This window comes from Massilia sp. 9I (assembly GCF_902506415.1).
Classification (GTDB): domain Bacteria; phylum Pseudomonadota; class Gammaproteobacteria; order Burkholderiales; family Burkholderiaceae_D; genus Telluria.
The window spans coordinates 2,459,291-2,689,511 of sequence record NZ_LR733275.1 but is presented as its reverse complement, the minus strand read 5'-3'; the positions used below and the strand labels follow the sequence as shown (position 1 = coordinate 2,689,511).

Sequence of the window (230,221 nt, the reverse complement as noted above, 5' to 3'; positions counted from 1 at the left end):
AGGCTACGACCCGGTCTACGGCGCCCGCCCGCTCAAGCGCGCGATCCAGCAGCAGATCGAGAATCCGCTGTCGAAGGAGATCCTGGCGGGCCGCTTCGGGCCGAAGGATACGATCCGCACCCGCGTGCGCGGGGGGAACCTCGTGTTCGAGAAGGAGGTGGAGCTGGCCAAATAAGGCTCTTCCCGCCACCAATGAAAACGGCGCGTCCCAAAAGGAACGGGCCGTTTTTTACATCGTCAAAGAAATCACTGCTGCTTGCGCTTCCTACGCGCCATGAACCCCACCAGCCCCAGCCCGCCCAGCATCATCGCGTACGACCCCGGCTCCGGCACCGGCGCAATGGTCTGCGACAGCAGGCTGCCCACCTTGCGCTCGCCCTCGCCGAAGAAGTTCACCTTCAGGTGCGGCGCGTCCAGCGCCGGCGCACCGCCGGCGAAGCTGAACTGGAACACCATGTCGTCCGTCAGCGCGATGCGATCGCCCGAGTAGCACAGGCTGCGCCCCACATGCGCGCCGCCGCCGCAGCCGTTTGCGTTCAGTTCGTTCGAGGACAGGGTCCAGTCGGTCGCCGCGCCCGGGGCCGAGACCAGGGTGACGTCGGAGAAGGTCCCGAGGTCCTTGAGCTGGAGGGCGCCGATGGTGCTCGCACTGGCCCAGTCGCCGCTGCGGTTGGCGGCGTCGATTTCCAGGGTGAGCAGGTTGCCGGACCAGGTGGACGTGAAGGTGACCCCCTGGTAGGTGAGGGTGCCGGCCTGGCTGGAGGCGACGACACCGGCAGTGAGCGCCAGGATGGCAGTTGCTTTGGCAAGTAAGGTCTTCAAATCAATCTCCTCGATGAGTTTGAATGACCGGGCCTTCGCGTCGGCGAACGACCCGGACTTGCGTACGGATGAGTACGCAGGCCCAGACTATGCCGCCGGTATTGACCTTTCTGTGTGGCGACTAACGAATGGCTGAGTTAGCGTTTTCTGCAGGCGCGCCACGCCTTGAGTACGACTTAGGACTTGCGGCGGCGCGTCAGGCCCAGCATCGCGAAGCCGGCGGCCAGCAGGGCGATGCTCTGCGGTTCCGGCACATTCGACGTGGTGTTCGTTGCGGCCGGGATGAGCGGCGAGCCGGCGCTGGAACTGGCGGTTTCCTTCACTGGCAGGGTAATGCTTGGCGCCGGGATCAGCTCCGGCGTGGCCGGGAAGTCGAGCGACAGCAGGCTGCCGGTCTTGACGCCCTTGGCGTCGACGAAGTGCACCTTCAAGTGCGGCGCCGACAGGGCCGGGGTGCCAGTGAAGGTAAAGGTGAACAGCATATTGTCCGCCAGCGCGAGGCCGGCGCCGGTGTAGCACAGGCGAGTCAGGCTGGTCGTGCTGGCTCCCGCCTTCGCGGCGGCGCAACCCTTGGAGTTCAGTTCGGTGGGCAAGAGCGACCAGGCGGCGCCGCCCGAGGAGCTCATCGTCACGCCGGAAAAGCTGCCGATGGTCTTGATCGACAGCGCGTCGATCGCGCTGGCCGCGGCCCAGCCACCGCTGCGGTTCGCGGCATCGATTTCGAGCGTCAGGACATTCCCGGTGAAATTCGAGGTGAACACGACGCCATCTTGCGTGATGACACCGGCAGACGCATTACTTGCGGCAACAATAAGGAGGCTGCTGATAGCGAGACGGAAGAGGGTAGGCATGGTCGCTTTCGGTTGGAATGAGTTATTTTGACGAATCTGATGATTTGTATGATGTCATCAGATTTTCTTCAAGTCAATAAATTATTTGATTGAATTGATGATTTACTTCATTCAAGCAACACTGCGTCCGCCGCGATTTTCACATTGTGAAACGCATTTCTCGTCTGGCGAAATTCGCAGCAAAGCCGCGCCGCTTTCTTGTTTCCATTTTAAGAAATTTTATGCCACATCATGAAACGAAGCTCACAAGTCGTTGAAAGGAAACGAGAAAATATTCCTTTGATGTCTTATATAAGAGTTGTTGTGCTCCGCACAAACTGATCTATGATTAACCCAACGGATTCCTCTCGCAAATCGACTTTCAATCAGGAGAAACAGCATGGCAACTCGTGAACAGCAGATCAGTGAACTCCAGCAAGACTGGGATACCAACCCGCGCTGGAAAGGCGTGACGCGCAACTACACGGCGGCTGACGTCGTCCGCCTGCGCGGTTCGATCCAGATCGAACATACGCTGGCCAAGCGCGGCGCCGAAAAGCTGTGGGACCTGGTCAACAACGAGCCCTACGTCAACGCCCTCGGCGCGCTGACCGGCAACCAGGCCATGCAGCAGGTGAAGGCTGGCCTGAAGGCCATCTACCTATCCGGCTGGCAGGTGGCGGGTGACGCCAACGTCGCCGGCGAGATGTATCCGGACCAGTCGCTGTACCCGGCCAACTCGGTGCCGCAGGTGGTGCGCCGCATTAACAATACCTTCCAGCGCGCTGATCAGATCCAGTGGTCCGAAGGCAAGGACGACATCGACTACTTCGCCCCGATCGTGGCCGACGCCGAAGCCGGCTTTGGCGGCGTGCTGAATGCCTTCGAGCTGATGAAGGCCATGATCGACGCGGGCGCCGCCGGCGTGCACTTCGAAGACCAGCTGGCGTCGGTCAAGAAATGCGGCCACATGGGCGGCAAGGTGCTGGTGCCGAGCCGCGAGGCGGTCGAGAAGCTGAACGCCGCGCGCCTGGCAGCCGACGTGATGGGCACCCCGACCCTGGTTATCGCCCGCACCGACGCGGAAGCAGCCGACCTGCTTACCTCCGACGTCGACCCGATCGACCAGCCGTTCTGCACCGGCGAGCGCACCGTGGAAGGCTTCTATCGTGTGAAGCCGGGTGTCGAGCAGGCGATCTCGCGCGGCCTGGCCTACGCGCCCTTCGCCGACCTGGTGTGGTGCGAAACCGGCAAGCCGGACCTGAACTTCGCCAAGCAGTTCGCCGAAGCCATCCACGCCAAGTTCCCGGGCAAGATGCTGGCCTATAACTGCTCGCCGTCGTTCAACTGGAAGAAGAACCTGGACGACGCCACCATCGCCAAGTTCCAGAAAGAGCTGGGCGCGATGGGCTACAAGTTCCAGTTCATCACCCTGGCCGGCTTCCACGCCCTGAACTACAGCATGTTCAACCTGGCGCACGGCTATGCCCGCCGCGGCATGTCGGCCTTCGTCGAACTGCAGGAAAACGAGTTCGCCGCCGCCGACAAGGGCTTCACCGCCGTCAAGCACCAGCGCGAAGTCGGCACCGGCTACTTCGACGCCGTGACCCAGACCATCCAGCAGAACCAGAGCTCGACCACCGCGCTGCATGGTTCGACCGAGGACGAGCAGTTCTTCGACGAGAAGAAAGTCGCTTAAGCTGAAGGTTAGTAGGGTGGGCGGCTTGCCGCCCACCCTACTAACATCCCGGGAATGCGTGTTGTAGTGGATAATGGCGGCCATTGCGCCGCTGAAAAGGCGGCACCGACACTTTTCTCAGGAATTCCAGCTTATGTTGAGCTACCGCCACGCTTTCCACGCGGGTAACCACGCCGATGTCCTCAAACACTTTGTACAAGTGCAGCTGCACCTGTACATGAACCAGAAGGACGTCGCCTACACCTATATCGATACCCACTCTGGCGCCGGCGTCTACGCGCTCGACAGCTTCCAGGCGACCAAGACCGGCGAATTCGATACCGGCATCGGTCCACTGTGGAACGCGGTGAACGTCCCGGCGGCGCTCCAGCCCTACCTCGACCTGGTCAAGGCGATGAACCCGAGCGGCAAGATGCGCTACTACCCGGGCTCGCCCTATGTGGCAGACCAAATGTCCCGTGCGGAGGATCGCCTTCGCCTGTTCGAGCTGCACCCGGCCGACGTCAAGATCCTGAACGAGAACGTGCGCAAGGCCGAGGCGCACAAGGCCGAGCAGGGCGAGCGCTCGCGCGGCAGGCGCGTGCTGATCGAGCATGGCGACGGTTTCCAGAGCCTGAAAAAACTGCTGCCGCCGCCATCGCGCCGCGCGCTGGTGCTGATCGACCCGCCCTACGAGGTAAAGGACGACTACAAGAAGGTGCGCGATGCGCTGGAAGAAGCGCTGGGCCGCTTCCCGAGCGGCATGTATGCGGTCTGGTACCCGGTGCTGCAGCGCATGGAGTCGCGCCAGTTCCCGGACAAGCTCAAGCGCCTGCCGGCCAAGGAATGGCTGAACGTGACCCTGACCGTGTCGACGCCCGGCCCGGACGGCATCGGCCTGCACAGCAGCGGCATGTTCATCCTGAACCCACCGTACACCCTGGAAGCCATGCTGCGCGAAACCATGCCCTACCTGGTGCAGGTGCTGGGCAAGGACGCGGGCGCCCGCTTCACCATCGAGACCGGCACCCAGGTCACGGGCGCAGCCTCGGCGCGCCTGGCCGGCGAAGGCCCGCGCGCGCCGGTCGGCAATGCACGCCGCGCCAGCCCGCTGTCGGGCAAGGGCAGCCTGCGCCTGCCGGGCCAGAGCATGGTGCGCGAAGGCGAAGAGGGCGCTCCGGCCAAGCCGGCCGCCAGCCCATCGCCGCGCCGCGCCTGGCATCCCGACGGCAGCGCCCAGGCCAAGCCGCAAGCCGCTGGAAAGGGCGAGGCGCGCGCTTCGGCGCGGCGTCCGGCCAGCCCCGGCGGGGCACAGCCGCGCTCGGCTGGTCCGCGGCCGAACGGCAAGCCAGGTGGCAAGCGCTGAGGCGCGATTCGATATAAAAATGCTAATAATGTCGGATTTGTAGTATAGTCTCCGAGGTGGGCGTTCGCGCGCCCGCTCGGCAGGCGCGTCCATGCCGCAACAGTTTCCGGGAGTTTTTTAGATGCATGCCGAAGCAACGGCAGCGGCGTCCGTGCCGTCCAACGATTTTTTCCTCGCACGTCAGCCCATCCTCGGCCGTGACCAGCATCTCGTGGCATTCGAGCTGCTGTTCCGTGCCGCCGGCGAGGACGACGATGCGAAGCTGACCGACAATGCTGCGGCAACGGCGGCTGTGATCTCGCACGCGTCGCAGCTCGGCATGGAGCAGGTGGTCGGCGAACAGCTCGCCTTCGTCAACGTCGACGAGGTCGTCCTGATGAGCGACTTCGTACGTTTCCTGCCTCCCCATAAGGTTATCCTCGAAATCCTCGAAACCGTCAAGCCGACCCGGCAGCTGCTGGCGCGCGTCGCCGAGCTGAAGGAACTCGGGTTCAAGTTCGCGGTCGACGACGTGGTCGAGCACTCTCCCGAGCTCGACCGATTGGTCGGCCTGGTGGACGTGATCAAGGTCGACGTCAAGCTCACGCCCCGCGCCGAACTGCGGCAGCTGGTGGCTTCGCTCAAGTCCACTGGCAAGAAACTGCTGGCGGAAAAGGTCGAGACACTCGACGAATTCCGGCTGTGCATGGACCTCGGCTTCGAATACTTCCAAGGCTATTATTTTGCCCGTCCGGTGATCCTGTCGGGCAAGAAGATCACACCCTCGGAGATGGCGATCCTGCGGCTGCTGGAACTGGTGAGTTCGGATGCTGACGCCCAGGTGATCGAAACCGCAGTCAAGCGCGACGCCCTGATCAGCCTGAACCTGCTGCGCCTGGTGAACAGCCGCGCGGCGCCCGGGCCGCAGATCGAATCCCTGTCGCAGGCGCTGAGCCAGCTGGGACGGCGCCAGCTGCAGCGCTGGCTGCAGATCCTGCTCTACACCACGGCGGGCGGCGGCGTCGAACTGGCTTCGCCCCTGCTGCAGCTCGCCACCACGCGCGGCAAGCTGCTTGAACTGATGACCCTGGCCAAGCGTCCGGACGACGCGGCCCGGGCCGACCGGGCGTTCACAGTGGGGATCATGTCGCTGGCCGACGCGCTGTTCTCGATTCCCATGGCGGAAATCCTCGATAACGTGGAAATCGCGGACGACGTGCGCGCCGCGCTGCTGGACCGGGAAGGGGAGTTCGGGACGATGCTGCGGGTGACCGAGCTGCTGGAAGCGGCCGAGGGCGGGTGCCAGCTGTATAACGCGCTGCGTAAACTCGGCCTGAGCGTGGCACAGATCCGCGAGCTCGAATTGAAAGCCTTCGACTGGGTGAGGGAGCTCACCAACGAAGCGCACTGAGGAACCGTGGTCGGCCAGGCCGACCACTGCCGGGATCACTGCCCTAGGAAAAGGAACACGGTCGGCTTCTTGTGGAAGTCAGGCGCCTTTCCAGCCGCCAGCGCCGCTTTCCACTTCGCGGCCGTCAAGGTCCTGACCGACTCGCTCGCCAGCGACAAGTCGGTGGCCACGCACACCAGGGTCCCCGGCTGGCAGGCCCCCACCAGCGCTTCCAGCATCTGTCCATTCCGATACGGCGTCTCGATCAGCAGCTGGGTCTGCTTCTCGCTGCGCGAACGTCCCTCCAGTTGCTGGATACGCTTGGTGCGCTGTCCCGCATCCGTCGGCAGGTAGCCGTTAAACGCGAAACTTTGCCCGTTCAGCCCGCTCGCCATCACGGCCAGCAGCAGCGAGGACGGCCCCACCAGCGGACGCACTGCAATCCCATGCTGGTGCGCCAGGCGGACCAGGTCGGCGCCCGGATCGGCCACCGCCGGCACGCCGGCTTCCGACACCAGGCCCGCATCGCGTCCAGCCAGCAGCGGCGCCAGCAGCTGTGCGAGCGCGGCCGGCGGGGTGTTCACGTTCAGTTCCGCGATCTCGATTTCCTGCAGCGGCCTGGCCAGCGGGTGGTCAATGGCGACCAGTTTCAGGAAGGCGCGCGCCGTCTTGGCGTTCTCGGCGACGAAATAATCGAGTTTCGACGTCAGCGCCTGCACCTGGGTGGGCAGCAGGGCGGACAGGGCGCCGGGCGCGGCGTCGACGGGACCAAGGGTATTCGGAATCAGGTAAAGAGTGCCAGGCATCGTTCAGGAAGTGAAAAAGGAAACACCGGCGCGGCGCAGCATGCCGGTCAGGGCGATCAGGGGCAGGCCGGTGAGGGCGGTCGGGTCGCTCGACTCGATGCGTTCGAGCAGGGCGATGCCCAGACCCTCGTTCTTGGCGCTCCCGGCGCAGTCGTAGGGCTGTTCGATGCGAAGGTAGGCGTCCAGTTCGGCATCCGGCAGGTCGCGGAAGTCGACGAAGACCTGCACGTTCTCCACTTGCGCCGCTGCAACCGGATCGGCCACGCGGCTGTCCCACAGGCACAGGGCGGTATGGAAGACCACGCGCCGGCCGCGCATCAGCTGCAATTGCGCCAGCGCGCGCGCATGATCGCCCGGTTTGCCGATCTGCAGGCCGTCCAGGGTCGCGACCTGGTCCGAGCCGATCACGAGCGCGCCGGGCGCCCGCGCCGCCACCGCGGCCGCCTTTTCGCGCGCCAGGCGCAGGGCGGTGTCCTGCGGCGCCTCGCCAGGCTGCGGCGTCTCGTCGATGTCCGGTGCGATCGCTTCAAAGGGCAATTGCAGGCGCGACAGCAACTCGCGGCGATAAGCGGAACTGGATGCAAGTATGAGGCGCGGGGACGTGGAACTTGGTATCATTGCGGTCTGTCGAATGGAAAAACTAGTAGACAAGCTTATAGATCATATATCTCCGGCAAGTAAATCCGGTAAATGCAACACATCGGTTATTGCGTACAAGGCGGAGGGGTCAAAAACGACGTAAGTCTTTGACTCTGCGGGGAGAAGCCTGTTATTATCGCAGGTTTTCCGGGGAAGTTTTCCAAATGAGCGCTTTTGTCATTGACGCCTTCGAGTTTTGCCGGAATAGCGGACACCGCGAGGGCGTGACGCCCGTGGCCGAGATGACCCGTCTGGCAGCCGATTGCGCCGACAACTCCGGCGAGCTCCGCTGGTCGATCGACGGCGGTCAGACCAAGCAGGGCTATCCATCGATGACCCTGGCAGTCGCCGGTCCCGTGAAGCTGGTATGCCAGCGTTGCCTCACGGCCCTGGATTACGAGATCGATTCGTCCACCATGCTGGTGCTCGGCAAGGACGACGAAGACGCGGACGGGATCGAGGAAGTCCTCGACGACGAAAGCATCGACGTGATCGTCGGCAGCCGCGAATGCGACATCCGCCAGTTGCTGGAAGACGAAGCCCTGCTGGCCCTGCCGCAGGCACCGAAACACGAGGTATGTCCGGACACCAAGCTCCTGGACACCCTGAAGACCGAAAAGGTCTCGCCGTTCGCGGCACTGAAAAATCTCAAGCCCGAATAAGCAGTAACAGAATTAGTAGTACCGCAGTACCAGGCAGTACGACTGAAAGAACGTGTCAAACGCGTGCAGTAGTCGAGTATGGCAGTAGGCAGTTGATGTAGGCAGCGTTAAAACATGTCGGCAATGGATGAATAAGAAATTGCCGCTGGGATACTCGATCTGCATGTATTTGCAAGTCGAATGTGTTAGAATTTTAGAACTTATGTATTAGGAGTCATCATGGCAGTTCAGCAGAATAAGAAGTCCCCGTCGAAGCGCGGCATGCACCGTTCGCACGATTTCCTGACCGCACCGAACCTGGCAGTCGAGCCGACCACCGGCGAAACCCACCTGCGTCACCACATCAGCCCGAACGGTTTCTACCGTGGTCGCAAAGTCCTGAAGACCAAGAACGACGAGTAATCGACGTCTTGTACTTTAGTACCATGAAAGCGGTGCAACGTATGTTTTCTGCGTGGCGCCGCTTTTTCTTTGTCCTCGGCTGCAACAAGCTTGCACACCGTCATTTTGAATTGCGCGGACAACGGCTGGCCACGAGCCACGCCCACCCCCATCCTGTCGCTCGCTTCGGCTGAGCCGGCATCCCCGAACAAATGACAATCACAATTTCCATTGACTGCATGGGCGGCGACCACGGCCCCTCAGTTACCATTCCGGCAGCCGTTTCGTTTCTAAAAAAACAAGCTGACGTCCACCTGATCCTGGTGGGACTCGAAGACGTCCTGCGCGCCGAGCTCAAAAAGCACCGCGTCGAGACGCATCCCCGTATCACTTTCAAGAACGCCACCGAAGTCGTCACCATGGACGATCCGCTGGAAATCGCCCTGCGCAAGAAAAAGGATTCGTCCATGCGCGTGGCGGTCGAGCTGGTCAAGGACGGCACGGCGAATGCCAGCGTCTCGGCCGGCAATACCGGCGCCCTGATGGCGATCTCGCGCTACGTGCTCAAGACCATGGCCGGCGTCGACCGTCCGGCGATCTGCTCGATCATGCCGAACCAGAAGAACGGCCCGACCTACATGCTCGACCTGGGCGCCAACGTGGACTGCGAACCGCACCACCTGCACCAGTTCGCCATCATGGGTTCGGTGCTGTGCTCGGCGATGGAAGGCATCCCGCGCCCGACCATCGGCCTGCTCAACGTCGGCACCGAAGACATCAAGGGCAACGAGGTGGTCAAGGCCACCGGCGTGCTGCTCAAGGCCGACCATGAGCGCGGCAAGCTGAATTTCCACGGCAACGTCGAAGGCAACGACATCTTCAAGGGCACGGTGGACGTGATCGTGTGCGACGGCTTCGTCGGCAACGTCACGCTCAAGGCCGTCGAAGGCCTGTCGCGCTTTTTCAAGTCGGTGTTCACCGAGAACATCCTGTCGATGGCCGGCGCGCTGCTGGCCCGCAAGTCGCTGAAGAAGCTCAACCCGGAGCGCTACAACGGCGCCGGCCTGCTGGGCCTGAAAGGCCTGGTCTTCAAGAGCCATGGCGGCGCGAATGCCTTTGCCTTCGAATGGGCGATCAAGCGCGCCTACGACGCCGCCAAATACGATGTTCAAGAGCAGCTGTCGGCCCTGATCGCCGAACTGATGCCGACCCCGCCCGACGCCCAGCGCCAGGCGTAATTACCTAGCAGGATGGTGGAGAGATGACTGTCTATAGCAAGATCACCGGTACCGGCAGCTACCTGCCGGCCAAGCGCGTCACCAACGAGCAGCTCGCGGCCCAGCTGGCCGAGCAGGGCGTCGAGACGTCCGACGAATGGATCGTGACCCGCAGCGGCATCTCGAGCCGCCACTATGCGGCCGCCGACGAAAACGCTTCTGACCTGGCCGTGAATGCCGCGCGCAAGGCGATCGAAGCGTCCGGCCGGGCGCCCGCCGACATCGACCTGGTGATCGTCGCCAGTTCCACTCCCGACTTCCACGGCAGCTTCCCGAGCACCGCCTGCATCGTGCAGCAAAAGCTCGGCATGGCCAACAATAGCGCTGCTTTCGACGTGCAGGCCGTGTGCAGCGGCTTCGTGTACGCGGTCTCGACCGCCGACGCCTTCATCCGCGCCGGTGTCTACAAGCGCGTGCTGGTGATCGGCGCCGAAGTGTTCTCGCGCATCCTCGACTTCACCGACCGCACCACCTGCGTGCTGTTCGGCGACGGCGCCGGCGCCGTGGTGCTGGAAGCATCAAGCGAGCCGGGCGTGCTGGCCACCAAGCTGCACGCCGACGGCAGCCAGTCGCATATCCTGTCGATCCCGGGCAACCTGGCCGGCGGCGCCGTCGCCGGCAGCGGTTTCCTGTACATGGACGGCCCGGCGGTGTTCAAGCTGGCCGTCACCGTGCTGGAAGAAGTCGCCAAGGAAGCGCTCGAGCACGCGCAGATGCAGCCGTCCGACATCGACTGGCTGATCCCGCACCAGGCCAACCTGCGCATTATGAAGGGCACCGCCAAGAAACTCGACCTGCCGATGGAGAAGATGGTCGTCACCGTCGACCAGCACGGCAACACATCGGCCGCCTCGATCCCGCTGGCGCTCGACGCTGCGGTGCGCGATGGCCGCATCAAGAAGGGTGACAATGTGCTGATGGAAGGCGTCGGCGGCGGCTTCACCTGGGGCGCCGTGCTCGCCCGCATGTAAAAGTTTTGGCCGCAACATATGCGTTGCGGCGATACGTAGGGTGGGCGGGTTCCCCGCCCACGCGTTCAACCATAATATGCATTGCCACAGTGCGTCCGACGTTTGGACGCGTGGGCGGGAGACCCGCCCACCCTACGGTAACTGCAACATTCGAACAGAGAGAATAAGAAGATGAGCAAATTCGCTTTCCTGTTTACCGGCCAGGGCGCCCAGGCCGTCGGCATGCTGAACGGCTTCGCCGGCAACCCGGTCGTCGACCAGACCGTCGCTGAAGCTTCCGATGCGCTCGGCTTCGACCTCGGCAAGCTGATCGCCGAAGGTCCGAAGGAAGACCTCGACCTCACCACCAATACCCAGCCGGTGATGCTGACCGCCGCGGTCGCCGTGTACCGCGCCTGGATCGCCGCCGGCGGCCCGGTGCCGAGCCTCGTCGCCGGCCACAGCCTGGGCGAATATTCGGCCCTGGTGGCCGCCGGCGTGATCCAGTTCAAGGACGCCGTGCCGCTGGTGCGCTTCCGCGCGCAATCGATGCAGGACGCGGTGCCGGTGGGGCAGGGCGGCATGGCCGTCGTGCTGGGCCTGCAGGCCGACGACGTGCGCGCCGTCTGCCTTGAAGCCGCCCAGGGCGAAGTCGTGGAAGCCGTGAACTTCAACGAGCCGACCCAGATCGTGATCGCCGGCCATGCCGCCGCGATCGACCGCGCCTGCGAGATCGCCAAGGCCAAGGGCGCGAAACGCGCCATGAAACTGGCAGTCTCGGCCCCGTTCCACTCGTCGCTGCTGAAGCCCGCTTCGGACCGTTTGCGCGAGTACATGGAAAAGATCGAATTCTCCGCGCCGCAGATCGACTTGATCAACAACGTGGACGTCGCTATCCTGCACGATCCGGCTGCGATCAAGGATGCCCTCGTGCGCCAGGCGGCCGGTCCGGTGCGCTGGGTCGAGACCATGCAGAAGATGGCCGCCAGCGGCGTCACCCAGGTGATCGAATGCGCGCCAAGCAAGACCCTGATCGGCATGGCCAAGCGCATCGACCCGGCGCTGGCCGGCGAAGCGCTGGTCGACCAGGCCGCGCTGGAGCGCGTCCTGGCCTCGCTCAACGCCTGAGCGAGCGGCCTGACGCACATCGAGAACACCACTAGTAGAGGAAAAGAATGAATCTGGAGAACCAAGTCGCTCTCGTCACTGGCGCTTCGCGCGGCATCGGCAAGGCCATCGCGCTGGAACTGGCGCGCCAGGGCGCGAAGGTCGTCGGCACCGCCACCAGCGAGTCCGGCGCCGCAGCGATCACCGACTACCTGAAAGAGTTCGGCGGCAAGGGCGTCGTCCTGAACGTCACCGATGCCGCCAACTGCGCGGCCGTGGTCGAGGACACGCAAAAGAGCTTCGGCAGCCTGTCGATCCTGGTCAACAATGCCGGCATCACCCAGGACAACCTGGCCATGCGCATGAAGGACGAAGAGTGGGACGGCGTCATCTCGACCAACCTGACCGCCGTCGGCCGCCTGTCGCGCCTGGTGCTGCGCGGGATGATGAAGGCCAAGCACGGCCGCATCATCAACATCACCTCGGTGGTGGGCGCCTCGGGCAATCCGGGCCAGATGAACTACGCCGCCGCCAAGGCCGGCGTGGCCGGCATGACCCGCGCCCTGGCGCGCGAGATCGGCAGCCGCAACATCACCGTCAACTGCGTCGCTCCCGGTTTCATCGATACCGACATGACCAAGGCGCTGGGCGACGACCAGCACGCCGCGCTGCTGGGCCAGATCCCGCTGGGCCGCCTGGGCCAGCCGGAAGACATCGCCCACGCCGTCGTCTTCCTGGCCGGGCCGACCGCTGCCTACATCACGGGCACCGAGCTGCACGTGAATGGCGGCATGTACATGAATTGAAGAGTATAAATAGGGCGAAAACGCCGGTATTCGCTCGTCAGCGAACAATATCCGGCGCATTCGCTTCTTTTAGCTGTAATTTCGGTGGAAATAGCTGCAATCGCCGAAAGTAGTTTTTCACCGCGCAAACCTGCTAAAATGCGCGCACTTTCCGCAACACATACCTTAATGGAGCCATAACATGTCGGATATCGAACAACGCGTTAAAAAAATCGTCGCTGAGCAACTGGGCGTTGCAGAAGCAGACATCAAAATCGAATCCTCGTTCGTTGACGACCTCGGCGCTGACTCGCTGGACACCGTGGAACTGGTGATGGCACTGGAAGACGAGTTCGAAATGGAAATCCCTGACGAGCAGGCTGAGAAGATCACCACCGTCAAGCAAGCCATCGACTACGCCACCGCGCACGTCAAGGCCTAAGCTGTCGCTTTAAAAGTTTCTGGGAGAATCGCTTGAGCCGTTCACGCAACCGCCGTGTCGTCGTTACCGGCCTGGGCTGCATTTCACCAATCGGCAATACGATTGCCGAGGCGTGGGACGCGGCGCTGGCCGGTAAGTCGGGCATTGCCAACATTACCAAGTTCGACGCGGCGCCGTTCACGACGCATTTCGCCGGTGAAGTGAAGAACTTCAAGGTGGAAGATTACCTGCCGGGCAAGGAAGGCCGTAACATGGATAGCTTTATCCATTACGGCATGGCTGCCGGTATCCAGGCCCTGCAGGATTCGGGCCTGGTCGTGACCGAGGAAAACGCGGACCGTATCGGTGTGACCATCGGTTCGGGTATCGGCGGCCTGCCGATGATCGAAGCCACCAAGGAAGAGTACATGAATCGCGGCCCGCGCCGCATCTCGCCCTTCTTCGTGCCGGCATCGATCATCAACATGATCTCGGGCGATCTCTCGATCAAATTCGGCCTGCGTGGCCCGAACCTGGCGATCGTCACCGCCTGCACCACCGGCCTGCACTGCATCGGCGCCGCCGCTCGCCTGATCGAGTACGGCGATGCCGACGTGATGGTCGCCGGCGGCGCGGAGTCGACCGTCTCGCCACTGGGCCTGGGCGGTTTCGCCTCGGCACGCGCGCTGTCCACCCGCAACGACGACCCGTCCACCGCGTCGCGTCCGTGGGACAAGGACCGCGACGGCTTCGTGCTGGGCGAGGGCGCCGGCGTGATGGTGCTCGAAGAGTACGAACACGCGGTCAAGCGCGGTGCGAAAATCTACGCCGAAGTCATCGGCTTCGGCATGAGCGCGGACGCCAACCACATCACCTCGCCGGTCGAGGATGGTAGCGGCGCGGCGCGCTGCATGGTTGCGGCCCTGCACAACGCCGGCCTGAACGCCAGCGAAGTCCAGTACGTCAATGCGCACGGCACCTCGACGCCGCTGGGCGACGTGGCGGAAGTGCGCGGCATCAAGCGCGTCTTCGGCGACCACGCCAAGACCGGTCTCGTCGTGAATTCGACCAAGTCGATGACCGGCCACCTGCTGGGTGGCGCGGGCGGCCTGGAATCGGTGTTCACCGTGCTGGCGATCCATCACCGGAAGTCGCCGCCGACGATCAACATCTTCAACCAGGATCCGGAATGCGACCTGGACTTCGTGGCCAACACGGCGCGTGACATGAAGATCGATTACGCGGTGAAGAACTCCTTCGGCTTCGGCGGTACCAACGGTACCCTCGTTTTCGCAAAAGTCTGAAGGATTCTCACCTGAGGGTCTGAACCAGACCACGCCCATTCCGGTCTAACCGGGATGGGCGCCTGACAGCCTCGACCGTTTCGGTCCTGCGCATCGTTGTACCTCCGCTGTACTCCCGCACGGCCCCGGCTTGCGGCGTCCCTTCCTTTCCCTGCTCGCACCATGTCGTTCGCGATGTCTGTCGTGATTGCGCCGTCGCGCCGCCTGCGTTTCCTGCTCGCCGGCGCCGGCGCATCCCTGTGCGCGGCCGCCTGCGCCGTGGGCTTTGTCACGCCCCAGGTTTTCGCCTTCGGTCCGCTTGTGGCGGCTGCGCTGCTGTTCGCCGGCCTATGCGTGGCGCATGCGGCGCTGCGTCCTGCAATGGTGCATCGCATTGATCTTTCTGGACCCGGCCAGCTACGCCTGACGGTACAACAGGGTGTGCGGCAGGAAGAAACGGAAGCGCTGCCGGTGCGGCTTCTGCCGGGTTCGACGCTGTGGCCGCGGCTGATGCTGCTGCGCCTCGGCACGCCTTCGGGCGGGCGTCATTGCGTCGCTGTCCTGCCCGACAGCCTGCCGCCGGAAGCTTTCCGCACCCTGGCGGTGGCGCTCGGCGCCGGCGCGGCGGAGTTTGGCGAGGCGGCGGTGCAACACAAAATACTTTGAACTTATTGCAGCGGGCCAACTCTTATGGAGGAGGGCCGTGGCAGCCGATGGGACATGGTCCGTGACGACAGAACGCGAGGGTGATCAGGTGTTGGTGGAGCGCGTCCAGGCCGGTGACCGGGGTGCGTTCGACCTGCTCGTGGCCAAGTACCAGCGTCGGCTGATGCGCCTGGTGTCGCGCCTCGTGCACGACCCGGCCGAAGCGGAAGACGTGGTGCAGGAAACCTTCATCAAGGCCTTCCGCGCCCTGCGTCACTTCCGCGGCGATTCCGCCTTCTACACCTGGCTGTATCGCATCGGGATCAACACGGCGAAGAATTTTCTGGTCACACAGGGCCGCCGGGCGCCGACCTCCACCGAGGCCGACGCCGAGCGGGCGGAGGGATTCGACGACGCAGACAGCTTGCGCGACATAAACACACCGGAATCGGTGTTGGCGAGCAAGCAGATTGCCCTTACGGTGAACGCGGCGATGGAAGCACTGCCGCTGGAATTGCGAACGGCAATTGTCCTGCGAGAAATAGAAGGATTGAGCTACGAAGAAATCTCCGAGGTGATGGCGTGTCCGATAGGAACCGTGCGGAGCCGGATTTTCCGTGCACGCGAAGTCATCGCCGAGAAATTGCGCCCATTGCTCGATTTCCCGGTTGACAAACGTCGGTAAGTAGCAGGATCGTACAGTGGCAGGGCATATTGAACAGACCGACGTCAGCGGGTTACCAGATGGATACAAACAAGAAGACACGCGAATACATATCGGCGTTTGCGGACGGCGAACAACCGGATGCCGACCTTGAGCTCGCACTGGCAGCCCTGCGCGAAACGGACGGCCAGCAGGCATGGGATCTCTACCACCGCATCGGCGACGCGCTGCGCAGCGAGCCGGGTCACGCCGAGCTGTCACCAAACTTCGCCGCGCGTCTGGCCGATCGGCTGGCGGCCGAGCCGACGCCGCTGCGGCGCACGGCGGCGCGTCCCGCCACCCCGGCGGAAGAACTGGCGGCGATCGCGCCCAGCGTGGTCGCGGGCGCCGACAGCCTCAACGGCGCCAAGCTGGGCGGGCAGGCGGTGGCGCCGCACGAAGCGCCGGTGCCGGAAGTGAATCCGCCGGTCGTCAAGCGACTCTGATCCAGGCCTGTCTGAGCCAGCCTTCGGGCGCACGCATTGCTGATACGTACCACGTATGTATTGGCACTCATTGATTCATTCCACGTATCACCACCTGCAGTCTTCCTGTCCCGATGTCGACCGCATTTCCACCCGGTGTGGGGGCGCGGCACACCCGCGCACGGCGCGACAAAGCCCCGTTTTTGGCTTACCATAAAGTCAATCTCAGCCTTCCAACGCCAAGCCCATGACCCGTCCATTTCTTCGTCGTCCCGCCAGCCTGATCGTGTCCGCCGTCCTGCTTGCCGGCGCCAGCGTTTCCTTCACCTCCCACGCCTTCGCGGCGGCTCCGGTGCAGACCCCGGTCGTGACCGGCCTGCCCGATTTTTCCGACCTGATCGACAAGGTCGGTCCCGCCGTCGTCAACATCCGCACCACCGAGCGCGTCACCCGCGGCCAGGGCGTGCCGGGCGAAGAAGAGATGCAGGAATTCCTGCGCCGCTTCTTCGGCGGCCAGATCCCGCGCGGCGGCGGCCGTGGCCAGGGCCGGCCGGGCCAGGGCGGGCAGGGTGGTGGTGGCGTGGAAGAGCAGGTGACGCGCGGCGTCGGCTCCGGCTTCATCATCTCGGCCGACGGTTTCGTGCTCACCAACGCCCACGTGGTGGAAGGCGCGGACGAGGTCACGGTCACGCTCACCGACCGCCGCGAATTCAAGGCCAAGGTGCTGGGCGCCGACCGCCGCTCGGACGTGGCCCTGCTCAAGCTCTCGGCCGGCAACCTGCCTTACCTGCGTACCGGCGACTCGAGCAAGATCCGCGTCGGCGAATGGGTGGTGGCGATCGGCTCGCCGTTTAACCTGGATAACACCGTCACCGCCGGCATCATCTCGGCCAAGTCGCGCGACACCGGCGAATACCTGCCGCTGATCCAGTCCGACGTGGCGGTCAACCCGGGCAACTCGGGCGGCCCCCTGATCAACATGCGCGGCGAGGTCATCGGCATCAACTCGCAGATCGCCACGCTTTCGGGCGCCTACAACGGCATCTCCTTTGCCGTGCCGATCGACGAAGTGATGCGCGTAGCCGACCAGCTGAAAACCACCGGCAAGGTCACCCGTGGCCGCCTGGGCGTGCAGATCAGCGAAGTCACGCGCGACGTCGCCGAATCGCTCGGCCTGGGCAAGGCGCGCGGCGCCGAGGTCTCGATGGTGGAGGCGGGCGGCCCGGCGGAGAAGGGCGGCATCAAGGTCGGCGACATCATCCTGAAATTTAACAACCAGCCGATCGAAACCACCCGCGACCTGCCGCGCCTGGTCGGCGCCACCAAGGTCGGCAGCCGCGCCAGCGTCACCGTCTGGCGCCGCGGCGCCCAGATCGAGGTGCCGGTGACCATCGTCGAGCTGCAGGAAGAAAAGGTGGCGGCCAACCGTCCGACCCCGCCCAAGAAGGCGCCGGGCGCGGCGCCGAACGTGCTGGGCCTAGTGGTGTCCGACATCACGGCGGCGCAGCGCGGCGAGCTGGGCGTCGACAGCGGCGTGCTGGTGGAGGACGCGGGCGGCGCCGCGGCCACCGCCGGCATCCGTCCCGGCGACGTGATCTCGCAGGTGGGCAACACCCCGGTGAGCAACGCGGCCCAGTTCAACGGCATCATCGCCAAGCTCGATCCGAAGAAGCCGGTGGCTCTCCTGGTGCGGCGTGAAGACGTCACCCAGTACATCGTCGTGAAGCCGCGCCAGTGATGCGCCCGGTTCCATTCACGCTGTACTCGCGCAGCTACTGCCACCTGTGCGAAGACATGCTGCAGGCCCTGATGGCCTTGCAGCAGCCGGGCGAGCGCTTCGACGTCGCGGTGGTCGACGTCGACCTCGATCCCGCCCTGGTGGCCCGTTTCGACGAGCTGGTCCCGGTGCTGTTCGGGGATCCGGCCGGCGAGGAGCTGTGCCACTACTTCCTCGATCCTGCCGCCGCACGCGGCTGGGCGGACGCCTGCGCCCCAGCTCCTGCTCACACATCGGCCTGAATCGTCCCGCCAAACCCGGCTATTTGCTCATCCACTGGGCGAAACCCGGGTTTTTAGCCCCTGCGCTCCCCCAAAACCGGGCTTTCCGGCGCGGAATCCGGTAAAATGCCGGGGTCGGAAAAGCGTCTGCCCCTCGCACACGCGATTCTCCCGCTTCATCAAGCGCTTCGGCCGGGGCCCGGTATGCCCCCACGGAGCGCTTTTTTGCATGGCGTCTTCGTTTGTAGCCTGCCGCGCTGCCCGCGGCCTTTTTGGTTTTGAGCTTTGTTAATGAACAACATACGTAACTTCTCCATCATCGCCCACATCGACCACGGTAAATCGACCCTGGCCGACCGCATTATCCAGTTGTGCGGTGGTTTGTCGGAACGCGAGATGGACGCGCAGGTGCTCGATTCGATGGACCTCGAACGCGAGCGTGGCATCACCATCAAGGCCCAGACCGCGGCGCTGCAGTACAAGGCGCGCGACGGCCAGACCTATAACCTGAACCTGATCGACACCCCGGGCCACGTCGACTTCTCCTACGAAGTCTCGCGCTCGCTGTCGGCCTGCGAAGGCGCGCTGCTGGTGGTCGACGCCTCGCAGGGCGTGGAAGCCCAGACCGTGGCCAACTGCTATACCGCGCTCGACCTGGGCGTGGAGGTGGTGCCGATCCTGAACAAGATCGACCTGCCGCACGCCGACCCGGACAACGCCAAGAAGGAAATCGAGGACGTCATCGGCATCGACGCGTCCGACGCCACCACCTGCTCGGCCAAGACCGGCCTGGGTGTGGAAGACGTGCTGGAAACCCTGATCGCGAAAGTCCCGCCGCCCAAGGGCGACCCGGACGCGCCGCTGCAGGCCCTGATCGTCGACTCCTGGTACGACCCGTATGTCGGCGTCGTGATGCTGGTGCGCGTGGTCAACGGCACCCTGCGCCCGAAGGAAAAGATCCTCCTGATGGCGACCGGTTCGGTGAACCTGGTGGAGAGCGTCGGCGTGTTCACCCCGCGTTCGGTCGCGCTGCAGGAACTGTCGGCCGGCCAGGTGGGCTTCATCATCGCCGGCATCAAGGAACTGACCGCCGCCAAGGTGGGCGACACCGTGACCCTGGCCGCCAAGCCGGCCCCGGCGCCGCTGCCCGGCTTCAAGGAAGTCCAGCCGCAGGTGTTCGCCGGCCTGTTCCCAGTCGAAGCCAACCAGTACGACGCGCTGCGCGATTCGCTCGAAAAGCTGAAGCTGAACGACGCCGCCCTGATGTACGAGCCGGAAGTCTCGCAGGCGCTGGGCTTCGGCTTCCGCTGCGGCTTCCTCGGCCTGCTGCACATGGAGATCGTGCAGGAGCGCCTCGAGCGCGAGTTCGACATGGACCTGATCACCACCGCGCCGACCGTCGTGTACGAGGTCGAGATGCGCGACGGTTCCATGGTCCGCGTCGACAACCCCTCAAAAATGCCGGAACCGTCCAAGATCAACGAAGTGCGCGAGCCGATCGTCGACGTCAACCTGTACATGCCGCAAGAGTATGTCGGTGCGGTCATGACCCTGTGTAACGGCAAGCGCGGCGTCCAGATGGACATGGCCTACCACGGCCGCCAGGTGAAACTGCACTACGAGATCCCGATGGCGGAAATCGTGCTGGACTTCTTCGACCGCCTGAAGTCGACCTCGCGCGGCTACGCCTCGATGGACTACGAGTTCAAGGAATACCGCGCGGCCGACGTGGTCAAGGTCGACATGCTGATCAACAGCGAAAAGGTCGACGCCCTGGCCATCATCGTGCACCGTGCCAACGCGCCTTACCGCGGCCGCCAGGTGGCCGCCAAGATGCGCGAACTGATCCCGCGACAGATGTTCGACGTGGCGATCCAGGCCGCGATCGGCGCGACCATCATCTCGCGCGAAAACGTCAAGGCGCTGCGCAAGAACGTGCTGGCCAAGTGCTATGGCGGCGACATTTCGCGTAAGAAGAAGCTGCTTGAAAAGCAAAAGGCCGGCAAGAAGCGCATGAAGCAGGTCGGTTCCGTGGAAATTCCGCAAGAGGCCTTCCTGGCCATCCTGCAGGTGGAAGAAAAATAAATGGATATGCAACCCATCCTGAGCAATTTTGCTCTGATCCTGTTCGTCCTGATGGTGGTCACCGGCGTCATCTGGTGCCTGGATGTGTTCGTCCTGGCCAAGCAGCGCCGCCGCAATGCCGACATCGCCCTGCGCGAATTCGATGCGCGCAACGACAAGCTGCGCAGCGAAGGCATCAAGCTCGACGACAGCCAGCGCAAGCGCGCCGAGATCGAAGCGGCCAACCTGCGCCAGCCGACCTGGATCGAGTACTCGGGCAGCTTCTTCCCGGTGATCGCGCTGGTCTTCATCCTGCGCTCCTTCCTGTGGGAGCCGTTCAAGATCCCGTCCTCGTCGATGGTGCCGACCCTGCTGGTGGGCGACTTCATCCTCGTGAACAAGTACGCCTACGGCATCCGCCTGCCGATCGTGAACCGGAAAGTGATCGAAGTCAGCGACCCGCAGCGCGGCGACGTGATGGTGTTTAAGTATCCGAAGGACATGAGCCAGGATTACATCAAGCGCGTCATCGGCGTCCCAGGCGACACCATCACCTACGACAACAAGCGCCTGACCGTGAACGGCAAGCCGGTCCAGTACACGCCGATGGACGACTACCTGGACGACCAGCACCCGGTCTACCACAAGCAGTTCGTCGAGAACCTGCCGGGGACCACCAGCGGCGTGCCGCACCGTATCCTGAATACCGAGGACAAGCGCACCCTTGACCTGGGCGCTGTGGAGAATTTCCCGAATCGTGAAGCCTGCGACTATTCGTACGACAAATTTACCTGTATCGTACCTCCAGGCAACTATTTCATGATGGGCGATAACCGCGACAACAGTGCCGACAGCCGCTATTGGGGCTTCGTACCGGACAAGAACATTGTTGGCAAGGCGATCGTCGTCTGGATGAATTTCGGCAATCCGAAACGGATTGGCGGCATCCAGTAATTCCGGAGATCCATATGCAGAAGCACATCCTCGCTCGCCAGACCGGCATCTCGCTGACCGGCCTCATCCTTGTACTGGCCGTGCTCGGCGTCGCCGCCGTGTTCGCGCTCAAGCTGCTCCCGACCTATACCGAGTACAGCGCGATCAAGGATGCGATCGTGCGCGCCAAGGAAGCTGGCGGCACGCAGCGCGAAATACAGGTAGCCTTCGACAAGAACGCCGACATCAACAGCGTCACCGCGATCAAGGGCCGCGACCTGACCATCACCCGCGACAACGGCGAAGTTCAGGTCAGCTTTGCCTATGAGAAACGCGTGCCGCTGGTGGGCAACGTCAGCCTGCTGATCGACTACGCCGGCACGACCGACCCGAGCGGGGTGGTCGCGGCCCGGGATGACGCACCGGCGTCCCAGTAACACGCAACACCGTTCCCTGCGTGGGCAGGGAACGCACACACGACAGCACAATGAATCTACAGTTATTGCAAACACGCTTGGGTTACACGTTCCGGGACACCGGCCTGCTTCAGCAAGCCCTGACCCACCGTAGCCATAGCGCGCTGCATAACGAACGCCTGGAATTCCTGGGCGACTCGATCCTGAACTGCGTCGTGGCCTCGATCCTGTACGAACGCTTCAGCAAGCTCGACGAAGGCGACCTGTCGCGCCTGCGCGCCAACCTGGTCAAGCAGCAGTCGCTGTTCGAGATCGCCCAGAAGCTCGAGCTGTCGCAGTTCCTGCGCCTGGGGGAGGGCGAGCTGAAGTCGGGCGGCTTCCGCCGTCCTTCGATCCTGGCCGACACCCTCGAGGCGCTGCTGGGCGCGATCTTCCTCGACACCGGTTTCGATGCTGCGTGCGACGTGATCCGCGCCTTCTACCTGCCACTGCTCGAGACGGTCGACCCGGCGACGCTGGGCAAGGATGCCAAGACCCTGCTGCAGGAATTCTTGCAGAGCAAGAAGATCTCGCTGCCGACCTATAATGTGGTGGCCACCCATGGCGCCGCCCACAGCCAGGAATTCGAGGTCGAATGCCTGGTGCCCAAGCTGGGCGTGCAGGTCTTCGGCCGCGGCGGCAGCCGCCGCGCCGGCGAGCAGGCCGCCGCCCGGCTGGCGCTGGAAGCGGCCCAGGCGGCGACCACCAAGTCGCCCTCGGCCCGTAAATCCAAGCCGCGCACGGCCCAGCTGAAACTGGGCATCGCCACCATCCAGAGCAGCGAACCGGTGGCACAACAGGAACAACCAGGAAGCAAGACTGCATGAACACCGAAATTACCGACACCACCACTCCGGAAGGCTTCCGCTGCGGCTATATCGCCATCGTCGGCCGTCCGAACGTCGGCAAGTCGACCCTGATGAACGTGCTGATCGGCGCGAAGGTGTCGATCACCTCGCGCAAGGCGCAGACCACGCGCCACCGCATCACCGGCATCCAGACCCGCGACGACGCCCAGTTCATCTACGTCGACACGCCGGGCTTCCAAACCCGCCACGCGAACGCGCTCAACAAGACGCTGAACAAGACCGTCTCGAACACGCTGACGTCCTCCGACGTGATCCTGTTCCTGGTCGAAGCCGGTACCTTCGGCCCGGCCGACCAGCAGGTGCTTGACCTGCTGCCGAAGAACGTGCCGGTGGTGCTGGTCATCAACAAGTCGGACCGCATGAAGGACAAGGCGGTCCTGATGCCCTTCGCCCAGAAGATCGCCGCGCTGCGCGACTTCACCGCCATCGTGCCGGTGTCGGCCAAGATGCGCTTCCAGGTCGATGCCCTGGAAAACGAGATCAAGCGCCACCTGCCGGAAAACGCTCCGATCTTCGGGCCGGACGACATCACCGACCGCAGCGAGAAGTTCCTCGCCGCCGAGATCGTGCGTGAAAAGGTGTTCCGCCTGCTGGGCGACGAATTGCCTTACACCAGCACGGTGATCATCGAGCAGTTCCAGCAGGAGGGCAACCTGCGCCGCATCTTCTGCGCCATCCTGGTCGAGCGCGACACGCACAAGTCGATGATCATCGGGAACAAGGGTGCGCGCCTGAAAGAAATCTCGACCCAGTCGCGCCTGGACATGGAAAAGCTGTTCGACGGCCCCGTGTACCTGGAGATCTGGGTCAAGGTCAAATCCGGCTGGGCCGACAACGAAGCGGGCCTGCGCGCCTACGGCTACGAGTAAGCACCCGGAGGCCGTCCACCCGCATGCCCGACCACGACGACCTCATCGATACGCCGGAGCCGCAAACGGCCCCGGCAGCGCCGGCTGCAGCCAAACGCAGCCGCCCTCCGGTGCGCGAGACCCGCGTCACCGGCCAGCCCGGCTTCGTCCTGCACAGCTATCCCTACAAGGAAACCAGTCTGATCGTGGACATGTTCACGCGCGACTACGGCCGCGTGGGCGTGGTGGCAAAAGGCGCCAAACGCCCGCTATCGAAGCTGCGCGGGGTGTTGCAGACCTTCCAGCCGCTCTCGCTCTCGTTTTCCGGCAAATCCGAACTGCGCACCCTGATCGACGCCGAATGGGTCGGCGGCATGCTGCCGCTGGAGAAGACCGCGCTGCTGTGCGGCTTTTATCTGAACGAGCTCTTGGTGAAACTGCTGGCGCGCGACGACAAGCATCCGGCCTTGTTCGATCACTACGTCTCGACATTGAACCAGCTGGCCCATGGCGAGCCGGTGCCGATCGTCTTGCGAAAGTTCGAACGGGCCTTACTTAAGGAAACTGGCGTCGCGGCCGACCTCGGACGTTCGACCACGACCCGTGCCCCGGTCGAGCCGGGGCGCGACTACGTGGTCGACCCGGAGAAGGGCGCGCGCGAAGCGCTGGCCAGCGACGTCTGGCCTGTCGTGACGGGCAAGACCCTGCTCGACATGGAAGGCGAGGATTACAGCGACCCGGTGACGCAGGGGCAGAGCAAGCAGCTGATGCGCTTCCTGCTGGCGCACCACCTGGGCGGCGCGCCGCTCAACACGCGCCAGATTTTGATCGACCTGATGCAGTTATAAAGAGATACCCATGAGCTTCCTGCAACCTACCGGCTCGGTCATCGACCTGGGCGTGAACATCGACCACATCGCCACCGTGCGCAACGCCCGCGGCACCAGCTACCCGGACCCGATCCGCGGCGCGCTGCTGGCCGAGCAGGCCGGCGCCGACCTGATCACGCTGCACCTGCGCGAAGACCGCCGCCACATCAAGGATGCCGACGTATTGGCGCTGCGCCCGCTGCTCGCGACCCGCATGAACCTGGAAGCGGCCGTCACGCGCGAGATGATCGACTTCGCCTGCCAGGTCAAGCCGCAGGACGTGTGTCTGGTGCCGGAGCGGCGCGAGGAAGTCACCACCGAGGGCGGCCTCGACGTGATCCGCTATTACAAGGAAGTGGAAGCCGCGGTCACGCAGCTGAAGAACGAGGGTATTCGCGTGTCGCTGTTCATCGACGCCGACGAAGCCCAGATCGAAGCGGCCGCGAAGGTCGGCGCCACCGTGATCGAGCTGCACACCGGGCGTTATGCGGAAGCCGAGGGCGAGGAAGCGCTGCGCGAAATCGAGCGCATCAAGGTCGGCGTGCACGCGGGCGCGTCGCGCGGCCTGCGCGTGAATGCGGGCCACGGCCTGCACTACACCAACGTGCAGCCGATCGCGGCGATTCCCGACATCCACGAGCTGAACATCGGCCATGCGATCGTCGGCCATGCGCTGTTCGTCGGCTGGGAGAACGCGGTGCGCGAGATGAAGGCCATCATGGTGGCGGCGCGCCTGGGCGTGCAGTACGCGAGCGCGGGAGCCTGACCATGATCTACGGGGTCGGCACCGACATCGTCCAGATCTCGCGTATCGAGGCAGCGCTTGCCCGCAGCGGCCCGCGCTTCGCCGAGAAGATCCTCGGCCCGCAGGAACTGGAAAAATACCACGCCCGCAGCGCCAAGAACCCGGTGCGCGGCCTGCGCTTCCTGGCCACCCGGTTCTCGGCCAAGGAAGCGTTCTCGAAAGCGATCGGCCTGGGCATGCGCATGCCCATGACCTGGCGCTCGGCCCAGATGCTCAACGCACCCGGCGGCAAGCCGGTGATCGTGTGCAGTGGGGCTTTGGAAGAATTCATGCGCGCGCAGGGCTTGAGCGCGCAGGTGTCGATCAGCGATGAAGCGGATTATGCGGTGGCCTTCGTGATCGTGACCAAGGACAGCACCGCATAAGCTGGAAGTGAGCAGGACGTGAGCAAGGAAGAGCAGTTCCCCGCGCCGGAAGGCGCACGGGATGAAGGTGGTGTCGCCTATGCGGCAAGCGGCGGGGCGGCAATGCCGGTCCCGGCAGCCAAACCAGCGTGCATCGGCGCCGCCAGACCCAGGATCAGGAAAGCAGAAGTCGTCGCGCCGCGCTTGCGGCCGGACAGTTGGCAGGCCATGAAAGAAGAATTGAAAGCGACATTGAAGGGCGACGCCGCGCAGCCCGTGCAGCCGAGCGAATCGGCGCGCGAGCAGGTCCTGGCGACTGTGGCCAAGCTGCCCGCACTGCCGGGCGTCTACCGCTATTTCGACGCCAACCAGAACGTGCTCTACGTGGGCAAGGCACGCAACCTCAAGAACCGGGTATCGAGCTACTTCCAGAAGAACCTGTCGAGCCCGCGTATCGCGATGATGGTGTCGCAGATCGCGCACCTGGAGACCACGGTGACGAGCAGCGAGGCCGAGGCGCTGATCCTGGAAAACAACCTGATCAAGTCGCTCAAGCCGCGCTATAACATCCTGTTCCGCGACGATAAAAGCTACCCCTACATCAAGATCTCCGGCGGCGAGGCGCCGCGCCTGGGTTACTACCGCGGCGCGCTGGACAAGAAGAACCAATACTTCGGTCCTTTTCCTTCCGCCTGGGCGGCCAAGGAATCGATCCAGTTGCTGCAGCGGGTCTTCCTGCTGCGTACCTGCGAAGACAGCGTCTACAGCAACCGCACGCGACCTTGTTTGCTGCACCAGATCGGCCGCTGCAGTGCGCCTTGCGTCGACCTGATCGCGCCGGAAGACTATGCGCGCGACGTCGACAATGCCGCGCGCTTCCTGCGCGGGCGCCAGAGCGAAGTTCTGGCCGATCTCGAGCAGAAGATGCAGGCCTACGCGATGGAGCTGAAGTTCGAACAGGCCGCCAGCATCCGCAACCAGATCCAGGCCTTGTCGAAGGTGCTGCACGCGCAGAGCATGGAGACGGTGGGCGACGCCGACGTCGACGTGATCGCCGTGGTGGTGCAGGGCGGCCGCGCCTGCGTCAACCTGGCGATGGTGCGCGGCGGACGTCACCTGGGCGACCGCGCCTACTTCCCGACCCACGTGGGCGAATCGCTCGGTGAGTGCCCGCTCGAGGTCGAGGTGCTATGCGCCTTCCTGGCCCAGCACTATGCCGGCCAGTTCATCCCGGGCACCCTGATCTTGAACATCGAGTTCGACCAGCCGGAGCTGATCAATGCCCTGGCCGAACAGTGCGGCCACCGCATCAACCTGATCTTCCAGCCGCAGGGGCAGCGCCGCCAGTGGCTGGAGCTGGCGTGTAAAAACGCCGAGATCTCGCTGGCGCGCCTGCTGTCGGAGCAGGGTTCGCAGCAGGCGCGCACGCGCGCACTGGCCGAGGTGCTGAACCTGGACGCCGAGACGCTCGACGAACTGCGCATCGAGTGCTTCGACATCAGCCACACGGCGGGCGAGGCGACCCAGGCGTCCTGCGTGGTGTTCCACCACCACCAGATGCAGAACGGCGAATACCGCCGCTTCAACATCAACGGCATCACGCCGGGCGACGACTACGCCGCGATGCGCCAGGTACTGCAGCGCCGTTATGAAAAGGTGGCGAACGGCGAGGGCGTCATGCCGGACATCGTGCTGGTCGACGGCGGCAAGGGCCAGGTCGAGATGGCGCGCCAGGTGTTCGAGGAGCTGGGTTTATCCATCTCGATGATCGTCGGCGTGGCCAAGGGGGAAGGGCGCCGCGTGGGCCTGGAAACCCTGATCTTCGCCGACGGCCGCGCGCCGCAGGAGCTGGGCAAGGAATCGGCCGCCCTGATGCTGGTGGCCATGATCCGCGACGAGGCGCACCGTTTCGCCATCACCGGCATGCGCGCCAAGCGCGCCAAGGCGCGCCAGGCTTCCAGGCTGGAAGAGATCGAAGGCATCGGCGCCAAGCGCCGCCAGCGCCTGCTGGCCCGCTTCGGCGGCCTGCGCGGGGTGATCGACGCCAGCGTGGAAGACCTGATGTCGGTGGAGGGCATTTCGAGTACGCTGGCGGAAGAGATTTACCGCCAGTTGCACTGATTCCTGACCGGGGCGCTTGCCCCGGTTTTCTTTTGGGCCGCCTCTCCCCTTGAGCACATACAGACGAGTCACCTAGTCCAATTTGCAATACCCATGTAGACTGTCGCCCAAACTTTTCATTCCCGTAATCAGCGTTTTCCCTATGCCTTTCAACATCCCGATTCTCCTGACCTGGTTACGTGTAGCGCTGATTCCCCTGGTTGTAGGCGTCTTCTATCTCCCGACCCACTGGCTGCCGCTGGCCGACCGCAACCTGGCCGCGACCCTGGTGTTCATCGTCGCCGCCATCACCGACTGGTTCGACGGCTTCCTGGCGCGGCGCTGGAACCAGACCTCGGCCTTCGGCGCCTTCCTCGACCCGGTGGCCGACAAGCTGATGGTGGCCGGCGCGCTGCTGGTGCTGGTGCAGCTGGACCGCGTGAACGCCATCATCGCCTTCATCATCATCGGCCGCGAAATCACCATCTCCGCGCTGCGCGAGTGGATGGCCCAGCTCGGCGCCACCAAGTCGGTGGCGGTGAGCTCACTCGGCAAGATCAAGACCGCCGCCCAGATGACAGCAATCCCGATGCTGCTGTTCCATGACGTGATCCTCGGGATCGATACCCATTACTGGGGCGAGTACTTCCTGTGGGTGGCGGGCGTGCTGACCGTTTGGTCGATGTTCTATTATCTGCGCCGGGCTTGGCCATTGATTAAGGAAAAAGCCGGAAGCTTGTAAGAAATGTTCCGTGTCATCCTTGACGTACGGAATAGAATCTCTATAATGCCTGCCTGTTGCGACAACAACGCAGCAGGATGAAAGACAAAGCGGGAGTAGCTCAGTTGGTAGAGCGCAACCTTGCCAAGGTTGAGGTCGAGAGTTCGAGACTCTTCTCCCGCTCCAAGATTTGAGATTGCACGGCACGAAGCGATCTTGAAAAAATGTCAAAGTTCTGTGATAATCGTTGTTCTGTATGCGGGAGTAGCTCAGTTGGTAGAGCGCAACCTTGCCAAGGTTGAGGTCGAGAGTTCGAGACTCTTCTCCCGCTCCAGTTTGCCCCAAGCGAACTGGCGCCAGGCGTAGTAAGCAGTAAGACTCCAATGCGGGAGTAGCTCAGTTGGTAGAGCGCAACCTTGCCAAGGTTGAGGTCGAGAGTTCGAGACTCTTCTCCCGCTCCAAAGGTTTTACGACACGTTGTACTCCAATGCGGGAGTAGCTCAGTTGGTAGAGCGCAACCTTGCCAAGGTTGAGGTCGAGAGTTCGAGACTCTTCTCCCGCTCCAAATTTAGAGAAGACGTTTACTTCTCGGTTGATTCGGCACATAACCGGCCGGGTCAGCTCAGCTAAGATGAAATCTGGCGAGGTAGCAAAGCGGTTATGCAGCGGCCTGCAAAGCCGTCTAGACGGGTTCGACTCCCGTCCTCGCCTCCAGCATATCTCTTTCCCCATCAGGGGATTGATAACGATCAAATAGCCTTCTGTTTCAGAAGGCTATTTTTTTGTTCACTCCCTTTGTTCCTCCCGCAATTTGACTTATATCAAATACATTTCCTAGCGAAGGAAGCAGACTGCTCGTTCACTCAAATGCTGGCGTGTCTTGCCCCAGACGCACCGCGTGTGGGCGCAAGGTGGAGGAAAATCGTATGCAGATGATGGATGCAGCAGTGTTCACCGGTCCCGGGCGCATCGCACTCGAGCGCAAACCGGTACCCCAGGCCGGACCCGGCGAAGCGGTGGTCAAGGTGACGATGACCACGATCTGTGGCACCGATGTTCATATCCTGAAGGGCGAATACCCGGTCCAGCCGGGCCTCACGATCGGCCACGAGCCGGTGGGCGTCATCGCGGAGCTCGGTGCGGGGGTGGCCGGCTACGAGATCGGCCAACGGGTCGTGGTCGGGGCCATCACGCCCTGCGGCCAATGCCACTCCTGCCTCGAAGCGCACCAGTCCCAGTGTGGTGGACACGCCATGGGTGGCTGGCGCTTCGGCAACACGATCGACGGCTGCCAGGCGGAATATGTGCGCGTGCCCTTCGCGATGGCGAACCTGGCGCCGATTCCCGACGGCCTGAGCGACGAGCAGGTCCTGATGTGTCCCGACATCATGAGTACCGGCTTCGGCGGCGCCGAGAACGGCGGCATCCGCATCGGCGACACCGTTGCGGTCTTCGCCCAGGGGCCGATCGGCCTGTGCGCGACGGCGGGTGCGCGCCTGCGCGGCGCCAGCCGCATCATCGCTGTCGACACGGTGCCCGAGCGGCTGGCCATGGCCAGAACACTGGGCGCCGACCACGTCATCGATTTCAGGCAAACAGACCCGGTCGACGAAATCCTGCGCCTGACCGACGGACGCGGCGCCGATGTGACCATCGAAGCGCTCGGTACCCAGCAGACATTTGAAAGCTGCCTGCGCGCGCTGCGCCCCGGGGGGACCCTGTCCAGCCTCGGGGTCTACTCCGGCAAGTTGAGCTTGCCGCTGGATGCGTTCGCTGCCGGCCTGGGCGACCACAAGATCATCACCACTTTGTGCCCCGGCGGCAAGCACCGCATGCAGCGCCTGATGAACACGCTCGCTTCCGGCCGCCTCGACCTGCGCCTGCTCGTTACGCACCGGTTCCCGCTTGCGCGCATCGAAGAGGCCTATGCGCTCTTCGCCAGCCAGACGGATGGCGTCCTAAAGGTCGCCATCGTGCCCTGAATCATTTCCCGGCCACCGTCCGTGTTGCCTGGCTGGCTTCTCTTTCCCGATAGTCAGGTGGAGCCGCGTCGCGCGGGTCGCGCAGCAGTAGCACGGGAATGGGCGACCATGCCAGCACGTACTGGGCGACACTGCCGGCAAAGCGGGGCGCGGCGTCGTTGCGGCCATGCGTGCCCATCACGATCAAGTCGCAGCCATATTCCTGCGCCAGCCGGACGATCTCGACGCCTGGCGTCGACGACAATGGCGTTTCGATGTCGCAGCTGACACCCTCGTCCCGAGCGATGCGCAATATCGTCGCAGCATGGGCCTGGGCTGCGGCGCGCGCCCGCTCCAGTTCACTCTGCGCATCAGGCAGAGGCGTGGCGCCATCCGGCGCAGAAAAGTGCGGCTGGGCGACCGCCACCGCCAGTATGCGGCCGGCGCCCGAGCGCGCCAGCAGGACGCCCATCTGCGCGGCGCGCACTGCCAGGTCCGAGCCATCGCTGGCGATGCAAACCCGTTCGATGAACATGTTCTGTTCCTTTCCGAATATGCGGCACAAGTACCTGTTCCGGACGCGAGCCCAGGGCGTTCGCCGACATTGCGGCTTGGCGTGACTGGCGGACCTTCACCGATGCATGCACCCATCATGCGCGCACATTGCGTCGCTTGCCGGCCGCGTCGTGTACCTAAGATTGTGCAGCCTGGCCGGAGAGTGTGCATCGCAGTTTTACAGTCAATTTGTAGATATTTGATCTGGGTCATACAAATTATTGATGCGCCGCTACACACTGCTGTCAACACTTCACGGAGATTGTCATGTACCAGCGAATCCTGCTCCCCACCGACGGATCTGAAGCTTCCCGGCATGCCATTCTGGCGGGTGTCGACTTTGCCAGGGCCGTCGGGGCCGAGGTGGTGGCGATGACCGCCATTCCCGAATTCCATGCGTTGACGGCGAGTACCGAGATGATCGAGCAGACCCGCCAGCAATACGAAACGGCAGTCCAGGCGCGGGCGCAGCGCCTGCTCGGCGAGATCGCAGCGACTGCGCGCAATGCCGGGGTGAGCTGCACCATGGCGCAGGTCGTGTCGGACAGTCCGCACGAGGCCATCATCGCCACCGCGCGCGAACGGGGCTGCGACATGATCGTCATGGCGTCGCATGGCCGCAAGGGCATCGCCGGACTCCTGCTGGGCAGCGAAACACAGAAGGTGCTGGTCCACAGCGCGATTCCGGTCATGGTGCATCGCTAGGCGCACATGCAAAAGGAGAAGATCATGTACAAACGCATCCTGCTCCCGACCGACGGTTCGCCCGTCGCCGGACACGCCGTGCCGGCGGCGATCGAACTGGCCCGGGCCTGCGGAGCCGAGATCCTGACTCTGTCGGTCGCGGTACCGGAGACCGTATTGCCGTCGATCGAAGGCGCCATGCTGGTCGATCCCGGCCCCCAGGCCGACGTGCTGCTGGACCATGCGCGGACCATGGTGGAGGCGGTCGCCGCACAGGTGCGCGCCGCCGGGATCGCCTGCACTGCGCTGGCGAAGCTGTCCTATTATCCGGCCGAGACGATCGTGGACACGGCGCGCGAGCAGGCCTGCGACCTGATTTTCATGGCCTCGCACGGTCGGCGCGGTGTCAGCCTGCTGCTCGCGGGGAGCGTGACGCAGGCCGTACTCGCGTCCGCGCCGGTGCCGGTGATGGTCCTGCGTCCGCCGCGCGCCACCACGCCGGCCGAAGCGCTGGCGCGCAGTTGCCCCGCCGAAGCGGCTTCATGAAGCGTGACGACGGCATGGCGGTGGAAGGGCGGCGTGCCACGCCGTCGGCGGGCGCAAGCCGCAAGCGCTGGTGGCGCGCCGGCGGCGTGCTGCTGGTCCTCGCGCTCGCGATCGGGGGAACGCAGGCCTGGCGCCGGTCGCAGCCCCAGGGGCCCGGCCCCAGTTTTGTCAGCGGGAACGGGCGCATCGAAGCCACCGAGGTCGACATCGCGACCAAGTCTCCCGGCCGCCTTCGCGAGGTGCTGGTCGACGAGGGCGACCTTGTGCGCGCAGGGCAGGTGCTGGCGCGGATGGACCTGCAGTCGCTCCAGGCCCAGCGCGACGAAGCCCGGGCGCGCGAGCAGCAGGCGCGCGACGCGGTTGCCGGCGCGCTTGCGCAACTGGCGATGCGGCGCAGCGACGAGGCGGCGGCCGGCGCCGTCGTGCTCCAGCGCCAGGCCGAGCTCGACGCGACGGCGCGGCGCCTGAAGCGCGCCACCACGCTGGCCGCGGCCGGCGCGGTGGCGGTGCAGGAGCTGGACGACAGCGAGGCCCGCATGCGCGGCGCGGAAGCGGCCCTGAGCGCCGCCCGCGCGCAGCAGGACGCCGCGCGCGCCGCGGTGGAGGCGGCGCAGACCCAGGTGGTGGGAGCGCGCTCTGCCGTGGCCGCGGCGGCGGCGACCACCGCGCGCATCGACGCCGACCTGCGCGACAGCGTGCTGGTGGCGCCGCGCGCCGGCCGGATCCAGTACCGCGTGGCCCAGCCGGGCGAGGTGCTGGGCAGCGGCGGCAAGGTGCTGAACCTGGTCGACCTCACCGACGTCTTCATGAGCTTTTTCATCCCCGAGACGGCGGCCGGCCGCGTCGCCCTCGGGAGCGAGGTGAGGCTGCAGCTGGACGCGGCTCCCGGCTATGTGCTGCCGGCCACGGTGACCTTTGTCGCGAGCGTGGCCCAGTTCACGCCCAAATCCGTCGAGACCGCCAGCGAGCGGCAGAAGCTGATGTTCCGGGTCAAGGCCCAGGTCGATCGCGGCGTGCTGGAGCGATATGCCAGCCAGGTCAAGGCCGGTGTGCCGGGCGTGGCCTGGATCAGGCTCGACCGCAATAGTCCCTGGCCGCCACAGCTGGCGCTGCGGAGCCGGCCGTGACAACGGAGCCGGCGCCGGTCGCGCAGCTGTCCGGGCTGGCGCTGCGCTATCGCGGGGCGGTCGCCCTCGACGGGATCGACCTGGACTTGCCGGCCGGACGCATGGTGGGCCTGATCGGCCCCGACGGCGTCGGCAAATCGAGCCTGCTGGCGGTGCTGGCCGGCGCGCGCCGCATCCGCGCGGGCCGCGTGCGGGTGCTGGGGGGGGACATGGCCGATGGCGCGTTCCGGCGCCGGGCCTGTCCCCGCATCGCCTATATGCCGCAGGGACTGGGTCGCAACCTGTACCCGAGCCTGTCGGTCGAGGAAAACCTGCAGTTCTTCGCACGCCTGTTCGGGCAGGCCCCGGCCGAGCGGCGCGCCCGGATCGACATGCTGACCCGCAGTACCGGCCTGCATCCCTTCCTCGGTCGTCCGGTCGGCCAGCTGTCGGGCGGCATGAAACAGAAGCTGGGCCTGTGCTGCGCCCTGATCCACGAGCCCGACTTGCTCATCCTGGACGAGCCGACCACCGGGGTCGATCCGCTGGCGCGCGCCCAGTTCTGGGACCTGATCGCCGCCATCCGGAGCCAGCGTCCCGGGCTGAGCGTACTGGTCGCCACCGCCTACATGGACGAGGCGCGCCGCTTCGACTGGCTGGTCGCCCTCGACGCCGGACGGGTGCTGGCGGCGGACACGCCGCAGGGGCTGCTGGAGCGCACCCGCAGCACCACCCTGGAGCAGGCCTTCGTTGCGCTACTGCCGGCGCAGCGGCGCGCCGGCTACCGGCCTTTGGCGGCCGCCCGGCCCGCGCCGGCGCCCGGCGGCGCTCCCGCGGTCGAGGCGCGCGGCCTGTCGCGCCGCTTCGGCGATTTCGCCGCGGTGCAGGACGTCAGCTTCAGCATCGGGCGCGGCGAGATCTTCGGCTTCATCGGTTCCAACGGCTGCGGCAAGACCACCACCATGAAGATGCTGTCCGGCCTGCTCGCACCCAGCGGGGGCACGGCGCTCCTGTTCGGCGAGCCGGCCAGCGGCCGCGCGCGCGCCGCGCGCCTGCGCGTCGGGTACATGTCCCAGGGTTTTTCGCTGTACCAGGAGCTGAGCGTGCGCCAGAACCTGCTGCTGCACGCGCGCCTGTTCGACCTGCCGGAGGCGCGCGTGCAGGCCTGCTGCGCCGACGCCGCGCAGCGCTTCGGGCTGGAGGGCGTGCTCGACGCCTTGCCCGGCCGCCTGCCGCTGGGCATGCGCCAGCGCCTGTCGCTGGCGGTAGCCATGGTGCATGGCCCCGAACTGCTGATCCTCGATGAACCGACCTCCGGCGTCGACCCGGTCGCGCGCGACGGCTTCTGGGCCGAGATGCTGCGCCTGGCGCGCGACGACGGCGTCACGATCTTCATTTCCACCCATTTCATGAACGAAGCCGAACGCTGCGACCGGGTGGCGCTGATGCATGCGGGCAGGGTGCTGGCCAGCGGCACACCGGAAGCCCTGCGCCGGGAGCGCGGCGCGGACAGCCTGGAGCAGGCATTCATCGGGTGGCTGCGCGAGGCCGGCGGCGAAGCGGCGGCGCCCGCAGCGCCGCCACCTGACACGCATGGCGCCGGCGCGCGGCGCGGAGCAGGGGGCTGGTGGCGGCGCGCCGGCAGCTACTGCTGGCGCGAGTCGCTCGAGCTGCGCCGCGATCCGGTGCGGGCCACGCTCGCGCTGCTCGGTTCGCTCCTGCTGATGGTGGTGATCGGCTATGGCATCAGCATGGATGTCGAGGACCTGCGCTACGCGGTGCTGGACCGCGACCAGACCTCGCTCAGCCGCGACTACGCGCTCAACCTGTCGGGCTCGCGCTGGTTCGTCGAACGCCCGGCGTTGCTGGACGACGCCGACATGGACCGCCGGCTGCGCTCGGGCGAACTGGCGCTGGCGCTGGAAATCCCGGCCGGTTTCGCGCGCGCCGCCGCGGCCGGCCGCCCGGCCCAGGTCGGAGCCTGGATCGACGGCGCCATGCCGATGCGCGCTGAAACGGTACAAGGCTACCTGCAGGGGATGCACCAGCAATGGCTGGCGGCCCGGATGCGGCAGGCAGGCGTCACACCTCCCACGCCCCCCGTCTCGGTGGAGACGCGTTTCCGCTACAACCCGGACGTGCGCAGCCTGCCGGCGATGGTGCCGGGGATCATGGCGCTGCTATTGCTGATGATGCCGGCGATGCAGGCGGCGCTGGCCGTCGTGCGCGAGAAGGAAATGGGGTCGATCGTGAACCTCTACGTAACACCGGTGCGGCGCAGCGAATTCTTGCTCGGCAAGCAGGCTCCCTATGTGGTGCTGGCGATGCTTAACTTCCTCCTGATGGTGCTGCTGGCGGTGACGCTGTTCCAGGTGCCGCTTACCGGGAGTTTCGCGACACTGGCCGCGGCGGCGCTGGCCTATGCCTTCTGCTCGACCGGCATCGGCCTGCTGGCGTCGAGTTTTACCCGCAGCCAGATCGCGGCGATCTTCTTCACCATGATCGGCACCATGATCCCGGCCATCCAGTACGCCGGCCTGATCAATCCCGTGGCTGCGCTGGAGGGGGCCGCACGCGCGATCGGCGAAGCCTACCCGGCCTCGCACATGCTGACCATCAGCCGCGGCGTGTTCGGCAAGGCGCTCGGGCTGCGTGAACTGGCCGGCGACATCGCGGCCCTGCTGGCGGCGCTCCCGGTCATCCTCTGCCTCGCGATCGCGGCCTTGCCCAAGCAGGAGCGCTGAACATGGTCTCGCTGCGCAAGGTCTGGCGCCTCGGCATCAAGGAATGGTGGAGCCTGGTGCGCGATCCGGTCATGCTGCTGCTGATCGTATACACCTTCAGCGGCGCCGTGTACATCGCCGCCACCGCCCAGCCTGACACACTGGCGCGGGCCGCGCTGGCCATCGTCGACGAGGACGGTTCGCCGCTGTCGCTGCGCCTGCGCAGCGCCTTCTCGCCGCCGCAGTTCCTCGCGCCTGAGCCGATCTCGCTGGTGCAGGCCGACGCGCGCCTGGATCGCGGGATGGCGACCTTCGTGCTGGTCATCCCGGCCGGTTTCCAGCGCCGCGTGCTGGCGGGACGTCCCGCCGAGCTGCAGCTGAACGTGGACGCGACGCGCATGAGCCAGGCATTCACGGGCAGCAGCTACGTCCAGCAGATTGCCGTGGGAGAGATTGCGACTTACCTGCAGGGCGTGCGTACGGCGGCGCCGGTCCCGGTCGAGCTGACGATGCGCGCGCGCTTCAATCCCGCGCTGGCGCCGGCCTGGTTCGGAGGCCTGATGGAACTGGTGAACAACATCACCATGCTGGGCGTGATCCTGGCAGGCGCCGCCCTGATCCGCGAGCGCGAGCACGGCACCATCGAACACCTGCTGGTGATGCCGGTCAGCGCTGCCGAAATCATGCTCGCCAAGCAGTGGTCGATGGGGACGGTGGTGTTGCTGGCGGCGCTGCTTGCCCTGCTGGGTATCCTGCAGGCGCTGCTGCATATCGGCATCCAGGGAACGATCCCGCTGTTCGCCGCGGGCGCGGCCCTGCACCTGTTCGCCGTCACGTCGCTGGGCATCCTGATGGCGACCGTCGCCCGCAGCATGCCGCAGTTCGGCCTGCTGGTCATCCTGGTGCTGCTGCCGCTGCAGATGCTGTCCGGCGCAACCACGCCGCGCGAAAGCATTCCCTGGCTGCTGCGCGAGGCGATGCTGCTGGCGCCAACCACCCATTTCGTCGAGCTGAGCCAGGCCATCCTGTTCCGCGGCGCCGGGAAGGACGTCGTCTGGCGGCCGTTCCTGGCACTGGCCGCGATCGGCGCCGCGCTGTTCGGGCTGGCGCTGGCGCGCTTTGGCAGCGCCATGCGGCAGGGCTGAGATCACCAACCAAGGACAAGGAGAGAACATGGAACGGATTGCACTGGTCACCGGCGGGACCCGCGGCCTGGGGCTGGCCATCGCCGAGGCGCTGCGCGAGGCAGGCTGCCGGGTAGCGGCGACCTATCACCATGACGAGGCGGGGGCGCGCCGCATGGCGCAGGAGACCGGCATTGCCGTGTACCGCTGGGATGTCGCCGACGCCGCGGCCAGCCGCGACGGCGTCGCCCGTGTCGGCGCCGAACTCGGGCCGGTCGACATCCTGGTCAACAACGCGGGCATCACGGCCGACGCGATGTTCCACAAGATGAGCGAGGAGCAATGGTGGCGCGTGATGCACACCAACCTGGGTTCGATGTTCAACGTCACGCGCCAGGTCATCGAGGGCATGCGCGAACGGCGCTTCGGCCGCATCGTGAACATCAGTTCGGTGAATGGCCGCAAGGGCCAGGCGGGGCAGTGCAATTATGCGGCCGCCAAGGCGGGCATCCTCGGCTTCACCAAGGCGCTGGCGCTCGAAAACGCCGCCCGCAGCGTCACCGTGAATGCGGTGGCGCCCGGCTACTGCGACACCGCGATGGTGGCGGAGGTCCGTCCCGAGCTGCTGCAGGCGATCGTGGCCGCGATCCCGGTTGGACGCCTGGGCGCCCCGGCCGATATCGGGCGCATGGTCGCGTTCCTGGCAGGCAAAGATGCAGGCTTCATCACGGGCGCCACCTTCGATGTCAATGGCGGCCAGTACCTGGCATGAAGGGTGCCGCGGCGCCAGCGCTTCAGGCGCAGGCGTCGCAGCGTGCGTCGGAGGCCACTGTCGTCCGGTTGCGTCCGCCCGCCTTTGCACGGTACATGGCTTCGTCGGCGTCGCGCAGCAGGGCGTCCCAGCCGTCGTGGCCGCACAGCACGGCGACTCCGATGCTCACGGTAAAGCGGACGGGGCCGCCGGCTGCCGCCAGCAGAGACGCTTCGACATTCGTGCGGATCCGCTCCGCGCAGGCGAACGCCTCGTCCACGCCGGTCTCCGGCAGGATGCAGACGAACTCCTCGCCGCCGATGCGTCCCACGTAGTCGTCCTGGCGCAGGCTCGCCCTGCAGGTGTCGACCAGTGAGCGAATGACGGCGTCGCCGGTCGCATGGCCATGGGTGTCGTTGACGCGCTTGAAGTGGTCGATGTCGATCATCGCCACCGCCAGCGGCCGTGCATGGCGCCGCGCCAGCGATACATCGCGCCTGGCCAGTTCGGTGAGGTAGGCGCGCGACATCGCGCCGCTCAGGCTGTCGTAGCGGCAGGCATGCAGCAACTGCTGCTCATGGCGCCAGGCGGCTTCGCGGATGCTGCCGTTGGCGGCGGCGATCAGCATCGCCATGGCCACCGCGACGGCGCTGGCGGCGACGCTGGCCAGCCACACCAGCTGGGGCAGCACCAGTGCACCCGCAATCGCGTGGAACAGGGCGGACGGCAGCAGGATTGCGATGCAGCGGCGGGGGCGGCTCTCGGCCAGCCCGGCCACCAGCACCGAGATCACGAGGACCGGCATGGCTTCGGTCAGGCCGTGCGCGAGCGACACCGCATTCACTACCAGCGCCAGCGAATGGGTGGTGAACACCAGCAGCCAGCGGCCAAGCGTGGATGCCGCGCCGCCCGGCCAGGCATAGCCCGGGATGCCCAGCAATACCAGGGCAAGGCGCAGAAGCAGGCTGGACGGCGTTTGGGAGCCGTTGGCGACAAGGTCCCAGATGCCGAGGATGAGCACGCAGGCACTGAAGGCAGGGCCGAGTACCGGCAGGCGCTCGTCCGGCGGCGCCGTGACAGGCTCCGCGCCGAGCGCCGGCGCCCCCGCGAACCGCTCGCCCCGCCCTTCACGCATGTGCATGGCGAGGGGGTGTCAGTGCGCCAGCAGCAGCGTGATGGCGGCGTCGGCCAGTACGGTGCGGCTGGCGCCTCCCAGGCACAGCTCGCGCCAGCGGGTGTGGCCGTAGCAGCCCATCACCAGCAGCCCGCAGCCGTGCGCGCGCGCAATGTCAAGCAGATCGCTGCCGGGGTCGTGGCACGGCGGCACGGTCATGAAGCGCGGCGCGATGCGGTGAAGGCCGAGGTAGCCGCGCAGTTCCGTGTTCTCGTGTTCCGCGAGCAGGCCGTCCGCGCCATCTTCCGCCAGCCGCACGACCGTGACGGCGCGCGCACGCTTGAGCAGCGGTACGGCGGCGCAGGCGGCAAAGCCGGCCTCCTTGCCGCCATCCCAGGCGAGCAGGACATGCGGCGCCGGATCCGGCGCCGGATCGGAGCGGGGAACGACCAGCACGGGCCGCCTGCTGTTCAGGATCAGGTACTCGGGCAGGCAGAGCGCGCCGTCGGTCAGGGCTTCGTCGGGGTCGTCCTGGCTGACCACGACAAGGTCGGCGAAGCGCGCCATGCGCGCGAGGCCGTCGTCGGCGCCATCGTCGATCAGGCGCGTGTCGCAGGCGGTGCCGCTGTCGCGCATGAGTGCTTCGAAACCGTCCAGCGCATGCCGCGCTTGCGCGGCCAGGGGCGCGAAGTAGCTGGCGCACAGGCTTCCGGGCGGCGCGTCGAAACCCTCCGGGAAGACCGTGCGCGGGATCCCGCTCATGGCTAGCCCGAGCAGGCGCGCGCCGTGCGCGGCGGCGAGCGCCGCCGCCATCCGATAGCGGGCCGGGGCGTGGCGGGACTGGTCGACATGTACCAGGATGCTGCGGTAGGCCATGGTGGCTCCATGAAAGTTAGGGGAAGAATGCGGGGTTCAGCCTGCGATGCCGCGGCGCGCCGCCGGGCCGCGCACGCCGGACGGAGGGCGGGCGGACGCCTGCGCTTGCGGGGCGGACATGGCGAGCACGAGATCGGCGGACAGGCGCGACAGCTCGAGCAGGTCGCGCAGCGCGAGCACGACTTCGCGGCCCAGTTCCAGGTTGCCGCCCTCGACCGCCGGCTGCACATGGTGCAGGGCGCCCAGGATGATCGCATGGTGCTGCCGCCGTTCGCGTAGTCCGGGAACATGCAGCGCCTCCATGGCAAGTTCTTCGCGGCGGAACCCTGCTTCGACGGCGGCCACCAGGCCGGGGAAGTCGTGCGCCAGCGTGTCCGGCGCCTGCTGTGCCTGCGCGACGCGCTCGCACAGGGCGCGGCGGGCATGGCGCAGGACAGCGCACAGCGCCTGCGGGTTCGGAGCAACGGGGCGGCGGGATCTCATCGCAATTCCTCGGACATGTATTGACGACCCTCAGTTTCCGCGCCTGCCGTTAAAAAATGTTTGATATAAATCAAAAACCTTGAAGGCTTAGTGGGCTAGCAGGACTGGCAGGCTCATGGAACGCAGAACAGTTGCCGTGGTACTGCCCAGCAGCAGTTCGCGCAGGCGGGATTGACCGGCGCCACCCATCACCAGCAGGGTCGCGCCGATGTGTTCGGCCCCGGCCAGGATCGTCGCGCCCACATGCTGCGTGTCCGGTGCGCGATGCGGATGGACCGTCACGCCTTGCCGGCGCAGGTAGCCCATCATGCGCCCGCAGGCGTCCGCCGCATCGCCGGCCGCGGCGTCGCCGCTGCCGCAGGTCATCACGGTCACGCTTGATGCGGCGCGCAGCAGCGGCAGGGCGCCCGTCAGGGCGCGGGTGGCCTCGGGGCTGCCGTCCCAGGCCAGCAGCGCAGGCCCCTGCAGTTCGTCGCGCCAGCCGCCGGCGGGCAACACCAGCAAGGGACGGCCGCCATGCAGCAGCAGGTGCTCCGGCACGTCGCCGAGCGTGCCGCGCGGGCGCGTGTCCGGACTGCTTTGCCCGACCACAACCAGGTCGCAATAGCGCGCCTGCAGCGCCATGCCGCCGTCGACATCGTCCTCGACCAGCCGCTCCTCGAACGAAGCCACGCCTTCTTCGCGCACGACGCGGCTGAACAGCGCAAGCCCGGCCGCCGCATCGCGCCGCATCGCCTCGCAGCACGCGAGCAGGGCCGCCCCGCCCTCGGCGACGACCTGCGGCGGGAGGAAGCGTGAAATGCCGGTTGGCGCGCTGCCGATCAGGTGGGCGTCGAAACGGCGCGCGAGCCGGCACGCCAGCCGCAGGCGCTCGGCTGCGCCCTGGCCTGACTCCGCATGGACGAGGATGGTCTTGTAGGGCATGCGCGGCTCCCAGAAGAGGAACGATGCCGTCAGCGTATGCCGGGCGGCGCCCGGCGTCCACGACGAAATTGGCAGTATCATGTTTTTGTTTGCCTATTTTGATCTCGGTCAAATTTTTTGACGAGTGTTGCCGTACGCTTGACGCAATGCCGATTCCTGAACGGAGCGAACGCATGAGCGTGCGGAACCTGGAACACTTTTTCTCGGCGCGCTCGGTCGCCGTCGTGGGCGCCTCGGCGCGTCCCGGCAGCGTCGGCGCGACCGTGCTCGCGAACCTGACCGGGGCTGGATTCCAGGGCGAGCTGTGGCCAGTCAACCCCAAATACCGCGAGCTGGCCGGCCTGCCCGTATTCGACGACATCGACGCACTGCCGGGTGTACCCGAACTGGCGGTGATCTGCACGCCCGCACACACGGTACCCGCGATCGTCGCCAGCCTCGGCCGTAGCGGCTGCCGGGCGGCGATCGTGCTCAGTGCCGGGCTCGATGCCACCGGGCCGGACGGGCGCAGCCTGCGCCAGGCGATGCTGGACGCGTCGCGCCGCTTCCTGCTGCGCATCCTCGGGCCCAACTGCGTCGGGCTGCTGGTGCCCGGCATCGGCCTGAACGCCAGCTTCGCGCCCGCGGCGGCGCTGCCCGGGCGCCTGGCCTTCGTGGCGCAGTCGGGAGCGCTGGTCACGGCGGTGCTGGACTGGGCCCGGGCCCGGCACATCGGCTTCTCGTGTTTCGTGTCGCTGGGCGACGGCAGCGACGTCGACTTCGGCGACCTGCTCGACTACCTGGCGGGTGATCCGGGGACGGACGCCATCCTGCTGTATGCCGAAAGCGTGCGCCAGGCGCGCAAGTTCATGTCGGCCGCACGTGGGGCCGCGCGCGCCAAGCCGACCATCATCGTCAAGGCGGGCCGCGTGGCCGAGGCCGCGCACGCCGCGTTCAGCCATACCGGGGCGCTGGCCGGCGCCGACCGTGTCTACGATGCCGCGCTGCGCCGCGCCGGCATGCTGCGCGTCTTCACCACCGCCGAACTGTTCGACGCGGTCGCCATCCTGGGCCAGCCGCGCCGCCCGGCCGGCGCGCGGCTGGCCATCCTCACCAACGGCGGCGGCCCCGGCGTGATGGCGACCGACGCCCTGGTCGACGGCGGCGGAGCGCTCGCCGTCCTGGCGCCACGCACCATCGCGGCGCTGTCGGGGGGGCTGCCTGCCTCCTGGTCGCATGGCAACCCGGTCGACATCGTCGGCGACGCGCCGGTGCAGCGCTATGCGCTCGCACTGCAGGCCCTGATGGACGATCCTGATACGGACGCGATCCTGTTCATCCATGCGCCGACCGCCATCGTGCCCAGCGCCGACATTGCGCGTGCGCTGCTGCCGCTGATGCGCGCCGGCCGCCTGCCGGTGCTGTGCTGCTGGCTGGGCGGCGACAGCGTCGCCCAGGCACGCGCACTGTGCCAGGACGCCGGCCTGCCGGTGTTCGACACGCCCGAGGAGGCTGTGCGCGGCTTCCAGCAGCTGGTCGATTACGGCCGCAACCAGCGCATGCTGACCGAGTCGCCGCCGGCCGCTACGGCGGATCTGCCCGACCGGGCGGCCGCGCGCGCGCTGGTTGCCGGCATGCTCGCGCGCGGCGAGACGGCGGTCGGGGAAGCCGATGCCAAGGCCTTGCTGGCCGCCTACGGCATCGATGTGGTGCGCACCGCGACGGCGCGCGATGCCGGCGAGGCAGGTATGGCGGCGCGGGCGATCGGCTATCCGGTGGCGCTCAAGATCCTGTCCCCCGACATCGTCCACAAGAGCGACGTCGGTGGCGTGGCGCTCGATATCGCCGACGAGGCGGCGCTGGCCGCGGCGCTGCGCGCGATGCTGGCGCGGGTGCGCGCCGGCCGGCCCGGCGCGCGCCTGGCTGGCTTTACCGTGCAGGCAATGGCGAGACGGCCCCAGGCGCATGAGCTGATCGTCGGGGTCGCGACCGACCCGGTGTTCGGACCGGTCGTGCTGTTCGGCCAGGGCGGCGTCGCGGTCGAAGTCAGCGCCGACCAGGCGGTCGCCCTGCCGCCCCTGAACCGGGTGCTGGCCGCCGACCTGGTCGGCAGGACGCGGGTGGCGCGCTTGCTCGCTGGCTTTCGCGACCACCCGCGCGCCGACCTCGACGCCGTCTACGAGGTCCTGGTGCGGGTCGGGCAGATGGTGGTCGACCTGCCTGAGCTGGTGGAGCTCGATATCAATCCCCTGTTGGCCGACGCAGGGGGCGCGGTAGCGCTCGACGCCCGCATGCGCCTGGTCCCGCTGGCGCCCGGCGCCGATCCGCTGGCGAGGATGGCGATCCTGCCCTATCCGGAAGAGCTGGCCAGCGAAGTCGACAGCGCGCTCGGTCCCCTGACACTGCGCCCGATCCGCCCCGAGGACGCGGCGGCACACCAGGCCTTCTTCCACGCGCTCAGCCCGGAAGACGTGCATTTCCGCATGTTCGGCATGATGCGCGAGCTGCCGCCGGCCCAGCTGGCGCGCTTCACGCAGATCGATTATGCGCGCGAGATGGCCTTCATCGCCACGCGTGGCGCCAGCGCCGGCGCCGAGACGCTGGGCGTGGCGCGCGTCATCGTCGACCCCGACAACACCGTGGGCGAGTTCGCGGTGGTGGTGCGCTCCGACCTCAAGGGGCGGGGATTGGGGCGGCTGCTGATGGAGCGCCTGCTGGCGTATTGCCGCCAGCGCGGCCTGGCGCGCGTGCGTGGCGCCGCGCTGGCGGACAACACGCGCATGCACGCGCTGGCGCGCGCCTGCGGCTTCCGGCTCGAGAGCGGGCCCGAGGGGACCCTGGAGATGACGCTCGAGCTCGGCAAGGAGGCGCACTGATGGCAACCCGCATTCTCATCATCCAGGGCCATCCCGACTGTGCACATGCCCACCTGTGCCATGCGCTGGCGGCCAGCTACGCCGAGGGCGCGCGCCGCCGGCCATCAGGTCGAGCTGGTGGAGGCCGCGCGCCTGGGCCTGCCGTTGCTGACCAGCCAGGACGCCTGGCAGCACGGGACGCCGCCCCCCGGGGTGGCGGCGGTCCAGGAGGCGATCCACAAGGCCCAGCACCTGGTGTTCTTCTATCCGCTCTGGCTGGGCGACATGCCGGCCCTGCTCAAGGGTTTCCTGGAGCAGGTCGCACGGCCCGGTTTCGCGCTCGATCCGGCGCCGCGCAATCCGCTGCGCGCCGGTTTGCTGGGCGGGCGCAGCGCGCGCCTGGTGGTCAGCATGGGCATGCCGGCGCTACTGTATCGCTGGTTCTACGGCGCCCCCAGCCTGCGCTTGATGCGCCGCAACATCCTTGGTTTTGCCGGCATCGAGCCGGTGCGCAGCACCATCGTGGGAAGCACCGGCGCGCTCGACGCAGCGGCTGCGGAACGCCTGTTCGCACGGATGCGGCGGCTGGGCGTACAGGCGCGCTGAGGTCCCTCACGGCGTCAGCGCCGGCGCCCGAGTTCGATCCCGGCGATCATCAGGACGGCCACGCCTGCCGCCGCGGCGATCCATTCCGCCGGCGGCGGGCTGAAGCGCATGAGGGAGGCGGCCGCCGGTACGAACAGGCAGAGGGCGAGCAGCGCGAGGGCGACGCCGGCGATGGCCGCGAACAGGGGATTTGCCGATGCGTGCACGCCAGCGCTGCCGCCGCGCTGGCGATAGGAGAACAGCAAGCCGAGGTTGCACAGCAACAGTGCGCTGAAGGCCGTGGCGCGCGCGGCACCCTCGGGGAGCACCGCCAGGGCGGCGCCGTAGCAGGCCACCACCAGCAGCGCCGCCCACAGGCCGCGCAGCAGTGCGGAAACGATCGCCGCGCGGCCCAGCAGCGCCTCGCCATGGGGGCGTGGGGGGCGCCGCATCAGGTCCGCGTCGTCGGGTTCGTTCTCGAACGCGAGCGAGCAGGCGGGATCGATGACCAGTTCCAGGAACACGATGTGCAGAGGGAATAGCAGGACCGGCCAGCCCATCAGGGGCGGCAGCAGCGCCAGCAGGGTGATCGGCACGTGGATGGCGGTGACGTAGCCCATCGACTTGCGCATGTTGCTGAAGATGCGCCGTCCGGCCCGCAAGGCCTCGACCAGCGAAGCGAAGCGGTCGTCCAGCAGGGTCAGTTCGGCCGCCTCGCGCGCAACGTCGGTGCCGCGCCGTCCCATGGCAACGCCGACGTCGGCGGCGCGCAGGGCGGGTGCGTCGTTCACGCCGTCGCCGGTCATGGCCACCACCGCGCCGCGGCTTTGCAGCGCACGGACGATCGCCAGCTTCTGCTCGGGGACGATGCGCGCGCACACGGCGACGCCGTCGAGCCTGGCCGCCAGCTCCGGCGGCGCCAGGCGCGCGATCTCGGGACCGGTGAGCGTGGCGCCATTTTCGAGACCGGCCTGGCGCGCGATCGCCGCCGCCGTCTCCGGATGGTCGCCCGTGATCATGACGACACGCACGCCGGCGCGCCGGCAGTCGGCCACGGCGGCCGGGATATCGTCGCGCAGCGGATCCGCCAGCGCCACCAGCCCGAGCAGGCGGTAGGGCAAGGCAGCCGGGTCCTCCGGCAGCGGCAGCGCGAGGCCGCGCGCCTCGGCAACCGCCAGCACGCGCAGGCCCTGGCGGCCCATGGCGGCGGCGGCGGCCAGCGCCGCCGCGCGCTCGCCCTCCCGGCACATGGCGATCACGGTTTCCGGCGCGCCTTTGGCGGCGGCGACAATGCCGCCGTTCTCGCGCCGTACCCGGATCAGGGCGGGCCGGCTTGCGCTCAGGCCGTATTCGCGCAGCAAGACGGGCGCGGCGCCGTCGCCCGCTTCCCCGGGCAGCCCGGCAAGCCCCAGCGCGCGGTCGATCGGATCGGGCGAGCGCGGGCGGCTGGCGTGGACCGCGGCGCTGAGCAGGGCGCGCAAGGCGGGCGCCAGCGCCGTGCCCGGTGTGTACTCCTGCCCGGCGCCGCCGGCCCACAGGCGCTGCAGCGCCATGCGGTTCTCGGTCAGGGTGCCGGTCTTGTCGACACACAGCACCGAGGTCGAGCCCAGGATCTCGATCGCGGCCAGGCGCCGCGTCAGCACGTTCCGGCGCGCCAGGCGCCAGGCGCCGATCGCCGGGAAAACCGTCAGCACCACCGGAAATTCCTCCGGCAGCACCGACATCGACAGCGCCACGCCGGCCAGCAGCGCCTGCAGCCAGCCGCCGCCACGCAAACCGATCACCAGCACCAGCAGCAGGCTCACGCCCAGGCCAAGCAAGGCCAGGCGCTGGGCCAGGCTCTGCGTTTCGCGTTGCAGGCGTCCGCGCGGCGCGTCGATGGTCGCCAGGGCGGCGCCGATCCGTCCCAGCTGGCTGCGCGCGCCGGTGGCGCCGACCCGCGCCAGTGCTTCGCCCTGGACCACCAGGGTGCCGGCGAATACCCAGCAGGATGCTTCGCCGCCGGGTTCGGCGGCAGGGGTGTCCTCGGGGCCTGGCCGCTTGGCCACCGGCACCGATTCTCCGGTCAGGAGCGACTCGTCGACCGCCAGGCCGCCACCGTCGAGCAGCAGGGCGTCGGCCGGCACCCGGTCTCCTTCGGCCAGCAGCAGCAGGTCGCCGCGCACCAGGCTGGACGCGGGAATGCGCCGGCGCTGGCCACCGCGCAGCACCGTGGCCGCCGGCGCGCTCAGGTCGCGCAGGGCGGCCAGGGCGCGCTCGGTCCTGCCCTCCTGGTACAGCGTCATGCCGAGCATCAGCAAGACCATGGCCAGCAGGAACAGGCTTTCGCGCGGCTCGCCCAGCATCAGGTAGAGCAGGGCGGCGCCGGCCAGCAGCAGGAACATCGGTTCGCGCGCCGCGTCGCGCGCGATCGCGGCCCAGCCGCGGCGCCCGCCGTCGGGCAGGGCGTTGGGGCCGTCCTGCGCAAGCCGGCGCCCGGCTTCGGCGTCGGACAGCCCTGTGAACGCCGTCCGGTTGGAGTCGTTCATGGCGCCAGCACGTAGCTGCCCGGCGCCGGACCCAGCCCGGCTGCGGACGGCGGCGGGGCTACCCGTGGGCCCGCACGGGTGGCCAGCCAGGACTCCCAGGCCGGCCACCAGCTGCCTTCGTGCGCAGCGGCGTCGCGCTCCCAGCGGTCCGGATCGATGTAGGAGGCGTCGTGCGCGTGGCTGGCGATCTGGTAGCTGCGGCGCGGGGTCCCCGGCGGCGATACGACCCCGGCGTTATGGCCACCCGAGGTCAGCAGGAAGGTGACCGCGGTGTCGGTCAGCGCGATGATCTTGTAGACCGAGCGCCACGGCGCGACGTGGTCGGTGCGGGTGCCGACGGCGAACACCGGCAAGTGGATGTCGGTCAGCGACACCGGGCGCCCGTCGACGTGGTAGCGCATGCTGGCCAGGCTGTTTTTCAGGAAGAGCTTGCGCAGGTATTCCGAGTGCATGCGGTAGGGCATGCGGGTGGCGTCCGCATTCCACGAGGCGAGATCGTTATCCTGGTTCGGCAGGTCGAGCAGGTACTGGCGCAAGCGCCGCGACCAGATCAGGTCGTTCGAACGCAGCAGCTGGAAGGCGCCCGCCATCTGGCGCGTATCGAGGTAGCCCTGCTGCCACATCGCCGCCTCCAGGAACCGGATCTCGCTGTCGTCGATGAACAGGGAGAGCTCGCCCGGTTCCGTGAAATCGACCTGGGCCGCAAGCAGGGTCATGCTGGCCAGCCGGGCATCGCCGTCGCGCGCCATTGCTGCCGCGGCGATCGCCAGCAGGGTCCCGCCCAGGCAGTAGCCGCAGGCGTTCACGGCGGGAGCCCCGGTCTCGGCCACGATCGCCTCGATCGCAGCCATCACGCCCAGCCGGCGATAGTCTTCCAGCGACAGGTCGCGGTCGGCCGCATCCGGGTTTTTCCAGGAGATCATATAGACGGTGTGCCCCTGTTCCACCAGGTAGCGCACCAGCGAGTTCTGCGGCGACAGGTCGAGGATGTAGTATTTCATGATCCAGGCCGGCACGAACAGCAGCGGCTTCGCATGGACCGTGGGCGTGGCGGGATCGTAGCGCAGCAGCTCGATCAGGCGGTTGGCCAGCACCACCCGGCCCGGCGTCAGGGCGACGTCGCGCCCCGGCAGGCAGCCGGGTGAAGCGCGGACGCCCCCCAGCGCATCGCGGGCGTCCTGCGCGGCGCGCAGCATGCCGTTGACCAGGTTGCGCCCGGCGCTGGCAGCCGTGACCCGCTGCACGACCGGGTTGGTTGCGAGGAAGTTTGAAGGCGCCACGGCGTCGAGCATCTGGCGCGCGACGAAAGTAACGACATCGGTGTGGTGGGGCGAGACGCCGGGGACGCCGCAGGTCGCCCGGTGCCACCACTGCTGGCTCAGCAGGAAACCCTGGCTGAGCATGTTCCACGGCCAGGACTGCCAGGCCGGGTCGGCAAAACGCTTGTCCTGCGCCAGTGGCGCGACTGGTGGGGGCGCCGCCCCGCCGGTGCAGGCCGCCGTCGCGCCGTACTGTACCCAGCGCCCCAGGTGGACGCCGGCCAGCAAGGCCAGCTCGAGCGCCTTGTCAGGTGACAGCAGGAGATGGCTGGCCCAGTCCTGCCAGGCCAGTCCCAGTGCGGCCGGCGACACATGGGCGGTGAACCGGCCGAGCCAGGCGTTCAGGACCAGGTCGGCGGTGGCGCGGCCGGCATCCCACTCGGCCGTGTCCGCATGGCGGCCGCCCTGCCAGGTACTGCCCTCGCGCTGCAGTTCGCTGGGGGGAATCGGGTGTTCGGCTTTTCCCATGGATCAGTGCGCGAGCAGCAGCGGGACCGGGGCGCGTTCCAGCAGTTCGCGGGTGGCGCCGCCCAGCACCCATTCGCGGTAGCGGCTATGGCCGAAAGCGCCGGCCACCATCAGGCCGGCGTCGCAGTCACGGGCCAGCGCCGCCAGCGCGGCCCCCACCGGCAGGTTCGTGCGCTCGCACACCACCTCCACACGCACGCCGTGGCGCGCCAGGTAGAGCGCCATGTCGGCGCCCGGGTCCTCGCCATGCAGTTCGGACAGGCGGTCGGGATTGATCAGGGCCAGCTTGACGTTCTCTGCGCGGCGCAGCAGGGGGAGGGCGGCGGCAATGGCGCGCATGGCCTGCATGCTGCCGTCCCATCCGACCACGGCGGCCCCGGGGATCGCCGCATCTTCGTAGCGCGCCGGCACCACCAGCACGGGCCGCGCCCCGCGCAGCGCGAGGAACTCCGGCAGGTGGCGCGCCTGCGCCGCGAGGGCAGGCGCCGGCGCCCCGGCGTGTTCCTGGCTGAGCACCACCAGGTCGGCGTAGCGCGACTCCAGCAGCAGGGCGTCGCGCGGATCGGCCTCGGCCATGCGCGTTTCGAGCGAGTCGACACCGAGCCGTCCGGCCGCGCGCAGGAATGCGTCGAGGCGCGCACGGGCCGCCTCGCGCAGGCCATGGAAATCGGATTCCGGTTCCGGTACCGGCACGCCGGCCGAGCCGGCCAGCAGCGCATAGTTGACCCAGCTGATGCCGGTGGCGGCGCTGCCGACCAGGTGCGCGCCATGTTCCTTGGCCAGCAAGGCGGCGGCGCGCAGGCGGCTGTCCTGGTCCGGTCCGCCATCGACGTGGACCACGATCGTCTTGTACATGTGAGCTCCTTTCAGGATGAGAGGGGGCGCCAGGGCGACAGCAGCGGGACGCTATCGATGAACGCCTTGAATCACTGTAAAGCTATACCTGGGGAAAGTCAGAATCCGATTTGACGGAGATCAAAAAACTCGTGAATTTTGAAGACCGGCAGAGATACAGCAGCGGGTTCAGCTCGGCACCGGAAAGGTCTCGGATTGTCCGGGTGCGCACCCTTCCGACCCAAACCGATACCGTCTCCGAGGCCAGCCTCGGCTGGCTGCTGCGCGCCAGCCGCGACCCGATGCTGGCCGCCGATGAATCGGGCAACATCGTGCTGGCCAACAAGCCACTCTGCGCGGCAGTGAGGAACGCATGCGTACCGTGTTCGAAACCGCCGTCGACGGCATCATCACGATCGACGCGGCCGGCGCACAGGCCGCGGCCGCGGCGGCGACGCCTTGAACAGGGAGGGCCAGCCTGCTCGCTGCTTCGCCCGTAGAAACAATGACGGAGTAATTTGATGTAAATCAATGATCCGAGAATTGCCGAGCATCTAAGATCATACTGGCCAGCCCGCCCGGGCTTCACCACTTGAAAGCTTTTATGCGCATTCAATTTCTCGGCGGAACAGGTACCGTCACCGGGTCGAAATACCTGGTCAGCGGCGAGCATGCCTCCATCCTCCTCGACTGCGGACTGTTCCAGGGGTACAAGCAGTTGCGCCTGCGTAACTGGGTACGTCTGCCGCTCGACCCCGCGCGGCTGGACGCGGTCGTGCTGACCCATGCGCACCTTGACCACAGCGGCTACCTGCCGCTGCTGGTCAAGTCCGGTTTTCGCGGCAAGATCCTATGCAGCGAGGCCACGGCCGACCTGTGCCGCATCCTGCTGCCCGACAGCGGTCACCTGCAGGAGGAGGACGCCGCCTTCCTCAATCGCCATGGCGCCACCCGGCACAGCCCGGCGCTGCCCTTGTACACCGAAGAGGACGCGCGGATCTGCCTGCGCCAGCTCGCCCCGGTTTCCTTCGATCGCCATGTCGCGGTCGCGCCCGGACTGGGCGCGACATTCCGCCGCGCCGGGCACATCCTGGGCGCCGCCAGCGTCGCGCTCGACGATGGCCGTCGCCGCATCACGTTTTCCGGCGACCTCGGGCGTTCGGACGATCCGGTGATGCTGGCCCCGGCGCCGCTGGAAGCGAGCGATTACGTGGTGGTGGAGTCGACGTACGGCGACCGCCTGCACGACAAGCGCGATCCGATGCTGGCCCTGGGCGCCGCGATCCGCGAGACCAGCGCGCGCGGCGGCGTGGTCGTGATTCCGGCGTTCGCCGTCGGCCGTGCCCAGAACCTGCTGTATGCCATGCACCGGCTCAAGGAATCGGGGGCGATCCCGGCCTTTCTCCCGATCTTCCTCGACAGCCCGATGGCAAAGGACGCCACCGCGATCTACCGCAGGCACCGCGCCGATCACCGTCTTGACCAGGCGCAGTGCGAGGCGATGTGCCGCGCCGCCACCATCATCAACACGGTCGAGGAATCGAAGGAGCTCGACCGCCGCCAGGGACCCAAGGTGATCATCTCCGCCAGCGGCATGGCCACCGGCGGCCGCGTGCTGCATCACATCAAGGCCTTCGTGGAGGATCACCGCAACACCATCCTGTTCGCCGGCTTCCAGGCAGGCGGTACGCGCGGCGCGGCGCTGGTGGGCGGGGCCGCGACGGTGCGGATCCACGGCCAGGACCTGCGGGTGCGCGCCCAGGTCGCCTGCGTGGACAACCTGTCGGCGCATGCCGACAGCGATGGCCTCATGGCCTGGCTCGGAACACTCGGCGCCGCGCCGCGCCGTACCTTCGTCACCCACGGCGAGCCGGGCGCCTCCGAAGCCCTGCGCTACCGTATCAAGCATGAGCTGAACTGGGACTGCCTGGTGCCGGAACACCTGCAGGAGCTGCGCCTGTGAGCGCCGCCCTGCCGCGGCCGTCGGCGGGACCGGCCCACACCGGGGCCTTCGGCGCGCGCCTGCGCCGCATGGGCATCGACAGCGGCAGCGCGGCGCTGCTGTACCTGGCGGCGGACAGCCCCGCCTGCACGGTGCATGGCTTCGCCACCGGCAGCAAGGCCGAGATCGTGGTCGGCGCGCGTTCCGTGGTTGCGCAGGTCAATCTGGTCGCTCCGGCGCTGCTGCCCGAGGGAGAGGCCGGCCTGTCCGAAACAGCCTGGCGCCGGCTGCGCGTGCCGGAGGGGAGCATGGCGCAGATCGCGGCAGCGCCGCCGGCCCGTTCGTTTGCGCTGGTGCGCGCCAAGATCTACGGCCAGGAACTGGACCGCGAGGCCGCCGGCGCCATCGTTGGCGAGATCGCGCACGGCCTGTACAGCGACATCGAGATCGCCAGTTTCATCACCGCCTGCGCCGGCGGCAGCCTGAAAGTGGGGGAGGTGGCCGCGCTGACGGCGGGGATGGTGCAGGCCGGCCAGCGCCTGGCATGGCCGCGCGCGCCCGTGGTCGACAAGCACTGCGTCGGCGGCCTGCCCGGCAACCGCACCACGCTGCTGGTGGTGCCGATCGTGGCCGCTTGCGGCCTCTTGATCCCGAAGACATCCTCGCGTGCGATCACGTCGCCGGCCGGCACCGCGGACGCCATGGAGACCCTGGCGCCGGTCACGCTCGACCTTGCGCAGATGAGGCGTGTGGTCGAGCGCGAGGGCGGCTGCATCGTGTGGGGCGGCGCGGTCCAGCTCAGCCCCGCCGACGACGTCCTGATCCGGGTCGCGCGTCCGCTCGACTTCGATGGCGACGCCTCGCTGGTGTCGTCGGTGCTGTCGAAGAAGGTCGCCGCCGGCTCCACCCATGTCGTGATCGACATCCCGGTCGGCCCGAGCGCCAAGGTACGCACCGCCGCAGCCGCCACCTCGCTGATCCGGCTGTTCCACGTCGTCTCCCTGCACTTCGGGCTCACGCTCAGGATGATCGAGACCGACGGCAGCCAACCGGTCGGCAGGGGGATCGGCCCGGCGCTGGAAGCACACGATGCGCTTGCCGTCCTGCGTGGTCTGCCTGCTGCGCCGGCGGACCTGCGCAGGCGCGCGCTGATGCTGGCGGGAGAGGTGCTGGAGCTCGGGGGGAAGGCGGCGCCCGGTGCGGGCCTGGCCATGGCGCGCGGCGCGCTCGACAGCGGCGCCGCATGGCGCAAGTTCGAGGCGATCTGCGAAGCCCAGGGCGGGCTGCGCACGCCGCCGGTGGCGGGCTTTCGCCAGGAGTGGTGCGCCAGCCGCGCCGGCCGCGTCATCGCGGTCGACAACCGTCGCCTGGCGCGGGTCGCCAAGCAAGCAGGCGCACCGCTGGACGCCGTGGCCGGGGTCGAGTTCGGCGCGCCGCTCGGGACCGCGGTCAGCCGCGGTCAGCCGCTGTTCACGGTGCACGCCGCGTCGCCCGGCGCGCTGGCGCGCGCCATGGATTATCTCCATATACACCAGGACATCGTCGTGATTGGGGAGGCGCCGTGACGCCGCTGCTGTTCGCCCTGCCCGGCAACGAGGCGATGGCGGCGGCGCTGTGCCGCCAGGGCGGTTTCGAAGCGGGCCGCTGGGAACTGCGCGCCTTTCCCGACAGCGAGAGCCATGTGCGTTTCCTGTCGGACCCGGCCGGACGCGAGGTGGTGCTGGTGTGCAGCCTCGACCGGCCGGACGCCAAGTTCGTGCCGCTGTGCCTGGCGGCCTGCGTCGCGCGCGAACTGGGTGCGCGCCGGGTCGGCCTGGTGGTGCCCTATCTGGCCTACTTGCGCCAGGACGCCCGCTTCCAGCCGGGCGAGGGCGTCACGGCGCGCCATTTCGCGCGCCTGCTGGGCAGCGCCGTCAACTGGCTGGTGACGGTCGATCCCCACTTGCACCGGTTCGCCAGCCTGGACCAGGTGTATGCCATCCCGACCCGGGTGGTGCATGCCGCGCCCCGGCTGGCGCAGTGGATCGCGGCCGAGGTCCCGCGTCCGGTGCTGGTCGGACCCGACGAGGAGAGCGCGCAGTGGGTGGCGCGGGTCGCGGCCGCGATCGGCTGTCCCTGGATCACCCTGCACAAGGACCGGCACGGCGACCGCGACGTGACGGTCTCGGTTCCCGAGCCGGGCCCATGGCGGATCTGCACGCCGGTGCTGGTCGACGACATCGCCTCCACCGGCCGGACCCTGGCGGCGGCCGCGCGCATCCGCGAGGCCGGCATGGCGGCGCCGGTGTGCGTCGTGGTGCATCCGCTGTTCGCCGGGGATGCGTACGAAACGCTGCTGGCCGCCGGCGTGGCGCGCATTGCCGCGACCAACACGGTCGGGCATCCCAGCGCCGCCATCGACATGGCCGCAGACCTCGCCGCCGCCGCCCGCGAGCTGCTGGCGGCGCGCGCCGGCTGACGGCGCGGGCCCCGGTGCTATTCCAGGTGCAGCGCGGCGGCCAGTGCCGGATCGAGTCCGTAGATGTCCTGGGAAAACAGCACGCGGCCATGGCGGTCGGCCAGGGCGGTGGCATAGAACAGGATCACGGGCACGGGGCGCGGCAGGGAGACGCTGCGGTTGCGGCCATCGGCCATGGCGGCGGCGACGGCCGCCGCATTCCAGCGCTGCGGGTCGGCGAGCACGAACTGCGCCAGTTCGGCCGGCCGCTCGACCCGGATGCAGCCGTGGCTCAGGTCGCGGCGGCTGCGGCCGAACAGCTCTTTCGCGGAAGTCGAGTGGAGGTAGATGTTCATCGGGTTCGGCATGGCGAACTTGAGCTCGCCCAACACGTTGCGCGCGCCGGGACGCTGCCTTACCCGCGCGCTGCCGGCGCGCAGCGCGTCCAGCGCCGCCGCTGGCGCCAGCTGGCGTGGGCGGCCGTCGGCGCCCACCACTTCCATGTCGTTCTGTTCCAGGTAGGCGGGGTTGCGCGCAAGCCTGGGCACGATCTCGGCAGACTGGATGCTGGGCGGGACGTTCCAGTAGGGGTTGAATTCCAGGTAGCGCACCTCGCCGATGAACAGCGGGGTCTGGGTCCGGGCGGCGGTGCCGACGATGACCCGCATTTCCAGCGAAGGCGCGGCGTAGTTGTCGCGCGCGTCGACGGTCCACAGGCGGTAGGTCGGCACGTTCACTGCCACCACCCGCCCACTGGTAATGGGCGGCAGCCAGCGCAGGCGCTCCAGCGTCAGCGCCAGCTGCGTGACGCGCCTGGACAGCGGTACCGACAGGGCCGCGACCGTCCCGGGACCGAGGATGCCGTCTTCGGCAAGGCCGTGGCGTGCCTGGAAGCGCCGCACGGCCGCCGCCAGCGCCGCGGTGTAGGTGCCGTCGTCCGCCTCCGTCACGCCGTCGAGGTCGCCCAGCAGGCGCAATCGTTCGCGCAGCAGGGCGCTGCCCGGATAGGCGTCGCCCGGCGCGACCGCCGGGGAGGGGTGGGGAAGTGCGGCCCAGTGCGGTGCACTGCGGGCCATGTCCCGGTAGCGCGCCAGGGCGGACTTGACCCGGCCGTAGAGGGGGATGGACGGCGCTGCGGCCTCGATTACGTCCTCGAGGCCGCCTTCCTGGAGGGCTTGGTGCAGGCGGTCCACCGGATCGAAGCCGCGGTCTGTTCCCGGCACCTGGCGATAGGCCGACGCGACCCGGCCGGCGTGGAGGTCGGCAAGGTACTGGAGCATTGCGGTGCTGAGCTCCCGGTCGAAGGCGATGGCGGCGGTCCTGTCCAGCGGCTCGTCCAGGCGGCGTTCGAGCCGGTCCACGTCGTAGTTGGCAGGATCCAGTCCGTGCTCCCGTGCGCCGCGCAAGAGGCGCAGCGCCAGGCGCGCGCGCACCGGACCATCGGACAGCCACAACATGTGGCTTGCGCCGTACAGGCGCGGGATCAGCTGGCGCGCATCGATGGGTGTCCATGCTCCTGGCGCGGGCGCGCTTGGCGGCGACCGGGGCATGGCGGCGCCAGCCGGCAGGGTGAGCATGAACAGGAAAGCGATGCGGGCGCAAACAGCGCAATGGCTAGGGGCGGCAGCATTCATAGAGAGGGAAGCCATGCCGCAACGATACGGGGGATTGAAATAGCCCGTCATTGACGCAGATCAAAATGACTTTCCATAAATGCCTTGGAACAAGCTACTGACGCGTTCTCAAGCTCAAGCGCTAGAAGCTTGCCAGCGCCTTTTTAAAGGAACGGCGTTTCTCTACGCAAGTCGACCCGAGGTGTTTTGCCCTCAGCGCTTGTGACGATTTAGCAACATGATGGCCCAAGGCGTGTATTGACGCCTACAATGGGCTGCTCCTCTTACATCACGCCACCAAGCCGATGATTGCGCCGATCATGATCGATGCGCCCAAGCTCAAGGCCAGCTGCGGTGCCTGCAGCATGCACGCCCTGTGCCTGCCGATGGGACTCGGTGACGCCGACGTCGACCGGCTCGACATGATCATCGGCCTTCGCCGCCGCGTTTTCCGCGACCAGCACCTGTACCGGCGAGGCGATCCCTTCCGTCAGCTTTACGCGATCCGTTTCGGGCATTTCAAGACCTATCAAGTCAACTCGGCTGGAGAATCCCAAATCACCGGATTCCAGATGGCGGGCGAGTTGCTTGGGATGGACGCCATCAGCGGCAGTCACCACTGCGATGCGGTGGCCCTCGAGGACAGCGAAGTATGCGAAATTCCGTTCGCCCGGCTGGAAGAACTGTTTGCAGAAGTACCGGCGCTGCTGCGTCACTTTCATCGCATCCTGAGCCAGGAAATCACGCGCGAGCAGAATGTCATGCTCTTCCTCGGTAACATGCGGGCGGAACAGCGTTTCGCCGTCTTTCTGCTTAACCTTATGTCGCGTTATGCTGCGCGCGGCTATTCGTCTACCTGCCTGCAACTGCGCATGTCGCGCGAGGAGATAGGCAACTACCTTGGCTTGACCATCGAGAGCGTTAGTCGACTGCTGACACGCTTCAAGTCCCAGGGCTGGCTTATCGTGGACAAGCGCGACATTACCGTGCTTGACATGGCGAGATTGAAGGCGCTCGCGGCGGGCACCTCCGGCTAGGCGCCGGCGCACATCCGTGCATTGCGTACAGTTGAGGGCGTTGGCGAAACGCGGTTCAGCTCCGTGAGCGCCGATTGAGCACAGCATTGCCCGTCCGAGGCGACCCGCGCATAAAGCATGTGTGTCTCTGTCGCGCCAGCCGTCGCTTCGGACCCACTCCCCCCGTGGTGTGCCAGAGCGGACGCGCGCTTAATCTCGGGTTAATGTTCGTCCCATAGTCTTGTGCCACTGCAACAGTTTCAAGTAAAGGCACACTATCATGTTCAAGGTCTCGGATCCGCCAATGCGGGAGGCGGCGCCGGCACCGAGCTGCCAGGCCCGCGCCGCGCTCGAGCGCTTCGAACGGGGCGAGCCGGGAAGGGCTGGGCTCGAAGCCTTCATCGCCGCGGCTTTCCTGCGCAACTACGGCGCGCATATCGAGCACTTCAGCGACACCCTGGTGGGTTGCCGCGACGCCGATGGCGCCTGGAAAGCGGCACTCGGATATTCGCTGGCGGGCGCCGCGCCCCTGTTTCTCGAGCGCTACCTCGACGGTCCGATCGAGGCCGCGGTCGGGGCGCGCCTCGAACGGCCCGTCGCCCGCGGCGACATCGTCGAAGTTGGCAATCTGGCCGCCACCCATCCCGGCGCGGCGCGCGCGCTCATTGTCGGCACCACCGCACTGCTGCACGAACTGGGCCTGCGCATCGTGGCCTTCACCGCGACTACCAGCCTGCTCAATTCCTTCGGCCGCCTGCACCTGCGGCCCCAGGCGCTGGCCGTAGCCGATCCGGCGCGCCTGCCCGGCGGCGGCTCCCAGTGGGGCAGCTATTACGACACCCATCCCCAAGTCATGTTTGGCGACATACATTATGGTTATACAGAACTTGCTCGACTCGCTTCCCGGCACCGCCGTCCTGCTGACTGACGGCCGCCGGGAGTTCGACCGCGCCGCACTGATGCAGCGGCTCGCGGACCTCTGCGCTGTCCTGCGGGCACGCGCCCGGCCGGAGGCGCCGGTAGGCATCCTTGCTGACAACTCACCCGATTGGCTGATGGTGGACCTCGCCACCCAGGTGCTCGGCCTTACCCTGGTACCGCTGCCGCTGTTCTTCACCCCGCAGCAGTGGATGCACGTGATCGCTGAAAGCGGCGTCGGCGCGCTGTTCTGCGCCGACCCGGCCCAGGGCGCGGCGCTCGGCTTCGATGCCGTGCTCGCCGTGGATGGCCCGCTGGCGCTGTGCGAAACCCGGCGTTCGCCACACGCTGTGAATCTTACCGGCGTGCAGAAGCTTACCTTCACCTCCGGCACGACTTCGGCGCCAAAAGGCGTGTGCCTCTCGGCCGCCCGGCAATGGGAAGTCGCCACCGCGCTGCGGGAAGGTGTGGCGCCGCTGGGGCTGGAACGCCACCTGTGCCTGCTGCCCTTCGCGGTGCTGCTCGAGAATATCGCCGGTCCCTATACGGCGCTGCTGAGCGGCGCAACCACCATTTGCCCGCCGCTCGCCGAGACCGGCATGCAGGGCGCCAGCGGCTTCGATCCCGTGGCTTGCCTGGAGGCGATTGCGCGCTACGCGCCGCATAGTATTACCCTGGTGCCGCAGATGCTGCAGGCGCTGGTCGCGGCCAGCGCGCCGGACGACCCGCGCATCGCCAGCCTTCGCTTCGTCGCCGTCGGTGGCGGCAAAATGCCGCCCCAGCTGCTGGCAGCGGCGCGGGCGCGCGGTTTTCCGGTGTACGAGGGCTATGGATTGTCCGAGTGTGCTTCGGTGGTGGCGCTGAACCTGCCGGGCGCCGAGCGTGACGGCAGCGTCGGGCGTCCGCTGGCGCACCGGCGCGTGGCCATTGCAGGGGACGGCGAAATCCTGGTGGAGGGCTGTGCGGCGCATTATCTCGGGCAACCGGTCCAGGACGGTCCCTGGCTGGCAACTGGCGACCTCGGCCATCTCGATGCCGACGGTTTCCTGTTCGTCGACGGCCGCAAGAAGGATATTTTGATTACCGGCTATGGACGCAACGTTTCCCCCGAATGGCCGGAAGCGGCCTTGCTGGGCAGCGGCGCCATCGCACAGGCGATCGTGGTCGGCGAGGGCCAGCCCTGGCTCGGCGCCTTGCTGGTGCCGGCCCGGCCCGGGCTGACCCTCGTCCAGCTGCAAGAAGCGGTGGATCGCGCCAATGCGCAGCTGCCGGACTACGCGCAGCTGCGGCGCTGGCGCGCGGTGCCGCCGTTCACGCCGGCCGCCGGCCTGCTCACTTCCAACGGGCGCCTTCGCCGCGCCGCCATCCACACTACCCATGCGAACGAGATCGCATCCCTGTTCGACCAACCGGAGCTCTGACGTGAATTTTTTCGACCAACTGCAATCCGCCACCGAGGCCCAGCGCCAGGAGATGTTCGCGATCCCGATCATCCAGGACGCCCTCCGGGGCCAGGTCGTGACATCCCAGTACATTGCCTTCCTGTCCCAGGCTTATCACCACGTAAAGCACACGGTGCCGCTGCTGATGGCCTGTGGCAGCCGCCTGGGCGAGCGCCATGAATGGCTGCGCGAGGCGATCGCCGAATACATCGAAGAGGAAGTCGGCCACCAGGAATGGATCCTGTCCGATATCCGTGCCTGCGGCGGCGACGCCGAGGCGGTGCGGCGCGCCCGTCCCCATGCCAGCACCGAGCTGATGGTGGCCTATGCCTACCACCAGGTCGACCGCGGCAACCCGGTCGGTTTCTTCGGGATGGTGCATGTACTGGAAGGCACCAGCACGGCGCTGGCCACCCACGCCGCCGGCAGCATCCAGTCGGCGCTGGCGCTTCCTGCCGAAGCGTTCAGCTACCTCAGCTCGCACGGCAGCCTCGATCTCGAGCATGTGGCCTTCTTCGAGAAACTGATGAACCGGCTCGAGGACGAGGCCGATTGCGAGGCCGTGATCCACATGGCGCGCATGATGTACGGCTTGTACGGCAATGTATTCCGCAGCCTGCCGCGTGGCGAACAGCTGTTCGCGGAGGCGGGCTGAGATGGCGGCGGCACATAAGACAGGCGTCTACCGCGCCGTGCTCACCGGCGCCAGCGGCGGTATCGGTGCGGCGATCGCGAAGCGCCTGGCGCCGCAGTGCGCGCTGCTGATCCTGGTCGGCCGCCAGCGCACCGCGCTCGAGGCGCTGGCCGAATCCTTGCGCGCTTGCGACGTGCAGATCGTGTGCGGCGACCTGTGCGAGCAGCATACCTTGAGCGCAATCGCAGCCACCGTCCGCGCCGCCGGCGGAATCGACCTGCTGGTCAACAACGCCGGCGTGAGCAGCTTCCACGCCTTCGAGACCCAGGATCCAGCCGACATCCGTACCCAGATCGAGACCAACCTGCTGGCGCCGATGCTGCTCACGCGCGAGCTGCTGCCCCTGCTTGGCACGGCGCCGGCGGCCCAGGTGGTCAACATCGGCTCGGTATTCGGTTCGCTCGGCTTTCCCGGCTTCGCCGCCTACGGAGCCGCCAAGGCCGGGCTTGCCGGTTTCTCGCAGGCGCTGCGGCGCGAATGCGCCGATTCGACGGTTGCGGTGCGCCACTTCTCGCCGCGCGCCACCCGCACGGCGATCAACAGCGCGGCGGTCAACGCAATGAACCGAGAACTGCGCACGGCCGAGGACACGCCGGACGCGGTGGCGGACGCCTTCATGGCCTTCCTGTCGGGAACGTCGGCAACGCACACGCTCGGCACTGCGGAGCGCTTTTTTGTATTGGTGAACAAGCTGGTGCCCGGCATTCCCGACAAGGCCATCCGCAAACAGTTGCTGCAAATCCGGAAATATTTGCCTCGGTAATAACAACGTAGTACAAAGGAGAAAACGATGAAGACCATGTTCCAATCGATCGCGGCGCTGGCGGCTGCGACAATGGTGGCAGGAGCGGCCTGGGCCGGACCTGCGGAAGACGTCGCCCGCATGCAGCAAGGCTGGGAACAGGCCAAGTACCAGACCCCGGCCGACCGGCAGGAGGCGGAATTTCAGCGGCTGCAGGCCGAAAGCGAAGGGCTGGCTGCGCGCAATCCCGGCAATGCCGAGGTGCTGATCTGGTACGCTATCGTCGAGTCCACCTATGCAGGCGCAAAGGGAGGAATCGGCGCGCTCAAGTACGTCAAGAACGCCAGGAAGTCGCTCGAACAGGCACTCGCGATCAATCCGAATGCGCTCGCAGGCTCCGCCTATACCAGCCTGGGTTCGCTGTATTACCAGGTACCGGGGTGGCCGATCGGATTCGGCGACAAGGCCAAAGCCGACGAATACTTGAAGAAGGGGCTGGCGGTGAATCCTGATGGCATCGATCCGAACTATTTCTACGGCGATTTCCTGTTTCGAAAGGGCGATGCCGCCGGCGCAGAGCGCTACCTGCGCAAGGCATTGCAAGCGCCGGACCGCCCAGGACGCAAGCTGGCCGACGAGGGCCGCCGTGGCGAGATCAGGCAACTGTTGAACCAGATTGCGGAAGGAAAGAAGTGAGTGGATTACGTGAGGGAGCGCAGGTTTGAGGCTGCTGCTGGTCGAAGACGACCCCTTGCTTGCCAGCGGCCTGGTCATGGCGCTACGGCGCGCCCACTACACGGTCGAGCATGTGGACAATGGCGCTTCGGCGGTGGCTGCGCTGCGCGACAACGACTTCGATGCCGCGGTGCTCGACCTGGGCCTGCCCGATCTCGACGGGACGCGCGTGCTGGAACAGGTACGGGCCGGCGGCAGGGATGTGCCAATCCTGATTCTGTCGGCACGCGACGCGATGCGCGACCGGGTCCGCGGGCTCGACCTTGGCGCCGACGACTACCTGGTCAAACCCTTCGAGCTCGATGAGCTGCTGGCGCGCCTCCGGGTCCTGATGCGGCGCCATGGCGGCCGGCCGGTGAACCGGATCGAACGCGGCGACCTGGTGCTGGACGTAGAAAGCCTGCGCGCTTCATGGCAGGGCAAGCCGGTCGAGCTGCAGCGGCTCGAGTTCATGCTGCTCAAGCAGCTCGCCGAGCATCCGCTGCGCGTCTTTAATCGCGCGCAGCTGGAGGAATCCTTGTATGGCTGGGGGGAGGGGGCCGAGAGCAATACCATCGACGTTCACGTTCACCACCTGCGCAAGAAGCTTGCGCCAGCGGCGATCAAGACCGTGCGCGGTGTCGGCTACCGCCTTGGCGACGTGGGCGTATGAAAGCGCGCAGCGCCCGCACCTATTCGAGCCGGCGGCGTCTGGTCGGCACCACGCTTGCCTGCATCGTTCTGATCTTCAGCGGCATTGGTGTGGTCGCCCAGCTGGTTGCACGACACGAGTCCGAAGAGCTGTTCAGCGCGCGCCTGGCCACGTCGGCCCGGGTGCTGGAAGCCTTGGTGGCGCAGGAGCTCGCTACCGCGACAGTCACGCATCCACTGATCATTACGCTGCCGCCGGAACTCGAGACATCGGCAAGCGAGGCTCCAGAATCCGTCGGACACCGCTACGAAACCAAGATCGCTTTCCAGGTCTGGCGCGACGACGGGGTATTGCTGGCCAGGTCGGCATCGGCGCCGGACGCACCTCTGGCCGGGTTCAAGCCGGGCTTCAGCACCCACCAGGTCGGCGAGATCCTCTGGGAAGTGTTCGCTTTGCGCTCGGGGCGTACCTGGATTCTTACGGCGGAAAAGGAAGAAGTGCGGGGCGAGCTTGCCGAATACATCGGCATGTCGATCACTGCCCCGTTGCTCGTGGGCGGACTGCTGATGCTGGTGGCGGTGAATTTCGTTCTGCTCTACAGCATGCGCCCGCTCAAGGAACTGGCTGTGCGCATCGCCGCCCGCAGCCCTGATTCGCTTGATCGCGTCGACCTGCCGCAAACGCCGGTCGAGCTGGCGCCCATCATCCAGGAACTGAACAGCTTGCTCGATCGCATCAAGGCCGCATTCGAGCGCGAGCAGCGCTTCATCGATGCTGCCGCTCATGAGATCCGCACGCCGATTGCCGCGGTGCAGCTGCACATCGAAAATGCAATGCAGGCGGCGGGGGAGGGCGAGCGCTGCGAGTCACTGGCGCTGGCGCTGGCCGGCGCACGCCGCACCAGCAAGCTGGCCGAGCAACTGCTGACGTTGAGCCGCATCACAGCGCGCAGTGACGACTACATCCCCCAGGAGGTATCGCTGCTCGCGCTTTGCCAGGACGTGATCGGCACGCTCGATCCACTGCTCGAACGGCGCGGCCAGGCAATCAGCCTCGACGCCGAAAGGGACATATGCGTGTGGGGAGAACCGACGCAGCTACGGCGCCTGCTGCAGAACCTCATCGACAACGCGTCCGTTCATGGGGCGCCGGATGGCGAGATCCTGGTGCGCTTCGTGCGGCGAGCCGACCGCGTATTGCTGTCAGTGGCGAACGATGGCCCGCCCATCCCGACCGGAGAACTGGACAAGCTGTTCACGCCATACTATCGGGCCCCGGGCGCGGCGCCGGGAGGGCACGGACTGGGGCTGGCGATCGTGAAGGAAATCGCCGCGCAGCATGGGGCATCGATCAGCCTGCGACGCAAGCCGGACGGGCAGGGCACGATTGCCGAGGTTTCACTCCCTCTTGTCAAGATTCAGTAGCCCTTGCGCTGCGGTATTTTTGTTTCTAGAGAGGCGAATGAAATCGACAATGCGACGACTCGCAGGATTTTTATCGGGTGCCGCGCAAGGTCGGGCATCGCCATTCGACGACCACCGCCGAGATAAGCACAGGGCTATAGTGTAGAACTGAAGGCCGAAGTGGGGGAGGGGGGAAGCGAAACGCAGCGAAACGCTGGCGCGGGTTGGGCGAGCCGCACCAGCAAGCTGTCCAGGCAGTTGCTGACATCGAGCCGCCCATCGCCGCGCAAGTCCTGCCAATTCGGATCAGGATTTGGCCTACAGTAAGGATTCCAGACTTATCACGGAGCGATCATGAGCCTGCAACATCTCGACAATGGGCATTCCGAGGACAGGGCCAATGTCGATCACCTGCGTTTTCATCGTCAGCACGATCACTTGTCAAGAACGTTTGGTAGTGATGTGTTCGGCATGAAAGCGGAAGCATTTGCCCGGTTTTTTGGAACGCCGACCTTTCTCGGTGCGCAAACGGGTATTGTTGTCGTCTGGATCGCGGCGAACGTGCTGGGCTTAATGCACTATGACCCCTATCCATTCATCCTGCTGAATCTGGCCTTCAGCCTGCAGGCTGCGTATGCGGCTCCCCTGATTCTTCTGGCGCAAACGCGTCAGGCGGCGCGTGACAAAGCGCACTCGGATGCGGACGCCAAACACCGCGAAGCAATCGCTTTATCATCTGCACTACAGTCCAGCCAAATGCTTGAACTGCTCCGCCAGAATACAGAACTGACGGCGATCACGAAAGAGATGGCAGAACGTATCGAAAGATTGACGGCAGAGGTGCATCAACACCTGATCCGGGATGCGGTCGGAGAGTGATAGGGCTGGGAACGTTACATGGCGCGCCGGCCCCAGCTGACCTCTGGCAAACGATGGCCTGCCTCGAGCGCGAAAGACACAAGTTGCTGTACGTCGAATCTGGCCTCCATCAGAAAACAGTCTGATATCTGACGACGATGTGTTGAGCGTGATTAAAAGAATGGCCTCCGTGATGGAGGCCATTTTGCTTATATCGGACGTTGTTGCCGCTTTCGCGCACTACGCATCGATTGAAAACCGCCGTGCAGGGTGGGCGTCGCCGACAGGTCCTGGTCTAGTTGCCGCGCTGGCTACCTGAACCATAGGGGTGGGTACTCACCGGGCGGGCATCGGGGAAAGCATTCCGGAACCGCAGGGTGTCGCTGCCGTTCTCATCGAGCCAGGCACGCGCCTCGACGACGCGCTCAACGCTCTCGAAGCAATACACGTCGTCGCCGAGTGCGACCTCATTGGTGAATTCCATTCTGCTCTCTTTCTCGTCGAGGCCGTACTCTATCGGAAATCCGTCCGATGCGTACGACAGACCGCAACCCATACGGGTAGCCATGGTCCGGTCCACCGGCATGCCCGACCGGCGGGCCAACGGCGCCGCGCCGCGCGCTTAGGTCCGCTCCTGGTCCCATCCCGCGCGCAGGGCCGCTTTCATCTGGTCCCAGGTCGCCGGTTTTCCTTCGCGATGGCCGCGCTCCCATTCGGCCCGCAGCTCGCCTTCTACCGCGTCCCAGGTTCGGCCCCGGAACATGGCCCGGCTGCGCACGTGATGGCCGTAGCGGTAGACCGGCGCGAAATCATGGTAGTTCGTGCCGGGATAGGTGCTGGCGTGATGGCGACGGTAGTCGGTCTCATCCACGTCCGTACCGGTCCCGATCCTATTCCAGCCGTGTTTCAGCGCGTCCATGAAGTTCTCCCAGGCCGTGGGTGCATGTGCTTGCCCGCGGGCTTGCGCGTTCGCTGTTGCGGCGGAGCCCATGGTCGAGCCGGGGCGGGCGGCGGCGCCGGCGTGATGCGCGCTGCCGGCATGACGTGTCCTCCAGTGGCTCCGGCGGTAGTCGTCGTCGTCGATCTCCGGACTGGTGCTGTCCCAGCCAAGGTGGACCGCCTGCTCGTATACGCGCCAGCCCGCCGGTCCCGGACTGCGTGCTTCCCACAGGACCTTCAGGTCCGCGCCCGCCTCCTGCCATGCGCGGTTGCGGTAGCGCTCGTTCTCGTGCATGTCGCGGCCGAAGCGGAAGGCGGCCATGGCCGCGTCACCGCGCGGACGAGGACGCCCTGGCGGCATCGTTGCCTCCTCGGATGAGGCGAGCGGCCACAGTCCAGCCGGCAGCATCGGTTCCCGGGCGGTGGTCCCGATCATCGGCATCTCCTGCATGTCTTGCGTGCCTTGAAAATGCTCACTGTCACGTCCCTGGGACTGCAGCGCTCCCGGTGTGGCCGTGAACCGACGGATACCCTGGCCGGCGCCCGGCTCGGCCTCGTCGATGAAGCCGGCGACCAGGAAAACGGCGCGTTCCGCCTCCTCGTCCGAATCGGTCGACAGGTTCAGCACTTGACTCACGGCGCCGTCCGCGCGCGCCGTCGCCGGACGGCGCTGCGCACGGTCGAGCAGGCTGGCGAACACGCGGGTGCGCGATGCGCCGGGATGTGCCCGCCAGCTTGGGCGAGGTATATCGCCCTTGCTGGCGGAACGGGCGCCGGCCACGCTCGCCAGGTGCGTGTCCGCGCGGGAAAATCCCGCGTCCAGCAAGCTTGCCAAGGCTTGCCGAGCCTTGCCGGGGTCGTCGAAAACCGCTGTCAGATTGTGTCGCATATTGTCCTCCTGCTGCATTGATGAAGCATGCTTGCCGGCGGTGCGGACTGTTCGATGGGGCGCAGGGACGATGCCGGTGGAATCGTCGTGCGTGCCACGGCCCGCAGCGTGCGGGTCGATGCTTGTCGCCAGGGGCGTCCGTGGCTTGCCGCGAGAAGGGCGGGGGCAGGGTGGGGCTGGCGCGTCCAATGCGAGGCAGGAGACCAGTGTACTCCCATGTGGCGACGGGAACGGGTAATGTGCACATTGTTGGGCAGGTGCATCCCGACCCACCGTCCGGACGATCCGCGACGGCGCTGGCGCTTCGTGCTAGCATGAGTTGTATTGACGGCCCGGCGGCCGCGAGGAGCCTTCCATGAAGCTGGTCGAAGCCGACGAGATGAAACGGTATACGGACATCCTTGACGCGCGCTCATGGGATCCTGGGGATTTCGAACTGCGCGAAGTGGACCTCACCGACCCGGGGAGCGACGAATTGCTGCCGATAAAAGGCTTTGTCAAAATCTGTTGCAGGTCGACGGCACGCTGCCGGGAATATCCTACCGGCGACGGCACCGCATGGGTGCCGGCTTTCGAGCGCGATCTCCTCGCCGGACGTTTCGCCTGAGCTCAGGCCCCGGCGCCCCCGGGGCGCCAAGGCGGCAAGCAGTGCCGGAGGGAGTATGGCAAACCTGATCCTCATTATCTCGCCATCTCCGGACGATGTCCTCGCGCTGCGCCAGGCCTTGGGCGACGCCTCCGACGGCCCCTTCGATGTGGAAGACACGGGCACCCTCGCAAGCGGCCTGCGCCGCGTCGCAGAGGGCGGGATCGATGCGATCCTGCTGGACATGAGCCTGCCGGACAGCCAGGGCCTGGCCAGCTTCGAGCAGGTCCACGTGGCGGCGCGCCATACGCCCATCATGACGCTGTGCGCGCTCGATGAAGAAGACGATGCCAGGGAGGCGGTCCAGCGCGGCGCGCAGGGATGGCTGTCGAAGGGATATTTCGACAACAACCTGGTGCCGCAGTCCCTGCGCAATGTAATCGAGCGCATGAAGGTCGAGCAGAAGCTGTACGCCCTCCAGGCGCGTGCGCAGATCACGCTGAACTCGATCGCCGACGCCGTCGTCTCGGTCGACATGCACGGGCGCGTCGATTACTTGAACATCGCCGCCGAACTGATGACCGGGTGGACACGCGACGAGGCCAAGGGGCGGCAGATTGCGCAGGTGCTCGTCATGGTGGACGGCGACGGCGCCGGCACGGTCGACAATCCGGTGGAGGCCGTGCTGCGGGACGGCCAATCCGAGGGGCTGAGCGGCGAAGTCATTCTCGTCGATCGGCTAGGCAAGCTGCGCCGCATCGAGGATTCGGCCGCGCCGATCTTCGACTGGGACGGACAGCTCGTCGGCGCCGTCATGGTGTTCCGGGACATCTCCGACACCGTCGCCCTGACGACCAAGATGAAACACCTCGCCCAGCACGATTTCCTCACCAACCTGCCCAACCGTGTGCTCCTGAACGACCGCATCAGCCAGGCGATCGCTTCGGCCCGGCGCAGCAACACCTGTCCGGCCCTGCTGTTTCTCGACCTCGACAAGTTCAAGCACATCAACGATTCGCTCGGTCACGCGATTGGCGACTGGCTGTTGCAGGCCGTTGCCGGGCGCCTGCTCGGCTGCGTGCGCACCTCAGACACGGTCAGCCGCCACGGGGGGGACGAGTTCGTCATCCTGCTGGCGGACGAGCGGCGTGCACAGGATGCGGCGCTTGCAGCCGAGAAGATCCTGATCGCCATATCGACGCCCTTTCTCATCGACGGGCAGCAGCTGCATACGTCCACGAGTATCGGCATCAGTGTATTTCCGCTCGACGGCCTCGACGCTGCCGCCCTCATCAAGAATGCGGACACCGCGATGTACCATGCCAAGGAGCGCGGCCGCAATGCTTACCAGTTCTTCTGCCACGACATGAACGCGCGCGCCGTCGAGCGACAACTCATCGAAAGCAACCTGCGCCTGGCACTCGAACGTTCCGAGTTCGTCCTGCATTACCAGCCCAAGCTGGACCTGGAAAGCGGCGCGATCACCGGCGCCGAAGCCCTGCTGCGTTGGGAACAACCAGAATGGGGCACGGTCCTGCCCGAACGCTTCATCCACGTTGCCGAGGAGTGTGGCCTGGTGATCCCTATCGGACGGTGGGTGCTGCGCGAGGCCTGTGCCGAAGCGGCGCACTGGCGCGCCAGCGGCATGGCCCCGGTCTCGATCGCCGTCAATGTGTCCGCCATGGAGTTTCGTCACCGCGACTTTTTCGAGCAGGCGCTGGCCATTTTCGACGCGACCGGGGTCGACCCGGCCTGCTTGCAGCTGGAGCTGACCGAGAGCGTGCTGATGCGCGACGTCGGGGCCAGCGCCACCCTGCTGGCGAAGCTCAAGGCGATGGGCGTGCAGATTGCCGTGGATGACTTCGGTACGGGGTACTCGAGCCTGAGCTACCTGAACCAGTTCCCGATCGATGTGCTCAAGATCGACCAGTCCTTCGTCCGGGCGATTGATGGCAACGTGGAGGGCAACGGCGCCATCGTGAGCGCGGTGATCGGTATGGGGAGGAGCTTGGGCCAGCGTGTCATCGCGGAGGGCATCGAGAACGCTGTGCAGCTCGCCTTCCTCAGGCTGCATGGTTGCGGCGAGGGACAGGGTTATTTTTTCAGCGCACCTGTCGACGCCACCCGGATGCGCGCCATGCTGCGTCCCGATGCATGAGGGCGAAGCGGGCCCAAAGCACGTACGCCCTGTTCACAACGAACGAATACTTACACTTTATTTCGCCCGTACACAGACAGCGCGGCGCATAGTGATTGGACCGGCCTGTCACGACTTCGGTTCACCGATCGTAAGAGGCGCCAACTCACTTCGACCACGCGGAGCAAGCGATGCACATAGTCCTGGAGTTCCCGCCCAAGGTATTTGTCCAGTGGGGAGCGATCGCGCAGGAGATCGTTCCCTACCTGGTCCAGCGGGGCGTGAAACGCGACGAGATCTCCGCCGTCCTCGAGCGCCTCAAGACACGCTGGGAGCAGCTGGATCCGGCCTTGCCTGATACGCCTGACGCGGGCTTGCTGGATGGGGACATGGGAACCAAAGCAGCCAGACAGCGGGAGGAGGATGGCGAGCTGTATGTGTCGCGGCACTGGAAGTCGCAGTCCGCCAGGATGCTGATCGAATCCGCCCTGGCCGATTACCAGCGTCATACCCGCCGCTGATTCGGTTGCGGCGCGTTGGGGCCCATGGACCACGGTGAACGCTTCAACGGCATCTCGCATGGCGTGGGAACGGTGCTTGCGGCCATCGGCGGCATGCTGCTGGTCGCTACGACCGCTATGGCCGGCGACCCGAGGAAGAGCGTCGCCTGCGGCGTCTACGCGGCGGCGCTGCGGATCCTTTATCTCAGGTCCACCCTCTGTCATGGCTGGTGAGGGCACTGGCCCTCTTCGGGATCGCCCGGGAACGCTGCTTCGCGCGCCGGACGCTTGCCTTGTCGCCTGTCGACGATCTGGTGGTGGGCCAGCTTGCCGTGCTCGCCATCGATTCCCTGGTTGAGGTGCCCGGACAGGCGGCTTTGCCTGGCCGGCGGCCTGTTCTACAAATGGGATCGTGTCCGATACTTCTGACTCCGGCCAGTGGCACGGCGCGTGCCTCATACGTGCAGCTGGCTGACCAGGAAATGTATCTCTGTAAGCGCAGTGGCCTGCGGTGACAATTCCGCCAGTAGGGGCGGAGCCCAGGTGGGGGGCTGATCTCCACGCAATGTATTGCCGTTCGCTATTGCTGAAAAATAGATGCGCGAATCAGCCGCACAGACGCTAAAAAGAGCGCATAGTGTGCAGGTCAAAGCGCGATCTTCAGCAATCGCCCCCTTCCAGACGGCATCAGCCGTGCTGCCATTCCCGCCAGATATGTCAACGCATCGCGTCCGGCGTTCGCATGAGCACATCATTTCATTCATTTCATAAAGGTACTCCATGTATCCATACCCGCAATCCGTCACCCCCGCCCTGCGTTCGCATATCGATGCACAAACTGCGTTCCTGAACGAGGTGTCGCAAACCATTTCGCGTTCCCTGCAGCAGGTCTTCCAGCTAAACATGCAACTGGGTCAGACCCTGTTCGAGGAAACCACCAGCACCGCCCAGCGCATGCTGAGCACCGAGCGATCCACCGACGCGCTCTCGGCAGCGGCCTCGCGCGCCCAGCCTGCCACCGACAAGCTGCGTTCCTACCAGCAGCAGCTGTCGCAGCTAGCCGCCTCCACGCAGGTCGATTTGAGCCGCGTGACCGAGCAGCATGGGCAGGAAACCTCCCGCACCGCGCGCGCACTGGCCGACGAGGTGACGCGCGTCTCGGTCGAAGAAACCGACAAGAGCCTGCGCCAGCAGGAGGAAACCATGAAGACGTCGCGCGAGGCCTTCCAGCAAGAGGCCGAGCGCGGCATCCAGGCCGGCAACCAATTCCTCGGCAGCCTGCAAAGCAGCGCCGATGGCGCGAAGCCCGACGGCCAGGCGCGCCAGCCCGGCAATATGCAAGGTGGTAATGGTCAGGCCGGTAGCAAGGGTACGGCCCCGAGCCGCTGATCAACCTAAGCCATCCTGGCCCTGCAGGGCCAACCCCAGCGGCGGCGTTGACCTTGCGGTCTCGCCGCCGTTTGCGTCTCAGGAGACCATCCATCACGCGATCGGGGAACCCATCCATGTTCAACAGCCTTGTCAATCCCTGGTCCTGCGTGGCCTTTCCCTGGAGCCGCGTGCCCGTCCAGCCGACCGCCCAAAGCCGATTCACGTACGGATCGCACGAAGAGGAAGCGCCAGCTCCCACATCAGCGCCATGCTAGCGATGCGCAACGGTCCCGATCCGTCCGCACCGGCGCCGCCACCGCCGCATGCGACCGTGCCTGTCATCGTCTTCCATGGCGATGCCGACGCCGCGGTCCACCGGACCAACAGCAGCGGTGTGGTACGCCAGTCCCTCGACAGCCAGGCGCTGCACAGGCGCGCGGCGGATACCGGCATCGCCGCGGTGGCGGAAACCGGCTTGGCCAGCGGACGCGAGTTGCCCGCCATGTGCACCGCGATCCTGCAGGCGGCGTGCTGGCCGGGCAATGGACCGTGCACGGGGCCGGCCATGCCTGGTCGGGCGGCGACCTGCGCGCCAGTCATGCCGACGCCCACGGTCCCAACGCCAGCGCAAAGATGCGGCGCTTTTTCTTCGGCCGCCCGGTTGCCTGAGCGGCAGCTTGTATGCGGTGCGCCTTTGCCGCGGAAATGGGCGTAGTCTGGGGATGCTGCTTCCCATACCTGAGGAGGGATCATGATCACGCCCGAGCCTGCGAATACCTTCCAGGGCCTGCCGCTGAGCGCCGAGCAGGATAGCGAGGTGAGGCACTACATCCACATGAGGGAGCGCAATGGCCTCCCATGGGACACACCTGAGCTGCAGGCGATGCTCGCCGACATGCTCGACCCGCCCGAGGCCGACGAGGAAGATCGGCGGTCGCTGTCCGACAGCATGAGCATGGAGCGGGCGGCGGTGGTCCTGGATGGCGGGAAAGACCTCGATAGTGCCGATCCGCAGCCCGACTCCTGACGCTGGACCGCATGAAAGCGCAGGTCTTCAATTGTCGAGACGGGCGCGATGTCCCGACGCCAGCGCTAGTGCAACGGTAAGTTTGCTTCCTGACCCAGTCCCGGCACTCTCGGCCATTACCTCGCCACCATGCAAGGTCGCGATTCTTTCGACCAGCGCCAATCCGATCCCAAGCCCGCCGTCGAAGAACGCCAGATTCTTCTCGGCCGCAGTAAACAGCGCGAACACGTGAGGCAGCAGGGATTGATCCATTCCGGTTCACTTGTCTTCGACCTCGAGCCCAACGCGGCTACCGACCAGGCCGCGGCCGATCCGATCGTCGGCCAGATGCCGGGCCAGGCAGTCATCCTCACAGGTCTGGCTTAGCCTACTCGAGTGGCCGAAACGGCGGTTCTCGACCACGGTCTTGATTTTGTTGGGTGGAATACGCCCTGCAAAGCCGTCTAGACGGGTTCGACTCCCGTCCTCGCCTCCAGAATCCTTCCCGAACGGGCCCTATCAAGGGCCCGTTTTCTTTTATACGTCCCGGTCAGGTAAGAGCGCCGCGCGCGCAAGCCTGGTCAGCAGCTCGGCCATCGCCTTCTGGGTTTCGGTCGCCGGCCGGTGCGCGTGCATTGCCATGTAGAGCCGCGACGCCAGGCGCGGTTCGCTGATGCGGCGCATCGTGTAGCGCTCCGGATGGGCCGCAGTGAGCACCGCATGCCGCGTCAGCACGGCGCACCCGGCGCCATCCGCCACCAGGTCGAGGATCGCGGCGACGCCGTCGATTTCGAGCGCGATGCGCGGAACGATACCCAGGTTGATCAGCTGCCCTTCGACCAGCATCCGGATCGCATTCGGACGGCTCGGGATGATCAGCTCGAGTTGCGCCAGTTCGGCCAATTGCGCCGTCTTTCGCTCGGGGGCGTCTTCGCGGCGCTGGACCAGCAGCAGTTCTTCCTCCAGCAGGGGCGTCAGGCTGATGTCGGGCGAAGGCGAGGCGTTGTGCAGCAGCGCGATATCGAGCCGTCCTGCCACCAGGGCCTGGGCCATCGGCGCCGACAGGCCTTCGGTGATGGACAGCGTCGCCTCCGGCATCCGGCGGCGGAACTCGCGCGACACCGGCACCGTCAGCACCTTGGACACCGTCGGCGGCATCCCGAGCGCCACGCTGCCGGCGAGCGATCCGCGTACCCGTGACAATTCCTCCCGCAGGCGCTCGACCTGGTGCAGCACGCCGCGGCTGTGCTCGAGCAGCACCTTGCCGGCCTCCGTCAGGCTCACCCCGCGCCCGTTGCGCACCAGCAGATGCTGGTGCAGCTCCAGCTCCAACAGGCGGACCTGGCGGCTGAGCGCCGGCTGCGCAATGTCGAGCACCACCGACGCGCGCGAAAAACTGCCGAGTTCCGCGACCCTTACGAAATAACTGAGCTGTTTTAAATCCATATGCGAGTCATCCAAGTTCTAGCTGTAAGCACAGATGATATAGCAAAATTGTATAGCTGCTAGTGTCGCTGCTGCCTAGGCCGCGAAGCATCTCATCGGCAAAATGGTCACATCATGCAGACACCGATTCCCACCCTGTTTATGCGCGGCGGCACCTCGCGTGGGCCCTTCTTCCTCGAATCCGATCTACCGGCCGACACCGCGGAACGTGACCGGGTGCTGCTGGCAATCATGGGCTCGCCCGATCCGCGCCAGATCGATGGCCTGGGCGGGGCCCATCCGCTGACCAGCAAGGTCGGCATCGTGCGCAGAAGCACGGTGCCGGGTGTCGATCTCGACTTCCTGTTCGCCCAGCTGCAGCCGAACAAGGAGGTGGTGGACACGACCCCCAACTGTGGCAACATGCTGGCCGCCGTAGTCCCCTTCGCGCTGGAGCGGGGCATCGCCAGGCCGCAGGGCGAGACGACCACGCTGCGGGTGCTGACGCTCAACACCGACATGCAATGCGATATCACCGTGCAGACGCCGGGCGGGCAGGTGAGCTACGAAGGCGAAGCCCGGATCGACGGCGTTCCAGGAACTTCCGCGCCCATCAAAATCAACTTCCTCGACACCGAAGGCTCGGTCTGTTCCAGCCTGCTGCCGACCGGGAAGGTGCGCGACACCATCGACGGCGTCGAGGTGACCTGCATCGACAATGGCATGCCGCTGGTGCTGCTGCGTGCCGATGCGGTCGGGCGCAGTGGCTACGAGAGTGTCGCTGACTTGAACGGCGATACGGAACTCAAGGCGCGCATCGAGCGTCTGCGGATCGCCTGTGGCCACGCGATGGGCCTGGGCGACGTCACCAGCAAGAACTACCCGAAGATGACCCTGATCGCCACCCCGCGAGAGGGCGGTAGTCTCGCCACGCGCAGCTTCATTCCCCACGTCTGCCACGACGCCATCGGCGTGCTGGCCGCGGTGACCGTCGGCACCGCCTGCGTGCTGCCGGACAGCGTGGCGGACGGCATCGCCATCGTGCCGGACGGTGCGGTCAAGGCGATCTCGGTTGAACATCCGACCGGGGAATTCTCGGTCGAGCTCGAACTTGATCCCCTTGACTCATCGAAGGTCGTGCGCGCGGCCCTGCTGCGCACAGCGCGCCTGATCATGCGCGGTGAGGTCATGGTGCCGGCTGCGGTGTGGCAGCAGCCCTGACGTTAACGCATTCCATCCAACGCAAACACGCTTATCCACTACATGAGCCAAGCACTGATCATCGATATCCACGGCCATTACACGACGGCCCCCAAGTCACTGGAGACCTGGCGCAACCAGCAGATTGCCGGAATCAAGGACCAGTCCGCGATGCCGCGCGTGGCGGATTTGCGCATCAGCGACGACGAGCTGGTTGACACCATCGAGCAGAACCAGTTGCGCCTGATGCGCGAACGCGGCAGCGACCTGACCGTGTTCAGCCCGCGCGCCAGCTTCATGGCGCACCACATCGGCGACTTCAAGGTGTCGTCGACCTGGGCTGCCATCTGCAATGAGCTGTGCTACCGGGTCAGCGAGCTGTTCCCCGACAGCTTCATCCCGGCTGCCATGCTGCCGCAGTCGCCCGGCGTCGACCCCGCCACCTGCATCCCCGAGCTGGAAAAATGCGTCAAGGAGTACGGGGCAGTGGCGATCAACCTGAATCCGGATCCGAGCGGCGGGCACTGGACCTCGCCGCCGCTCACCGACCCGCACTGGTTCCCGATCTACGAAAAGATGGTCGAGTACGACCTCCCGGCGATGATCCACGTGTCGACCAGCTGTAATGCCTGCTTCCACACGACCGGCGCGCACTACATCAACGCCGACACCACCGCCTTCATGCAGTGCCTGTCCGGCGATCTGTTCTCGCGCTTCCCGACCCTCAAGTTCATCATCCCGCACGGCGGCGGCGCCGCACCCTACCACTGGGGGCGCTATCGTGGCCTGGCGCAGGAAATGAAGAAGCCGCTGCTGCAGGACCATCTGCTGAATAACATCTTCTTCGACACCTGTGTCTACCACCAGCCGGGCATCGACCTGCTGACCAAGGTAATCCCGGTCGAGAACGTGCTGTTCGCTTCCGAAATGATCGGCGCCGTCCGCGGCATCGACCCGGAAACCGGCCACTACTACGACGACACCAAGCGCTACATCGAGGCGGCTGCACTCACCGATGAGGAACGCTATCAGATCTTCGAAGGTAACGCGCGCCGGGTGTACCCGCGCCTGGACGCCGCCCTGAAACAGAAAGGACGCTGACCATGACGACTCCCTTCATCAACCAGCTCGGCGTCGTTCGCCGCAACATCGAGCGTGCCGACCGCAGCGCGACCGAGGCGCTCGGCAAACTCGGAAGCGCGACCGTCCACGAAGCGATGGGCCGCGTGGGTCTGCTCAAGCCCTACATGCGTCCGATCTACGCCGACCAGATGGTGTCCGGCAGCGCCGTGACCGTGTTGCTGCACCCCGGCGATAACTGGATGATGCACGTGGTAGCCGAGCAGATCCAGCCGGGCGACATCGTGGTGGCCGCCATCACGGCCGAATGCACGGACGGCTACTTCGGCGACCTGCTGGCGACCAGCTTCATGGCGCGCGGCGCCCGGGCCCTGGTGATCGACGCCGGTGTGCGCGACGTACGGGTGCTCAAGGAGATGGGTTTCCCCGTGTGGAGCAAGTTGATCAGCGCCAAGGGGTGCATCAAGTCGACCCTCGGCTCGGTGAACATCCCGGTGATCTGCGCCGGCGCCCTGGTCAACCCGGGCGACGTGATCGTGGCCGACGACGATGGCGTGGTCGTGGTGCCTGCGGCGGATGCCGTGCGCGTCGCCGAGGTGGCCAGCAAGCGCGAGGCGCTCGAAGAAGAAAAGCGGGCCAAGCTGGCGTCCGGCGTGCTGGGCCTGGATATGTACAACATGCGCGGTCCGCTGGACGCCGCCGGCCTGCGCTACATCGACTGAACCAGACATGAAACAGGACACCATTTTCGAGAAGACGCCCGGTTGGCTGGACTGGTACGCCGGTCCGTCCAGGCCCGCCTACCAGTTGCCGGCTGGCGCGGTCGATGCGCATTGCCACGTGTTCGGGCCGGGCGCCGAATTCCCGTTCGCACCGGAGCGCAAATACACGCCCTGCGACGCCGGCAAGGAACAGCTGTTCGCGCTGCGCGACCACCTGGGCTTTGCCCGCAACGTAATCGTGCAAGCCACCTGCCACGGCGCCGACAACCGCGCCATGGTGGATGCCTGCCTGGCGTCGCAGGGCAGGGCGCGCGGCGTCGCCACGGTGCGCCGTTCGGTCAGCGACCAGGAACTGCAGTCGCTGCATGACGCCGGCGTGCGCGGCGTGCGCTTCAACTTCGTCAAACGCCTGGTTGATTTCACCCCGAAGGACGAGCTGCTGGAGATTGCCGGCCGCGTCGCAAAGCTGGGCTGGCACGTGGTCGTGTACTTCGAGGCCCAGGACCTGCCTGAGCTGTGGGATTTTTTCGGCGCCATCCCGACCACCGTGGTGGTCGACCACATGGGGCGCCCGGACGTGAGCAAGGACATCGACGGGCCCGAATTCGCCCTGTTCCTGAAATTCATGCGCGAGCACCCGAACGTCTGGAGCAAGGTGAGCTGCCCGGAGCGCCTGAGCGTCGCCGGCCCGCGCGCACTCGATGGCGAGCGGATTCCCTACCGCGACGTGATCCCGTTCGCGCGCCGCTTAATCGAATCCTTCCCCGATCGCGTCCTGTGGGGGACCGACTGGCCGCACCCGAACCTGAAGGACCACATGCCCGACGACGGACTGTTGGTGGACATCATCCCCCACATTGCGCCAACATATGCGCACCAACACAAACTGCTGGTGGAGAACCCGATGCGTCTCTACTGGCCCGAGGAGACCGCCAATGGCGCTCGATAAACCCTACCAGGACGTCCCTGGAACCATCGTCTTCGACGCCGAACAGTCACGCAAGGGATACTGGCTGAACCAGTTCTGCATGTCGCTGATGAAGGCCGAGAACCGCGAACGCTTCAAGGCGGACGAGCGGGCTTACCTGGACACCTGGCCGATGACGGAGGAGCAGAAGCAGGCCGTGCTGGCCCGCGACCTGAACTGGTGCATTCGCCTGGGAGGGAATATCTACTTCCTGGCCAAGATCGGCTCCACCGACGGCAAGAGCTTCCAGCAGATGGCCGGTTCGATGACCGGCATGAGCGAGGAAGCCTACCGTAACATGATGATTGGAGGCGGGCGCTCGGTCGAAGGCAACCGCTACCTGGGCGAGGACGGCGATGCCCAACCGCACCGCCAGCCACAAGGAAAGAACTGACATGGCGCGCATCACCGCATCCGTATATACCTCGCACGTGCCGGCCATCGGCGCCGCACTCGATCTCGGCAAGCAGGAAGAGGCCTACTGGCAGCCCCTGTTCGCCGGTTACGAATACTCGAAGCGCTGGATGGAGGAAAACCGCCCCGACGTGGTCTTCCTGGTCTACAACGACCATGCCACCGCCTTCAGTCTCGACATGATTCCGACCTTCGCGATCGGCACTGCCGCCAGCTATGGCATCGCCGACGAAGGCTGGGGGCCGCGCCCAGTGCCACAAGTGGAAGGGCATCCCGAGCTCGCCGCCCACATCGCGCACAGCGTGATCCAGGACGACTTCGACCTCACCATCGTCAACCGCATGGAAGTCGACCATGGGCTAAGCGTGCCGCTGTCGCTGCTGTGCGGCCAGCCGCAGGCCTGGCCCGTCAAGGTCATTCCGCTGGCGGTCAACGTGGTGCATTATCCGGTGCCCTCGGGTCGCCGCTGCTTCGAGCTGGGCAAGGCGATCCGCCGCGCAGTCGAATCCTTCGACGGCGACCTGAAGGTACAGATCTGGGGCACGGGCGGGATGAGCCATCAGCTGCAGGGCGCGCGCGCTGGCCTGATCAACCGCGAATGGGACAATGCCTTCCTCGACAAGCTGATCGCGGACCCGGCGGCCGCTGCGGCCATCCCGCACATCGACTACGTGCGCGAAGCCGGCTCGGAAGGGATCGAACTGGTGATGTGGCTGATCGCGCGCGGCGCGATGGACGACGTCGCCGGCGGTCCCGCACCGGTCCTCAAGCACCGCTTTTACCATGTGCCGGCCTCGAACACGGCGGTCGGCCACCTGATTCTGGAGAACCCATAATGAACACCATCAAGGTCGCGCTGGCCGGCGCCGGCGCTTTCGGCATCAAGCACCTTGACGCCATCGCCCAGATCGACGGCGTGGAAGTCGTCTCGCTCATCAGCCGCGATCTCGCCAAGACCCAGGCCGTGGCCGACAAATACCGCATCAAGCACGTGACGACGGATCTCGACGACGCCCTGGCGCTCCCCGAGGTCGATGCCGTGATCCTGTGCACGCCCACGCAGATGCACGCGGCGCAAGCCATCGCCTGCATGAAGGCGGGCAAGCACGTGCAGGTCGAGATCCCGCTGTGCGATGCGTTCCGCGACGGCGACGAGGTCGTGCGCGTGCAGCGGGAGACCGGCGTAGTCGCCATGTGCGGCCATACCCGCCGCTTCAATCCCAGCCACCAGTGGGTGCACAAGCGCGTTGCTGCCGGCAGGTTCAAGATCCAGCAGATGGACGTGCAGACCTACTTTTTCCGGCGCGCGAACATGAATGCGCTGGGCCAGCCGCGCAGCTGGACCGATCACCTGCTGTGGCACCATGCGGCGCACACGGTCGACCTGTTCGCCTACCAGTGCGGCAGTCCGATCGTGAAGGCGAATGCGATCCAGGGGCCGATCCATCCGGAGCTGGGCATCGCCATGGACATGTCGATCCAACTGAAAGCGGCGAACGGCGCCATCTGCACGCTGTCGCTGTCCTTCAACAACGACGGGCCCCTGGGCACCTTCTTCCGCTACATCGGCGATACCGGCACCTACATTGCCCGCTACGACGACCTGTTCGACGGCAAGGAAGAGAAGATCGACGTCTCCAAGGTTGACGTGTCGATGAACGGCATCGAGCTGCAGGACCGCGAGTTCTTCGCCGCGATCCGCGAGGGCAGGGAGCCGAACGCCTGCGTCGCGCAGGTGCTGCCGTGCTACGCGGTGCTGCATCAGCTGGAACAGCAACTGAACGAGGCATGATGGAACAGCGCGCTCTCGGCAAGTTCCAGGTCGGCGCGATCGGCCTGGGGTGCATGAACCTGTCGCACGCCTATGGCCGGCCGCCGGCGCCGGAAGACGCCGCGCGCCTGCTGCTGCGCGCACTGGACCTGGGCGTCACGCACTTCGACACGGCGGCCCTGTACGGCTTCGGCGCCAACGAGACCCTGGTGGGACAGGTGCTTGCGCCGCTTCGCCAGCGCATTACCCTGGCCAGCAAGTGCGGCATGCAGGGTGTCGCCGGGCCCGATGGCACGAAACGCCGCGTGATCGACGGCCGCCCGGAGACGCTCAGGCAGACCTGCGAGGATGCGCTGCGCCGCTTGCGCACCGACGTGATCGACCTCTACTACCTGCACCGTTGGGACAAGAGCGTTCCCATCGAGGACAGCGTCGGCGCGCTCGCCAGGCTGGTCGAGGAAGGGAAGATCCGCGCCGTCGGGCTGAGCGAGGTATCGAGCGCCACACTGCGCCGGGCGCACGCGGTGCACCCAATCGCCGCCGTGCAGTCGGAGTACTCGCTGTGGACGCGTCACCCGGAACTGGGCGTATTGGAGGCCTGCCGCGACATCGGCGCCGCCTTCGTCGCCTTCAGTCCGCTGGGACGGGGCTTCCTGACGGGCGCCATCCCGGACGCCGGCGTCATGGCGACGCTGCCGGCCAATGACCTGCGCCACGCCATGCCGCGCTTCCAAGGGGAGCATCTTGCGGCCAATCTCGGCTGGCTGCCGGCTTACCTCGCCCTGGCGCGCGAAGCCGGCTGCACGCCGGCTCAGCTGGCGCTGGCCTGGCTGCTGCAGAAGGCGCCGCATATCGTGCCGATCCCGGGCACGACCTCGATCAGTCATCTCGAGGAGAACCTCGATGCGATGGAGGTGAAGCTGGCGCCCGGCCTGGTGGCGCGGCTCGAGGCCTGCGTCAATGAACACACGGTGTCGGGCGCGCGCTATTCCGCCGCGAATCAGGCCGAAATCGATACCGAAAGCTACCCAGACAGCTAGCGGCTTCGCCGCGCGTGCAGCCGCAGCAGGGCGCACAGGTCGGCGAAGTTCAGGCGCGGGTCCAGTCCCTGAACGACACGGATGGTTCGGCCCTGGACCTCGTCGCCGTTGCGGGAATCGTCGAGCAGCTTGTGAACCGGACGGATGACGGCCAGGCTAGCTGCGTGATCGAAGGTGGTCAAGGACACCAGCGGGCTGTCCCCGAAGGTGATCGTCCCGCCCAGCTGAACCAAGGGCGGCAGTTTCCGGTACTGGTCGTAGAGCCAGCGCGCCACTGGCGAGATCCTGCGGAAGTCGTTCGTCAGTTCCGCGACGGACACCTGGAAGCGCCGGTATTCCTCCGCTGGCACGCGCCACACGGGCATTGCAGACTGTTCCAGCACGGTGCGCGCAGCAGCCAGGTCGGTCGACAGGTTATATTCGGTACCGCCTTCGGGCGCGGCCAGGCCGCCGATCCACATAAGCGTCATCCTGTCTGCAATCTTCGGCTCGAGCAGGAGCGCGGCGGCGACGTTGGTCAGCGGGCCGGCGCAGGCCACCATCAAGGGTAGCGGGTCGTCGCGCAGCGCCTCGGCGACGATGGCATGGGCGGCGGCGTTCGCGCGCGGGTCCATGCCGAAGCGCTCGGCGCCAGCCACGATGCGCGGGCGCACCGCGGGCGCGATGCGATCGACCAGCGCGCGGGCGAGGCCGGCGCCGGCGAGCGCCGTGCGCGTCACGTCGAGTCCGGCGGCGCCCGCCAGTTTGGGGTCGAGGGCGCTGCTCGTGACCAGGACCGCGCGGGTCTTCGGCGATAGTAACTGGTGCGCCAGCGCGACCAGTCCGTCCGGGTCGCCGGCGAAATCATTATCGACGATGACGCGCGCGGCGCTGTGCTGAGCCAGCACGCCGGATGGCCGGGCCAAGGCCAGTGCCATGGGAAGTGCCGCCATGCCGCCCAGGAGAGTTCGTCGTTGCATGCTGCCTGCCCTCGTTCGGAGAAAAAAATAGCGCCGGCCGGTCGCTCACCGGCCGGCGCCCAAGCGCCGCTCAGAAGCGGTAGTCGAACGAGACGCCCACGCGGCGGAACGAGTTCTCGCCCAGGCCATACGCAAAACCGGAGCCGGCGCCCTTGCCCGGCAGCGGGTAGATGATCGCGTTCGGCACCCGGGTGTCGTTCAGGTTGCGCCCGTACAGGTTGAGGCTCCACTTGTCGTCGGGCGAGCGCAGCGACAGGCGCAGCGAGGGGATCGTGTGGCCACGGAAGCTGCAATTGATGTCGGTCGAGTTGCAGTAGCGGACGCGGCTCTTGTAGACCATGTCGCCGCCCAGGCGCAGCTCGTAGTCGCCCGGCAGGTCCCAGCTGTAGTCGGCCGAGAAGGTCGCCTTGTTCTTCGGTGAGTACAAGAGGCGCTGACCGCCGACGTTGCTGCTGTCGAAAATGAAGCCGGCCGGATAGGCAGTGTCCAGGATCACGGCCAGGCTCATACCCATCTGCAGCTGGGGCAGGGGACGGGCGCGGATGTCGGCTTCGATGCCCTTGCTGGTGACCTCGGGCACGTTGAGCGGGATGCAGCTCAGCGCGCCGACCGCGGTCAGGGTACAGTTCTGCTCCTGGAAGTCCTTGATCTTGGTGTGGAAGGCGGCCAGGTCGAGGTCCAGCCTGCGCTCGAGGAAGGACAGCTTGGTGCCGACTTCGACGCTGGTCGGGATCTCGGGCTTGACCAGCTTGCCGGCATAGTTGCCGGCCACGGTGGCCGCGGAAACCGGCGAATCGTTGTCGATCTGCGGGCCCTTGTAGCCGCGGCTGAGCGTGGCGTAGACGTTGGCGTCGCGCGAGATCACGTGCTGCAGGCCGAGCTTGCCGGAGAAGTTGGTTTCGCTGGCGTTGCCGCGCGCGGTCTTGATCGTGGCCGGCGCGGCGAAGCTGGCGAAACTCACCAGGCTGCTCTCATGATAGTCGCTCTCCACGCTGTCGCTGGTATAGCGCAGGCCGGCGATCAGGCTGGTGGCATCGCTCAGGCGGAAGGTGGTCTGGCCGAACAGCGCCTTGGTGCTGACGTCCGCATGCTCGGTGGTGGTGGTGGCGATCGAGCGCGGCACCGGCGGCGAGGGCAGGACAGGATTCGGCAGGATGGTGGTGACGGTCTGCTTGTCGTTCTTGGAATCGGCGTAGAACAGGCCGAACACGTATTCGAACTGCTGCTTGGCCGGCGAGGCGATGCGCAGCTCTTGCGAGAACTGCTTGGCGTCCTGGTAAGGGTTCAGGTTGCGCACCTTGTCGTAACCTTCCGACATGTCGATGGTCACGTTGTTCGGACCGACCTTGCGGGTACGGTAGGCGGTGATCGAGGTCAGGGTATTGCCGTTCGCGAGGCTCCAGTCGACCTGGCCGGACAGGCCGCGCACCTTGGCGCGCGTCAGTTCCAGTCCGTCCGAGCAGACCTGGTTGTTGGTGCGCGATACCGTGACGCCGCAGGCGGCGAATTCGGCCGCGGGACGATGGTTGCCGGCGGTGTTGACGGCATTCGCGATTGCCGGCGCGAAGAACACCGCGTGCTCGCTGCGGGTATTCGAGGCTTCTGCGATCAGGTTGACGGCCAGGTCGCTGTTCGGCTTGAGCAGGTAGCGCAGGCGCATGCCGGCATTGTCGGTGACGCTGTCCTTGCCGGTGTGGACGTTGTGCAGGACGCCTTCGGTGCGTTCGGCAATGGCCGATACGCGCAGTGCCGAGATGTCGTTCAGCGGCGCGTTCGCGGTGGCGCGCACGGCGGCGCCGTATTTTCCCTTGTACTCCAGCGACACGTTGCCGCCGCGGTCGCCGATGATCGGCGCCTGGGTCGCCATGTTCAGCACGCCGGCCGAGGCGTTCTTGCCGAACAGGGTGCCCTGCGGTCCGCGCAGCACTTCGACCCGCGCCAGGTCCAGCATCAGGCCGCTGGCGGTCGCTCCCTGCGGCACGCCATCCACCACCACGCCCACCGAGCTCTCGGCCGAAATGGTCATCACGGCGGTGCCGATGCCGCGGATCGAGGCGCTGCCGCCCGGGCCGCTGGTCGAACTCTGGTCGCCGAATTCGAGTGCGGCGGCGGTCTTGGCCAGGTCGCCGATCTCCTTCACCCCGGCTTTCTCGAGCTGGGCCGCGTTGACCACGGTGATCGCCACCGGCACATCCTTGACGTTCTGGCTACGCTTTTGCGCGGTGACGACCACGGTTTCGATTCCCTGCTCGGCCTTCTTGACGGCCGGGGGCGAGGCGCCGCTGGCGTCGGCCTGGGCATAGGCCGGGTTCCAGATGGCGGCCAGGCTCATGCTCAGGACGGTGAGCGGGCCGAGCGCGGATGGGGTGCGCATAGAGGGCATAGAGTCTCCTGTTGTATGCCGGGCCGGTGGGCCGGCTTGTTGTGGTTCGGTCTCGTGAGCATGGGACGGCATGCGGCACCGTCACAGTCGAACCGAGTATAGGCAGGGTCCCCATCTGGACTGAAGTCGTAATCCGTGATACCAGCTATCGCCGCGCCGGGGTGATGATCAATTCGCTGATCAATCAAAAACCGTGATACGTCGTATCGCAACTCTGGCGTTCGGCTCCGGGCTGGCCGCTGCTATCGTTGCCGCAAAACGATAACGGAGACATCCATGCAGATCCAAACCCCAGGCCGCGGGCCGGACAGCCGGCGTGGACGCGCCATTCTCATGCTTTGCCATTTCGTCGGCATGGTCGACCTGATCGCCCTCCCGGTCTGGGTCGGGGCCCTGGTCCAGCACTACGGATTCGACCTCGAACACGCCGGGATGACCGTCACCGCTTTCCTGCTGGGCGCCGTGGGCGCCAGCCTGTTTGCCGCGCCGCGTTTCAACCGCCTGCCGCGGACCGCCTGCGTGGCGGGCGGCTACGGCATCGCGGCGCTTGCCTTCCTGCTGGCTTCGCGCACCACCGGATTCGGCCCCCTGGCTGCCCTGCACCTGGCGGCGGGCCTGGCCACCGGCACCGCACTCTCGGTCACGCACGGCACCATCGGCCGCAGCGCCAGGCCGCACCGGCTGTTCGCCATCGTCGGCACCGGACTGGGCATCGGCGCCGTGGCCTTCTATGCAGCGGTCCCGCCGGCCGTCGCCGCGCACGGCGGCCCCACATTGTTTACCGTATTCGGCGGCCTGATGGCCCTCGCTGCGCTGGCCGCCACCGCGTTCCCGAAGGTGGCCTCCGAGCAGGAGGGGCGCGAAAGCTCCGGGCCGCTGCCGCGCGCAGCCTGGTTCGCGATCCTCGGCGTTAGCCTGATGGCGCTGAACCAGGCCCTGACCTACAGCATGCTGGACCGCATCGGGATCATGCGCGGCTTCGGCCAGGAGCGCGTCAATGCGCTGCTGGTGGTGTGCGGCCTGGTCAACCTGCTGCCGGCCGCCGTCGCCGGCCTGCTGGAGAAGCGCCTGGACCCGGTGCGCGTGGCCCTGGTGGCGGCGCCCCTGCAGGCGGCGCTGGCGGTGACGATCGCGCTGGCGACCGGGTATGCCCAGTACGCGCTGGCCGCCAGCGTGTACGCGGCGGTCCTGATCTTCATGCACACCTTCCTGTTCGGCCTGATCGCGCGCCTCGATCCGAGCGGCCGTGCACTGGCCTCGACCCCGGCCATGATGATGACCGGCTCGGCGATCGGGCCGGCGCTGGCCGGCGCGGTGGTGATGCGCTTCGGCTTCGGCGGCCAGGCCGCGCTGGCGCTGGCCGTGGGCGCCTGCGCGACGCTGTGCTTCGCCCTGGTGGCGCGGCGCGGCCGCGGATCCGCGCCCGTGGCTGCGGCCGCCGAATGATTTTTGTTGATTGGTAGTGGAGATTCCCATGAATGAACATCACGGCCTGAAGCTGGCCGAGGCCAATGCCATCCTGGCGGCGGCGCTGGCGGCGGCGCGCGCCGCCGGCATGCCGCCGGTGGCGGTGGCGGTGCTGGACGCCGCCGGCCATCCGGTCGCGCTGCAGCGCGAAGACGGCGCCAGCATGCTGCGCGTCGACATCGCCCTGGGCAAGGCCTGGGCCGCGGCCGGCATGGGCGTGGCCAGCGGCGTGCTGCACAAGCGCGCCCAGGACAACCCGGTCTTCTTCAACGCCTTGGCGTCCAGCAGCGGCGGGCGCTTTATCCCGCAGGCCGGCGCGGTGGCGATCCGCAGCCAGGACGGGCGTGTGGTCGGCGCTGTCGGCGCTAGCGGCGGCAGCGGCGCCGAAGACGAAGCCATTTGCGCGGCGGGCGTGGCGGCCGCCGGACTGGTGGCGGGATGAGTGCGGCGCACCTGCACCGCCCCGGCTGCGCCTGCGGCATCGACGTGCACGCGCACGTGATTCCGCACGACTTTCCACGCTACCTCGGCAATGTCGTGCCGGCCGACTGGCCGTCGATGGCGCCGGCCCACGCCTGCCACCGCCACGTGATGATCTCGGGGAAGGTCTACCGCACCGTGTCGGAACGGGCGTGGAGCCCGAGCCGCCGTATCGAGGACATGGAACCGATGGGCCTGTCCCACCAGGCGATCTCGCCGATGCCCGAGCTGCTGTCCTACTGGATGGAGGCGCCGGCGGCCAGCCAGCTGCTGCGCTACGTGAACGAGCAGATCGCGGAAATGGCCGCGCTCTCCGGCGGGCGCCTGCTGGGCATGGGGGCGGTACCGCTGCAGGACATCGACCTGGCGCTGGCCGAACTGGACTACGTCAGCGACAAGCTGGGTTTTCGCGCCATCGAGATCGGCAGCAATGTCAATGGCAAGCCGCCCGGCGCGCCCGAATTCGCTCCCTTCTTCGAAGCCTGCGCCGACAAGGGCGTGGCGGTGTTCGTGCATGCGCTCAAGCCGGCCGGCGTCGAGCGTCTGGTCGGCCCGTCCAAGCTGCTGCCGGCCCTGGCCTATCCGACCGAGGTCGGCCTGGCGGCCGCCTCGGTGCTGACCGCCAACCTGGTGTCACGCTACCCCCGTTTGAGAATCGCCTTCAGCCATGGCGGCGGCACCCTTGCCATGCTGCTGCCGCGCCTGGAGCAGGCGCGCAAGGTGTTCCCGGACCTGTTGGACGCGATGCCGGTCGGGCCGGCCGAACAGGCGCGCAGCCTGTACTACGACACCCTGGTGTTCGACGCCGCCACGCTGAACCACCTGCTGGCGAGCTTCGGCGCGGACGGGCTGATGATCGGCACCGACTATCCCTTCGCCTTCCATGACGCGCAGCCGGTGGCGAGCATCGCCGCGGCCATCAAGGACCCCGACGTGCGCGCGCGCCTCGCCACCCTCAACGCGGAGCGCTTCCTCGGCATCGACCCGGGCGCGCCCCAACACAACGTACGATAAGGAGTTTACATGCCTGCATCCCCAGCCGGCCAGTTGCGCAGCATCGCCATCGGGGTCACCGACCTCGAGTCCGCCGAGCGCTTCTACACCAGTACCTGGCGCCTCGAAGCCGTGGCGCGCAGCGCCGATGCGGTCTACCTGCGCGGCGGCGGCGGCTTCCACCACATCCTCGCGCTGCACCGTTCGCGCCAGCCGGAGGTGCGCAATGTCACCTTCAGCGTGGCGAGCGAGGCCGACCTGGACGCCATCGCCGCGCGCGCAGTGGGCGCGGGAGGACGCCTGCTGGCGACGAAGCACGAGGTGGTCGAACCGGGCGGCGGCGTCGCCGTCACGGTCCAGGATCCGCAGGGACGGGTCCTGCGCTTCGTGCATGGCGACCAGCGCCTGGCGCCGCAGGCGGACAGCGATGCGCCGTCGCGCATCACCCACGTGGTGTTCAACAGCGCCGACGTGGCGCTGGCCCAGCGCTTCTTCGAGGAGGGCCTGGGCTTCCAGCTGTCCGACCGCACCAGAATCATGGCCTTCATGCGCTGTAACAGCGACCACCACAGCATCGCACTGGCCGACAGCGACGCCGACACCCTGAACCACGTGGCATTCGTGATGCCCGACCTGGACGCGGTGATGCGCGGCGCCGGCCGCATGAGCGACGCCGGCTGGCCGATCGAATGGGGCGTGGGCCGCCATGGCCCGGGCAACAACGTGTTCTCGTATTTCGTCGGCCCGGACGATTTCGTCATCGAGTACACCGCCGACGTGCTGCAGGTCGACGACAGCTACCGGGTGGGCGGCCCGTCCGACTGGACCTGGCCGCCGGGCCGCTTCGACCAGTGGGGGGTGTCCAAGCCGCCGTCCGAGCGCATCAAGCAGGCGCAGAAAAAGATCCGTTTCGCCGATTACCAGGCATAAGCAAAGGAGCATCCCTTGAAATTCGTAAGCTATCGCAGCGGCGCCGCCGCCCGCCTCGCCGTCCTCGACGGCGAGCACGTCATCGACCTGAACCGCCTCCTGCCGGAGGTCCCGGCCGACGCGCGCCAGGCCCTGTTGGCCGGCATCGACCTGGCGGCCGCCGGGCGCCGCGCCATCGAACTGGCCGGCCCGGCCGATCGCCAGGCGCTCGATGGCCTGGCGCTGGCGCCGGTGGTTCCCGAGCCGGGCAAGACCGTCTGCCTGGGACTGAATTATTACGACCATGCGGCCGAAAGCGGCCGCGACAAGCCGGTCTACCCCTGGTTCTTCCTGCGCGCCACCACCTCGCTGCTGGCCCATGGCGAGCCAGCCCCGCGCCCCGTGGTCTCGGAAAAATTCGATTACGAGGCCGAGCTGGCAGTGGTGATCGGCAAGCGCGCCCGCCATGTGAAAGAGGAAGATGCGCTGGACTATGTGTTTGGCTACGCCTGCTTCAACGACATGTCGGTGCGCGACTACCAGAAACGCACGCCCCAATGGACGATCGGCAAGAACTTCGACCGCAGCGGCGCCTTCGGCCCGGTGCTGGTGACCAGCGACGCGCTGCCGGCGGGCGGCGCCGGCCTGCGCATCCAGTCGCGCCTGAACGGCCAGGTGATGCAGGACGCGAACACCGCCGACATGATCTGGAACGTGGCCGAGACCATCGCGCTGCTGTCGGAATGCCTGACCCTGGAGCCGGGCGACGTGATTGCGATGGGTACCCCGGCCGGGGTCGGCCAGTCGCGCGTGCCGCCGGTCTGGATGAAGCATGGCGACACGATCGAGGTCGAGATCGAGGGGGTCGGCCTCCTGGTCAACCGCATCGAAGACGAAGCGCAGTCATGAACGCCCAGGCCCAGCAACTCGACGGCGGCAGCTTCGACGTGGTCGTGGTGGGCTTCGGCCCGTCCGGTGCGGTGGCCGCCGCGCTGCTCGGCCAGGCCGGCGTGCGCACCCTGGTGGTCGACCGGACCAGCGAGGTCTACCCGAAGCCGCGCGCGATCGCGCTCGACCACGAGATCATGCGGGTGTTCCAGAACCTGGGGCTGGACAAGGCGATCGCGCCTTACTGCGAACCGTTCACCCCATCGGAGTACTACGGCGCCGACGGCCGCCTGATCAAGCGCCTGGCGACCGTCGAGCCGCCTTACCCGCTTGGCCATACGCCATCGATGGTGTTCACCCAGCCGCCGGTCGAGCAGGTGCTGCGCCGCCACGTGCAGTCGCTGCCCTTCGTGCGGGTGGAACTGGGCCAGCGCTTCACCGGCGTCGAGCAGGACGAGGACGGGGCCACCGTCCACCTCGAAGACGCGGAAGGGCGCCGCAGCGCCGTGCGCGCGCGCTGGGTGATCGGCTGCGACGGCGCTTCCAGCGCGGTGCGCGAGGCGGTCGGGATCACGCTCGAGGACCTGGAATTCGACGAGCCCTGGCTGGTGGTCGACGTGCAGGTCAACGAGCGTGGGCTGGCCAAGCTGCCCGCGACTTCGGTGCAGTACTGCGAGCCGGAGCGTCCGTGCACCTACGTGATCGGCCCGGGGATGCACCGGCGCTGGGAGATCTCGCTGCTGCCGGGCGAGGACCCGGCCTTCATGGCGACCGAGGAGGGCGCCTGGAGCGTCCTGAAGCGCTGGATCGGTCCCGAGGACGCCAACCTGTGGCGTCAGGCCAGCTACCGCTTCCACGCGCTGGTGGCGCGCGAGTGGCGCGTCGGCAAGGTGTTCATCGCCGGCGACGCCGCGCACCAGCAGCCGCCTTTCCTGGGGCAGGGCATGTGCCAGGGCGTGCGCGACGTTGCCAACTTGGCCTGGAAGCTGCGCGCCGTGCTCGAGGACAGCGTCACCGGGGCGGCGGCGGAAAGCCTGCTCGACAGCTATGCCGAGGAGCGGCGCGAACACGTGCGCCGCCTGACCACGCGCATCAAGGAAATCGGCGCCGTGATCTGCGAGCGCGACACGGACGCCGCGCTGCGCCGCGACGCCGCCCTCATCGAGGCGGCGGGCGGCCAGATCAGGACTGTACCGCGCCAGGATATCATTCCCCCGCTGGCCGGCGGCCTGCTGGCGCCGGGCCAGGCGGCATCGAGCGGCGCCGGCACCCTGTTCCCGCAGCCGCGCGTCAGCGGTCCCACCGGCCCGGTGCTGCTGGACGAACTGACCGGGAATGGCTGGCGCATCGTGACCAGCGTGCGCTTCGACCTGCTGCCGGCCGGGCTGCCGCCGCTGGCCGAGCGCCTCGGCATGCTGGTGTGCATTCCGGCCGACACCTGCACCTTCTCGAGCGGCCCGCACCGGATGCAGGCGAACGAACTGGAAGGGGTGCTGCAAGCCTGGTTTGCACGCCACGGCTGCTGCGCGGCGCTGGTGCGGCCCGACCACTACGTCTATGGTACTGCCACCAGCAGTGCCGAACTGTACGACCTGGCAGTGTCCCTCGCTTGCCGCCTCGAGCAAACGGCGCACCCATAACAACACAATCACGGAGACGACAATGAAGGACAAGAACAAGCAGGCCGCGCAGCCTACGCTCAGGCGCCGCCGCCTGCTCGGCATGGGCGGCGCGCTGGCCGGCGCCGCGCTGCTGCCCGGCGCGCTGCCGCAGGCGGCGGCCGCGGCCAAGGGCGCATTCCCCAAGGGCTTCCTGTGGGGCGCGGCGATCGCCGGCCACCAGACCGAGGGCGACAACGTGAACAGCGACGCCTGGCTGCTCGAGAACATCCAGCCGACCGAATTCAAGGAGCCGTCCGGCTCGGCGGTCGACCATTACCGCCTGTACGACCAGGACATCGGCATGCTGGCCGGCCTCGGCCTGAACACCTTCCGCTTCTCGATCGAGTGGGCACGGGTGGAGCCGGTCGAGGGCATGTTCTCGGTCGCCGCGCTGGAACACTACCGCGACGTGCTGCAGGCCTGCCGCAAGCGCGGCGTCAAGGCCATGGTCAGTTTCAACCACTTCGTCACGCCGCGCTGGTTCGCCGGCCGCGGCGGCTGGGAAACTGAGGGCGCGCCCGAGCTGTTCGCGCGCTACTGCGACCGGGTGGCGCGCCACCTGGGCCAGCTGATGGACTACGCCACCACCTTCAACGAGCCGAACCTGCCGCGCCTGCTGTTCGGCATCCCCGGCCCGCTGGCCGGGATGGCCGGCAACCCGCGCATGCGCGCCATGATGGACAAGGCCGGGCAGCTGAGCGGCACCAACAAGTGGTCGTCGTGGATCTTCGGCGACTTCGCGAAGATCGAAGCCGGCCTGCTGCGCGCCCACGAACTCGGCTACGCGGCGATCAAGGCGGCCAGGCCGCAGCTGCCGGTCGGCCTGTCGATCGCGATCGCCGACGACCAGGCGGTCGACGGCGGCGAGGCGATGGTCGAACGCAAGCGCGCCATCGCCTACGCGCCATGGTTCGCGGCGATCGCGCGCCACGGCGACTTCCTCGGGGTGCAGACCTATACCCGCGAACTGATCGGACCGGAGGGCGTGCGCCCGCCGCCCAAGGGAGCCTTGGTCACCTCGGCCCACATGGAGGTGTATCCGCAGGCGCTGGAAGCGACCCTTCGCTACACCGCGCAGAACGTGAAGCTCCCCCTTTACGTTACCGAGAACGGCATCTCGACCGATGACGACACCCAACGCATCGCCTATATCAATACCGCCGTGGCCGGTGTCGCAAAGTGCGTCAAGGATGGAATCGACGTCCGCGGCTACATCCACTGGTCGCTGCTCGATAACTTCGAGTGGATCTTCGGTTTCGGGCCGCGCTTCGGCCTGATCGAGGTCGACCGCTCGACCATGAAACGCACCATCAAGCCGAGCGCGCGCCTGCTGGGGAAAATCGCAAAAGCGAACGGAGTCTAGACGATGAAACAACAGCTTCCGATGGCCCTGCCGCGGCACACCGTGCTCGCCATGGCGGTCTGCGGCGCGCTGGCCTGGGCCGGCAGCGCCGCCGCGATCGACATCCGTGACTTCCAAAACCCGCCGAATTCGGCGCGCCCCCGCGTCTGGTGGCACTGGCTGAACGGGAACGTCACCAAGGAGGGCATCCGCAAGGACCTGGACTGGATGGCGCGCTCGGGCCTGGGCGGCCTGCAGAACTTCGACGCCGAGATGACGACGCCGCAGGTGGTGGACAAGCGCCTGGTCTACATGAGCCCCGAGTGGGCCGACGCTTTCAAGTACGCCGCCGTCCTGGCCGAGGAAAGGAAGCTGGAATTCGGCGTGGCCGCCTCACCAGGCTGGAGCGAGACGGGCGGCCCCTGGGTCGCCCCCAAGGACGGCATGAAGAAACTGGTGTGGAGCGAGACGCAGGTAGAAGGCGGAAAGCCGCTGCGCATCAAGCTCGCGCCAGTGCCTCAGGTGAGCGGACCGTTCCAGGATCTGTTCGTCCTGCCCGACATCATGGGCAAGCGGCCGGAGCAGAATGCCGTGCCGCGCTTCGGCGCCGACATCGCGGTCTATGCCTACCGCGTCGATGCAGCATCCCTGGCGGCGCCGACGATCCGCGTCGGTGACCAGGTGCTCGATGCAGCCCGGCTGGCGGCACCGGGCGACGGCGACATTCCCCAGGTCGGCCCGGCGCCGGACGGCGCACCCAGCATCGTGAACATCGACTATCCGGCGCCCCAGACCGTCCGTTCGGCGACCGTGTTCTTCCCCGGCGTGGGCAACATCTTCCAGGGGCACCCTTTTGAAGCCTTGCTGGAGGCGAGCGACGACGGCGTCAGCTGGCGCAAAGTGGCGGACCTGCCGCTGGCGCTGGTGCCGACCACCGCCGGCTTCGCGCCGGTGACGGCCGCCCGCTTCCGGGTGGTCGTGCATGGAAAGCCGCCGCAGCTCAACCCGGGCTTCATGCCGGTGGCGGGGGCCGACACCGGCCCGTTCGCCGCCATGGCCCAGCCCAAACCGCTGCGCCTGGGCCAGCTGCTGCTGTCGGCGCAGCCGCGCGTGAACGCCTTCGAGGCCAAGGCCGGTTTCGCCATCGCCGACGACTACCACGCGCTCGACGCCGGGGTGGACCCGAACGAGGCGGGCGTGGCGCCGTCCTCGCTGATCGACCTGAGCGGCAAGCTGGCCGCCGACGGCACGCTGGACTGGACGCCGCCGAAGGGCAGTTGGAAGATCCTGCGGCTCGGGTATTCGCTGACCGGCATCGAGAACCATCCTGCGACCAAGGAAGCCACCGGGCTGGAGGTCGACAAGTACGACGCGGCCGCGGTGCGCAACTACATGGAAACCTACCTGTCGAAGTACAAAGCGGCGGCAGGCAAGGAACTGGTCGGCGCGCGCGGGGTGCGCGCCCTGGTGACCGACAGCACCGAGGTCGGCGCCTCCAACTGGACGCCGCGCATGCTCGAGCAGTTCAAGCGCCTGCGCGGCTATGACGCGCGTCCCTGGCTACCGGCGCTCACCGGCGTGATCGTCGGCACGCGTGGGCGCACGGACGCATTCCTGTACGACTACCGCCGCACGCTCGGCGAGCTGGCCGCCAGCGAACATTACGGCACCGTGGCCAAGGTGGCGCACGAACGCGGCATGCGGGTCTACGGCGAAGCGCTGGAAAGCGCGCGCGTCACGCTGGGCGACGACATGGCCATGCGCAGCCACGCCGACGTGCCGATGGCGGCGATGTGGACTTACCGTCCCGAGCACGGCCCGAATCCGGCGGCGATCGCCGACATGCGCGGCGCCGCTTCGGTGGCGCACGTCTACGGCCAGAACCTGGTCGCGGCGGAATCGCTCACGAGCGCGATGGCGCCCTGGGCCTTCGCCCCGCGCGACCTGCGTCCGATGATCGATATGGAATTCGCCAGCGGCGTCAACCTGCCGGTGATCCACACCTCGGTGCACCAGCCGCTGGACGACGGCCGCAAGCCGGGCCTATCGCTGGCCATCTTCGGCCAGTACTTCAACCGTAACGAGACCTGGGCCGGCATGGCGCGGCCCTGGGTCGACTACATCGCCCGCAATGCCTGGATGCTGCAGCAGGGACGGTTCTACGCCGACGTCGCCTATTTCTACGGCGAAGAAGCGCCGCTGATCGCGCTGTACCAGAAAGGCCAGCCGCTCGACGCGCCGCGCCGCTATGCCTACGACTTCGTCAATGTCGACGTGTTGGGCAAGAAGCTCGCAGTCAAGGACGGCGACCTGGCGGCGCCCTCGGGGGCGCGCTACCGGGTCCTGTTCCTGGGCGGCTCCAGCCAGCGCATGACCTTGGCCACGCTGCGCCGCATCCACAAGCTGGCGGAGCAGGGCGCCACCATCGTCGGGCCGGCCCCGGTCGCCTCGCCGACGCTGGGCGACGACCCGAAGCAGTTCGCGGCGCTGGTCCGGCGCATGTGGAGCGGCGGCGCCAGCACGCGGGTCGGCAAGGGCAGGGTGTTCGCCGGACGCGACGTCGAGGCGGTGCTGGGTACGCTCGGCCAGGCGCCCGACGTCGAGTTCGACGCGCCCGACGCGCCGCTGTCCTTCGTGCACCGCCGCCTTGGCGACGGCGACGTCTACTTCATCAGCAACCGCACGGCGGCGCCGGTGAATACCGAGGCGCGTTTTAACGTTGCCGGCAAGGCGCCGGAGTTCTGGCATGCCGACAGCGGCAAGAGCATCGCTGCCGGCTACCGCGCGCAGGACGGAAGGACTACGGTGCCGCTGGCACTGGGAGCCAACGAGTCGGTCTTCGTCGTGTTCCGCAAGCCGGCCACGGCGCCAGCGCTGACGGTGGCGCCGCCGCGCTGGACCCAGCTGGCGGCGCTCGAGAGCGGGTGGGAGTTACGCTTCGAAGGCCTGGGCGCACCGGGCCTGCTGACGGGCGCGGCGCTCGGCTCGCTCGCGGACAGCAGCGATCCGCGCGTGAAGTACTTCTCGGGGACGACGGTGTACCGCAACAGCTTTACCTTGCCGGCCGGCACGCAGCCGGGCAGCGACATGAAGCTGCGGCTCGGCCAGGTGGGCGACGTCGCCGAGGTGCTGGTGAACGGCAAGCCGGCCGGCATCGCCTGGAAGCAGCCCTATGAGGTCGAGATCGGCGCGCACGTGCAAGCCGGCGCCAACACGGTCGAGGTGAGGGTGGCCAACCTGTGGGTGAACCGCTTGATCGGCGACGCCCAGCCGGGTGCGCAGAAGCTGACGTTCACGGCTGCGCCGACCTACAAGGCGGACGCACCGCTGCGCCCGGCTGGGCTGATCGGGCCGGTGACCATCCAGGTGCGCAGCGGGCCTTGATCTGCTGCCGGGCGCGATAGCTGGTATCGCCAAAATAGGCTTTGGCCCAGCCGGTCGCGCCGATAAGCTGCACTGGTATCTGTATCTAACACGTATAACGGGAGACAAAACGTGGGCGGAATCATTTTTGAAAACGTACGCATCTTCGACGGCGCCCAGTTGCGCCCGGGGATCGGCGCGGTGCGGGTGGAGGGCCAGCGCATCGCCGAGGTGGCCGAAGGCGGCCGCGCGGTCGCGCGCCAGCCGGGCGACCGGGTGATCGACGGGCGCGGACAGACTCTGATGCCGGGCCTGGTGGAAGCCCATGCGCACTTGTCCTGGCCGAGCTCGGTCGAACGCTTCGTGCCGGGCATGGCGCTGCCGCCCGAGGACCTGGTGCTGACCACGGCGCGCAACGCCCGCATCCTGCTCGACCACGGCTTCACCAGCGCCTATTCGGCCGGCTCCCTGAGCAAGTCGGTGGAGGTGGTGCTGAACGGCTTCATTGCCAGCGGCGGCATGCCGGGGCCGCGCCTGATCGCGTCCTCGATCGAGCGCTCGCCGCCCCAGGCCGGCGACGAGCTCGATCCGGGGCAGGTAGCGGAACACGGCAGCGGCCCGGAAGCGATGCGCGCCTTCGTGAAGGGATGCGCCTCGATCGGCGCCAAGTCGGTCAAGTTCCTGCTGTCGGGCGAGGACGCGCTGATGCCGGGCGCATCGCAGCAGCTGCTGTACACCCAGGAGGAAGCTAGTGCCGCCGGCGAGCAGGCGCGCGAATCCGGGGTCTGGCTGGCCTGCCATGCCCAGGCCTCGGAAGCGGTGAAGATGGGCCTGCGCGCGGGCTTTCGCGTGCTGTACCACTGCACCTATGCCGACCAGGAGGCGCTCGACCTGCTCGAGTCCAAGCGCGACGAGGTGTTCATCGCGCCCGCCATCGGCATCATCCAGGCTACCCTCGACGCCTCGCCGCCGCCGCATTTCGACATGAGCCACATGAAGCGCAGCGCAGCCGAGGTGATGGAGCTGCAAAAGAAGCTGGTGCCGGAACTGCGCCGGCGCGGCCTGAAGGTGCTGCCCGGCGGCGACTATGGCTTCCCCTTCAACCCGAACGGGCGCAATGCGCGCGACCTCGAGCTGTTCGTGCGCCACTTCGGCTACAGCGCGGAAGAAGCGCTGTCCGCGGCCACCCTGCTGGGCGGTGAACTGATGGGCATGGGCGACGAGCTGGGCCAGGTCAAGCCGGGCTTCCTGGCCGACCTGCTGCTGGTGGACGGTGACCCGGCCGCCGACGTCACCGTGCTGCAGGACCGCGGCCGCCTGCGCGCCATCATGAAGGACGGGCGCTTCCACAAGGATCCGGCCCTGGCCGACCTGTAAGGAGCGCGGCGATGACCCAGATGCCGACCCGGGAGGAACTGGCCCGGACGATCCGCGCCGCCGGCCCGGTGATCGATCCGCCCGCGGCGAAGGCGCTGTATGCGCCGCTGCTGGCCGATGCGCCGCGCGGCGGCCCCGCGCTGCGTGACATTCCCTATGGCGCCGACGAGCGCCACCGCCTCGACCTCTACCTGCCGCTGGAAGCGAGCGGGCCGGCGCCGGTGGTGATCTTCCTGCACGGTGGCGGCTTCATTCGCGGCGACAAGGCCGACCGCGCTGCGATCGGCCATTATTTCTCGCGCCATGGGGTGCTGGCCGTGCTGCCCAATTACCGGCTGGGACCGCAGCACCGCTGGCCGGCCGGCGCCGAAGACGTCTCGGCCGCACTGTCCTGGACGCGCGCCCACGTGGCCGAGCATGGCGGCAATCCCGGGCACATCGTGCTGGCGGGCGAGTCGGCCGGCGCCGCGCACATCGCCGCGGCCACGCTGGTGCGGCGCTTCCATCCGCCCGAGGGCTTGAGGATCGCCGGTGCCTTCCTCGCTTCCGGGGTCTACAACGCCGAACTGGAACTGCTGGCGCGGCGCCAGCTCGGCATCGCCACGCCGGATCCGCGCAACGAAGCCTACTTCGGCCCCGACTTTGCAAGCTACCGCGCGATGTCGACCGTGGAACTGATCGATGCCGATCCCTTCCCGCTGGCGATCAGCTATGCGGAACTGGATCCGGTGCAGATGCAGGCCCAGGCCGGCGAGCTGTTTGCCAGGCTGGTGACGCGCCACGGTTTCCAGCCTCGGATTTCGGTGGTGCCGAACCATAATCACCTGTCCCAGGTGTATGCGATCAACACGGGAGACGAATCGCTGTCCGGCCCGTTGCTGGACTTCGTGCGCAATCCGGCGGCCTGACGCACGCCAGTGAGGCGCATCTGCACGCCACAGTTTTTTGATGACAAGAAAGGAAAAAGTTAATACAGTGCAATTAGAAGATGCAAGCCAAGCTTGTGCAACATGGAGACGATAGATGCGATTCAATCGCCTGGACCTGAACCTTCTGATGGCGCTGGATGCGCTGCTGGAGGAACAGAACATTACGCGCGCGGCAGGCCGCGTCAACGTCAGCCAGTCCGCGATGAGCGGCATGCTGGCGCGCCTGCGCGAATTCTTCGAGGATGATCTCCTGACGGCGGTCGGGCGTAACATGGAACTGACCGTGCTGGGACGCCAGCTGGTGGGCCCGGTGCGCGACCTGATCCTGCAGGTGCAGGCCACCGTCAGCATCCGGGTCACGTTCAATCCGGCGCGCGAGACGCGCTGCATGAAGATCATGGTGTCCGACTATGCCACCGAGGTGTTCCTGAACAGGGTCATCGCGCGCGTGCTGCGCGACGCGCCCAACATGACGCTGGACCTGGTGCCGCTGGCCGACGACGCCGCCGAGAAGCTGCGCCGCGGCGAGAACGATTTCCTGATCATCCCGCGCCAGTTCCTCGACGAGGAGCATCCGCAGCGCCTGCTGTTCGAGGACAGCTATTGCGCGGTGATCTGGGAAGGCAATACGCAAGTGGGCGACCGCCTCGACGCCGCCACCTACGAGCGGCTGTCGCACGTGGCGCCGATGCTGGGCCGGCCGCGTTCGCCGACGGTGGAGGAAATGCTGCTGCGCGCGGTGAACGTCAAGCGCCGCATCCGCGTGAACACCTGCGACTTTTCCAGCATGGCCACCGCCCTGGTCGGCACCGAACTGGTCGCCACCATGCACACCCGGCTGGCGCTGGCCTGCGCGCGCCGCCTGCCGATCCGCGTGCTGCCCCTGCCTTACGAGCTGCCATCGATGGCCGAATGCCTGCAGTGGCACCGCTCGCGCGAGAACGACCCCTGCCACATCTGGCTGCGCGGGATCATGCTCGAGGTGGCGCGCAGCATGCCGTCCAAGCAGGATTTGCCGATGGCGCCGCTGAGCGCGAATGCGCTGGAAAGCGGGGCGCTGCAGTTCGGCTGGTAAAGCCTAAGCCTGCGACTGCAGGCGGAACTCCTTCGGTGAGACCCCCATCAGCTTCTTGAACAGACGGCTGAAGTAGGCCGGATCCTGGAAGCCGAGCTCGTAGGCGATGCTGGCCACGCCGGCCGGCACGTAGGTGAGCTTGCGGCAGGCTTCCAGCATCAGCCGCTCCTGGGCGATGTTGAAGGCCGACTTCCCAGCCAGCTTCAGGCACAGGCGGTTCAGGCGCGTCGGCGAGATGCGCAGCACGCGCGCATATTGCCCGACCTGCCACTGTTCCTTGTAGCGGCGCTCGACCTCGACCCGGAAACGGCTGAACAGCTCGAAGTCTCCGCGTCCGCTGCTGTCGACGATACGGCTCTCGGCCTGGACTCGCACCAGCATCAAGAGCACGCTGCGCGCCAGCCAGTCGAGCATGAGCGCGTGGCCGTGGCGCGGCCAGCTCGACTCGAGGACCAGGTTTTGCAGCAGCGCTTCGATGCGCGCGCGCATGTCCGGCGCGCTGCCCAGGTCCACGGCGAGCGGCTGGACGAACAGGGTCGAGAACAGATCGCTTTCGTCGAACAGCAGCTTCTGGTCGATCGTCAGCACGTATCCTTGCGCCTCGCGCGAGAAATCGAAGCCATGTGGCAGGGATGGGTGGATGGTCAGGGCCACCGGTCCTTCGCACTCCCACAGTTCGCCGTCGATGTTCGCCCTGACCTGGCCGGCCAGTAAAAAAAGTACCTGGAACAGGCCGGCGTGGATATGCGTATCGATGTGCCAGTCGTGCTGGCGGCTGCGCGTTTCGATCAGTTCGACGTGGACGCCTTCTGCATTTGCGCCCCGTGTGGGCTCGCCGTATAGCGCGAAGGTGGGAATGTCGGCAGGCAGGGAGGTCGACGCGGTCGGCATGGCGCAGGCGGAAGCAAGGAGAAGTGGACGTGTAAAAATAGTACAAGTAATTTCGAGTTTGATCCATTCTTATTCGCGCCTGCGCCCACTACGATAATGTCATTCAAAACAATAACGGAGACAACATCATGCGCACCCAGGTCGCCATCATCGGCGCCGGCCCGGCCGGCCTCCTGCTTTCCCACCTCCTGCACCTGAACGGCATCGAGTCGGTTGTGCTGGAATCGCGTACCCGTGCCGACATCGAGGCCACGATCCGTGCCGGCGTACTGGAACAGGGGAGCATGCACACCCTCGTGGAGGCGGGTGTGGGTGAACGCATGCGCAAGGAAGGCGCACTGCACCATGGCTTCGAGCTGGCGTTCGACGGCAAGCGCCATCGGGTCGACCTGCTTGAGCTGACCGGCAAGGCGATCACCGTCTATCCCCAGCACGAAGTCATTATCGACCTGGTGGCGGCGCGGATCGCCGCGCAAGGACAGCTGCTGTTCGAAACCAGCGAGGTCGCCATCCACGACATCGGCAGCGCCCGGCCTTCGGTCAGCTTCGTGCACAAGGGCGAATCCCGGCGCATCGACGCGGACTTCGTCGTCGGCTGCGACGGCTTCCACGGCGTGTCGCGCCAGATGATTCCGCACTCGCTCAGGCAGGATTTCCAGCGCACTTACCCGTTCGGCTGGTTCGGCATCCTGGTCGAATCCGCGCCGTCGTCGGAAGAACTGATCTATGCACGGCACGAGCGCGGCTTTGCGCTGGTCAGCACCCGCTCGCCCACCGTCCAGCGGCTCTACCTGCAGTGCGATCCGCACGACCGGGTCGACCAATGGTCGGACGACCGCATCTGGTCCGAGCTGCATGCGCGCCTCGACAACCAGGATGGCTGGCAGGTCAAGGAGGGAAGGATCTTCCAGAAGAACGTCATCGGCATGCGCAGCTTTGTATGCGCACCGATGCGCTCCGGACGCCTGTTCCTTGCCGGCGATGCGGCCCATATCGTCCCGCCCACTGGCGCCAAAGGCATGAACCTGGCCATCTCGGACGTCAGGCTGCTGGCCGCGGCGCTCGATGGCTTCTACAGGCAGGGCAGGTGGGAGGCATTGGACAGCTACTCGGAAATCGCACTACAGCGCGTCTGGCGCGCCGAGTATTTCTCCTGGTGGATGACGCGCCTGCTGCATACCTTCCCGGATGCGACGCCCTTCGAGCGCGAGCTGCAACTGGCGGAGCTGCGCAACGTCGTTTCCTCGCGCGCCTTGCGGACGGCCCTGGCGGAAAACTACGTCGGCGCGTTCTGACCGGCGGACCGGCAGCTGCAACTATCAGAATCACTCATCCGAGGCATCCGAATTTGCGATTGGACAGCCTGTCATTCGAACGCATACGATTGCTCGGCTGGCGATGGCAGCGCCAGCGTGACAAGAACAGACAGGCGCAAGCCTGCGGAGGAGATACCATGAAAGTCGTTCGTTCGCGCTCCCTTGCGCGTCCCCTGGCCCTGGCCGCGCTCCCGCTGCTGGGCGCCTGCACCACGCCCGGCACTCCTGGCCAGGTGGACCAGCCGTCCATCGGCGTGCGCAGCAAGACTGTCCTGCTTGTGGATGGCCAGCGCTTCCGTGACGCCAACGGGAACGGCAGGCTCGACCCCTACGAGGATTGGCGCTTGAGGCCCGAGCAGCGCGTCGCCGACCTGCTGCCGCGCATGACGCGCGAGCAGAAGGCCGGCATGATGCTGATCGATACGCTCAACGCCGGCTGCGCCGGTGGGCTGGCCGACAGCAAGGCCGCCGACTACGTGCAACAGCAAAAAATGACGCGCTTCATCCTGCGCAACGTCGCAGCGCCGAAGCCGGATGCCTGCGATGGCAGCATCAAGGCGGGCCGCGGCGGCTTCACCGTGACGCCACGCCAGCTCGCCGAATTCCATAACGCGGTCCAGGCCCTGGCCGAAGCGGAACCGTTCGGTATTCCCGTCCTGTTCAAGGACAACCAGCGCAACCACTACAACAACGATCCGCGCTTCGGCATTTCGGGCGGCGCTGGGGCCTTCACCGAATTTCCGCGCGAAGCGGGCCTGGCGGCTGCGGCGCTCGGCACCGGCGACATGGCGCCGGTCCAGGCACTGACCGAGGTGATGGGCGCCGAGTTCCGTGCGGTGGGCCTGCGCGGTGTGTACGGCTACATGGCCGACCTGGCGACCGAGCCACGTTGGCACCGCGTTTCCGAAGCCTTCACCGAGAACGCCGACCTAAACGCCGATATCATGCGCGCGCTTGTAAGGGGGCTGCAGGGCGGGCCGCTGAATCCGCATTCGTCGGTCGCGCTCACGATGAAGCACTTCCCGGGCGGCGGCCCGCAAGAGCAGGGGCTGGACCCGCATTATTCCTTCGGCAAGGGGCAAGTCTACCCGGGTGGGAAGTTCGGCTATCACCTCAAGCCCTTCAAGGCGGCGATCGAGGAGGGGCTCGAGGCGATCATGCCCTACTACGGTGTCCCCATCAAGGTCACCTACGAAGGTGTCACCTACGACCAGCTGGGTTTCGCGTTCAACCGCCAGATCGTGACCGACCTGCTGCGCGACAAGCTCGGTTTCAAAGGCTACGTGAATTCGGATACCGGCATCATCAACGAGCGCGCCTGGGGGCTCGAAGGCAAGAGTGTGCCGGAGCGGGCAGCGGCCGCGGTGAACGCTGGCGTCGACGTGCTTTCCGGCTTTAACGACAACAAGGTCGTGCTCGAACTGGTCGAGCGCGGGCTGGTCAGGCAGGAGCGGGTGGACGAAGCCGTGTGCGGCCTGCTGCTGGCCCAGTTCCGCCTCGGCCTGTTCGAGAATCCCTATGTAGACGTCGACAAAGTGGACAGCGTGATCGGCAATGAGCGCCACCGCGCCGCCGGGCTGCTGGCGCAGAAACAGTCGATCGTACTGCTGCAGAACCGCGGGGAGGGTACATCAAAGCTGTTGCCGCTCGCGCCGGGCAAGCGTGTCTATACCATGGGGATGGGCAAGGCCGACGTCGAGGCATACGGTTACCAGGCCACCGATGGCAACACTACAGCGCCGGGGACTCGCCCGAGCGCGGCCGGCCACGACGCGGCCATCATCCGCGTCCAGGTCACCAACCCGATGAAGGTGACGCTGGCCTACCGCAGCAAGCAAATGGGCGCGGACACCAGCAGGCTGAATCCCCGCACGGGCAAGGTCTGGGGCAGCGAGGATCCCTGCCTCAGCCATCCGGCGCAAAACCAGAAGTGCGTCGACGACGTGGGCATGCTGTTCGGCGGGTCCTTCCCCTGGGAGGCGGACAAGCTGTCGTTCACGGCCATGGCGCAGGCCGAATCCTGGCAGATCTCGCCCTCACTGGCGGACATCCAGGCCGTCATGCGCGAAGTCGGTCCCGAACGTACGGTACTGGCGATCTACTTCCGCCAACCCTATGTGATCGACGAAGCCAGCGGCTTCCGTCAGGCCGGCGCCGTCCTGGCGACGTTCGGTGTCTCCGATATCGCCTTGCTGGACGTCGTCAGTGGGAGATTCAAGCCCCAGGGCAAGCTACCCTTTGCGCTGGCAAACAAGCTCGAGGCGATCGTCGACAAGCAGTCCGACGTGCCCGGCTACCCGGCGGCGGACACGCTGTATCCGTATGGATTCAGGCTGACTTACTGAGCCCGCCGAGCCGACGACACTTCAAAGCAGGGCGCCGCGCGGCACGACGGCACCGTGTCGCGCTCCAGCAGCGCGAGCAGCTCCGGCATCGGCATCGGCCGCGCGAACAGATAGCCCTGCATGCCGCCGACGCCATTGGACACGAGCAGCGCGGCCTGCTCGGCCGTCTCCACCCCTTCGGCAATCACGCGCAAGTCGAGGTGCCCGGCCATCGCCAGGATCGACTGGACGATGGCGGTGGCGCTCGCGTCGCCGGGCGTGTCGCGGATGAAGCTCTTGTCGATCTTGATCTCGTACAGCGGCAGGCGCTTGAGGTAGCCGAGGTTCGAATAGCCGGTACCGAAGTCGTCGATCGATAGCCGGATGCCCAGTGCGTCCAGCTGGTGCATCCGATCGATGGTCTCCTTGCCATTGACCAGCAATCCTTCGGTCACTTCCAGGATAAGCTGGCTTGCCGGTGCGCCGGTCTCCGCCAGGATCGCCTGTAGCTGGTCGATAAAGTCCGGCTGGCGGAACTGCGACGGGCTGACGTTGACCGACAGCGGCAGCGCATGGCCGGCGCGGCCCAGCTGCACCATGTATTCGCACGACTGGCGCAAAGCCCACTGGCCCAGCCGCGGGATCAGGCCGCATTCCTCGGCGACCGGAATGAACACGTCTGACGGCACCATGCTGCCGTCGGCGCGCCGCCAGCGCATCAGCATTTCCGCGCCCGCCGGCATGCCGTGGCGGTCGACCTGCAGCTGCGGGTGCATCGCCAGCTCGCCACGATCGAGCGCGCCGGCCAGGTCGCGTTCGAGGATGAGTCGCTGTTCCACCTCGGCCTGCATGGCCGCCTCGAACACCGCCACCCGGTTACGGCCGGCCAGCTTGGCGCGGTACATGGCGGTGTCGGCTTCGCGCAGCAGGTCGTCGGCGCCCTGCGCGGGACCGCGCAGGAAGGCCACGCCGATACTGACCGACGCCATGTAGGCCTGGCCGTCGATCTCGAACAGCGTGTCCATGGCATCCCGGATGTTCTCGGCAGTGGCCAGGGCGCGGGCGTGGACGTTCGCGCTGCCGCGCCCGAGGTCTGCCAGCAGCACCACGAACTCGTCGCCGCCGATGCGGGCCACCATGTCGCCGTCGGCGGCGAAGCGGGAGAGGCGCGCAGCCACGCTTTTCAGCAGGCCGTCGCCGGTCGCGTGGCCGCGCCCGTCGTTGATTTGCTTGAAGCGGTCGAGGTCGATGAACATGACCGCGGCGCCACGCCCGCCCTGGCGCGCCTGGTCGACCAGTTCGTCGAGGCGCTGCATCAAGAGGCGACGGTTGGGCAGGCCGGTGAGCACGTCGTAGAAGGCGAGGCGGTGCAGGTCGTCCAGCGATTTGGCCAGGCGCCTGAGCAGGAAGGCGCAGGAGAGCGTCAGGATCGCGCCCACGAACAGGTAGTTCAGGGCCACCGATAGCGCGGCGAACAGGTCGGTGGCGGGCAAGCCGACGATCTCCTGGTTTACGTAGCCCGCATAACACAGGATGAACAGGACCAGGCCGCTGCCGGCCAGGATCCACACCGCCGGCCAGGTGCCGAGCAGGATCGCGGCGAGCACCGGGGCCGAGAACAGGTAGATCTCGCTGATCGGGCCTACCACGACCATCAGCGCGACGCCGATCAAGAGGTTAATGGCGAGGAAGTTCAGTACCCGTGCCTTGTAGGACAAACGCCGCCACCACCACAGCACGCCAATCCAGCCCAGCGCCGCGCTGTTAATGGCCGCGACATCCCACATACCCTGGTGCAGCAGGATGCCGGTGGTCGGCAGCCAGATCACCACGCCCAGCAGGAGCACGATGGTGAGCAGCGAAGTGAAGAGGCGGGCGCGCCAGTGAGCGATGGTGTCGAGCGTTTCCAGGATGGGCCTTCGTAGGGCGCGCCGAGGTAGGGTCCCGTAGAGGCGCGAGAGTGAATGGTGCGGCGCACCAATACATACAATGTACCATAATTGTTTGCCTAATTACATTATTTGTGGCTTGTCGGAAACGGATCTGCAGGATCGAGTGCGCGGCGCTACCTGGCGGACCTTGCCTTCCCGTCGCGCATCAAGAAGCGCGCGAGCGCATCGAATGCGGGAAGCGTGGTGGGATCGTTCGCCGCGTTGGCCGCCTCCGGGTGGATGGCAAAGCGAGCGATGACCATCTCGGCGGCGGGATCGATATACAGCGCCTGGCCGTGCACGCCGCGCGCCATGAAGGCCCCGTGCCCGTTATGCGTGACCCACCACATGCTGCGGTAGCTCCAGCCCGCGAGAAGCTGGTACCCAGCTTGTGCGAAGCGGCGCGGATCGGCCCCTCTGCGGATATCGGCGACCGCCGCCCTGGGCACGATCTGCTGCCCGTTGAAACGGCCATCCAGGCGCATCATTTCCCCGAACTTCGCCAGGTCGCGCAGCCCCATGTTCAGCCCGCCGCCGGCAAACGGCGTCCCGGTCGAATCCACCGACATATAGGCGTCCTGCTCGGCGCCCAGCCGGCGCCAGATACGCTCGGAGAGCAGTTGCGCGACAGACCGGCCGCTTACGCGCGCCAACACCCAGCCCAGCGCATCGGTGTTGGCGGTACGGTAGTGGAAGGCCTCGCCGTGCACCCCTTCGGCTCCGACGGTCTGCAGGAATTCGTAGTAGGAGCGCGGCCCTGCATAGTCCTTCGGCTTCGGCAAGGGATTGCCGGCCGCCGCGTGCATCCAGACTTCCGCCTTGGGGTCGGCGTAGTCCTCGCTGAAGCGGATACCGGTGGTCATGTCCATAAGCTGGCGCACTGTGGCATTGCCGAACGCCGAGCGCTTCAGTTCCGGCACGTAGTCGGCGACCATGCGCTCCGGCTGCAGCGTCCCTTCCGCGACCATCATGGCGGCCAGGGTGCCGACGAAGGTCTTGGTGACGGACATCGCGCCATGCTGCCCATCGGGCTTGAGCACACCGAAGTAGCGTTCGTAGACCGTCTTCCCGCGATGCAGGACGATGATGCCGTCCGTGTAGTTGGCCAGCAGCGACTCCTGCCAGCTCATCAAGCGATCGCTTCCGATCGGCAGGAAGCGCAGTGCATCGATGTCCTCGCGCAGCGCTTGCCCGAGCCTGAGCGGCGCGCCGATGCCGCGTGAGACGTTCACGGTCGGCATCAGCTGCCTGAAATTCGAGACGCTCCAGCGGAGGGCAGGGAAGCGAAAATAGCTGCCATCCTCGAAGCGCAGGATGCGGTCAAGCGGCGGTGGCGAGCCGACCATCCAGCCGAGCCTGGCCGGATCGGAGGCGACGGCATCGAGGACCTTGTCGGCGCCGACGGCGGGGCCCGACGCCAGGCCCGCGGCCAGCACTGTCGCGAGCACCGCCGGACTAAGGGCACGTGCGGAACCGTGTTTCATGTCTGCTCCCCAGCCTGACTCCGTCAGCTCAAGGGCTGCCCGGGAGGGCGCCGAAGCCAGTATAGGCACAAAACGCCGGATTGCCATCCAGGGTGAGCAGGTCCGGGACCTGGACGCCGGGCAGCGTCTTACTGATGCGGCTGCCCGTTCGACGCCATCAATCCCGCATCCACCGGCAGGTTCACGCCGGTGATGAGGCGCGCATCCTCGCTCGCCAGGAACACCATCGCGGCCGCGACGCCTTCCGGATCCTCGGGCGCGCCGAGCGGCATGCGCTTCCTGAACTCGGCGACCAGCTCCGGTTTGGCGAGCATGTCTTCGGTCATGCGGGTGGCCGTGAAACTCGGATTGACCGCGTTCACCCGCACGCCATCCTTGGCCGCATCCATGGCCATCGCGCGCACCATGTTGCTGACCGCGCCCTTCGAGGTGTTATACGCGAACAGTTCCCAGTCGCCTCCTAGTCCCGAGACGGAAGAGGTCATGACGATCGATCCGCGCGTCTTCACCAGTTCGGGCATGGCCGCCTTGGCCATGTGGAAGTAGCCGGCCACGTTGACCGCCATGACGCGTGTGAAATCTTCTTCGCTGGTCGCCATGATGTCGCCCTCGGTCGCGACCCCGGCGTTGTTGACCAGGACATGCAGGCCGCTGAAGCGCTCGACGGCCGCCTTGACGGCAGCCGTCGCGGTCGCCTTGTCGGCGGTATCGCCGACCTGCACGAGCACGCGGTCCTGAGGCAGGTCCGAAGCAGCTTTGCGGAGGGTGGCTTCGTCGATGTCGAGCATCACGACACGCGCGCCCTCGTCGAGAAAGCGGCGCGCGACCGCCAGCCCGATACCGGACGCTGCGCCGGTGACCAGTACGTTCTTGTCCTTGAAGCGGTTCATCCTGACTCCTTTGATGTCTGCCTATCGGTTGCGGAAATTTGACGAAAACCATATCACAGCGGTGCGACGGCGCCGTCTCGTTGCTGATGTGCAACTTTCACCAGTGTGGCCAGTCGTGCGGCCACCGTCCCCGATTACAATGTCGGATCAGCGTTGGCAAAGAGTTATGTTGAACCCGACAGCACTTCATCTCATCAGTTTCTTCAAGCGCAGCCTGGCCACCCTCATGCTGCCGGTCCTGTTCGGCGTCGGCTGGGCACAAGCCGCTCCCTTGCCGGTGCGCGTGGGCCTCGACGCCGAATTCGGGCTGGACAACAGCACCTCGGCCCAGGCGGTGGAACTCGGGATGCGCACCGCCATCGGTGAAATCAACCGGGCAGGGGGTGTGCTGGGCGGCAGGCCGATCGAACTGGTGACCAAGGACCACCGCTCGATCCCGGCCCGCGGGATCCGAAATATCGAGGAATTCGCCCGCATGTCCGACCTGGTGGCTGTCTTCGGCGGCAGGTTCAGCCCGGTCGTGATCGAAGAACTCCCCACCCTCAAGGCCACCAAAACCCTGTTCATGGCCCCCTGGTCCTCGGCCGACGCCATCGTCGACAACGGCATGCGGCCGAACTACGTCTACCGCCTGTCGCTGCGCGACAGCCTGGCCATGCCCAAACTGCTCGAGACGGCGCGCCAGCGCGGCCTGCGCCGGGTCGGGCTCCTGATGACGAATACCTCCTGGGGACGCAGCAACCTGGCCGCCGCGGAAAAGTTCGTGGAGGCGAACAAGGACGTGAGGATCGTGCAGACCGCTTGGTACAACTGGCGCGACCAGACCCTGGTGGCGAGGTTCAAGACCCTGCGCGCGGCCGGCGCCCAGGTCGTGGTGCTGGTCGCCAACGACGACGAAGCCGCCGTCCTGGTGCGCGAGGTCGCGGCCTTGCCGCAGGCCGAACGCCTGCCTATCCTGAGCCACTGGGGCGTGACGGGCGGCGAATTCGTACGCCAGGCAGGGCCAGCCCTGAACCAGGTCGACTTCTCCGTGATCCAGACCTTCTCCTTCTTCAACCTCGACGCCAAACGGCGCGAGCGCATCCTGGCCAGCCTGGGCGCGGTTTCGCCCGTACGCCGGATCGAGGACATCAAGGGGCCGGTCGGTGTGGCCCATGCGTATGACCTGATGCATATCCTGGCGCGGGCCATCGACAGGGCGGGCAGCACCGACCGCAAGGCGGTGCGCGACGCCCTGGAGAAGCTGGGCCCGTATCGCGGCCTGATCAAGACCTATGCGCCGCCGTTTACCCCGGCCCGCCACGAGGCGCTCGGGGTGCAGGAGCTCTTGATCGCCCGCTACCGCGCCGACGGCGTGCTGGTGCCGAGCGGCGAGTGAGCGCCATGTGGACGCTGCTTCGCTCCGGCAGCCTGTCGCGGCGTTTCGCGATCGCCTCGGCGATCCTGACCGCCGCCGCCGTGCTGCTGGTGGCTGCCACCTCGCTGGCGTTGGTCAATCACCAGCACGCCTCGGCGCTCGCCCTGCTGGAGCAGCGTGAAGCGGCCTTCCATGCGCGCACCGTCGGCAACACGCTCCAGACCCTGGCCTCGCGCATGGACGAAGTGGCGGCCAGTCCCATCCTGGCGACTGGCCTGGTCGACAGTGCGGGACGCGAAACCTACCTGGCTCCTTTCCTGAACGGCCTGCGGCAGATTAACGGCATTCCGGTCCAGGTCCTGTTCACCGACTTCGAGGGCAAGCCGATCGCGGGCAATGGCGTCGAGCGCTTCGATCCCGAGCAGATGGCATGGCTGCGCGCGAGCATCGACCGGGGCAGCGAAAGCGGGGCCATCTTCCAGCGTCCCGGCGGCGCGGAACTGGTCGGGGTCAGCCTGTTGCGCTATTCGCGCACCAATACGCCGGAAGGGGCGCTGGTCTACAAGCTGCGGATGCAGGACCTGCGGCCGACGTCCTCGTCCGACCTTGAGTGGAAGGGCCGCTCGCCGGTGACGGCAGGGATCGAGGTGCCGCTCGCCGTGCCGGAAAAATTCCGTCACCTGGGGTTGTCGCTGCACGTCGATACTTCCGGCATCGGCAGTGTCCTCGAGTCCCCCTGGACCCAGTACGGCCTGATCGGCGGCATTGCGATCCTGCTGGCGCTGGTCGTGTTCCTGCTGGGTTCCCGGCTCTCGCTCGGCCTGACCCAGGACCTGCGCAAGCTGGAGCGCTTCGCGGTCGAATTGGGCAAGCAGGGCATCGGCGATCGGCGCGCGGAGCTGGCGGGCAGCAGCGAAACCATCACCCTGGCGCGCGCGATCAACCAGATGCTCGACCGCCTGCAGGAACAGCAGGCGCGCCTGCAGCGCGAACACCAGCGCAAGGACGAATTCCTGGCGATGCTGTCGCACGAGCTGCGCAATCCGCTGGCGCCGATCAGCAGCGCCGCCCAGCTGCTGCGCGTCCTGTTCGCCGGCGAGCCGAAGATCAAGCAGACCAGCGATGTGATCAGCCGCCAGGTCAGCCACATGACGCACCTGATCGACGACCTGATGGACGTCTCGCGCGTCACGCGCGGCCTGGTCACGATCAACCAGACCGACCTGGAGCTGGGGGCCGTGCTGCGCGAGGCGGTGGAACAGATCACGCCTGTGATCGAGGCGCGCCGCCATCGCCTGCTGCTCGATCTCGCGCCGCATCCGGTCGAAGTGCGTGGCGACCGCCCGCGCCTGATCCAGGTTTTCGCCAACCTGCTCAACAACGCCGCCAAGTACACGCCCGACGGTGGCGAGCTTCGGCTCTCGCTGCAGCAGCACGGCGACACTGCCATCGCGGAAGTGTGCGACAACGGGATCGGCATCGGTCCCGAACTGCTGCCGGAAGTGTTCGACCTGTTCACCCAGGGCCAGCGCACGCCCGACCGCGCCCAGGGTGGCCTCGGGCTGGGACTGACCCTGGTGAAAAAGCTGGTCGAGCTGCACGGCGGCACGGTTGAAGCCCACAGCGAGGGACAGGGCCTGGGCAGCCGCTTCATCGTGCGCCTGCCGCTGCTGGCGGCCGCAGGCCATTGCCGCGAACAGGAGAGTCCGCGATAATCCTTGCATTTCACCTCACGCCCTGCGGTCCGGCGTCCATACCATGAAAAAACTGAGCCACCTCTTCACGCCCCTGCCATTCACCGTCCTGCTGGCGCTGTGCGCCGCCCCGGTCGCCCACGCCGCCCCGGAAGCGCCACCGACGCCGATCGGCGTTGCCTCCTTCAACATGGCCTGGGCCGGTTCGCAGCAGGATTTCGATCGCCAGAATGCCGTGTGCAAGAGCGTGTCCTGGTGCGACACGCGCCCGCGCCGCGAGCCGGGCCAGGCGTCGATCACCGAAGAGGCCAACCGGGTGGCGCGCCAGTGCGCCGCCGATACCGAAAAGCTGTTCGGCGGGCCGGCGCAGCAGGCCATGATGGCGCCATGTAATGCCTACCAGGGACGCGGCGCCCCGGTACAGCTGACCAGCGCCGACTACGCGGCCAAGCTGGCCGGCCTGCAGGCGACCGTCGACGGACTGGTCGAGAAGCAGGGCGTGCGCGTGATCGCCTTCCAGGAAGTGCGCTCGGCGGAGGTGGTCAGGCAGGTGCTGGGCCGCCATGCCGACCGTTTCAAGGTCTGCGACGCGCCGCACGACGGCTTCCAGACCGTGGCCTTCGCCTGGGACAGCAGCCTGGGTTCCGCTCCCGCCGTGTGCAGCGTGGAGCATGGCCTGGCCGTGAGCGACAATCCGCAAGATCCGGAAGCGCGCAAGGTGCGTCCGGGCCTGGCCCTCGAACTGCAGCTGCCGGGACGCCGCATCAGCTTCCTCAATGTGCACCTGAAGTCGGGCTGCGCCAACATCGTGCCGACCCCGACCTACCAGGCGCGCCTGCTCGACGACCGCGCCGGCGCCTGCCAGGTGCTGAACCGGCAGGTCGCGCCGCTGGAGCGCTGGATCGACAGCGTGGCCAAGGGCAGTCCCGAGTTCGTGCTGCTCGGCGACTTCAACCGCCGCATCGACGAAGAGGCAGCGGCCGCCATCAAGCCGGCGCAGGTCCGTAACGACGGCAGCGATCCGGCCGGCGTGCCGGCGCCGGGCGCCGACGGCAAGGTGGCGACGCGCTACCTGTGGCAGGAACTGAACGACGGCTCCAGGACCCTGCAGCAGGTGCCCTTGAGCGGCGTCGAAGAGGGTTGCCGCGGCTTCTCGGGGCTCGATCACATCGTGATCAGCGGCGCACTCGCAGCGCGCCAGCCGGCGAACCTCGGTTCGCGCAAGACAGCCGTGGTGCAGTTGCCCGGCCAGCGCATCGAGACCAGCGACCACTGCCCGCGCAGCGTCACCCTGAATTTCTGATCGGGGCGGCGGCCGCGTGCAAGGCGCGGCCGCCAGGCGTCAAGCCATGAAGTCGAACAGCGACAACGGCTTGTTGCCGCTTAAGCCGAACAAGGAACTGCCGCCAGTGCCGCCCAGGCTGTACTGCTGCGCGAGCAGGACGGCCTGGCGCTGGACGATGTCGGTGACCTGCGCCTTCTGCGCGCTCAGCTTGTCCACGTGATCCTGGACGGCGCTGGCCTGGTCGGCCAGGATGCCGCCCTGGGTCAGCTGTCGCGTCGCGCTCTGTGCGAACTGCGCCGCCAGGCCGGCGCCTGGCTTGCCGACCAGGTCCGTGACCCGGTTCGGATCGGCCGCGATGGCCGCCTCCAGTTTCTTCGTGTCCAGCACCAGCTTGCCGTCCTTGCGCGTGATGCCGATGTCGGCCAGCACCTTGGGGTCGGCGGCATCGAGTACCCGGCCGATCTCGAGCCTGACCCGGGCGGGCAGGCTGTCCTGGGTAGCGTCGCCGGTCTTCAGGCCGTCCAGGCTCGCTCCCAGCGTATTGAAGGCCTCGACCAGCTGCTTGACGTTGCCGGCGACGGCAGCGGGGTCGCGCGCCAGTTTCACTTCGCTCTTGCCGATGGCGCTCAGGCTCAGAGACACCCCGGCGATGCCCTTGTCCAGGGTATTGGTCGATGAGGTGACGGCCTTGCCGTCCACGACGGCGCGCGCATCCTGGGCCGCGGCCTGCTGGCTCATGCCGCCCGCCGCGCCGCTGCCGTAGGAGAGCAGGGCGCCCAGCGCCCCGTCGCCCTCGACCGTGACGCGCATGCCGTTGGCGGCGCCCGGCTTGCCGCTCAGGTTCAGGGCAAAACCCTTGCCGTCTTCGACTAGCTTGGCATCCAGGCCGGCCTCGCGCATGGCCTTGGCAATGCCGTCCAGTGTGTTGTTGCCCTGCTCGATACGGAGCGTCACGCTGCTCGCTTCCTTGCCGCTGCCGGTTTCGATCCGGATCAGGGTGGGCGCGCCGGTGCCGATCGCCTTGTCCTTGTCCGGCAGTGCCCGCGCGACCAGGCGCTGCCCTTGGGCCAGCTGCTGGACCTCGATCGTGTGGGTGCCGGCGGCGGCGCCGGAACCGCTCAGCTGGGCGCTCGCCGCCTTGCCATCGACCTTGATCGCGGTGCCGAGGTTCTCGCCTGCCACCCCGTTGGCGCGGGCGCGGAAGGCGTCCAGCGCCAGCGCCATGCGGCCGATGGACGACAGGCGCGCGGTATCGCGGCTCAGCTGCGCATCGATGGTCTTCAGGCCTGGATGGCGTGCCAGCAGCGACTGCGTGGCCGAGGCATACAGGTCGGTCTGGCCGAGGGCGCCGGCCAGCTGGGCGGAGGAGGAGATGGAGGAGCTCATACTGGAATTATGCCCCTCCCAGGGCGCCAGTTTGTCCTCCAATTGTCGCGCCGGCAGGCGCAAAGGCTTACTGCTTGACGGCTTCGACGGCGATCGACAGGGTCACCTCGTCGCTGACATAGGGCGCGTATTTACCGTTGTTGAACTCCGAACGCTTGATCTTGGCGACTGCGTTGGCGCCGCAAGCGTCTTTCTTGAGCATCGGGTGCGGCATGCAGTGGAAGGAGCTGATCTCCAGGCGGACCGGCTTGGCGATGCCCTTGATGGTCAGGGTGCCGTCGACCGAGCTTGGCTTGTCGCCCTCGAAGTTCAGCTTGCTTGACTTGTAGGTGATGGTCGGGTACTTCTTGGTGTCGAAGAAGTCCTCGGCCTGCAGGTGCTGGTTGAATACCGGGAAGCCGGTGTTGACGCTGGTCGCGTCGATGCTGACGTCGATCGAACCGGTCTTCGCCGCGCGGTCCAGGACGATGCTGCCGCTGGTCTTGTCGAAGCGGCTGATCTGGGTCGAATAGCCGAAGTGGCTGTACTCGAAGCGCGGGAAAGTGTGCGAGCCGTCGATGACATAGGTCTCCGGCGCGGCCAGGGCAGTACTGGAGAGGGCTGCCGACAACAGGAGAAGTGCGATTTTTTTCATGCTGGGATCCTTTGGGTCGATTGAGGAACGCAGTATGCACGGATTGCACGTTGGCAAAAAACGGAAAATTTACCGGGGTATGTTCGAAATTTTCGAACATGCAGGACGCCACGGCTAACGGATAATGCCGAGCTCTCCAACTTCCGCGATGCTCTCCATGCCCAATCTCCTCGGCCCGGCCGTCCTCCTGGCCGCCGTCATGACGCCCGCCTGGGCCCAGACCACCGCTCCCGTGTCCGACCAGCCCCCGGGATCGTCCAAGGCTGGCAGCCGCGAGGCGCAGGGCAGGACCGACGAGAATGCGGTGCGCCAGGCCGAGGATGCCTTCGGCACCAGCGTCGGGCGCGAGACCATCGGCCTGTACAACGCTTCCAGCGTGCGCGGTTTTTCGCCGATCGCGGCCGGCAATGCCCGCATCGACGGCCTGTACTTCGACCAGGCCTGGGGCCTGTCGGCGCGCATCCGGCGCTCGACCACCATCCGGGTCGGCATTTCGGCCCAGGGCTATCCTTTCCCGGCGCCCACCGGCATCGTCGACTACAGCCTGCGCAAGCCGGGCGAGCAGGCCAAAGCGGCCCTGCTGGTGGGCGGCGACAGCTATGGAGCGGCCTATCTCGAGACCGACGCCGAACTGCCCTTGGCGGGACGGGTGCTGGGGCTCGGCTTCGGTGCGGCCACCGGCAGCAATGAATATCCGAACGGGACCGATTCGCGCTACCGCAATGCGGCGCTGAGCCTGCGCTGGCGTCCATCGGCGGCCTTCGAGATCGTCCCGTTCTGGAACCGGATGGAGACCTATGACGACGAGAAGGCGCCCAGCTACCTGCCGGCCGGCCCCGTCCTCCCGCCGCGCATCGAGCGGCGCCGCTTCCTTGGCCCGGACTGGGCCGACTACCGCAGCACCGGGATGAACTACGGGCTGCTGGCCAACGCGGAGGCGGGCGGCGGCTGGCTGCTGCGCGCCGGCGTGTTCCGTTCCCAGTACGAGGACCACCGCGCTTTCACCCACCTGCTCACCGGACTCACGCCGGACGGCCGCGCCAACCGCCTCCTGATCGCCGATCCGCCCTCCGGCACCGCGTCCACCAGCGGCGAACTGCGTGCAACGAGACTGATCGCGGAAGGCCCGCGCCTGCACAGCCTGCATCTTAGCCTGCGCGGGCGCGACCGCCGGCGCCACTACGATGGCTCGCAGCTGTTCGACCTTGGCCCGACTACGGTCGATGCGCCCGTCGTCCTGCCGGAGCCGGCCTATCGCTTCGGCCCGCAGACGCATGACCGCACGCGCCAGCACACGGCGGGCGTGGCCTACGAAGGACGCTGGCGCGGGGTCGGCGAGATCGGCTTCGGCCTGCAGAAGACCGATTACAGCAAGGAGCTGCACAAGCCCGGCCTGGCGCCGGCAACGGCGCAGGACAAGCCCTGGCTGTACAACGCCACCGCGGCCGTGCCGCTGGGCGAAAACCTCGTTGTCTTCGGCAGCTTCACGCGCGGGCTGGAAGAGAGCGGGGTGGCGCCCAGCAATGCGGTCAACCGCAACGAGCTGCTGCCGGCGATCCGCACCACCCAGGGCGACCTGGGCCTGCGCTATGCGCTGACGCCCGCGATCAAGCTGGTGGCCACCCTGTTCGAGCTGCGCAAGCCTTACTTCAACTTCGATGCCTCGAACCGCTATGCGCAGCTGGGCGAGGTCGAGAACCGCGGGCTGGAACTATCGCTGGCCGGCGCCTTGACGCCGCGCCTGAACCTGGTGGCTGGCGCCGTGCTATCGCGCCCGCGCGCGACCGGCGAAGGCGTCAGGCTGGGCCGGGTCGGCGAACGTCCGGTCGGTATGAGCCGGCGCAGCGTGGAACTCAACCTGGACTGGCGCACGCCCTGGCTGGACGGCCTGTCGCTGGACATGAGCGCCTCGCACAGCGGCGCCGTCACCGCCACCGTCGACAACCGGGTCGCGCTTCCCGCCCGCACCCTGGCCTCGCTCAGCGGCCGCTACCGCTTCACCCTGATGGAACGCCCGGCCTCGCTCCGGGTCGCGGTCAGCAACCTGTTCGATACCTACGGCCTGGAACTGCGCGGGGCAGGGGCCTACGATGTGATCGCCGGCAGGCTCGCCTCGGCCTATCTCTCGGTGGACTTCTAAAAAAAAAGCCAGCGCGAGCTGGCTTTTTGTTAGCGACGGCAGGAATCAGGGAATCTTGATCCGGATCGGCATCGGCACCGGCGCGCGGCGGTCCGGCATCGGCGCACGGTCCGGTGCGGTGAGACCGGTGACCAGGTCGGGCACGCGCACCGTCTGGCCGGTCTCGAAGCATTTGTTGGCGGCGATGCCGACCAGGGCTGACCAGGCGCCGGCGCGCTCGTCGGACTTGCGCATGTATTTGTCGCCCGGGTCGACGCCGAAGATTTCGTTCAGCATGACATCGTCGCCGCCGCCATGGCTGCCCTTGCCCACGATCGGCGCGATGTCGCGTGGCTGGCCGCGCATCGGGATCACGCGGATCGAGACGTTCTCGCTGCCGCTCTGCACTTTTGCCGCGCCGGCCGCGCCGCCCGATTCGACGATGCGGTGCTCGATGCGGCCCTTGGTGCCGTTGAAGGCGATGTGGTAGCCCTCCCAGGCATCATAGGCCGACAGCGCATAGTTCAGGTGCGCGCCGTTGTTGTAACGGACCATGACGTTCATGGTGTCCTCGATATTGATCTCGGGGCGCCACACGCACTGGTCGCGGAAGTAGCCGTCGTACTTCTCGTTGTCGAGGTACAGGGCCTTCAGGCCCGGGTCCGAGGCCAGGTCGAAATAGAAGCTGCACTTCTGCTTTTCCGGGCAGGTCAGGCAGCGCTCGTGCGGGCCCGACAAGCCCATGCGGCGCGCGGTTTCCGGTGTGTAGAACTGGCGCGAGCCGAAGGCATGCACGGTTTCCGGCTCGGCGCCGAGCCACCAGTTGACCAGGTCGAAGTGGTGGGTTGCCTTGTGCACCATCAGGCCGCCCGAATTGGCCTTGTTGCTGTGCCAGCGGCGGAAGTAGTCGGCGCCGTGCACGGTGTTGAGCAGCCAGGTGAAGTCGACCGAGATGACGTCGCCGATCTCGCCCGACATCAGGAGTTCCTTGACCTGGGTGCGCGGCGGCGAGTAGCGGTAGTTGAAGGTGACGCGGATGTGGCGCCCGCTGCGCTTGACGGCGTCGAGGATGCGCTGCGCCTTCTCGGCGGTGGTGGTCATCGGCTTTTCGGTGATCACGTCGCAGCCGGCATCCAGGGCGCGCACGATGTAGTCGTCGTGGCTGGCGTCGGTGGTGGTCACGATCACATACTGCGGCTTGGTCTCGCGCAGCATGCGGTCGAAGTCGGCCGCGGCATAGGCACGCGGCTGGCTGGCGCCGGTTTCGCTGATGGTCTTCACGGCGCGCGCCAGGCGGCCGGCGTTGCGATCGCAGACGGCCACTACTTCGCTCGTGTCGCGGAAGGGGCCCGTCATCGCATTGGTGAACATGCGCGCACGCGAACCCACGCCGACCACGGCATAGGTCTTGCGCGGCGTGGCCGCCCAGGCGCCGCCGGCGGCCAGCAGGCCCACCGCTCCGGCGGCCTTCAGGACCGTACGGCGATCGACTCCCCCAACATGTTTTTCGTTCATTTCGTCTGTCTCCATGCTTGTTGTATTGACCGGCTCTGGCAGACCGGTCGTTCCATCGGCGCGTGGACGGTGCGGCGCCGGCTTCGCCTATGGTGGCGTGAAGTGTCGGAATTGGCAAGACCAATTTAACGATTGGTTGGACAGAGGCTGCGGCCGTCCCGCACGCTCTCCAAGCGCTTTGCAAGCCCGTATGCATTGTTCTCAATACAACAAAAAACGACCCGGCTAGCATAATTCCGCCCCACGCAAACGTTTGACTGATGTATTGAGGGAACAATTTCCCAATTTTTTTCAACAAAGTGGACAGACCAGTTTATGATGTGGTCATATCAATTCTTGCAATGCCTTCACAGAGAGGTAGAGTTGAAGGTAAGGCGCCGGAACAGTGGCCTGACCAAAAAGAAGTGTGGTCATATCAATTCTTACAAAAACATCAAGGAGACAGAATGAACCCGTACTTTGTTCCCACCCCACGCCGTGCGGCCATCGCCACTGCGGTGAGCCTCGCGCTGTTCCAGCTCGCGGCGCAGGCGCAGGCGCAGACCTCGGACGCGCCACAGGCAGAGGCCGCTCCCCAGGCGGTGGTCGTGACCGGCTCGCTGATCCGCCGCGTCGCCGATGAAGGCACCACGCCGGTCACCACCGTGAAGGCGCAGGAGCTGGAAGCTCGCGGACACACCGAACTGAAGGACTTCGTGCTCGAACAGCCGCAGTCCCTGTCGCTCGGCACCAACTCCGGCGCGGCCGGTCCGGTGACCAACCTGCGCGGCCTCGGCCCGATGCGCACCCTGTCGCTGCTGAACGGCCGCCGCCTGGCGAACGAGCCGCTGCAGGACCAGTACATCTCGGTCAACGTGATCCCGCGCATGGCGCTCGACCGCGTCGAGACCCTGAACGGCGGCGGCGCCTCGATCTACGGCGCCGACGCGATCGGCGGCGTGCAGAACTACTGGACCAAGCGCGGCTACAAGGGCGCTTCGATCAAGGCCGAATACGCGCGCCCGGAGATGAGCGGCGGCGGCACCACCAAGAGCATCGGCGCGATCGCCGGCTGGGGCGACCTGGGCCAGGACGGCTTCAATGCCTACATCGCGGTCGACCACCAGAAGAAGGATGCGCTGTTCCAGGGCGACCGCCCGGAGCAGCATGACCCGGCCGTGCTGCGCAGCCTGGGCCTGGGCATCACTCCCGACGCGCGCAACCCGAACCCGCTGGCCAACTTCGGCTTCGCCCGCACCGCCAACTCGAATTACAACCCGAACTTCGCGACCGGCTGCTCGTCGCCGTACTCGCTGCCGACCCTGGGCAACAACAGCCTGGCCAACCCGCCGGTCTACGCGCCGGGCTGCATCCGCAATCCGCTGTTCTGGACTGCCGTCACCGACGGCAGCGAGATCACCACCGTGAGCGGCCGCGCCAGCTGGAACCTCGCGGGCGGCCACAAGATCGACCTCGACGTGCTGCACTCGGAATTCACCGTGCAGAAGTTCCGCGGCATGCAGGTGCCGGGCGCGAACAACCCCTTCACCACCTACTCGCTGACGTCCACCAGCAAGTTCTATCCGGGCAAGGGCATCACGCCGGTGCCAAAGGTCGTGGGCAGCAATACCGGCGCGAACACGCCGACCGCCTACATCGACGCGACCCGTACCCCGGGCACCGTCAGTGACCTGAACCTGAACAACCGCACCATCTACTTCCAGTGGGGCCCGGGCGAACTCGGACCGGCCTACCGCAACGACGAGCAGTCCAACGACCGCATCGTGCTGTCGGCCGAAGGCAACGTGGCGGGCTGGGACTACCGCGCCGGCCTGAACTACGGCCAGTCCAAGCGCGACACCCGCGTCGGCGAAGGCTACATCCTGTACTCGAAGGCCCAGGAAGGCTTCGACAAGGGCATCCTGAACCCGTTCGGCCCGCAGGACGCGGCAGGCATCGAATACCTGCGCAGCATCCAGGCCGAGGACTATACCTACCGCCTGAACAAGGCCTTCAACAAGAGCGTCGACCTGACCGTGACCAAGCCGGTGTGGGAACTGGGCGGCGGCGACCTGGTGCTGGCGATTTCGGGCGAACTGCGCGAAGACTCGGCGCGCACCTTCAATGCACCGCTGGATTATGTGCTGAAGAAGGCCGACGGCAGCTACAACATCGACGCCGCCGGCAACGTGGTGCAGACCGACCTGATCGGCGAACTGCCGCAGGGCGTGGCCAAGAAGCTCAAGCGCCAGATTTCCTCGCTGGTGCTGGAAGCCGATGCGCCGATCACCAAGACCTTCACCGTCAACGGTTCGGTGCGCGCCGACCACTACGACGACCTGAAACAGACCACCGTGAACCCGGCGCTCGCGACCCGCTGGACCCCGAACGACATGCTGCTGGTGCGCGCCTCGGTGTCGAGCGGCTTCCGCGCCCCGTCGATCATGGACATCCAGAACCCGACGCCGGAAGTGCGCACCCAGGTGATGGACGACCCGCAGCTGTGCCGCAGCTCGCAGCCGCTGGTCGCCGGCACCGGCACCCCGTCCGCGGGCTACACCGCCGACCAGGTCTGCAACGTGCTGACCTCGTACTGGACCAAGTCGCCGAACAACACCTTCCTCAAGCCTGAAAAGTCGCGCGGCTTCAACATCGGTTTCGGCCTGGAGCCGATCAAGAACCTGTCGATGACCGTCGACTACTGGGGCCTGAAGATCAAGGACGTGCTGGGCGCGGTGTCGATCGCCGAGATCCAGCAGAATCCGGACAAGTACACCGACTTCATCCTGCGTCGTGCGGACGGCACCATCGACCACATCGTGGCGAGCCAGGCCAACCGCGGCCAGACCCGCATCCGCGGCGCCGACCTGTCGGCCAGCTACCGCTTCCCGAAGACCAGTTTCGGCACCTTCGACACCAAGCTGGATGCGACCTGGTACCACAAGTACGAGTTCCAGAGCGAGCGTAACGGCCCGTGGCTGAGCAACGTCGGCATCATCACCAACGACGGCCGCTTCGGCAGCGCCGGTCCGAACTCGGGCCTGGCCGGCATGCCGCAGGTGAACCCGCGCTGGAAGTACACCGCCCAGGTAACCTACAGCCTGGGGGACTGGAAGACGACCCTGTCGCAGCGCTTCAATACCGGGTTGACCGACCTGACCCCGCGCGCCGGTTCCACCCTGACCGAAGTCGAGTCGTATAGCCAGTTCAACCTGAACGTGCGCTACACCGGGATCAAGAACACCACGATCTCGCTGGGTGTGAACAACATCACGGAAGAATGGCCACCGCTGACCGCCAACACGATCTACAGCGGCGGCTACCTGACCAGCCTTGCCGACATGATGGGCCGCGTCTACCGCGCGTCCGTCGAGTACAAGTTCTAAACGACCTCGCGGACTGAACACAGGCGGAGCCCCGGCTCCGCCTGTTTTTTTGGGGCATCCCGCAAAACCGAAGAAAGTCTGTCGTGCGACATCTAACCGTATCGATCGGCGCGCTGTGCCTGTCCCTTCCCGCCATCACCCAGGCGGCGGTACTGGGCGCCATGACGCCGGCCCAGCCACTGAGCGAGACCCGCATCGCGGCGCTGCCAGCGGCCGAGCGCGCCCAGTGGACCGGCTACCTGACGCGTTCGCGCGCCTTGATGGAGGCCGACAAGGCTGCCCTGGCGGCGGAGCGCGCCGACCCGGCGGCCGCGGCCGGCCGCATGCGACTGGGGATGGCGGGATGCCGCTGCGAAAACCCGCCGCCTGGTACGGGACGCCCGAGGCGCTGCGGGTGGCCGACACCATTCTCAGCTTCCAGACACCGGCCGGCGGCTGGGGCAAGAATGCCGACCGCAGCGGCCCGCCGCGCCGCCCGGGCGAGTCCTGGTCGCCGCCGGAAGGCGCGCAGCGCAAGGATTCCTGGAGCTATGTCGGCACCATCGACAACGGCGCCACCACCACCGAGATGCGCTTCCTGGCGCTGGTCGCGGCGCAGCTGGGCGACCGGGGCGACGTCTACCGCGCGGCCTTCCTCAAGGGCCTGCGCTACCTCCTGAACGCGCAGTACCCGAACGGCGGCTTCCCCCAGATTTATCCGCTGCAGGGCGGCTATCACGATGCAGTGACCCTGAATGACGATGCCATGGTGAGAGTCCTGGACCTCATGCTGGACATCGGCGAAGGGCGCAGCGTTTATGGTTTCGTGCCGCCCGCGCTCAAGCAGGAAACGCAGGGCGCGCTGCGGCGCGCTAGCGCGATGCTGGTGGCCACCCAGCAGGCCAGCGGCGCCAAGCGCACTGGATGGGGACAGCAGTACGACGTCCTGAGCCTGGAGCTGGCAGGCGCGCGCAACTTCGAGCCCGCGGCCCTGGCAAGCAGCGAGAGCGCGGGCGTGCTGATGTTCCTGATGCGTCTGCCCGATCCCGCGCCTGACGTGCGCGACGCCGTGCATGCGGGCGTGGCCTGGCTGCGCGCTGCCGCGCTGCGCGACCTCGCCTGGACCGGCGGCGGTGCTGCCGGCAGGCGCCTGCAGCCGGCGCCGGGTGCGCCCGCCCTGTGGTCGCGCTACTACGATGCGCGCACAGGCAAACCGGTGTTCGGCGACCGCGACCGCAGCATCCATGACGACGTGAGCGAGATCGACGTCGAACGCCGCAACGGCTACGCCTGGTACGGCAGCGTTCCGGAGAAGGCGCTGGCGCGCTACGCCGCCTGGTCGCAGCCGATCAAACCGGTGCGCGTGATCCTGGTCGGTGATTCGACCATGGCGCCGAACGGCGGCTATGGCGACGCCCTGTGCCGGCGCCTGGCGCCGCGCGTCGCCTGCCTCAACAAGGGCCGCGCCGGCCGCAGCACCAGCAGCTACCGTGCCGAAGGCTATTGGGAAGAAATCCGCGGCCTGCTGGAGGAGAATCGCGACTTCAGCCAGACCTATGTCCTGATCCAGTTCGGCCACAACGACCAACCGGGCAAACCGGGGCGCTCGACCGACCTGAAGACCGAGTTCCCGGCGAACATGGGACGCTACGCCGATGAAGCCGTGGCCACGGGCGCGGTGCCGGTCATGGTCACGCCGCTGGCGCGCCGCACCTTCGAGAACGGCAAGCTGGCCGACACCCTGGCGCCCTGGGCCGCAGCCACCCGCGCGGTCGCCAGCGAGCGCCGGCTGCCGCTGGTCGACTTGCACACCGCGAGCATGACGGCCTTCGCCGCGCTGGGCGAGGCCGAGTCCACCACGCTGGGCCCTCCGCCGAAAACGGATGCCAAGGGCCCCGATTTGACCCACCTGAACGAGAAGGGCGCGGAAATCGTGGCGCCTATCGTGCTGCGCGAATTTACCGGCGCGGTTCCAGCCCTGTCTTTACCACCAATGCAAAGGTAAGCCCGCCATGAACCGCCGCCGCCTGCTTGCCCTGCTTGCCATGTCGCTGCCGCTGTCCGCCGCCGCGTTCGCGCCAGCGGCGGGAGTCAAGCCCCGCGTGATCGTCTCCACCGACATCGGCGGCACCGACTTCGACGACTTCCAGTCGCTGGTCCACCTGCTGCTGTACGCCGACATGATCGAGCTGGAAGGCCTGATCGCCTCGCCCTGGGGCGAGGGACGTGAGCGCAAGCGCCACCTGCTCAGCATCATCGATGCCTACGAAAAGGATTATCCGAACCTGAAGACCTGGTCGCAGGACTATCCGACCCCGGCCCGTTTGCGCAGCATCTCGAAGCAGGGCGGCCTGGACCTGTCCCCGCCGCCGGGTTGGGGCAGGCCGACCGAAGGCTCGAACTGGATTGTCGAGCGCGCCCGCCATGGGGATGCGCGTCCGCTCTGGGTGCTGCTGTGGGGTGGATTCGACGACCTGGCCCAGGCCCTGCACGATGCGCCGGACATCAAGCCGAAGCTGCGCGTCTACATGATCGGCGGTCCGAACAAGAAGTGGTCGAACGCGGCCTACGACTACCTGATGCGCGAGCATCCCGAGCTCTGGGTCATCGAAAACAACTCGACCTACCGCGGCTGGTTCGGCGGTGGCGACCAGTCGGGCGATCTTGGCAACGCGGCTTTCGTGGAGCGCCACGTCAAGGGCAGCACGCTGGGCGACTACTTCGCCGGCATCGCCCCGAAGATCAAGATGGGCGACACGCCTTCGCTGGCCTATGTGATGGGGGTGAACTCGGAGAATCCGGCAGCGGGCGGCTGGGGCGGCAGTTTCGTGCGCGCCTGGGACCGGCCGCGCCTCGTGTTCGACGCGGCGCCCTCCGCCTCCGACATGGTCGAGACCTTCGCCATCATGGAGCTGGTGTACCGTCCCATCGGTGAGGCGCCGGTTGCGCCGCGCGCCGCCCTCATCGTCGACAAGCAGGCCTTCCCCGGGTTTGCGCGGGCCGACGGCGGCTGGTATTTCCTGTTCTCGCCCAAGGAGGAGAAGCGCTGGACCTACCGCATCGAGAGCAACCATCCGGGACTGGATGGCCAGACCGGCGCCTTCACCTCGCGCAATCCGGCGCCCAAACTGGCGCGCCGGCCCTCAAACAGATACCCGAACTGGTGGACCGATGATCCCGATCCGCGCCTGAGCGAAGGACAGTTCCAGGGCGCGAAGACGGTCAGCCGCTGGCGCGAAGCCTACCTGCGCGATTTCGCGGCGCGCCTGCGCCGTGCACAGGCGCCGGCGCCCGCACGATGAAGGTGCGCGTCATATCGCGCCTGACCCATGACAATGGGGTCATCGTCAAGGTCGCTCCCTAAGGGGTGACCCGCTTCTGTCCAGCGTGTCCGGCCGGCGCCACCGCCAGGCGCGCGGATGGGGATATACTGGGGCACCGGCCGCCGTCACTACGCGCGACAAGGCGGCCGTCGGAACCAAGGGACAGCATGCGTGGCCGGATCATCCTCTGGATCAGTATTGTCATTGCGCTCGCCTCCGTCGTCGTGCTGCCCTGGCTGGCCTGGCGCGAGGCGCAGCGTCAGGCCTTCGACGCCGCGGCCGACATGACGCGCGCCTATGCGCGCGCGGTCCTCTATCGTACCGACAAGACGGCCCAGCAGGCCGAGCTGGCGATCGGTCGCCTGATGAGCCAGGGAGCGCCACCCTGTTCGCCGGACTCGCTGGCCCTGATGCGCCAGCTCGACCTGACCTCCACCTATATCCAGGCGCTGGGTTTCGTACGCGCCGGGACCATCGTGTGCTCCTCGATGGGCAGCGTGCCGCTGCCGCTGGGCGAAGTGTCCCTGCGCACCTCGAAAGGCATCGCCATCCACCCCCACGTACCCCTGGCAGCGCCGGGTGCGTCGCCGCTCATCGCGCTCGAGCGCGGCGGCTACGCGGCCGTGCTGCACCGCGACCTGCCGCTCGATATCTCGACCGCCATTCCGGACGTCGCGGTCGGGGTGTTCCATGTCGAAGCGGCGTCCAGCGCCGCGCCCGAACTGGCCAAGGGCGCGGTCAAGCGGGCCTGGCTCGGCGCCCTGCGCGGCCGCATGGAGGCCCGCTTCATCGAAGACGGGCGCCTGGTGGTGGTCGTTCGTTCGTCGCGCTTCCTGATCGCGGCGGTGGCTGCGCTGCCGGTCGCTTACCTGGAAGAACGGGCCGAGGCGATCGCATGGCGCCTGGTACCCATGGCCGCGCTGGCAGGCCTGGCAATCGCCGTCGCAGTGCTGGTCCTGGCGCGCCAGCAGCGCTCGATCGCCGCCGCCTTGCGCCATGCACTGCGCAATAACGAGTTCTACCTGTCCTACCAGCCCATCGTCGAGCTGGCGACCGGCCGCTGCGTCGGCGTGGAAGCGCTGCTGCGGTGGCGGCGCTCGACCGGGGAGCAGATCGGCCCCGATCTGTTCATCCCCGTGGCTGAACAGTCGGGCATCATCACCCGCCTAACCGAGCGCGTGCTGGAGCTGGCCGAGGCCGACGCGGGCGCCTACCTGGCGGCCAATCCGGACTTCCATGTCGCGCTCAACCTGTCGCCAGCCGATTTCGGGTCGACTGCGATCGTCGGTATGGTCGAGCGCTTCCTGCAGCGCAGCGGCGCGCGCCCGTCCAACCTGATCGTCGAGATCACGGAACGGGACTTTCTCGACATGGACAATGCCCTGCGCGTGATCGCGGCCTTGCGCGCGCGTGGGGTCGAGGTGGCGGTCGACGACTTCGGCACCGGCTATTCGAGCCTGTCCTACCTGGCAGCGCTGGAGCTGGACTTCCTGAAGATCGACCGCGCTTTCATCGAAGCGATCGGCACCGGGGCGCCGACCAGCCAGGTAGTAGGACATATCATCGCCATGGCGCGCACCATGGGACTGCGTATGATCGCGGAAGGCGTCGAGAGCCAGGCCCAGGCCGACTACCTGCAGGGGCAGGCGGTCCAGTATGCGCAGGGCTGGCTGTTCGGCCGGCCGATGTCGTTTGCGGACGCGGTGCGGCTGGCCGCGCAGCGCGAAGAGCGGGCGGCCGGCGTCGCGGCCTAGAGCGGCAGCGCGGTCTCGTACTTCACTTCGCGCAGCGCCACGCTGGTGTTCAGCTGCGACACGCCCGGCAGCTTCAGGAGCACGTTGTGCAGCAGGTCGTGGTAAGCGTCCATGTTCGCGACCATGACCTTGACGATGTAGTCCGAGGTGCCGGTCACCTCGTAGCATTCCATCACCTCGGAACAGGCTTTCATCTGCGCCTCGAAGGTCTCGACCACGCCCGCCTCGTGGCGCGTCAGCGAGACATGCAGCACGCACACCAGCCCCAGATCGAGCTTGCGGCGCTCGAGGAGGGCGGCGTAGCGGCGGATGTAGCCGTTCTCCTCCAGCTCCTTCTGGCGCCGCCAGCAGGGCGAGGCCGACATGCCGACCCGCTCGGCCAGTTCGTTGACGGACAGGCGGCCGTCCTGCTGCAGCTCGCGCAGGATGCGCATTGACGCGGCGTCAAGGTTAAATTTTTCCATAGAGGGATCAAAACAGAAATAGTTTACCTATTCTGCCTCAAAGCTCGGCAAGTCAGGCAAGTTATTTCCCGTCCAGAGACCTATGATTTCGCTATCAACAAGCCTGCAGGGCTGCATAGTGGAGACAACGATGGGAACGATGCACGAGGAGGTGGGGTCGGCGCTGGTCGATCCTTCCTACCGCCTGGACGACAACCTGACGCGCCAGCAGGGACGGGTGTTCCTGACCGGGACCCAGGCGCTGATCCGCCTGACGGTGATGCAAAAGGCGCTCGACGAACGCGCCGGCTTGGATACCGCCGGCTTCATCTCGGGCTACCGCGGCTCCCCGCTGGGTGCGGTCGACCAGGAAGTCTGGCGCGCATCGAACATCCTGCAGCAGCACGCGATCGAATTCCTGCCCGCGATTAACGAAGAACTGGGCGCGACCGCCGTTCTCGGCACCCAGCAGGTCGGCGGCGATCCGAACCGCACGGTCGATGGCGTGTTCGCCATGTGGTACGGGAAGGGCCCGGGCGTGGACCGCGCCGGCGACGCGCTCAAGCACGGCAATGCCTATGGTTCCTCGCCGCTGGGCGGGGTGCTGGTGGTGGCCGGCGACGACCACGGTTGCGTGTCCTCGTCGATGCCGCACCAGAGCGACCATGCTTTCATGGCCTGGGGCATGCCGGTGCTGAACCCGGCCAACATCGAGGAATACCTGGAATTCGGCCTGTACGGCTGGGCGCTGTCGCGCTTCTCGGGCGCCTGGGTGGGCTTCAAGGCGATCTCGGAAACGGTGGAGGGCGGCGCCGTCGTCGAACTGCCGGAGGCGCCCATGTTCAAGGAGCCCGAAGGCTATGCGCGGCCGGGCGACGGCCTGCATTACCGCTGGCCGGACTTGCCCAGCCTGGCGATCGAACAGCGGGTGGCCGATAAGCTGCAGGCGGTGCATGCCTTCGCCGCCGTCAACTCGATCGACAAGCTGGTGGTGCCGGCGCCCGGCGCCATGCTCGGCATCATCGCCGCCGGCAAGGCCTATCTCGACCTGCTGGAAGCCTTCGAGCGCCTCGGCATCACGCTGGACCAGCTGGAAGCGCTCGGCCTGCGCCTGTACAAGCCGGGTCTGACTTTCCCGCTCGAGCGCAGCCGCCTGCATGCCTTTGCCCACGGCCTTGCCGAAGTGCTGGTGGTGGAAGAGAAGGGCGACGTCATCGAAGGGCAGCTGAAAAGCCTGCTCTACAACCTGGCGCCGGATGCGCGCCCACAGGTTCTGGGCAAGCATGACCTGGCTGGCGCGCCGCTGCTGTCCAGCCTGGGCGAACTGCGTCCCTCGCGCATCGCGCCAGTGCTGGTGAGCTGGCTGGCGCCGAAGCTCCCCCAGCTGCGCCTGGAAGAATTCCTGCCGCAGTTCTGCCGCGCCGAAGTGCTGTCGAACGGCGCCGACGCCGTCAAGCGCACGCCGTATTTCTGCTCGGGCTGCCCGCACAATACCTCGACCCGGGTGCCGGAAGGCAGCCGCGCCCTGGCCGGCATCGGCTGCCATTTCATGGCCAGCTGGATGCAGCGCGATACCTTCACGCTGACCCAGATGGGCGGCGAGGGCGTGCCCTGGGTCGCGGCCTCGCGCTTCACGCGCGAGAAGCACGTGTTCCAGAACCTGGGCGACGGCACCTATTACCACTCGGGCTACCTGGCGATCCGGCAGGCGATCGCGGCGCGCACCAACATCACCTACAAAATCCTGTACAACGACGCCGTTGCCATGACGGGCGGCCAGCCGGTGGACGGCAGCTTGAGCGTGCCGCAGATCCTGCAGCAGGTGCTGAGCGAAGGCGCAGCCCTGGCCGTGGTAGTGACCGACCAGCCGGAAAACTACCAGGGCATCACCCTGCCGGCCGGCGTGACGGTGCACCACCGCAGCGAACTCGATGCGGTCCAGCGCCGCCTGCGCGAGCTGCCAGGGGTCACGGTGCTGGTCTACGACCAGACCTGCGCCGCCGAGAAGCGCCGCCGCCGCAAGAAGAACAAGCCCGACAACATCGTGTTCCCGGATCCGCCGCGCCGCATGGTCATCAACCCGGCCGTGTGCGAAGGCTGCGGCGACTGTGGGGTGCAGTCGAACTGCCTGTCTATCCTGCCCCTGGAAACGCCGCTGGGCCGCAAGCGCCAGATCGACCAGGCGTCCTGCAACAAGGATTACTCCTGCGTTGAAGGCTTCTGCCCCAGCTTCGTGTCGGTGATCGGCGGGCGCCTGAAAAAGCCGGCCGCCGCGAGCCTGGAACTGCGCCAGCTGGAAGAGATGCTGGCGGCGTATCCGCTGCCGCCCGCATACGGCTTCGCCAAGCCCTTCGAGATGCTGGTGGCCGGCGTCGGCGGCACCGGCGTGGTGACCGTGGGCGCGCTGATCACGATGGCGGCCCACCTGGAAGGCAAGGGCGCCTCCACGCTCGACTTCATGGGATTCGCCCAGAAGGGCGGGGCGGTGATGTCGCACGTGCGGCTGGCGCCGTCGCCGAAGCTGCTGCACCAGGTGCGCATCGACCTGCAGCAGGCGGACGCCTTGCTGGCCTGCGACCTGGTGGTGGCCGCGATGCCGGACGCGCTGGCCGTCATGCGGCGCGGCCATACCAGGGTCGTCGCCAACGAGAACGAGACCCCGACCGCGGAATTCACGCGCGACCCGGACGCCGACATCCGCAAGGACGATCTGCTGGCCAAGATCACGGATGCGGGCGGCCCGACCCTCCGACTGAACGCCCAGCAGGTGGCGGCCAGCGTGCTGGGCGACCCGATCGGCGCCAACATCCTGATGATGGGTGCGGCCTGGCAGCTGGGGCTGGTGCCGGTCAGCCTGGAAGCCTTGATGCGCGCGATCGAATTGAACGGCGTCGCGGTCGAGATGAACAAGAAGGCATTCATGCTGGGACGCTTGGTCGCGGCGGACGAGAAGGCGGCGGCGCGCCTGGCGCAGCCGGCCAGGGTGGTGCAATTCACCCCGCCGGCCTCGCTGGAGGAGCTGGTGGCCTTCCGCGTCGACTGGCTGACCCAGTACCAGGACGCCGCCTACGCCGAGCGCTTTCGCGCCGCAGTGGCGGGGGTGGAAGCGCGCGAACTCGAGATCGACGGCCCGGATTCGAAGCGCGCGGTCGCCAAGGCAATCGCACGCTCGCTGTTCAAGGTGATGGCCTACAAGGACGAGTACGAAGTGGCGCGCCTGCACACCCGGACCGGTTTCCTCGAAGGCCTGGCGCAGCAGTTCGAAGGCGACTTCCGCGTCGAGTACCACCTGGCGCCGCCGCTGCTGGCTCGAAAGAAGCCCGGCTCGGACGTCCCGGCCAAGATGCGCTTCGGCCCTTGGATGCGCAGCGCCTTCCGCATGCTGGCGCCGCTCAAGGCCTTGCGCGGCACCGTCTTCGACCCGTTCGGCTACACCCACGAGCGCCGCGCCGAACGCCGGCTGCGCGACGACACCCTGGCCCTGGCCGGGATGCTGGCAAGCGAACTGAATGCCGGCAACCGTGCGGCCGCCTTGAAGCTGGCCCAGCTGCCGGAATCGATCCGCGGCTATGGTCACGTGAAGGCGGCGAACATGGCGCGCGCCGAAACGGAAGCTGCTCGCCTGCTGCAGACGTTTCGGCAGCCGGTGAAGGAAGTCGTGCTGGTGCGCAAGATGGCTGAAACAGGGTCTTGAATTGGCGCAATCCCGCGCCGGCCCGCGCGGGGAGAATGATGCTGTCAGGCAAAAATCCGTGTTATACTGCACTGCAACATAACACGAACGATCGCCGGCTTCTGCCGGCGATTGTCGTTTTTGCACCCGACTTTCATTTCTTTCATTGCCAACTTGGGAAGACCGCCATGGGCCACGACATCAAAAATCTCGGTGAAGCCGTCGCGCTGCTGCAGCGCGTCTGGCACGAAGCATCCGCTTTCTTCCTCAGCATCGAGCTGTGGCTGATGGTGCTGGTGGCCGCCAGCACGGTGGGCGGTGTCTGGCTGGCCGTCATGGGCGATGTCTGGAGCCTGCTGGCCTTTGCCTTCGCCTTCGGCTACATCGGCGCGCGCACCGTGCTGCACCTCAAGCGCATCCTCAACTGGCCTTTCATCTGAGGCGGCAAGCGCCTCAGTCCCGCCGCATCTTCGCAGCCTGCGCCAGCGTATCGGCCAGCAGGCTTGCAAACTCCACCGGCAGCGAGGCCGATCCGGGCTGCGCGTCCAGGCGCGCCGCGAGGCCGGCCGCTGCGGCGGCGAGCGCGCCCGCTCCGGCCGCGCCCGCGTCGCCCTGCAAGCGGTGTAACAGTCGGCGTGCGCGCCCAGGCTCGCCGCTGGCGAGTGCAAGCTCGAAATCTTGTTGGAAGGCAGCGCCTGACATGCACAGCTGCGCCAGTGCGGCGCGTGCATCGGAGCCGGGGTTGGCGTCGATCAGCACGGACTGGTCTTGCGCCGGCTTGCCCAGCCAGTGCGCCAGCCTGGCCGCCAGCAGTTCGAAGTCGATCGGCTTGGCGATGTGTTCGTTCATTCCCGCTTCCAGGCACAGGCGCTCGTCCCCGCTCATGGCGTTCGCCGTCATGGCCAGTACCGGCAGCCGCGCGTGGCGCGGGTCGCTGCGGATCCGCCGCGTCGCCTCGTAGCCGTCCATGACCGGCATCTGGCAGTCCATCAGGACCAGGTCGAAAGCGCGAGCGGCCAGCAGGTCGAGGGCTTCGCGCCCGTTGCGCGCCACGGTGGTGCGCACGCCCAGGATATCCAGCATGCCGCGCGCGACCTCCTGGTTGATCTCGTTGTCTTCGACCAAAAGCACCTCGGAGCCCCGCAGCCCCGTTTCCCTGGTCCCTGCATCGTCGGCCGGGCCATCGAGCGCCGTCTTTACGGCGCGCGCCGTGTCGCGCACGCTGCTCGCGATGGCGTCGAACACGCTCGAGGGTGTCACCGGCTTTTCCAGCACGCCGAGTTCGTCAAGATCCGCGGCGTCCGCCAGCAGCTCGTCGCGGCTGTAGGCGGTCACCATGATGATCGACAGGGTCGACGGAATGGCCGGGTTGGCGCGGATCGCCCGGAGGGCTTCCAGGCCGTTCATGCCCGGCATGACCCAGTCCATCAGGACCAGCTGGTAGGGATCGCTGCGCTGCTCGGCATGTTCCAGCTCGGCGATCGCCTCGGCTGCACCGGCGACGGCGACGGCCGTCATGCGCATCGAGTCAAGGATGCCGGTGATGATCTCGCGCGCGGCCGGATTGTCGTCCACCACCAGCACCCGCATCCGTCCCGGCAGCACCGGCGCCAGCGCGAGCGCGCTTCCTCCGGGCGTACGGTCCAGGCGCGCGGTGAACATGAAGCTGCTGCCCACGCCCGGTTCGCTCTCGACCCAGATGCGCCCGCCCATCAACTCGACGAGGCTGCGCGAGATCGACAGTCCGAGCCCGGTGCCGCCATAGGTGCGGGTGGTCGAGGCGTCGGCCTGGGCGAAGGGGCGGAACAGGCCCTCCATCTGCTGCGTCGTGATGCCGATCCCGGTATCGCGCACTTCGAAGCGCAGCAGCACGTCGCCGGCGCCACGCTCCAGCAAGCGCAAGCCGACGATGATGTTGCCGCGTTCCGTAAACTTGATCGCGTTGTTGACGAGGTTGAGCAGCACCTGGCCGAGGCGCAGCGCGTCGCCGCCCAGTTCGAGCGGCACGTCGGGCGCGACGTCGAACAGCAGTTCCAGGCCCTTCTCCTGGGCGCGCAGCACGGTGAGGGAGGCCAGGTTGTCGAGCAGCGCGCGCACCAGCAGCGGGCGCTTCTCGAAGCGCAGCTTGCCCGCTTCGATCTTGGAAAAATCGAGGATGTCGTTGATGATCCCCAGCAGCCCGTGCGCGGCACGGTCGGCCTTTTCCAGGTAATTGCGCTGGCGCTCGTCGAGGCCGGTCATGAGGGCCAGCCGGGTCATCCCGATCACCGCGTTCATCGGGGTGCGGATCTCATGGCTCATGTTGGCCAGGAACTCGCTTTTACTGCGGGTTGCCGCTTCCGCCGCCTCCTGGGCACGCTGCATCGCCGCCAGGGCATCGCGCTGCTCGGTCACGTCGATCCCGAAACTGATGAGGGCGACCTCGCCACCCTCGGGGCCGAGCACGGTGTTCTGCCAGGCCATGCAGCGCTCGGCGCCGCCGGCGGTGCGTATGGATCCTTCGTCGGTCGCGGGGACGGCGTCCCAGCCTTCGCGCGCCGGCCAGCGCGCGGCTGCCTGGGCGTCGAACAGCGGCGCCTCGCGCCAGATCCGTCCCAGCATCTCGGCGCCGGCATAGCCGGTCACCTTGCTCGCGGTCTCGTTGAAGATCACGACCCGGCCCTCCCGGTCGAGCCCGACCACGACCACGTTCGCGCTGTCGATCAGGCGCTCCGTCAGTTCCTTGGCCCGGCGCAGCGACTGCTCGGCGGCGGCGCGCTCTTCCAGCATGTGCGCCAGGCTGGCGCGCATTGCGTCAAGGGCGTCCAGCAAGCGCCCTGGTTCGTCCGGATGGCGCGCCAGCGGCTGTTCGCGCATGTCGCCTCGCGCGACCCGGCCGGCCAGCGCCAGCGCCTCGGACAGCGGCGCGGTGATGCTGCGCCGCACCGTCACCGCCGCGGCGGTGGCGGCCAGGACCGCGGCGAGCAGGACGCCCAGCTGGATGCGGCGCTCGCTCTCGATCCGCTCCCGGGCGCGCGCCTCGCTGCCGGCTGCCAGCGCGGAGGCGCGTGCGACCAGGGTGTCGATCGTCTTGCGGTGCAGGGCGAAGGCATCGTCCATGCGCGCGAGCGCCGCGCGCGCAGCCGGCTGGTCGCCCTGCGCGATGGCGGGCGCCAGCACGTCGCGCGCCAACGCATAGAAGGCCGCGCCGCTTGCGCCTACCGCGTCGAGCGGCGCGCCCAGGCCGGCGCCGTGGGCACGCCATTGGCGCAGGCGCGCCTCATGGGCGTCGCGCAGCAGTTGCAGGCGACCCAGATAGTCGCGCGCCAGTGCCGGGCTGCCCGGACGGATGCCGCGCTGCAGCGACAGCAGGTAGGCTTCGGACACGTACAGCGAGGGCGGCAGGGCGTCGGCGACGATGTCCTTGGAGGCGGCGATCTGGGCATACAGCGGGCCATTGACCTTCAAGTGGTCGAGGGTGCGAAAGGACCAGGCGCCGTAGGCGGCGAAGCCGGCGGCGAAAATGCCGGTCAGGAGCAGCAGGCGCCGTGACAGGGAAAGCTTGCGCAGAACATTCATGGGAAACTGAGGAAAGGGTTCAGGTGGACGGCGACTGCTCCAGCAGCGCGCACAGTTCTCGGTAGCGGTGCCGGTCGAGCATGGCGTCGATGGCGTCGGCGAGCCCGGCTGGCCCCGTCTCCCGCAGCGCGGCGACCAGCGCGCGCGCATGCTGCAGATCGAGCTGGCGCAGTGCGCCATGCAGGGCCTGGCGCTGGGCAAGCGGCACCAACGCCAGCTGGCCGGCGGACAGGGGCGTCGCGGCCGATGGCGGTGGCTGTTCCGGCGCTGGCGTGGCGACGGTCCGGGGAGCATCCGGCCCGGCGGTCGCCAGGCCCAGCGAAAACGCGAAGCAGGATCCCTGGCCGGGCGCCGAGCGCAGCTCCAGCACCGCGTCCATCAGGCGCAGGTATTCGCGGGCGATGGTAAGGCCGAGGCCGACCCCTGGAGGATGCTTTTCCGCGCCGGCCTGCACGAAGGCTTCGAAGATGCGCGACTGGTCGGCGGGCGCGATGCCGATGCCGCTGTCCTTGATGCTGAAGCGCAGCAGAACCCGGTCCTGGGCGGCGTCGAGCGGCTCGACGTCGATCCGGACTTCGCCCGTCTCGGTGAAGGCGACCGCGTTCGTGGCAAGGTTGAGCAGCACCTGGCGCAGCCTGGGGCCGTCCGCGATGTGCGGGGCCAGGGGTGGGCAGGAGTACGAAAGACCCAGGCCCTTGCGCTGCGCTTCCGGACGCAGGCGCTCCAGCACGTCGCGCAGCAGGGCCTCGACCGCCACCGGACCCGGGTCCAGCCGCACCTGGCCCGATTCGAGCTTGGCCAGTTCCAGGATTTCGTTGACCATCCCAAGCAGCTGCACGCCGGCGCCGTGGATGAGGCGCAGGTTGTGGCGCTCGTCCTCGAACATGCTGGTGGAGGCGGCCATCATCTGCGAGAACCCGATGATGGCGTTCAGCGGCGTGCGCAGCTCGTGGCTCATATTGGCCAGGAAGGCGCTGCGCGCGCGGCGGGCGTCCTGCGCGTCCTGCAGCGCGCGCGACAGGTCGGCCGTGCGCTGTTCGACCACGGCTTCGAGATGCCCGCGGTAGTGACGCAATTCCTCTTCGGCGCGCACCCGTTCGCTGATGTCGACGTAGCCGCCGCGCAAGAGTGAGCCTCCGGCCGAGGGCAGGGCTACCACGCTCACCTGGCAAGGCGTGCAGCGGCCGTCGAGCGCGCGCACCGTGCGCTGCACGCTGAGCTCTTCGCCGGCCAGGCCGCGCTCGGCGTTGCGCAGCACCGACTCCTCAAGGGCCAGGCCATCCGGCTGGTCCTCGGCGTAGAAACGGGCGGGCCCGCTGCGCAGCAGTTCCTCGCGGCTGGCGCCGAACAGGCGCTCGGCCTTGGTATTGGCGTCGACGAAGCGTCCCAGGGCCGGATCGTAGACGACGATCGCTTCCGGCGCATGCTCGACCAGCACACGGTAGCGGCGCTCGGCTACCCGCAGGCGGCGCTGCTGCAGCAGCAGGCCGCCGGCCAGCAGTGACAGCAGCAGGATGATGAGCAGGGCGGCGGCCGATGCACCCGGGTGTGCGCGCCACGGCGACACCGGCTTGTTGACGTACAGCGTATCGGCCGGCAGCAGCCCGGGGTCGGCGCCCCAGCGCCGCAACTGCGCCCAGTCGTAGAAGCTGGTCGGCTGAACCGGCAGCACGGTGGCTCCCCGCGCCACGCCGCGCCGTCCGGCCAGGATGTCGAGCGTCAAGCCGGCCGTCATGGCGGCGGTGCGCTCCACGTGCTGCACCGCGCCGCCCAGGCTGCCTTCGCCCACGGTCAAGTTGAACAAGACGAAGCTTGGAACCCGTGCGGCGCGCATGATGCGCAGCCAGATGTCGTAGGTCGCGATGGTGGCGCCCTCGACGTCGCGATTGATCATGCCAGCGAGGATGAGCGTACCCGGTCCGGCCTGGGCGGCGCGTGCGACCATGCCGTCGAAGCTGAGTCCGTCGGTAAACTCGAGCCGAGCGCGCAGGCCCAGTTCGGCTGCAACCGCCGCGATTTCACGCTTGCCTTCCTGGTCCGCTGGTCCCGTGCCCACCGCTACAAGGATCCGTTCTGTGGCCGGGAACAGGGCCATGGCCTGCTGCAGTGTGCGGCGAACGTGCGGACGCGCCGGTATCAGCAGCATGCGGTAGCCGGCGGGCGCGCCGCGCGGATCGAGGCTGGAGCCGTCCGACAGCAAAGTGGCCTGCTGCGCGAGCGTGGGCAGCTCCTGCAGCAAGAACTCCGTCGCCGGCTGCTGGATGGCGACGATCAGGTCGGGCGGCGCGGCGCGGTAGCGTTCCTGCAGCAGTTCGCGTAGGCGCGCGCGCTGTGCGGGACCATTGTCGGTCTCGAGGTTCAGGTACTCCACCGCGATATGGTCGCGCGCCATGCCGCCCTCCAGCAGGGTCGCGGTATAGGCTCGGATGAATTCCTGCACGCCGGGGCGTCCGTAGGCGAAGGAGGCCAGCAGCAGGACGCGCTTGTCCGGCGGTGGGGCGTCAGCCGCCCGTGCCGGCAGCAGGCATGCCAGCATCAGCAGCGCCGTCAGGCAGCGCCGCCAGGATGGCAGCCGTGGGTTCATGCGGGCAGCGTCCCCCGCGCTGCGCCAGCGGGCAGGAGGAAGCCGACAGTGGCGCCGCCTTCCGGGTTGTTGCTGGCCGTCAGTCGGCCGCCATGGGCCTGGACGATGGCGCTCGAAATCGACAGGCCGAGTCCCATGCCCTGCGGCTTGGTGCTGGCGAAGGAGGCGAAACCGGTGGGCGCTTCGCCATCGAAGCCGCAGCCCTGGTCGGAGACCCGCACTTGCACCTCCCCGTGCAGGCGCTCGGCGCGGATCGCGATGCAGGCGGCGCCGGGGCTGTCCTGCATCGCGTCCATCGCGTTCAGGACCAGGTTGACCAGTACCTGTTCCAGCTGCACGGCGTCGCCACAGACTGCGAGCGGCGTATCCGGCGCCTGGACCTCGATGCGGATGCGGCGCTTGCGCGCCTCCGCCGCCAGCAGGCCCGCGACCTGGCGCACCAGGCGTGCCAGGTCGAGCTCTGCGTGCACTGGTTCGCCCTTGCGCAGCATGGTCCGCATGCGCTGGATCAGGTCGCTCGCGCGCAGGTTGTCGCGCCGGATGTCGCCCACGATCTCGGCGATCTCGCCAAGCGCGGGCCGAGGGCGCGCCAGCAGCAGTTCGGCGGCTTCGGCATTGCTGAGGATGGCGGCCAGCGGCTGGTTGAGCTCGTGAATCAGCGAGGCGCACAGCACGGTGGCGCTGGCATTCCGGTTCAGGTGGGCGATCTCGGCCAGGCGCAGGCGCGACTCGCGCTCGGCGGCGTCGCGCTGCTGCTTCTCCGCGGCCAGGGCCAGCTCGCTGCGCAGCAGCTGCTGCGCCTTGGCTTCGACCAGCTGCTGCAGGTGCGCGTTCTGGTAGGCCAGCAGGCGGCGCAACTGGCGTAGTTGCAGCTGGGCGGCGACGCGCGCCTTCACTTCGAGGAAATCGTAGGGCTTGGCGATGTAGTCGACCCCGCCGGCTTCGAAGCCGCGCAGCTTGTCGTCGGTATCGTTGAAGGCCGACAGGAAGATCACCGGCACGTCCTGCAGGGCCGGGCTGCGCCTGAGCTGGCGGCACACCTCGTAGCCGTCCATCCCGGGCATGCGCACGTCGAGCAGGATCAGGTCGGGCGGCTGGGCCTGGGCGCTCCACAAGGCCAGCTCGCCGTCCGGGGCTTCGCGCACGCGGTAGCCGGCCTTCGCCAGCAGCGAGGCAAGCAGGCGCAGCGATGCCGGCGTGTCCTCGACCACGAGGATGTCGCCGGATTCGGATTGCGGCAAGGCATCGTCAGCTCTCATCCATCGCTCCCGGCCGGCGCGCAATAGCGGCGGCGTATGCAGGAATCATAGCCGTATTGACAGCCAGGCTCAACATTTATTGCGAAAGCGCAAGCCTTGTTGCGATGGTGCTTTCCGCAGGCCGCGCTGGCGCGGCGGCGCGCGTGGTCCTGAACACGCTGACGGTCTGCGCCAGGCCCGCCGCCTGTTCTTCCAGGCTGGCCGCGGCCGCGGCCGACTCCTCGACCAGGGCGGCATTCTGCTGGGTCACGGTGTCCATCTGGACCACGGCTTCGTTGACCTGCTGGATGCCGGCGCTCTGTTCCTCGCTGGCGGCGGCGATCTCGGCCATGAGGTCGGACACTTCGCGCACCGCCAGCAGCAGACCGCCGATGGTGGCGCCGGCGTGGTTGACCAGGGCCCCGCCCTGGCCGATGCGTTCTACCGAATCGTTGATCAGGTCGCGGATCTGCTTGGCCGCGGCGGCCGAGCGCTGCGCCAGGTTGCGCACCTCGTTCGCCACCACCGCAAAGCCGGCGCCGTGGGCGCCCGCGCGGGCCGCTTCCACCGCCGCGTTCAGCGACAGGATATTGGTCTGGAAGGCGATGCCGTCGATGACGCCGATGATCTCGTTCATCCGGCCGGCACTGTCCTTGATCTGGTCCATGGTGGCGACCACCTGGCCGACCACCCGTTCGCCGTCCGCGGCCTGGTCGGCCGCCTTGACCACCAGCTGGCGCGCATGGCGCGCATTGTCGGCGTTCTGTTGCACGGTCGAGGTCAGTTCTTCCATCGACGAGGCGGTCTCTTCCAGGTTGGCGGCCTGCTGTTCGGTGCGCGCCGACAGGTCGAGGTTGCCGGCCGCGATCTCGCGCGAGGCAACGGCGATCGTGTCGCTGCTCAGGCGCACGGCGCCGACGGTGCGCGCCAGCGATTCGCTCATGTCCTTGAGGGCGCTCAGCATGCGGCCCATTTCGTTGGTGGAGTCGATGTGGAAGTCCTGCGCCAGCTCGCCGGCCGCGATGCCGCGGGCGGCGCGAATCGCATTGTCGAGCGGAGCGCTGATGCTGCGCACCAGCCACCAGCCGGCCAGCGTCCCCACCACGGCGGCCAGCAGCATCGCGCCGGCCACCAGCAGGCGGAACTGCTGGAAGTGTTCCTGGGACGACTCGTACTCACGTTTGCCGACGTCCTGCTGAAGATCGATCAGCTTGCCCAGCGCCGGACGGGCCTGACGGTACAGATGGTCGACCGCGCCATGTACCAGCACCGTCGCGGTGCCGCGGTCGCCATTTCGTAGTGCGGTGATCGCGGGCCGGACGCCGTCGCGGATGAATACCGCGCGGTGCTGTGCGAATTCGTCCGCGAGCATGCGCTCGTCCGCCGTCATTTCGGTGTTGCTGTAGGCCTCCCATACCTTGCCGCCCTCGTCGATATCGGTTTCGATCGCATCCATCTGGCCCGCGATATTCCGGTCCTGGTCGGTGAGGGCCTTGGCCAGCATCAGCTGGTGGCGGTTGGCCAGGCGCACGACCCGGTCGAGCTGGCCGAGCGCGATCAGGCGGTCTTCATAGACGGTCTTGAGCGATCCGTTGACCGACTGCAGGGCGAACAGGCCGCCGGCGCCCAGCGCCACGCAGGCGACCAGGAGCAGGCTGATGACCGCCGTGAGGCGGGTCTTGATCAGGATGTTGTTGAGCACGGTAATCCTCGTATGGAGTGGTTGGAAGGCTAGTGCGGACGGCGGCCGGCGATCGCCAGCACGATCGCGTCGAGCAGGTCGCGGGCGCCGACCGGCTTGTGCAGGAAGCTGCTGCAGCCCAGCGCCTCGGCCCTGGCCTGGGCTTCGGGGTCGCTGCGGCCGGTGATGACGATGACGGGAAGATCGGGATGGCGCTGGCGCAGCAGCGCCTGCAGCTCGACCCCCGACATGCCGTCGAGGTCGACGTCGGCGATCAGGCAGGCGGGCAAACCGGCCGCCAGGCAGTCCAGGAACTGTTCCGCGGACGGGAAGGGAGCGACCGTATAACCGCTGATTCGCAGCAGGCGCGCGAGGGCGCGGTTGGTAGGCAGGTCGTTTTCCACCAGGGCGATGTGGGCATCCATGGGCAGTGTCTGGCATCGTTGTCGATGCTGCACTGTAGGGCCTGCGGCAGCGCCTGTAATTTGTACCTTGGTACAATGCGCGCCGGCGTGGCCGGCGCTGTGGCCGTGCTTAGGCGGCCTGCACGATGCCCAGGCGCGCCGCGGCGATCACCAGTTCGGCCAGCGAGCCCGCGCCCATCTTTTCCATGACGCTGCGGCGCTGTTCCTTGACGGTGCGCTCGGTATTCCCGAGCTCGTAGGCGACCTGCTTGTTGAGCAGTCCCTGGACCACCAGGCCGAAGACTTCGCGTTCGCGCGGCGTCAAGCTGGCGAAGCGCTGGTTCAACACCTCGCGCTCGGCCCGTTCGCGGCGGCCGCTGTCGTAGCGCGCAAGGGCGCGCTCGACGGCGTCGAACAGCTGCTCGCTGCGCACCGGCTTGGGCAGGAAATCCTCGGCGCCGCCCTTGATCGCGCGCACGCTGCTGGCGATGTCGCCGGAACCGGTCAGGAAGATGATGGGAAGGGGGTTGTCGCTGCGCGCCAGCAGGTCTTGCAGGCCAAGGCCGTCGAGGCCGGGCATGTTCAGGTCGAGCACGATGCAGCCGGGCGCGGCGCTGGTCGGGGCCAGCGCGAAACACTCGGCGCTGTCGTAGCCGAGCACCGTATAGCCGGCCGCACCCAGCAGGCGCTGGAGCGCGCCGCGGATGGCGGCGTCGTCGTCGACTACATGGATGGTCGCTGCAAGGGGCGGCAAGTCACTCATCTGCATGGCGCATATTATCTCCACGGACACACGATAACGCATATTCCGGGACCGGAGCAACTGCCTCGCGGGCAGCGGCAATGCGGCCGCAGCGGCCAACCAGTTCCTCGAACCCTGCCAGGCTCAGCGGGCGCGAGAACAGGAAGCCCTGGAATACGCGGCAGCCGAGCTCGGTCAAGAGGGCCCGCTGCGCATCCGTCTCCACGCCTTCCGCCACCACTTCGAGGCCGAAGCTGCGGCCCAGCGCCACCACGGTGCGCACGATGGCCAGGTCGTTGGCGTCGCTCAGGACGTCGGCGACAAAGGTGCGGTCGATCTTGAGCTGGTCGATCGGAAGCCGCTTGAGGTAGGCGAGCGAGGAGTAGCCGGTGCCGAAATCGTCGAGCGAGATGCCGACCCCGGCATCCTTCAGGGCCCGGATGGTCGCGATCACGCCCTCGGTGTCGGCCAGCAGCAGGCCCTCGGTCAGTTCCAGCTTGAGACGGCGCGCGTCCACGCCGCTGTGCGCCAGGGTGGCCAAAACCTGGTCGACGAAACCTGGTTCGGTGAACTGGGCGGCGCTGACGTTCACCGACAGCGTCAGGTCGCCCAGCAGCGGGTCGCCCGACCAGGCCGCCAGGCGCGCGCAGGCCGTCTCCAGCACCCAGCGCCCGAGCGGGAGGATCAGGCCGGTACCTTCGCACAAGGGAATGAAGCTGGCGGGCGGCACCAGGCCTCGCAGCGGGTGGCGCCAGCGCACCAGCACCTCGGCGCCGAGGATGCGGTCGGCGCTGTCGACCTGGGCCTGATAATGCAGTTCGAACTGGCCGCTCGACACCGCCAGGCGCAGGTCGTTCTCGAGCGCGAGGCGGGCCGCCTCGACCGCTTCCATTGCCGGGTCATACAGGCGGATCAGGTTGCGACCGCCTGCCTTGGCCTGGGTCAGCGCGTTCTCGGCACGCCGCATGAGCTCCCGGGCCGGCGGCGTATCCGGCGCTGCGAGGGCCAGGCCGATACTGGCCGTGCAGGCCTGGCGCAGGCCGTCGAGCTCGAAGGGTTCGGCCAGCGCGTCGCGCAAGGCCTCGGCGACGCGGACCACGTGCTCGTGCGCGGCGCCCGCCGACCAGGGCAGGTCGGTGAGCAGCACCGCGAAGCGGTCGGCGCGCACCCGCGTCGCCAGTGCGTCCGGCCCGAGCCGGAACTGGATGCGCGCGGCCACGGCGCGCAGCAGCAGGTTGCCGCGATCGCTTCCCTGGGCGGCGTTGAACATGCTGAAATGGTCGAGGTCGAGCATGAGCAGCCCGGTCCGCTGGCGCGCCTCGCGCTGCAGCAGCAACAGGCGGCCCGCGAGTGCGCCCTGGCCCGGCAGGCCGGTCAGCGCGTCGCGGGCGTCGGGGTCGCCGGCCGCACTGACGGCTTGGGAGCGCCGGCTGATGTCCTGGATGGTGCATAGCAGGACCATGGCGCCCTTTCCGCGCTCGCTGACCCGGCCGCGCAGGTGCACCCAGCGCGTGCTGCCGTCGGCCAGGCTGAGCCGCAGCATGTCGTGGTCGAAGCTCTCGCCATCGATCCACGCCGCGCGCACCGCGCGTTGCAGCCTGACCCGGTCGCGCCTGCCGAGCAGGCCGAACAATTCTGCGGGCCCATGCCCTGCGCCGGTTCCAAGGCCGGTCAGCGCCACGAAGGTCGAGGAAGCATGCCAGATGCCGTCGTCGAGGCCATAGCGCAGGCTGCCGATGCCTGCCAGCTGCTGGAAATCGCGCCAGCCCGAACGGCTGGCGTTGAGTGAACGCTGGGCGCGCGCATGGCGGCGCCAGGCCGATAGCGACAGGGCGAGCAGGAGCGCCAGGCTGCTTCCAGCCAGAAAGGCGGCTGGCGGCAGCCGCACGACAGGGGCGAAGGCCGCCGTGGCGAGACCCAGCGCGATGGCGCTCAAGGCGAGGATGCAGGCGCGCGGATCCACGCCGATCCGGGAAGCGCGCGGCCGCGCCGGGCTAGATTGTTTGTATTGCGACAACATGACGTTCTCTCCGGGTCCTGGGGGACGGCAGGTAGATGCTTTGCCGATGCTTGCATCAGGACTGTAGGCGGATTGTCATCTTGTCGATATTGTCCTTTGGTGCGGTGGCTACTGGTTGTACAGGTAGGCCGCCATGTCGCGCGCCTCGGCCTCGGTCACGCCCAGGTCGGGCATCGCCGTTTTGGGATCCACCTCGCGCGGGTCCATGATCCATTTGACCAGGTTGCCGGGGCTGTTCGGCATCACGCCGGCGACGTAGCTGGCCTGGCGGATCTCTTCCAGGGAGGGGCCGACCTTGCTACGCGGCCCGGTGATCCCCTTGATCCGGTGGCAGGCGACGCAGCCGAAACGTTCGATCAATTCCTTGCCGGCGCGCGGCGAGCCGCCGCTCAGGGGATCGATGTCAGGCAAGCGCTTTTCGCAGCCGGCGAGCGCCGCCAGCACGAGGAACAGAGCGGCCGCCTTCATTGCCGCGCTCCCAAGCTCAGCCCGGCGGCCGTATCGCCGCGCTGCAGCCAGCCTGCCGACAGCATCAGCCCCGCCGCCAGGTAGACCAGGCCGGCCGGGATCCACATGATCAGGCCGCCCAGCTGCTGGTCTTCCAGCGCCGTGAGGCCGAAGTAGGTGGCGTTGTGGCCGTAGGCGGGATACCAGATCGATTCCGATACGGTGAACAGGGCGCCCAGCGCGCCGGTGTACATCATGGTGGTGAACAGGTAGACGATGCCGGCGCCGCGCGCGGCGCTCCTGCGGTGCTTGCCCAGCACTGCCCACCAGAACAGCAGTCCGGTGAACAGGAAGCTGGCGTGCTGCAGGGCGTGCACGTTGTTGTCCTCGAGGCCGGCCTGGAACAGGAACGGCACGTGCCATACCCACAGGGCGGCAAAGTGCAGCAGCCAGGCCGTCAGCGGCCGCGTGATCTCGCGCCAGAACACGGAAAGCAGGCGGCCATGGGTCGCCCGTCCCACGCCCCCGCGCCAGGCCGCGGGAAGCGCCCAGGTCCACGCCCCGAGCGGGCGTCCCAATACCAGGAGCGGCCCGGCCACGATCATCAATAGCTCGTGCTGCACCATGTGGGCCGAGAAGGCCAGGCTGCCGGCGCCGTCGATGGGCGAGGCCAGGGCCAGCGCCAGCACGATCCATCCTCCCAGGAAGCAGGCGAACTGGCGCCGCAAGGCTGCCCGCGAACCGTGCGCGCGCCGCCACAGGCGCGCCGCGCCGAGCACATACAGGCCGAGCGACAGCGCCAGCAGGGCCATCACGTACCACTCGGAGCCCCAGCGCAGCACGTCCTTGGCCACGACTTCCTGCTCGACGTCGTGGGCCTGCGCACGGGCCGCGAGCAGCCAGCAAAGGAAAAGGGTCAGTTTGCGCATGGCGAGAGTATCCAGCTGGGGAACCATTGGGCCAGCACGGCCAGGCTGGACAGCGCGCCGACCATCATGGCGACCATCGCGACAAAGGGCGGTCGCTGGGCGCGGCGGTCGCTGTCGGAAGGCAGCGCGACGCGCGCGGCGCGCCAGTTGCGCCAGGCCTGCCAGCTGAACAGGATGCACAGCAGCAGGATGGCCGCCGAGACCAGGTGCAGGGCGACCGTGTTCTGGTGCGCGCATGACGGCGGCACCAGCGCGTAGCTGATCGACAGGTTTACCAGCGCCAGTGAGGGCGCAAGGATCAGAGCGGGCCAGTTTCCCATATTCAGATGCGTGCTCCCCAATAGATGACGGCATAGATCGGTATCCAGCTGAAGATGACGAAGTACCAGTAGGCGCAGTTCTCGCTCACGTCGACGTAACGCTTGCCTTCGAGCGGGCCGGTGTGCATCAGCACCGTCAGCACCAGGGTGTCGTAGGTGTCGGTGACCAGGTGCACGGTGTGCAGGCCGAGCAGCATCCAGACCACGGAGCCGTAGGCGTTGCTGTCCCAGCGCGTGTTCAGGGCGGTGAATTCCATGACGCGCACGCCCAGGAAGGCTGCCGAGAACAGCATGCACAGGATCAGGCCGATGCGCACGCCCTTGAGATCGAGGCGCTCGCTGGCGCGCTTGGCGTACCAGTTGGGCAGGGCACTGAACAGCATGATCCCGGTATTCACGGTGCCCCAGACCAGCTCGGGCGCGAAGCGGCTCATCGGCCACACGCTGGCATGGCTGCGCAGATAGAAATAGCTCATCACGACCAGCGCGAACACCGTGGTCTCGATCGCGATCAGGCCCATGGTGCCCCACCACATGGGGCTGCGCTGGCCGAAGGCGAAGGTGGGCAGGTGACAGACGTCGAGCGCCTCGGACTGCCGGCCTTCTTTCCTCAGCTCGCTCATGGCCGCACCTCGCTGGCAGTACGCTTCTCGGTGGTCGACTTGCTCGGCCAGAACCAGACGGTGGCGGCGATCGCAACCGGAATGGCGCCCCAGACCACCGCCCAGGGCGTGAAGATGCTGCCCACGAAGAAGGCGGTGGTGGCGAGCGCCGCCAGGAAGGGCCAGGGCGAGGATTTGGGCAGCCACAGGCGGTGGTCGAGTTCCGCGTCGGCCACCGAGGTCACCAGGACTTCGCGGTGCTCGCTGGTGAGGCCCGTCACGTAGGCGGGCGTGCGGCGCGGCAGCCAGAGCGGATAGCGGCCATGCACCACCGGCACCAGCTCGAAATTGCCGGCCGGCGGAGGCGAGGCCACGCTCCATTCGAGGGTGCCGGCCTGCCACGGGTCGCTCCCTGCCAGCTCGCCGTGGCGCCGGCTGCGCAGCACGTTGACGATGAAGAGCAGCACGCTCACGGCAATCATGGCCGCGCCGAGGGTGGCGACGAGGTTCATCGCGCCCCAGTCCATCTCCTTGGGATAGGCGTACACGCGGCGCGGCATGCCCTCGAGGCCCAGCAGGTGCATGGGGAAGAAGGCGACGTTGAAGCCGATGAAGAACAGCCAGAAGTTCCAGCGCCCCAGGCGCTCGCTCAGCATGCGCCCGGTGAATTTGGGGAACCAGTAATAGAAGGCGCCGAACAGCGGGAACACCGCGCCTCCCAGCAGCACGTAATGCAGGTGGGCGACCACGAAGTAGCTGTCGTGCAGCTGGGTGTCGAGCGAGACCGAGGCCAGCATCAGGCCGGTCAGGCCGCCCAGCAGCAGGATCACGAAGAAGGCCAGCACGAACAGCAGCGGTGTGCGCAGGTCGAGCCGGCCGCTCCACAGGGTGGCGATCCAGCAGAAGATCTGCACCGCCGTCGGGATCGCGATGATCAGGCTGGCCGCGGTGAAGAAGGTCTTGCCCAGCTCCGGCAGGTTGGCGGTGAACATGTGGTGCACCCACAGGCCGAAGGCGAAGAAGGCGGTGGCGATCAGGGCCAGCACCATGGCCGGATAGCCCACCACCGGGCGGCGCGCGAAGGTGGTCACGATGCTCGAGATGAAGCCGAGCGGCGGGATGAAGATCAGGTAGACCTCGGGGTGGCCGAAGAACCAGAACAGGTGCTGCCACAATACCGCGTCGCCGCCTTCCGCTGGGTTGTAGAAGTGGGTGCCGACCAGGCGGTCGGTGATCAGGGCGGTACTGGCCAGCATCACGGCCGGCATCGCGAACAGCACCATGAAGGAGGTCACCAGCATGGTCCAGACGAACAGCGGCATGCGGTTCAGGGTCATGCCGGGCGCGCGCATCTTGAGGATGGTGGTGATCAGGATGATCGCCTCCATCAGGGACGCGGTTTCGGTGAAGGTGATCATCTGCGCCCAGAAGTCGACGCGCTTGCCGGGCGAGAACTGCGGCCCGGCCAGCGGAACATAGGCGAACCAGCCGACGTCGGGGCCGATGTCGAGGAAGAAGGCGATGTACAGCATCAGCCCGCCGAAGGTGAAGATCCAGAATGCGAAGGCGTTCATGCGCGGGAAGGCCACGCTGCGCGCACCGATCATCAGCGGCACTAGGTACATCGCGACGGCCTGCATCACCGGCACGGCGAACAGGAACATCATGGTGCTGCCGTGCATGGTGAACAGCTGGTTGTAGAAGTCCGGCTTGACCAGAGTGTTATCGGGCTTGGCCAGCTGCAGCCGCATGATCAGGGCCAGGATGCCGCCGGCGACGAAAAAGCCGAAGGTCACGATCATGAAGCGCAGACTGACGGTCTTGTGGTTGACCGCGGAGAACCAGCCATAGACGCCGGGTGGGTCGCTCCAGGTCCGCTCCAGCGTTGCAGCCTCGTGCGGCGGCAGGCGGGGGAACGCGCTGTCGGCGGCGTCGATACTCATTTGAGGCTCTCCAGATAGGCGGCCAGCGCCTGCAGGTCGTCGGGTGCGAGGGCGTTGGCAGGCATGTTCACACCCTCCTTCATCGAATGCGGGTCGGCGATCCAGCCACTCAAGAATCCGCGATTGTTCGGGAACATGCCGGCCGCGATGGTCCGGCGGCTGCCCAGGTGGGTCAGGTCGGGGCCGAGCTTGCCCTGGGCGATGGTGCCGTTCACCGTGTGGCACATGATGCAGGTGCCATCTTCGAAGACCGCGCGCCCGCGCAGGCTGAGCTGATCCGCCGGCTCGTGCGCCGGCTGGCGCTGGCGCGCCGCCCAGGCCTCGTATTGCGCCGGCGGCTCGGCCATCACTTCGAGCGCCATCTTGGCGTGCTGCAGGCCGCAGAATTCGGCGCACTGGCCGCGGTAGACGCCGGCCCGGTCGGCGCGCAGGCGCAGCAGGGCGGTGCGGCCGGGAATCAGGTCGCGCTTGCCGTGCAGGTTCGGGATCCACAGCGAATGGATGACGTCGATGCTGCGCAGGCTGATCACGACCGGGCGTCCGACCGGGATGTGCAGTTCGTTGGCGGTGCTGAAATTGAGCGAGGTGTCCGCGAACTGGTAGCGCGCCTCCCACCACCACTGGTGGCCGACCAGTTCGATGTTGACGGCGTTCTTCAGGGGCATCCTGGCCAGCGCGCGGCTGGTGAACACGTCGGCGGCCAGCAGGACCAGCAGCAGCACGGTGCACACCCCCACCGCCCAGCCTATCGTGCGGTGGATGCGGCGCTCGGGGCGCACCAGCGAATCCAGGTCGGGCGTATGGCCCGCGCCATCCTTGGGCGCGCGCCGCAGGGCCACTAGGCATGCGGCGACCACAGCGAGGAAGACCAGCGTGCAGATCCCCAGGGTCAGGTTCCACAGCCAGCCGATGTGTTCGGCCTGGATGCCGGTCGGCCGCAGCGCGCTCTGGGCGGGCGTCTGCGCCAGGGCGGGTGCGGCGGCGAACAGCAGGCAAGGAAGAACCGTGGCGCGCATGCTCAGCGCTCCGCCGGCGGCGCTTCGCCCTTGGGCTGCTCCGGCTCGCGCCGCGATTCCGGTTCGCCCGGATACAGGCTGTCGCTGCGCGAGGGCGCCACGCTGCCCGACAATTGTCCGCTCATCGAGCGCACGTAGGCGACCAGCTGCCAGATCTGGTCTTCCGGGACGCGCTTGCCGAAGGCCGGCATGCCGTTCGGCCGCCCGGCCGCGATGCTGGTAAAGATGCTGGCCGGGTCGGACCCGTAGCGCCAGGTGGCGTCCATCAGGGCCGGGCCGCTGTTGCCGCCGCCGGAGGCATGGCAGCCATTGCAGTTATAGGCCCGGAACCAGGTCTTGCCCTGCGAGACCGCAAAGGCGTTCTCCTCGTAGCGGTTGACGACCGCCGTGTCTTCGCGGGCCGCGTAGGAACGGTCGGCCACGCCGGAGGCGGCCGGCGGCGCCTTCACCGGACGCTGTTCGCGGTAGCAGCCCGCCAGGACCAGCACGGTAGCGAGGAATGCAAACGCGCGCTTCATGGCCGCGCTCCTTCGGCGACGGCGGCAAGCTCGCTGCGCGGCACCGCATACTCGGCGAGGATCGCGTCGATGTCGGCGCGGCGCCGTTGCAGGATCTCGTCGAGCCGGTCGCGCAGTGCGCTCGCGCCTTTGGGCACGCCCATTGCGATGGCATAGCTGAAAGGCATCGGCAGGCCCTGGGGCTGGCCGAGGGGCTGCAGCGCGAGCGGCACGGCGCTGCGCTGTGCGTACCAGCCGGCCTGCGGCCCCCACACCAGGGCGACGTCGATGCTGCCTGCGGCCACGGCATCGACCATGCGCTGGGCCGCCGGGCCTTCGCCATAGACGAGAAAACCGGTGACGTTGTCGACCGCGCCGGCGCGCACCAGGGCGTGGCCGGGCGGGCTGGCGGCGAGGTCGTCGCCGACCAGCTGCACGCCGATGCGGCGCGTGCGCACCGTGGCATCCTCGAAGGCGAAGGGAGCGTCGGCGGCGCGCCGCACGGCGACATAGGACGAGCGGTAGTAGGGCCGGGTAGGCAGCACGCGCTCGAAGCCGGCGGGCACGCCGATGAACACGTCGCATTGGCCGGCGCCCATGGTCTTGCGCACGAAGCCGAGGCGCTGCTCCTGCCAGAAGTAGCGCAGGGTCGCGCCCATGTCCTGCGCCACCAGGCGCGCGATGCGGTTCTCGAAGCCGCTCTCGTCGCGCCGCGAATAGGGCAGGTTGTCGGGTTCGGCGCAGACGCGCAGTTCGAGGCCGGAGGCGCCGGCAGGGGCGGCGCCGAATGCGGCAACGGCCAGGCCGAGGAGGCCGGCCAATTTACGGGAGCGCGAACACATACAGCATGCCTCCTTTCCCGGTGTGCTGCGGCAGGTCGCGCATGACGTTGACGAAGCCCGATGCGGCGGTACTGTCGCGCGGGTCGAGGTCGCCCACGACGATTGCGCCGGCCCAGCCGCCCACGCCCGACAGCACCGCCACGTACTGCTTGCCGTCCGGGCCGCGGTAAGTCATCGGCTGCCCGATGATGCCGGAGCCCACCTTGAACTGCCACAGCGGCTTGCCGTCGCGCGCGTCTACTGCCTTGAACCAGCCGTCCATGGTCCCGTAGAACACCACGTCGCCGGCGGTGGCCAGGGCGCCGGACCAGACCGGGAAGCGTTCCGGTACCGACCATCTGGCGCGGCCGTTGGCGACGTCCCAGGCGGTCAGTTCGCCGCGCGGTTTGCCGGGCGCCGGATAGATCTTGTTGTCCAGGCCGACGAAAGGCGTGCCGGCGATGTAGGAGACGTCGTAGGTGGCCGCGTCCTGGCACAGGTTCTGGTGCGGGATGTAGAGCAGGCCCGTGCGCGGCGACCAGGCCGAGGGCTGCCAGTCCTTGGCGCCCGGCGAAGCGGGACAGATCTCGCGCACGGCCTGGCCGACGCGGGGCTGCTTCTTCGGGTTGTATTTCAGCTTGCCCGTAGCGAGGTCCACGCCTTCGGTGGCGGTGATGGTGGAGAAGGGCTCGGCGCTCAGTACCTGGCCGCTGAGCCGGTCCATCACGTAGACGTAGCCGTTGCGGTCCGGGTGCACCAGGAGCTTGCGCTGGGCGCCCTTGTAGGGCATGTCGAGCAGGATGTTCTCGTTGACGCCGTCGTAGTCGTGCAGGTCGTGCGGGCTCCACTGGTAGAACCAGCGCGCTTGGCCGGTGTCGGGGTCGCGCGCGAAGATCCCGGCGGTCCACTTGTTGTCGCCGGGGCGCTGTTCCGGATTCCAGGGGCCGGGATTGGCGGTGCCGTAATAAATGAGGTCGGCCTGCGGGTCGTAGGAGATCCAGCCCCACACGTTGCCGCCGCCGATTTTCCAGGCGCCGGGCGGCCAGGTCTTCACGCCCAGGTCCTTGCCCTTGTCGGAGGCGTAGTAGGGCTTGAAGTCGGGCCCGATCAGGACCTCGCTGTCCGGCCCCGTGCTCCAGGCGCGCCAGGCTTCCTTGCCGCTGGCGGCGTCCAGCGCCACCAGCCAGCCGCGCACGCCGTACTCGCCGCCACTGTTCCCCACCAGGACCTTGCCCTTGACGACGATCGGCGCCATGGTGATGGTCTCGCCCTTGTTGATGTCGCCCAGCTTGGTGCGCCAGGCTTCCTTGCCGCTGGCCGCGTCCACCGCGATGGTCTGGCCGTCCAGGGTGTTCATGTAGATGCGGCCCTCGTGGTAGGCCACGCCGCGGTTGACCACGTCGCAGCAGGCCACGCCCTGGGCGCCCGGGTTCGGGTGCGGCGAGAATTTCCATTTCAGGGGCGCGCCCGGCTTGGACAGATCGAGCGCATACAGGTAGTTCGGGAAGGGCGCCACCACGTACATGGTGCTACCGACCACGATCGGTGCGGCTTCCTGTCCGCGGTCGACGCCGACCGAAAAGGTGAAGGCGACCTGCAGTCCCTTGATGTTGGCGGGCGTGATCTGGTTCAGCCCACTGAAACGCGTGCTCGCGTAATCGCGCGCCGCCATCGGCCATTCGCCGTCGGCGGCAGCTGGCGCCGCGCCATGGGCGCAGGGGGCGGCGCAGGCCAGCGCCAGGAGGGCGGTCCGCGCCGCGCGCCGGGACCACAAGAGCGACCCATTAAAAGAAGTATTCATGATGTCTTTATACCAAGCGCCTAGCGAAATCGGCGCACAGATCAGCTGAGCAAATGGACGCGGCAGAATGCGCAAATTGGCTATGCTTTGTCGCGCAAACGATGGGGGAGATGAGATGAAATTGACAGGTTTGACGAGGGTCACCATGCTGCCCTGCAGCGTGGTGCTGCGCTGATGGAGCCGGGCAGCCTGTTCGGCCAGGCCGAGGAGCAGGTGCGCGCCAGCGTCGAGTGGCTGCGCCTGGCGGTCGAGGCGCTCGGCGCCATCGTGATCGCGGCCGGGCTGGTGGTGGTCGTGCTGGCGCTGGTGCGCCACTTGCTGTTCGCGCGCGGCGGCAGCTTCACGCCGATCCGCCTGGCCTTTGCGCGTTACCTGACCCTGGCGCTGGAACTGCAGCTGGCCGCCGATATCCTGTCGACCGCGGTGGCGCCGACCTGGGACCGGATCGGCAAGCTGGCCGCGATCGCGGTGATCCGCACCACGCTGAACTACTTCCTCAGCAAGGAAATCAGGGAAGAGAGCGCGGACGAGGGGGACGCCCGCGCGGAAAAGGGGGCGGCGACAGGCCGCTGACCCCGTCGTCTCAAGGTGCGGCCAGGAAGGCCTTCACTTCGCTCTGGAAGCGCTGCGGCTGGTCCCACATGATGAAGTGGGCGCTGTCGGGGATGCGTTTCAGGGTCAGCGACTTCACCGGCGCGTAGGCGCTCTTGTAGACGTAGTCGAACTGCTCGGCCGGGATCGGCACGCTCTTCGGCTGCACGTAGAGCACCGTCACCGGCTTGGTGATTTTCCCCAGCTCCGGGATCAGGTTGGTGACGATCAGCTCGCGGTAGGCGCGGCTGCTGACATCGAGGTCGCTGGCGGCCGAGTCGGCGATGGCGCCGGCGCGCATCGATTCGGTGTTGACCATGCCGGCGATGGTGGCGCTGGTGTTGGCCGAGCGCTGTTCCGGCGTGGCGTTGCGGATGCCGGCCATGGTGGCGTTGGCCACTGCCTCGACCTTTTCCGCCGGGGCGCCGGGGCCGGCGAAGAAGGTGCCGAGATAGGGGACCATGTCGACCACCATCAGGCGCGAGAGCGCGTCCGGATAGCGCGCCGCCAGCATCATGCCCATGGTGCCGCCCATCGAGTGGCCGATCACGGCCGGCTGCTTCAGGCCCGCTTCCTTGATGTAGCGCGCGATCTCGTCGGCCACCGGCGCCGCCACGTTGCCTTCCTTGTTGCCGCCGATCGGCTGGCCGGCGAAGCCCGATACCTGCACCAGGTGGTAGCGGTAGCCCGGCAGCGCGGCGACGGTCGAGGCCCAGGCGCGCGGCGAGGAATTCAGACCGGGGATCAGGATGACGTCGGGACCGGAGCCCTCGGTGCGCACGGTGATGCGGCTTGACTCGAAGGGCGCTGCCAGCGCCTCGGCCAGCGGCAGGAACGCGGTAAGGCTGAACGCCGCCGCGGCCAGCAGGCTGCGGCGGGTGAAGAAGGTAGAACGCATGCGGATCCCCTGGTTATCGCGGCGCTGCCGCTCGTTGAAAACATCGGGGACCATCATAGCAGCGCCCGCATGCGGCGACGGACCGGGCGATAAATTATCCGCCCCGCATGCGTAGAAGGGATCAGCCGTATTTGACCGAGCAGCCGTAAGGCTTGGTGCTTGCCTGGCTCAGCGGCTTGCCCGCGAGCGATTCGTCGATCGCCTGCACCATGTAGTTGGTGGCGCCCTTGATGTCGGCCGGGTTGGCGGTCGGCTTGCTGTCGATCGCGCCTGCATACACCAGCTTTCCGCTCGGGTCGATCAGGTACATGTGCGGGGTGGTGCGGGCGCCGTAGGCGCGGCCGATGGCGCCGCCCGTGTCCATGATGGTCGCGGTGGGCATGGCCTTCTTCGACTTCACCCAGTCGCTGATGGCGGCCGACTTGCCGGCGCGGTCGCCGTCGGCGCTGGTGCTCACGGCCAGCCAGACTACGCCCTTGTCGACGGCGTACTTCTGGGTGGTGGGCATGTTGCCGCTGTCGTAATGCTTCTTCACGAAGGGGCACTCCGGGTTGACCCATTCGAGCACCACGTACTTGCCCTTGTACTGGTCCAGCGATACCGGCTTGCCGGCGGCGTCGACGCCCTTGAAGACGGGGGCGGGCTGGCCGACCACGGCTTCGGCAAAGGCACTGCCGTGCAGTGCGAGGCCGGCGGCAAACAGCGAAAGTGCGATGGTGCGCTTCATGTAATCCTCCTGTGCTTGGTCATCATCCTCATTCCCGTCAGGGCGCGGCGAGCGCCTGCCGGACTTCGTCCACGCTCAGGAGTTCCGACAGCAGCGTGGGTTGCGCCGCACCAATGCGGTACAGCGCATACACCGGCACGCCGCTGCGTCCGAGCTCCTTGAGTGCCTGCGTGATCGTTTCGTCGCGCCGGGTCCAGTCGGCCCGCAGCAGCACGACCTTGCGCGCCCTGAAATCGGCCATCACGGCCGGATCAGCCAGGGTGGTGCGCTTGTTGTACTGGCAGGTGACGCACCAGGCGGCGGTGAAATCCACGAACACCGGCCGCCCCTGCCGGCGCGCCTCGCGCACTGCCTCGGGGGACCATGCCAGCCATTCGCTTGATGCCGCTGCCGCCGGCGTTCCGGCTTGTGCGTCCTTGAAAGCGGGCCAGGCCCAGGCGGCCGCGCCCGCGAGGGCCAGCATGGTGGCGCCGATGCCGATCCACCGGCCCGCATGGCCCCGCGCCGGGATACCCAGCACCCACACGCCGAAGGAGGCGGCGACGATCAGCCCCAGGACCGCGGCGATCGCATCCACGCCCGCCTGCAGCCCCAGCACCCACAGCAGCCACACCACGGTGGCGAACATGGGGAAGGCCATGAAGACCTTGAAGCGGACCATCCACGGCCCGGGGCGCGGCAGCACGCTGGCCAGGCCGGGGAACAGGCTGGCGGCCAGGTAGGGCGCCGCCATGCCGGCGCCGAGCGCCGCGAACACGGACAAGGCCTGCGGTGCGGGCTGCGCCAGGGCGGCGCCCAGGGCCGCACCCATGAAGGGCGCAGTGCAGGGCGAAGCCACGGCGACCGCCAGCACGCCGGTGAGGAAATCGTCCGCCACCGGGTTGCGGGCGCGTGCACTCAGGATGCGGCTCGGGAGCAGGTGGCGGAACTCGAACAGGCCGGCCAGGTTGAAGCCGATCAGGGTGAACAGGATGGCGAGCGCCGCGACGAATACCGGCGACTGCAGCTGGAAGCCCCAGCCCAACTGTTCGCCGCTGGCGCGCAGGCCCAGCAGCAGCGCGGCCAGCAGCAGGAAGGAGGCGATCACGCCGGCAGTGTAGGCAAAGCCGCCGGCGACGATGCGCCGGCGTTCGCCGCCGTGCTGGGCAAAGCCGAGGACTTTGAGGGACAGCACCGGGAACACGCAGGGCATCAGGTTGAGGATGGCGCCGCCGAGGAAGGCCAGGGCCAGTACCACCAGCCAGGGACGGTCGGCAGCAGGAGGTGGCGCGCTCGCCGGCGCCGGCGCCGCGCTTGCCGGCATGGCGGCGCCGGGCTTCGGCCACGGTCCCACGACCGCAAAGCTGACGCGGATGCCGGGGGTCTTGTGGCCGGCCGTGATCACGGCATCCATCGAGGCGGGACTGTCGCTGCGCTGGGCCGACAGCGGGGCGCGCAGCAGCAGGCGCCCGCCCTGCCATTCCTGAGCCAGCGGCGCGGGGTGGTCGAGTACCGCGCCGTTTTCCGGGAACAGCTGCAACGGCTGGTTTTGGTAGGCGGCGGGCAGGCCGGAGGCCTCGATCAGGAGGGCATGGCCGTCGAAGCGCGCCGTCGCCTTGACGCCCGGCAGCGTGAGCGGCGCGGCGGCCAAGGCGCGCTCGAACAGGGTCGCCTCGGTGGCCACGGGCGCCGCATCGAGCACGGTATCGAGTTCGGCGAACTCGGGAATGCAGACTTCTTCGCAGATCAGGAAGTCGGCGCGCAGCTTGACCGGCACGGGGCCGCCCCGGTAGTCCGCCGGGACGGCGAGGCGTACCGGCAGCAGCAGGTCGCCGTCGTAGCCATAATTCATCAGCGGGCCGAGCGGCAGCTGTTTCGGCGTCGGCCAGGCGATGTCGCCGGCCCGGAAGCCGGGCGGCAGGGTCCATGCCATGGTGGTCGGCAGGCCGGAATCCCCGGGATTCAACCAGTAGGTGTGCCAGTGCGGCTGGTGCTGGATGCGCAGGCCGAGCCAGACCTCGGCGCCGGGCTTGATGCCGGCGGGCGCGTGCAGCAGCAGGCTGGCGCGCGCATGGCCGGTCTCGCTCGATGGCGCGGCTTGGCCCCAGGCGGCGTGGAACAGGAGCAGGAAAAGAAAGAGGGTGCGCAGGACGCGCATGTCACCCTCCCTCGGGTGGCGTGACGCCGGCGATCGGTGCTGGTGGTCTCGCGTCCATCTTGTCGTTCCCGGTCTGGTTTGCGGCTGATGCCACAAACAATATTATCAGGAACCCAAGATGAATAATCGGCCGGGTCCGGCCGATTTTGTTGCAGCTTTGTTTCTGGTGACGGCCGTCAGGGTGCCAGGCGGTAACGCTGTTCGCGGTACAGGAGCGAAGGCAGCATCACGTGCGCCATCGCCTGCTCGACCTGGGCCTGGCTCGGCTGGCCGGCGTTCGGATCGAGCACGCCGCTGGCGGCGTCGTAGCGGCCCAGCAAGGGCGGCTGGCCGGGACGCAGGATCGTGGCCGAAGAGCCTTCCAGCCAGGTGAAGTAATTGTTGAACTGGATCAGGGCGCGGCCCGGGGTGCTGCTGTCACGCACGAAATCGCGGCCGATCATCGGGTGCGTGCTGGAGACGCCCACCAGCGACAGCAGGGTCGGGCCCAGGTCGACCTGGCTGGCGATGGTCGGGATGCGCTTGGGCTGGATGTCGGCGCCGAGGATCAGGCCCGGGATGTGGAACTTCTTGATCGGCACCAGGGCGTTGCCGTAGACCCGGTTATCGTGGTCGGCCACGATCAGGAACACGGTGTCCTTCCAGTAGTCCTGCTTCTTCGCCTCGCGGATGAATTTGCCGAGGGCGTAGTCGGCGTATTTCACGGCGTTGTTGACGGTCTGCTTCTGCGGGTCGTGCAGCGCGATTTTCCCGTCCGGGAACTCGAACGGTTCGTGGTTGGACGAGGTGAAGATCAGGCTGAAGAAAGGTTTCTTCTGGTCGTGCAAGGTCTTGAGGCGCTCGAGCGACTTGTCGAACAGGTCCTCGTCCGAGGCGCCCCAGCTGCCCACGAAATTCGGGCGCATTTCCTTGATGTCGACCACCTTCTGGAAGCCGTTTCCGGTGAAGAAGCTGCGCATGTTGTCGAAGTGCGCTTCGCCGCCGTAGACGAATTCGGTGTGGTAGCCCTGCTGGCCCAGTCCCGCCGCCAGGGTATAGAAATTCTGCTGGGCCAGCGAGAGCTTGACCACGCTGCGCGCCGGGGTCGGTGCGTAGCCGGCCACCACCGCTTCGATGCCGCGCACCGAGCGGGTGCCGGTCGCGTACAGCTGCTCGAACCACCAGCCTTCGCTCTTGAGCTTTTCCAGCTCCGGCGTGACCGGCAGGCCGCCGAGCGATTCCACAAAGGTAGCGCCCAGGCTTTCCTGCAGCACGATCACCAGGTTGAGCGGGCGCTCGCGCGTGATCGCGGCCTGCTGGCGGTGCAGTGTCGGGAGCTCAGGGTTGTCGAAACGGGCGCCCTGCAGCCACGGCGCGGCCTTGACCTGCTCGAACACCTTGGCGCGCTCGATCTTGCCGTAGATTTCGGAAGAGACGGCTTCCTTGCGCATCGAGCCGATCGCATCGAGCACCGACCAGCCGGAATTGATGATGAGCGAATTGACCATCGAGTCGCCGGTAAGGGCGAACAGGGCCGGGTTGGCGGGACGGTGGCCCGTGGTCGAGCGCACCTGCATGAACACCAGCACGCACAGCACGGGCCAGAGCAGCAGCAGGCGGCGAGCCGGCCACATGCGCATGCCTTTCGAGGAGCGCTGCAGGAGGCGGAACAGCAGCACGGCCAGCACGATGGTCGCGCCGACGCCCAGCAGCAGGGCGGTGCGGAAGCCGTTCCACAGGGTCGCGAACACTTCGCGCGGATAGACCAGGTATTCGACGAACAGGCGGTTCGGACGCACGTCGTACTGCATGATGAACTGCGGTGAGGACAGCTCCATGAAGACGATGAAGACCAGGGCGAAGGTAGCCCATGCCACCGTCAGCACGCGCCAGGCCCGGCTCGAGGCCCGGTGCGCGAGCAAGGGGGCCAGCAGCAGCGGGACCACGAGAAAATAGCCGAGCAGGATCAGGTCGGCGCGCACGCCCTGCAGGAACAGGCTGCCGGCGATGCCCGTGGCCTGCACCCGGTCCCACTGCCAGGCCGCCAGGCCAAGGCGCGACAGGCTCAGGATCGCCAGGCCGAGCAGCAGCATCTGCAGCAGGCCGGCGTAGGGACCTGCCCACAGGGTGAAGCGCGCCAGTCGAGTCGAAGGAAGCTTGTCTTGGGAAGGATTGCCGGATGCTGGATGGACCATCGAGAACGCTTGTTGCGCCGCACGGCGCGCCTGGGTGGAATTCACATCGCCAGGCGATGCACCGTCGACGGGCGCCGAAGGCGCCGCGGTCGTACCGGATGCTATCAGTTACCGTTCAGCAAGGCGTTAGCCAGCCGTTAAATTTCCGTTAAATTGCTGTGTACCTACAACAGTCGGGCGGGCGACGCTCAGATGTGGCGTTCGCGGGCGTGCTTGTCGCACTCGGCAGCGCAGCGCTCGCAGGCGGCCTGGCATTCGGCGCAGTGCTGGTGCATCGACGCGTGCTTGGCGCACTCGGCGGCGCAGGCGCGGCAGACGTGGGCGCACAGCGCGCAAAAGTCGCCGTGGTGGGGCGATCCGCGCGACATCACGTTCAGGGTGGCGGCGCAGATGTCCGCGCAGTCGAGGTTGATCGCGATGCATTCGCCGTTGCCATCGCGGATGTCGCCTGCGACGCAGGCCTGGCAGGCCCGCAACGCTTCCTGGCAGGCCTGGATACAGGATTGAATGTTTGCCATTTCGCCCATGGTCGTCTCCTCTTGTGTGAGGTGGCCATGCTAGCGCAATGGCACAGTGTCTAGCGTCCGATTCCGCGACGCAAGACATCAGGCGCCTAGGCCTGCGGCCGGCGCTGGGCCAGTGCCGGGATGATGTCCCAGCAGGCGCCCATGGTGTGGTAATCGACCTTGCCGGCCGGGCTCTTCTCGTCGGAGTATTTGCGGTTGTCGGCCGTGAGGATGCGGTACCAGGCGCCGTGCTCGTGATCGACGAAATGCTCCCAGCAGTAGCGCCACAGGCGCTCGTAGTCGACCCAGTAGCGCTCGGCGCCGGTGCGCGCCCCCAGCAGGGCGCTGGCGGCCAGGGTTTCGGCCTGCACCCAGAAATACTTGTCGGCGTCGCAGACGCTGCCGTCCGGCGCGAAGCCGTAGTGCAGGCCGCCATGCCTGGCGTCCCAGGCGTGGCGCAGCGCCTTCGCGTACAGGTCCTGGGCAGCCGGCAGCAGCCAGTCGCGCGCACCAAGCAGGTGCTGTCCCTGCGCCTCCAGTTGCAGCAGCAGTTTGCTCCACTCGGTGAAGTGGCCCGGCTGGTAGCCCCAGGGGCGGAACAGGTTCGCCTTGTCGTGCAGGTTGAAGTCCCAGTCGACCTGCCAGTCATGCGTGTAGTGCTCCCAGATCATGCCGCCGGCGCGTCCGGCCTGGCGCTGGGTGATGTTGCGGGCCAGCGTTTCTGCACGGTGCAGGTAGGGCAGGTGGTTTGTCGCGCGGAAGGCAGCCAGCAGGGCCTCGCAGGCGTGCATGTTGGCATTCTGGCCGCGGTAGGGGTCGCGCACGCTCCAGTCGGCGCTGGCCTGGTCGGCGTACAGGCCATGTTCCTCTTCCCAGAAGTGCTGTTCCATCAGCGCGAAGGTCTCGCGGATCCAGCCGCGCGCCTCCTCGATACCCGCGTTCAGGGCATGCGCATAGGCCAGCAGCAGAAAGGCGAGGCCGTAGCAGTGGTTGTCGGCGTCCAGCACGCGCGCGCCGCCGCCGTCCCATTCCAGCAGCCAGGCGTAGCCGCCGGTCTCCGGGTTGCGGTGGGCGCGGCGCAGGAAGTCGACGCCGTGGCGCACCATGCGCTGGTAGTCCGGGTCCTGGAAGTGGCGCCAGGCGTTGGCGTACACGAACACGAAGCGGGTGCTCGACACCAGGTGGCGGGTGCGGCGGTCGTAGATGCTGCCGTCGTCGCGGAAGAAGTGGTAGAAGCCGCCGCTCGGATCGACCGCACGTGGATGGTAGAAGGACATCGTGTGGGCGACGTGGCCGCTGAGGGTCGCGGGCGAGAAGAAGTCGGGATAGTGGTCCATGTTGTCCTCTTAATCGTCGTTGCTGCTCTCGCGTACCACCAGCTGCACCGGCAGCGTGCAGTCGGCATCGACAGCAGGGTTCTTTTCCAGCAGCAGCTCGATGCCCATCGCGCCGAGCGCTTCTTTGTCGATGGCGATGCTGCTGAGCGGCGGAATCGCGGCGCCTGCGGCCTGGATGTCGTCGAAGCCGACGATCGCCAGGTCGTGCGGCACCTTCAGGCCGCGTTCCAGGCAGTGCTGCATCGCGGCCAGCGCAGTGCTGTCGTTGTAGCAGAACAGGGCGTCCGGGCGCCTGGGCAGGGCCAGCAGGGTGTCCACCGCCTGGCGCACGTTGGCGAGCGGGTCGCCCACGCTGGGCAGCTGCACTTCCAGCTCCGGATCGGCCAGCATGCGCGCCTCGAACAGGGCCTTGCGAAAGCCGCGGCTGCGCTCCAGGATGCTGTGGTGGGCCAGCGAGCCGCACAGCATGGCGACGCGTTTGCGGCCCAGGCGCAGCAGGTGGCGGGTGGCGAGGTAGCCGCCCAGCTGGTGATCCGGGTTGACGCACTGGTAGCCGGGCAGGCGCATGTCGAGCAGCACCAGCGGCTTGCCGCTGTCGCGCAGGGCGCCCAGGAGCTCCGGTTCGAAGAAGCCGGCGCACAGCATCGCGTCCGGCTGGTGCACGCGCACCAGCTCCACCACCGGTTCGGCCGGCCCGACCACCACGAAGGAGAGCGAAATGCCGCGCTTGCGGCAGGCTTCCTCGGCGCCGTGCAGCACCGGCAGGTAAAAAGCGCTGGACGAGCGGGTATCTTGCTGGCGGTGCAGCAGGAAGGCGATGCGGCGCAGCTCGCCCTGGCGCAGCTTGCCTAGGTCATAGCCCAGCTCGCGCGCCACGGCGCGGATGCGGGCGCGCGTTTTTTCGCTCAGGCCGTCCTGGTTCTTGAGCGCGCGCGAGACCGTGCCGATCGAGTAGTTCGTGGCCCTGGCGATGTCGCGGATGGTCACCGGCATGCTGCTCGCCTCAGTCCTTCAGCACGGCCGGACGGGCCGGGTCGCGCGAAAACGAGTAGGGCGCATCCTGTTCGCGCGTGCCGCGCGTCGTATTGGGTGTGGCCGACATGCTGAAGTCGAGGGTGGCGCCCTTCACGGCTTCCGCGTGGCCGAGCCAGGTGCGCGACACCGGCTTGCCGTCGATGCGCAGGGCGTCGACATAGCGTCCCTTGCCTTTGGCGCGCACGGTCAGGGTGCGGCCGTTTTCCAGTTTCACGCTGGCCTTCGGGAACAACGGGGTGCCGATCACGTACTGGTTCACGCCGGGCGTCACCGGGTAAAAGCCCAGGCTCGAGAACACGTACCAGGCCGAGGTCTGGCCATTGTCCTCGTCGCCGCAATAGCCATCCGGCGTCGGCGCATACATGCGTTCCATGGTCTCGCGCAGCCAGTACTGGGCCTTCCAGGGCGCGCCGGCGTAGTTGTACAGGTAGATCATGTGCTGGATCGGCTGGTTGCCGTGGGCGTACTGGCCCATGTTCGCGATCTGCATCTCGCGGATCTCGTGGATCACGGTCTTGTAGTAGCTCTCGTCGAAGATCGGCGGCAGCGTGAATACGGTATCGAGCTTGTCGACAAACGCCTTGCGTCCGCCCATCAGGCGCACCAGGCCATCGACGTCGTGGAACACCGACCACGAATAGTGCCAGCTGTTCCCCTCGGTGAAGGCGTCGCCCCACTTGAAGGGATTGAAGGGCGCCTGGAAACTGCCGTCCCTGTTCTTGCCACGCATGAGGCCAGTCTCGGGATCGAAGAGCTTCCTGTAGTTCATGCTGCGCCGGGCGTAGATGTCGATCTCGGCGGCCGGCTTGCCCAGCGCCTTGCCTAGCTGGTAAATGGTGAAGTCGTCGTAGGCGTATTCCAGCGTGCGCGCCGCGTTCTCGTTGATGCCGACGTCATAGGGCACGTAACCGAGCTCGTTATAGTATTTCACGCCGGCCCGGCCCACGGCTTGCACCGGTCCCTCGTTGTCGGCGCCATGCTTGAGGGCCTGCCACAGGGTCTCGATGTCCTGGCCGCGCACGCCCTTGATCCAGGCGTCGGATACCACCGAGGCCGAATTATTCCCGATCATGATGTTGGCATAGCCGGGGCTGGACCATTCGGGCAGCCAGCCGCCTTCGCGGAAGGCATTGGCCAGGCCTTCCTGCATCTCGCTGTTGATCGCGGGGTAGACCAGGTTCAGGAAGGGATAGAGTGCGCGGAAGGTGTCCCAGAAGCCGGTGCCGGCGAACAGGTAGCCGGGCAGCACCTGGCCATTGTAGGGGCTCCAGTGCACCGGCTTGCCCGCGGCGTCGAGTTCGTACATCTTGTTCGGGAACAGCACCGTGCGGTACAGGGACGAATAGAAGGTCCGGGTCTGGTCGACCGTGCCGCCTTCCACCGACAGCCGGCCCAGCACGCCGTTCCACAATGCCTTGGCCTTGGCGCGGGTGGCGTCGAAATCGTCCTGGCCCAGCTCGCGGCGCAGGTTCAGCTCCGCCTGTTCGAAGCTGATGAACGAAGAGGCGACCCGCATGTACACCTTCTGTCCCTTGGCAGTGGCGAAGCCGAGCAGGGCGCCGCTGTGCGCCCCTTCGTTCTCCAGCTTGCCTTCCTCGAGCGTCTCGCCCTGCCAGGTGTCAGTGGACGTGAAGGGCTGGTCGAACTCGATGACGAAGTAATTGCGGAAGTTCTTCGGCAGCGGCCCGCGCGCGTAGCGGGTGCTGTAGCCGATCACCCGGCGCTGGCCAGGGATGATCTTCACGTAGGAGCCCTTGTCGAAGGCATCGACCACTACGTAGCTGGCGTCGGACTTGGGGAAGGTGAAGCGGAACTGGGCCGCGCGCTCGGTCGGCGTAATCTCGGTGGTGACGTCGGCGTCGGCCAGGTAGACGCTGTAGTAATAGGGCTTGGCGGTCTCGGACTTGTGCGAGAACCAGCTGGCGCGTGCATCCTGGTTGAAGCGCTTGGCGCCCGTCACCGGCATGATGGCGAACTGGCCGTAGTCGTTCATCCAGGGAGAAGGCTGGTGGGTCTGCTTGAAGCCGCGGATCTTGTCGGCGTCATACGTATAGGCCCAGCCATGGCCCATCTTGCCGGTTTGCGGCGTCCAGAAATTCATGCCCCAGGGGACGGCGATCGCCGGGTAGGTATTCCCGTTCGAGAGCTCCGGCTTGCTGGCGGTGCCCATCAGGGGATTGACCCATTCTACCGGGTCGCTGACCTTGCCGACGGTCTGGGCCTGGGCGGCGCAGGCGGTCACCAGGAAGAAAACGGCGGCGAGCTGCTTCATGGCTGGTAGGCGGTCTGGGTGTAGGGGCGGGCAGTGCGTTCCTTGCCCCAGTCCTTGTTGGGCGTCGCCTGCATGGTGAACACCAGTTCGCCGCCGGCGGTGATGTCCTCGTGCGTCAGGTAGGTGCGGGCAAGCGGTTTGCCGTTCAAGGTGACGCGGCCGACATAGCCGTTTGCGTCCGACAAGCCCTCGGCGCGCACGGTGAAGCGCTTCCCGTTCGGCAGCTTGAGCTGCGCGCGTTCCAGGAAGGGGCGGCCGATCACGTACTCGTTGCTCCCCGGGGCGACCGGATAGAAGCCCAGCGCGGTAAAGGCGAACCAGGCCGACATCTGGCCCAGGTCGTCGTTGCCGGACAGGCCGTCCGGGCGGTTGTAGTACTGGGTCGCCATGATATTGGCCAGGCGTTCCTGCGTGCGCCAAGGGGCGCCGGCGTAGTTGTACAAGTAGGCGACGTGGTGCGAGGGCTCGTTGCCGTGGGCGTAGTGGCCGATCAGGCCCGAGATGTCTTCCATATGGGCGTAGACATTGTCCTCCACCTTGGCGTCGAACACCTGGTCCAGTTTAGCCGCCAGCGCGGCGTCCCCGCCCAGCATCGAGATCAGCCCGGCGTTATCGTGCGGCATATACCAGGAGTACTGCCATGCGCTACCCTCGGTATAGTCGCTGCCGAAGTTCGACTGTACCGGGTTGAAGGGCGTGCGGAACTCGCCGGTCGATTTGCGCGCGCGGATGAACCCGGTCTCGCGGTCGAACACGTTGCGGTAGTTCTGGGCCCGCTTGTAGTAGGTGGCGGCGACGTCCTTGCGGCCCATCTTCTCGGCCATGCGCGCGATGGTCCAGTCATCGAACGCGTACTCCACCGTCTTGGAAGCCGCTTCCGGCTCGCGGTCGATCGGCACGTAGCCCAGCTTCATATAGTGTGCCAGCCCGCCGTAGGGGCCATATTCGGCGGACGCCGTCATGGCGGCCAGCGCCTTGTCGGCGTCGAAGCCCTTGATGCCCTTCATGTAGGCATCGGCGATCACCGGCACCGCGTGGTAGCCGATCATGCACCAGGTCTCCTGGCCATGGAAAGACCACACCGGCAGAATGCCGTAGGGGCTGTGCTGCTGGGCGGCGATCAGGGAATTCACGAAATCGGCGTTGCGCTTCTCCGGCGCCACCAGGGTCAGCAAGGGATGCAGGGCGCGATAGGTGTCCCACAGCGAGAAGGTGGAATGGAAGTCGAAGCCCTTGGCCTGGTGCACCTGATTGTCCGGTCCGCGGTAGCGCCCGTCGCGGTCCATGAACAGCGAAGGCGCCAGCATGCTGTGGTAGAGGGCGGTATAGAACATCGTGCGCATCGGTTCGGGCGCCTCCGCCTTCACCGCGGACAGCGCCTCGTTCCAGGCGGTCGAGGCGCGGCCCCGTTCGGCGTCGAAGTCCCAGCCCGGCATCTCGTCCAGATTGGCGATGGCATTGTCTTCGCTGACCGGCGACAAGGCCACCTTCACCAGCAAAGTGCCGTCGGCGGGGACGCCGAATTCCAGCGCGGCGACCAGGGCCTTGCCTTCGACCAGCACCTTGTCGGCCGGGGTCTTGCCGGGCGCCGCGAAGCCGCGGTATTCGACGGCTTCCTCGCGGTTGAGCAGCTGGCGCGCACTGATCGGGCGTGAGAACCGGATGGCGAAGTAGAGCTGGCGGCCGGGCGCCCAGCCGCGCGTCTCGCGCATGCCGGTGAGGGTGGCGGCGTCGCGCACGCGCAGGCGCGACCACAGGTTCTTGCTGCCGTAGTCGTAGATGCTCTGGCGCAGGTCGAGGATCACCTTGGCCGGCGCGTCCTTGCCGAAGCGGTAGCGGTGCAGGCCGACGCGCTCGCTCGTGGTCAGCTCGACGTCCACCTCGTTGTCCTTCAGGCGCACCGCGTAGTAGCCCGGTTCTGCCTTTTCTTGGTCATGCGAGAAGCGCGAGCGGTAGCCCGAGAAGGGGCGTTCGGGGTAGCCCGGTTCCAGCTTGGTCTCGCCGCTGAAGGGCATCAGCAGCACGTCGCCCAGGTCGGAGTGGCCGCTGCCGGAGAAGTGGGTGTGCGAAAAACCGAGGATGGACGTGTCGTCGTAGCGGTAGCCGGCAGCCCAGGGATAGCTCTGGCGGAAGTGGCGCACCTGGGTATCGGGGCTGAGCTGGACCATGCCGAAGGGGCGGGTGGCGCCGGGGAAGGTGTGGCCGTCGCCGCCGGTACCGATGAAGACGTTCACGGCGGCGGCGGGGCTGCCCGGCGGGGCGGCGTGGGCCAGTGCGACACAGGCGCCGAAGATGGGCAAGAGCAGGGCGGCGCGGGCGGAACGGACAGTCATGTGGTCTCCAACGATGGCATTCTCGTCTTGCATATATATGCCGAGTTTGCTTTTCCGGCAAGAAAGCGATGATAAGCCAGCCCATGTTTAGCGCGTTTACTAAACAGCGCGCGCGCCGGCCGGATGTCGCGGTCGCGACATTATGCACAGCGGTTGGAGTTGCCATGGCGCCATCCCTACAATGGGCGCATTTCGACAACATCAGGGAGAGAGTAGATGCGCAATACGCTTGTAGCCACCGGGGTGGCGCTGTTGCTGGCCGCATGCAGTGGCGGCCAGGAAGACCGGGTCTTGCCGGCGCCGGCCCGGACGGCAGCGACCGTGTTCCAGTCCGCCGCGGCGCTGTCGGCAGCGCGGACCCAGGCGTTCGAGGAGGTGCGCGCCGCCTATCAGGTCACCCTGGGCGCCAAGGGCGCGACCGTGGTCCATCTGGCGAGCGGCCGCAGCGTGGCGGTGGAAGCCGGCGTGCAGCGCCTGCGTTTCGCCGACGGCACGCTGGTCATCGATACCGAGGGCAACGGCGGCACCGTGTACCGGGTCTACCAGGCGGCTTTTGATCGCAAGCCGGACGCCGGCGGCTATGCCTTCTGGCTGGACGCGGCCGACAAGGGCATGGATATCGGCAGTATCGCGGCCGAGTTCCTCAAGTCCCCGGAATTCCGTACCCTGTATGGAACCGCGCCGGGCAACGCCGACCTGCTCTCGCGCTACTACCAGAACGTGCTGCACCGGCAGCCCGACCCGGCGGGCTACGACTACTGGCTCAAGCTGCTCAATGCCGGCGCCGTGACGCCGGCGCAGATGCTGGCGATGTTCAGCGACGGCGAGGAAAACAAGGCGCAGGTGGCGGCGGACGTGCGCGGCGGCATCTGGCTCCCGGGTCCGGTGCAGTCGCTGGACGGCATGTTCCGCGTTACCACGCGCACCACGGCCGTCGAGGTGCCGCCAACGCATTGTTTGGGTACGAACTGCAGCGCATCCCTGTATTGCGAAGCGCCCTCGCAGCTGGGGGAGACCATCACGGCCGACCTGCGCATCGTTCTCGATGCGGCGCAGAAGAGAGCGACGCTGTACCTGGAAAAAGAGGTCGTGGTGGGGACCTACTTACCGTCCGCGAATGGCCCCGCTGTGGTCTATTTCGACGTGGTCTATCCGGACGAGGAGGTCATGGTGACGCCCCTCACGCGCTACTACAGCAGCGGCGGGATTCGCCTCGACCTGAGCTATGACAGCGCCACGCGCGAGTTCAGCGGCACCATGTTCGACCGCACCGCGAACCGCTGGACGCTGGACAACCACGTGGCCACCTGCACTGCCACCAGCACCCTGCGCGCAGTCCCGATCCCGCAGTAAGCGCAAGCCACATTCCGGGGCCGGATTTCTCCGGCCCCGTTCCCCTTACATCACCGGCAGCGGCTGGCCCACCACGGCCACCGGCACCACCGGCGCCTCTTCGATACCGGCCAGCAGTTCGGCCAGGGTCGGCGCGCCGTGCTCGGCGTCGCGGGCGTCGATTGCGAAGTAGACGTCGGTCATGTCGGCCGTGGCGCCCGAGGCCAGGGTGGCGCTGCTGCGCTCGAGGTGCAGGTTGCCCTGGGCGTCGACGAAGGGCAGCTCGACGTAGGCGACCTTCAGCGACACCACGCCGGCTTCTGCGAGCGTCATCAGCTCGCCGGCGTCGGTCTGGTGGTTGCCGTTGGCGTCGCGCCAGATACGCAGTTCGCCGAACGCGGCATCCTGTGCATCCACCACGCCGTCGCGGTTGCTGTCATAGCCTGCCAGCTGGTTGAAGCCGGCGCCCTTGCTTGCGCCGCCGAACAGTTCGGCGATGCTGTCGATCTTGCCGTTGCCGTCGGCGTCGACCGCCAGGAAGCCGTCTTCGCTAGACAACCAGCCCGAGGCGATCGCGCGGCCGGTGCCGAGCAGGTCGAAGGTGGCGTTCGATGCACTGCGCGCCACGGTGTGCACGCCGTCGCCGTTCAGGTCGATCGCGATCGGGGTGATCGCCGCATCCCAGCTCATGTCGTTCTCACCCGAGCTCAGGCTGATGTTGTCGGTGCGGGTCACGTTGGTCTTGGCGACGCCGTCACCGTTGACGTCCGAGTCGATCGCATCGTTGCTGCCGATGTTCTTGCTCGCCCACATCCAGTTGTCCATGTTGATGCCCTTGTAGATGACATCGTTCTTGTCGAACTGCAGGTAGTAGGTGCCAGGATCCAGATCGCTGAACTTGTAATTGCCGCTGGTGTTGGTCTTGGTGGTCGCGACCAGCACGCCCGCCGAGGTGTACAGCTTCACGGTGACGCCCGCAATGCCGCCTTCGCCGGAATCCTGGATGTCGTCGTGGTCCAGGTCTTCCCACACCTTGTCGCCCAGCGAAGCCTTGCGGTACAGGCCCGCATCCCAGGTCAGTTCGTTCTCGCCCTGGGTCAGGGTGATCAGGCTGGTCCTGCCGTAGACGGTGTCGATGTCCGAATCGACGGCATCGTTTGTGCCCTGGTTCTGCTTGGTGACGAAGTAGCCGCTCGGTTCGACCACTTCGACGCGGTAGCTGCCTGCGTTCAGGTCGTCGAACAGGTACTTGCCGTTGCTGTCGGTAGTAGTCGTTTCGATGACGGTGCCGGCCGAATTCAGCAGGCGCACGGTGACGCCCTTGATGCCTGCTTCGTTCGCGTCGCGGATGCCGTTGTAGTTCACGTCCTCCCACACCGTGTCGCCGATCGAGCCGCGCGCGACCAGGCCGGCGTCGACGCTGGTATTCACCTCGCCCGAGACCAGCTTGACGATCTGCGACTTGCCGGTGCTGGTGTTGGCGTCCGAATCGCCGGCGTCGTCGCCGCTATCGGCCAGCGTGAAGCCGTAGCCGGACGGCTTGCCGAACTGGACCTGGTATTCGACGCCTGGCGTCAGGCCGTTGAACAGGTAGCTGCCGTCGGCCGACGTGGTCATCGTCACGCTGGTATTGTCGGCCGTGGTCGACAGGAGGCGGTCGGCGCCGCCGCCGATCAGGGTCACGGACACGCCGCCCACGCCGGACTCGCCCGTATCCTGGCGGCCATTGGCGTTGGCGTCGAGCCAGATGCGGTTGCCCAGCGAAGCGGTCTGGTACACGCCGGCGTCGACGGTCTGGTTCTGCTGGCCGCTGACGATATTGATCACGCCGGTGGTCTTGGTGACCGCATCGATGTCGCTGTCGGTAGCATCGTTGCCGCCGAGGTCCTTTCCGGTGACCACGTAGCCGGTCGGCGTCTGGAACGTCACCATGTAGCTGCCGGTGCTGACGTTGAAGCCGTAGTAGCCGTTGACATCGGTCGTCGTGGTCTGCAGCACGGTGCCGCTGCTGTTCTTGAGCTGCACGGTGGCGCCGGCGACACCGGCTTCGCCGGCGTCCTGGATACCGTTGCCGTCGTTGTCCAGCCACAGACGGTCGCCAAGGGACTGGCCCGGCGTCGTGCCGTTGTAGTAGGCCACGTCCGAATCGCTCACCGCGACGTTCGAGACCAGGTCCTTCGCGGTCACGGTGCCGGTGTTGACGCGCACCGCCGTCGACGCGATCGTTTCGGAGCCCTTGTAGGTCCAGGTCTCGTTGACGTCCAGCTTGCCGTCCTTGTCGGTGTCGCCGCCCACGAAGCTCAGGCCGGCGATCTTGTCGTCCACGACGCTCACGTTACCCAGTTCGACACTGCCGGTATTCTTGACGATGTAGGTGAACACGGCCTTGCCGCCGACCGGGCCGGTCGGACCCGCGTCCGCCGTATCGGCGTCGACGTCCTGGGTAACCACGTTGGTCGCCGTCGGGGCCAGGTCCTTCAGGTTCGCTTCCAGCTCGTTCTGCTTGGCCAGCAGGTTCTTGGTCGTTTCGAAGTCGCCGCTCGCGAATGCGGACTTCACCATGGAGATGACCTGGGCCGTGGTGTACTGGTAGTTGATGTACGGGTTGGCGGCATTGAGCAGCGCCGCGGCCGAGTGGCGCAGCAGCGCTTCGACGCCGCCGCCATTGGCACTGAGCGCCTGCAGCAGGGTAGGCGCGGAGTTCGGAACGTCGACTCCGAACAGGGCCTCGTAGCTGGCGCTCGGCGACAGGCCGGTCTCCGGCCAGCCGCTCAGCGGAGCGCCGCCGGCGCCGGTGTGGTTCTTCCAGAAGCCGGGGGTCAAGCCTTCTGCCGGGGCGCTTGCGGCCGGCGTCGTATATTCGACATGCACCAGCTTTTCGATGTCGATGCCGACCGAGCGCGCCTTGATGCCGATATCCCAGCTGCGGTCGGACTCGCCCGATTCGAGAGTGGTGTAGGCGGTGCGGCCGGTGGTCGGATCCGCGTCGCTGTCGTTCAGCGCGGTGCTGCCGCTCGCGTTCCTGGTCGTGACAACATAACCGCTCGGCAGGCTGGCGAGGTTGACGTCGACGCGATAGTCGCCCGGCGTCAGGTTGTCGAACAGGTAGAGGCCATCCGCACCGGTGGTGCGGGTTGCGACCGTGGCGCCGGCCGCATTGACCAGGTTGACGACGACACCTGCGACGCTGGCTTCGCCCGCGTCCTGGATGCCGTTGCCGTTGGCGTCGGCCCAGATGCGGTCGCCGATGCTGGCCGTCATGTAGCCGCCGGCGTCGATGGTCGAGTTGTGCTCGCCGGAGGCCAGCTTGACGATCTGCGACTTGCCGTTGCTGCCTGCATCGCTGTCGCTGGCATCGTCGCCCTTGTCGACGGGGCTGAAGACGGCGCCGGCCGGGGCGACGAACTGCACCTGGTATTCCATGCCCGGGGTCAAGCCCTCGAACTTGTAGTTCCCGTTAGCGTCCGTCGTGGTGGTCGCGCTGGTATTGTCGGCGGTGGTCGAGATCAGGCCATCGGCGCCGCCGCCGATCAGGACCACGCTCACGCCGCCCACGCCGGTCTCGCCCGCATCCTGCTGTCCGTTGGCGTTGACGTCGTGCCAGACGCGGTCGCCCAGGCTGGCGGTCTTGTAGACCCCGGCGTCGATGGTGGTGTTGTTCTCGCCGGCGGCCAGCTTGACGACCTGGGACATGCCGGCGCTGCTCGCGTCCGAGTCGCTGGTGTCTGCGCCCTTGTCCTGGGCGGTGAACACGGTACCGGTGGGTTTATCGAACTTGACCTGGTATTCCATGCCAGGCGCGAGGTTGTCGAACTTGTAGTTGCCGTTGACGTCGGTGGTGGTCTCGGCGCTAGTATTGTCGGCGGTCGTCGCGACTTGGCCGTCGGCGCCGCCGCCGATCAGGGTGACTTTCACGCCGGCCACGCCGGTTTCGCCGCTGTCCTGCTGGCCGTTGCCGTTGGCGTCGAGCCAGACGCGGTCGCCCAGGCTGGCCGGCTTGTAGACGCCGGCGTCGATGCTGGTGTTGTTCTCGCCGGATGCCAGCTTGACGATCTGCGACTTGCCGTTGGCGCCGGCATCGCTGTCGCTGGCGTCGTCGCCCTTGTCGGCAGCGGTGAAGATGCTGCCGGCCGGTGCGCTGAATTGCAGCTGGTACTCGGTGCCGGGCGTCAGGCCTTCGAACTTGTAGTTGCCGTTGGCGTCGGTCGTGGTGCTGGCGCTGGTGTTGTCGGCCGTGGTCGAGACCAGGCCATCGGCGCCGCCGCCGATCAGGGTCACGGTGACGCCCGCGACACCGGTTTCGCCCGCATCCTGCTGGCCGTTGGCATTCGCGTCCATCCAGACGCGGTCGCCGAGGCTGGCCGGGGTGTAGACGCCGGCGTCGATGGTGGTGTTGTTTTCGCCGGAGGCCAGCTTGACGATCTGCGATTTGCCGTTGGCGCCGGCATCGCTGTCGCCGGCATCGTCGCCCTGGTCTGCACGGGTGAACACGCTGCCGGCCGGGGCGGCGAACTGCACCTGGTATTCGACGCCCGGGGCCAGACCTTCGAACTTGTAGTTGCCGTTGGCGTCGGTGGTAGTCTCGGCGCTGGTGTTGTCCGCCGTGGTCGAGATCAGGCCATCGGCGCCTCCGCTAACCAGGGTGACCTTGACGCCGGCCACGCCGTTTTCGCCCGCATCCTGGCGGCCGTTGGCGTTCGCATCGAGCCACACGCGGTCGCCCAGGCTGGCGCTCTGGTAGAAGCCGGCGTCGATGGTCTTGTTGTTCTCGCCAGACGCGAGGGTCACGATCTGCGACAGGCCCGCGGCATCGGCGTCCGAATCGCTGGCGTCGTTGCCGGCGTTGTGCCTGGTGCCGACATGGCCGGCCGGCGCGTCGAACTGGACCTGGTATTCCACGCCCGCGGTCAAGCCCTCGAATTTGTAATTGCCACCCGCGTCGGTGGTGACGCTGACGCTGGTGTTGTCGCTAGTTGTCGACAACAGGCCGTCGGCGCCGCCGCCGAGCAGGGTCACCTTCACGCCGGCGATGCCGGTTTCGCCATCGTCCTGCTGGCCGTTGGCGTTGGCATCCAGCCAGACGCGGTCGCCCAGGGCGGCCGGGGTGTAGACGCCGGCGTCGATGGTGGTGTTGTTCTCGCCGGATGCCAGCTTGACGATCTGCGACAGGCCGTTCGCGTCGGCATCGGAATCGGTGTCATCCGCGCCCTTGTCCTGGCCGGTGAACACGCTGCCGGCCGGCTGCTCGAACTTGACCTGGTATTCCATTCCTGGAGTCAGGCCGTCGAAGCGGTAGTTGCCGTTGGCGTCGGTGGTGGTGCTGACACGGGTGTTGTCGCCGGTGGTCGCTACCTGCCCATCGGCGCCGCCGCCGATCAAGGTCACCTTGGCGCCGGCCACCCCGAATTCGCCCGCATCCTGGCGGCCGTTGCCATTGGCGTCGACCCAGACGCGGTCGCCCAGGCTGGCAGTCGCATACAGGCCGGCGTCGATCGTGGTGTTGTTCTCGCCGGAGGCCAGCTTGACGACCTGGCTCTTGCCGTTGGCGCCTGCGTCCGAATCGCTGGCGTCGTTGCCGCTGTCGGCCTTGGTGAAGACCTGGCCGGCCGGTGCGCTGAACTGCACCTGGTATTCGACACCCGGCGTCAGCCCGTCGAACTTGTAGTTGCCGTTGGCGTCGGTGCTGGTCTCGATGCTGGTGTTGTCGCCGCTGGTCGACAGCAGGCCATCGGTTCCGCCGCCGAGCAGGGTGACCTTCACGCCTGCCACCCCGGTCTCGCCGTCGTCCTGCTGGCCGTTGGCGTTGGCATCCAGCCAGACGCGGTCGCCCAGGCTGGCCGGTACGTAGACGCCGGCGTCGATGGTGGTATTGTTCTCGCCCGAGCTGAGGGTGACGACCTGGCTCAGGCCATTCGCGCCCGCATCCGAATCGCTGGCATCATTGCCCTGGTCGGCACGGGTGAAGACGCTGCCTGCCGGTGCAGTGAACTGCACCTGGTATTCGACGCCGGGCGTCAGGCCGTCGAATCGGTAATTGCCGTTGGCGTCGGTCGTGGTCTCGACGCTGGTGTTGTCCGCCGTGGTCGACAGCTTGCCATCCAGGCCGCCGCCGATCAGGGTGACTTTCGCGCCTTCCACACCGGCTTCGCCGGCATCCTGCTGGCCGTTGCCATTGGCGTCCAGCCAGACGCGGTCGCCCAGGCTGGCCGTGCGGTAGAAGCCGGCGTCGACGGTGGTGTTGTTTTCGCCGGAGGCGAGGGTGACGACCTGCGACAGGCCGCCGGTGCCGGCGTCGGAATCGCCGGCGTCGTTGCCGCTATCCTGTTTGGTGGCGAGCATGCCGTCCGGCGTCGCGAACTGCACCTGGTACTCGGTGGCCGGGATCAGGCCGTCGAAGCGGTACTTGCCGTCGGCGTCGGTGAACGTGCTCACCACGGTGTTGTCGGCGGTGGTCGCAAGCTGGCCGTCGGCGCCGCCGCCGACCAGGCTCACCTTGACGCCGGCGATGCCGGTTTCGCCTGCATCCTGCTGGCCGTTGGCGTTGGCGTCATGCCAGACGCGGTCGCCCAGGCTGGCCGGCATGTAGACGCCGCCGTCGATGCTCTTGTTGTATTCGCCGGAGGTGAGGACCACCACCTGGCTGGTGTTGGCGCCGTCGGCGTCCGAGTCGGTCTCGTCGTCGCCAGCGTCGCGGCGCGTCAGGACGCTACCGGCCGGCATGTCGAATTCGATCTGGTATTCGACGCCTGCCGCGAGGCCGGTGAACGCATATTCACCATTGGCGCCGGTGGTAGTGGTCGCCACGGTGTTGTCGGCCGTGGTCGACAGCAGGCCGTCGGCGCCGCCGCCGTGCAGCGTCAGCTTGATGTTCGCGAGGCTGGTTTCGCCCTTGTCCTGCAGACCGTTGGCATTCGCATCGAGCCAGACGCGGTCGCCCAGGCTGGCCGGCGCGTAGACGCCGGCGTCGATGGTGGTGTTGTTCTCGCCGGAGGCCAGCTTGACGACCTGGGACAGGCCGCTGCTTGCCGCGTCGCTGTCGCCGGCGTCCTCGCCCACGTTGGCGCGGGTGAATACGCGGCCGTCGGGCGCGGTGAACTGCACCTGGTATTCCGTACCCGGAGTCAGGCCTTCGAACTTGTAGTTGCCGTTGGCGTCCGTCAGGGTCTCGACGATGGTGTTGTCGCCGGTGGTGGCGATCAGGCCATCGGCGCCGCCGCCGATGAGGGTGACTTTCGCACCCGCCACGCCGGCCTCGCCCGCGTCCTGGCGGCCGTTACCGTTGGCGTCGAGCCAGACGCGGTCGCCCAGGCTGGCCGGCAGGTAGATGCCGGCGTCGATGGTGGTGTTGTTCTCGCCCGATGCAAGGGTGACGACCTGGCTCAGGCCATTCGCACCCGCGTCGGAGTCGCTGGCGTCAAGGCCGCTGTCCTGGCGCGTGAAAACGCTGCCGGCCGGCTTGTCGAACTGGACCTGGTATTCGACGCCCGGGGTCAGCTTGGTGAAGGCGTAGTTGCCGTTGGCGTCGGTGGTGGTGCTCACCAGCGTGTTGTCGGCGGTGGTCGACAGCTTCCCGTCGGCACCGCCGCCGATCAGGCTCACCTTCACGCCGGCGACGCCGGTTTCGCCCGCGTCCTGCTGGCCGTTGGCGTTGGCGTCCAGCCAGACGCGGTCACCCAGGCTGGCGCTCTTGAAGAAGCCGGCGTCGATGCTGGTGTTGTTTTCGCCCGGCGCCAGCACGACCACGCTGGAGACCGCAGCGTCGCTGTTGAGGCCCGAACCGGCAATGCCGTCGGCCTGGCGCGGGCTGACGCGATCGTAGCCGGCCGGCAGCGAGAACGTCACCTGGTAATTCAGGCTCGGGGTCAGGCCCTTGAAGACGTAGTTGCCGCTGGCGTCGGTCGTGGTCGTGCCCAGCTGCTCGCCGGCGTCATTGAAGTCGCCGTCCTCGTTCTGGTCGCGAACCAGGTTCACGATGGCGCCGGCAATGCCTTCTTCGCCCGCGTCCTGGATGCCGTTGGCGTTCGCATCGTGCCACACGCGGTCGCCCAGGGAAGCCGCCTTCATCTCGACGATCAGCGGCTGGTAGTGGGTGCTGCCTGCCATCGGGTCGACGATCACGCCGATGGTGTCGCCGATGCCCGGCACGTAGCCATCGTGCTGCAGCGCTTGCGCGATCAGGGCGTCGATATTGGCGGCGTTCTGCGGGCCGATGTAGGGGCTCATCGGATTACTGCCCATCATCTTCCAGATCGCACCCTGCACGTCGCCGTCGGTCGCATTCAGGCGCTTGTAGTTATTCAGCAGCCAGTTGATGTTGTCGAGGTTTTGCAGCTGGATCCGGTTGGCGAGGCCGGGAACGGCCTGCAGGTTGGCCAACTCGTAGGACGAATAGATGTTGGCGGTATATGTCGCTTCGATGGGAAGCGAAATGTCGCGCACCAGGCACCAGGGGTCGTACAGCGTGCCGCCCACCGCATTGCCCGGATTGAGCGGGGTGATGCCCTTGATATAGAGGCCGACCAGCCAGTAGTGGTCGGGATTTCCGTATTCTGCGACGAAGGTGATGACGCGCGGCGTGGCTGACATGGTGGTCCTTGACAGATATTTTTATTGGAATGGGAACATCGCCAAATTTTTGGCAAACAGGTGCCCATGCGGGCCATTGCGGGCCAGCGCCGGGTTCACTCTTTCAGGAAAAAGGCATTGCGCGCCGCCGGCGCGCAATGCGGTTCCGGATTACTTCTTCCGGAACTTGGCGACCAGGGCGATCACGCCGAGTGCGCCGATGAAGAGGGCGGGAGTGCTAGGTTCAGGCACCTGGCAGGGGCCGAAGCGGCCGCCGCAGGTTTCAGCGGCGGCATCGCCGATGAGGAGCAGGAGCGGAGCGCCCGCCACGATCAGGTGTTTCGCAAAGTTTTTCATCTTCTTCCCTTGTTTTCGTTATCGGACATACCTCACATGGTGAACAATGTTGCTCCCCTAGCAACGATCGTTTCTTTTTTGCACCATGTGAGTCAGGATGTTCTCACGATAATTATTTTTTATCAAGAAGATTGTTGAAGTTGTAAGGGATTTGCAACGCGGAAAATGCCGAATTTGCCGTAGAGAACTACCGGAATGAAAGTGCGATGTTAAATTACCGTTAGGAAATGGCCAGTCTGCGCCAGAATCGTCAGTTCAGCGGCCAAAGCTGAGAGAGGCGGCGCACCTGCCTGGCGCGCCGCCGCAGTCCGAAAAACCTGGCCCGCTTACTCGCGCAGCGCCTGCGCCGGACGAATCTGCATCGCCGCCACCGCATGGCGCGCGGTCGAACCCATCGCCACCAGGGCGGCCACTACCAGCGCGGCGCCCAGGGTCCAGGCGCCCACCGGCGCCCGTTCGGTGAAGCCGGCCAGGTAGCGCTGCACGGCCACGAAGGCGATCGGCAGACCGAGCAGGGCGCCAATGCCGATCAAGACCACGAACTCGCGCGCCACCAAACGGCCGATGGCCGAGCGGCCGGCGCCGTACAGCTTGCGCAGCACGATTTCGCGCGCCTTGCGCTGCACGCTGTAGGCGGCCAGCACATAGATGCCGAAAGCGGCGATCGCGGTGGCGATCACGCTCGAAGCGGCCAGCAGCTTGGCCATGCGCAGGTCGTCGGCATAGCTGAGCGCGAACATGGATCCCATGCGCTGGACCTCCAGCACGGCGTTCGGGAAGTAGCGCGGCCACAGTTCTTCGATCGCGCGCTGTACCGCCGCCTGGTCGCCTTCGCTGCGCACCGTGAATACCCCGGTGCGTTCGCTCAGGAAGTAGATGGTGGCCTGCATTTCCTGGTGCGCCGAGCGGTGGCGGATGTCCGGCACCACGCCGATGACCTGCATCGCTCCCTCGCTATCCTCCCCGCGCAGCGGCGAGCGGATATATTTGCCGACCGCGTCCTGGGCGCTGGCGAAGCCGAACTTGCGCGCTCCGGCCTCGTTGATGACGAGCTTCTTTTCGTCGGTCGGCTTGTCGCGCGCCGGGTCGTACAGGCGCCCCGCGGCCGGCTTGAGGCCATACACCCCGAAGAACTCGGGGCTCACCCGGCTATAGTTGATCTCGATCGGGCTGCCGCCGTCACGCTGGAGCGCGGTGCTGTTGAAGTTGATGGTCACCGGCGCATCGCTGACGGCCACGCCGTTCACGCCCGGAATCCGCGCGAGGGCGTCGCGGAAGGCGCGCACCTCGGCGTTGCGCATGTCGTCGCCGGTCTTCACGATCAGGAGCGGGGCCGGGTCGAAGCCCGGATCGAGGCTGCTGGCGTAGCGCGTCTGCCAGGCCACGGCCAGGGTCAGGCCGGTCAGGCCCATCGCGGTGGCGAACTGCAGCACGGTAAGGACGCGGCGCAGGCGCAGCCCGCCCACGGTCTCGCTGTTGCCGCGGCCTGCCAGGGCCGCGGTCGGGCGCACCTTGATCGCCGACCAGGCCGGGTAGGCGCCGGCCAGCAGGCCGACGACGACGCCCATCAGCAGGCTCAGGGCGAGCGAGGCCGGGGTGAACATGCGGTCGAGCTTACGCTGCACCAGGTCGGAGAACACCGGCAGCAGCAGCCAGGCCAGCAGCAGGCCGATCGCGGTGGCGATCAGGCACACCAGCACCGATTCGGCCAGGAAGTGGCGGCTGACCGCGCCGGTGGACGCGCCCAGTACCTTGCGCACGGCGATTTCGCGCTGGCGCCGCACGGTGCGCACGGTGGCCAGGTTGACATAGTTGGTAGCGGCCAGCACCAGGATCAGCACGCCCACCGCAGCCAGGCCGAACACGGTCTTGCTGTCGGCGTGGGTCTGGGACTGGTCCTTGATCAGCGGGTCGAGGTAGGCCTCGCTCAGGGGGCCGAGGCGGAAGTCGATCAGGTCGCGGCCGTTGAGTGAGGCGACCTGCTCGGGACTCATGTTCTGGTAGAAGCTCGAGGCCAGCATGGCGCGCCGCACCGCATCGAGCGCCGTCTGCTGGCTGGCGCCCGGCAGCAGTTTGACGTAGACGTTGCCGTGGGAGGAACCCCAGTTGGTGGTCACCAGCTGGCGGTATTCCGGCTTCCAGATCGCGGTCTTGCTGCCTGCCAGCGAGGCAAAGGGCAGGGTGGTGGCGGCCGGCTGGTCTTCGAGCAGTGCGGCCACGCGGTAGGGCTGGCCCTCTACCTGCACGGTCTTGCCGACGACATCAAGGCTGCCGAACAGCTTGGTGGCGGTCTCACGGCTCAAGGCCAGGGTATCGGGACGGGCCAGCGCGTCGGTCAGGTCGCCCGCCAGGACCTTGGGCTGGAAGATCTGGCGGAAGGCCGGGTCGACCACGGTCAGGCTGATGGTCTGCACCTGGCTGCCCACACGGACGTCGATGTCGCGTTCGATGAAGCTGCTCGCCAGCAGCGGCGTGCCGCTGGCGACGATGGCATCGCGCGCGGGCAGGCTGGACGAATCGTTCCAGTTGCCGCTCGCGTTGGAGGTGTTCCACTTCTGCATGAGACGGTAGATCTGCTCGCGCTGCGGCACGTGGCGGTCGTAGGACAGCGAGTGGGCCACGTAGCCGAGCAGCAGGAAGCAGGCGGCGAAGCCGACGGCCAGGCCCAGCACCACGACGGCGGAGTAGGCGGGTTCCTTGACCAGCAGGCGCCAGCCGATGCGGAAGTCGCGTAAGAAGCGCAGGATCATCGATGGCTCCTCATGCTGCCTGCAGGGCGTCGACCACCACGCGGCCGTCGACCAGGTGCAGGGTGCGCGAGGCCTGGGCCGCGTGCGCCGGCGAGTGCGTCACCATCACCACCGTCGTGCCCTCGGCGTTGATGTTGCGCAGCAGGCGCATCACTTCGTCGCCGTGGGCGGTATCCAGGTTGCCGGTCGGTTCGTCGGCCAGCAGCATCGCCGGTTCGGCCACCAGGGCGCGTGCGATCGCCACGCGCTGCTGCTGGCCGCCCGACAGCTGCGAAGGACGGTGGCGCGCACGGTGCGCCACGCCCAGGCGCTCCAGCATGGCTTCCACCTTGCGGCGCCTCTCGCCGGCCGGGGTACCGGTGTATTCCAGCGCCAGCTCGACGTTTTCGAAGACACTCAGTTCCTCGATCAGGTTGAAGCTTTGGAAGATGAAACCGACCCGGCCGCGGCGCAGCGCGTTCAGGCGCGCCTCGCTCCAGCCGGCCACGTTCTGGCCTTCGAACAGGTACTCGCCCTCGTTTGGCACGTCGAGCAGGCCGAGCACCGAGAGCAGGGTGGACTTGCCGCAGCCGGACGGCCCGGTGATGGCGACGTATTCGCCGGCCGCGATGTCGAGGTCGACGCGGTCGAGGGCGCGGGTCTGGACTTCGCCCGCCTGGTGGATCTTGGAGACGCCCCTGAGTTTCAGCATGGTGCTTCCTTTCTTGTTTAATTCAATTGGAGCTGCTCGGCTTTGCCGAACGGCCCGTAGCTGGAGGTGATGACGTGTTCGCCGGGGGCGAGGCCTGACAGGACCTCGACCTGGCTGTTGTTGCGCCGGCCGAGGCGCACGGCGCGCTTCTCGGCGCGGCCGCTGGATTGGTCGACCACGAACACCCAGGTGCCGCCGGTGTCGTTGACGAAAGCGCCCGTCGGCAGCAGCAGGGCCTGGGCCGAGCGGCCGAGGGTCAGCTGCGCGTCCAGGCTCTGGCCCGGGCTGATCACGGCCGGCTGGTCCCTGGTGAACACCATCTCGGCGGTGAAGCGGCCTTCGCGGATCTGCGGGAACACGGCGCTGACCTTGAGCGGATAGGTCTTGCCGTCCTGCGTCACGCTGCCAAGCAGGCCGCGGGTGACGCGGCTCAGGTAGAACTCGTCGATCTCGACCTTCAGCTTGAAGCGCTTGGGATCGTCGATGCGGCCGATGTTCTGGTTGGGCTGCACGGTCTGGCCCACCTGCAGGCGGAAATCGGTCAGCATGCCGTCGGCGGGTGCGCGCACCGCGAGCGCGTCGACCGTGGCGCTGACCAGTTGCAGGCCGGACTGCAGGCCGTCGATCGCGGTCTCCATCTGCTTCAGGCCGCGCTGGCGCACCTGTTCTTCGGTGTCGATGCTGCGCCGTTCGTCCTCGAGCGCGCGGCGCTGCTGCGCCAGCTTGTCGCTCGACTCTTCGAGCGCCACGGCGGAGATGAAGCCCTGCTGGGCCAGGCGGGTATTGCGCGCATGCTGCTTCTCGGCCTGCTGCATGGCGAACTGGAGATCGGAGAAGCGGCGCCGGTGTTCGCTGCGGCCCGCTTCCTGCGCCACGCGCAGGGTCGCCAGGTTGGAGATCTGCTGCGCATGTTCGGCCTGGCGTTCCAGCAAGGCCAGGTTGCGCTGCGGGTTGGACAGGCGGAACAGCAGCTGGCCCTTGCTGACGGTCTGGCCGTCCTCGACCAGCACTTCCTCGACGCGGCCGGATTCGACCGAGTCGAGCATGATGGAGTTGAGCGGCTGGGCGCTGGCGCGCACCACGATGTCGTCGCGGAAGATGCCGTTGGCGGCGCTGGCGACGCGCACATCGGCGCTGGCCACCTGCAGGCCGTGCGGCATGAAGTGCCAGGCGCCGGCGCCGAAGGCGACCAGCAGGGCGACGGTAAGGCCGGCGCGCACATGGAGTTTGCTGCGGCGCCTGGGCACCACCGCATCCATGGCGGCGCCGGTGACGGCGTGGGGAGGTAATCGGTCCATAAGGGTGTGCGTTGCTGCGTGGTTGACGAATGCACCAGTCTTCGCAACTTCCGTGCCACCTGCGTTTTCGCCGCTTGCGGACAGCTTGTCCGCCAAAAGTGTCCGGATCCGGACAGGTATGCATGTTCGCAGGCGGACAGGTGTCCGGGGCCCTGGCGGCGGGGCGTAGGCGCGCTTGACCTCCGCTGATAGAATGCGATTCTGTCATCAAGCAGGCACTACCCGCATGTCCCCATCGAACGCCTCCATCCTGATCCTCGACGACGACGAGGATGTCGCCTGCGCGGCGCAGATGCTGCTGCGCCGGCGCCATGGCCGGGTTGCGACGCTGGGCGACCCGCGCGGGCTGGATGCGCTGCTCGCCGGCGGCATGCCGGATCTGGTGCTGCTCGACCTGAACTTCGCCCCGGGCCGCATCGACGGCGCCGAAGGACTGGCGGTGCTCGACCGGCTGCGCGCCTTGCCGCAGCCGCCCGGCGTGATCGCGCTGACCGCCTACGCCGACATTCCGCTGGCGGTGGAAGCGCTCAAGCGCGGCGCCAGCGACTTCATCACCAAGCCCTGGGACAATGCGCGCCTGGCGGCGGCGGTCGAGGGCGCGCTGGCGCGCCGGGCCGCCGCGGCGCCCGCCAGCGCCACGGCGTCGATGCTGATGGGGGAGTCGAACCCGATGCGCGAGCTGCGCGCCATGATCGCGGCGGTTGCCCCGACCGAAGCGAACGTGATGGTGCTGGGCGAGAACGGCGTCGGCAAGGAACTGGTGGCGCGCGCCATCCACGCGGCCTCGAAGCGTGCCGACGGCACCTTTTTGGCGGTCGACATGGGTGCACTGCCGGAATCCACCTTCGAAAGCGAGTTGTTCGGCCACCGGCGCGGCTCCTTCACCGATGCGCGAAGCGACCGCCTGGGGCGCTTCCAGGCGGCGCGCGGGGGCAGCCTGTTCCTCGACGAGATCGGCAACATGCCGCTCGGCGCGCAGGCCAAGCTGCTCACCGCGCTGGAGCGGCGCGAAGTGACGCCGCTGGGCGCCGACCGCGCCGAGCCGATCGACGTGCGCATCGTCAGCGCCACCAACCTGATCGAGGAGCGTCTGTTCGATCCCTCCGTGTTCCGGCCCGACCTGCTGTTTCGCCTGAACACCATCGTGCTGCGCGTGCCGCCGCTGCGCGAGCGCCAGGGCGACATCCCGCAACTGCTGCACCACTACCTGTCGCTGTACGAGAACCAGTACGGCCGCCCGGTGCGTGAACTGGCGCCGAGCACGCTCGAGCAGCTGTGCGCCTGGGCCTGGCCCGGCAACGTGCGCGCCCTGCGCCATGCCTGCGAACGCGCCGCGATCCTGGCGGCGCAGCCGGAATACCGTTTCGAGGACTTCGGGCTGAGCGCGCCGGCTCCCGCGCCGGTGGAGCCGCTCGCGCCCGCCGCGCCGGAAGACTTCAGCCTGGGCACCCTCGAGCGCGAGACCATTGCCGCCGCCCTCGACAAGGCCAAGGGCAACATCAGCCTGGCTGCGCGCATGCTGGGCCTCTCGCGCGCCGCCCTGTACCGCAAGCTGGGCAAGCATGGATTCTGAGCGGCGGCTCAAGGCCGCAGCGCTGCTGTGCGCGCTTGGTATGGCCATCCTCGGCTACGGCGCCGGCATGGTCGACGATGCGCCGCGCCTGGTGGTGCTGTGCGGCCTGACGGCGCTGCCGCTCCTGTGGACCCTGTGGCGCTGCCTCGAGCGCCTGGCCATGCTGCGCCACCCGAAGCCGCCCGAACCCAAGGCGGTGCTCACCATCGAACAGCAGCATCTGGTCGACAGCGCGCTGGCCCTGGAAACCAGCCTGGAACACGCGCCGATCGCACTGTTTCGCATCGACGGCGCCGAAGGCAAGGTCGTGCCGCTCAACGGCAATGCGCGCAAGCTGGTGGCGCCGGGCCGCGCCAGCGATCCGGCCGCGCTCTACCGCGAGCTGGCCGGGCAGCCGGGCGATCGGCGCACGATGATCCAGTTCGACACCGAGCGCGGCGTCGAGCGCGCGCTGCTGGCGGTGTCGACGCTGGCGCTGCAGGGCAGTGCGCAGCGCCTGGCGGCCCTGATGCCGGTCGAGAGCGAGCTCGAAGCCGAGGCCCTGAACGCCTGGCGCCAGCTGGTGCACGTGCTGACCCACGAGATCATGAATTCGCTGACGCCGGTCGCTTCACTGTCGCGGACGGCGCGCGACATGCTGGAGGAGTGCCGGGCTGCGCTGCCCCCGGACATTGCACATGACCTGGTGACCGCGCTCGACGCCATCAGCCGCCGCGCCGACAGCCTGGCCGATTTCGTCACCAGTTACCGCAGCCTGTCCAATGTGCCCGCCGCGCGGCCGGAACGGATACAGGTCAGTGCACTGTTCGAGCGGGTACGCGCGCTGGTCGGTCCCGGCTGGCGGGCGCGCGGCGGCGAGGTCCAGTTCTCGGTGGAGCCGGCCTCGCTGGAACTGGTGGCCGACCCCGGACAGCTGGAACAGGCCCTGATCAATCTGCTCAAGAACGCCTTCGAGGCGAGCAGCGGGGTGGAGCGGGCCGGGGCGCGTGTGAGTGCGCGCCTGGTGCGCGGCGGGCGCCTGCGCATCGAGGTGGCGGACGACGGGCCGGGCGTGCCGCCCGAGCTGGTGGCGCACATCTTCACGCCTTTCTTCACGACGAAAAAACAGGGCGGCGGCATCGGCCTGGCCATGGTGCGCCACCTGGTCCACGAGAACGGCGGCACCGTGCGCTACGCGCGGCCGCTCGGGACGGGCGCGCGCTTCGTCATCAGTTTCTAGCGGCGCCGCGCCGACGGTCGCCTGCGAAGAAGGCGGATGGGGTGCTGCCGAAGGTCTTCCTGAACATCGCGGTGAAAGCCGACTGGCTGGCGTAGCCGAGCTGCTCGGCCACCTGCCACAGCGGCAGGCCGCGCGCGATCAGCGAAGCGCCATGGGCCAGGCGCACCTGCTGGCGCCACTGGCCGAAGCTCATGCCCAACTCGCGCTCGAACAGGCGCGCCAGCGTGCGCTCCGAGGCCCCGGCTTCACGCGCCCAGTCGGCCAGGGTCTGGGTCGCGCCTGGGGCATCGATCAACGCTTCGCACAGGCCGCGCAGGCGCTTGTCGAGCGGCAGCGCCACGCGGATCGGACGCGAAGGCGCGCGCGCCAGCTCGTCCAGGATCAGTTCTCCCAGCAGGGCGGCGCGGCCCGGTTCGCGCGGGTGTTCGCCCAGTTCGAGGGCCGCGATCAGCTCGCGGAGCAGGCTGCTCACTTCCACCACCCGGCAGTGCTCGCCCCCGAAGGGGTCGCGCGAAGCATGGATGCGCAGGGGACTGAGGCTGGCCGCTTCCAGCATCGTGACCTCGTGCACCACGTGCGGCGCGATCCAGATCGCGCGCTGCGGCGGCACGATCCAGCTGCTGTCTTCCGCGCTGACCCGCATCATGCCGTTGTGGGTGTAGGTCAGCTGGCCCCATTCATGGCTGTGGGCGCCCACCGAGACGTCGGCCGGCAGGTCGCGCGACCAGATGCTCACCGGGCGCTCGCCGGTGGGGCCGGGGCCCTGGGTAGGCGGAAGGACGGCGCGTAGTGCGTGCATGGCAGGTTCTCGACAAATCTTGACGCTCTATCTTAAATCGGACGCCGCAACTTTGCTTACACTGGCTTTTTCGATAAGGACAACGGGATGGACACAGAGAACAACAGCTTCAAGCGCGATGCGCGGGTGATCGGCCTGGTCGGCCTGGCGCACGGCACCTCGCACTTCTACCACCTGATCCTGGCGGCCCTGATCCCCTGGCTGAAGCCGGCCTTCGGCCTGAGCTATACCGAGCTCGGTCTCCTGATGACCGTCTTTTTCGTGGTCTCCGGCGTGGGCCAGGCCCTGGCCGGCTTCGTGGTCGACCGCTTCGGCGCGCGCACCGTGCTGTTTTCCGGGATCGCGATGCTGGGCGTGTCGGCACTGGTGCTCTCCGGCGCCGGCAGCTACGGGGGACTGGTGCTGGGCGCGCTGCTGGCAGGCGTCGGCAATGCGGTGTTCCATCCGGCCGACTACACGCTGCTGAACCAGCGCGTCTCGCGCGAGCGGCTGGCGCACGGCTTCTCGGTGCACGGCATCAGCGGCAACATCGGCTGGGCCGCGTCGCCGATCTTCCTGACCACGATCGCCGCCGCCCACGGCTGGCGCACCGCGCTACTGTGCGCTGCGGCCCTGCCGGTGGCGGTGCTGGCGCTCTTGGCGCTGAACCGCCACGTCCTGTATCCGGATCCGCCGCTGCGCCAGGCCGCCGGCGCGCAGGGCAACACCCTGGCTTTCCTGAAACTGCGTGCGGTCTGGCTGTGTTTCGGCTTCTTCCTCCTGACCGCGGTGGCGCTGGGCGCGATCCAGAGCTTCGCCACGATCAGCCTGGAGTCGCTGTACGGGATCTCGCATGCGCTGGCCACCAGTTCCTATACCGCCTACATGCTGGCCTCGGCGCTGGGCATGGTGGCGGGCGGTTTCCTCGGCGCCGGATCGAAGCACCACGACCGCACCGTGGCCCTGGCCTTCTCGGCGGCGGCGCTGCTGGCGCTGGTGCTGGCAGCGGGCGCCGGACCATCGTGGATGGCGTTGCCACTGATGGGCCTGATCGGCCTGTGCTCGGGCGTGGCCGGGCCGTCGCGCGACCTGATGATCCGCGCTGCCGCGCCGCAGGGCGCGACCGGGCGCGTGTACGGCGTGGTGTATTCGGGCCTGGACAGCGGGCTGGCGATCGGCCCGCTGCTGTTCGGCCTGGTGATGGATGCGGGGCGTCCCGGCTGGGTATTTGCCGGCGTAGCGCTGTTCCAGGCGCTGGCGATTGCCACCGCAGTGGGCGTGGGCGGCAGCACCCGGGCGCGCCAGGCCGGTATCAAGGGCCAGGCGGCGTAGCAGGGATGCCGAGCGCCGGCAGGGCCGGCGTCGTGGTGCCGAGTTCGACGACGTGGGTGTAGGGGCCGCGTCCCCGGTCACGGGTGCGCGAGATGACGGGCACCGCGACCGTCGGCCCTTCGATGTCGCCGTCATGCACCCGGCAGTCGGGCGCGCAGCCGAAGAAGGCGCCACGCGACAGCGGGCTGCCGATCGAGGCCGGACCGAGGTCGCGCAGCAGCATGCCCATCGGCGTGTCCACGCCCTTGGGCAGGCCGGCCAGGTGCCCGGGCGAGAGCGGCGCCAGGCGGGTGTGTCCGTTCCCGGCCAGCGCGATCACCACCATTTCCGGCGCCGTCATCGAGGCGCTGCGGATGCGGGCCGCCATGTGTTCGTCGCGGGTGCCCGCCGCGCCTTGCGGCTTGTCGATCGCGATCAGTTCCAGCGGCAATCCCTGAATGCGCCAGCGGCGCGCCTGTTCGATCAGGGCCAGCACCGCAATGCTCGAGCGGCCGTCGCGTACCTTTTCCCAGAAGCGCGAACCGGAGGTGAGAGCACTGCGCGCGGCGTCGTTGCCAAGCGAGGCCATGTAGGCCGTCAGGCGCGCCTGCTCGTCTTGGGGAATTTCGAGCGCCAGCGTCACCGGCCGGCCGCCGTCGAGCGCTGCGCAGGCCAGGCGCGCGACCAGCGCCGGATACTCGCGGGTGCCATGGATTTCTCCGACCAGGATGATGCGCGCGCTGCGCGCCAGCCCTTGCGGGTCGTTCAGCGCTCCGCAGCCGTCCGGCACGGCCGCCGTGGCGCCCAGCGGCGCCAGGCCGATGAGCAGGCCGCTCCACAGGTTCAGGAATCTGCGCATACATCCTCCCTCGTGACGTGATGATCGGAAGGGAAGTGTAGCGCGACAGCTGAGCGAAAATCTATCCGATTGTCATGTTCGACGCTGCTTGCGGGACCTCCGGTGGCGCCGCCGCGACCAGTTCGCGCGCATCGCGCATCACCGTCAGGATGGTGCGCACGCAGGCCAGGGTCGGCACGCCGGACTGGGCATCGGCCCCCTTGGCATAGGCGCGCGCGATGCGCGTCGCGACCGGCGCGCCGCCCGGCACCTGTTCGCGGTACAGGCGGATCAGCGTGACCACCGTTTCGTGCAGCACGTGCTGCGCGGCGCGTGTGATGTTGCGTCCATTGCCGGGCTCGCGTATGGAGTCGGCGACGATCTGTTCGAGCTGGCGTTCGGCCCTGCCGATGAGCATGGCGACCTGGCCGGATGTGAACGTGATGCGCATGCGTCTACCTCGTCTTCCGTGATGTTGTCATGCCGCCTCCTTGGCGCAGGCGAGCGCGGCGGATGCGTGCCTGGGCATGATGCGCGACGGCCGTACCCGCGGCGGCGGCGGGGGCGGGGCGAACGGCCGGATCTGGGTCAGGGGGCCGGAGAAGGGCGGCACCGTGTCGTCGATCTCCCGTCCGTCTTCCTTCACGTCCCCTGCCAGATAGTGGGCAATCGCGATTCTGACAAGCGTACGGTTGGTGAGTTCGGCGGACAGGCCTACTTTCCGGCTGTGATACAGGTAAGTGGCCGTCGCGCCGTCCGGCCCGGTGATCTCGACTTTCTTCGGCAGCGAAAAGCCGTAGCGTCCGCTGGCCCAGAGCTTGACCAGGCAGTCGCCGCAGGATGGAGTAGAAAAGCTGAAGTTCATGTGCAAATGCTAATCCCGGCTGAGCGACTGCACGATTCGAAATTGTTCCAAACCGTAACGGACGAAACTTTCGTTTCCTGTTGTCACAGCTAAGCTTTCATTTTGTTAAATCCTTGCCTGGGCTATACTGTCCGCCACTCAACCCGAACGAGCAAGGCCATGCTATCTGCCGATTGCGACAAGTTGATGTCCGTCCCGGCAGCCTTCCTTTCAGGCGGCGGCGAGATGGGCACGCTGATGCGCGCCCATGACTGGCGCACCACGCCGCTGGGCGAGCCGGCGGGCTGGCCGACCGCCCTCAAGACCACGCTGCGCCTGCTCCTGACCTCGAACCATCCGATGTTCATCTGGTGGGGCCCGGAACTCATCCAGTTCTACAACGACGCCTATCGCGCCACGATGGACGCGCAGCGCCACCCGGCGGCGCTGGGACAGTGCGGGCGCGAGTGCTGGCGCGACACCTGGCCGATCATCGGGCCGCAAATCGAGCAAGTGATGCGCGGTGAAGGCGCGACCTGGCACGAGCACCACCTGGTGCCGCTGGTGCGCGACGGGGTGCTGAGCGACGCCTGGTGGACCTATGGCTTCAGCCCGATCGAGGACGAAAGCGGCGTACGCGGCGTGCTGGTCCTGTGCAACGACGTGACGGAAGAACACCGCAACCGCAGCGCGCTGCGGGCCCTGAACCGGTCGCTCGAGGAAGAAGTCGCGCATCGCCGCCACGCCCAGTCCGAGCTGGCCGCCGCCAAGATGCGCAGCGACGTGGCGCTGGCCGTTTCCGAACACCAGCTCGAGCGCCAGCTCGGCGACTGGCAGCAGCTGCACGCGATGAGCGAGCGCCTGCTCGAAGCGCAGGGGCTGCCCGAGCAGTTCGACATCGTGCTGCGCACCATCACCAGCCTGCACGGCTGCCCGCAGGGTGTGATTTCGCTGTTCGACGCCGCCGCCGGCGGCCTGAAGACCCAGGCCAGCCAGGGCATCGGCGAGACAGGCCTGGCCGCGCTGAGCTGCGTGCCGCCCGGCGCAGGCGCCTGCGGTACGGCGTTCGCCGAAAGGCGCCGCGTCGTGGTCGCCGATACCGCCACCGATCCCCTGTATGCCGGCTACCGCGATTTCGCGCAGGCGCACGGAATCAGGTCGCTGTACAGCACCCCCTTCTTCAGCAGCGATGGCGCTGTGCTGGGCGTGATCAGCGTGTATTTCGGCGAGCGTCGCGTGCCGGACGAGCGCGAGATCCAGCTCACCGACATCTGCGCGCGCCAGATCGCGCCGCTGGTCGAGCGCGAACGCACCCAGGCGCGCCTGCGCCTGGAGCAGGAACGCAGCCACCACATCCTGCAGACCCTGCAGGATGGCTTCCTGCTGATGGACCGCGATTTCCGCGTTCTGCAGATCAATGCCGCGGGCCTGGCCATGGAAGGGCGGCCGGCCAGCGAGATCGTCGGCCGCATCCACTGGGACGCCTGGCCCGGGTCCGAACAACAGGAAGCCGGCCGCCTGTACCAGCGCGTGATGCGCGAGCGCGTCGCGGCCAGCATGCCGCTGGCCTACGAACACCAGGGCCACCAGCGCTGGTTCAGCGTGCACGCCTATCCCTACGACGAGGGCGTGGCCGTGCTGTACCGCGACATTACCCAGCAGCGCGAGACCGAGCGCGAGCTGCTGGAACTCGGCCGCCGGTCCGAGCAGCGCCGCCGTCTCTACGAGACCTTCCTTTCGAACACGCCCGACCTGGCCTATGTGTTCGACCGGCAGCACCGCTTCACCTACGCCAACGAGGTCCTGCTGCGGATGTGGGGCCGCAGCTGGGAAGACGCGATCGGCAAGACCTGCCTGGAACTGGGCTACGAGCCCTGGCACGCCGAGATGCATGGCCGCGAGATCGAGGAGGTCAAGGCGACCCGGGCGCCGATCAAGGGCGTGGTGCCCTTCAACGGGGCCTTCGGCCGGCGCATGTACGAATACATCTTCGTGCCCGTGATCGGGCCGGACGGCGAGGTCGAGGCGGTGGCCGGCACCACGCGCGACATCACCGAACGCGTGCAGTCGGAACAGGCGATCCGCGAAAACGAGGAACGCTTCCGTTCGCTGATCGTCGCCACCACCCAAATGGTCTGGCACTGCGGACCGGACGGCGCGATGCAAACCGACTCCCCCACCTGGCGCGCCTACACCGGGCAGACCTTCGAGGAATGGAAGGACTTCGGCTGGGCCGACGCCATCCATCCGGACGACCGCGCGGCCGTGCTGGCCCACTGGGAGCACTGCGTCGCCGAGCGCCAGCCCTACGAGCACGAGCAGCGCCTGCGCCGGGCGGACGGCCAGTACCGCTGGAACGTGGCGCGCGCGGTGCCGATCGTCGGCCAGGATGGCGCGGTGCGCGAATGGGTCGGCACCACCACCGACGTCCACGACCGCCGCCAGGCCGAGCTGGAACGCCAGCGCTTCGTGACGCTGGCCGAGCGCAGCGAAGACTTCATCGGCATGGCCGGGCTCGACCTGAAAGTCTTCTTCCTGAATCCGGCCGCGGTGCGCATGGTCGGCGCAAGCTCGCTGGAAGAAGCCCTGGGCACGCCGGTGGCAGATTTCTTCTTCCCCGAAGACCGCGCATTCATCCGCGACGAGTTCCTGCCGCGCGTCGCGCGCGACGGCCATAGCGAGACCGAAGTGCGGATGCGGCACTTCCGCACGGGCGACGCCATCTGGATGATCTATACCGTCTACGTGATCCGCGACCAGCACGGTGAAGTGGAAGGCTATGCCACGGTCAGCCGCAACATCACCGAGCGCAAGCTGGCCGAGGAGCGCCTGCGCCAGGCCACGGTGGAGCTCAGCGATGCGAACAACCGCAAGACCCGCTTCCTCGCCACGCTGGCGCATGAGCTGCGCAACCCGCTGGCGCCGCTGCGCACCGGCCTCGACCTGATGCAGCTGCCGGGCAGCAGCCCGCAGGTCCTGGAGCGGGCGCGCACGATGATGGATCGCCAGCTGCGCCAGATGGTGCACCTGATCGACGACCTGATGGACATCGCCCGCATCGACAGCGGCAAGATCGAACTCAAGCGCGAGCGGGTGACGCTGCGGCAGGTGGTCACCATCGCCATCGAAGGCATGATGCCGATGATGGAAGCGGCCAAGCACCGGCTCGAGGTCGAGGTGCCCGACGAGACCATCTGGCTGGAGGCCGATCCGACCCGGCTGGCGCAGGTGCTGACCAATCTGCTCACCAACGCCTGCAAGTACACGCCGCCCGGTGGCGTGGTGAGCTTGTCGGGCAGCGTGGAAGCCGGCGAGGTGCTGGTGGCGGTGCGCGACACCGGCATGGGCATTCCACCCGATGCGCTGGAAAGCGTGTTCGACATGTTCAGCCAGGTGTCGCAGAACATCGGGCGCGCCCAGGGCGGGCTCGGGATCGGCCTGGCGCTGGTGCGGAGCCTGGTGCAGATGCACGGCGGATCGATCGTGGCCGCAAGTAGCGGGGTCGGGCTGGGCAGCACCTTCACCCTGCGCCTGCCGCTGGCGGCGCGGCAGGGCGACGATGCCGCGGCGCCGGCCGAGGCTCCGGCGGCGGCCGGCCCGGCGGCGGGCTTGCGCATCCTGGTGGCGGACGACAACGTCGATGCCGCCACCATGCTGGCCGCCGTGCTCGACGCACGCGGCCACCGGGTGACCCTGGCGCATGACGGACGCGCCGCGCTGGCGCTGGCGGAGCAGGGGAATTTCGAGCTCCTGATCCTGGACGTCGGCATGCCGGGCCTGTCCGGCTACGAGCTGGCGCGCGAAGTGCGCAAGCTGCCGCACCTGGACAAGGCGCTGCTGGCGGCCCACACCGGCTGGGGCGCGGAGCATGACCGCAGCGAGGCGCACGCGGCCGGTTTCGACGCCCACCTCACCAAGCCGGCGGGCCTGGACGAGATCGATGCGCTGCTGGGACGGCTGGTGCCTTAGTTTTTTTGTGGAATGTCGAATTCACGGGGCCGCGTTCGTCGTGGGGATGCAGCACCTGTCAATCCACCCCCTTCCGACATGAGGACTTCATGAACAAGCAGATCATCTTCAACCTGGCCGTCAAGGACCTGGAGAAATCCAAAGCCTTCTTCAGCGCGCTGGGCTTTCGCAGCAATCCGCAATACAGCAACGAGCAGGCCGCCTTCATGGACGTCGTCGAGGGCAGCATCCATGTGATGCTGATGACCGAGGACTTTTTCCGCTCGCTCACCGGCAAGCCGGTGGTGCAGGCGAAAGAAGCCAACGAGGCCATCATCTGCCTGAGCTGCGAGAGCCGCGAGGAAGTGGACAGCCTGATCGCGAAGGCGACCGCCGCCGGCGCGCGCATCCCGCACCCGCCCGAAGACCACGGCTTCATGTACGACCAGGGTTTCGAGGACCTCGACGGCCACCTGTGGAACCTGGTCTGGACGGCGCCCCAGGCGTGAGCGGGGCGGCCGGCTTCCCTCAATAGATCCAGTGGACCCCGAACAGCCGTTCGAGCGCGTTCCCGAGAACGAACCATGCAACCGGGACGAAGGCGGCCGCCAGGAAAATGGCAGCCGCCGCAATGCCATACCAGGGCTGAGCGCGCGCGAAGTAACGTTTGCTGCATGCCTGGCCGGCGACAACGGCCAGCGCGGCGCTGCCGAGGAACTGGGCAAGCAGCAGCACGAACGGGTGCACCGGCTGCAGCGAGGCCAGCGAGAAGGTCAGCGTCATCGCCGCAAGGTTAATGAGGATGGCCCCGGCCAGCAGGGCGATGACTGCCGGGAACCGCGCCGGCGCCTGGCGCACGGCCGGGATGCCGACGCCGGCGGCGCGCGCCATGAAGGTCGCGAGCATCAGCCACGAGGCCACGAAGATCAGTAATCCGTACATGGGCTTACTCTCCAGCCAGCGCCGGCGGCGAGGCAGTGGTGGCGCCGACGTAGAACACGCCGTCGAACTGCGGCGAGGGCGGGGCCAGCGAGAAGGCAGCGGCCGGCGCCGGATCGACGCGATTGATGTCCCAGGCAGTGGCGCCGCAGGAGGCCGGCGCGCCGCCGCGGCACACCCAGGCGCTGCCGCCGGCCGTCCCCACGGTGAGGCTGAGCGGGCGCTGGTCAGCCAGCAGGTAGACCGTCGACTCGTAGTGTGGGTTGAAGCGGTTGCCCCGGGTGCGCACCGCATGCAGGGCGCCGACCAGGACCACCAGTTGGCGGCCCGCTCCCTGGCGCAGTTCGGCGCGCAGGCGTTCGGCCATGGCGGCGTCGCGCCGCGCCGGCGCCGTCTCGGCGTCGATCGCCACCAGGCGGATGTCGGCGCCGCCCGCGCGCAGGGCGCGCACCTGCCCGATCATGCGCAGCATGTCGATGCTGGTGCGGCCGTCCTGCCGCTCGCGCGTCCACATGGCGCCGGCGGTGAGGCGTGCGAGGTCTTGCGGCGTGCCCTGGCTCGCCAGGAAGGCATCCAACGCTTCCTGCTCCTTCGATGGCAGTTCGAGCGCCAGCGTGACGGGGCGCTGCTGCCGGGCGGCGGCGCACAGGTAGGCGGCGACGAAGGCCGGTACTTCACGGGTGCCGTGGACGTCGCCCAGCACCAGCAAAGGAGCCTTGCTGACGGCGTCCGGTACGGCGTCGAGGGCGGTGCAGGCAGGAAGCGCTGCCTGGGCGGGCAGCGCGGCGAACAGGGTGGCGGCAAGCAGCGAAGCGAGGGTGCGGTGAATCGGCACGGAGATCCCAGGTAGGGCCGGACGAGCCGGCGGAAGCGCCAGCATAGTGCCTCGCGCCGCCGGCGGCAATGCCTGGTGCATGTAGCGCCTAGGCCTGCTTCGCGCCGGCGGCGTCCGGACGCTTCCGGGCGAGCGCCCGGTCGATGGCGCGGCGCAGGGCCGGTTCGCCGTAGCGCGCGATCAGGAAGGCGACCAGGCCGATGAGCACCATGGCGGCCAGCAGGCTCGCCCCTGGTCCCAGGCCCTGCACCCCGGCCGCGTGCAGCACCGCGGCGCCGAGGATTTCGTGGATCAGGTAGTAGGGGTAGGTGACCAGCCCGAGGATGCGCACCCAGCGTGCGACGCCGGCCGGCGGTACCCACGCGCGCGCATGCCGCAGTGAGAGGAAAATGACGCCGGCGAGCACGGCGAAGATCGCCATCGCGCCGCTCACCAGGAAGCCCAGGCCGAGCGGCCCCTGCGGTCCGGGCGCGTAGCTGCCGACGATCTGCGAGGCGCGCGCGAACATCTCCAGCCCGGCGCCGGTGAAGGCCAGCGCCAGCAGCGCGCGGTCGGCGCCGGCGAGCCGGCCCTGGCTGTTCAGCAGCCAGAAATACATGCCGATCGCGAAATACACCCCGTGGCGCAGCAGGAACATGTTCTTCGGACCGTAGCCGAACTCGAACCAGCCCAGCTCGAAGCCGACGATGCGGGAGCAGAACAGCAGCACGCAATACGGCGCGCTGGCCAGCACCAGCAGGCGCGCGACCAGCGCGAAGCGCCGCACGCCGCCGCCGATCACGGCCAGCAGGATCAGGCCATAGAAGGCCAGTTCGATCGGCAGGGTCCAGTAGGCGCTGGTCAGGAAGGTGGTGCCGGCCAAAACCAGGGAGAACCACAGCGCCCGCGGCGTCGGATCGACCCAGACGCCGGCCGCGCCGAACACGCCGAGGGGCAGGGCCAGGAGCAGCCCGAAGTTGACCAGCGCCGCCAGCCAGGCTGCCGGGTACAGGCGCAGGAAGCGGCTTTTGAGGAAGTGCAGCGGCTTCGCCTGCGCCGCGGAATTGGCGATGACAACGCCGGAAATCACGAAGAACACCTGGACCCCGATCCAGCCGAAGGGCATGCTTGTGACCATCGCCGCGTTATGCCAGCTCAGGTGGAACACGCATACCATCAGGGTGCACAGGAAGCGGACCAGGTCCAGCCCGTACACGTACGACGAAGTGCGGACGTCGTTCATGCGCCTGGTCGCGGCGCCGGCGCGCGTTCGATGACCCCCACCAGGGCGGCCAGGTCGACCGGCTTGACGAAGTGGTGGTCGAAGCCGGCGCTGCGGGCCAGCACCCGATCGTGGGCTTGGCCATAGCCGGTGAGGGCGATCAGGGTGGCGCCGGCGCTCGCGCCGTCCTCACGCAGCCGGCGCGCCAGCGCATAGCCATCCATGTCGGGCAGGCCGATGTCGAGGATGAAGACCTCGGGCGGCGCCGCCTGCGCCTGCGCCAGCCCGGAGCGGGCGTCGTGGGCGGTGGCGACCTCGTGCCCGAGCGAGCGCAGCACCTCGGCCAGCGACAGGGCGGCGTCGACGTTGTCGTCGACCACCAGCATGCGGCGGCTGGCCCGTGCGGCGCCAGGCGCCGCCGCCAGCGTGTCTCCCGTCGCGGCGCCGTCGGGCGCATCGACGTCGAGCACCGGCAGCGTGACCGTGAAGGTGCTGCCCATGCCCAGCCCCTCGCTGTGGGCGGCGGCCCGGCCGCCGTGCAGCTGCACCAGGCTCTGGACCAGCGCCAGGCCCAGTCCGAGGCCGCCCTGCGAACGGTCGGGCGTGCGTTCGGCCTGGGTGAACAGTTCGAACACGTGCGGCAGCATGCCGCGGTCGATGCCGATGCCGTTGTCGCGCACGGCGATCGTCACGCCCTCGTCACCCGTCTCGACCGACAGCGCAATGGTGCCGCCCTGGGCGGTGTACTTGGCCGCGTTGTTGAGCAGGTTGACCAGCACCTGCACCAGCCGGATGCGGTCGCCGTGCACCCAGCAGCGTCCGGGCGCCATGTGCTGGTCAAGCACGTGGCCGCGCGCTTCGATCAGCGGGCGCGCCTGTTCCACCGCGCTGGCCACCACCGACTTGATGTCGACCCGCTCGCGCTCCAGCTCCACCAGCCCGCGCGTGACGCGCGAAACGTCCAGCAGGTCGTCCACAAGGGAAGTCATGTGGCGGACCTGGCGGATGATCACTTCGCTCGACTGGCGCACCCGCTGCGGGTCGTGCGTGGCCATGGCCAGCAGCTGGGCCGCGTTGCTGATCGGCGCCAGCGGATTGCGCAGCTCGTGCGCCAGCATGGCCAGGAACTCGTCCTTGCGGCGCGCCTGCTCGCGCAGTTCGTCCTCGCCGGCCTTCTTGTCGTGGATGTCGGTCAGGGTGCCCATCCACCGCGTGGCGCGCCCAAGGGCGTCGTGCGACGGGAGCGCGCGGTTCAGCATCCAGCGGTATTCGCCGCTGTGGTGGACAAGCCGGTGCTCGATCTCGTAGGGCGCGCCGGTATCCAGGCTCGCGCGCCAGGCTGCGAACAGCGCCTGCAGGTCGTCGGGATGGACGATGTCGACCCAGCCGTTGCCGCCTATTTTCTCGATGTCGATGCCGGTGAACTCGGTCCAGCGCGCGTTCAGGTAGTCGTTGATGCCGCCGGCATTGGCAGACCATACCAGCTGCGGGATGGCGTCGGCAATCAGTCGGAACTTGATCTCGCTTTCCTGCATCGCCCGTTCGGCTTCCACCTGGGCGGTGATGTCCATGTTGGCCGCCACCGCGCCTACCATCCCGCCGTCGCCGTCGCGGATGGCGGCGGCGCGCACCAGGATCGTACGCCGGGTCCCCGGCGCGTCGAAGGGCTCGATCTCGAACACGCCGCTCGCCTGCTCCTGGCCGCCCAGTACACGCGCGAGCGGCCATTCGTGCGCCAGCAAGCGCTCTCCTTCGCGCTCGGTGCCGGCCGGCCACCAGCCTTTCCACTCGGCGTACTCGTCGACCTCGGAGGGCATCGGGTGCGCGCCCCAGATACGGCGGTTGGCGGCGTTCGCCAGCTGCAGCTGGCCGGCCGTGTCGGCGTAGACGATGCCGACCGGCGCGGCGTCGAGCAGCACGTCGAGGCGGCGCGCGCTTTCGTCGGCGCGGCGTTCGCTGTCGATGCGGGCCTGTTCGGCGCGCTTGCGCTCGGTGATGTCGACCGCGATGCCGGCGAAACGGCGGCCGCCCGTGTCCGGATTGGCGAATACCTTGCCGCGCGCGTTGACCCAGACGTCCACGCCGGAGCGCTGCGGGATCCGGTATTCGATGTCGTACAGGGTCTCGGTGAGGATTGCGTGGTCGATCGCCTCGAGCACGGCGGAACGGTCGTCGGGATGGATCATGTCGGTGAAGCGCACCAGCTCGGTGCCTTCGCGCGCCAGCGCGGCATCGACCTGGAACAGGCGGGCGAAGCGCTCGTCCACATAGGTGGCGGCGGTGTCGAGGTCGTACGACCAGGTGCCGATGTTGCCGGAGGCTTCCAGCGACAGGGCGAGCCGTTCCTCGGCTTCCTTGTGTTGCGCCAGGGCCCGCAGCTTGTCGCTCACCTCCATCACGGTGCACAGCACCCCGCACACCACGCCGGTGTCGTCGCGCACCGGGCTGTAGGAGAAGGTAAACCAGGCCTGCTCGCGGTAGCCGTGGCGTTCCAGCGTGGTAGCGTAGTTCTCGAAGAAGAAGGACTCGCCCTGCAGCACGCGCAGGGCATATGGACCGACCGATTCCCAGACCTCGTCCCAGACCTCGGCCAGCGGCCGCCCGAGTGCATCCGCCGCCTTGTTGCCGAGCAGGGGCACGTAGGCGTCGTTGAAGAACAGCTCGAGACGCGGGCCCCAGGCCAGGAAGGTGGGGAAGGAGGAACCGAGGATTACACCGAGCGCCGTGCGCAGAGCGGCAGGCCAATCGGCGATCGGCCCGAGCGGATGCGAATTCCAGTCGTGTGCGTGGATGCGGGCGCCGGTGGCGCCACCGTTCGACAGGAAGGCTAGCATGGGTTGGGTCGGGGGCACGGCGGTCCAGGCAGGGCGAAACCGCCGATTCTACTGAAAAACACAAGCGTGCGCGCTGTGCCGTGCCCGTGCGGGGTCACGACGCGTCGCCGGCGTCGTGCAGGCCGCTGGCGACCACTGCGCGCATCGTGGCCAGCAGCTGGGCTCCGCGTTCGGCGCCGAACTGCTGGTCGAATGCGGCCTGGGCGCGGCGCCAGGCCGGGAGGATGGCTTCGACCTTGGCGCTGCCGGCGTCCGTGAGCTCGATCACGCGCTCGCGCCGGTCCTGCTCGCTGGGACGGACCTGGACCAGCTGCTCGCGCACCAGCGGCTGCAGGTTGCGCGCCAGCGTGGTGCGGTCCATCACCATGCTCTGCGCCAGCTGGGTGACGGTGGCGGCGCGCGGCTTCAGGCGGCTCAGGATCGCGAACTGGGTCACGCGCAGGCCGGAGCCGGACAGCATCTGGTCATAGAAGGAGGTGACATAGCGCGAGGCCTGGCGCAGCGACGAGCAGTAGCAGGCGGTGTCGGGGAGGGGCAGGTCGGATTCCATGTCGCGAGTATAGCCTGCGCCGCCGCCTGCCGCTCGCGCGCTCAGGGCAGCAGGATCGCCGCCAGCACCAGCCCCAGCCCCACCAGCGAGACCGTCCATACGAGGCTGCGCACCACCGGGATCCCGGCCGCATACAGCGGCAGGTAGACGATGCGCGCGCCCAGGTACAGCCAGGCGCCCCACAGCGTCAGCGCGCCGTCGCGCCCGGCCACGTGGGCGACCAGCACGCCGGCGGCGAACAGCGGCAGGGTCTCGAACAGATTGGCTTGCGCCCGCTGCAGGCGCGCAGTCACCGGACGCGGCGGCGGTGCTGCGCCGTCGCGCGCGCTCATGTTGTAGGCGATGCCGGTTTCCTGGTTGCGGAACATGGCCGGCAGCAGGATCTGCACCAGCGCCAGCACCAGGGTCCAGCCGAGTATCGTCAGTTCGGTCGTCATGCGTGCTCTCCTCGAGTTCGTTTGCTTGGTCACGGCATCATACGCCCACGCACTCATGAGCTGCCGCAAACCCGCGGCGGCGCCAGCTTTTAAGCTGGCCGCATCGAGTACCAGAGCGCCGCCATCATGTCCAGCCAGTCTCCCCCGGCGCCGCGCGTCAGCGTGGTGATGCCCACCTTCGAGCAGGCCGCCTTCATCGGGCGCGCCCTCGACAGCCTGCGCACGCAGGACTATGGCGATTGGGAACTCGTCATCGTCGACGACGGCTCGCGCGACGGCAGCGCCGCCGTGCTGGCGCCCTGGCTGGTCGATCCGCGCGTGCGCTACCTGCGCTTCGACAGCAATGGCGGCCTGGGCCGCGCCATCAATGCCGGACTGGATGCGGCGCGCGGCGAACTGGTGGCCTACCTGCCGAGCGACGACTTGTGGTTCGCCGGGCACCTGGCGCGGCTGGTCGACTGCCTCGACCGGCACCCAAGCGCGGTGCTGGCCTACGCCGGCGTGCGCTACCACTACAATCGCAGCGCGTCCGGCCTCATCCCGGGCGAGTGCCTGCAACTGGTCCAGTGCCTGCACCGGCGCGTCGACCTGCGCTGGCGCGAGCGCGCGGAACTCGAAAGCGACGACCTCGAACGGCTGTTCTGGGGCGCGCTGCGCGAGCGCGGCGCCTTCGTTGAAACGGGCGTGGTCAGTTGCGAGTGGGTCGACCATCCGGCCCAGCGCCACAAGCGCATGCGCGAGCCCGCCGGCGGCATCAACCCTTTCCGCCAGCACTACCGGGTGAGCGGGCCGCTGCGCTTCCACACCACCACCGGCAACGCGATCGACGAGGAGCGGCTGTATGCGGGTGCCACCATCCCGGCCGCGGCCCGGGATGCAGGGCGCGGACTGAAGATCGTGCTGGCCGGCGAGCTGGCCTACAACGCCGACCGCGTGCTGGCGCTGGAAGCCGCGGGGCACCGGCTGTACGGGCTGTGGACGCCCACCCCGGCCTGGTTCAACACGGTCGGCCCGCTGCCCTTCGGGCACGTCGAAGACCTGCCGCGCCAGGGCTGGCGCGCAGCGCTGGCCCGTATCGAGCCCGACCTGATCTATGCCCAGCTCAACTGGCAAGCGGTGCCCTTCGCGCATGAGGTGATGACCCAGGCCCCGGACATCCCCTTCGTCTGGCATTTCAAGGAAGGCCCCTTCATCTGCATCGAGAAGGGCAGCTGGCCGCAACTGGCCGAGCTGGTGCGGCTGGCCGACGGCTGCATCTATAGCAGTCGGGAAGCGCGCGACTGGTTCGCGACGGCGCTGCCGGGCATGCCGGCCACTCGGCTGGAACACGTGCTCGATGGCGACCTGCCGCGCCGCGCCTGGTTCCTGCGCGAGCGCGCGCCGCTGCTGTCCGCCGCCACCGGGCAGGTGCACACGGTGGTGCCGGGACGCCCGATCGGGCTGCATCCGCCCATGGTGGCCGAACTGGCGCGCCATGGCATTCACCTGCATTTCTATGGCGACTTCACGCAGGGACAATGGCGCGAATGGATAGACAAGGTGCGCATCCTCGCGCCCGAGCACCTGCACCTGCACCCCAACGTCGATCCGGACCGCTGGGTGCAGGAATTCTCCCAGTACGACGCCGGCTGGCTGCACGTGTTCAGAAGCGGCAATGGCGGCGACATCCGGCGCGCCGACTGGGACGACCTGAACCTGCCGGCGCGCGTCGCGACCCTGGCCGCGGCGGGGCTGCCGATGATCCAGTTCGATAACCGTGGCGCCATCGTGGCGGCGCAGGCGCTGGCGCGGCGCCTCGGCATCGGGCTGTTCTTCGACAGCATCGACGGCCTCGCGCAGCAGCTGCACGACGTCGAGCACATGGCGGCGCTGCGCGAACGGGTGTGGCAGGTGCGCGACGGGTTCTGCTTCGACCTGCACGTGCCGGCGCTGGTGGACTTCTTCGAACGCGTCATCGCCGGCTGCGGCAAGCCGATGCGGCCACCGGCGCGGCGCGTACCCTAGCGCTTGTGGGCGGCTATTTCCAGCCCAGCAGGTCGGCGCGTGGATAGCCCCAGGCCGCCAGCGGCGCCGGGCAGGGCGCGAGCGCGCGCGCCGCATACGGCAGGGTCGAGAAGTTCGGCTGGCCGGGTGCGCCGAAGCGCAGGTCAGTGGCCACGCCGTCTGACAATGACGGCACGCGCGCAAAGCGCAGCCAAGCATCGACACTGCAGTTGCTGCGCTGCAGCTCTCGCAAAGCCGCCAGGCTGCGGGTTTCGGCATATTTCCATGCCAGCGCCCTTGCCGGGTTGCCGGGCTCGCCGCCGAAGCGGGCCGGGCAGCTCGAGACCGGCGTCAGGCCGGGCGCCAGGCTGAGCACGCCAATGCGCACGCTGTAGCTGTCCGCGGCCGGGCCGGTACTGACGGTGGCGAAGGACCAGCACAGTGGATTGGCCGGGAAGGAAGACAAGGGAATGTCGAGCACGCTGCTGCCGGGCGCGGCCTGGGCCAGCGCGGCCCGGATCTCGCCGCGGGCGACGTGGCCGGCCACGGCCTGGATGCCGACAAAGCCGGCGCAGGCCAGCAGGGCCGCCGCCAAGCCGGCACGCGCGCCCAGCCGGCGCCCGGCCGCGCTCACCGCCAGCGCCACCGCGGCCAGGCCGGCGAGTGTGCCCCACTGCAGGAAGCCGAGCCAGGTGAACAGCACCGGCATCACCGCAAAAAAGCCCAGACCAAGCCAGCGCAGCGCTCGGCTGCGCGCGAGCGGCGCCAGCGCGAAGCCGAGCGCGGTCCAGAACACCGGCTCCACGATGAACACCAGGTCGCCGTACAGCCAGCGCGCGTCGAATGGCGCGAAGGGATGGACCCCGTACACGTTCAGGGCGTCGAAAGACAGGTGCAGCACCATGCCGAGCAGGGCGGTGCCGATGATCGCCCGGCGTGCTCCGCGGTCTTCGCGCAGCAGCCGGCGCGCGCCGGGCCACAGCAGCCAGGTCAGCGCCAGCAGCAGGGCCACCTGGGGCAGCGCATAGAGCAGGGTGTGGGTATGGCCGCGGTGGTGGATCAGGTAGCCGAGCGGCGCCGGCAGCAGCGGCGTCAGCACCAGGTCCAGGTCGGGAAAATTACTGGCCAGCAGGCCGGTGAGCAGCAGGGCGCGGCGCCGGGTGCGGCCCCGGGCCGGGTCAAGAGGCGCGGGCAGGGCGCGCTCGACCAGTTCTCCAAGGGCCAGGCCGACCAGCGAATGGGTGATGTTATCCATCGCGCCAGCTTACACCAATGGCAACATTTGGCGTAAATCAACGCTTATGTAGCTTGCATGGCCTGCGGACTCGGCCAAATTTGATCCAGGTCAAAAAAATTTGAAAACGGATTGCTAGAATCGTGCGCTGAAATTTTGCCCGTGGGCAACAAGGAGAAGCGTCGTGCGTAGCAATCTGCCGGTGACCGGCATCGAATACCTGATGAAAGAAGGCCAGTCGATCGTCTCGAAGACCGACACCAAGGGCCGCATCACCTATATCAACTCGAGTTTTATCGAAGTGAGCGGCTTCAGCGCCGACGAACTGCTGGGCAAGGCCCACAACATCGTGCGCCACCCGGACATGCCGTCGGAGGCCTTTGCCGACCTGTGGACTACGCTGCAAGCCGGCGAACCGTGGACCGGCCTGGTCAAGAACCGCCGCAAGAACGGCGACTTCTATTGGGTGGTGGCGAACGTGGTGCCGGTCAAGGAGGGCGGACGCGTAACCGGCTACATGTCGGTGCGCACCGCGCCCAGCCGCGAACAGGTCAAGGCGGCGAGCGAGCTGTACCGCAAATTCCGCGCCGGCGAGGCAAAGGGGCTGGCGATCCGCCGCGGTGTCCCTGTCCGGCTCGGCTGGCGCGCCCGCGTGGCCGCACTGCGCGCGCTGCCGCTGTCGCGCCGCCTAGGCATCATGATGGGCGCCCAGGCGCTCCTGATCGCGGGACTGGGCCTGGCCGCCGACGGCCTCATGTGGAAAACGCTGGCGGGCGCCGGCGTCATCGGCACCCTGGCGGCCTGGGCCGAACTGCAGCGCAGCATCGCCGGCCCGCTGCGCGCCGCAACCGCCGCCGTCTACGCCCTGGCCGGGGGCGATCTGTCGCATCCCTGCGAAGCCGGGCGCAACGACGAGATCGGCCGCCTGCAGCTGGCGCTGCGCCAGCTGAACGTCAACCTGCAGGCCATTGTCGGCGACGTGCGCCGCAACGTCGCCTCGATCGAGCACGCCACCCGCGAGATCGCTGCCGGCAATGGCGACTTGGCCAGCCGCACCGAATCCCAGGCGGCCAGCCTGGAGCAGACCGCCAGCAGCCTGGCGCAGATCGCCGCCGCGGCCGGCCACAACACCGACAGCGCGGTGCGCGCCGACGCACTGGTGGTGGCCGCCTCCGGCGTGGCCGGACGCGGTGGCGAGGCCGTGGGGCGCGTGGGCGACACCATGGGACGCATCAGCGCCTCGGCCACCCGCATCGTCGACATCATCGGCCTGATCGACGGGATCGCCTTCCAGACCAATATCCTGGCCCTGAACGCCGCGGTCGAAGCGGCCAGGGCCGGCGAACAGGGACGCGGCTTCGCCGTGGTTGCGGGCGAGGTGCGCAGCCTGGCGCAGCGCTCGGCCGCCGCGGCCAAGGAGATCAAGGCCCTGATCGAAGCCTCGGTGCACCAGGTCGGCGAAGGCAATGTGCTGGTCGGCGACGCCGGCCAGACCATGCGCGAGGTGGTGGATGCGGTGCGCCAGGCCACCGCGATCATGGGCGGCATCCTGGGCGCCAGCCGCGAACAGGGCAGCGGCATCGAGCAGGTCAACGCAGCCATGGCCCAGCTCGACCAGATCACCCGCGAAAACGCCGCCCTGGTCGAGGAATCGGCGAACGCCTCTGCCAGCGTGGCGGACGAGGCCAGCCAGCTGGTGCAGGCGCTGTCGGTGTTCAAGCTCGACGATCGCGCCCTGGTCCGCCGTTGACGGTTTGATATTGATCAGGCTCGATCGAGGAATCTGTCCCTAGACTGCGTGCGCCGGCACGCGAATCGGCCATGCACGCGGTGCTCATGACCGGCATGTGCACGGTGCGCCAGCTCGCCTTCGACGGTCACGCCGCCGCCCGCCTGGGCGTGGCCGATATCCCGGCCGGCGGCGTCGCCCAGCGCATGCAGCAGCTGGGCAGCGACCGCCTCGACATGGCCGACTATACCTGCGTCGGGCCGGACCGCTTCGCGCTGCTGCCCGGATGTCCGGGCGCCTTCGCGCGCACGCACCGCACGCCAGGTGCGGCCAGCCGCAGCTGCCCGGCACCCACCTGGTAGGCTGTGGCCTTGCGGCGCACGGAGATTTCGGCACGCTACGCTGGCAGAATGTCGCGCCCCTTCACGACTACGATGCTCGCCTGGACAGCAAGCAGGTGCCGGTGGCGCAGGGCGGCTGGATCGCGCCCGCCATCCGTGCTGCACAGACTCAACCGTATTTGATGCAAGTCAAGGATTTCCAAGACGCTGATCAATAAACTGCCTGCTATTCGAGTCGATTTGCATTTCCGCAAACCGGCAGCAGCAGGAGTTCTTTGACATGCAAGCAACAGCGTTTCCCGCCACGGGCCAGCCCGCGACCGCCATCACCCCTATTTCGCGCGCTCCCGAGGCAGCCTATCCAACGGTCGACTTCGACGCCGGGCTGCTCAAACGCCTGGGCAAGAACGGCCCGCGCTACACTTCCTACCCGACCGCCGACCGCTTCGGCGCCGAGTTCGGCTACCGCGACTACCTGCACGCCGTCGCCGGCCTGCGCACCCGCGGCTCAGCCCGCCCGCTGTCGCTCTACCTGCACATCCCGTTCTGTGACACGGTCTGCTACTACTGCGCCTGCAACAAGATCGTCACCAAAAAGCGCGAGAAGGCCGCCACCTATCTGTCCTACCTGAAGCGCGAGATCGCCATGCAGGCGGCCCTGTTCGCCGGCATGAACGAGGTCGAGCAGCTGCACTTCGGCGGCGGCACGCCGACCTATCTCACGGACGCCCAGATGGACGAGCTGATGGGGCACCTGCGCCGGAGCTTCCGCTTCGCGCCGGACGAGCAGGGCGAATACTCGATCGAAGTCGACCCGCGCACCGTCTCGGCCGAGCGTGTGCATACCCTGCGCCGCCAGGGCTTCAACCGCATCAGCCTGGGCGTGCAGGACTTCGATCCCGCCGTGCAGCGCGCCGTCAACCGGGTCCAGCCCGAGGAAGAAACGCGCGCCGTGATCGACGCCGCCCGCGCCGCGGGTTTTCGCTCGGTGAGCATCGACCTGATCTACGGCCTGCCGAAGCAGACCCTGGACAGCATGCGCCAGACCATCGACAAGGTGATCGCCGCCAATCCCGACCGGATCGCCGTCTACCACTACGCCCACATGCCGCAGCTGTTCAAGCCGCAGCGCCGCATCGTGGAAGCCGAGATGCCCTCGAGCGACACCAAGCTGCAGATGCTCCAGCTGTGCATCGAGCGCCTGGGCGCGGCAGGCTACGTCTACATCGGGATGGACCATTTCGCCAAGCCGGGCGACGACCTCGCCGTGGCACAGCGCCAGGGCCGCCTGCACCGCAACTTCCAGGGCTATTCGACCCATGCCGACACCGACCTGGTGGCCTGCGGCGTGTCGGCCATCGGCGCGGTCGGTGCGACCTATAGCCAGAACGTCAAGACGCTCGACGAGTATTACGACCTGCTCGATCAGAACGAGCTGCCGGTGGCGCGCGGCATTCGCCTCGGCATGGACGACGCGCTGCGCCGCAGCCTGATCCAGAAGCTGATGTGCCAGTTCGAGGTGTCGATCCCGGCGCTGGAGCAGGCCTTCCCGATCGTGTTCAGGGATTACTTCGCCGACGAGCTGGTGCAGCTGCGCCAGATGGAAGCGGACGGCCTGGTGCAGGTCGGTCCGGACTGGCTCAGCGTCACCATGAAGGGACGCCTCCTGATCCGCAACGTGTGCATGGTGTTCGACCGCTACCTGGCCGCGCGCCAGGAGGGTCAGCGCCACTCGCAGACCGTGTGACGCCGATGAGCGCCGTCAGCCTGTTTCCCGTGTTCCTGGTCGGCCTGGCCGGCAGCGTGCATTGCGCCGGCATGTGCGGCGGTATCGTCGGGGCCATGTCGGTTCCGGCTCGCCCAGCGTTTCCGGTGCCGGTGCGCACGGTGACGGTGCCCACATTGACACCGGCCGTGGTCCACGTCGCGGCCTATAACCTGGGGCGCATCGCCAGCTATATGGCGGCGGGCGCGCTCGCGGGCGGCCTGGCCGGCGGAGCGGCGCATCTCGGCCTGCCGGCGCTGCAGAGCGGCGCCTACGTGGCAGCCAACCTGATGCTGGTGGCGCTCGGCCTGTACCTGATGGACGCCTGGCGCGGCCTGGCCCTGCTCGAGCAGGGCGGGCAGCTGCTGTGGCGGCAGCTGGCGCCGCTGCTGCGCAGGATCGGCCCGGCCGCGACGCCGGGACGCATGTTCGCGGCCGGTGCGCTGTGGGGCTGGCTGCCTTGCGGCATGGTCTACAGCATGCTGGTGACCGCCATGCTGAGCGGCTCCGCCGCGGATGGCGCTGCGTTGATGCTGGCCTTTGGCCTGGGCACGCTGCCGATGCTGGCCGCGATCGGCCTGGCCGGGCTGCGCCTGCGCGCGCAATTCCAGCGGCGCCAGGTGCGCCTGGCCTGCGGCCTGCTGGTATTGGTCTTCGGCCTGCTCGGCCTTTGGCGCGCCGCCGGCGGCTTCGGCATGGTGGCCATCGGCGGACTGCCGCAGCATTGGATCGACGTCCTGTGCGCGGCCCCCGGAGCCGAGGCATGAGCGTGGTGCTGGCCGAGGTCATGGCGCCAAGCGCTCCGCTTGCTGATGCCGCCGAAGGTCCGTCCGCGAGCGGATGCTTCCATTGCGGCTCGCCGATCCCGGCCGGCACGCGCTGGCAGGCGCGGGTCGGCGGCGCCACCCGCAGCATGTGCTGCCCCGGCTGCGCCGCCGCGGCCGAAGCGATCGTCGCCGGCGGTTTCGCCGACTACTACAACGCGCGCACCGAATACGCCGCCGTGGTCGCCGACGGCAAGGAAGAACCCGAGCTGGCGCTGGCCGACCTGCAGGGCATGGAGGGCGAGGGCAGCTTCTCGATCGAGGGCGTGCGCTGCGGCGCCTGCGTCTGGCTAGTCGAGCGCCGCCTGGGCCAGCTGGACGGCGTGCAGGAAGTCTCGCTGAACGTCGCCACCGGCCGCGTGTTCGTGCGCTGGGACCCGAGCCTGTGCCGCCCGAGCGCGATCCTGCGCGCGCTGCGCGCCATCGGCTACAGCGCCGCACCCTACGACGTCAAGCTACACGACCAGGGCATGGAACGCGCCCGGCGCCGCCTGTTCCGCCAGCTGTTCGTCGCCGGCCTGGCGATGATGCAGGTGATGATGTACGCGGTGCCGGTCTACCTGGCCGACGACGGTACCATGGACGCCGCCATGCTGGCGCTGATGGGCTGGGCCTCGTTCGCCCTGACCCTGCCGGCCGTCTGCTACTCGGCCTTGCCCTTCTTCCAGGGCGCCTGGCGCGACCTGAAGCGCGGGGTGCCGGGCATGGACGTGCCGGTGGCGCTGGGCATCGTGGCGGCGTTTGCCGACAGCTGCGTCTCGCTGCTATCAAGCCAGGGCGACGTCTACTTCGATTCGATCACGATGTTCATCTTCCTGCTGCTCGGCAGCCGCTACCTGGAACTGGGCGCGCGCCGACGCGCCACCCAGGCCCTGGACGCGCTGCGGCTCGGGATGCCGGCGTCCGCGCTGCGCCTGCGCGGCGACCCGGACCTGCGCGATACCGAACTGGTGCCGGCGGCGCAGCTCGTGGTGGGCGACCTGGTGCTGGTCAAGCCGGGACAGGCGGTGCCGGCCGACGGCGCCATCGTGGAAGGCGTGACCGACCTCGATTATTCGCTCTTGAGCGGCGAAAGCCGCACCCGGCGCATGGGTCCGGGCGACGCGCTGGCGGGTGGCGCGGTGAATGCCGGCCAGGGCGTGGTGCTGCGCGTCACCTCGGCGGCGCGCGACAGCACCCTGGCGATGCTGGTGCGGCTGGTCGAGCGGGCGGGCCTGGGCAAACCGGCGATGTCCCTGTGGGCCGACAGGGTCGCCGCCTGGTTCGTGTTCGGCCTGCTGGTGCTCACCGCCGTCGTCTACCTGGCCTGGCACACGGTCGATCCGGAGCGCGCCTGGCATGCGGCGGTCGCGGTGCTGGTCGTGTCCTGCCCCTGCGCGCTGTCGCTCGCCACCCCGACCGCGCTCGCGGCCGCCACCGACCGCCTGCTGCGGCGCGGCGTGCTGGCCGTGGCCCCGCACACGCTGGAGACTTTCGAGCGCGCCACCCACGTGGTGTTCGACAAGACCGGCACCCTGACCCTTGGCCGCCCGGTGCTGCGCCAGGTGCTGCCGGTAGGATCGCTCGACGTCGACCTGTGCATGCGCATCGCTTCCGCGCTGCAGGCCGAGAATTCCCATCCGGTCGGCATCGCGATCCGCTCTGCAATGCAGTCGCATGGGCTGGTGGCGCGCAAGCTGCGCGTTGAGATCGGACGCGGCTTCGAAGGCACGATCGACGGCGTGGTGTACCGGATCGGCACCTCGGAGTATGTGCAGGGGATCGCGGGCGGCATGGTGCGTTCGGCGGCGCCGACCGGCACCAGCTGCGCGTGGCTCGCCTGCGAGGGCCAGTGGCTGGCGCGCTTCGACCTGTCCGACGGGATACGCGAGGAAGCCGCGGAGGTGGTGCGGCGCTTCCAGGAGGGCGGCAAGACCGTGATCCTGCTGAGCGGCGACGACCAGGCCGCGACCAGTGCGTTGGCGCGCCAGCTCGGCATCGGCAGCGCCTTCGGTGGCCGCCTGCCGGCCGAGAAGCTGGCCTTTGTCCGCGAGCTGCAGCACGAAGGCGCGGTGGTGGCGATGATCGGCGACGGCAGCAACGACGCGCCGGTGCTGCGCGGGGCCGACGTCTCGTTCGCGATGGGCTGCGGCACCGAGCTGGCCCAGGTCCATGCGGACGGCGTGCTGCTGGGCGACAGCCTGCTGCCGCTGGCCGATGCCGCCGACACGGCGCGGCGCACGCTCGCCATCATCCGCCAGAATCTCATTTGGGCATCGATCTACAACCTGGCCACGATCCCGGCGGCCGCTACCGGATTGCTGAATCCCTGGCTGTCCGGCATCGGCATGGCCGCGAGCTCGGCCCTCGTGGTGCTGAACGCACTACGCCTGCGAAAGGACTGATCATGGAAGCCTTATACCTGCTCATTCCCCTCAGCGTGATCCTGGTGGCGCTGGCGCTGTGGATCTTCTTCGGGGCCGCGGAGAGCGGCCAGTTCGAGGACCTGGAGGGGCCGGGAATGCGGATCCTGGTCGATGACGACCGCGTGGGCGGCTCGGACTAGGAACGCGCAGGCGGCAGCTCACATCGAGGGGCCGCGGCCGGTGTGCTGGTCCTTCTCGAGCTGTTCCTGGCACTGAATGCACAGGCGCACCGTCGGCGTGGCCAGCAGGCGCGCGTCGGGGATGTCGCGCCCGCAGGATTCGCAGATGCCGGCGCCGCCCGATTCGAGCTTGCCGATGGCGACGTCGATCTCGTGCAGCAGGTTCGACTCGTGGTCGGCCAGGTGCTGCTCGTTGTGGCTCAGCATTTCGGACTGTGGCCCGTCGTCGCTCTGGCCCTGGTGGGAGAGGGGACCGATCGCGGGCGCTTCGTCGTCCGGCGAGCCGGTGCGGGAACGCACGGTGTCCAGCAGGTCTTCGCGCGCCTGGTGCAGGCGCTTGCTCAGTTCTTCCGATACGGATTGCGATAGAGGCGGCATAGCGTTTTTCCTTGATTGGCGATAAGGAAAAGCCCATCCGAGTGTGGCGGGCCGTCTGTGTCTAACCTTGATTCATCTCAAAGTAGCAGCCTTGATTTTTCGGTCAATGCTTCTCGCGCACTGGGCCGCAAGAGACTGTCGCATACCTCATCCGATGCTGAACAATTTGATTCACATCAAGGAAATTTACAGCGCGAAAAACGACACTCCTGATTGTCATCCATCAAGGTATTTTCAGGAGAGCATCTTGGACAGCAGTCTAAACTATAACTACAAGATCGTGCGCCAGTTTGCCATCGCGACCGTCGTGTGGGGCGTGATCGGCATGGCCGCAGGCGTCTTCATCGCGGCCCAGTTGGCCTGGCCCGCGCTCAATTTCGACATCGCGTGGCTCAGCTATGGACGTCTGCGTCCGCTGCACACCAATGCGGTCATCTTCGCCTTCGGCATCTGCGGCCTGTTCGCCACTTCCTACTACGTGGTGCAGCGGACCTGCCAGGTGCGCCTGTTCTCGGACCGCCTGGCCAGCTTCACCTTCTGGGGCTGGCAGGCGGTGCTGGTCTCGGCCGCCATTTCGCTGCCCATGGGCTTCACCCGCGGCAAGGAATACGCCGAGCTGGAATGGCCGATCGCGCTCTTGATCACCGTCGTGTGGGTGGCCTACGCCGTGGTCTTCTTCGGCACCATCATCAAGCGCCGCGTGCAGCACATCTACGTCGCCAACTGGTTCTTCGGCGCCTACATCCTGGCGGTCGCCATCCTGCACGTGGTGAACGGCGCGGTGGTGCCGGTGTCGGCCATGAAGTCCTATTCCGTCTATGCCGGCGTGCAGGACGCGATGATCCAGTGGTGGTACGGCCATAACGCGGTCGGCTTCATCCTCACCGCGGGCTACCTGGGCATGGTGTATTACTTCATCCCGAAGCAGGCCGAGCGCCCCGTGTATTCGTACCGCCTGTCGATCGTGCACTTCTGGGCCCTGATCTTCACCTACATGTGGGCCGGCCCGCACCACCTGCACTACACCGCGCTGCCCGACTGGACCCAGTCGATCGGCATGGTGTTCTCGCTGATCCTGCTGGCGCCTTCGTGGGGCGGCATGATCAACGGGATGATGACCCTGGCCGGCGCCTGGCACAAGCTGCGCTCGGACCCGATCCTCAAGTTCCTGATCGTCTCGCTCTCCTTCTACGGCATGGCCACCTTCGAGGGCCCGATGATGTCGATCAAGACCATCAACTCGCTGTCGCACTACACCGACTGGACCGTCGCCCACGTTCACGCCGGCGCCCTGGGCTGGGTCGGCTTCATCACGATGGGGTCGATCTACTATTTGATTCCGCGCCTGGCGGGCAGAAAGCAGATGTGGAGCATGGCCTTGGTCGACACGCACTTTTGGGTGGCCACCATCGGCATCGTGCTGTACATCGCCTCGATGTGGATCGCCGGCGTGATGCAGGGCCTGATGTGGCGCGCGGTGAACGCGGACGGCACCCTGACCTACACCTTCGCCGAGAGCGTCAAGGCGACCTACCCCTGCTACGCGATCCGCTTCACCGGCGGCTTCCTTTACCTGTCTGGCATGGCGCTGATGGCCTTCAACACCTGGAAGACGCTGAGCGGCACCAAGAGTGTGGATGCCCGCATCCCGTCCGCGAAGCCGCACATGAATAGCGCGCAGCTCGACCCTGCGCACGCCTGAACACCGGAGCACACAATGAAATTTACACATGAATGGATCGAGAAGAACCCCTGGCTCCTGATTGGCCTGGTGCTGCTCGTGATCTCCTTCGGCGGCCTGGTCGAGATCGTGCCGCTGTTCTTCCAGAAGTCCACCACCGAACCGGTGGCGGGCCTGAAACCCTATTCGCCGCTGCGCCTGGCGGGCCGCGACGTCTACATCCGCGAAGGCTGCTACAACTGCCACTCGCAGATGATCCGTCCGTTCCGCGCCGAGACCGAGCGCTACGGCCACTACTCGGTGGCCGGCGAATTCGTCTACGACCACCCGTTCCAGTGGGGTTCCAAGCGCACCGGCCCGGACCTGGCGCGCGTGGGCGGCCGCTACAGCGACGAATGGCACCGCACCCACCTCGACAACCCGCGCGACGTGGTGCCGGAGTCGAACATGCCGGGCTATCCGTGGCTGGCCAAGGCGAAGCTGAACCCGGCCGAGATCATGCCCAAGATGCGCGCAATGCGCCGCATTGGCGTGCCCTATAGCGAAGCCGAGATCGCAGCGGCGCCGGAAGAGGTGAGCGGCAAGACCGAGCAGGACGCCCTGATCGCCTACCTGCAGGGCCTGGGCACCCAGATCAAGACGAGGAACTGACATGGCACTCCAACACATTTTTGACAACGCGAGCAGCGTCATGACGGTCGTCAGCTTCGCGACCTTCCTCGGCATCGTCGGCTGGACCTACGTAGTACGCAAGCGCAGCGATTTCGATACCGCTGCACGCCTGCCGTTCGCGGATGAGGAGAGCGACCGTGGCTGATTTCTTCAACACGTTCTGGCACTGGTACGTCGCCATCATCACGGTGCTGTCGATCCTGGGCTGCGGCATCCTGCTGTGGTCGCAGTCCACCTACCGCGTGAAGCTGGGCGCCGACGGCAAGCCCGAGAAAACCACCGGCCATGTCTGGGACGAAGACTTGACCGAACTGAATACGCCGATGCCCCGCTGGTGGATCGTGCTGTTCTGGCTCACCATCGCATTCGGCTTCGCCTACCTGGCGCTGTATCCGGGCCTGGGCAGCTACGCTGGAAGGCTCGGGTGGAACTCCACGGGCGAATACAAGGCGGAGCTGAAGCAGGCCAAGGCCGACTATGGCCCCCTGTTCGCCAAGTACGCCACCCAGGACCTGAAGGCGGTGGCCGCCGACCCGCAGGCCCACGCCATCGGCGAGCGCCTGTTCCTGACCTACTGCGCCCAGTGCCACGGTTCGGATGCGCGCGGCAGCAAAGGCTTCCCGAACCTGGCGGATCGCGACTGGCTGCACGGCGGCGAACCCTCGGTGATCAAGCAGACCATCATGCACGGCCGCGTGGGCGCCATGCCGCCGATGGGCGCGGCGCTCGGCTCGGACAAGGACATCGAGAGCGTGGCGCATTACGTGCGCAACTTGTCCGGCCTCACCGCGGACCCGATCAAGGTCGCCTTCGGCAAACCGAAGTTCGCCGCCTGCGTGGCCTGCCACGGCGTCGAGGGCAAGGGCAACCCCCTGCTTGGCGCCCCGAACCTGGCGGACAAGACCTGGCTCTACGGCGGCAGCCAGGAGACCGTGATGGAAACCATCCGCAAGGGCCGCACCAATACCATGCCGGCCTTCGGCGAGTTCCTCGGCGAAGAGAAGGTGCACGTGCTGGCGGCCTATGTGTGGAGCCTGTCCAATGAACCCACCGTGATGGCGCAAGCAAAATGAACGCGCCGAAGGAGGCCGTGATCCGCATGTACGCCGCGCGCGAAGAAATCTACCCGCGCGAAGTCAAGGGCCGCTACGCCTCGCTGCGCTGGGCCTGCGTCTGGCTCACCCAGCTGCTGTTCTACGGCCTGCCCTGGATCCAGATGCATGGCCGCCAGGCGGTCCTGTTCGACCTGGCCAGCCGCAAGTTCTACCTGTTCGGACTGGTGCTGTGGCCGCAGGACTTCATCTACCTGGCCGCGCTGCTGATCCTGTGCGCCTACGGGCTGTTCCTGGTGACTGCGGTGGCGGGGCGGGTGTGGTGCGGCTTCGCCTGCCCGCAGACGGTGTACACCGAAATCTTCCTCTGGATCGAGCGCAAGTTCGAAGGAGCGAGGAGCGCCCGCATCCGCCTCGACCGCCAGCCCTGGACCTTGGAGAAGATCGCGCGCAAGGGCGGCAAGCATGCCGCCTGGGGGCTGGTGGCGCTGTGGACCGGCTTTACCTTCGTCGGCTACTTCGCGCCGGTGCGTTCGCTCGGTTCCGGCATTGCCTCGTTCGGCCTGGGGCCGTGGGAAGCGTTCTGGGTGCTGTTCTATGCGCTCGCGACCTACGGCAATGCCGGCTGGCTGCGCGAGCAGGTCTGCAAGTACATGTGCCCGTACGCGCGCTTCCAGAGTGCGATGTTCGACAAGGACACCCTGATCGTGACCTACGACGCGGGCCGCGGCGAGCCGCGCAGCCCGCGCATGGGCAGCAAGGGTGCGGGCGACTGCATCGACTGCAGCATGTGCGTGCAGGTATGCCCGACCGGGATCGACATCCGCAAGGGCCTGCAGTATGAATGCATCGGCTGCGCCGCTTGCGTGGACGCCTGCAACAGCGTGATGGACAAGGTCCAGCGCCCGCGCGGCCTGATTCGCTACGCCACCGAGAACGCACTGGCGGGCAACTTGAGCCCAAGCGAGGTACGGCAACGCGTATTGCGGCCCCGCGTACTGATCTACACCACCGTGCTGGCCATCTTCGGCACCGCCATGGTCGCCTCGATTGCACTGCGCAATCCGCTCAAGCTGGATGTGATCCGCGACCGCGGCTCGATGGGCCGCGAAGTGGAGGACGGCATGATCGAGAACGTCTATCGCCTGCAGCTGATGAATACGCTTGAAGAACCGCAGCGGCTACGCATCACGGTGGAAGGTATCGCCACGGCCAAGATAGCAGACGAGGACATGGTGGAGATCGACGCCGCCACCACGCGCATGCTGCCGGTGCGGGTGCGCATCGCCGGCGGCGACGGCAAGCCCGGATCGAACCACATCGCCTTCACCCTCGCATCGAGCGAGCGCAGCTCGCTGCAGGTGACGGAAGACGCCGTGTTCATCGTCCCCAAATGATGGAAGAGAAGCCTATGCAAGCCAATTTGAGTATTGCAGCCGCCACGCCCTGGTACCGGCACCGCTGGCCGTGGCTGCTGATGGTCGGGCCGGTGCTGGTGCTGGTGGCCGGCGCGATCACCACCTGGCTGGCGATCAGCCGCCCGGATGCGATGGTGGTGGGCGACTACTACAAGCAGGGCAAGGCCATCAACCAGGAGCTGCGCCGCGACCGCGCGGCCAGCAGGCTGGGACTGGCGTTCGAAGCAGCGTATGACGCGCAGGCAGGCCGCATCACCGGGAGCCTGCGCACCCATGGCGAACCGGTACGGGCGCCGTTCCACATCCGCCTGGCGCACCCGACCCAGCCGGAACGCGACCGCGTGCTCGAAGCGCTGCCGGATGCGCGGGGACGCTTCAGCGCCGAAGCGCCCGGCTTGGCCGCGACCCACTGGCAGGTCGTGGTCGAAGGGGGCGCGCGCGACTGGCGGCTGGCGCGCAGCTGGAGCTGGTCGAAGGAGCCGGTGCTCGCGATCGTCGCTGACGCGCAGTGATGTTCATTCGGCCCGGAAGCCGCGTCCGGTCGCGGCCCAGTAGATGCCGCCGTACAGGTGGTGCATGAAGACCGGATCGCGGTAGGTCGCCGCCTGGTGGCCCAGCGCCGTGTAGAAAGCGCGCCCGCCCTCGTAGGGCTGGTACCAGCTGATCGGGTGGAAGGCGCCCATGCCCTTGCCCTGGCGGTCCGGCCATGTCGTTTCGGGCTTGTAGGTGCTCTCGTCGACCGTGAGCAGGTAGGTCAGCTTGCTTGAAGTCGCCGGGCCGAATTCGTACCACTCGTCGGTGAACAGGGTGCGCGGCGCGAAGCGCTCCATGCCGGGGAAGTTGCGCTCGCGGACCTGCAGCACGGCGGTCTGCACCGCCGGGTGCACCTTGAACATGTGCCCGACCATTTTCGTGTACCACGGCCAGCCATACTCGGTGTCCGAGGCGCTGTGCACGCCGACGAAACCGCCGCCCTTGCGGATGTAGCGCTCGAAGGCAGCCTGCTGGGCGTCGTCCAGCACGTCGCCGGTGGTCAACAGGAAGATCACGGCCTGGTACTTCGACAGTTCGGCGTCGTTCATCACCCGGCCGGCATCGGCCGTCCAGAACACGCCGAAGTCGTGCAGCTTGCCCAGTTCCTGCACGGCGCTCACGCCTTCATGCACGGCGTCGTGATGCCAGCCGGCGGTCTTGGTGAACAGCAGGACCTTGAACTGCTCGGCCTGGGCGGGCAGGGCCAGTAGCATGGAACTGACCAGCAGTACGGAAATCGTGAAAGAAGATTTCATAAATGGACGATTTTTGAAATATTATTTCAATAAAAATGTTGAGATGATCTTGCAGCGGCCCATCATAGTCCAGCTTTCGCCGCCTGCCGAGCAGCCCGTGTACAGATTGTTGTTTCGACCTTTTCCATGTTAGATTCCTCCGCGGCAAGCACGACGCATGACGCCGACGACCAACTACGAAAAGGAAGCGAGACCACGATGCCATCCCTCCGCCAGCGCAGCCTGCGCGCCGCCATCGGCGCACTGTTCCTCCCCGCCGCCATCGGCCTTGCCATCCTGCCGACCGCGGCGAGTGCGGCGCCGGCAGCGAAGGCGGCAGCCGCCAAGCCGAACAAGGCCTTCGACACCTGGGCCGAGAAGTTCGCAGAGGACTGGGTGCGCATGAATCCGCAACTGGCCACCTCGACCCAGTACTTCAGCGGCGCCGAGCAGGCGCGCCTGGATCGCGAGCTGACTCCGTTGACCAAAGCCCAGCGCGCCAAGATGCGCGCACTGGCGCAAACCGGCCTCGCGCGCCTGGACAAGTGGAGCGCCGGCCCGCTCGACGAGAACCAGCGTATCTCGGCGTCCGTCATGCGCTGGTCGCTGCAGAACGTGATCGCCAACGAGCCCTTCGAGGACCATTCCTTTATCTTCTCGCAGTTCAGCGGGGTACAGGTCGGCCTGGTCAACTTCATGACCACCACGCACCCGCTGCGCAATCCGCAGGACGTCGACAGCTACCTGGCGCGCCTCGATCAAATCGGCACCCGCATGGATGAAGCACTGGTGCGTGCGCGCGAAGCCGCGGCCAAGTCGCTGATCCCGCCGCGCTTCATCCTCGAGCGCGCCAAGTTCCAGGTCGACAGCTTCCTCAAGCCGGCCGCCAATGAGAACGTGCTGGTCACCTCCCTGGCGCAGCGCACCGAGAAGATGGAAGGCCTGAGCGTCGATGCCCGCAACGCCGCGCTGGCGCGCGCCGCCCGCATCGTCGAAGAACGCATTCGCCCGTCGTACAAGCGGGTGCAAGACTTCATGGTGGAACTGCAGCCGCGCACCGGCGACGTGGCCGGCATCTCGCGCCTGCCGAACGGCGCGGCAGCCTACGCGCGCGCGGTCGAGAACTTCACCAGCACCAAGCTGACCCCGAACGAGATCCACGAGATCGGCCTGCGCGAAGTGGCGCGCATCGAAGGCGAGATGGACAAGCACCTGCGCTCGCTCGGCCTTGTCGAAGGCAATATCGAAGAACGCATGAAGCAGCTCGACGCGCGCTTCCAGCCGAAGGGCGAGGGCGACCCACGCCCGGCGATCCTGGCCAGCTACGCGGAAATGGTGAAGGACGCCGAGCGCAGGAGCGCCGCGCTGTTCAACCTGAAGCCGCGCGCCCCGGTCGAAGTGCGCCGCGAACCTCCACTGACAGAGCCGTCCGCCGCCGCCCACTACACGCTGCCGGCGCCGGACGGGACCCGTCCGGGCATCTTCTGGGTACCGATGCGCGGCCCGACTTTTGACATGATCCGCATGCGCAGCCTGTCCTACCACGAGGCGGTGCCGGGCCACCACTTCCAGCTGGCGATCCAGCAGGAGCTGACCGGCATCCCGAAATACCGCAGCCAGCGCATCTTCAGCGGCGGCAGCGCCCACTCGGAAGGCTGGGCGCTGTACACCGAGCGCCTGGCGGTCGAGCAGGGCTGGTACGAAGGCGACGTCCCGGGCCTGCTCGGCGCCCTCGGCTCGGAACTGTTCCGCGCGCGCCGCCTGGTGGTCGACACCGGCCTGCACACCAAGGGCTGGACCCGCCAGCAGGCGATCGACTACGGCATCGGCGCGCAGGAAGTCGAGCGCTACGTCGCCTGGCCGGGCCAGGCCAATGCCTACATGATCGGCATGCTGCGCATCATCGACCTGCGCGAGAAGGCGAAGAAGGAACTGGGTTCCAAGTTCTCGCTGCCGGCCTTCCACGACCTGGTGCTGGGTGCGGGCTCGGTGCCGCTCGACGTGCTGGGCGAGCTGGTGGACGGCTGGATCGCCAAGCAGAAGAAGGCTTGAAGTGCGGGCGCTGCTGGCGATGGCTTCCCTCGCGATCCTGAGCCAGTCGGCCTGCGCCGCGCCCTTGGCGGCGGCGCAGGCCGAGGCCTTGAGCCACCGGCTTCAGGCCGTCGTCGACGATCCCGCCATGCCGCTGCCGGGCCTGTCGGTGGCGGCAATCCGCGGTGGCGAGATCGTCTACAGCCGCCAGTTCGGGGTCAAGCGCCTAGCGACCGCCACGGCGACTGCGCTTCCGATGGATGCGGACACGATGTTCCGCATCGCCTCTATCTCGAAGTTCGTGACGAGCATCGGCGCCATGAAGCTGGTGGAGCAGGGCGTGCTGTCGCTGGACCGTGATGTGAGCGACTACCTGGGCTACAAACTGCGCAACCCGCATTTCCCGGACCAGCCGATCACCCTGCGCATGCTGCTCACGCATACTTCATCCCTGCGCGATGAGGGCGGCTTCAAGTTCGAGCCTCGCGCCAGCCTGAAGGAAGTGCTGCTACCCGGCGGGCGCCTGTACGGCAGCGGCGCGATGTGGTCGAGCACGCACGCACCGGGTGGCTGGTTCGAGTACGTGAACTTCAACTACGGGCTGGTCGCAACCGTCATGGAAGCCGCCTCGCGCGAGCGCTTCGACCGCCTGATGCGGCGCCTGGTCTTCGACCCGATGGGCCTCAATGCCGGCTTCTACCTGGCCGACTTCGCCCCCGCGCGCATCGATGACGTCGCGACCCTCTACCGCAAGCGCGAGAAGGACGGCGCCGAGCGCTGGGACCCGCAGGGGCCGTGGATCGCTCAGTCCGACGACTTCCACATCCAGCCCCCGACGGCGCCGGGCGGTCTGGAAGCTTACGCCGTCGGCACCAACGGCACCCTGTTCGGGCCCCAGGGCAGCCTGCGCATCTCGACCGGTGAACTGGCGCAGATCATGCTGATGCTGATGAACGAAGGGCGGCACGGCGCGAAGCAGATCCTCAAGCCGGAGACGGTCAAGACCATGCTGTCGCGCCAATGGACGATCCAGGAGGGCGCCAACGGCAGCGCCAGCGGCGACGGCGGCACCTATCACGGCCTGTACCAGGCCTGGGGCCTGGGCAACCAGCACTTCGTGGACGCCAGCGCGTTCAAGGACGGGCGGGCGCGCGGCGACCGCCTGGTCGAGGGCGGCGGTTTCACGGGCGTCGGGCACCTCGGCTGGGCCTGGGGGCTGAACGCGCTCTTCGTGTTCGACCCGCAGACGAAAAATGGCATGATCTATGCCGCCAGCGGCGTCGGCGCGGATCCGGACACCCGGCCAGGGCGCTTCTCGTCCGAGGCGCGCTTCCAGGAACGCATCACTGACGCCTTGTACCGCGGCGCGATCAAGGCCACACCCTGACGAAAGGCGAACATGAAACTTCTCCTGACTTCCGCCGGCATCAGCAACGCCAGCATCGCGGCGGCGCTGGTCGAGCTGCTGGGCAAACCGGTGGCGCAATCGCGCGCGCTGTTCATCCCGACCGCGATCTACCCGATCGAAAATGGCCCCGATCTGTCGCGCGAGGTCATCCGGGGCGCACTGGGCGACCCCTTCTGCGAACTGGGCTGGAGATCGCTGGGGGTGCTCGAGCTCACCGCACTGCCGACCATTAAGCGCGAACGCTGGTTGCCAATGATCGAGGGAGCCGACGCCCTGCTGGTGGGAGGCGGCGACTGCCAGTACCTGACCTATTGGATGCAGCAGTCCGGCCTGGCTGCGCTGCTGCCATCGTTGCTGGAAAAGACCGTTTACGTGGGCCTGAGTGCTGGCAGCATGATCATGACCCGCTGGGGGACCAGCTACCACGGTCACTGCCTGCCGCCCGAGACCGACAAGTCGCTCGGCCTGCTGGACTGTGCGCTCCATCCCCACCTGGACTATCCCGGCTTCGCGGACAACACCTCGGCGGCGCTCGAGCTGCTGGCGGCCGGGCTTCCAATGCCGTCTTACCTGATCGACGACCAGAGCGCGCTCAAGGTCCGCGACGGCAGGGTGGAGGTGGTCTCGGAAGGAAAGTGGAAACTCATCACGCCCTAGCTCGTGCCGCGATTTCCTTTTACACTGCTTGCGCAGCATTTGGATCCGCATGATGGACCTCACCAGGAGATCAGCATGGAAACACAGGAAATCTACCGCGGCCGCCTGATCGACCACATCCAGCTGGTGGTACGCGACCTTGCCGCGTCGCGCAGGTTCTACGGCGCCGTGTTCGAGGTGCTCGGCATTCCGATCGGCGGCGCGGGCGAAGACTATTTCTGGGCCGACGAGCTGTTCATCTCCAGCCGCGACAGCCGCGCCGCGCAGGGAAGGCTCACCGGGCGCCACCACCTGGCTTTCCAGGCGCGCGACCGCAAGATGGTGAACGCCTTCTATTTCGCGGCGCTGGCCGCGGGCGGCAGGGACAACGGCCGCCCCGGCGAGCGCCCCTACCATCCCGGCTATTACGGCGCCTTCGTGCTCGACCCGGACGGCAACAATATCGAGGCGGTCTTCCACGGCGAAGCGAAGCAGAGCGCGCCCTACGTGCGGATCAGCTTCTAGCGCGGGCGGCGCGGCCCGCGGCCGAAAGCCGCTATACTGCGCCGACCATGCGTATCCAGCTTTTCTCCGACCTGCACCTCGAACGCTACCCGCACTTCGTCCCCGAAATACGGGAAGACACCGACCTCATCATCCTGGCGGGCGACATTGGGTCCTACCAGTCCGGCTCGCGCCTCACGGGCGAGGACTTCGGCCTCGGACGCTTCTCGCCGCTGCGTCCGGGTGCGACGAGCGCACGGGTGCTCTACATCCCCGGCAACCACGAATTCGACGGCCTCGAATATGACGAGGCTTATGCGCGCCTGCGCGCCATCTGTACGCAGCTCGGCATCGAATGGCTGGACCGCGAGACCCTCGTCATCGACGGCGTGCGCTTCATCGGCACCACCCTGTGGAGCGACTTCGATGCCCTGGCGGTGCAGGAGCAGGATCTGACCAAGCAGCTGCAGCGGCGCGAAAAGGCCTTCCGCGCCGCGAATTACTACCTGTCGAAGAACACGACCCTCAAGAATGGCGAGAAGGTGCTGGCCGAGGGCATCCGCAGCATGTCGCTCGACTGCCAGGACTGGCTGCGCGGCGCGCTGGCGGCGCCTTTCGATGGCCGGACGGTCGTGGTGACCCATTTCGCCCCCAGCCTGCAAAGCGCCGACCCGCGCTACGGCCTGACGCCCGGCACCGCCGGCTTCTGCAATGCCATGGACGCGCTATTCCCCCAGGCCGATATCTGGATCCACGGCCACCTGCACTGCGCCAACGACTACGTGGTCAGTGGCGTCGACGCCGGCCGCTCGTGGTCGTGCCGCGTCGTCGCCAATCCGCTCGGTTATCTCAGCAAGGGCGAGCAGGAAGCCTTCCGGCCGGAGCTCGTGATCGAAGCCTAAAGGCGGAGCGCAGGACGCTACCGGCAAGGCCGCCTTGCGCTACCTTGGCAATATGGCTGGCGGCTTGCAGGGCAGGGCGGCAGGATGGAAGGGTTCCGACTTCTACCTGTCCGCCATGACCCTCGTTTCTCGCTTCCTGCTCGCCATCCTGGCCCTGTGCCTGTTTCCGGCCTTGGTTCAAGCCGCACCGGCGGTGCCTCCGGCCTTCGAACGCCTGGTGCCCACCGCCTTCGATGACGGCTTGCGTCTGGTCGAGTTGCGGCCGCGCTGCCAGGGCTGCCCGCGATCGCGCGTGCTGGAGTTTGCCAGCAAGGATGCCGCCACGCCGGCGTGGAAGGAACAGGTCTCGGTGCAGGACGGCGTCACCGCCATGTACGCCTATCCCGACACCGAGTACTTCGCCAACGTCAAGGTCGAGCAAAGCATGCCGGGCATGTTCGAAAAGGACAGGTCGCTCGTCATCCAGCACCTCGAACATACTTACCGCCGCCTGCGCGGACGCCTCGACGCCCACCTGGCGGCCGATCCGGAGGCTGCCGCCAAGATGGCGGCGCACACGGCGCCGGGCCGGGAGCCCCTGGTGTTCGAGCGCGAACAGGTGAACGGCATCGACGTGCTCAGCTATACCGTCAACGTGCTCGGCATGGGCGGCGGCACCATCAGCCAGATCCAGTTCTTCGTCCCCGGCCGCGAGACCATCGTCACCGCCTACCTGCTGGTCCAGAGGCAATCGAAATTCAAGGACATCGAAGAGTTCCTGCGCCTGCGCACTGCCTTCATCCTGGGATATACCGCCTTCCTGGCGTCTTAGAGCGCCTAACAATTCCCCCGATGGCTGCGTTGCACCGTCTCGCCGTACTAGCGTACTGTCTTCGACGGTGCGCCTTGCCCTCGGGGTTTTGTTAGGCGCTCTCAGTTGCGATGGGCCGCGGCGCAGGACGCCACACCGGCCAACAGCAGCACCAGCGCGGCCGCTTCCCAAGCGTTGGGCCAGCGCGCCTCCCACAGGAAACCATACAGCGAGGCGAACACAGTCTCGAACACGATCATCTGTCCCATCAGCGCCATCGGCAGCGCGCGGCTGGCGTAGTTCCACAGCGCGTTGCCGACCACCGAGCAGAAGATCCCCACGGCCGTCACCACGCCGAGGAACTGCATCCATTCGCTGGTGGTGTGCGTGGCGCCTCCTGGCTGGAAAGCCGGCAACGCCAGCAGCAGGGCCTGGGCGCCCGTCACCACGCCTACCAGGAGGCTCCATTCCTGGCCGGACACGCCCTTCAGGCGCGCCAGCCAGCGCCGGTTGACGACGGCGTAGATGGTCCAGGACACCAGCGCACCGAGGGCGCACAGCAGGCCGAGCACCGAGCCGCCCTCGCTTGACGCCGCGGCATCCCAGCTGATGCAGGCCAGCCCCGCACCGCCCAGCACCAGCGAAGGCGCCAGGCGCCGCAGCGGCACAGCACCCGGCTCGCGCAAGCCGGCCAGGGTGACGGCCAGCGGCAGCAGCCCGATCACGATCGAGGTCATGGCGACGCCGCCCGACTGCACCGCCTGGGCCACGAACAGGTAGTACACGATGTTGCCCAAGAGGCTGAGCCAGGCCAGGCCGCGCCAGTCGGCCCAGCTCAGGGTGCGCCTCAGGCGCGGCCAGGCGCGCGCGACCAGCACGGCGGCAACCAGGCCGTAGGCGAGGTAGCGGCCGGCCGACAGTTGCAGCGGCGTGAAGCCCGGCGTGAGTTCGGGCGCGAGGAACACCAGGCCCCAGAACGCGCCGGCGATGATGCCGGCGCCGATGCCGAGTTGGGTCTGGCTGGATGTGGTTTGAATCTGCGACAGCATTGGGCAATCTCCTTTGACCGGAGATTGTCGGACGGCTGGCGACGACTTTCTTGACCCTGCCTACTGCGTCTTTGACCGTTTCTCGCGCTGTGCGCGGCGGTAGGCTGCGGGCGTGGTATCCAGCGCGCGGCGCATGGCCCGTGTCAGGGCGCTTTGTTCCGAGAAGCCGGCCGCCAGCGCGATCTCGGCCACCGGGCGGGCGCTCCCCGCCAGCCAGTCGCAGGCGCGCTGCAGGCGGCAGCGCAGCAGCCAGTCGTGCGGCGTGGTGTCGTGCTCGTCGCGGAACAGGGTGTGCAGGCGGCTCACGCTCACGCCCGCCGTGCGCGCCATGCTGTCGGTGGACCAGGCCAGGCCCGGCTCCGCCTCGATGCGCGCCAGCAGGGCGGCCAGGCGCGAAGCCGGCTGCGGCGCGCCGAGGGTGAGCGTATCGAGCAGCAGCGGCGTCCAGCGCTGCAGCACGGACGGGGCGGGGGCGCTGCCAGCGGCCAGGATGCCCATGAATTCGACCAGCTTGCGCGCCGCCGGTCCGATCGCAGTGAAGGGACGCTCGAGCAGCTGCTGCCACGGCCCCTGTTCGAAATTCGGTGCGCCGACGTCGAGGATCAGCGAGCGGTTGGCAACCGGGCTGTACTGCGAATGCCAGGCGCCCGGCGCCACGAAGGCCCCATGCAGGGGATCGAGGCGGCCGGTGCGTCCCTCGATCTCCAGCGCGACCTCGCCGCTGACCGGCAGCACCACCTGGGCAAAGTTGTGGCGGTCCGCGTCCCGGTTCTCGCCGTAGCTGCGGATGTGCAGGTCGAGCAGGGGTTCGGATGCCATGGCGGAGCTGCTCAGCCCATCGGGCTGCAGGCATCGAGGCCGGCCGCCATCGCCTTGAGCTTGACCGGGTCGAGCAGGGTCACTTCGCGCTTGTCGACCTGCAGCCAGCCCTGCTTCTTGAAGCGCGACAGCAGGCGGCTGACGCTTTCGATGGTCAGGCCGAGGTAGTTGCCGATGTCTTCGCGCGACATGCGCAGCTGGAAGTGATTGGGCGAATAGCCGCGCGTCGCATAGCGCGCCGACAGGTTGACCAGGAAGACCGCGAAGCGCTGCTCGGCGCGCATGTTCCCGAGAAGGAGCATGACGTTCTGCTCGCGCGTAATTTCCTGGCTCATGATGCGGTGGAAGTGGCGCAGCAGGGCAGGGACCTGGCCGAACAGCTCTTCCAGGCGCGAGAACGGAATCTCGCATACCTCGCTGTCCTCGAGCGCCACCGCGTCGCAATGGTGGGTGCCGCTGATCGCGTCCATGCCCAGCAGTTCGCCGGCCATCTGGAAGCCGGTGATCTGGGCTTCGCCGGCCGCGTTCACCTGGTAGGTCTTGAAATGGCCGAAGCGCACCGCGTACAGGTTGCGGAAGGGCTCGCCCATCGCGTACAGGCGTTCGTCGCGCACCAGGCGCCGGCGGCGGCCGATGATCTGGTCAAGACGGTTGATGTCGGCATCCTCCAGCCCCATGGGCAGGCACAGCTGGTGCATGCTGCAGGCGCCGCAGCTGGTCTTGAGGGCCTGGATAATGGGGGGCGATTCGCCCGGCATGGACATGGGTTGGTTCATGGCGGAAATACGGAGTACTGACCGGGCCATTATAGACGGCTGTACAGTTCCCGGTATTTCATTTTCCAAAAGCAGTGTAGGGTGACGGCTAGGCCGCCACCCTACACGTTTACCTACGTAAGGAGATTACAGCTGATGGCGCTGTTCCGCCTTCAGCCGGTAATACTCGTTGCGGCCCTGCTGGACGACTTTCTCCGCGATCTCCGCTGCCTCCGTCGCAGCCTGGTTGACCGAAGCAAAAGCGTTCGGATCGGTCTTGAGTGCGTCGACGGTGCGCTTTGCCTCAGGCGTGCCGGCCAGCGCTAGGCCGAAGGTCGCGGACACCGCCAGCTCGGCCGCCAGGGTCTCGGCGGTCGGCGCGGTCACGCCGCTCTGGGCAGCCTCGCGTTGCTCGGCGCTCGCCTGCGGCGCGGTCACGCCGCTCTGGGCAGCCTCGCGTTGCTCGGCGCTCGCCTGCGGCGCGGCCAGGCTGCGGGCCAGGCCGATGTCGCTCGCCACCTTGCGCAGGAAATCCAGCGCCAGTTTGCTGCCGGAACGGTTGGCCAGGTCGCCCAGGCGCAGCAGGGCGGCGTTCTTGGCGTTGAACACCGCGCGTCCCGCACGCTGGCTCTGCACGAAGTCGATCAGCGGCTGGGCGGCGATCTCGCTGCCGATGTAGCCGAGGGTGGCCACGATCTGAGGCAGGAACTCCTCGTGCTTCTCTGGCTCATTGACCAGCCAGTCGAGCAGCTTGCGCGCATCCGCCTCGCCGTACTGCGAGGCCAGTTCGTAGGGCACGCCCTCGATCCAGTGCTGGGACACGAAGTCGCGCACGTCCGCCGGGGCCTTGAGGTCGCCGGTGCCGCAGTTGCAGCCGCTGGCGGCCAGCACCTTGCCGGTGACCTTGGTCAGCGGCCCGCTCAGGTATGCCGACGATTCGGCCGCGTTGACCACGTTGTGGTCGACGCCAACCGACGGGTACATCACCGCGCGCGGATCGTCGGTGCGGTGCGGCAGGCCGCAGTTGTGGCCATATTCGTGCACCCAGATCAGGCCCTCCTGGTTGGCGGTGAAGCGCACCGCGGCCACGTTCACCGTGGCGCTGCCGACCGGGGCGCAACCGATGATGTTGTCGCCCGGGCCGCCGCACCAGCGAATGGCCTGCACGATTTTGACCCCGCTGCCGGCGGTGAGCAGCGCGTTCAGGTCGGCCGCGGTCTGGATGGTCCCGGGGACGTTCGCCGGCAGCACGCGCACCGCGCCGTTGCGGACGAACTGCACCGGGGTGGCGACGTCCGGCCCGGTGTCGTCGACCTGCAGAATGCGGCCCATGTCGGCCAGGATGCGGTCGGCGTCGGCCTCCGTCAACGCCACGCTGCTGTGGCGGTGCACGGTCACCGAAACCGTGCGGTTGCCGGTGACGGCCGGGTTGACGATCAGGTAGTCGACGTAGAGCGCAATGTCCGAGCTCCACTCGATGTTGACCCAGATGTCGACGCCGCCGGCGCGCGGAGCCACATTGTGCACGGTGTAGCGGGCCGAGCCGATGAACTTGCCGGCGTCCGGGCCGCCGGCGGCGCCTTCGCCGATGGCGACGAAGACCTGCGAACGCGGGCCGATCTCGCTCCAGTTCAGGCGCAGGATCCACTGGCCGCGCCGCAGGCCCCAGTTGTGGCGGTAGGTAAAGCCGTTGCCCTGCAGCACCGGCTGCAGGCTGCCTGCGCCGACGTCGGCGTCGGCCTCGGCTTCGCTGTAGGGACCCGTGGCGGCGGAAGAGCCGATGGGCTCGCCCGCGGTCCAGGGACGGTCGAGGGTCAAGGCTGCGTCCCGGTCAATACGGTCATTTGGCGACATGATGCTCTCCTTTGTGTTCAGGGGTTGACGATCAGGTAGTCGACGTAGAGCAGGAGGTCGCTGCTCCATTCGATGTTGACCCAGATATCGACGCCGCCGGCCCGCGGCGCGACGTTGTGCACGGTGTAGCGGGCCGAGCCGATGAACTTGCCGCCGTCCGGTCCGCCCGCAGCGCCTTCGCCGATCGCCACGAACACGCGCGAGCGCGCGTTGATGGCCGACCAGTTGAGGCGCAGCACCCACTGGCCGCGCCGGGCGCCCCAGTTGTGGCGGTAGATGGAGCCGGTGCCGGCCAGTTCGGGTTCGACGGCGCCGCCGGACACTGCGGGACCCAGCAGCTGGCGCACCGCGCCGGCGTCGACGTCCTGCCGGATCTCGGCAAAGGCTGACGTCGGCGCCGAGGAAGCGTAGGGCGTTTCCGCCGCGCGCGCCCCGGACGCCAGGCGCGTCGCGGCCTGGTTGGTCTGCTTGTTTGTCATGGCAATTCCTTTCACATCACATCGTGGAACGATGGTTGGCCCAGCCGCCGTGCCCGGCGCTACATGGATCGGGAGAGGGTGGGTCGCCGGATAGCGAGCCGGCAAGCTTGCGCGTCGGGTGGTTTGACGCCTGCCGGGCTCGAATCGTCAGCCAATATAGACGAGCCCATCGGTGCGCTAAGGGCGATCTGACAGGTCATTAATTTGGATCAGTGGCCGCCGGTTTTCTGACAGCATGAAAGATTTTGGAAGTGAAACAGATGGGTTTCGCAGCCTCACAGGAGGGCGATTTAATCGCCCTCGCCAAGCGTGCGCACCCATTGTGCATGCTAGATTCCGGACACGCCAACGAAGAACGACCAAGAAAAAGGAGCGTCAATGTTCGGTTTGTCCGCACTGGATCTGGCGCGCGTGCAATTCGCGTTCACGATGTCTTTCCACATCCTGTTCCCGGCCATCACTATCGGCATGGCGAGCTATCTCGCCGTGCTCGAGCTGTGCTGGCTGCGCACCAAGCGCCAGGTCTACGTCGACCTGTACCACTACTGGCTCAAGATCTTCGCCGTCACCTTCGGCATGGGGGTGGTGTCCGGCATCGTGATGGCCTACCAGATCGGCACCAACTGGAGCTACCTGTCCGAGTTCGCGGGCAGCATCATGGGACCGATCCTGTCCTACGAGGTGCTGACCGCCTTCTTCCTGGAGGCGGGCTTCCTAGGGGTAATGCTGTTCGGCTGGACCCGGGTCGGCCCCGGCCTGCATTTCGCCGCCACCTGCGCGGTGGCGGTCGGCACCCTGATCTCGGCCACCTGGATCCTGGCCGCCAACAGCTGGATGCAGACCCCGCAGGGCTATGCCATCGAGGGCGGGCGCATGGTTCCCGCCGACTGGCTGGCGATCGTGTTCAACCCTTCCTTTCCCTACCGGCTGGTGCACATGGTGATCGCCGCCTATCTCACCACCGCGCTGATCGTCGGCGCGGCCGGCGCCTGGCAGCTCCTCAAGGGGCGCGACAACCCGGCGGTGCGCAAGATGCTGTCGATGGCGATGTGGATGGTGCTGATCGTGGCGCCGATCCAGGCCATCGTCGGCGACTTCCACGGCCTGAACACGCTCAAGCACCAGCCGGCCAAGATCGCGGCGATGGAAGGGCACTGGCAGAACGAAGGCGACCGCGCGATCCCGCTGTTGCTGTTCGGCGTGCCGGACATGGAAGAGGAACGCACCAAGTATGCCGTCGGCATACCGCGCCTGGGCAGCCTCATCCTCACCCACACCTGGGGCGGCCAGATCCCCGGCCTGAAGGAGTTCCCGCGCGAGAACCGGCCGAATTCCCTGATCGTGTTCTGGAGCTTCCGCCTGATGGTGGGCCTGGGCCTGCTCATGATCGCGCTGGGCGCCTGGAGCCTGTGGCTGCGGCGCAAGCGGGGAGGGGAAGCGCGCATGTGGTCGCAGCGCCTGTTCCTGCGCTTCGCGCTGTGGATGGGGCCGGCCGGGCTGATCGCCATCCTCGCGGGCTGGACCACCACCGAAGTCGGGCGCCAGCCCTGGGTGGTGTACGGGGTGCTGCGCACGGCCGACGCGGTGTCGCCGCACGGGGCCGCTTCGCTGGCCTTGACCCTGGCCCTGTTCGTAGTCGCCTACTTTTTCGTGTTCGGCACCGGCACGGTGTACCTGCTGCGCATGATCCGCAAGGGTCCGCAGCGCTTCGAACTGAACCGGCCGCCGCAGGGTGGGCCGGGCGAGGAGCGCACGCCGATGCGGCCGCTGTCGGCGGCGGATGTCGGCAACGATGATGATCCGGGACCGGAAAGCCAGTCCAAGGACGAGCGGCGGGAGACCTGAGCATGGGCATCGATACTTCAGTCATCTGGGCGGTCATCATCTTCTTCGCCGTCTTCATGTACGTGCTGCTGGACGGCTTTGACCTGGGGATCGGCCTGCTGTTTCCCTTCACGCCGAAAAAGCGCGACCGCGACGCCATGATGAACACCGTGGCGCCGGTCTGGGACGGCAACGAAACCTGGCTGGTGCTGGGCGGGGAAGGGCTGCTGGCCGCCTTCCCGGTGGCCTATTCGATCATCCTGTCGGGGCTCTACCTGCCGCTGATCTTCATGCTGGTCGGCCTGGTGTTCCGCGGCGTGGCCTTCGAATTCCGCTTCAAGGCCAAGGAACACGAGCGGCACCTGTGGGACAAGGCCTTCATCGGCGGTTCCGTCGTCGCTTCCTTCTTCCAGGGGGTGGCGCTGGGCGCCTTCCTCGACGGCATCACGGTCTCGGGCCGCAGCTATGCCGGCGGGCCGCTCGACTGGCTCGCGCCTTTCCCGCTGCTGGCCGGCGTCGGCGTGATGATCGCCTACACCCTGCTGGGCGCCACCTGGCTGGTGATGAAGACCGAGGGCGAGCTGCATGCGCGCATGGTGCAGGTGGCGCGTCCCTTCGCCCTGATGCTGCTGGCCGCGATCGTCATCATCAGTATCTGGACGCCCTGGCGCGACCCGGCGGTGGCCCAGCGCTGGTTCAGCTTCCCGAACATCGTGTTCCTGGCCCCGGTGCCGGTGCTGGTGCTGGTCTTCATCGTCCTGCTGCTGCGCTCGCTCACGCGGGATCCCCACCGCGTTCCTTTCGTGGCGGCGCTGGCCCTGATCTTCCTCGGCTACAGCGGCATGGCGATCAGCATCTGGCCGCACATCGTGCCGCCCGCGATCTCGATCTGGGAGGCCGCCTCGCCACCCAGCAGCCAGGGCTTCGCGCTGGTCGGCACCCTGTTCATCCTGCCCATCATCCTGATGTACACCGGCTGGTCGTACTGGGTGTTCCGCGGCAAGGTCAAGGCCGATGCGGGGTACCACTAGATGGCGACGCGGCGGGAGTGGATGCAGCGTTTTGGCTGGATGGCGGCGCTCTGGCTGGGCGGCGTGTTTACGCTGGCAGCGGTGGCCTATGTGATCCGGGTCCTGATGCAGGCGCTGGGCATGCGCTAGCCTTGGCGCGAAAAGACCAACCGTGCGCGGCTTGCCGCTATGGAGGAATACACTTCTTATAAGCTTTGTTAACAGGAGAGCAGCACCGTGTCCCTTTCCGACGCGCCGCCGATCGACCGTCCCGCCGTACCCACTGCGCATATCCACATTTCCCGTCCGCTGTCCGGGGAGGACCAGGCGCGCGCCGACCTGTACGCACTGCTGTCGCGCCTGCTGCTGGCGGCGCCGGACGCTGCCTTGCTTGGCGCGCTGGCGCATGCCGACCCCATCCTCTCCGAAGGGGGCGACCCGGCGCTGGAGCAAAGCTGGGAGGCCCTGACGGTTGCGTCCAGCGTCATGGATCCGGATGCGGTAGCAAACGAATTCGACACACTCTTCATCAGCGTCGGCACGCCGCCGGTCAACCCCTACGGCTCGCGCTACCTGTCCGGCTTCCTGAACGACACCCCGCTGGCGGAGCTGCGCGCCGACCTGGCGCGCTTCGGCATTGGCCGCGTGCGCGGCGTCGCCGAGTTCGAAGACCACCTGGGCGCCCTGTGCGAGACCATGCGCGTCCTGATCACCGGCGCCCCCGGCATTGCGCGCCAGCCGCTGGAGCAGCAGCAAGCCTTCTTCGAGGTCCACATCGCTCCCTGGTACGAGCGCTGCCTGGCCGACATCGCGGCGGCGGAGGGATCGAATTACTACCGGCTGGTCGCCCGGCTGGCCGGCGCCTTCCTCGACATCGAAGCGCAAGCCTTCGTGGTCGGGGAAGCGCTCGACGGAACACCCGTTTAACCATAGAGGCACAGGCATGGAACAGCTACCGCAAGGGAATCAAACAGCTCAGGAAAGCGCACCGGACCGGACCCGGCGCAGCTTCCTGAAAGCCGCGCCGCTGGGCGCACTTGCCGTCGTCGCCGGCAGCGCTACGGCCGAGGAAGCGCCGGCCCCCGCACCGGCGCCCGCGCCCGAGGCCAAGCGCGGCTACCACGAGACCGAGCACATCCGTCGTTACTACCAGACCGCCGCCTACTGGTAACACCAGGAAGAGCGCAACCGGAGACACAGCATGTCCCTTGTGAAGACCGTCCGTGACAGCGGACTGAAACGGCGCCGCTTCCTGGTCGGCGCGGGCGTCGCCGCCGGCGCCGGCGCCCTGGCCCGGCAGCTGCCGCTGAACGTGATCGAACCGGCGAAAGCCGACCAGGCGCCCGGCGCCCCGGTGCCGACGGAGATCAAGCGCACCGTCTGCAGCCACTGCTCGGTGGGCTGCTCGGTCGACGCGGTGGTGGCCAATGGCGTCTGGGTGCGCCAGGAAGCCGCCTTCGATTCGCCCATCAACATGGGTGCGCACTGCGCCAAGGGCGCCTCGGTGCGCGAGCACGCCTTCGGCGAGCACCGCCTGCGCTACCCGATGAAGCTGGTGGGCGGGAAGTACCAGCGCATCTCCTGGGACCAGGCCATCAACGAGATCGGCGACAAGCTGATCGAGCTGCGCCAGAAGTCCGGCCCCGACGCCCTGATGGTGATCGGCAGCTCCAAGCACAACAACGAGCAGGCCTACCTGCTGCGCAAATTCGTCTCGTTCTGGGGCTCCAACAACTGCGACCACCAGGCGCGCATCTGCCACTCGACCACGGTCGCTGGCGTGGCCCAGACCTTCGGCTACGGTGCCATGACGAACTCCTTCAACGACTTGCACCACAGCAAGGCGGTGATGTTCATCGGCTCCAACCCGGCCGAGGCGCACCCGATCTCGATGCTGCACTTCCTGCACGCCAAGGAACTGGGCGCGAAGATGATCGTCATCGACCCGCGCTTCACCCGCACCGCGCGCTTCGCCCACCACTACGTGCGCGTGCGCCCGGGCACCGACATCCCGCTGGTGTGGGGCATCCTGTGGCACATCTTCCAGAACGGCTGGGAAGACAAGGAATACATCGCGGCGCGCACCTACGGCATGGACGACGTGCGCAAGGAAGTCGCGAAATGGACGCCGGATATCGTCTCGGACATCACCGGCGTGCCGGAAGCCTCGGTGAAAATGGCTGCCGAGATGCTGGCCAAGAACAAGCCGTCCTCGGTGGTCTGGTGCATGGGCATCACCCAGCACCACGTCGGCACCGCCAACGTGCGTGCGCTGTCGATCCTGCAGCTGGCGCTGGGCAACATCGGCGTCCCGGGCGGCGGCGCCAACATCTACCGCGGCCACGACAACGTGCAGGGCGCGACCGACGTCGGTCCCAACGGCGACTCGCTGCCGGGCTACTACGGCATCGCCGAGGGCGCCTGGAAGCACTTCGCCAACGTCTGGGGCGTGGATTACGAATGGATCAAGTCGCGCTTCGGCTCCAAGGAGCTGATGGAAAAGCCCGGCATCACGGTGTCGCGCTGGTTCGACGCGGTCAACGAAGAGAACAAGTACGTCGACCAGCCGAGCAACCTGCGCGCCGTGTTCTACTGGGGCCACGCGCCGAACAGCCAGGTGCGCCTGCCGGACATGAAGGCGGCGATGCAGAAGCTCGACATGCTGGTGGTGATCGACCCCTATCCGAGCATGACGGCCTCGATGCACGGCCGCACCGATGGCGTCTACCTGCTGCCGGCCGCATCCCAGTTCGAGACCTCGGGCTCGTGCACGGCGTCCAACCGAAGCATCCAGTGGCGCGAACGGGTCATCATGCCGCTGTTCGAGTGCAAGACCGACCACGAGATCATGTACCTGTTCGCCAAGAAGTTCGGCTTCCACAACGAACTGTGCAAGAACATCAAGGTGGTGATGAACGAACCGGTGGTCGAGGACATCCTGCGCGAGATTAACCGCTCGTGCTGGACCATCGGCTACACGGGCTGTTCGCCGGAGCGCCTGAAGCTCCACATGGAGAACAAGCACACCTTCAACCCGACCACCATGCGCGCCGACGACGGTCCCTGCAAGGGCGACTACTA

195 protein-coding genes and 5 tRNA genes (2 of these 200 cut by a window edge) are annotated in these 230,221 nt (G+C 67.3%); 124 read left to right on the top strand and 76 right to left on the bottom strand.

Annotation, left to right across the window (positions count from 1 at the left end; all coding sequences use genetic code 11):
• Positions 1-175, top strand: partial view of an ATP-dependent chaperone ClpB gene (gene clpB, locus GV068_RS12015; protein ID WP_159697677.1) — the 3' portion only. 2,432 nt of this gene lie to the left of the window's left edge; 175 of the gene's 2,607 nt are visible here — the last part of the coding sequence; its start codon lies off the left edge, out of view; the stop codon is at positions 173-175.
• 71 nt (positions 176-246) lie between these two features.
• Here the strand turns inward: clpB and GV068_RS25215 are convergent, their stop codons facing one another.
• Both GV068_RS25215 and GV068_RS12005 read right to left on the bottom strand, forming a co-directional pair.
• Positions 247-822 (bottom strand): PEP-CTERM sorting domain-containing protein, encoded by a 576-nt coding sequence (locus tag GV068_RS25215; RefSeq protein ID WP_229464115.1) that lies wholly within the window; start codon positions 820-822, stop codon positions 247-249.
• A 176-nt stretch (positions 823-998) separates the two neighbouring features.
• Positions 999-1,583, bottom strand: coding sequence for a PEP-CTERM sorting domain-containing protein (locus GV068_RS12005; protein ID WP_159697675.1), 585 nt, complete (start codon positions 1,581-1,583; stop codon positions 999-1,001).
• Positions 1,584-2,052: 469 nt separating this feature from the next.
• Here GV068_RS12005 and aceA point away from each other — a divergent pair, with 469 nt between their 5' ends.
• The 3 genes from aceA (at position 2,053) to GV068_RS11990 (ending at position 6,086) form a co-directional block, all read left to right on the top strand.
• Positions 2,053-3,351 carry an isocitrate lyase gene (gene aceA, locus GV068_RS12000; protein ID WP_159697673.1) on the top strand — a complete coding sequence of 433 codons (1,299 nt, stop codon included), beginning with the start codon at positions 2,053-2,055 and terminating at the stop codon, positions 3,349-3,351.
• Between the two features lie 133 nt (positions 3,352-3,484).
• Entirely contained in the window at positions 3,485-4,696 is a 1,212-nt protein-coding gene (gene rlmJ / locus GV068_RS11995) for a 23S rRNA (adenine(2030)-N(6))-methyltransferase RlmJ (protein WP_159697671.1), read from the top strand.
• Between the two features lie 121 nt (positions 4,697-4,817).
• On the top strand, positions 4,818-6,086 hold the full coding sequence (locus tag GV068_RS11990; RefSeq protein ID WP_159697669.1) for an EAL and HDOD domain-containing protein: 1,269 nt from the start codon (positions 4,818-4,820) through the stop codon (positions 6,084-6,086).
• A gap of 35 nt (positions 6,087-6,121) precedes the next feature.
• On the opposite strand, the gene GV068_RS11985 is transcribed toward GV068_RS11990, so the two are convergent.
• Positions 6,122-6,871 (bottom strand): SAM-dependent methyltransferase, encoded by a 750-nt coding sequence (locus tag GV068_RS11985; RefSeq protein WP_159697667.1) that lies wholly within the window; start codon positions 6,869-6,871, stop codon positions 6,122-6,124.
• Positions 6,872-6,874: 3 nt separating this feature from the next.
• Positions 6,875-7,489 carry a Maf family nucleotide pyrophosphatase gene (locus GV068_RS11980; RefSeq protein ID WP_159697665.1) on the bottom strand — a complete coding sequence of 205 codons (615 nt, stop codon included), beginning with the start codon at positions 7,487-7,489 and terminating at the stop codon, positions 6,875-6,877.
• Between the two features lie 185 nt (positions 7,490-7,674).
• Between GV068_RS11980 and GV068_RS11975 the strand changes: the two genes are divergently transcribed.
• The 29 genes from GV068_RS11975 to GV068_RS11835 all read left to right on the top strand — a co-directional run bounded on the left by GV068_RS11975 (position 7,675) and on the right by GV068_RS11835 (position 30,137).
• A complete protein-coding gene (locus tag GV068_RS11975; RefSeq protein WP_159697663.1) occupies positions 7,675-8,172 on the top strand; it encodes a DUF177 domain-containing protein in 498 nt (165 codons plus the stop codon).
• Between the two features lie 219 nt (positions 8,173-8,391).
• Positions 8,392-8,574 carry a 50S ribosomal protein L32 gene (gene rpmF, locus GV068_RS11970; protein ID WP_005666806.1) on the top strand — a complete coding sequence of 61 codons (183 nt, stop codon included), beginning with the start codon at positions 8,392-8,394 and terminating at the stop codon, positions 8,572-8,574.
• Between the two features lie 191 nt (positions 8,575-8,765).
• The gene (gene plsX, locus GV068_RS11965; protein WP_159697661.1) at positions 8,766-9,791 is read left to right on the top strand and encodes a phosphate acyltransferase PlsX; all 1,026 of its coding nucleotides are present in this window, start codon (positions 8,766-8,768) and stop codon (positions 9,789-9,791) included.
• Positions 9,792-9,814: 23 nt separating this feature from the next.
• The gene (locus GV068_RS11960; protein WP_159697659.1) at positions 9,815-10,801 is read left to right on the top strand and encodes a beta-ketoacyl-ACP synthase III; all 987 of its coding nucleotides are present in this window, start codon (positions 9,815-9,817) and stop codon (positions 10,799-10,801) included.
• A 171-nt stretch (positions 10,802-10,972) separates the two neighbouring features.
• Positions 10,973-11,908: an ACP S-malonyltransferase gene (fabD, locus tag GV068_RS11955; RefSeq protein ID WP_159697657.1), complete on the top strand. Its 936-nt coding sequence runs from the start codon at positions 10,973-10,975 to the stop codon at positions 11,906-11,908.
• A 47-nt stretch (positions 11,909-11,955) separates the two neighbouring features.
• Positions 11,956-12,693, top strand: coding sequence for a 3-oxoacyl-ACP reductase FabG (gene fabG, locus GV068_RS11950; protein WP_159697655.1), 738 nt, complete (start codon positions 11,956-11,958; stop codon positions 12,691-12,693).
• 181 nt (positions 12,694-12,874) lie between these two features.
• The gene (acpP, locus tag GV068_RS11945; RefSeq protein WP_020653257.1) at positions 12,875-13,114 is read left to right on the top strand and encodes an acyl carrier protein; all 240 of its coding nucleotides are present in this window, start codon (positions 12,875-12,877) and stop codon (positions 13,112-13,114) included.
• Positions 13,115-13,146: 32 nt separating this feature from the next.
• Positions 13,147-14,397 (top strand): beta-ketoacyl-ACP synthase II, encoded by a 1,251-nt coding sequence (fabF, locus tag GV068_RS11940; RefSeq protein ID WP_159697653.1) that lies wholly within the window; start codon positions 13,147-13,149, stop codon positions 14,395-14,397.
• A gap of 162 nt (positions 14,398-14,559) precedes the next feature.
• Positions 14,560-15,042 carry a protein YgfX gene (locus tag GV068_RS11935; RefSeq protein WP_159697651.1) on the top strand — a complete coding sequence of 161 codons (483 nt, stop codon included), beginning with the start codon at positions 14,560-14,562 and terminating at the stop codon, positions 15,040-15,042.
• A 61-nt stretch (positions 15,043-15,103) separates the two neighbouring features.
• Positions 15,104-15,706: an RNA polymerase sigma factor RpoE gene (rpoE, locus tag GV068_RS11930; RefSeq protein WP_159697649.1), complete on the top strand. Its 603-nt coding sequence runs from the start codon at positions 15,104-15,106 to the stop codon at positions 15,704-15,706.
• A 59-nt stretch (positions 15,707-15,765) separates the two neighbouring features.
• Complete coding sequence (locus GV068_RS11925; RefSeq protein WP_159697647.1) at positions 15,766-16,170, top strand: RseA family anti-sigma factor; 405 nt, start codon at positions 15,766-15,768, stop codon at positions 16,168-16,170.
• Positions 16,171-16,396: 226 nt separating this feature from the next.
• Positions 16,397-17,887, top strand: coding sequence for a DegQ family serine endoprotease (locus GV068_RS11920; RefSeq protein ID WP_159697645.1), 1,491 nt, complete (start codon positions 16,397-16,399; stop codon positions 17,885-17,887).
• Positions 17,887-18,168 carry a glutaredoxin family protein gene (locus GV068_RS11915; RefSeq protein WP_159697643.1) on the top strand — a complete coding sequence of 94 codons (282 nt, stop codon included), beginning with the start codon at positions 17,887-17,889 and terminating at the stop codon, positions 18,166-18,168. Before GV068_RS11920 ends, GV068_RS11915 begins: the two co-directional genes overlap by 1 nt.
• A gap of 270 nt (positions 18,169-18,438) precedes the next feature.
• Positions 18,439-20,232, top strand: a complete 1,794-nt coding sequence (gene lepA, locus GV068_RS11910) for a translation elongation factor 4 (RefSeq protein WP_159697641.1) — start codon at positions 18,439-18,441, stop codon at positions 20,230-20,232.
• A complete protein-coding gene (lepB, locus tag GV068_RS11905; protein ID WP_159697639.1) occupies positions 20,233-21,165 on the top strand; it encodes a signal peptidase I in 933 nt (310 codons plus the stop codon).
• Between the two features lie 14 nt (positions 21,166-21,179).
• A complete protein-coding gene (locus GV068_RS11900) occupies positions 21,180-21,581 on the top strand; it encodes a DUF4845 domain-containing protein (RefSeq protein WP_159697637.1) in 402 nt (133 codons plus the stop codon).
• 50 nt (positions 21,582-21,631) lie between these two features.
• Positions 21,632-22,426, top strand: a complete 795-nt coding sequence (gene rnc / locus GV068_RS11895; protein WP_159697635.1) for a ribonuclease III — start codon at positions 21,632-21,634, stop codon at positions 22,424-22,426.
• On the top strand, positions 22,423-23,337 hold the full coding sequence (gene era, locus GV068_RS11890; protein ID WP_159697633.1) for a GTPase Era: 915 nt from the start codon (positions 22,423-22,425) through the stop codon (positions 23,335-23,337). Before rnc ends, era begins: the two co-directional genes overlap by 4 nt.
• Positions 23,338-23,360: 23 nt before the next feature.
• The gene (gene recO / locus GV068_RS11885) at positions 23,361-24,164 is read left to right on the top strand and encodes a DNA repair protein RecO (RefSeq protein WP_159697631.1); all 804 of its coding nucleotides are present in this window, start codon (positions 23,361-23,363) and stop codon (positions 24,162-24,164) included.
• Between the two features lie 10 nt (positions 24,165-24,174).
• On the top strand, positions 24,175-24,951 hold the full coding sequence (gene pdxJ, locus GV068_RS11880) for a pyridoxine 5'-phosphate synthase (protein WP_159697629.1): 777 nt from the start codon (positions 24,175-24,177) through the stop codon (positions 24,949-24,951).
• 2 nt (positions 24,952-24,953) lie between these two features.
• Positions 24,954-25,355: a holo-ACP synthase gene (acpS, locus tag GV068_RS11875; protein ID WP_159697627.1), complete on the top strand. Its 402-nt coding sequence runs from the start codon at positions 24,954-24,956 to the stop codon at positions 25,353-25,355.
• 207 nt (positions 25,356-25,562) lie between these two features.
• Positions 25,563-27,455, top strand: coding sequence for an excinuclease ABC subunit UvrC (gene uvrC / locus GV068_RS11870; protein WP_159704957.1), 1,893 nt, complete (start codon positions 25,563-25,565; stop codon positions 27,453-27,455).
• Positions 27,456-27,597: 142 nt separating this feature from the next.
• Positions 27,598-28,176, top strand: a complete 579-nt coding sequence (gene pgsA / locus GV068_RS11865; protein ID WP_159697625.1) for a CDP-diacylglycerol--glycerol-3-phosphate 3-phosphatidyltransferase — start codon at positions 27,598-27,600, stop codon at positions 28,174-28,176.
• Between the two features lie 89 nt (positions 28,177-28,265).
• Positions 28,266-28,341 (top strand) — tRNA-Gly (locus GV068_RS11860).
• A gap of 72 nt (positions 28,342-28,413) precedes the next feature.
• Positions 28,414-28,489 (top strand) — tRNA-Gly (locus GV068_RS11855).
• A gap of 51 nt (positions 28,490-28,540) precedes the next feature.
• A tRNA-Gly gene (locus tag GV068_RS11850) sits at positions 28,541-28,616 on the top strand.
• Between the two features lie 28 nt (positions 28,617-28,644).
• Positions 28,645-28,720, top strand: a tRNA-Gly gene (locus GV068_RS11845).
• Positions 28,721-28,795: 75 nt separating this feature from the next.
• Positions 28,796-28,869, top strand: a tRNA-Cys gene (locus GV068_RS11840).
• Positions 28,870-29,081: 212 nt separating this feature from the next.
• Positions 29,082-30,137: an NAD(P)-dependent alcohol dehydrogenase gene (locus tag GV068_RS11835; protein WP_159697623.1), complete on the top strand. Its 1,056-nt coding sequence runs from the start codon at positions 29,082-29,084 to the stop codon at positions 30,135-30,137.
• A 1-nt stretch (position 30,138) separates the two neighbouring features.
• On the opposite strand, the gene GV068_RS11830 is transcribed toward GV068_RS11835, so the two are convergent.
• Positions 30,139-30,651 (bottom strand): universal stress protein, encoded by a 513-nt coding sequence (locus tag GV068_RS11830; RefSeq protein ID WP_159697621.1) that lies wholly within the window; start codon positions 30,649-30,651, stop codon positions 30,139-30,141.
• 287 nt (positions 30,652-30,938) lie between these two features.
• On the opposite strand from GV068_RS11830, the gene GV068_RS11825 reads away from it, so the two are divergent.
• The 6 genes from GV068_RS11825 to phbB are packed head-to-tail and all read left to right on the top strand — an operon-like array spanning position 30,939 to position 37,626.
• A complete protein-coding gene (locus GV068_RS11825; RefSeq protein ID WP_159697619.1) occupies positions 30,939-31,376 on the top strand; it encodes a universal stress protein in 438 nt (145 codons plus the stop codon).
• Between the two features lie 24 nt (positions 31,377-31,400).
• Entirely contained in the window at positions 31,401-31,901 is a 501-nt protein-coding gene (locus GV068_RS11820; protein WP_159697617.1) for a universal stress protein, read from the top strand.
• The gene (locus GV068_RS11815) at positions 31,898-33,028 is read left to right on the top strand and encodes an HlyD family secretion protein (RefSeq protein WP_229464107.1); all 1,131 of its coding nucleotides are present in this window, start codon (positions 31,898-31,900) and stop codon (positions 33,026-33,028) included. The genes GV068_RS11820 and GV068_RS11815 overlap by 4 nt, the downstream gene beginning before the upstream one ends.
• Positions 33,025-35,751 carry a ribosome-associated ATPase/putative transporter RbbA gene (gene rbbA / locus GV068_RS11810; RefSeq protein WP_159697615.1) on the top strand — a complete coding sequence of 909 codons (2,727 nt, stop codon included), beginning with the start codon at positions 33,025-33,027 and terminating at the stop codon, positions 35,749-35,751. Before GV068_RS11815 ends, rbbA begins: the two co-directional genes overlap by 4 nt.
• A gap of 2 nt (positions 35,752-35,753) precedes the next feature.
• Complete coding sequence (locus tag GV068_RS11805) at positions 35,754-36,875, top strand: ABC transporter permease (RefSeq protein WP_159697613.1); 1,122 nt, start codon at positions 35,754-35,756, stop codon at positions 36,873-36,875.
• A gap of 28 nt (positions 36,876-36,903) precedes the next feature.
• Complete coding sequence (phbB, locus tag GV068_RS11800) at positions 36,904-37,626, top strand: acetoacetyl-CoA reductase (RefSeq protein WP_159697611.1); 723 nt, start codon at positions 36,904-36,906, stop codon at positions 37,624-37,626.
• Between the two features lie 22 nt (positions 37,627-37,648).
• Here the strand turns inward: phbB and GV068_RS11795 are convergent, their stop codons facing one another.
• The 4 genes from GV068_RS11795 to GV068_RS11780 form a co-directional block, all read right to left on the bottom strand.
• A complete protein-coding gene (locus GV068_RS11795) occupies positions 37,649-38,746 on the bottom strand; it encodes a GGDEF domain-containing protein (protein ID WP_159697609.1) in 1,098 nt (365 codons plus the stop codon).
• 12 nt (positions 38,747-38,758) lie between these two features.
• On the bottom strand, positions 38,759-39,532 hold the full coding sequence (locus GV068_RS11790; protein WP_159697607.1) for a universal stress protein: 774 nt from the start codon (positions 39,530-39,532) through the stop codon (positions 38,759-38,761).
• Between the two features lie 99 nt (positions 39,533-39,631).
• Positions 39,632-40,078: a hypothetical protein gene (locus GV068_RS11785; RefSeq protein WP_159697605.1), complete on the bottom strand. Its 447-nt coding sequence runs from the start codon at positions 40,076-40,078 to the stop codon at positions 39,632-39,634.
• Positions 40,079-40,165: 87 nt separating this feature from the next.
• Complete coding sequence (locus GV068_RS11780) at positions 40,166-41,002, bottom strand: universal stress protein (protein ID WP_159697603.1); 837 nt, start codon at positions 41,000-41,002, stop codon at positions 40,166-40,168.
• 173 nt (positions 41,003-41,175) lie between these two features.
• Here GV068_RS11780 and GV068_RS11775 point away from each other — a divergent pair, with 173 nt between their 5' ends.
• Together GV068_RS11775 and GV068_RS11770 are read left to right on the top strand one after the other, a co-directional pair.
• Positions 41,176-43,857, top strand: a complete 2,682-nt coding sequence (locus tag GV068_RS11775; RefSeq protein WP_159697601.1) for a bifunctional acetate--CoA ligase family protein/GNAT family N-acetyltransferase — start codon at positions 41,176-41,178, stop codon at positions 43,855-43,857.
• 45 nt (positions 43,858-43,902) lie between these two features.
• Positions 43,903-44,442: an NAD(P)H-dependent oxidoreductase gene (locus GV068_RS11770; protein ID WP_229464105.1), complete on the top strand. Its 540-nt coding sequence runs from the start codon at positions 43,903-43,905 to the stop codon at positions 44,440-44,442.
• A 14-nt stretch (positions 44,443-44,456) separates the two neighbouring features.
• Here the strand turns inward: GV068_RS11770 and GV068_RS11765 are convergent, their stop codons facing one another.
• The 3 genes from GV068_RS11765 to GV068_RS11755 are packed head-to-tail and all read right to left on the bottom strand — an operon-like array spanning position 44,457 to position 49,591.
• Positions 44,457-46,949: a cation-translocating P-type ATPase gene (locus tag GV068_RS11765; RefSeq protein ID WP_159697599.1), complete on the bottom strand. Its 2,493-nt coding sequence runs from the start codon at positions 46,947-46,949 to the stop codon at positions 44,457-44,459.
• A complete protein-coding gene (locus GV068_RS11760; protein WP_159697597.1) occupies positions 46,946-48,736 on the bottom strand; it encodes an alpha/beta hydrolase in 1,791 nt (596 codons plus the stop codon). Before GV068_RS11760 ends, GV068_RS11765 begins: the two co-directional genes overlap by 4 nt.
• 3 nt (positions 48,737-48,739) lie before the next feature.
• Positions 48,740-49,591 (bottom strand): universal stress protein, encoded by an 852-nt coding sequence (locus GV068_RS11755; protein ID WP_159697595.1) that lies wholly within the window; start codon positions 49,589-49,591, stop codon positions 48,740-48,742.
• A gap of 583 nt (positions 49,592-50,174) precedes the next feature.
• Here GV068_RS11755 and GV068_RS11750 point away from each other — a divergent pair.
• From GV068_RS11750 to GV068_RS11740, 3 genes are all read left to right on the top strand, one after another.
• A complete protein-coding gene (locus GV068_RS11750) occupies positions 50,175-51,533 on the top strand; it encodes an MBL fold metallo-hydrolase RNA specificity domain-containing protein (protein WP_159697593.1) in 1,359 nt (452 codons plus the stop codon).
• Between the two features lie 68 nt (positions 51,534-51,601).
• Positions 51,602-53,077 (top strand): thymidine phosphorylase family protein, encoded by a 1,476-nt coding sequence (locus GV068_RS11745; RefSeq protein WP_159704951.1) that lies wholly within the window; start codon positions 51,602-51,604, stop codon positions 53,075-53,077.
• Entirely contained in the window at positions 53,074-53,970 is an 897-nt protein-coding gene (locus tag GV068_RS11740) for a ribose-phosphate pyrophosphokinase (RefSeq protein WP_159697591.1), read from the top strand. The genes GV068_RS11745 and GV068_RS11740 overlap by 4 nt, the downstream gene beginning before the upstream one ends.
• A 17-nt stretch (positions 53,971-53,987) precedes the next feature.
• Here GV068_RS11740 and GV068_RS11735 read toward each other — a convergent pair whose 3' ends face one another.
• Positions 53,988-55,598 (bottom strand): murein L,D-transpeptidase, encoded by a 1,611-nt coding sequence (locus GV068_RS11735; RefSeq protein WP_159697589.1) that lies wholly within the window; start codon positions 55,596-55,598, stop codon positions 53,988-53,990.
• A 269-nt stretch (positions 55,599-55,867) separates the two neighbouring features.
• On the opposite strand from GV068_RS11735, the gene fnr (GV068_RS11730) reads away from it, so the two are divergent.
• From fnr (GV068_RS11730) to GV068_RS11690, 9 genes are all read left to right on the top strand, one after another.
• A complete protein-coding gene (gene fnr, locus GV068_RS11730; RefSeq protein WP_159697587.1) occupies positions 55,868-56,599 on the top strand; it encodes a fumarate/nitrate reduction transcriptional regulator Fnr in 732 nt (243 codons plus the stop codon).
• A gap of 259 nt (positions 56,600-56,858) precedes the next feature.
• Positions 56,859-57,506 carry a thermostable hemolysin gene (locus GV068_RS11725; RefSeq protein WP_229464101.1) on the top strand — a complete coding sequence of 216 codons (648 nt, stop codon included), beginning with the start codon at positions 56,859-56,861 and terminating at the stop codon, positions 57,504-57,506.
• On the top strand, positions 57,466-58,917 hold the full coding sequence (locus tag GV068_RS11720) for an AMP-binding protein (protein ID WP_229464098.1): 1,452 nt from the start codon (positions 57,466-57,468) through the stop codon (positions 58,915-58,917). Before GV068_RS11725 ends, GV068_RS11720 begins: the two co-directional genes overlap by 41 nt.
• A gap of 1 nt (position 58,918) precedes the next feature.
• Entirely contained in the window at positions 58,919-59,593 is a 675-nt protein-coding gene (locus tag GV068_RS11715) for a TenA family transcriptional regulator (protein ID WP_159697583.1), read from the top strand.
• 1 nt (position 59,594) lies between these two features.
• Positions 59,595-60,395: an SDR family oxidoreductase gene (locus tag GV068_RS11710; RefSeq protein WP_159697581.1), complete on the top strand. Its 801-nt coding sequence runs from the start codon at positions 59,595-59,597 to the stop codon at positions 60,393-60,395.
• Positions 60,396-60,422: 27 nt separating this feature from the next.
• Positions 60,423-61,070 (top strand): hypothetical protein, encoded by a 648-nt coding sequence (locus GV068_RS11705; protein ID WP_159697579.1) that lies wholly within the window; start codon positions 60,423-60,425, stop codon positions 61,068-61,070.
• Between the two features lie 25 nt (positions 61,071-61,095).
• On the top strand, positions 61,096-61,761 hold the full coding sequence (locus GV068_RS11700) for a response regulator transcription factor (RefSeq protein WP_159697577.1): 666 nt from the start codon (positions 61,096-61,098) through the stop codon (positions 61,759-61,761).
• Positions 61,758-63,164 carry an ATP-binding protein gene (locus GV068_RS11695; protein WP_159697575.1) on the top strand — a complete coding sequence of 469 codons (1,407 nt, stop codon included), beginning with the start codon at positions 61,758-61,760 and terminating at the stop codon, positions 63,162-63,164. Before GV068_RS11700 ends, GV068_RS11695 begins: the two co-directional genes overlap by 4 nt.
• Positions 63,165-63,497: 333 nt before the next feature.
• Positions 63,498-64,022: a DUF1003 domain-containing protein gene (locus GV068_RS11690; RefSeq protein WP_159697573.1), complete on the top strand. Its 525-nt coding sequence runs from the start codon at positions 63,498-63,500 to the stop codon at positions 64,020-64,022.
• 274 nt (positions 64,023-64,296) lie between these two features.
• Here the strand turns inward: GV068_RS11690 and GV068_RS11685 are convergent, their stop codons facing one another.
• On the bottom strand, positions 64,297-64,569 hold the full coding sequence (locus GV068_RS11685) for a hypothetical protein (RefSeq protein WP_159697571.1): 273 nt from the start codon (positions 64,567-64,569) through the stop codon (positions 64,297-64,299).
• Positions 64,570-64,623: 54 nt separating this feature from the next.
• A complete protein-coding gene (locus tag GV068_RS11680; protein ID WP_159697569.1) occupies positions 64,624-65,829 on the bottom strand; it encodes a hypothetical protein in 1,206 nt (401 codons plus the stop codon).
• Positions 65,830-66,184: 355 nt separating this feature from the next.
• Here GV068_RS11680 and GV068_RS11675 point away from each other — a divergent pair, with 355 nt between their 5' ends.
• The 5 genes from GV068_RS11675 (at position 66,185) to GV068_RS11655 (ending at position 70,441) form a co-directional block, all read left to right on the top strand.
• Positions 66,185-66,436, top strand: a complete 252-nt coding sequence (locus GV068_RS11675; protein ID WP_159697567.1) for a transcriptional regulator — start codon at positions 66,185-66,187, stop codon at positions 66,434-66,436.
• A gap of 55 nt (positions 66,437-66,491) precedes the next feature.
• Positions 66,492-68,573 (top strand): bifunctional diguanylate cyclase/phosphodiesterase, encoded by a 2,082-nt coding sequence (locus GV068_RS11670; RefSeq protein WP_159697565.1) that lies wholly within the window; start codon positions 66,492-66,494, stop codon positions 68,571-68,573.
• A gap of 170 nt (positions 68,574-68,743) precedes the next feature.
• Entirely contained in the window at positions 68,744-69,073 is a 330-nt protein-coding gene (locus tag GV068_RS11665) for a hypothetical protein (RefSeq protein ID WP_159697563.1), read from the top strand.
• A gap of 24 nt (positions 69,074-69,097) precedes the next feature.
• Positions 69,098-69,286, top strand: coding sequence for a hemolysin III family protein (locus GV068_RS11660; RefSeq protein WP_159697561.1), 189 nt, complete (start codon positions 69,098-69,100; stop codon positions 69,284-69,286).
• A 546-nt stretch (positions 69,287-69,832) separates the two neighbouring features.
• Positions 69,833-70,441 carry a phasin family protein gene (locus GV068_RS11655; protein WP_159697559.1) on the top strand — a complete coding sequence of 203 codons (609 nt, stop codon included), beginning with the start codon at positions 69,833-69,835 and terminating at the stop codon, positions 70,439-70,441.
• Positions 70,442-70,642: 201 nt separating this feature from the next.
• On the opposite strand, the gene GV068_RS25210 is transcribed toward GV068_RS11655, so the two are convergent.
• On the bottom strand, positions 70,643-70,927 hold the full coding sequence (locus GV068_RS25210) for a hypothetical protein (RefSeq protein ID WP_229464096.1): 285 nt from the start codon (positions 70,925-70,927) through the stop codon (positions 70,643-70,645).
• Between GV068_RS25210 and GV068_RS25205 the strand changes: the two genes are divergently transcribed.
• Together GV068_RS25205 and GV068_RS11645 are read left to right on the top strand one after the other, a co-directional pair.
• Positions 70,928-71,092: a hypothetical protein gene (locus tag GV068_RS25205; RefSeq protein ID WP_229464094.1), complete on the top strand. Its 165-nt coding sequence runs from the start codon at positions 70,928-70,930 to the stop codon at positions 71,090-71,092.
• 82 nt (positions 71,093-71,174) lie between these two features.
• Entirely contained in the window at positions 71,175-71,450 is a 276-nt protein-coding gene (locus GV068_RS11645; protein WP_159697555.1) for a hypothetical protein, read from the top strand.
• 27 nt (positions 71,451-71,477) lie between these two features.
• Here GV068_RS11645 and GV068_RS11640 read toward each other — a convergent pair whose 3' ends face one another.
• On the bottom strand, positions 71,478-71,645 hold the full coding sequence (locus tag GV068_RS11640) for a hypothetical protein (RefSeq protein ID WP_229464552.1): 168 nt from the start codon (positions 71,643-71,645) through the stop codon (positions 71,478-71,480).
• On the opposite strand from GV068_RS11640, the gene GV068_RS25200 reads away from it, so the two are divergent.
• Positions 71,580-71,816: a hypothetical protein gene (locus GV068_RS25200; RefSeq protein WP_229464610.1), complete on the top strand. Its 237-nt coding sequence runs from the start codon at positions 71,580-71,582 to the stop codon at positions 71,814-71,816. The genes GV068_RS11640 and GV068_RS25200 overlap by 66 nt on opposite strands.
• Positions 71,817-71,966: 150 nt before the next feature.
• On the opposite strand, the gene GV068_RS11635 is transcribed toward GV068_RS25200, so the two are convergent.
• On the bottom strand, positions 71,967-72,875 hold the full coding sequence (locus tag GV068_RS11635; RefSeq protein ID WP_159697551.1) for a LysR substrate-binding domain-containing protein: 909 nt from the start codon (positions 72,873-72,875) through the stop codon (positions 71,967-71,969).
• Between the two features lie 114 nt (positions 72,876-72,989).
• On the opposite strand from GV068_RS11635, the gene GV068_RS11630 reads away from it, so the two are divergent.
• The 8 genes from GV068_RS11630 to GV068_RS11595 are packed head-to-tail and all read left to right on the top strand — an operon-like array spanning position 72,990 to position 80,048.
• Positions 72,990-74,075 carry a 4-oxalomesaconate tautomerase gene (locus GV068_RS11630; RefSeq protein ID WP_159697549.1) on the top strand — a complete coding sequence of 362 codons (1,086 nt, stop codon included), beginning with the start codon at positions 72,990-72,992 and terminating at the stop codon, positions 74,073-74,075.
• A gap of 54 nt (positions 74,076-74,129) precedes the next feature.
• Positions 74,130-75,155: an amidohydrolase family protein gene (locus GV068_RS11625; RefSeq protein ID WP_159704945.1), complete on the top strand. Its 1,026-nt coding sequence runs from the start codon at positions 74,130-74,132 to the stop codon at positions 75,153-75,155.
• Positions 75,156-75,172: 17 nt separating this feature from the next.
• Positions 75,173-75,856, top strand: a complete 684-nt coding sequence (gene ligK / locus GV068_RS11620) for a 4-carboxy-4-hydroxy-2-oxoadipate aldolase/oxaloacetate decarboxylase (RefSeq protein ID WP_159704942.1) — start codon at positions 75,173-75,175, stop codon at positions 75,854-75,856.
• Positions 75,857-75,863: 7 nt separating this feature from the next.
• Positions 75,864-76,805: an amidohydrolase family protein gene (locus tag GV068_RS11615; RefSeq protein WP_159697547.1), complete on the top strand. Its 942-nt coding sequence runs from the start codon at positions 75,864-75,866 to the stop codon at positions 76,803-76,805.
• Positions 76,792-77,217: a protocatechuate 4,5-dioxygenase subunit alpha gene (ligA, locus tag GV068_RS11610; RefSeq protein ID WP_159697545.1), complete on the top strand. Its 426-nt coding sequence runs from the start codon at positions 76,792-76,794 to the stop codon at positions 77,215-77,217. Before GV068_RS11615 ends, ligA begins: the two co-directional genes overlap by 14 nt.
• A 1-nt stretch (position 77,218) precedes the next feature.
• Positions 77,219-78,073: a class III extradiol dioxygenase subunit beta gene (locus tag GV068_RS11605; protein ID WP_159704939.1), complete on the top strand. Its 855-nt coding sequence runs from the start codon at positions 77,219-77,221 to the stop codon at positions 78,071-78,073.
• Positions 78,073-79,029 carry a Gfo/Idh/MocA family oxidoreductase gene (locus GV068_RS11600; protein WP_373888413.1) on the top strand — a complete coding sequence of 319 codons (957 nt, stop codon included), beginning with the start codon at positions 78,073-78,075 and terminating at the stop codon, positions 79,027-79,029. Before GV068_RS11605 ends, GV068_RS11600 begins: the two co-directional genes overlap by 1 nt.
• Entirely contained in the window at positions 79,029-80,048 is a 1,020-nt protein-coding gene (locus GV068_RS11595; RefSeq protein WP_159704933.1) for an aldo/keto reductase, read from the top strand. The genes GV068_RS11600 and GV068_RS11595 overlap by 1 nt, the downstream gene beginning before the upstream one ends.
• Here GV068_RS11595 and GV068_RS11590 read toward each other — a convergent pair.
• Positions 80,045-80,965, bottom strand: a complete 921-nt coding sequence (locus GV068_RS11590) for a nucleoside hydrolase (protein WP_229464092.1) — start codon at positions 80,963-80,965, stop codon at positions 80,045-80,047. The genes GV068_RS11595 and GV068_RS11590 overlap by 4 nt on opposite strands.
• 112 nt (positions 80,966-81,077) lie before the next feature.
• Complete coding sequence (locus GV068_RS11585) at positions 81,078-83,381, bottom strand: TonB-dependent receptor (RefSeq protein ID WP_229464090.1); 2,304 nt, start codon at positions 83,379-83,381, stop codon at positions 81,078-81,080.
• A gap of 285 nt (positions 83,382-83,666) precedes the next feature.
• Between GV068_RS11585 and GV068_RS11580 the strand changes: the two genes are divergently transcribed.
• From GV068_RS11580 to GV068_RS11530, 11 genes are all read left to right on the top strand, one after another.
• Positions 83,667-84,836: an MFS transporter gene (locus tag GV068_RS11580; RefSeq protein WP_159697539.1), complete on the top strand. Its 1,170-nt coding sequence runs from the start codon at positions 83,667-83,669 to the stop codon at positions 84,834-84,836.
• 28 nt (positions 84,837-84,864) lie between these two features.
• Positions 84,865-85,299, top strand: coding sequence for a heme-binding protein (locus tag GV068_RS11575; RefSeq protein WP_159697537.1), 435 nt, complete (start codon positions 84,865-84,867; stop codon positions 85,297-85,299).
• On the top strand, positions 85,296-86,351 hold the full coding sequence (locus GV068_RS11570) for an amidohydrolase family protein (protein WP_159697535.1): 1,056 nt from the start codon (positions 85,296-85,298) through the stop codon (positions 86,349-86,351). Before GV068_RS11575 ends, GV068_RS11570 begins: the two co-directional genes overlap by 4 nt.
• A 9-nt stretch (positions 86,352-86,360) precedes the next feature.
• On the top strand, positions 86,361-87,260 hold the full coding sequence (locus GV068_RS11565; protein ID WP_159697533.1) for a VOC family protein: 900 nt from the start codon (positions 86,361-86,363) through the stop codon (positions 87,258-87,260).
• A gap of 15 nt (positions 87,261-87,275) precedes the next feature.
• Positions 87,276-88,148: a fumarylacetoacetate hydrolase family protein gene (locus tag GV068_RS11560; protein WP_159697531.1), complete on the top strand. Its 873-nt coding sequence runs from the start codon at positions 87,276-87,278 to the stop codon at positions 88,146-88,148.
• Positions 88,145-89,767, top strand: coding sequence for a bifunctional 3-(3-hydroxy-phenyl)propionate/3-hydroxycinnamic acid hydroxylase (locus tag GV068_RS11555; protein WP_159697529.1), 1,623 nt, complete (start codon positions 88,145-88,147; stop codon positions 89,765-89,767). The genes GV068_RS11560 and GV068_RS11555 overlap by 4 nt, the downstream gene beginning before the upstream one ends.
• Before the next feature lie 22 nt (positions 89,768-89,789).
• Positions 89,790-91,151 (top strand): glycoside hydrolase family 1 protein, encoded by a 1,362-nt coding sequence (locus GV068_RS11550; protein WP_229464088.1) that lies wholly within the window; start codon positions 89,790-89,792, stop codon positions 91,149-91,151.
• Positions 91,152-91,154: 3 nt separating this feature from the next.
• The gene (locus GV068_RS11545) at positions 91,155-94,514 is read left to right on the top strand and encodes a glycosyl hydrolase (protein ID WP_229464086.1); all 3,360 of its coding nucleotides are present in this window, start codon (positions 91,155-91,157) and stop codon (positions 94,512-94,514) included.
• 111 nt (positions 94,515-94,625) lie between these two features.
• Positions 94,626-95,870 carry an amidohydrolase family protein gene (locus GV068_RS11540; protein ID WP_159697527.1) on the top strand — a complete coding sequence of 415 codons (1,245 nt, stop codon included), beginning with the start codon at positions 94,626-94,628 and terminating at the stop codon, positions 95,868-95,870.
• A gap of 11 nt (positions 95,871-95,881) precedes the next feature.
• On the top strand, positions 95,882-96,778 hold the full coding sequence (locus GV068_RS11535) for an alpha/beta hydrolase (protein WP_229464084.1): 897 nt from the start codon (positions 95,882-95,884) through the stop codon (positions 96,776-96,778).
• Between the two features lie 115 nt (positions 96,779-96,893).
• Positions 96,894-97,874 (top strand): LysR family transcriptional regulator, encoded by a 981-nt coding sequence (locus GV068_RS11530; protein ID WP_159697525.1) that lies wholly within the window; start codon positions 96,894-96,896, stop codon positions 97,872-97,874.
• A gap of 3 nt (positions 97,875-97,877) precedes the next feature.
• On the opposite strand, the gene GV068_RS11525 is transcribed toward GV068_RS11530, so the two are convergent.
• Complete coding sequence (locus GV068_RS11525; protein WP_159697523.1) at positions 97,878-98,765, bottom strand: helix-turn-helix domain-containing protein; 888 nt, start codon at positions 98,763-98,765, stop codon at positions 97,878-97,880.
• A gap of 128 nt (positions 98,766-98,893) precedes the next feature.
• Here GV068_RS11525 and GV068_RS11520 point away from each other — a divergent pair, with 128 nt between their 5' ends.
• Together GV068_RS11520 and GV068_RS11515 are read left to right on the top strand one after the other, a co-directional pair.
• A complete protein-coding gene (locus tag GV068_RS11520; protein ID WP_159697521.1) occupies positions 98,894-100,060 on the top strand; it encodes a 4-hydroxybenzoate 3-monooxygenase in 1,167 nt (388 codons plus the stop codon).
• Positions 100,061-100,218: 158 nt separating this feature from the next.
• Positions 100,219-102,426 carry a glycoside hydrolase family 3 N-terminal domain-containing protein gene (locus GV068_RS11515; RefSeq protein ID WP_159697519.1) on the top strand — a complete coding sequence of 736 codons (2,208 nt, stop codon included), beginning with the start codon at positions 100,219-100,221 and terminating at the stop codon, positions 102,424-102,426.
• Here the strand turns inward: GV068_RS11515 and GV068_RS11510 are convergent.
• The 3 genes from GV068_RS11510 to GV068_RS11500 all read right to left on the bottom strand — a co-directional run bounded on the left by GV068_RS11510 (position 102,420) and on the right by GV068_RS11500 (position 106,710).
• Positions 102,420-104,297 (bottom strand): putative bifunctional diguanylate cyclase/phosphodiesterase, encoded by a 1,878-nt coding sequence (locus GV068_RS11510; protein ID WP_373888440.1) that lies wholly within the window; start codon positions 104,295-104,297, stop codon positions 102,420-102,422. The two genes, GV068_RS11515 and GV068_RS11510, sit on opposite strands and share 7 nt — an antisense overlap.
• Positions 104,298-104,470: 173 nt before the next feature.
• The gene (locus GV068_RS11505) at positions 104,471-105,682 is read right to left on the bottom strand and encodes a serine hydrolase domain-containing protein (protein ID WP_373888439.1); all 1,212 of its coding nucleotides are present in this window, start codon (positions 105,680-105,682) and stop codon (positions 104,471-104,473) included.
• A gap of 266 nt (positions 105,683-105,948) precedes the next feature.
• The gene (locus tag GV068_RS11500) at positions 105,949-106,710 is read right to left on the bottom strand and encodes an SDR family NAD(P)-dependent oxidoreductase (protein WP_159697515.1); all 762 of its coding nucleotides are present in this window, start codon (positions 106,708-106,710) and stop codon (positions 105,949-105,951) included.
• A 166-nt stretch (positions 106,711-106,876) separates the two neighbouring features.
• Between GV068_RS11500 and GV068_RS11495 the strand changes: the two genes are divergently transcribed.
• From GV068_RS11495 to GV068_RS11485, 3 genes are read left to right on the top strand one after another with little or no spacing between them, the layout of a single operon-like run.
• The gene (locus tag GV068_RS11495; protein ID WP_201303283.1) at positions 106,877-108,088 is read left to right on the top strand and encodes an ABC transporter substrate-binding protein; all 1,212 of its coding nucleotides are present in this window, start codon (positions 106,877-106,879) and stop codon (positions 108,086-108,088) included.
• A gap of 5 nt (positions 108,089-108,093) precedes the next feature.
• The gene (locus tag GV068_RS11490) at positions 108,094-109,782 is read left to right on the top strand and encodes a HAMP domain-containing sensor histidine kinase (protein ID WP_159697513.1); all 1,689 of its coding nucleotides are present in this window, start codon (positions 108,094-108,096) and stop codon (positions 109,780-109,782) included.
• 43 nt (positions 109,783-109,825) lie between these two features.
• Positions 109,826-111,064 carry an endonuclease/exonuclease/phosphatase family protein gene (locus tag GV068_RS11485; RefSeq protein ID WP_159697511.1) on the top strand — a complete coding sequence of 413 codons (1,239 nt, stop codon included), beginning with the start codon at positions 109,826-109,828 and terminating at the stop codon, positions 111,062-111,064.
• Between the two features lie 39 nt (positions 111,065-111,103).
• Here the strand turns inward: GV068_RS11485 and fliD are convergent, their stop codons facing one another.
• Positions 111,104-112,432 (bottom strand): flagellar filament capping protein FliD, encoded by a 1,329-nt coding sequence (gene fliD, locus GV068_RS11480; protein WP_159697509.1) that lies wholly within the window; start codon positions 112,430-112,432, stop codon positions 111,104-111,106.
• Positions 112,433-112,499: 67 nt separating this feature from the next.
• Positions 112,500-113,066, bottom strand: coding sequence for a YceI family protein (locus tag GV068_RS11475; protein ID WP_159697507.1), 567 nt, complete (start codon positions 113,064-113,066; stop codon positions 112,500-112,502).
• Between the two features lie 157 nt (positions 113,067-113,223).
• On the opposite strand from GV068_RS11475, the gene GV068_RS11470 reads away from it, so the two are divergent.
• Entirely contained in the window at positions 113,224-115,206 is a 1,983-nt protein-coding gene (locus tag GV068_RS11470) for a TonB-dependent receptor domain-containing protein (protein WP_201303282.1), read from the top strand.
• A 45-nt stretch (positions 115,207-115,251) separates the two neighbouring features.
• On the opposite strand, the gene GV068_RS11465 is transcribed toward GV068_RS11470, so the two are convergent.
• Positions 115,252-116,700 carry a Gfo/Idh/MocA family protein gene (locus GV068_RS11465; protein ID WP_159697503.1) on the bottom strand — a complete coding sequence of 483 codons (1,449 nt, stop codon included), beginning with the start codon at positions 116,698-116,700 and terminating at the stop codon, positions 115,252-115,254.
• 446 nt (positions 116,701-117,146) lie between these two features.
• Here GV068_RS11465 and GV068_RS11460 point away from each other — a divergent pair, with 446 nt between their 5' ends.
• The 4 genes from GV068_RS11460 (at position 117,147) to GV068_RS11445 (ending at position 125,121) form a co-directional block, all read left to right on the top strand.
• Positions 117,147-120,065, top strand: coding sequence for a TonB-dependent receptor domain-containing protein (locus tag GV068_RS11460; RefSeq protein WP_159697501.1), 2,919 nt, complete (start codon positions 117,147-117,149; stop codon positions 120,063-120,065).
• Between the two features lie 343 nt (positions 120,066-120,408).
• Complete coding sequence (gene pelA / locus GV068_RS11455; RefSeq protein ID WP_201303280.1) at positions 120,409-122,049, top strand: pectate lyase; 1,641 nt, start codon at positions 120,409-120,411, stop codon at positions 122,047-122,049.
• A gap of 7 nt (positions 122,050-122,056) precedes the next feature.
• On the top strand, positions 122,057-123,346 hold the full coding sequence (locus GV068_RS11450) for a DUF1593 domain-containing protein (protein ID WP_159697499.1): 1,290 nt from the start codon (positions 122,057-122,059) through the stop codon (positions 123,344-123,346).
• 188 nt (positions 123,347-123,534) lie between these two features.
• Positions 123,535-125,121, top strand: a complete 1,587-nt coding sequence (locus GV068_RS11445; RefSeq protein WP_159697497.1) for an EAL domain-containing protein — start codon at positions 123,535-123,537, stop codon at positions 125,119-125,121.
• On the opposite strand, the gene GV068_RS11440 is transcribed toward GV068_RS11445, so the two are convergent.
• Positions 125,118-125,585 (bottom strand): Lrp/AsnC family transcriptional regulator, encoded by a 468-nt coding sequence (locus GV068_RS11440; protein WP_159697495.1) that lies wholly within the window; start codon positions 125,583-125,585, stop codon positions 125,118-125,120. The two genes, GV068_RS11445 and GV068_RS11440, sit on opposite strands and share 4 nt — an antisense overlap.
• Before the next feature lie 139 nt (positions 125,586-125,724).
• On the opposite strand from GV068_RS11440, the gene GV068_RS11435 reads away from it, so the two are divergent.
• Together GV068_RS11435 and GV068_RS11430 are read left to right on the top strand one after the other, a co-directional pair.
• A complete protein-coding gene (locus tag GV068_RS11435) occupies positions 125,725-129,258 on the top strand; it encodes an indolepyruvate ferredoxin oxidoreductase family protein (protein ID WP_229464551.1) in 3,534 nt (1,177 codons plus the stop codon).
• 167 nt (positions 129,259-129,425) lie between these two features.
• Positions 129,426-129,677, top strand: a complete 252-nt coding sequence (locus GV068_RS11430) for a hypothetical protein (RefSeq protein ID WP_159697491.1) — start codon at positions 129,426-129,428, stop codon at positions 129,675-129,677.
• Between the two features lie 13 nt (positions 129,678-129,690).
• Here GV068_RS11430 and GV068_RS11425 read toward each other — a convergent pair whose 3' ends face one another.
• From GV068_RS11425 to GV068_RS11350, 16 genes are all read right to left on the bottom strand, one after another.
• On the bottom strand, positions 129,691-132,795 hold the full coding sequence (locus GV068_RS11425; protein WP_159697489.1) for a response regulator: 3,105 nt from the start codon (positions 132,793-132,795) through the stop codon (positions 129,691-129,693).
• Between the two features lie 19 nt (positions 132,796-132,814).
• Positions 132,815-135,379, bottom strand: a complete 2,565-nt coding sequence (locus GV068_RS11420) for an ATP-binding protein (RefSeq protein WP_159697487.1) — start codon at positions 135,377-135,379, stop codon at positions 132,815-132,817.
• The gene (locus tag GV068_RS11415) at positions 135,376-136,638 is read right to left on the bottom strand and encodes a sensor histidine kinase (protein WP_159697485.1); all 1,263 of its coding nucleotides are present in this window, start codon (positions 136,636-136,638) and stop codon (positions 135,376-135,378) included. Before GV068_RS11415 ends, GV068_RS11420 begins: the two co-directional genes overlap by 4 nt.
• A gap of 76 nt (positions 136,639-136,714) precedes the next feature.
• A complete protein-coding gene (locus GV068_RS25420; protein WP_159697483.1) occupies positions 136,715-138,319 on the bottom strand; it encodes a methyl-accepting chemotaxis protein in 1,605 nt (534 codons plus the stop codon).
• Between the two features lie 29 nt (positions 138,320-138,348).
• Positions 138,349-138,723 carry a response regulator transcription factor gene (locus GV068_RS11405; protein WP_159697481.1) on the bottom strand — a complete coding sequence of 125 codons (375 nt, stop codon included), beginning with the start codon at positions 138,721-138,723 and terminating at the stop codon, positions 138,349-138,351.
• 109 nt (positions 138,724-138,832) lie between these two features.
• On the bottom strand, positions 138,833-139,471 hold the full coding sequence (locus tag GV068_RS11400; protein WP_308637140.1) for a response regulator transcription factor: 639 nt from the start codon (positions 139,469-139,471) through the stop codon (positions 138,833-138,835).
• A complete protein-coding gene (locus GV068_RS11395; protein WP_159697479.1) occupies positions 139,458-141,464 on the bottom strand; it encodes a bifunctional diguanylate cyclase/phosphodiesterase in 2,007 nt (668 codons plus the stop codon). Before GV068_RS11395 ends, GV068_RS11400 begins: the two co-directional genes overlap by 14 nt.
• A 108-nt stretch (positions 141,465-141,572) precedes the next feature.
• Entirely contained in the window at positions 141,573-141,932 is a 360-nt protein-coding gene (locus GV068_RS11390; protein WP_159697477.1) for a cytochrome c family protein, read from the bottom strand.
• Entirely contained in the window at positions 141,929-142,840 is a 912-nt protein-coding gene (locus GV068_RS11385; protein ID WP_229464072.1) for a cytochrome c oxidase assembly protein, read from the bottom strand. The genes GV068_RS11390 and GV068_RS11385 overlap by 4 nt, the downstream gene beginning before the upstream one ends.
• The gene (locus GV068_RS11380; protein WP_159697475.1) at positions 142,828-143,160 is read right to left on the bottom strand and encodes a hypothetical protein; all 333 of its coding nucleotides are present in this window, start codon (positions 143,158-143,160) and stop codon (positions 142,828-142,830) included. Before GV068_RS11380 ends, GV068_RS11385 begins: the two co-directional genes overlap by 13 nt.
• Before the next feature lie 2 nt (positions 143,161-143,162).
• Positions 143,163-143,783: a cytochrome c oxidase subunit 3 gene (locus GV068_RS11375; protein ID WP_229464061.1), complete on the bottom strand. Its 621-nt coding sequence runs from the start codon at positions 143,781-143,783 to the stop codon at positions 143,163-143,165.
• Entirely contained in the window at positions 143,780-145,705 is a 1,926-nt protein-coding gene (gene ctaD / locus GV068_RS11370) for a cytochrome c oxidase subunit I (protein ID WP_159697473.1), read from the bottom strand. The genes GV068_RS11375 and ctaD overlap by 4 nt, the downstream gene beginning before the upstream one ends.
• Positions 145,702-146,721 carry a cytochrome c oxidase subunit II gene (locus tag GV068_RS11365; RefSeq protein WP_159697471.1) on the bottom strand — a complete coding sequence of 340 codons (1,020 nt, stop codon included), beginning with the start codon at positions 146,719-146,721 and terminating at the stop codon, positions 145,702-145,704. The genes ctaD and GV068_RS11365 overlap by 4 nt, the downstream gene beginning before the upstream one ends.
• Positions 146,722-146,723: 2 nt before the next feature.
• The gene (locus tag GV068_RS11360; RefSeq protein WP_159697469.1) at positions 146,724-147,239 is read right to left on the bottom strand and encodes a c-type cytochrome; all 516 of its coding nucleotides are present in this window, start codon (positions 147,237-147,239) and stop codon (positions 146,724-146,726) included.
• Complete coding sequence (locus GV068_RS11355; protein ID WP_159697467.1) at positions 147,236-148,060, bottom strand: quinoprotein dehydrogenase-associated putative ABC transporter substrate-binding protein; 825 nt, start codon at positions 148,058-148,060, stop codon at positions 147,236-147,238. The genes GV068_RS11360 and GV068_RS11355 overlap by 4 nt, the downstream gene beginning before the upstream one ends.
• On the bottom strand, positions 148,041-149,840 hold the full coding sequence (locus GV068_RS11350) for a methanol/ethanol family PQQ-dependent dehydrogenase (protein ID WP_159697465.1): 1,800 nt from the start codon (positions 149,838-149,840) through the stop codon (positions 148,041-148,043). Before GV068_RS11350 ends, GV068_RS11355 begins: the two co-directional genes overlap by 20 nt.
• A 174-nt stretch (positions 149,841-150,014) precedes the next feature.
• On the opposite strand from GV068_RS11350, the gene GV068_RS11345 reads away from it, so the two are divergent.
• Positions 150,015-150,413 carry a DUF1622 domain-containing protein gene (locus GV068_RS11345; RefSeq protein ID WP_159697463.1) on the top strand — a complete coding sequence of 133 codons (399 nt, stop codon included), beginning with the start codon at positions 150,015-150,017 and terminating at the stop codon, positions 150,411-150,413.
• Positions 150,414-150,423: 10 nt separating this feature from the next.
• Here the strand turns inward: GV068_RS11345 and GV068_RS11340 are convergent, their stop codons facing one another.
• From GV068_RS11340 to GV068_RS11300, 9 genes are all read right to left on the bottom strand, one after another.
• Positions 150,424-151,329 carry an alpha/beta fold hydrolase gene (locus GV068_RS11340; RefSeq protein ID WP_159697461.1) on the bottom strand — a complete coding sequence of 302 codons (906 nt, stop codon included), beginning with the start codon at positions 151,327-151,329 and terminating at the stop codon, positions 150,424-150,426.
• A 121-nt stretch (positions 151,330-151,450) separates the two neighbouring features.
• Positions 151,451-152,056: a redoxin domain-containing protein gene (locus tag GV068_RS11335; protein WP_159697459.1), complete on the bottom strand. Its 606-nt coding sequence runs from the start codon at positions 152,054-152,056 to the stop codon at positions 151,451-151,453.
• Between the two features lie 37 nt (positions 152,057-152,093).
• The gene (locus GV068_RS11330) at positions 152,094-154,193 is read right to left on the bottom strand and encodes a protein-disulfide reductase DsbD (protein WP_159697457.1); all 2,100 of its coding nucleotides are present in this window, start codon (positions 154,191-154,193) and stop codon (positions 152,094-152,096) included.
• A 176-nt stretch (positions 154,194-154,369) separates the two neighbouring features.
• Positions 154,370-156,412: an LTA synthase family protein gene (locus GV068_RS11325; protein ID WP_229464059.1), complete on the bottom strand. Its 2,043-nt coding sequence runs from the start codon at positions 156,410-156,412 to the stop codon at positions 154,370-154,372.
• 143 nt (positions 156,413-156,555) lie between these two features.
• A complete protein-coding gene (locus tag GV068_RS11320) occupies positions 156,556-156,894 on the bottom strand; it encodes a four-helix bundle copper-binding protein (RefSeq protein WP_159697455.1) in 339 nt (112 codons plus the stop codon).
• An 86-nt stretch (positions 156,895-156,980) separates the two neighbouring features.
• A complete protein-coding gene (locus GV068_RS11315; RefSeq protein WP_159697453.1) occupies positions 156,981-158,210 on the bottom strand; it encodes an AGE family epimerase/isomerase in 1,230 nt (409 codons plus the stop codon).
• A 9-nt stretch (positions 158,211-158,219) separates the two neighbouring features.
• Positions 158,220-159,203 carry a LacI family DNA-binding transcriptional regulator gene (locus GV068_RS11310; protein ID WP_159697451.1) on the bottom strand — a complete coding sequence of 328 codons (984 nt, stop codon included), beginning with the start codon at positions 159,201-159,203 and terminating at the stop codon, positions 158,220-158,222.
• A gap of 10 nt (positions 159,204-159,213) precedes the next feature.
• Positions 159,214-161,517: a GH92 family glycosyl hydrolase gene (locus tag GV068_RS11305; RefSeq protein ID WP_159697449.1), complete on the bottom strand. Its 2,304-nt coding sequence runs from the start codon at positions 161,515-161,517 to the stop codon at positions 159,214-159,216.
• On the bottom strand, positions 161,514-163,850 hold the full coding sequence (locus GV068_RS11300; protein WP_159697447.1) for a GH92 family glycosyl hydrolase: 2,337 nt from the start codon (positions 163,848-163,850) through the stop codon (positions 161,514-161,516). The genes GV068_RS11305 and GV068_RS11300 overlap by 4 nt, the downstream gene beginning before the upstream one ends.
• 216 nt (positions 163,851-164,066) lie before the next feature.
• On the opposite strand from GV068_RS11300, the gene GV068_RS11295 reads away from it, so the two are divergent.
• A complete protein-coding gene (locus GV068_RS11295; RefSeq protein WP_159697445.1) occupies positions 164,067-165,203 on the top strand; it encodes a DUF4214 domain-containing protein in 1,137 nt (378 codons plus the stop codon).
• Between the two features lie 45 nt (positions 165,204-165,248).
• On the opposite strand, the gene GV068_RS11290 is transcribed toward GV068_RS11295, so the two are convergent.
• The 5 genes from GV068_RS11290 to GV068_RS11270 form a co-directional block, all read right to left on the bottom strand.
• Entirely contained in the window at positions 165,249-173,768 is an 8,520-nt protein-coding gene (locus GV068_RS11290) for an SdrD B-like domain-containing protein (RefSeq protein WP_159697443.1), read from the bottom strand.
• 150 nt (positions 173,769-173,918) lie between these two features.
• Complete coding sequence (locus GV068_RS25485) at positions 173,919-174,104, bottom strand: PEP-CTERM sorting domain-containing protein (protein ID WP_159697441.1); 186 nt, start codon at positions 174,102-174,104, stop codon at positions 173,919-173,921.
• A gap of 326 nt (positions 174,105-174,430) precedes the next feature.
• A complete protein-coding gene (locus GV068_RS11280) occupies positions 174,431-176,854 on the bottom strand; it encodes an ABC transporter permease (protein ID WP_159697439.1) in 2,424 nt (807 codons plus the stop codon).
• A gap of 10 nt (positions 176,855-176,864) precedes the next feature.
• Positions 176,865-177,545 carry an ABC transporter ATP-binding protein gene (locus GV068_RS11275; protein WP_159697437.1) on the bottom strand — a complete coding sequence of 227 codons (681 nt, stop codon included), beginning with the start codon at positions 177,543-177,545 and terminating at the stop codon, positions 176,865-176,867.
• A 17-nt stretch (positions 177,546-177,562) separates the two neighbouring features.
• Complete coding sequence (locus GV068_RS11270; protein ID WP_229464049.1) at positions 177,563-178,843, bottom strand: efflux RND transporter periplasmic adaptor subunit; 1,281 nt, start codon at positions 178,841-178,843, stop codon at positions 177,563-177,565.
• 226 nt (positions 178,844-179,069) lie between these two features.
• On the opposite strand from GV068_RS11270, the gene GV068_RS11265 reads away from it, so the two are divergent.
• Positions 179,070-180,416, top strand: coding sequence for a sigma-54 dependent transcriptional regulator (locus tag GV068_RS11265; RefSeq protein ID WP_159697435.1), 1,347 nt, complete (start codon positions 179,070-179,072; stop codon positions 180,414-180,416).
• Positions 180,406-181,635 carry a PAS domain-containing sensor histidine kinase gene (locus GV068_RS11260; RefSeq protein ID WP_159697433.1) on the top strand — a complete coding sequence of 410 codons (1,230 nt, stop codon included), beginning with the start codon at positions 180,406-180,408 and terminating at the stop codon, positions 181,633-181,635. Before GV068_RS11265 ends, GV068_RS11260 begins: the two co-directional genes overlap by 11 nt.
• Here GV068_RS11260 and GV068_RS11255 read toward each other — a convergent pair.
• Positions 181,625-182,434 carry a helix-turn-helix transcriptional regulator gene (locus GV068_RS11255; RefSeq protein WP_159697431.1) on the bottom strand — a complete coding sequence of 270 codons (810 nt, stop codon included), beginning with the start codon at positions 182,432-182,434 and terminating at the stop codon, positions 181,625-181,627. The two genes, GV068_RS11260 and GV068_RS11255, sit on opposite strands and share 11 nt — an antisense overlap.
• 87 nt (positions 182,435-182,521) lie before the next feature.
• Here GV068_RS11255 and GV068_RS11250 point away from each other — a divergent pair, with 87 nt between their 5' ends.
• The gene (locus GV068_RS11250; RefSeq protein ID WP_159697429.1) at positions 182,522-183,745 is read left to right on the top strand and encodes an MFS transporter; all 1,224 of its coding nucleotides are present in this window, start codon (positions 182,522-182,524) and stop codon (positions 183,743-183,745) included.
• Here the strand turns inward: GV068_RS11250 and GV068_RS11245 are convergent.
• The 3 genes from GV068_RS11245 to GV068_RS11235 form a co-directional block, all read right to left on the bottom strand.
• Positions 183,726-184,583, bottom strand: a complete 858-nt coding sequence (locus GV068_RS11245; RefSeq protein ID WP_159697427.1) for a hypothetical protein — start codon at positions 184,581-184,583, stop codon at positions 183,726-183,728. The genes GV068_RS11250 and GV068_RS11245 overlap by 20 nt on opposite strands.
• 61 nt (positions 184,584-184,644) lie before the next feature.
• Positions 184,645-185,013, bottom strand: a complete 369-nt coding sequence (locus GV068_RS11240) for a hypothetical protein (RefSeq protein WP_159697426.1) — start codon at positions 185,011-185,013, stop codon at positions 184,645-184,647.
• A 27-nt stretch (positions 185,014-185,040) separates the two neighbouring features.
• On the bottom strand, positions 185,041-185,427 hold the full coding sequence (locus GV068_RS11235; RefSeq protein ID WP_159697424.1) for a hypothetical protein: 387 nt from the start codon (positions 185,425-185,427) through the stop codon (positions 185,041-185,043).
• 186 nt (positions 185,428-185,613) lie between these two features.
• Here GV068_RS11235 and GV068_RS11230 point away from each other — a divergent pair, with 186 nt between their 5' ends.
• Together GV068_RS11230 and GV068_RS11225 are read left to right on the top strand one after the other, a co-directional pair.
• Positions 185,614-189,375: a PAS domain S-box protein gene (locus GV068_RS11230; protein WP_159697422.1), complete on the top strand. Its 3,762-nt coding sequence runs from the start codon at positions 185,614-185,616 to the stop codon at positions 189,373-189,375.
• 89 nt (positions 189,376-189,464) lie between these two features.
• A complete protein-coding gene (locus GV068_RS11225) occupies positions 189,465-189,863 on the top strand; it encodes a VOC family protein (protein ID WP_159697420.1) in 399 nt (132 codons plus the stop codon).
• Between the two features lie 19 nt (positions 189,864-189,882).
• On the opposite strand, the gene GV068_RS11220 is transcribed toward GV068_RS11225, so the two are convergent.
• The 6 genes from GV068_RS11220 to GV068_RS11195 form a co-directional block, all read right to left on the bottom strand.
• A complete protein-coding gene (locus GV068_RS11220) occupies positions 189,883-190,296 on the bottom strand; it encodes a hypothetical protein (protein WP_159697418.1) in 414 nt (137 codons plus the stop codon).
• Between the two features lie 4 nt (positions 190,297-190,300).
• Entirely contained in the window at positions 190,301-191,128 is an 828-nt protein-coding gene (locus GV068_RS11215) for a hypothetical protein (RefSeq protein ID WP_159697416.1), read from the bottom strand.
• Positions 191,129-191,216: 88 nt separating this feature from the next.
• A complete protein-coding gene (locus tag GV068_RS11210; RefSeq protein WP_159697414.1) occupies positions 191,217-192,350 on the bottom strand; it encodes an acyltransferase in 1,134 nt (377 codons plus the stop codon).
• Positions 192,347-195,163: a PAS domain S-box protein gene (locus tag GV068_RS11205; protein WP_159697412.1), complete on the bottom strand. Its 2,817-nt coding sequence runs from the start codon at positions 195,161-195,163 to the stop codon at positions 192,347-192,349. Before GV068_RS11205 ends, GV068_RS11210 begins: the two co-directional genes overlap by 4 nt.
• A 94-nt stretch (positions 195,164-195,257) precedes the next feature.
• Positions 195,258-195,713 carry a MarR family winged helix-turn-helix transcriptional regulator gene (locus GV068_RS11200; RefSeq protein WP_159697410.1) on the bottom strand — a complete coding sequence of 152 codons (456 nt, stop codon included), beginning with the start codon at positions 195,711-195,713 and terminating at the stop codon, positions 195,258-195,260.
• A 41-nt stretch (positions 195,714-195,754) separates the two neighbouring features.
• Positions 195,755-196,150, bottom strand: a complete 396-nt coding sequence (locus GV068_RS11195; protein ID WP_159697408.1) for an MAPEG family protein — start codon at positions 196,148-196,150, stop codon at positions 195,755-195,757.
• Positions 196,151-196,276: 126 nt separating this feature from the next.
• Between GV068_RS11195 and GV068_RS11190 the strand changes: the two genes are divergently transcribed.
• Entirely contained in the window at positions 196,277-198,154 is a 1,878-nt protein-coding gene (locus tag GV068_RS11190) for a glycosyltransferase (RefSeq protein ID WP_159697406.1), read from the top strand.
• 13 nt (positions 198,155-198,167) lie between these two features.
• Here GV068_RS11190 and GV068_RS11185 read toward each other — a convergent pair whose 3' ends face one another.
• Entirely contained in the window at positions 198,168-199,388 is a 1,221-nt protein-coding gene (locus GV068_RS11185; protein ID WP_159697404.1) for a metal-dependent hydrolase, read from the bottom strand.
• Positions 199,389-199,551: 163 nt separating this feature from the next.
• On the opposite strand from GV068_RS11185, the gene GV068_RS11180 reads away from it, so the two are divergent.
• The 6 genes from GV068_RS11180 to ccoS all read left to right on the top strand — a co-directional run bounded on the left by GV068_RS11180 (position 199,552) and on the right by ccoS (position 206,571).
• Entirely contained in the window at positions 199,552-201,117 is a 1,566-nt protein-coding gene (locus tag GV068_RS11180; protein WP_159697402.1) for a PAS domain-containing methyl-accepting chemotaxis protein, read from the top strand.
• 71 nt (positions 201,118-201,188) lie between these two features.
• Entirely contained in the window at positions 201,189-201,458 is a 270-nt protein-coding gene (locus tag GV068_RS11175; protein ID WP_159697400.1) for a hypothetical protein, read from the top strand.
• A 259-nt stretch (positions 201,459-201,717) separates the two neighbouring features.
• Positions 201,718-203,184, top strand: a complete 1,467-nt coding sequence (gene hemN / locus GV068_RS11170) for an oxygen-independent coproporphyrinogen III oxidase (RefSeq protein ID WP_159697398.1) — start codon at positions 201,718-201,720, stop codon at positions 203,182-203,184.
• A gap of 5 nt (positions 203,185-203,189) precedes the next feature.
• Complete coding sequence (locus GV068_RS11165; protein WP_159704899.1) at positions 203,190-203,969, top strand: sulfite exporter TauE/SafE family protein; 780 nt, start codon at positions 203,190-203,192, stop codon at positions 203,967-203,969.
• Positions 203,966-206,410, top strand: coding sequence for a heavy metal translocating P-type ATPase (locus GV068_RS11160; protein WP_159697396.1), 2,445 nt, complete (start codon positions 203,966-203,968; stop codon positions 206,408-206,410). The genes GV068_RS11165 and GV068_RS11160 overlap by 4 nt, the downstream gene beginning before the upstream one ends.
• Before the next feature lie 2 nt (positions 206,411-206,412).
• Positions 206,413-206,571 (top strand): cbb3-type cytochrome oxidase assembly protein CcoS, encoded by a 159-nt coding sequence (ccoS, locus tag GV068_RS11155; RefSeq protein ID WP_159697394.1) that lies wholly within the window; start codon positions 206,413-206,415, stop codon positions 206,569-206,571.
• 18 nt (positions 206,572-206,589) lie between these two features.
• On the opposite strand, the gene GV068_RS11150 is transcribed toward ccoS, so the two are convergent.
• Entirely contained in the window at positions 206,590-206,988 is a 399-nt protein-coding gene (locus tag GV068_RS11150; RefSeq protein WP_159697392.1) for a TraR/DksA family transcriptional regulator, read from the bottom strand.
• A gap of 247 nt (positions 206,989-207,235) precedes the next feature.
• On the opposite strand from GV068_RS11150, the gene ccoN reads away from it, so the two are divergent.
• From ccoN to GV068_RS11120, 6 genes are read left to right on the top strand one after another with little or no spacing between them, the layout of a single operon-like run.
• The gene (ccoN, locus tag GV068_RS11145; RefSeq protein ID WP_159697391.1) at positions 207,236-208,690 is read left to right on the top strand and encodes a cytochrome-c oxidase, cbb3-type subunit I; all 1,455 of its coding nucleotides are present in this window, start codon (positions 207,236-207,238) and stop codon (positions 208,688-208,690) included.
• Positions 208,691-208,705: 15 nt separating this feature from the next.
• Positions 208,706-209,320: a cytochrome-c oxidase, cbb3-type subunit II gene (gene ccoO, locus GV068_RS11140; protein ID WP_159697390.1), complete on the top strand. Its 615-nt coding sequence runs from the start codon at positions 208,706-208,708 to the stop codon at positions 209,318-209,320.
• 1 nt (position 209,321) lies between these two features.
• Positions 209,322-209,486 carry a CcoQ/FixQ family Cbb3-type cytochrome c oxidase assembly chaperone gene (locus GV068_RS11135; protein ID WP_159697389.1) on the top strand — a complete coding sequence of 55 codons (165 nt, stop codon included), beginning with the start codon at positions 209,322-209,324 and terminating at the stop codon, positions 209,484-209,486.
• Positions 209,479-210,414 (top strand): cytochrome-c oxidase, cbb3-type subunit III, encoded by a 936-nt coding sequence (gene ccoP, locus GV068_RS11130; protein ID WP_159697388.1) that lies wholly within the window; start codon positions 209,479-209,481, stop codon positions 210,412-210,414. Before GV068_RS11135 ends, ccoP begins: the two co-directional genes overlap by 8 nt.
• Positions 210,411-211,790, top strand: a complete 1,380-nt coding sequence (ccoG, locus tag GV068_RS11125) for a cytochrome c oxidase accessory protein CcoG (protein ID WP_159697387.1) — start codon at positions 210,411-210,413, stop codon at positions 211,788-211,790. Before ccoP ends, ccoG begins: the two co-directional genes overlap by 4 nt.
• 14 nt (positions 211,791-211,804) lie before the next feature.
• Positions 211,805-212,323 carry a FixH family protein gene (locus GV068_RS11120; RefSeq protein ID WP_229464047.1) on the top strand — a complete coding sequence of 173 codons (519 nt, stop codon included), beginning with the start codon at positions 211,805-211,807 and terminating at the stop codon, positions 212,321-212,323.
• 3 nt (positions 212,324-212,326) lie between these two features.
• On the opposite strand, the gene GV068_RS11115 is transcribed toward GV068_RS11120, so the two are convergent.
• Entirely contained in the window at positions 212,327-213,100 is a 774-nt protein-coding gene (locus GV068_RS11115) for a ThuA domain-containing protein (RefSeq protein WP_159697385.1), read from the bottom strand.
• Between the two features lie 198 nt (positions 213,101-213,298).
• Between GV068_RS11115 and GV068_RS11110 the strand changes: the two genes are divergently transcribed.
• The 6 genes from GV068_RS11110 (at position 213,299) to GV068_RS11085 (ending at position 219,371) form a co-directional block, all read left to right on the top strand.
• Positions 213,299-215,131, top strand: a complete 1,833-nt coding sequence (locus GV068_RS11110) for a DUF885 family protein (RefSeq protein ID WP_159697384.1) — start codon at positions 213,299-213,301, stop codon at positions 215,129-215,131.
• Position 215,132: 1 nt separating this feature from the next.
• Positions 215,133-216,497 (top strand): serine hydrolase, encoded by a 1,365-nt coding sequence (locus tag GV068_RS11105; RefSeq protein WP_229464044.1) that lies wholly within the window; start codon positions 215,133-215,135, stop codon positions 216,495-216,497.
• A gap of 12 nt (positions 216,498-216,509) precedes the next feature.
• Positions 216,510-217,175, top strand: a complete 666-nt coding sequence (locus GV068_RS11100) for a Type 1 glutamine amidotransferase-like domain-containing protein (protein WP_159697383.1) — start codon at positions 216,510-216,512, stop codon at positions 217,173-217,175.
• Positions 217,176-217,250: 75 nt separating this feature from the next.
• Positions 217,251-217,679 carry a VOC family protein gene (locus GV068_RS11095; RefSeq protein WP_159697381.1) on the top strand — a complete coding sequence of 143 codons (429 nt, stop codon included), beginning with the start codon at positions 217,251-217,253 and terminating at the stop codon, positions 217,677-217,679.
• A gap of 47 nt (positions 217,680-217,726) precedes the next feature.
• Entirely contained in the window at positions 217,727-218,560 is an 834-nt protein-coding gene (locus tag GV068_RS11090) for a metallophosphoesterase (RefSeq protein ID WP_159697379.1), read from the top strand.
• Between the two features lie 115 nt (positions 218,561-218,675).
• The gene (locus GV068_RS11085) at positions 218,676-219,371 is read left to right on the top strand and encodes a hypothetical protein (RefSeq protein ID WP_159697377.1); all 696 of its coding nucleotides are present in this window, start codon (positions 218,676-218,678) and stop codon (positions 219,369-219,371) included.
• Positions 219,372-219,472: 101 nt separating this feature from the next.
• Here the strand turns inward: GV068_RS11085 and GV068_RS11080 are convergent, their stop codons facing one another.
• The 5 genes from GV068_RS11080 to GV068_RS11060 all read right to left on the bottom strand — a co-directional run bounded on the left by GV068_RS11080 (position 219,473) and on the right by GV068_RS11060 (position 224,306).
• Positions 219,473-220,399, bottom strand: a complete 927-nt coding sequence (locus GV068_RS11080) for a DMT family transporter (protein WP_159697375.1) — start codon at positions 220,397-220,399, stop codon at positions 219,473-219,475.
• A 60-nt stretch (positions 220,400-220,459) separates the two neighbouring features.
• Positions 220,460-221,218, bottom strand: a complete 759-nt coding sequence (locus GV068_RS11075; RefSeq protein ID WP_159697373.1) for an AraC family transcriptional regulator — start codon at positions 221,216-221,218, stop codon at positions 220,460-220,462.
• A gap of 11 nt (positions 221,219-221,229) precedes the next feature.
• The gene (gene fnr, locus GV068_RS11070) at positions 221,230-221,994 is read right to left on the bottom strand and encodes a fumarate/nitrate reduction transcriptional regulator Fnr (RefSeq protein ID WP_159697372.1); all 765 of its coding nucleotides are present in this window, start codon (positions 221,992-221,994) and stop codon (positions 221,230-221,232) included.
• Between the two features lie 126 nt (positions 221,995-222,120).
• Positions 222,121-223,827, bottom strand: coding sequence for a hypothetical protein (locus GV068_RS11065; protein ID WP_159697371.1), 1,707 nt, complete (start codon positions 223,825-223,827; stop codon positions 222,121-222,123).
• A 17-nt stretch (positions 223,828-223,844) separates the two neighbouring features.
• Positions 223,845-224,306: a hypothetical protein gene (locus tag GV068_RS11060; protein ID WP_159697370.1), complete on the bottom strand. Its 462-nt coding sequence runs from the start codon at positions 224,304-224,306 to the stop codon at positions 223,845-223,847.
• A gap of 378 nt (positions 224,307-224,684) precedes the next feature.
• Here GV068_RS11060 and GV068_RS11055 point away from each other — a divergent pair, with 378 nt between their 5' ends.
• The 6 genes from GV068_RS11055 to GV068_RS11030 all read left to right on the top strand — a co-directional run.
• On the top strand, positions 224,685-226,151 hold the full coding sequence (locus tag GV068_RS11055; RefSeq protein ID WP_159697369.1) for a cytochrome ubiquinol oxidase subunit I: 1,467 nt from the start codon (positions 224,685-224,687) through the stop codon (positions 226,149-226,151).
• 2 nt (positions 226,152-226,153) lie between these two features.
• The gene (gene cydB / locus GV068_RS11050; RefSeq protein ID WP_159697368.1) at positions 226,154-227,161 is read left to right on the top strand and encodes a cytochrome d ubiquinol oxidase subunit II; all 1,008 of its coding nucleotides are present in this window, start codon (positions 226,154-226,156) and stop codon (positions 227,159-227,161) included.
• 21 nt (positions 227,162-227,182) lie between these two features.
• Positions 227,183-227,290 carry a DUF2474 family protein gene (locus tag GV068_RS11045; protein ID WP_229464036.1) on the top strand — a complete coding sequence of 36 codons (108 nt, stop codon included), beginning with the start codon at positions 227,183-227,185 and terminating at the stop codon, positions 227,288-227,290.
• 87 nt (positions 227,291-227,377) lie between these two features.
• Positions 227,378-228,067 (top strand): molecular chaperone, encoded by a 690-nt coding sequence (locus tag GV068_RS11040; protein WP_229464035.1) that lies wholly within the window; start codon positions 227,378-227,380, stop codon positions 228,065-228,067.
• Between the two features lie 16 nt (positions 228,068-228,083).
• Positions 228,084-228,311 (top strand): twin-arginine translocation signal domain-containing protein, encoded by a 228-nt coding sequence (locus GV068_RS11035; RefSeq protein WP_159697366.1) that lies wholly within the window; start codon positions 228,084-228,086, stop codon positions 228,309-228,311.
• Between the two features lie 30 nt (positions 228,312-228,341).
• Positions 228,342-230,221 carry the 5' portion of a formate dehydrogenase subunit alpha gene (locus GV068_RS11030; protein ID WP_159697365.1) on the top strand. The gene runs 940 nt beyond the window's last position, so 1,880 of the gene's 2,820 nt are visible here — the first part of the coding sequence; the start codon lies at positions 228,342-228,344; the stop codon falls past the right edge of the window.

What these genes read in the sequence shown, in the direction of transcription:
- aceA (WP_159697673.1), top strand. Translation starts at nt 2,053, where the DNA reads ATGGCAACTCGTGAACAGCAGATCAGTGAACTCCAGCAAGACTGGGAT.
- rlmJ (WP_159697671.1), top strand. Translation starts at nt 3,485, where the DNA reads ATGTTGAGCTACCGCCACGCTTTCCACGCGGGTAACCACGCCGATGTC.
- GV068_RS11990 (WP_159697669.1), top strand. Translation starts at nt 4,818, where the DNA reads ATGCATGCCGAAGCAACGGCAGCGGCGTCCGTGCCGTCCAACGATTTT.
- GV068_RS11985 (WP_159697667.1), bottom strand. Translation starts at nt 6,871, where the DNA reads ATGCCTGGCACTCTTTACCTGATTCCGAATACCCTTGGTCCCGTCGAC.
- GV068_RS11980 (WP_159697665.1), bottom strand. Translation starts at nt 7,489, where the DNA reads ATGATACCAAGTTCCACGTCCCCGCGCCTCATACTTGCATCCAGTTCC.
- GV068_RS11975 (WP_159697663.1), top strand. Translation starts at nt 7,675, where the DNA reads ATGAGCGCTTTTGTCATTGACGCCTTCGAGTTTTGCCGGAATAGCGGA.
- rpmF (WP_005666806.1), top strand. Translation starts at nt 8,392, where the DNA reads ATGGCAGTTCAGCAGAATAAGAAGTCCCCGTCGAAGCGCGGCATGCAC.
- plsX (WP_159697661.1), top strand. Translation starts at nt 8,766, where the DNA reads ATGACAATCACAATTTCCATTGACTGCATGGGCGGCGACCACGGCCCC.
- GV068_RS11960 (WP_159697659.1), top strand. Translation starts at nt 9,815, where the DNA reads ATGACTGTCTATAGCAAGATCACCGGTACCGGCAGCTACCTGCCGGCC.
- fabD (WP_159697657.1), top strand. Translation starts at nt 10,973, where the DNA reads ATGAGCAAATTCGCTTTCCTGTTTACCGGCCAGGGCGCCCAGGCCGTC.
- fabG (WP_159697655.1), top strand. Translation starts at nt 11,956, where the DNA reads ATGAATCTGGAGAACCAAGTCGCTCTCGTCACTGGCGCTTCGCGCGGC.
- acpP (WP_020653257.1), top strand. Translation starts at nt 12,875, where the DNA reads ATGTCGGATATCGAACAACGCGTTAAAAAAATCGTCGCTGAGCAACTG.
- GV068_RS11935 (WP_159697651.1), top strand. Translation starts at nt 14,560, where the DNA reads ATGTCGTTCGCGATGTCTGTCGTGATTGCGCCGTCGCGCCGCCTGCGT.
- GV068_RS11925 (WP_159697647.1), top strand. Translation starts at nt 15,766, where the DNA reads ATGGATACAAACAAGAAGACACGCGAATACATATCGGCGTTTGCGGAC.
- GV068_RS11920 (WP_159697645.1), top strand. Translation starts at nt 16,397, where the DNA reads ATGACCCGTCCATTTCTTCGTCGTCCCGCCAGCCTGATCGTGTCCGCC.
- GV068_RS11915 (WP_159697643.1), top strand. Translation starts at nt 17,887, where the DNA reads ATGCGCCCGGTTCCATTCACGCTGTACTCGCGCAGCTACTGCCACCTG.
- lepA (WP_159697641.1), top strand. Translation starts at nt 18,439, where the DNA reads ATGAACAACATACGTAACTTCTCCATCATCGCCCACATCGACCACGGT.
- lepB (WP_159697639.1), top strand. Translation starts at nt 20,233, where the DNA reads ATGGATATGCAACCCATCCTGAGCAATTTTGCTCTGATCCTGTTCGTC.
- GV068_RS11900 (WP_159697637.1), top strand. Translation starts at nt 21,180, where the DNA reads ATGCAGAAGCACATCCTCGCTCGCCAGACCGGCATCTCGCTGACCGGC.
- rnc (WP_159697635.1), top strand. Translation starts at nt 21,632, where the DNA reads ATGAATCTACAGTTATTGCAAACACGCTTGGGTTACACGTTCCGGGAC.
- era (WP_159697633.1), top strand. Translation starts at nt 22,423, where the DNA reads ATGAACACCGAAATTACCGACACCACCACTCCGGAAGGCTTCCGCTGC.
- recO (WP_159697631.1), top strand. Translation starts at nt 23,361, where the DNA reads ATGCCCGACCACGACGACCTCATCGATACGCCGGAGCCGCAAACGGCC.
- pdxJ (WP_159697629.1), top strand. Translation starts at nt 24,175, where the DNA reads ATGAGCTTCCTGCAACCTACCGGCTCGGTCATCGACCTGGGCGTGAAC.
- acpS (WP_159697627.1), top strand. Translation starts at nt 24,954, where the DNA reads ATGATCTACGGGGTCGGCACCGACATCGTCCAGATCTCGCGTATCGAG.
- uvrC (WP_159704957.1), top strand. Translation starts at nt 25,563, where the DNA reads ATGAAAGAAGAATTGAAAGCGACATTGAAGGGCGACGCCGCGCAGCCC.
- pgsA (WP_159697625.1), top strand. Translation starts at nt 27,598, where the DNA reads ATGCCTTTCAACATCCCGATTCTCCTGACCTGGTTACGTGTAGCGCTG.
- GV068_RS11835 (WP_159697623.1), top strand. Translation starts at nt 29,082, where the DNA reads ATGCAGATGATGGATGCAGCAGTGTTCACCGGTCCCGGGCGCATCGCA.
- GV068_RS11830 (WP_159697621.1), bottom strand. Translation starts at nt 30,651, where the DNA reads ATGTTCATCGAACGGGTTTGCATCGCCAGCGATGGCTCGGACCTGGCA.
- GV068_RS11825 (WP_159697619.1), top strand. Translation starts at nt 30,939, where the DNA reads ATGTACCAGCGAATCCTGCTCCCCACCGACGGATCTGAAGCTTCCCGG.
- GV068_RS11820 (WP_159697617.1), top strand. Translation starts at nt 31,401, where the DNA reads ATGTACAAACGCATCCTGCTCCCGACCGACGGTTCGCCCGTCGCCGGA.
- GV068_RS11815 (WP_229464107.1), top strand. Translation starts at nt 31,898, where the DNA reads ATGAAGCGTGACGACGGCATGGCGGTGGAAGGGCGGCGTGCCACGCCG.
- GV068_RS11805 (WP_159697613.1), top strand. Translation starts at nt 35,754, where the DNA reads ATGGTCTCGCTGCGCAAGGTCTGGCGCCTCGGCATCAAGGAATGGTGG.
- phbB (WP_159697611.1), top strand. Translation starts at nt 36,904, where the DNA reads ATGGAACGGATTGCACTGGTCACCGGCGGGACCCGCGGCCTGGGGCTG.
- GV068_RS11795 (WP_159697609.1), bottom strand. Translation starts at nt 38,746, where the DNA reads ATGCACATGCGTGAAGGGCGGGGCGAGCGGTTCGCGGGGGCGCCGGCG.
- GV068_RS11790 (WP_159697607.1), bottom strand. Translation starts at nt 39,532, where the DNA reads ATGGCGGCGGCGCTCGCCGCCGCGCACGGCGCGCGCCTGCTCGGGCTA.
- GV068_RS11785 (WP_159697605.1), bottom strand. Translation starts at nt 40,078, where the DNA reads ATGAGATCCCGCCGCCCCGTTGCTCCGAACCCGCAGGCGCTGTGCGCT.
- GV068_RS11780 (WP_159697603.1), bottom strand. Translation starts at nt 41,002, where the DNA reads ATGCCCTACAAGACCATCCTCGTCCATGCGGAGTCAGGCCAGGGCGCA.
- GV068_RS11775 (WP_159697601.1), top strand. Translation starts at nt 41,176, where the DNA reads ATGAGCGTGCGGAACCTGGAACACTTTTTCTCGGCGCGCTCGGTCGCC.
- GV068_RS11770 (WP_229464105.1), top strand. Translation starts at nt 43,903, where the DNA reads ATGCCCACCTGTGCCATGCGCTGGCGGCCAGCTACGCCGAGGGCGCGC.
- GV068_RS11765 (WP_159697599.1), bottom strand. Translation starts at nt 46,949, where the DNA reads ATGAACGACTCCAACCGGACGGCGTTCACAGGGCTGTCCGACGCCGAA.
- GV068_RS11760 (WP_159697597.1), bottom strand. Translation starts at nt 48,736, where the DNA reads ATGGGAAAAGCCGAACACCCGATTCCCCCCAGCGAACTGCAGCGCGAG.
- GV068_RS11755 (WP_159697595.1), bottom strand. Translation starts at nt 49,591, where the DNA reads ATGTACAAGACGATCGTGGTCCACGTCGATGGCGGACCGGACCAGGAC.
- GV068_RS11750 (WP_159697593.1), top strand. Translation starts at nt 50,175, where the DNA reads ATGCGCATTCAATTTCTCGGCGGAACAGGTACCGTCACCGGGTCGAAA.
- GV068_RS11745 (WP_159704951.1), top strand. Translation starts at nt 51,602, where the DNA reads ATGGGCATCGACAGCGGCAGCGCGGCGCTGCTGTACCTGGCGGCGGAC.
- GV068_RS11735 (WP_159697589.1), bottom strand. Translation starts at nt 55,598, where the DNA reads ATGGCTTCCCTCTCTATGAATGCTGCCGCCCCTAGCCATTGCGCTGTT.
- fnr (WP_159697587.1), top strand. Translation starts at nt 55,868, where the DNA reads ATGATTGCGCCGATCATGATCGATGCGCCCAAGCTCAAGGCCAGCTGC.
- GV068_RS11725 (WP_229464101.1), top strand. Translation starts at nt 56,859, where the DNA reads ATGTTCAAGGTCTCGGATCCGCCAATGCGGGAGGCGGCGCCGGCACCG.
- GV068_RS11710 (WP_159697581.1), top strand. Translation starts at nt 59,595, where the DNA reads ATGGCGGCGGCACATAAGACAGGCGTCTACCGCGCCGTGCTCACCGGC.
- GV068_RS11705 (WP_159697579.1), top strand. Translation starts at nt 60,423, where the DNA reads ATGAAGACCATGTTCCAATCGATCGCGGCGCTGGCGGCTGCGACAATG.
- GV068_RS11695 (WP_159697575.1), top strand. Translation starts at nt 61,758, where the DNA reads ATGAAAGCGCGCAGCGCCCGCACCTATTCGAGCCGGCGGCGTCTGGTC.
- GV068_RS11690 (WP_159697573.1), top strand. Translation starts at nt 63,498, where the DNA reads ATGAGCCTGCAACATCTCGACAATGGGCATTCCGAGGACAGGGCCAAT.
- GV068_RS11685 (WP_159697571.1), bottom strand. Translation starts at nt 64,569, where the DNA reads ATGGCTACCCGTATGGGTTGCGGTCTGTCGTACGCATCGGACGGATTT.
- GV068_RS11680 (WP_159697569.1), bottom strand. Translation starts at nt 65,829, where the DNA reads ATGCGACACAATCTGACAGCGGTTTTCGACGACCCCGGCAAGGCTCGG.
- GV068_RS11675 (WP_159697567.1), top strand. Translation starts at nt 66,185, where the DNA reads ATGAAGCTGGTCGAAGCCGACGAGATGAAACGGTATACGGACATCCTT.
- GV068_RS11670 (WP_159697565.1), top strand. Translation starts at nt 66,492, where the DNA reads ATGGCAAACCTGATCCTCATTATCTCGCCATCTCCGGACGATGTCCTC.
- GV068_RS11665 (WP_159697563.1), top strand. Translation starts at nt 68,744, where the DNA reads ATGCACATAGTCCTGGAGTTCCCGCCCAAGGTATTTGTCCAGTGGGGA.
- GV068_RS11660 (WP_159697561.1), top strand. Translation starts at nt 69,098, where the DNA reads ATGGACCACGGTGAACGCTTCAACGGCATCTCGCATGGCGTGGGAACG.
- GV068_RS11655 (WP_159697559.1), top strand. Translation starts at nt 69,833, where the DNA reads ATGTATCCATACCCGCAATCCGTCACCCCCGCCCTGCGTTCGCATATC.
- GV068_RS25210 (WP_229464096.1), bottom strand. Translation starts at nt 70,927, where the DNA reads ATGGCGGGCAACTCGCGTCCGCTGGCCAAGCCGGTTTCCGCCACCGCG.
- GV068_RS11645 (WP_159697555.1), top strand. Translation starts at nt 71,175, where the DNA reads ATGATCACGCCCGAGCCTGCGAATACCTTCCAGGGCCTGCCGCTGAGC.
- GV068_RS25200 (WP_229464610.1), top strand. Translation starts at nt 71,580, where the DNA reads ATGCAAGGTCGCGATTCTTTCGACCAGCGCCAATCCGATCCCAAGCCC.
- GV068_RS11635 (WP_159697551.1), bottom strand. Translation starts at nt 72,875, where the DNA reads ATGGATTTAAAACAGCTCAGTTATTTCGTAAGGGTCGCGGAACTCGGC.
- GV068_RS11630 (WP_159697549.1), top strand. Translation starts at nt 72,990, where the DNA reads ATGCAGACACCGATTCCCACCCTGTTTATGCGCGGCGGCACCTCGCGT.
- GV068_RS11615 (WP_159697547.1), top strand. Translation starts at nt 75,864, where the DNA reads ATGAAACAGGACACCATTTTCGAGAAGACGCCCGGTTGGCTGGACTGG.
- ligA (WP_159697545.1), top strand. Translation starts at nt 76,792, where the DNA reads ATGGCGCTCGATAAACCCTACCAGGACGTCCCTGGAACCATCGTCTTC.
- GV068_RS11605 (WP_159704939.1), top strand. Translation starts at nt 77,219, where the DNA reads ATGGCGCGCATCACCGCATCCGTATATACCTCGCACGTGCCGGCCATC.
- GV068_RS11600 (WP_373888413.1), top strand. Translation starts at nt 78,073, where the DNA reads ATGAACACCATCAAGGTCGCGCTGGCCGGCGCCGGCGCTTTCGGCATC.
- GV068_RS11595 (WP_159704933.1), top strand. Translation starts at nt 79,029, where the DNA reads ATGGAACAGCGCGCTCTCGGCAAGTTCCAGGTCGGCGCGATCGGCCTG.
- GV068_RS11590 (WP_229464092.1), bottom strand. Translation starts at nt 80,965, where the DNA reads ATGGCACTGGCCTTGGCCCGGCCATCCGGCGTGCTGGCTCAGCACAGC.
- GV068_RS11585 (WP_229464090.1), bottom strand. Translation starts at nt 83,381, where the DNA reads ATGCGCACCCCATCCGCGCTCGGCCCGCTCACCGTCCTGAGCATGAGC.
- GV068_RS11580 (WP_159697539.1), top strand. Translation starts at nt 83,667, where the DNA reads ATGCAGATCCAAACCCCAGGCCGCGGGCCGGACAGCCGGCGTGGACGC.
- GV068_RS11575 (WP_159697537.1), top strand. Translation starts at nt 84,865, where the DNA reads ATGAATGAACATCACGGCCTGAAGCTGGCCGAGGCCAATGCCATCCTG.
- GV068_RS11570 (WP_159697535.1), top strand. Translation starts at nt 85,296, where the DNA reads ATGAGTGCGGCGCACCTGCACCGCCCCGGCTGCGCCTGCGGCATCGAC.
- GV068_RS11565 (WP_159697533.1), top strand. Translation starts at nt 86,361, where the DNA reads ATGCCTGCATCCCCAGCCGGCCAGTTGCGCAGCATCGCCATCGGGGTC.
- GV068_RS11555 (WP_159697529.1), top strand. Translation starts at nt 88,145, where the DNA reads ATGAACGCCCAGGCCCAGCAACTCGACGGCGGCAGCTTCGACGTGGTC.
- GV068_RS11550 (WP_229464088.1), top strand. Translation starts at nt 89,790, where the DNA reads ATGAAGGACAAGAACAAGCAGGCCGCGCAGCCTACGCTCAGGCGCCGC.
- GV068_RS11545 (WP_229464086.1), top strand. Translation starts at nt 91,155, where the DNA reads ATGAAACAACAGCTTCCGATGGCCCTGCCGCGGCACACCGTGCTCGCC.
- GV068_RS11535 (WP_229464084.1), top strand. Translation starts at nt 95,882, where the DNA reads ATGACCCAGATGCCGACCCGGGAGGAACTGGCCCGGACGATCCGCGCC.
- GV068_RS11530 (WP_159697525.1), top strand. Translation starts at nt 96,894, where the DNA reads ATGCGATTCAATCGCCTGGACCTGAACCTTCTGATGGCGCTGGATGCG.
- GV068_RS11525 (WP_159697523.1), bottom strand. Translation starts at nt 98,765, where the DNA reads ATGCCGACCGCGTCGACCTCCCTGCCTGCCGACATTCCCACCTTCGCG.
- GV068_RS11520 (WP_159697521.1), top strand. Translation starts at nt 98,894, where the DNA reads ATGCGCACCCAGGTCGCCATCATCGGCGCCGGCCCGGCCGGCCTCCTG.
- GV068_RS11515 (WP_159697519.1), top strand. Translation starts at nt 100,219, where the DNA reads ATGAAAGTCGTTCGTTCGCGCTCCCTTGCGCGTCCCCTGGCCCTGGCC.
- GV068_RS11505 (WP_373888439.1), bottom strand. Translation starts at nt 105,682, where the DNA reads ATGGTCGGCTCGCCACCGCCGCTTGACCGCATCCTGCGCTTCGAGGAT.
- GV068_RS11500 (WP_159697515.1), bottom strand. Translation starts at nt 106,710, where the DNA reads ATGAACCGCTTCAAGGACAAGAACGTACTGGTCACCGGCGCAGCGTCC.
- GV068_RS11495 (WP_201303283.1), top strand. Translation starts at nt 106,877, where the DNA reads ATGTTGAACCCGACAGCACTTCATCTCATCAGTTTCTTCAAGCGCAGC.
- GV068_RS11490 (WP_159697513.1), top strand. Translation starts at nt 108,094, where the DNA reads ATGTGGACGCTGCTTCGCTCCGGCAGCCTGTCGCGGCGTTTCGCGATC.
- GV068_RS11485 (WP_159697511.1), top strand. Translation starts at nt 109,826, where the DNA reads ATGAAAAAACTGAGCCACCTCTTCACGCCCCTGCCATTCACCGTCCTG.
- fliD (WP_159697509.1), bottom strand. Translation starts at nt 112,432, where the DNA reads ATGAGCTCCTCCATCTCCTCCTCCGCCCAGCTGGCCGGCGCCCTCGGC.
- GV068_RS11475 (WP_159697507.1), bottom strand. Translation starts at nt 113,066, where the DNA reads ATGAAAAAAATCGCACTTCTCCTGTTGTCGGCAGCCCTCTCCAGTACT.
- GV068_RS11470 (WP_201303282.1), top strand. Translation starts at nt 113,224, where the DNA reads ATGCCCAATCTCCTCGGCCCGGCCGTCCTCCTGGCCGCCGTCATGACG.
- GV068_RS11465 (WP_159697503.1), bottom strand. Translation starts at nt 116,700, where the DNA reads ATGAACGAAAAACATGTTGGGGGAGTCGATCGCCGTACGGTCCTGAAG.
- GV068_RS11460 (WP_159697501.1), top strand. Translation starts at nt 117,147, where the DNA reads ATGAACCCGTACTTTGTTCCCACCCCACGCCGTGCGGCCATCGCCACT.
- pelA (WP_201303280.1), top strand. Translation starts at nt 120,409, where the DNA reads ATGCCGCTGCGAAAACCCGCCGCCTGGTACGGGACGCCCGAGGCGCTG.
- GV068_RS11450 (WP_159697499.1), top strand. Translation starts at nt 122,057, where the DNA reads ATGAACCGCCGCCGCCTGCTTGCCCTGCTTGCCATGTCGCTGCCGCTG.
- GV068_RS11445 (WP_159697497.1), top strand. Translation starts at nt 123,535, where the DNA reads ATGCGTGGCCGGATCATCCTCTGGATCAGTATTGTCATTGCGCTCGCC.
- GV068_RS11440 (WP_159697495.1), bottom strand. Translation starts at nt 125,585, where the DNA reads ATGGAAAAATTTAACCTTGACGCCGCGTCAATGCGCATCCTGCGCGAG.
- GV068_RS11435 (WP_229464551.1), top strand. Translation starts at nt 125,725, where the DNA reads ATGCACGAGGAGGTGGGGTCGGCGCTGGTCGATCCTTCCTACCGCCTG.
- GV068_RS11430 (WP_159697491.1), top strand. Translation starts at nt 129,426, where the DNA reads ATGGGCCACGACATCAAAAATCTCGGTGAAGCCGTCGCGCTGCTGCAG.
- GV068_RS11425 (WP_159697489.1), bottom strand. Translation starts at nt 132,795, where the DNA reads ATGAATGTTCTGCGCAAGCTTTCCCTGTCACGGCGCCTGCTGCTCCTG.
- GV068_RS11420 (WP_159697487.1), bottom strand. Translation starts at nt 135,379, where the DNA reads ATGAACCCACGGCTGCCATCCTGGCGGCGCTGCCTGACGGCGCTGCTG.
- GV068_RS11415 (WP_159697485.1), bottom strand. Translation starts at nt 136,638, where the DNA reads ATGAGAGCTGACGATGCCTTGCCGCAATCCGAATCCGGCGACATCCTC.
- GV068_RS11405 (WP_159697481.1), bottom strand. Translation starts at nt 138,723, where the DNA reads ATGGATGCCCACATCGCCCTGGTGGAAAACGACCTGCCTACCAACCGC.
- GV068_RS11400 (WP_308637140.1), bottom strand. Translation starts at nt 139,471, where the DNA reads ATGCAGATGAGTGACTTGCCGCCCCTTGCAGCGACCATCCATGTAGTC.
- GV068_RS11395 (WP_159697479.1), bottom strand. Translation starts at nt 141,464, where the DNA reads ATGTTGTCGCAATACAAACAATCTAGCCCGGCGCGGCCGCGCGCTTCC.
- GV068_RS11390 (WP_159697477.1), bottom strand. Translation starts at nt 141,932, where the DNA reads ATGAAGGCGGCCGCTCTGTTCCTCGTGCTGGCGGCGCTCGCCGGCTGC.
- GV068_RS11385 (WP_229464072.1), bottom strand. Translation starts at nt 142,840, where the DNA reads ATGCGCAAACTGACCCTTTTCCTTTGCTGGCTGCTCGCGGCCCGTGCG.
- GV068_RS11380 (WP_159697475.1), bottom strand. Translation starts at nt 143,160, where the DNA reads ATGGGAAACTGGCCCGCTCTGATCCTTGCGCCCTCACTGGCGCTGGTA.
- GV068_RS11375 (WP_229464061.1), bottom strand. Translation starts at nt 143,783, where the DNA reads ATGAGCGAGCTGAGGAAAGAAGGCCGGCAGTCCGAGGCGCTCGACGTC.
- ctaD (WP_159697473.1), bottom strand. Translation starts at nt 145,705, where the DNA reads ATGAGTATCGACGCCGCCGACAGCGCGTTCCCCCGCCTGCCGCCGCAC.
- GV068_RS11365 (WP_159697471.1), bottom strand. Translation starts at nt 146,721, where the DNA reads ATGCGCGCCACGGTTCTTCCTTGCCTGCTGTTCGCCGCCGCACCCGCC.
- GV068_RS11360 (WP_159697469.1), bottom strand. Translation starts at nt 147,239, where the DNA reads ATGAAGCGCGCGTTTGCATTCCTCGCTACCGTGCTGGTCCTGGCGGGC.
- GV068_RS11355 (WP_159697467.1), bottom strand. Translation starts at nt 148,060, where the DNA reads ATGTGTTCGCGCTCCCGTAAATTGGCCGGCCTCCTCGGCCTGGCCGTT.
- GV068_RS11350 (WP_159697465.1), bottom strand. Translation starts at nt 149,840, where the DNA reads ATGAATACTTCTTTTAATGGGTCGCTCTTGTGGTCCCGGCGCGCGGCG.
- GV068_RS11345 (WP_159697463.1), top strand. Translation starts at nt 150,015, where the DNA reads ATGGAGCCGGGCAGCCTGTTCGGCCAGGCCGAGGAGCAGGTGCGCGCC.
- GV068_RS11340 (WP_159697461.1), bottom strand. Translation starts at nt 151,329, where the DNA reads ATGCGTTCTACCTTCTTCACCCGCCGCAGCCTGCTGGCCGCGGCGGCG.
- GV068_RS11335 (WP_159697459.1), bottom strand. Translation starts at nt 152,056, where the DNA reads ATGAAGCGCACCATCGCACTTTCGCTGTTTGCCGCCGGCCTCGCACTG.
- GV068_RS11330 (WP_159697457.1), bottom strand. Translation starts at nt 154,193, where the DNA reads ATGCGCGTCCTGCGCACCCTCTTTCTTTTCCTGCTCCTGTTCCACGCC.
- GV068_RS11320 (WP_159697455.1), bottom strand. Translation starts at nt 156,894, where the DNA reads ATGGGCGAAATGGCAAACATTCAATCCTGTATCCAGGCCTGCCAGGAA.
- GV068_RS11315 (WP_159697453.1), bottom strand. Translation starts at nt 158,210, where the DNA reads ATGGACCACTATCCCGACTTCTTCTCGCCCGCGACCCTCAGCGGCCAC.
- GV068_RS11310 (WP_159697451.1), bottom strand. Translation starts at nt 159,203, where the DNA reads ATGCCGGTGACCATCCGCGACATCGCCAGGGCCACGAACTACTCGATC.
- GV068_RS11305 (WP_159697449.1), bottom strand. Translation starts at nt 161,517, where the DNA reads ATGAAGCAGCTCGCCGCCGTTTTCTTCCTGGTGACCGCCTGCGCCGCC.
- GV068_RS11300 (WP_159697447.1), bottom strand. Translation starts at nt 163,850, where the DNA reads ATGACTGTCCGTTCCGCCCGCGCCGCCCTGCTCTTGCCCATCTTCGGC.
- GV068_RS11295 (WP_159697445.1), top strand. Translation starts at nt 164,067, where the DNA reads ATGCGCAATACGCTTGTAGCCACCGGGGTGGCGCTGTTGCTGGCCGCA.
- GV068_RS11290 (WP_159697443.1), bottom strand. Translation starts at nt 173,768, where the DNA reads ATGTCAGCCACGCCGCGCGTCATCACCTTCGTCGCAGAATACGGAAAT.
- GV068_RS25485 (WP_159697441.1), bottom strand. Translation starts at nt 174,104, where the DNA reads ATGAAAAACTTTGCGAAACACCTGATCGTGGCGGGCGCTCCGCTCCTG.
- GV068_RS11280 (WP_159697439.1), bottom strand. Translation starts at nt 176,854, where the DNA reads ATGATCCTGCGCTTCTTACGCGACTTCCGCATCGGCTGGCGCCTGCTG.
- GV068_RS11275 (WP_159697437.1), bottom strand. Translation starts at nt 177,545, where the DNA reads ATGCTGAAACTCAGGGGCGTCTCCAAGATCCACCAGGCGGGCGAAGTC.
- GV068_RS11270 (WP_229464049.1), bottom strand. Translation starts at nt 178,843, where the DNA reads ATGGACCGATTACCTCCCCACGCCGTCACCGGCGCCGCCATGGATGCG.
- GV068_RS11265 (WP_159697435.1), top strand. Translation starts at nt 179,070, where the DNA reads ATGTCCCCATCGAACGCCTCCATCCTGATCCTCGACGACGACGAGGAT.
- GV068_RS11260 (WP_159697433.1), top strand. Translation starts at nt 180,406, where the DNA reads ATGGATTCTGAGCGGCGGCTCAAGGCCGCAGCGCTGCTGTGCGCGCTT.
- GV068_RS11255 (WP_159697431.1), bottom strand. Translation starts at nt 182,434, where the DNA reads ATGCACGCACTACGCGCCGTCCTTCCGCCTACCCAGGGCCCCGGCCCC.
- GV068_RS11250 (WP_159697429.1), top strand. Translation starts at nt 182,522, where the DNA reads ATGGACACAGAGAACAACAGCTTCAAGCGCGATGCGCGGGTGATCGGC.
- GV068_RS11245 (WP_159697427.1), bottom strand. Translation starts at nt 184,583, where the DNA reads ATGCGCAGATTCCTGAACCTGTGGAGCGGCCTGCTCATCGGCCTGGCG.
- GV068_RS11240 (WP_159697426.1), bottom strand. Translation starts at nt 185,013, where the DNA reads ATGCGCATCACGTTCACATCCGGCCAGGTCGCCATGCTCATCGGCAGG.
- GV068_RS11235 (WP_159697424.1), bottom strand. Translation starts at nt 185,427, where the DNA reads ATGAACTTCAGCTTTTCTACTCCATCCTGCGGCGACTGCCTGGTCAAG.
- GV068_RS11230 (WP_159697422.1), top strand. Translation starts at nt 185,614, where the DNA reads ATGTCCGTCCCGGCAGCCTTCCTTTCAGGCGGCGGCGAGATGGGCACG.
- GV068_RS11225 (WP_159697420.1), top strand. Translation starts at nt 189,465, where the DNA reads ATGAACAAGCAGATCATCTTCAACCTGGCCGTCAAGGACCTGGAGAAA.
- GV068_RS11220 (WP_159697418.1), bottom strand. Translation starts at nt 190,296, where the DNA reads ATGTACGGATTACTGATCTTCGTGGCCTCGTGGCTGATGCTCGCGACC.
- GV068_RS11210 (WP_159697414.1), bottom strand. Translation starts at nt 192,350, where the DNA reads ATGAACGACGTCCGCACTTCGTCGTACGTGTACGGGCTGGACCTGGTC.
- GV068_RS11205 (WP_159697412.1), bottom strand. Translation starts at nt 195,163, where the DNA reads ATGCTAGCCTTCCTGTCGAACGGTGGCGCCACCGGCGCCCGCATCCAC.
- GV068_RS11200 (WP_159697410.1), bottom strand. Translation starts at nt 195,713, where the DNA reads ATGGAATCCGACCTGCCCCTCCCCGACACCGCCTGCTACTGCTCGTCG.
- GV068_RS11195 (WP_159697408.1), bottom strand. Translation starts at nt 196,150, where the DNA reads ATGACGACCGAACTGACGATACTCGGCTGGACCCTGGTGCTGGCGCTG.
- GV068_RS11190 (WP_159697406.1), top strand. Translation starts at nt 196,277, where the DNA reads ATGTCCAGCCAGTCTCCCCCGGCGCCGCGCGTCAGCGTGGTGATGCCC.
- GV068_RS11185 (WP_159697404.1), bottom strand. Translation starts at nt 199,388, where the DNA reads ATGGATAACATCACCCATTCGCTGGTCGGCCTGGCCCTTGGAGAACTG.
- GV068_RS11175 (WP_159697400.1), top strand. Translation starts at nt 201,189, where the DNA reads ATGCACGCGGTGCTCATGACCGGCATGTGCACGGTGCGCCAGCTCGCC.
- hemN (WP_159697398.1), top strand. Translation starts at nt 201,718, where the DNA reads ATGCAAGCAACAGCGTTTCCCGCCACGGGCCAGCCCGCGACCGCCATC.
- GV068_RS11165 (WP_159704899.1), top strand. Translation starts at nt 203,190, where the DNA reads ATGAGCGCCGTCAGCCTGTTTCCCGTGTTCCTGGTCGGCCTGGCCGGC.
- GV068_RS11160 (WP_159697396.1), top strand. Translation starts at nt 203,966, where the DNA reads ATGAGCGTGGTGCTGGCCGAGGTCATGGCGCCAAGCGCTCCGCTTGCT.
- ccoS (WP_159697394.1), top strand. Translation starts at nt 206,413, where the DNA reads ATGGAAGCCTTATACCTGCTCATTCCCCTCAGCGTGATCCTGGTGGCG.
- GV068_RS11150 (WP_159697392.1), bottom strand. Translation starts at nt 206,988, where the DNA reads ATGCCGCCTCTATCGCAATCCGTATCGGAAGAACTGAGCAAGCGCCTG.
- ccoO (WP_159697390.1), top strand. Translation starts at nt 208,706, where the DNA reads ATGAAATTTACACATGAATGGATCGAGAAGAACCCCTGGCTCCTGATT.
- GV068_RS11135 (WP_159697389.1), top strand. Translation starts at nt 209,322, where the DNA reads ATGGCACTCCAACACATTTTTGACAACGCGAGCAGCGTCATGACGGTC.
- ccoG (WP_159697387.1), top strand. Translation starts at nt 210,411, where the DNA reads ATGAACGCGCCGAAGGAGGCCGTGATCCGCATGTACGCCGCGCGCGAA.
- GV068_RS11120 (WP_229464047.1), top strand. Translation starts at nt 211,805, where the DNA reads ATGCAAGCCAATTTGAGTATTGCAGCCGCCACGCCCTGGTACCGGCAC.
- GV068_RS11115 (WP_159697385.1), bottom strand. Translation starts at nt 213,100, where the DNA reads ATGAAATCTTCTTTCACGATTTCCGTACTGCTGGTCAGTTCCATGCTA.
- GV068_RS11110 (WP_159697384.1), top strand. Translation starts at nt 213,299, where the DNA reads ATGCCATCCCTCCGCCAGCGCAGCCTGCGCGCCGCCATCGGCGCACTG.
- GV068_RS11100 (WP_159697383.1), top strand. Translation starts at nt 216,510, where the DNA reads ATGAAACTTCTCCTGACTTCCGCCGGCATCAGCAACGCCAGCATCGCG.
- GV068_RS11095 (WP_159697381.1), top strand. Translation starts at nt 217,251, where the DNA reads ATGGAAACACAGGAAATCTACCGCGGCCGCCTGATCGACCACATCCAG.
- GV068_RS11090 (WP_159697379.1), top strand. Translation starts at nt 217,727, where the DNA reads ATGCGTATCCAGCTTTTCTCCGACCTGCACCTCGAACGCTACCCGCAC.
- GV068_RS11085 (WP_159697377.1), top strand. Translation starts at nt 218,676, where the DNA reads ATGACCCTCGTTTCTCGCTTCCTGCTCGCCATCCTGGCCCTGTGCCTG.
- GV068_RS11080 (WP_159697375.1), bottom strand. Translation starts at nt 220,399, where the DNA reads ATGCTGTCGCAGATTCAAACCACATCCAGCCAGACCCAACTCGGCATC.
- GV068_RS11075 (WP_159697373.1), bottom strand. Translation starts at nt 221,218, where the DNA reads ATGGCATCCGAACCCCTGCTCGACCTGCACATCCGCAGCTACGGCGAG.
- fnr (WP_159697372.1), bottom strand. Translation starts at nt 221,994, where the DNA reads ATGAACCAACCCATGTCCATGCCGGGCGAATCGCCCCCCATTATCCAG.
- GV068_RS11065 (WP_159697371.1), bottom strand. Translation starts at nt 223,827, where the DNA reads ATGTCGCCAAATGACCGTATTGACCGGGACGCAGCCTTGACCCTCGAC.
- GV068_RS11060 (WP_159697370.1), bottom strand. Translation starts at nt 224,306, where the DNA reads ATGACAAACAAGCAGACCAACCAGGCCGCGACGCGCCTGGCGTCCGGG.
- GV068_RS11055 (WP_159697369.1), top strand. Translation starts at nt 224,685, where the DNA reads ATGTTCGGTTTGTCCGCACTGGATCTGGCGCGCGTGCAATTCGCGTTC.
- cydB (WP_159697368.1), top strand. Translation starts at nt 226,154, where the DNA reads ATGGGCATCGATACTTCAGTCATCTGGGCGGTCATCATCTTCTTCGCC.
- GV068_RS11045 (WP_229464036.1), top strand. Translation starts at nt 227,183, where the DNA reads ATGCAGCGTTTTGGCTGGATGGCGGCGCTCTGGCTGGGCGGCGTGTTT.
- GV068_RS11035 (WP_159697366.1), top strand. Translation starts at nt 228,084, where the DNA reads ATGGAACAGCTACCGCAAGGGAATCAAACAGCTCAGGAAAGCGCACCG.